Genomic DNA, 195,836 nt, shown 5'->3' with positions numbered 1-195,836 from the left:
GCTGACGCCGAGGAGCTGCTCTCTGCCATTGTTGAGGAAAATCCGAAGTTCCATAAATTCTACGTACTATACAATATTAATGCAGCTTGAGCGTATGCTCATTCACTTGCGAAACTTGAGGTACAGGACTTTCGCTTAGAAATCTCAAGTATGCCAGACAGTGGTATTCTTTTTATTATCAGCAATTTACAATTAGGCAACCATATGTTGCCCAATTACCCACAATGGTAGCAACTGCAATTGGGCAACAGGCTGTTGCCCAATTTGAAATGCCCGACATTTTCGCTGAGATTGGTTGGAGTCATCACATTATTATAATGTCTAAAGCCAAAGACTTGGATGAAGCTTTATTCTATATACATAAGACGATAGACGAAGGGTTGGGGCGTGAGGATCTGAGACGTTTCATAGAGAATGATGAGTATGGCAAGCATGGCCATGCATTGACAAACTTCTCGGAGACGCTGCCTACAGTGCAGGGAAACTTGGCGAAGGAAATATTGAAAAGTCCGTATAACTTCGATTTCCTGCAAATGAGCGAGAAATATAGTGAACGGGATTTCGAGGATAATCTTTCACGGCATATCACGGATTTTCTTTTGGAGTTAGGCAGTGGATTCGCCTTTGTCGGCAGACAGAAAGAACTTGTAATGCCGAATGGTAAGTCGTATCGTCCAGATATGATATTCTACCACACAAGGCTGCATTGCTATGTGGTTTGCGAGCTCAAAGTTGTGGATTTCGAGCCGGAGTTTGCAGGGAAACTCAATTTCTATGTATCGGCAGTGGACGAGTTGATAAAAGGCGAAGGCGATAATCCGACCATAGGCTTGCTTATCTGCAAGCACAAGGATGACATGACGGTGGAATGGTCGTTCCGTGGCATAGAGAGGCCTCTTGGTGTATCTGAATATGAGAATGAGCTGCGAAAGATAAAAGAAATGCTTCCTTCTGCTGATGACATAAAGGCTAATTTGGAAGCAGAAGAGACTAAGGATTGAGTATACGCGAACACCTGACGAACATCTAAGATGTATATGATGTCTATTTCGCCAGCGTGAATAATCGTCAGCAATAGTTAATGAGATATTTGGGATTTGGAGAAAAAGGCGTGATATAAAGTGGCATATCACGCCGTTACTGAGGGTATGCGTGTTCGTGATGTGTTCGTTTTTGAACATGAAAAAAGGAGTTACCTTGCCGTAACTCCTTGATTTTCAGTGTAGCGGGGGTGGGCCACGATCCCACGACCTCCGGATTATGAATCCGACGCTCTAACCAGCTGAGCTATCCCGCCATCATTTTCAGCAAAGGAGAAAAACACACGGTGATGGGTGATTTCTGAATTGCGAGTGCAAAGGTACACATTTGTTTTTGAACCTCCAAATATTTTGGCTACTTTTTGTTGCAACATTCGCTTTTCTGACTTTTTTGCATTAACTTTGCAGTCGATAGCTGGGGTACCTATATAATAATAGGAGTATCTCCCTGAGAACTTTCAATGTAGGACATAGGTTTAGCAGGACTGCCTAAGAAGTAGCTCCTTGCCAACATTCAGAGTGGAACGTGAGTTTGGTAGGGACGTTAATATAATGATAGGAGTATCTCCCTGAGGACCTTCAAAGTTGGATGTGAGTTTAGTGGGAGTGCTTATATATAATAATAGGAGTATATCCCTGGTGAGAAAAAGACAAAATGAATTTTCGGATAAAGAAACTCGACATATTCATAGCCCGTCAGTTTGGGCTGCTCTTCGCCGGAACGTTTTTCATCTGCCAGTTTGTGCTGATGATGCAGTTTCTGTGGCGCTATATCGATGACCTGATTGGCAAGGGCATCTCGTTGGACATCATGGCCCAGTTCTTCTGGTACATGGCACTGATGATGGTGCCCCAAGCTCTGCCTTTGGCTATTTTGCTGAGTTCTCTGATTACGTTTGGTAATTTGGGTGAAAGTTCTGAGCTGACGGCTATCAAGGCGGCGGGCATCTCTTTGATGCAGAGTTTCCGGTCGTTGATAGTCATCACTTCTTTGATCTGTGTCACCTCTTTCGTGTTCCAGAACAATATAGGTCCTACAGCGAATATGAAGTTGGCCCAACTTTTCCTGTCGATGAAGCAGAAAAGCCCTGAACTTGAAATACCCGAAGGGGTCTTCTATGATGGAATACCCAATTGCAACATCTATGTACAGAAGAAGAATCTGAAGACGGGAAAGCTCTATGGCATCATGGTCTATCGTATGACGGCGAGCTATGAGGACGCAGCCATTATCCTTGCCGACTCCGGTATGATTCAGTCTACGGCAGAGAAGAAGCACTTGCTGCTCAGTTTGTGGAGTGGTGAGTGGTTTGAGAATATGCAGTCACAGGAGTTGGCGGGAAGTGCCTCGGTGCCTTATCGCCGTGAGAGTTTTATCTCCAAACGTATCTATTTGGATTTTGATGCAGATTTCAGTCTGACCGATGCCTCGTCGCTATCCGGCAATGCCCGTGGGAAGAGTCTGAAAGAGATCGTCAACTCCATCGACTCTCTTAATGAGAGCTATGACAGCATAGGACGCGTGTCTTATAATCAAGCACGTACCTTCTATTTTGCCAACGTTCGTCTTTCCAAGAAAGACTCTTTGATGGCCGTAAAACGTGGTATGTCAAAGTCATTTGATATTGACAAAGTCTTCGAGAAGTCACCTGCTGAGCAAAAGCGGATGGCGGTGTCGGCAGCGTTGAGCAAGGCCCAAACGGCTGTCAATGACTTGGATTTCAGAAGCATGATGACTAAGGACAATGAGCGAATGGTACGTGAGCACCAGATCGAGGCTCAGAATAAGTTCATGTTGGCCTTACAGTGTCTGCTGTTCTTCTTCATCGGCGCTCCTTTGGGCGCTATCATCCGCAAGGGAGGTTTGGGTGTGCCGGTCATCGTGTCCGTATTAGTCTTTATCGTGTTCTATATCATCGACAACTCCAGTTACCAAATGGCGCGCAAAGGCATGTGGGCCGTATGGATGGGTCGTACGTTGGCACCGGTTGTGATGACGCCACTTGCTGTCTTCATTACATACAAGGCCTGCAACGATTCTATGGTGTTCAATGCCGATGCTTGGCGAGACATGTTCCGCCGCTTGTTAGGCTTGAGAACGAAACGCAGCATTCAGGGTAAGGAAGTGATCATCAATGAGCCGAACTATGCAGAGGACCATGACAAACTCCTTATTATTAATAAGGATGTGGTTGCTTACTCCAAGGCCCATAAACTCGTGGCTCCACCAAATGTCATCAAGGTGTTCTTCAAGTATCATCCCGATCATGAGATAGAGCGAGTGAATGATGAACTCGAAGCTGTCATCAAGGACCTCGCCAATACCCGCGATCCTTATGTCCTGCAGCAGATCAACCAATATCCCATATTGACGTTGAAAGCGCATACACGTCCGTTTGAGCGTAAGTGGCTGAACATCCTTTCTGCGCTTATCGTGCCGTTGGGCATGTTCTTCTATTTCCGCATGTGGCGTTTCCGTCTCCGCCTCTTACGGGATTTGAAGCAGATACGTTTTACAGACACAAACATTATCAATCATATAGAGAGAAAGCAGAGACTGGCTGCCGAGCTGGCTCATCGGTCAGAGGCCGAGCCCCAAGTTTCTGTGGATGAATAAGTAACAAATAAAGGAATCATAACATGGCAGACTTCAAACTTAGCAGCATCGAAGATGCAGTGAAAGACTTTAAGGAAGGTAAATTCGTCATTGTCGTAGATGATGAAGACCGTGAGAATGAGGGCGACCTGATTATAGCAGCAGAAAAGATCACTCCTGAGAAGGTGAATTTTATGCTCAAGAATGCGCGAGGCGTGCTTTGTGCGCCGATCACCTTGTCGCGTGCCGATGAGTTGGACTTGCCCCATCAGGTGGAAGAGAACACTTCAATGTTGGGCACACCTTTCACGATCACGGTGGATAAGTTGGAGGGTTGCACTACGGGCGTGTCTGCTCATGATCGAGCTGCCACAATACTTGCTTTAGCAGATCCCGCCTCCACCCCTCAGACTTTCGGTCGTCCGGGTCATATCAATCCTCTGTATGCTCAGGACAACGGCGTGCTGCGTCGTTCCGGTCATACCGAAGCCGCAGTGGATCTTTGTAAGTTGGCCGGTTTGTATCCAGCCGGTGCGCTGATGGAGATCATGAACGACGACGGCTCCATGGCCCGTATGCCTCAGTTGCAGGAGAAGGCCAAGGAGTGGGGACTTCGCATCATTACGATCAAGGACCTCATTGCCTACCGTCTCCGCAAAGAGTCCAGCATAGAAGTCGGCGAGGAGGTTGATCTCCCAACCGTCTATGGCCATTTCCGTCTGATCCCGTTCCGCCAGACCAGCAACGGTTTGGAGCATATGGCGCTCATCAAGGGAGAATGGAAGGACGACGAGCCCATCCTCGTGCGTGTCCACTCTTCCTGTGCAACCGGTGATATCTTGGGCAGCATGCGTTGTGATTGTGGCGAACAGCTCCACAAGTCCATGCAGATGATCGAGAAGGAAGGCAAGGGCGTAGTCATCTATATGCAGCAAGAGGGTAGGGGTATCGGCCTGATGAACAAGATCGCTGCCTATAAGCTTCAAGAGCAGGGTATGGACACCGTAGATGCCAATGTCCACCTTGGCTTCAAGCCCGACGAGCGCGATTATGGTTGTGGCGCGCAGATGCTTCGTCATCTCCATGTCCATAAGATGCGGCTGATGACCAACAATCCTACTAAGCGTGTCGGTCTGGAAGCATACGGCTTGGAGATCGTAGAGAATGTACCCATCGAAGTGACACCCAACCGTTACGACATTAAGTATCTGAGAACCAAGCGGGATCGTATGGGACATCAGCTGCATATTAAATGATGTGTAGGTAATACGATTGTAACATTATTATTTCAATTTGAAAATAAAAAGCATGTTTCTTTCGTTATAACGAATAAAATGCTTACTTTTGCAAATGAAATCATATTAAAGGAATCACTATGGCACAATTATCAGACCGTCTGAATCGATTGGCACCTTCTGCCACGTTGGCTATGTCTCAGAAAAGCAACGAGATGAAAGCCCAGGGTATCGACGTTATCAATATGAGCGTGGGTGAGCCGGACTTCAACACTCCGGAGCATATCAAGGCAGCCGGAAAGAAGGCTATCGATGACAATTACTCCAAATATTCTCCCGTGCCGGGTTATCTGGCACTGAGAAACGCCATTTCGGAGAAACTCGACAAAGAGAATCATCTCCAATACAGCAATAAGGAGATCATTGTCGGTACGGGAGGCAAGCAAGGTGTCTGCAATACGATCTTAGCCTTGGTCAATCCCGGCGACGAGGTTATCATCCCCGCACCTTACTGGGTCAGCTATCCTCAGATGGTGAAGTTGGCCGGAGGCACTCCGGTCGTCATCCGTGCCAGCTTCGAGCAGAATTTCCGCATCACAGCCAAGCAGTTGGAGGAGGCCATTACTCCTAAGACCAAGATGCTGATCCTCTGCTCGCCCAGTAACCCGACCGGTAGCGTCTACTCTCAAGAAGAGCTCAACGAACTGGCAAAGGTTGTTCTTGCTCATGAAGATCTGTTCGTCCTCTCTGACGAGATCTACGAACACATTAATTATATAGGCAAGAGCGCCAGCATCGCCTCTTATCCGGGCATGAAAGAGCGTACCATCATCTGCAATGGCGTCAGCAAAGCATACGCTATGACCGGCTGGCGTTTGGGATGGGTAGCAGCTCCCGAATGGATCGTCAAAGGCATCAACAAGTTGCAGGGTCAGTACACCAGCGGTACTTGCGATGTCAGCCAGATGGCAGCCCTCGCCGCTTACCAGAGCAGCCAGGATTGTGTCGAGGAGATGCGCAAGGCCTTTGAGAAGCGTCGTGATCTCATCGTGAGCCTTGCCCGTGAGATACCCGGACTGGAAGTCAACGTTCCTGAGGGTGCCTTCTATCTCTTCCCCAAGTGCTCCAGTTTCTTTGGCAAGAGCGACGGCAAGACCGTTATCAACAACTCTACTGATTTCGCAATGTATCTCCTTCAGGAAGGTCATGTTGCGACGGTTGGAGGAGATGCGTTCGGTGATCCCGACTGCTTCCGCATGAGCTACGCCACAAGCGACGACAATATCAAGGAGGCTATGCGCAGAATTAAAGAGGTAACGGCTCGTTTGAAATAAAAATTTGTTAAACAAGAAGAATTACTCTCTTAGTCAAGCATAAATTGCTATCTTTGCGTGTGGATTCCGCCGATAAAGTGGTTTTGGACGCGTAAGCGTGGTCTTTTGTAAGACGAAGAATAGAAAGATAACAACTTAAATTTACTATAAACCAAAAAATTATTCAAAATTATGGCAACATCACAAAAGGTGGCAGCTCCAGCAGCTGCAAAGAAGTCTCAGGGCTTCACTGGTATCAGAGGTGCGTTCTGGATCATTGTATTGTGCTTCATCGCAGCTCTTTGCATCTTCAATCTCGTTCTTGGTAACGGCGACAACTTCCAGGGTGGCGACAACGCCAATGCTCCTGTCAACATCCTCGGTACTATCTTCAAGGGTGGTTATGTGGTGCCTGTGATCCACACACTGTTGCTCACCGTGCTCTGCCTCACTGTTGAGCGCTGGTTGGCTTTGAAGACCGCATTCGGTAAGAAGAACCTCACCAAGTTCGTGGCAAACATCAAGGCAGCTCTGAAGGCTAACGACTTCGACAAGGCTGAGAAGCTCTGCAACGAGATGCGCGGTTCTGTTGCAAACGTTGTCCTCGCTTCTCTTCACGCTTACAAGGATATGGAGAGCGGTGCTAACGCATCTCTGAAGAAGAGCCAGAAGGTCGCTAAGATCCAGCAGGCTCACGAGGAGGCTACTCAGCTTGAGATGCCTACTCTGCAGATGAACCTCCCGATCATCGCAACCATCGTTACACTGGGTACACTTACCGGACTGCTTGGTACTGTGACCGGTATGATCCGTTCATTCCAGGCTCTGGCTGCCGGTGGTGGTGGTGACTCTCTCGCCCTGTCAACTGGTATTTCTGAGGCCCTTGTGAACACGGCCTTCGGTATCGCAACTTCTTGGTGCGCCGTTATTTCTTATAACTTCTTCACCAACAAGATCGATAAGCTGACATACGCACTCGACGAAGTAGGTTACACAATCGCTCAGACATACGAAGCTAACCACACAGACGAGGCTTAATTTTACTAACCCTTTAAAATTTTATCATTATGGGTAAAGTAAAAATAGCTAAGAAAGACGTCTGGATAGACATGACACCAATGTCTGACGTGATGGTCCTTCTGCTTACCTTCTTCATGTTGACGTCTACGTTCGTGAAGCAGGAGCCCGTGAAGGTCAACACGCCTGGCTCAGTGTCTGAAATCAAAGTTCCAGAGAAGAACGTCCTGAGTATCTTGGTCAGCAATGACGGTAAGATATTCATGAGCATGGACAAGACGACCGATGTCCAGACCACTCTTGAGGATGTGGCCGGTCAGTTTGGCTTGTCGCTCTCACCCGCTGAGGAGAAGAAGTTCCTCAACGATCCTATGTGGGGCGTTCCAATGAATGACCTGAAGGGCTACTTGGCCCTGCCGAAGACAGAAATGCCTGTTGCCATCAAGAAGTATGGTATTCCTACAGACTCTGTTCCCGGCAAGACAGGTGATGCCGCTATGAGCGAATTCCAGATTTGGGTAAAGGCAGCCAAGAACACCAACCCTGATGCCAAGATCGCTATCAAGGCTGACGAGAAGACTCCTTACCGCATCGTGAAGAAGATCATGAGCGAGCTTCAGGACATGAACGAGAACCGTTACTACCTGATTACTCAATATAAGAAACAGGAGGACTAATAGATGGCAAAGCAAGGAAAAAGCAAGCAAAAGAAGATGAATGTCCGTGTGGACTTCACTCCTATGGTTGACATGATGATGCTTCTTATTACGTTCTTCATGCTTTGTACCTCTCTGGCTAAACCCCAGACGATGGAATTGAGTATGCCGAGTAACGATAAGAACATTCAAGATCAGGACAAGAGTGTCACAAAGGCATCGTATACCATTACGATCTATTGTGCCGCTGACAATCAGATCTATTATGTGGCTGGTCAGGTAAAGCCTGAGGATCCCACTTGTCTGAAGAAGACAACATGGGGCACCAAGGGTATCCGCTCAGTGTTGTACAATCACGTTACGGAGGATGGAACCTATCCTGTTCAGGACGTGATGAAGGCAAAGGTGGCTCTTGACAAGCAGCGCCAAGATATGGAAAGCAAAGGAAAGAAGATGCCTGACAGCATCTACGACCAGAAGCTTGCCCAAATCAAAGCCGGTATCCTTCCTGATAAGCGGATCGGTACCATGACCGTGATTATCAAGGCTACCGACGACGCTAATTACAAGAATCTGGTAGACGCTCTCGATGAGATGCAGATCTGCAGCATTGGTAAGTATGTGATCGATAAGCTTAATCCTCAGGACATTGAACTTCTGAAGAAGAACAATGTGAAGTTTTAAGCACATTCAGTAACGATTAAAAAGTGAAAAAATGGCAAATATTGATTTAACAACCAATGGTTGGGTCGATCTTATCTTTGAGGGAAGAAACCATGAATACGGAGCCTACAAGCTTCGTAAGGGTACTCCCAAGAGAAACGTCTACTCAATCATTGTGATTGCGGTGTTGGCCGCCCTTTTGGTTGGCATTTATGTGGCCAAGTCTGCTTACGACAAGTATCAGGCTGCCCATGCCAAGAATGAGGCCGTCACCGAGCTTTCCGCTCTCAATCAGCCCAAGCAGAAAAAGGCTGAGGTGAAGCGTAAGGAAATAGTAGAGCCTGAGAAGAAAGAGGTTGTCAAGGAGGTTAAGTCTTCTATCAAGTTCACGGCACCTGTCATCAAGAAAGATAACGAGGTGAAGCCCGAGGAGGAGATGAAGACCCAGGCTGAGTTGATGCAGACCAACACTGCTATCGGTGCTCTTGACGTGAAAGGCAACAGCGACAATGGTGAGATTCTGAAGGTCACACAGCGTGTGGCCGATGAGCCTGTCAAGCCTGCTGAGGAAAAGCCTGAAGTAGAGAACAAGGTCTTCGAGGTTGTGGAGCAGATGCCTTCCTTCCCGGGTGGTCCTTCTGCTTTGATGAGGTACCTCAGCGAAAACATCAAGTATCCTGTCGTAGCTCAGGAGAATGGTGTTCAGGGTCGTGTCGTCGTTTCTTTCGTTGTTGAGCGCGACGGTTCTATCACTGACGTGAAGGTAGCGCGTTCTGTAGACCCCTCTCTTGACCGTGAGGCCATGCGCGTGGTTCGTTCCATGCCGCACTGGATTCCTGGTAAGCAGAACGGCTCTGCTGTTCGTGTGAAGTATAACGTACCTGTATCTTTCAGATTGCAGTAAAAGTTTATATGAAGAAAATAACATCTTACTTTTTTGTAGGATTAGCACTTTCTGTCTGTCTTCTCTCTGCTTGCGGCAACAGCAAGAAGGGAAAAGACGGGCGGACAGATACTTACTCATCAGGGACGATCAGTTTCGTCTCTGATGAGAGTTTTAGTCCCATTATCGAAGACGAGCGCTTCGTCTTTGAGCATGATTATCCTCAAGCCAAGGTAAAGCCCATCTATACCAACGAGAGCGATGCCATCAATCGCGTACTCAGTGGCAAGTCTTGGCTGGCATTCACGGCGCGCAATTTCACTCCCTCCGAGTTAAAGAGCTTGCAGGCTCAGAACTATCGTCCTGTAGCTATCAAGTTGGCATATGATGCTTTGGCCTTTATCTGCCACAAGGATTGCCGTGATACCTTGCTGTCTGTTCAGAACATCCGTGATATCATGAACGGCAAGGCAACGAAGTGGAGTGACATTTTCAAGGATGGCTCCCACGAGCCTATCACCGTCGTATTTGACAACCCGAAGTCAAGTACCGTTCATTATGTAGAAGATTCCATACTTGGCGGTCATGCCATTCTCAACAAGAACGTGGCAGCAGTGAAGAAAACCGCCGATGTGATCAAATATGTCGAGCAACATCGTGACGCTATTGGCATTATTGGCAACAACTGGCTCAACGACAAAGGCGACAGCACCAACCTCACGTTCAACCGCAACATCCGCGTGATGAGTGTGAGTCTGATTCATCCCGCAACTCCCACGAGTGGGCGCAAACCCTATCAATACTATATCTATAGTGGTGAGTATCCATTGGTACGTACTATTTATGCATTGCTTAATGATCCTCGTCAGGGCTTGCCATGGGGATTTGCCCATTTCATAGAGGGGCCGAAGGGTCAGCGCATTGTCATGCGTGCCGGTTTGCTTCCGGTTCTTGGCAATATCAATGTAAGAGATGTTAATGTAGGTCAATAGCAGAAACTTTCTGCTTGTAGGTTCGTCTTTGCATTAAAGTATTCATAAACATAACAGAACTCTATAAAACAGTAGAATTATGAAGGCTTATAAATATTTATTGATTGGTGCGCTGATGCTTGGTTCGTCAGTGCCTACTTTCGCTCAGAACGACAACAAAGCAGTCATTGAGCAGGGCACCAAGGTCATCTTGGCTAAAGGTGCTGATTACAAGGATCAGGTAAAGCAGCTCTACAAGGAGAACAAGAAGAATCCGGAGGTGCTTGTCGCTTTTGGTAAAGTGTTCCTGGCACAGAAGGATACTGCTAATGCAAAGGCTTTCGCCAACTATGCATTGGCCCGCAATCCTAAGTATGCCAAGGCATTCTTGTTGAAAGGTGACATTGCCGTCTCTATGGATGACGCTGGTGGTGCCGCCGAGAACTATCAGCAAGCTAAGTATTTCGACCCGAAGGATCCTGAGGGCTATTACAAGTATGCCATGATTCTGCGTGGCCGTAGCCCTGAGGATGCCGTGAGCAACCTTGAGGATCTTCGCAAGCAGCGTCCTGATTATCCTGTTGACGCTTTGGCTGGCCGTATCTATTATTTCTCTTCCGTGCCTAATCACTTCCAGAAGGCTGAGTCTTACTTCAACAAGGTTCAGAACATTGCTTCCATGGAGGATGAAGACATCACTCGTTATGCAATGACAGAGTTCTTGCTGGGTAACTCTCAGAAGAGTATTGATGTCGCCAAGGCTGGTCTGACTAAGGATCCCCGTCGTGCTGGTTGGAACCGTTTGGTGTTCTGGAACTACACTAACCTGAGCGATTCCCAAAATGCATTGGACTATGCCGACCGTTTGTTCAACAAGAGTGACAGTGCTCATATCACAGCTGACGACTACGGCTACTACGGCAAGGCCCTTTCTCTCGCAAAGCGCTATGACGAGGCTATTACCGCTTACAACAAGGCTATTGAGGATTTGGCTGTTGACAGCAATGCCATCGCTTCCAAGTCTGTGCTTTTGAAGAACCTCTCTGATGTCTATAAAGAGAAGGGTGATTTCAACAATTCTGTAGCTTACCTCGAGAAGTCTATCGACGCCAAGGACAAGCCGACGATGGACGACTATGATACCATGGCTGGTCTCTATACTGATTACGCTTCCAAGAAGTCTGCTGCCGGTGACAAGGCTGCCGCCGCTGCTGCTTTCAAGAAGGCTGATGAGGTTTATGCCAAGATCATGGAATTGTTCCCCAACTACAAGAACTACTGCAACTACATGCGTGGTCAGATCAATGCCAACCTCGATCCTGACAGCAAGGCAGGCCTTGCCAAGCCTTACTATGAGGCACTTTCCTCCAGTCTTGAGGAGAAGGCAGAGCTGAGCAGCAGCGAGAAAGCAATGCTTAAGCAAGCTTATCTCTATATGTTGGTCTATGACTACAATGTCAAGAAGAACACGGCAGGTGCTAAAGTGTGGGCTAAGAAGCTCCTCGTTGTTGATCCTGAGAACGAGACTGCTAAGCAGGTCGCAGCTCTCAAGTAATTAGAAATTCCATTCCATTCATTCAATATGGGCTCCACGGTTTCGTGGAGCCTTTTTTTGCCCCTCCCTACACCAAGCCTCTCCCTCCTCCAAGCCTCTCCCTAACCCTCAGCCCTTCCCTAACCCTTCCCAAGGGGAGGGAATTGCGATACCATTGGGAGCGCTTGCTTCTTATGGGATAACCATGTCAAATGAAACCAATACTTTAATCATTCGTTCTTAATACCGTTCTTTGTACATTGGCAGCTCGCTAAGCCTTTTTCAGAACTCTAACCATTCTCCTTTTAGATGGACAAATCAATCGGCGCTTGAAGTGGACATTTACCGTATTTTGATCTCTAAAGCCTATTATTTACACCAAAAATACAGTTTGTCCAACTTGTTTTGCGTTTTGTCCACCGTGTTTTAATACACTTTTTCTAATTTTGGGCACAGAAACGTAAACATCAATAATAAACCTAATTATTACTACAATGAAGAAACAACTCTTCTCAGTGATGCTATGCTTGGGTGCGATGGGTGGCTTGTCCACCTTCCCGATGCCGTTACAGGCTGCCGTGTCACAATCACAGACGATTAAGGTGAAAGGCCAGATTGTAGACGATCAGGGTGAACCGCTTACTGGAGCCACCATTAAGATTAAAGGTGGACAGGGTGGTACCGTGACCGATCTCGACGGTAATTTCAATCTTGACGCTCCTGCCAATGCTACGCTCATCGTTAGTTATGTAGGTTATAAGGACCGCGAGATTGCCGTGCGCGGACGCGCGATCATTGATAAGATTCAGATGACAACAGATGACCATGTTTTGGACCAGGTCGTTGTCGTCGGTTATGGTACACAGAAGAAAGCCGACTTGACCGGTTCTGTTGCCGTGGTCAATGCCGATCAATTAAAGAAGGTGTCTAACTCCAACATCTCCACGATGCTTGAGGGTAAGGTTCCGGGCGTACAGATTACAACCGATGGTCAGCCAGGTGCAGATCCTTCTGTACGTATCCGTGGTATCAGTACTTTTGGTAGTTCTGCACCTCTTTATGTTGTCGATGGTGTGCCAATGGGAACTACTATCCGCGACTTCTCAGCCAACGATATAGAGTCTATCCAGATCTTGAAGGATGCTGCCGCCGGTGCCATCTACGGTTCTCGTGCTGGTAATGGTGTGGTCATCATCACCACCAAGCATGGTCGTAAGGATCAGCCTTTGAAAGTCGACTATAGTGGCTACTTTGGCGTAGACAAGATTTCCAAGGGTGTTTATGATCTGATGGACGCAGATCAGTACAGCAACTATATTGGTCAGGCATGTGCCAACAGTGGTACCACACTTCCCAGCGGCTATAAGCTCGGTGAGGATGGCAAGTACCATTTCCAGGATGCTACCAATACCGACTGGTTCGATGAAGTCTTCAAGACTGGTATCCGTCAGAACCATAATGTCAACCTCAGTGGTGGCGGTGCCAACAATACCTATAATATAGCACTCGATTACTTCAATCAGAAGGGAACCATCGAGGGTGCCGGTCCTGATTATCAGCGCTACACGGCACGTGTGAACAACTCTATGGACACCAAGTTCATCAAGTTCCAGACCAGCGTCGTTTATTCTCATTCCAAGCAGAACAATATGGCCATTTCCAATGCCTCTGAGTATGTGCAGGGACTTTATGGTGATGTAACCAATGTGCTTCGTGGTACACTGCTTATGCAACCGACCATCAAGGCTTACGATCCTTCTACTTGGGTTCTCGACGACAAAGTCGGTTCTGCCAGTGGCTACAACTATGATGCCTATGGCTATGGTGTGTACAACGATTTGGTTCATGGTGATATCTCCGCTTCCAATCCGTTGCTCGTCAACAACCTGCTCAAGCGCAACACACTTGTTGACCGCTTCGTAGGTACAGGCTCTGCAGACGTTGACCTGTTGAAGATGTTGGGTGTAGATACCAAGACCCAACACCTTAATTATAAGATCAATCTCTCCTATAGCAAGACTCACGCTCAGGACTTCACTTGGATTCCTTCCTGGATTCAGAGCAACCGTGTCTACTTGGCCAAGACCAATGAGAAACTCACCAAGGGTACTCGTACCTATGCTGACGCATTGATGGAGAACACCCTTACTTATGACGGACATATCGGTAAGCACAATATCAATTTCGTTGCCGGTACCGCTTATCAGGAGGAGAACACCAACACGCTGACGGCTTGGGGCAATGAGTTCAGCGAGCCTTACTTCCTTCAGATCCAGAATGCCAAGACCCGCGATGCCAACTCTTTTGAGTACAAGCACGCTATCATGTCATACTTCGGCCGTCTGAACTACAACTACGACGAGAAATATCTTCTCTCAGCTATTGTCCGTCGTGATGGCAGTAGCCGTCTGTCCAAGGATAAGCGCTGGTCCACTTTCCCCTCTGTGTCTTTGGGTTGGCGTATCGACAAGGAGAAGTTCTTCCCTGTCAGCAAGGATATCATCAACCTGTTGAAGCTTCGCGCAAGCTATGGTGAGATTGGTATTGACAATGTTGGTGACTACGCTATCCAGACCACGATGGACCGCAACAATATGAGCTACAGCTTCGGCAACAACATCGTTTACGGTTCTGCTATCTCCACTTTCGTCAATCAGAATCTTGAGTGGGAGCGTCGTATCACCAAGAACATTGGTCTTGACATCGCCATGTTTGGCAACCGTCTTGAGTTCACTGCTGAATGGTTCAAGAACCGTTCTAAGAATTTGCTCTACGGAGTACCTGTTCCGGAGAATGCCGGTGTGAGCAATACCAGTGTGACGATGAACGCCGCTACTTTGGACAACAGTGGTTGGGAGTTCAGCGGTACTTATCGCAACAACGATCATCCTCTGAAATATCAGATCAGTGCCAACCTCAGCACGCTTAAGAATAAGGTAGTGCAGCTTGGTTTCAGCAAGGATGCCTATATCACTGGCAACTATATCACAGAGCTTGGAAAAGAGATTGGTAAGTTCTACGGTTATGTCTATGAGGGTATCGCCCGCACGCAGGCCGACCTCGACAACCATGCCACCCAGCAGGGAGCCAATGTCGGTGACTGCCTCTACAAGGATGTCAGTGGTCCTGACGGTAAGCCCGATGGCAAAATCGACGAGAACGACCGTGTCGTCCTTGGCAGCGGTATGCCTAAAGTCAACTTTGGTATCAGTGCCCATCTGGAGTACAAGGGCTTCGATCTGACTGTTTCTACCTTCGGTGCTTTGGGCTATCACGTTTCCGACGACATCTACAACAGTCTGAATTCGTGCTACGGCTGGGCTAACAAGGACGTTGCCATGGCCGATGCCAACCGCTTGAGCGAGGATGGAAAGACCTATCTGAGCAATGTGCCTCGTACTTACGCTACCAACAACGCCCAGCAGGCTTGGAACGATCTCTTTAGCAGTCGTAAGATTCAGAATGCCGCTTATTGGAAGATCGCCAACGTAGAACTTGGTTACAACATGCCAGACAAGTGGTTTGGCGGATATGTAAACAGCGTGCGCGTTTATGTCTCTGCACAGAACCTCTATACCTTCACAGGTTATCATGGTTACAATGTCGACTATGCCGGAGGTGTGTGGACACCGGGTTACAACTTCTGTTCATTCCCGACACCGCGTACATTCATGTGCGGTCTTCACTTCTCATTCTAATGTTGACAACAAAACACAACTGATAAACATTACGTCAATATGAAACTCTATCATATCTCCCTCGCCCTCTTGTTGGGCCTCGGAACCCTTACATCCTGTAACGACAAGCTCGATTTGGACAATCCCAATCAGCAGACCTCAGCCACCTTCGGCTTCAATGCCGATGATTTGGAGGAAAGTGTGGTGGCTGCCTATAACCACATCCGCATGGAGGGCTCTTATGCCCGTGTGGGCTACACCATCGACATGTGCCGTGGCGATGAGGTGTGGAACTCCTCACAAGTGTGGTATCTTCCGTTCGACAACCTCAACCTTCCTGTCTCCGGTGACATCGGCTGGTGGGTATGGCGTGAGTGGTACTATACCATCAACGTCTGCAACTTCGGTCTCTCCCGCACCGGCGATGATGACAGCAAGTTGAGCGAGCGCATGAAGGACATCAAGGGACAGTTGCTGTTCCTGCGTGCCCTGGCCTATTACAACTTGGCCGGATATTATCAGGACGTGCCATTGATCACTGACTACAACACTTATTCTTCTCTTGACGGTCTCTATGCCACCAACAACACCTTCGACGAGGTCATGGACCAGGTGGAGAAAGACTTCAAAGAGGCTGTAGACCTGTTGCCTTCACGCGACAAGGGCGGAGAGTGGGCCAAGGGACGTGCCACCTGTGGTGCCGCTGCCGGTTACTATGCCCGTGCATTGATGCAGCGCCATAAGTACAGCGAGGCTCTGACTGTCTTGAAGGACATTATCAACAAGAAGTACGGCTCTTATAAACTCATGGCCAACTATGGCGACAACTTCCGTGAGGGTGCACAGTACGAGAACAATGATGAGAGCCTCTTTGAGGTACAGTTCCTCGACTATGGCACACAGGGCACCGACGATGAGTGGACTCCTGTCAACACCAGCAAGAACGCTACGCAAGGCTCAGCTATCGAAAGCAACTGCGGTCCAGGTGCCTATGGTGGCTGGGCTGACCTGAGTGCTTCGCCTTGGCTCTATCAGCTTTTCAAGCAGGAGCGTACCAAGAGTGGCAAACTTGATCCGCGTCTTTATTGGACCATCGGCACCTACGAGGCAGACTGGGACAATGATGATCAGACGCTTGGCAACGTATGCTACAAGTCTAAGATGACACCGATCGATACCGTCGTCACCAACAACAACAATGGCGGTCTGCCTATCTGCAAGTATACCAATATGCGTACCGGTCTCTATGACAAGGTGGTCACTGGTCTTCACGACGGTATCAACCTGCGTCTGATGCGCTACTCCGATGTGCTGCTGCGTGCTGCAGAGTGCGAGAACGAGGTCAACGGCCCGACACAGCAGGCTATCGACTGGATCAATGAGGTGCGTCGTCGCGCCGGATTGGCTGATCTGAAATTAGCTGACTTCCCGACGAAGGACAAGCTCTTTGAGCAGATTGCCAATGTAGAGCGTCCGAAGGAGTTCGGCTGTGAGTTTGGTCGTGGTTTCGATCTTCTGCGCTGGGGATTCTTCTACAGTGCCGACCGTCTGCAGCAGCTCAAGGAGCATGGAACCTACCGTTGCTCGATCCATCATGCCAAGGATCCGGTTAGCTATGATCTTGTCGGCAAGGATCCTGAGGTGAAGTGCTCTTACGACACCTATGTGCCCGGTCACGAGTTCCTGCCCATCGTGGAGACGCTGACCAACAAGAACCCGAACCTCAAGGGTAACTCAGCCAACAACAGCACCGACAACAGTGAGTATTTCAAGACCAACGGATGGACGGTACATCCTGTTGTCAGCTTGAGCAAATAAGCCAAACGATAACTATAAAAAGAAAAAACAATGAGATATTTCAAGCATATAGCCAAAGCACTGTGCATGACAGCACTGGGTGTGATGGCTTTGACCGGGTGCGAGGGTGCTGATCAGTACGGTATCGACTCTCCCGATTGGATCAAAGACAAGATCGACTCCATCAACAACTCTAAGCAGTCGCACGAGGAAGTCCTCGAGGGCATGCAGGAGGATGTGTACACGATCGGTAAAACCGACTTCTCTACCGGCTGGTGGGCTGAGTTCTCCAAGTATTATGTCATTGGTGAGAATCAGAAGTGGTACGCTCAGTTCAACCTGAACCTCAATCCGGATGACAATACCTACTTCAAGAACTTCGCGGTTGTCATCACCAATGATTGTGACCGTGGCGCTACTGACTATAAGGAGTATGGTGCCATCCGCTTCGATGCAACGGGTGACTCGGCTACCTACAACTCGCAGTGGGGTAGCGACTACTATAAGTTGCCGTTTAAGTTTACCACCAGTACGCAGCTGTTGAGTCCGGAAGACAACAAGGATGCCAACATGCAGAAGCTCGGTGGCAAAGTAACACTGACTGTTGACCGCTCACGCAAAGACTCCTTCGTTGTGAAGATGACTAACGGCGCGGTGACGAAGACTTATACACAGCCTTACGCACTGAAAAATATGAATCCCGACGCTTCCGATACCAACATCCGTTGCTTCCTCGTGCCCGAAGGCTCTTATATCGACTTCCTCTCGACCAACATTGTGCCTATCGGCGGTCTGACCTCTGCTGAGGACAAGCAGCCACTGTCGATGACGCTGAACAATGTGCCCGACGAGGTGGATCTCGGTACTTCGCTCGATGATGCCATGCAGAACGTCTCCGCTGAGGTGACCTATGAGGAGGGCGTGAAGAAGACCATCCCGGCTTCCGAACTCTACTTCTCTGCCATCAACGACATGAACGTGGCTGGCGAGAAGACACTCACCGTCATCTACAACAAGACCTTCAAAGGCGAGGCCTCTGCCAAACCTATCGTGGCTTATGCTACTTTCAAGGTTGTACAGCAGATAGCTTCCATCAAGATCACTAAGCAGCCTACACGCACCACCTACTATTTCTATAAGAGTGCTGCCACAGAGGCTATGGGCGACCGCACGATGGCCTTTGACCCGACAGGCATGGAGGTGACCGCCACCTACAAGAATGGAGAGACGGGTGTCCTCGACAACAGCAAGCTGAAGTTCTCTGCCGTCGCCGCTTCGGCTGGCAAAAAGGCTGTGACGATCTCTACTGCCAACGGCAAGGAGGCAAAGACCATGGTCACTGTGAAAGAGTCTGCAAGTAGTGCTGCCGCGTTCTCGCCAAGCCTTGTAGGTCTGAAAGACAACACCACAGCTTGGTGGACAGCCTTCTCCGACGACGTGAAGGTTCCGGCTGGTGAGACTCGTTCGTTCTCTTTCACCAACTATACCGACGGCTTGAGCAATTGGTACAACTTTCTCACCATCCTGCGGAATGCCGACAAGGGTGAGTATGGTGTGGTGCGTGCCGACAACTATGGTTGGGGCAACGGCTACGCCGCTTGCCAGCACGACGGTACGGCAGGTGCTGACTGGGCAAGCTGGCTCGCTGCCATGAACGGAGCCAAGGTCACGGTCTATGTTACCAACTGCAACAATGGTACGGCTGACGTTCAGGCCATCATGAAGGGTACTGACGGAAAGACCTACACCCAGTATTACTTAGGCCTCAACACCGTAGATCCCGCCGACCTCTATGTCGCCTTCACCGCTGACCACTGCCATTTGGTGGCTGGTACGTCCGGTGCCAAGCGACATGTTCACAGACGATAAGTGATAAGTAACGGTAAGGCTCGCTCCCCATTCCCTCAGTAGGAGGGATGGGGAAGGGCTTTACCACTTTTTTTTGATAATTATGAAGCATCTTCAACTCTTTACAGCCGTCGGCCTGCTCGCCCTCAGCACTGTCGCTACATACGCCAACGACAAGACCAGGGTCAGCTACAAGGAAGTGGCGGTTCATGATCCCTCTATTGTTGCCGACGGTAGCAACTACTATCTCTTCGGCTCGCATCTTGCCACGGCGAAGTCCAGCGATATGCTCAATTGGACTTACTTTGGTGGTGGCGAGACTGACGCTTGCACGCTCTTTGCCAATACTGCCGGCTATGCCAACGCCTACAACACACAGAAGATCACTTCTGTGAAGAACTATAAGGGCGAGACTGTCTCCTTTGGCAACTTCAATGCCCACAGCTGGCAGTGCAAAGGCAATAATGTTCAGGGCATGCAGTGGGCTCCTGATGTTGTTCGCAGCCGCAAGACGGGCAAGTGGCTCATGTATATGTCGGTCAACGGTGACTATTGGGCATCGTCCATCGTCTGTCTTGCTGCCGACAACATCGAGGGACCGTATGTCTATCAGGGACCTGTTGTCTTCTCCGGCTTTCAAGGACGCTATGACCACAACGTCTTTACAAAGACCAATGACTGGCAGCACACCGACTTGACCATTGCTACCGGTGCTACTTCGCTGCCCGCCCGCTATAATACGGATAAGTGGGGGAGCTACTGGCCCAACTGCATCGACCCTTGTGTGTTCTATGACAAGGACGGCAATCTGCTGATGTCCTACGGCTCTTGGTCGGGTGGCATCTGGGAGTTGAAGCTTGACGAAACAACAGGTCTGCGCGACTATACTCACACCTATCCTTACCAGATCAATGATAAGAACGCTGCTGAGGACGGTGCCGATGCCAACACCACCAGCGATCCTTACTTCGGCAAGAAGATCGCGGGCGGATACTATGTCTCGGGCGAGGGCTCGTTTATCCGTCATATCGGCAATTACTACTATCTCTTCCTCTCTTACGGAGGTCTGAACCCTAACGCGGGCTACGTGATGCGTGTCTTCCGCAGCGAGAATCCCGACGGTCCTTTCGTAGACGGGCAGGGTACCAGCGCGATCTACAGCCGATACGAACTCAACTACGGCAACAAATCCGTGACCAACCGTGGCATGAAGCTCATGGGGGCTTACGCCGGATGGGGCAGCATGACTCGCGGCGAGCGTGCCCAAGGTCATAACTCTGTTCTGGTCGACAACGATGGAGATGCCTTCCTGGTCTATCATACTAAATTCGACGATGGGACTGACTTCCATGAGGTGCGCGTGCATCCGCTCTTTGTCAACGAAGACGGCTGGCTCGTCACCGCTCCTTTCCGATTCACCGGAAAACAGACTACACAGAAACAAATCGAGAGCGAACGACTCTTCTCTGCTGAGCAGATCGCCGGCACCTATCATCTGCTCAAGCATCCTTACCAACAGACCTGCCGCTACGGAACAGATGGTGATAAACTGGATGCGCCTTTCAGCAAGGCCAACGCGCAAAAACCGGTGACGGTGACGCTCAGTGCCGACGGCACGGTATCGTGCCCGAGCAATGCCGATTACGATGGCACATGGAAGTTTACGCAGGACGGCAAGTCGTTTATCACGCTGAAACTCAACGGCTGGGACTACAGTGGCGTGGCGATCAAGCAGAACATTGACGGGTATAAGGACTGTCCCGCCACCTGCATTACTGCCACCAGCTTCGACGGCGTTCCCGTCTGGCTCTACAAAGAGGGCGTGCCTACGACGGGCATCCATGAGATCCAGGCTGATCAGAACAGCACTAAGGTTCAGCAGGCCTACAATCTCGCGGGTATGCCGGTCAGCGACAGCTACAAGGGCATCGTGATCGTGGGTGGAAAGAAAGTAGTGAGGAAATAGCTTAATCTACTCATCATTGAAAATCTTATTTTCCATGGCTGTGGCTGCGCTCAGCGTTGCCACGGTCTTGGCAGGAGAACCTGAGCGTCATGGCGTCACAGACCCTTGGGTTCATGACCCGGTCATGGCTTACGAGGACGGCACCTATCATCTCTATTGTACTGGTCCCGGCATCCTCAGCATGACCTCCTGCGACTTACATACGTGGGACATCGCTCAGCGTGGTGTCCTGCAAGACCATATTCCTGCTTGGGCGCATGACAGCGTACCCGGATTGCGGGGCGATCTCTGGGCACCGGACATCGTCCGTTACCGTGATCGCTGGTATATGGCTTATTCCTGCTCGACGTTTGGAAAGAACACGTCGGCCATCGGACTTCTCTCTGCCGACCGCCTCTCCGACAGCAGCGGCTGGCGTGACGAGGGCTGTATCATTGCCTCACGCGAGGGACGCGACAACTGGAATGCTATCGACCCCAACTTTGTCATCGACGACAACGGACAGCCGTGGCTGACCTACGGCTCGTTTTGGGATGGCATCCAGCTCCTTCGGCTCGACACTACGCTACATGCCGCTGCCGGAGCGCGTCCTTTCACCATCGCACGCCGCTATGCCAAGGGCACCAAGAGCCTTCCGGCCAATCCCACCTCGGACTTTGCAGGACCCAATGCCATCGAGGCTCCGTTCATCTTCAAGCACCAGGGCTGGTACTATCTCTTCGTCAGTCACGACTACTGTTGCCGGGGCATGAAGAGCAACTACCGTGTGGTCGTCGGACGAAGCCGGAAGATCACCGGCCCCTATCTCGACCGCGAGGGTAAGTCTATGCTCGATGGAGGCGGCACGCTCGTCATCGAAGGCGATAAGAAACGATATGAGGCAGCCGGCCATTGTGCCGTCTATCATCTCCCGTTGCCGAAGAAGCAAAAGAGAGGTGACCTCTTCATTTGCCATGGATATAGTATCAAAAGTGAAGGTATGCCAAAACTGGTCATCCGTACGGTTCGGTGGAACCATGGCTGGCCAGAACTAAAGTAGAAAGAGCATAGGATAGCAAGAGGCTCCAACCCGCTGTGGGTTGGAGCCTTTCTTGTTGTATGTTATATGGCGAGATGATTTTTTTTCAAAGCGTGAACTTTCTTTTCAAAAGCACTTCATTCTCAGCTTGCAATCAGGAGAAACTATTTAGGACTTTGAGACGGAAAGAGGAGTGGGGGAAGAGCTCTATAAAACATATCCTTTCTGTCTTTCTGTCTAAAGGAACTTGTCTTTCTGTCTTACTTCATCGTGAGGACCATGCGTCCTACATAGATCGCATTCTTACCATTCTGGTCCACAGGGATCTGTTTGCCATCGAGGTTGGGCACATAGCGCAGTGACTTGAAGAGCGTATGGCTGTGCCCTCCGAGCACGAGGTCGATGCCACGTGTATGGCTGATGACCATCTGGTCGCCCATGCCCTGCTCTTCCCAACCGAGATGAGAGATGAGGATCACCAAGTCACATTTCTGCTTGTGCAGCTCATCGGCCATCTGCTGAGCAGTAGCAATCGGGTCGAGATATTCCGTATCGAGATAGTTCTTCTTGTCGACAAGTCCTTCCATCTTCGGTGAAAGTCCGAAGACGCCGATCTTCAATCCTTTGCGCTTGATGATGACATAAGGCTTTACGATCTTGTCAAGGTCATACTGATGGAAGCGATAGTTGGCACAGACAATCGGGAAGTTTAGCTCACGAAACACTCTCGCCATGTTTTCCAGTCCGAAGTCGAACTCATGGTTGCCGATGGTGCCGGCATCATAGTGCATCAGATTCATCAGTCCCGCCTCAACATCTCCTTTGAACAACGTATAATAAGGAGAGCCCTGCGAGAAGTCACCACTGTCGAAGAGCAACAGCTGGGGATCCGCCTTACGCTGTTCTTCCAACATGGCAACGCGGCGCAGGAAACCACCACGATCCGCCAACGCCGTGTCAGCAAGGTTCTTGCTCAGCGGCAAGATGCAGCTGTGCGTGTCATTGGTATGCAGTATCGTCAGTTCCTTCTGTCGGCCTCCGGCATCGACGCCAAGGCTAACTGCTAAAAGGAGCAGCATGATATAGAGTCTACTAAAATATCTCATCGTTATCTATATTATCTATCTGTTTATCTTATTTGTTCCGTAATCCCTTAATACTTGAACAGGGTATTCTCCATTCAACACTCATCATTCAACATTCATCATTGAACCACAATTCTTCCCTCCACGTGACCGTCTACAGTCTTTCCTGCCTTGGTCATCTCCTGGAAGTAATGGCGGATGATATAGCGTGTGTCGTATTTCTCTTCTTGTGGCGACACCACATCCGTTGCTGCCTTATAGGCCGTCATCTTATCATTGCCGTGAGCCAAGTAGTCGATTGTAGCGATGCGGTAGCTGCCGTTCGGGTCGATCTCCTTGCCGTTGATGGTTGCGGACTTCAGCTGTCCGTCTTTTGTGATGACAAGCCGCACGCTATGGCTCACACCTTCACCGCCTACAGATGCTACCTGCTGGAAGAGTTCCTGCACCTTACTGCCGGAAAGGGTAAGATATGTGATATGGTTCTCAAAGGGGGCCACGTTGAGAATATCGCCGTAGGTCACCTTACCAGCAGGCAGAGATGCACGAATGCCACCAATGTTATACATACCGAAGTCGATATGCTCGCCCGTCTGCTTGCCATACCAGACGAGGATGTCAGACAGCAAGTTGCTCATATCGCTCTCCGGACGTTGCTTCGTCATATAGTGTGTCGTCGTACCCACAACGGGGTTCATCACCGAGTCCACGACATGTTTGTATGGAGCCAGCAGTGTTGTGGCTGCCTGATCCGGCTGGCGGTCATAGCGGCTGTCAACCATCACCTGTGTGCGCTGAATGTCAGTCAGATGGTATTGGCTGCCGCACGAAGGCAACAGCAGTACCCACGTCAGGCACAGTGCAGACAGCGTAGTATTTCTTTTCATCATGCTATATATAATAATGTGTATAATCAGTTAAGTGCCGCAAAGGTACGCATTTCCCAGTGAAAAGCCATCAAGAAAGCGGGAAAAGCGAAGCGAAAATGTTAAAAAGAACAGATTTTAATCCTCTGTTGCTCATATTTCATTGAAAAGCAGTAACTTTGCAAAGCTTTTCGGCCTAACCGCTGGTTGGAGGAAGAGTCTCCATGCTACGTTGGGTTGGAACGACAAACAACATTTAATTATACACACAATGGATTTGATTAAAGTTGCCGAGGAAGCATTTGCAACCGGCAAGAAGTTCCCTGAGTTCAAGTCAGGTGACACCATCACTGTCGCTTACAAAATTGTCGAGGGTAACAAGCAGCGTATTCAGCTGTATCGTGGCGTGGTCATCAAGATCAGCGGCCATGGCGACAAGAAGCGTTTCACCGTTCGTAAGATGTCTGGTACTGTAGGCGTAGAGCGTATCTTCCCTATCGAGTCTCCCAACATCGACAGCATCGAGGTGAACAAGCGTGGTAAGGTACGTCGCGCTAAACTTTACTATCTCCGTAACCTCACCGGTAAGGCTGCCCGCATTCAGGAAAAGCGTCAGGTGGTTGCTACTGAGAACAAGTAAAAAGAGATTTCTCGCTCTCTCCTCGTTAAGAGGAGAGGTGACTCTACCCACAGAGAACAAATGTTGGACTGCATTTGACGTAGCGAAAGCTATCATCAAAAGCAGTCCAACATTTTTTGTTTCCTACCGTCCATCGTTTCAGACAGCAGAAGCATAGCTCCTATTCTTCGTAGTTGATCGACGCGTCCGTGTCGCCGTGCACCGTGTCCATCAAGTCATCCCACGTCTGGAAACCGGCAAAGAGCGCCAGACGGTTACGCGCTTCCATCGACAGCCGGCGCTTTCCCGTCACCAGCTCCCACAGCTTTTTCAGCGAATGACTGCTCAAGTCCACATTGTGCTTAGCTAAGCGATGCGACGCTTTCTCAAAATCGGCCACCACCTCATGTGGCTCTTCTCTCAGCTTTTTGCCAGCTTCAGCAAAGAGCATTCTTAAATCCCTTTTCATAACAATCTTGTCCTTCCTCCAGACTTTCTATATACTTTCTCAATTTCTCGGTGCAAAGTTAAGAAGAATATCAATACGTTCAACGAAATATTTTAAAAAAATATGCTTTTGAAGTGATTTCCACATGAAGATACCTTCAAGTCCTCATGAAGATACCTTCAAGTCCACATGAAGATACCTTCAATGGCACATGAACATAGGTTCAGTCGTACGAGGACATAGGTAAGATTCCGACATTACATAAAACAACAGAAGATACCATCCCCTACCACTACTTTTTTTGCCGTGTTTATTTCCGTTTCTGCTAACTTTTCGCTACCTTTGCCGTAGGTTTCAATTTCACACCGACATGAAAGAATACGCATTAAAGTACGGATGCAATCCGAACCAAAAGCCGGCCCGTATCTATATGGAGCACGGCGAACTGCCCGTTGAGGTCATCAATGGCCGCGCAGGCTACATCAACTTCCTCGACGCTCTCAACAGCTGGCAGCTGGTCAAAGAGCTCAAGGCCGCTACCGGCCTGCCCGCCGCCGCCAGCTTCAAGCACGTCTCTCCGGCAGGAGCTGCCGTGGGTCTGCCACTGAGCGACACGCTGAAGAAGATCTATTTCGTGGATGACATTGACTTTGAGCTCACGCCTCTGGCCAGTGCCTATGCCCGCGCCCGTGGTGCTGACCGTATGTGCTCCTATGGCGACTTCTGCGCGCTGAGCGACACCTGCGACGAAGCTACCGCCAAACTCATCAAGCGAGAGGTCAGCGACGGCGTCATCGCACCCGACTACACACCCGAAGCCCTGGAAATCCTCAAGGCCAAGCGCAAGGGTACTTACTGCGTCATCAAGATCGACCCGAACTATGTACCCGAGCCCATCGAGCACAAGCAGGTCTTCGGCATCACCTTTGAGCAGGGCCGTAACAACTGCGATCTCAACGACCCGAAACTCTTCGAGGAGATTCCTACCAAGAACAAGAACTTCACTCCTGAGGCGATCCGCGACTTGAAGATTGCCCTCATCACACTGAAATATACACAGAGCAACAGCGTCTGCTATGTCAAGGACGGACAGGCTATCGGCATCGGAGCCGGTCAGCAGAGCCGCATCCACTGCACACGTCTTGCCGGTAACAAAGCCGACGAGTGGTGGTTGCGTCAGAGCCCGCAGGTTCTCAACCTTCCGTTCAAACCGGGCATCCGCCGTGCTGACCGCGACAACGCCATCAACGTCTACCTCAGCGAAGAGCATGACGATGTACTGTGCGAAGGCACATGGCAGCAGTTCTTCACCGAGAAGCCGGCTGTCTTCACTCGTGCTGAGGAGAAAGAATGGATTGCCAAGAACACCAACGTATGTCTGGGCTCCGACGCTTTCTTCCCCTTCGGCGACAACATCGAGCGCGCCCACAAGAGTGGCGTGAAGTACATCGCACAGCCCGGCGGCAGCATCCGTGACGACAATGTCATCGAGACCTGCGACAAGTACGATATGGCCATGGCCTTCACTCACGTGAGACTGTTCCACCACTAATCCGCAGTTTAGCCGAATCATATTTATTTTTCAAGAATTAGAGAATTAGAGGATGATGTCCATAACAGAATGATAGAGCATCAGAAGACCGGCTGCCAAAGGTAGCTCGCAGATTCTTATTCATTCTTATATACTTATATATATAAAGGGCAGGAAATTCTACAATTCTCAAATTCTTGAAAAAGAATAAGGCAACAGTCCCCTCATCTCTCATCTCTCAACTCTTAACTTTCAACTCTCAACTTTCAACTTCCCCATGTCAGACATCGACGAAATCATTGAGCACGGCATCGTCTTCAAGGGTGCTTCCAAAGGCGGACCCAAAGACGACGACAAGGTGAAAACCAAAGCCAAGAAAAAGAAGTATATCACCGGTGCACACGGCTCCGGATCGGCTAAGCAGAAGGCTAAATACCGGCAACAGCGGGCCAACAGAGCTTCGCAAAGAAAAAAGAAATAAGCAATGGCAGCAGAAAACAACGACAAGAAGCAAACACGACGTGAGAAGTTAGCCGGTTATTTCTACGACATATCCAAACTTACGTATGCTGCTTTAGTATTGGGAGGCATTGTTCCTGCCCTAACCAAGATGAATGTGAGGATCAATATCTTAGCGATCGTCTTCGGCATTCTTATGTCCTATGTCTTTGCATATTTCGCCAACAAAATATTAAAATCATAATTATATGGAAACGCTCACTATTATCTTTGCCATCGGCTCCGTCATCGGTGTCGGCCTCATCCTTTGGACCAACACCAAGAAAGGCAAGAAGTGGTTGCAGGATCTATAATTCCCTTTGCAACCACTATCACTCTTTACATCTCATATTACTCCCATGAAAACTACTCCTTATCTATTATTGCTGATCGGCTTGCTGAACCTCTTGACATTCTCCTCCTGCAGCGACGACGACAAGGGCATCAGCGCTGACACCAACATCCCCATCACCGGCTACTGGCAGATTGCTGGTACGAGCATTGAAAACGGTGCTGACATCAACGGCGACGGTGCTGTTGAGGGCATCGTCGTGCACGATGACGGCACCGTCTCGGAATGGCAGTATACCCAGACCTCGGAAGCCCCCTTTAACTTAGGCTACAAGACCGGCACGTGGACGATAGACAACAACCACTACGTGATGCTGCTCAGCAAGGGCAACGGCAAACACTACACCGTCACGGTGGCGGGCAACAACAACGAGAAGATGTACCTTGCCTTCAATGGCAAGACTTCGGTTGTTCCCCTTTACCGTATCCAGCATCTCCCCGGCGACGGCGACAGCATGATGGAGATGATGGCGCAGATGAAGTTCTCAGGCATACAGATGAGCGACCTCGCCGGTTACTGGGAACTCACAAGCAACGACTACCCCAATGGTGTCGGCAATGGCATCTACATCGACGAGCAAGGCAATGTGTCAAACGTCACGCAGATATATGGTGCATTCAATTACAACAAAATCGACTATCACTCCGGCAAGGTAAGCACCCCCGACGGGCACCTCGTCTTCCCCTATAGTGGCACAGACTATTATCTCTATGCCATCAGCAAAGACATTCTCTTAGCCACTGCCAACGGGCAGAAAGTGGAGAAGTTCGTACGCAAGGACGTCCCTAACGAGATAACGCGCATAGAAGAGGTTATCAGCAGCAAGGTTCCCGAACAACTCATCGGCACCTGGGAGACGACTCATTACAAAATACTCGCCGACGGGCAAACCATCATTGACGAAGACATTATTCCTTCCTCCTACTATTCAACATATAATAAGCTCTCCTTCAGCCGCAATCATACCGTCAACCAATATTCAACATATGATACAGACTACCACAACTCATATTACTTTACGGTCGAAGGAAATAATCTGCTAACAAGCTCTTCCCTCAATGGCTTGGTGTCGCCAGGCTCCGACTACTCCAAGAAGGAACAGATCGAGTTCATCTCCGACACAGAGATGACGCTCACCCATGACCAAGGAGGTTCACAGACAGCGATTTACACTTACCATAAGATTCAATAGACCCATGAAAAAGATATTCTTCTTACTGTTGGCACTTCTTCCCGTCGTGGCATCAGCACAAAACGACAATATGCGCGTCTCCATTACGCCACATGCTGGTATGACCTTTTCAAAGATGGACGGCGATGCCATCAATAGAGAAAAGACATGGAAAACAGGGTGGACGGCTGGTGCCGAAGTGGAGATTCCCCTGTCACGTTACTATTCTCTCACCACTGGCGTAGACTATAGTGCCATCGGCACGGGACTCAAAGACGAGCATGAGCAATACGCTACCGTAAAAAGCCACATCAACGCAGACTACGTATCAGTGCCTTTGCAGTTCAAGGCTTACTTCAGGGGTGTCAAAGGACTCGCCGCACACATCGGTGCCGAGATGGGCATCCAGACTTCGGTCAAGGTGCATGCCAAGATGACAAGCATACGCACCATGGACATTGGCGACGGTATGTCGTCGATCTTTCTTTGGGAGAATTACCAGACCAAGGAATCAGAGGATGTCAGCGGTCAGTTCCGCAGAATCATCTATGACATTCCCGTCGGCTTGAGCTATGAATGGCAGAACATTGTTCTTAACGCCACCTACCGTTTCGAAGTGCGCAAAGCTATCCATCACTATGCCTACGACACCAGCTGGGTACCCATGCAGGATGCCTTGACAGCCCGCAACCACGCCATCCTCATCACGCTCGGCTACCGCTTCAAGCTATAAATCACCATTTTACATAACACCAATAACAAATTTTTCTATGCTTAAAAAACTAATTCTATCGACACTTCTCGTGTCAGCTTCCAGTGGTCTGATGGCTCAGACTCAGGTGACGATCCATGCCAACCAAGGCCAGCAGAAGATCTACAAGGAGCTCTACGGACAGTTTGCCGAGCACCTCGGCACATGTATCTACGGTGGTCTGTGGGTAGGTCCCGACTCCCACATCCCCAACACCGACGGCTACCGCACCGACGTATTCAACGCGCTCAAGGAGCTCCGCGTGCCCGTCTTGCGCTGGCCCGGCGGCTGCTTTGCCGACGAATATCACTGGATGGACGGCATCGGACCTCGCAGCAAACGCCCTAAGATGCAAAACAACAACTGGGGCGGTACCATTGAGGACAACTCTTTCGGTACCAACGAGTTCATGAATCTCTGCGAGAAACTCGGCGCTGAACCGTATATCAGCGGCAATGTGGGATCCGGAACCGTTGAGGAACTCTCCAAATGGGTGGAGTATATGACCGGCGACGGCGACACGCCGATGGCGAACCTGCGCCGTAAGAACGGACGCGAGAAACCCTGGCATCTGAAATATCTCGGTGTGGGCAACGAGAGCTGGGGATGCGGCGGCAACATGCGGCCGGAGTACTATGCCGACCTCTACCGCCGCTACAACACCTACTGCCGTGACCAGCACAACAACCATCTCTTCCGCATCGCCTCAGGTGCCAGTGACTATGACTACGACTGGACAAAGACGCTCATGGACCGCGTGGGCAACCGTATGAACGGACTCTCGCTCCACTACTACACTGTCAAGGACTGGAGCAACAATAAAGGCTCAGCAACAGCGTTCACCAACGACGAGTACTACACCACACTCGCCAAGTGCCTGCAAATCGAGGACGTCATCAAACGCCATAGCGACATCATGGACAAGAAAGACCCACAGAAGAAGATCGGGCTGATGGTCGACGAGTGGGGTACTTGGTGGGACGAGGAGCCGGGTACGATCCGCGGACATCTCTATCAGCAAAACACGATGCGCGACGCCATGGTAGCCGCTCTGACGCTCAACATCTTCCAGCGCCACACCGACCGCATACGCATGGCCAACATCGCGCAGGTGGTCAACGTGCTGCAAAGCATGATCCTCACCGACACCATCGGACAAGGCCACATGGTGCTCACGCCGACTTACTATGTCTTCAAGATGTACCGCGACTTCCAGGAGGCCACCTACCTGCCTGCATCTTTCACCTGCGACACGCTCACCGCCAAGCCGCTGATGTACAAGATGACGCCGGGCCGCGTCCCAAGTCTTTCTGTTTCCGCAGCCAAGAAGCAGGATGGCAGCCTCGTCGTCTCACTCGTCAACCCGCGTCTCGACAAGACTGAGCCGGTGGAACTCGCTCTCGACGGCTTCTCGGGCAAGCAGGTCTCGGGTACGATCCTCACCGCCAAGAAGGTCACCGACTACAACGGCTTCAAACATCCCGACGTGGTGAAGACGACAGCCTTCTCCGGTGCTAAAGTCAAAGGCGACAAGCTCAAGGCCACGCTCCCCCCGATGTCGATCGTAGTGCTGAACGTCAAATAGTCTATTCCCAACTACAAAGTAACGTACATCTTTGTTAGTGAACGCTCCGCCACGGCGGAATCAAGAATATAACCGAATATCGAGAATATCACGTTCTTCCTATTCGGTTATATTCTTTTTGATGGTGACTTACTTGGTCTAAGGAACTTTGTCATGGGGTTAGAAAGGCTTTCTAATATCCTCAAAGTACCTTTCTGATAGTGTCAGAGAGCCTTTCTGTCTTTAATAATAATATGTCTTTTCTGTCTTTTTGTCTTGGATATTCTGTCTCTCTGTCTTCATTCAAAGTAGAAAGTGAGGGCGATGACCTTGCTTCTTGCTTTGTTCACGCTGAGTGCATAGGGGCGCATCGCCTCGTCCTGCAAGCGGTCAGCATGGTCTTTGTCGAGGCTGTTGGTGAGGCTGTACATGAACTTTAGTTCCGGTCGCACCTTGAAGAAAGGCATGTAGAAATCACAGCCGAAGCCAGCTTCCAGATACATGTCGTAGCGTTTGAGTTTGATGTAGCTGTTGTCCGTGCCCGTGAGGTTGATGGCCGGTGTCAGTCCCAGCATGGCGTAAGGCCGGTGGTTGCCCATACGCGGTGCGGCTGCGATGAGGTCAAACGAACAGGTGAAGTAGATCGTCTTTAAGTCTTGCGAGCGGTGGAGCATCGAGTCGGGAGCCTGAGTATCCATGTTGTGAAACTCGATATGGCGCGATCCAAAAAGGATGGCGGGAGCCACACGGAACTGGAAGTTCTCGGTCAGACGTGCTTCGCCGAGCACGCCTACCTGAAATCCGTTGTCCCATCGGCTTTGGTCACACGTGATGGTATAGGTCTGTTGCGATCCGTTGTTGGCGATGATGGTCTGCGGTCCTATGTTGTTGAACTCGATATCCTGCAAGTGAGTGCCAACGAGCAGGCCGAAGTGGAAGGGACGCAAATCGATATACGGGCGGTTCTGCACCGTCTGTTCCTGTCCCCAAGCGGCACCGGCGACGGTGAGCATCAGGAAGATAACAAAGACAATCTTCTTCATACTCATCATAACGCAGGAGAAGGTGAAATATTGTTGATGAGAGCTTGATGATCGGTTGCTGACAGTCTGAACTTATGCTGATGTAGGCTTGCCATGATACTTATTAATGAGTAGTGAAGACAAGGGAGGAAAATCCTTTGTTTAAAATAATAAAAAACCGGTCGTCATTTATAGGTATTCCAAAGAAAATAATTATCTTTGCAACAACGAAACAATAACATTTAATCATTTAAAATACAAGAACATTATGGCTTACGTTATTAACGATGACTGCGTTGCATGTGGAACATGTATCGATGAGTGCCCGGTAGGCGCTATCTCTGCTGGTGACAAGTATTCTATCAACCCCGATGAGTGCACAGAGTGCGGTACTTGCGCTTCTGTATGCCCCAACGAGGCTATTCACCTCGGTGAGTAATTAGTTCCGGCTCGCAGCCGTTGCATACAAATGGCAAGGCCTCTTCCGAAGACTCGGAAGAGGCCTTGCTGCGTATGTGGGGGGGGGGAGGGCCGTGGCACAGCCACGGCAAATCGAACGGCTTACGCACACTTGAAAGAGGAGCGGGCTCCGCTTGCCAGTCGGGGGCGGAGCACTATGCGATCTTCCACCCGAAGAGGTAGCGGTCACGCTCGTCGTTGGGCTTGCTGATGACCTTCGGACCGCGCAGAAACACGGTGGCGCGGCGCAAGGTGTGCTTCTTATGATCGAAGAACAGGGCCGGATCGATGCGGTGGCCACGATAGAGCATCTCGAAATGAAGGTGGTCGCCGGTGGCGTGCCCGGTGGCGCCGGTGAGTCCGATCACTTGTCCAGCCTTGACATGCTGGCCGGCGTGTACGAAGTTGACCGTCTGATGGCCATAGAGCGTCTCAATGCCGTAGGCGTGTTTCACCATGATGCAGTTGCCATAACCGGGAACTGGGCACGACTCCTCGACGATACCGTCAAAGGCTACATGGATACTGTCGTGTGGCGTGTGGTTTTTGATGTCTACGCCGGTATGATGATAGGTGGCTGTGGTGTCAGGTTTCTGGCGCAACTTATCGTATGGACTGGTGACGTAGCTGCCGACAAGAGGGTAGCACCAGTGTTTGGCGTTGAGAAATTCCAGATTGATCTTTGCTGGCCCTGCCGCTCCGAAGTACTTTGGCTTCACGGGATCGAGTGAGGCGATGAGTGAGGCCTGAAAGCGTTTGCGAGCCAAGGTGAAGGCCACTCGCTTAGAAGTTGTGGTGATCAGATACTTGTCTGTGAGCTTACAGCGCAGCACATCGTTGAGCGGGCGTTGGGCGTAGGTGTCAAAGACAAAAAAAGGATGGATGGGCGTACCGTTGAGCAGGAACATCACACCGACGGTATATCCAAACTTGCATTTGTCGGCATCGGCGATGACCTGTCCGGCTTTGACGCGGTCACCAACATGAATGGCGAGATGATGGATGTTGCGGTAGAAAGTCTCCAAACCGTTGTCGTGAGTGATGACAACAAACGAACCTGAGAGCGGGCTTGAGGCGGCGACCCTCACCCGTCCTGCAAAGATTGCCTTGACGTGCTTATCCTTTTGTGAGACGATCTGCAGCAGGTCCTCAGCGTTGACGCCCGACTGCGATCCTTTCAGCGGGTAGGCATATTCGCCGGGCTTGATGCAGTCGAGATGGATAGACAGCTCGTGCTTCTCTATGAGCTCTTTGTTGCGTCCGGCAAAGATGTTCTGGTAGTTGGCCAAAGGGTCGAACTTCATATTCGGTGCAAAGGCCATCAGGGTCGTGCACATAATAATAAGGAGTAAGGCTCCCTTTGAGATGTTTCTTTTCTTATCACTCACTTTGATGAGTCTCCTTTTCTCATGATGCCATTATATATTCTTCCCGACTGAGTGCCCAAGCGGCGTGCAGAGAAGAAGCGGTCGGTCTGGTCATAGGTGCAGATGTTCGACATGACAATGTTCTCCAGTCTTGCACCGGCATGGAGCAGTTGCAGACGGTTGCAGACTTGCAGGTCGAGATGCCATTTGTCGTATCTCTTCGACATGAAGCGGATGAAGGGAAAGGCATTGGCAAACTGTTCGTACACCTCGTCACCGACTTCAAAATTCTTTAGCGAGATGCCCGGACCAATCATTATCTTCACTTTGCCCGGTTGTGTACCATATTGTTTCGCCATTGCCTCCAGGGCTTTTGTGGCAATGCCGGCCAGCGTGCCGCGCCATCCTGCATGTACGGCAGCAATGGCCTTGTGCTCCGTGTCGTAGTAGAGTAGGGGGATACAGTCGGCAGTCGACACGCCGACACACACCTTCGGCATTTCTGTCATCACAGCATCGACGCCTTCCAGGTATTCTTTCCTCTTTTCATTTGACAGATTGAAATGTTCCGGCGTGATGGCCCGGCATACCGTCTGATGGGTCTGGTGAGGGAGGATGAGATGATCAGTGGTGATCTCCAGTGCGTCGCATAATGTTTTCAGATTGGCACTTACATCCTTAGGATCATCACCGCAGTAGGGATTGATGTTCAGCTCGGCATAGTTGCCTTTACTCACGCCACCGTGTCGTGTGGTAGAGAAGGCAACGATGTCGTCACCGAAATTATATTGTTCTAATTCTGGTTCCATGTTTTCTTTCGCCTTTACTCCTTGTCCTCGTCAGGATCAAACGTCTCGTAGTCATCGAGTTCGTCTTCGTCGGCATCTTCCACTTCGTCCTCATCGACGAAGAGCACCTCGTCCTCACCTTCGTCGTGAAGTTCCGTGCTGAGTTTCTGCATGTCTTTGTCGCGGTGCACGAGGGTGTCCTCTGCCGTGATCTCCTGCAGTTTGTTGCTTTCGCTGTTGAGTTCCTCCCATAGCACGTCTTTCAGTTCGTCCAAGCCATAGCCTGTGACAGACGAGATGAAGACGACGGGCAGATCTGTAGGCAGCGTTTCCCGCAACATCTCAATGAGTTCCTCATCGAGCAGGTCGCTTTTGGTGACGGCGAGCACGCGGTGCTTGTCGAGCATCTCGGGATTGAACTTCTTCAGTTCGTTGAGCAGCACCTCATAGTCGTGTTTGATGTCGTCGGTGTCACCGGGCACCATGAACAGCAGCAGCGAGTTGCGCTCGATATGCCGGAGGAAGCGCAGTCCGAGTCCTTTGCCCTCGCTGGCTCCTTCGATGATACCCGGGATGTCGGCCATCACAAACGATTTGTTGTCGCGGTAGGAGACGATGCCGAGTGAAGGCTCCAACGTTGTGAAAGGATAGTTGGCGATCTTCGGACGGGCACTGGACAAGGAGGAGAGCAATGTAGACTTACCCGCGTTGGGAAATCCCACGAGGCCCACATCGGCCAAGAGCTTCAGCTCAAGGATGACCGTCATCTCCTGCATAGGTTCACCGGGCTGTGCGAAGCGTGGCGTTTGTCGTGTGGCTGTACGGAACTGCCAGTTGCCGAGTCCGCCTCGTCCTCCTTTGAGGAGCATGACTTCCTGACCATCGTAGGTGACGTCACAGACATATTTACCCGTCTCGGCGTTGTACACCACCGTACCGCAGGGCACATCGATGTAGATGTCCTTGCCGTCCGTGCCGTGGCATTTGTCGCGGCCGCCGTTGCCACCGTTCTCAGCGAAGACGTGGCGCTGGTATTTCAAGTGCAGCAAAGTCCAGTAGTTGTGGTTGCCGCGCAAGATGACGCTGCCGCCCTTGCCGCCGTCGCCACCGTCGGGACCGCCGTTGGGTTGGTATTTGACATGTCGCAGGTGCATGGAGCCACGTCCACCCTTGCCTGAACGACAGTATATCTTTACGTAGTCTACGAAGTTGGAATCCATACTTAATTGTTGAATGTTAAGCGTTGGGCGTTAAACGCCCAACACAGAACATATTGTTTGCTTTGTTTACAGGCTGTCGATCACCTTGCAGATGTCGGCGAAGATACGGTCGAGCTCACCGAGGCCATTGATATGGTGGTGGATGCCCTCTTTCTCATACCAGTCGATCAGCGGAGCTGTCTGGTTGTGGTAAACGTTGAGGCGCTTCTTGATGGTCTCCTCGTTGTCGTCGCTGCGTCCGCTCTGCTGGCCGCGGAGGATGAGTCGCTTCATGAGCTCGTCCTCAGGAACGTCGAGCTCGATCATGGCAGCCACCTTGTGACCACGCTCAGCGAGCATCTTCTTCAGTGCCTCGGCCTGCGGGATGGTGCGGGGGAAACCGTCGAAGATCACACCTTCGTGCTCTTTGCCGAAGCTGTCGTAGACGCTGGCCAGAATGTTGACCATCAGATCGTCGGGGATCAGCTGACCGTTGTCGATATATCCTTTCGCTGTCTTGCCCAGCTCAGTGCCGTTCTTGATCTCGTTGCGCAGCACGTCGCCGGTAGAGATATGTTTGAAACCATACTTAGCGATCATCTTGTCGCTCTGTGTGCCCTTGCCTGAACCAGGAGCACCGAAAATCACAATATTCTTCATCGGATTAATGTATAATGTATAATGTAAAAATTATAATGTATAAATAAATGTCCGGTTTCTTCCTTTGCAAAAGGCATCTTCCCTTTGCAAAAGGCGTCTTTATTCCACGACGGTGTAGATGTCACGGAGGTTGCGGCCCTGCTGGTCATAGTCCAGTCCATAGCCCACGATGAAGTCGTTGGGGATTTCCATGGCGGGGTACTCGATGTTGAGAGGCACCTGCAGCTTGCCGGGCTTGACGAGCAGCGTGCAGATATGCAGCGACTCCGGCTCGTAGCCTTCGAGCGTGGCGAGCATCTGCTTCATGGTGTTGCCCGTGTCGACGATGTCCTCGACGATGACGACGGTGCGGCCCTTGAGCTCCTGGTTGATGCCGATGAGCTCTTTCACCTTACCCACAGAAGTGGTGCCCTGGTAAGAAGCCAGCTTCACGAAAGAGATCTCGCAGGGGATGGTGAGGTAGCGCATCAGGTCTGCTGCAAAGATAAACGACCCATTGAGCACAGCGAGAAACAGCGGGTTCTTGCCCGCCATGTCTTTATTGAGCTTTTCGGCAACGGCTTTTACTTTGCATTGAATCTCTGACTCCGGTATAAATGTACGGAATGTTTTGTCCTTTATCTTCACAATGTCCATGGTGAAATGCGTTTTTGTTGACCTATTTAATAATGCAAAATTACGAAAAATGCACGAATAATGAGAACGCAGCGCCTTTTATTTAATCTATTTTGCAAAAATAAGCGATTGTCACGTTGTCGTTCTGCAATCTTTTTTTTATCTTTGCACCACATTGTTTTTTACGTATGAAGATATTTACAGCTGCTCAGATTCATGAGCTTGACAATTATACCATTGAGCACGAGCCTGTGAAGTCTATCGACTTAATGGAGCGAGCTGCCAAAGCTCTGACCCGTGCTATCATGGACGAATGGACCGACCGCACACCCGTGGTGGTCTTTGCCGGCCCCGGAAACAACGGCGGTGACGCTTTGGCCGTGGCGCGTATGCTGGCCGAAAGCCATTATCAGGTGAGCGTGTACCTGTTCAATATCCACAACAAACTGTCGGAGGACTGCGCTGCCAACAAGGAGCGTCTCGTCTACGCCAAGAAAGTCAGTCATTTCACGGAGATCACTTTAAACTTCGATCCGCCAGAGCTCACGCCCGAGACGCTTGTCGTCGACGGTCTTTTCGGCTCGGGTATCAACAAGCCACTCAGCGGAGGCTTTGCCTCGTTGGTGAAATATATCAACCAGAGTCCCGCCAAGGTGGTAAGCATTGACATGCCGTCGGGGCTGATGTGCGAGGACAACACCTACAATGTCCGGCAAAACATCGTTCGTGCCGACCTGACGCTGACCCTGCAACAGAAGAAGCTGAGCATGATGCTTACCGACTGCCAGCAGTATCTCGGCCGTCTGCGTGTGCTGGACATCCGGCTGAGTCCTGACTATATCCGCGACACGGAGGTCAGCTGCCGCATCCAGGAAGAGACGGATCTGATACCTTGTCTGCGCCATCGTGGTGACTTCGTGCACAAGGGTACGATGGGCCACGCCCTGATCATTGCCGGCAGCTATGGCATGTCGGGTGCCGCCATCCTCGCCACACGCGCTTGTCTGCGCTCGGGAGCCGGAAAGGTGACGGTGCACACGCCGAAGCGCAACTATGGCATCATGCAGGTGGCTGTGCCGGAAGCCGTATTGCAGATGGACCGTGAGGAGACCTATTTCTCCGACAGCGTGGAGAGCCAGGACTATGACGCCCTCGCCATCGGTCCGGGACTGGGACAGAGCGAGAACTCGGCCATCGCGCTGATCGGTCAGATACGCCGCACGCAATGTCCCATCGTGGTGGACGCTGACGGACTGAACATGCTGGCCAACCATCAGGCATGGATGCAGCAGTTGCCACCGGGCATCATCATGACGCCACATCCCAAGGAGTTTGACCGGTTGGTGGGCGTGACGAGTTCGAGTGATTACGAGCGTCTGACCAAGGCCCGGCAGTTGGCAGAGCATCTCCAAGGCTATATCCTGCTCAAGGACCACTACTCCGCACTCTGCAAACCCGACGGACATATCGTCTTTAACTCCACCGGCAACAGTGGCATGGCGACGGCAGGCAGCGGCGACGTGCTGACGGGTATCATCGCCGGACTTCTCGCGCGTGGCTATGACCAGGCGACGGCATGCCAGTTAGGAATGTATCTCCACGGTCTGGCCGGAGATCTGGCTGTGAGAGACCTCGGCAAGGAGAGTCTCATCGCAAGCGACATCATCAACTATCTGCCCAAAGCCTTTCTGCGGCTGGAAGACTGAATGAATGTGGGGAATTCAATGCTGGGCGTTGAATGGATTCAAAGAAGAAGGGATTCAATGCTGAAGGTTGAGAGAACAAAGAAGAATCATAAATGACGAAATATCAATGATGAACTATAAACGAATGCTTTTGGCAGGCAGTCTGCTGGTGGGTGCTTTTGCCATGCAGGCAAGTGCCCAGTCGGTGGAGGGTACTGACTATTACCTGCCGAAGACAATGCTGCGCTTCACGGTGAAAGTCGAGAAGACACAATACACGCCCGGACAGTTTGCAAAATATGCCATGCGCTATATCCGTCAGAATGTTTCGGAGGAAGCCTCTACTTCCTATCGTGTCATAGGCCTTGAGATGGATCCCGTTGCCGTACCCGATACCACAAAGCACTTTACGTTGCAGCTTGACAAAAAGCACAGCATCACCGACGTGACGCGGGCACCCAACGGACAACTCCTGGCTGTCAATACCGAGGCACAGCCTTTGCGCCCTGTCGTGCGCCGCTTCTCTCCGGCTGCCAGACCGAAGGCCGTCAACCCTGCTGATTTCATGACGGCGGACATCCTCAATGCCAGCAACACGGCTAAGATGGCGGAATTGACAGCGCAGGAGATCTACGACATCCGGGACAGTCGCAGCCAACTGGCCAAAGGCGAGGCAGACTATATGCCCAAGGATGGTGAGCAGCTAAAGACCATGCTGAGAAACCTTGATACGCAGGAGCAGAGTCTGACGACGCTGTTCACCGGTACGGTGGTGAAGGACACGGCGTGGACCACCATCGACTATCTTCCCGTCAAGGAGGGAGAAGAAGTGCTTTTCCGCTTCTCCAAGCGCTTGGGACTTGTCGATGCTGACGACTATGCGGGCGCACCTTATTATATAAGGGTAGCTGACGAGCACACTGTGGCACCTGCCGCATCTGTTGCTGAGGATGAGAAGAAAAAGAAGGAAGACAAGAACGATATTGGACTGCGCGTTAACCAGCCCAGTAAGATGAAGATCACCGTGGTCTGCGACCAGCAGCCTGTGGGAACCTTTGAGGCTGTGGCTCCGCAGTTTGGTACCGTGGAGTCGCTGAGCGGCGAGCTGTTTGGCAAGAAACAGTCCACGCGTCTGGTTCTCGATCCTTTAGGCGGTAGCGTCAAGAAGATCGAAGGACTGGAGAAATAGCCCATCAAGGCGACTTATGTGATTATCAGGTGGCGGTTAGGATCTGCTCTTGAAAACGCTTTATCTGTATAGACCTAAAATAACCGAATATCGAGAATATGATTCCGATATTCGGTTGTTTTGTTTATACGGCTCTGACCGTATTGGTTCTCAGATACCAGAGATAGCCCTTGACATTACTGTACCCTATCTCGCTGAGCAACGTCATGTAGTTCTGTACCTGCTCCACGTGTTTGGCCCTTGGTGATCCCGTCTTGAAGTCGATGACCGTCACTGCATTTCCGTCGTCGATGACACGGTCGGGACGTTTCGGTACCACTGTACCATCTTTCTTGCTGTAGCAGATGATTTCGCACTCGTTCATCACCTTCAGTCCCGGACGGAACCAAGTCTTGGGTACCGGGCTCTCGATGAGCTGGTGCACCATGGCACGCAGGCTCTCGCGTGTCATCGGCTTTTCATAGAGCACACCGCTGAACTCCATGTTGTTGATGGCGCGGTCGATGTCGTTGACATCGCGGATATGCGACAGCAACTCGTGGATGATGTTTCCCGTCTCGATATACGCGCGCCGCATCTGTGCGTCCTCGTCATCCTGCGGCATGATGAAAGCCTTGCAGTCGTTGCTCTCCTTGAACTCGTAAACCTCCGGATAGTTTTTGATTTTGACACGCAGCGGCTCGTCGTCGACCAGGAACACGTTTTCCGTGTCTTTGTCATCGCTTTTCTTGGGCGTAGGACAGAACTCACCGAAGGTGATTGTCATCGTCTTGTCGTCCTCCTCGATGGTGCATTCCTGCTTCAAGTCTTCTGCCACGTCCTGGATGATCTTGGAAGGGTAGGGAGCCTTCGGACTCTTTTTGCCGAAGACATAGAGGTTGCACTTCGCACGCGTGAAAGCCACATAGAGCAGGTTGAGGTTGTCGACGATATTTTTCAGATGCTCGCGGTCGTAGTCGTCGGAGTAGATCGAGTTCTTGAGTTTCTTGCTTTGCAGCGATACCGGCACGAGCGGCAACTCGTTGAACGGCTCCGGCTTGTCGTCGGTGGTAAACCACAGCGTGTCGTTGTTCCGCTCGATGTCCCAGTCGCAGTAAGGGATGATGACATTAGCAAACTCCAGTCCTTTGCTTTTGTGGATAGTCATCAGTCTGATGCCGTTGATGTCGTCGCTGTGGATCGCTTTGCCGCAGAGATCTGTGTCCCAGGCGTTGAGCACATCCTCGATGCCGACCGCCTTGCTGTGTATCAGCGTCGCCACCTTGTCAAGAAAGGCACAGACATAAGCACTCTCGTCGTCGAGGCGCTCCAGGCCGAGGATGGCATAGAGACGCGTAAATAGCATCATCAGCGGCTGCCCCCGCAGTTCGTCACGCTCCGTGCGCAAGGCTTCGGGCAACTGCGTGGTGATGTCGTCTTTACCGACAAAGAGCCGTGTGTCGAGATTCGCGTCGCCTTTGTCATTATTTACCGCCCTTGAGGGATCATCCTCCTTGCCGTCCTTGTTCTCCTCCTCTTTCCCATCTCCTCCGATGCGGTGATAGGCCTTGACGAGGAAGGCCGTTGTCAGCTTGTCGTCGGGATGGACGAGGAAGCGCAGTGCGCCGATGAGCATCCTCACGGCCAGGGAAGCGTCGAGACGGAAGGCTTCGTCGCTGACAAGACTCACGTCGGCTGGCTTGCCGTCGACCATGATCTGATGCTGCATGAAGTACTCTGCGATGGCCTGGATGTGTTTGTTCTTTCTCACGAGCACGGCGATGTCCTTTGTGGCAACGCCCGCCTTGAGCAGTTCCGCGATGGTGCTCTCGATCTGATCCAGGGTCTCTTGGTCATAGTCCTCGTCGTCGAGCAGTTTGATTTTGGCCATGCCGACGAGTTCCTTGCCTTTGGGATAAGCCTGCTCCACGTCCTGGTAAGCCGTTTCTATGTCCAAGGCCTGTTGGATGACATCTTTCGGCGCATGGTGATCGTTGAGTTCTGTGACTGCTGCCTCTGTCGTCTTCTTGGCAGCCAGCTTGAAGAACATATTGTTAAACGTGATAATCCTCGGCTGTGAACGGAAGTTGGTGTCGAGTTTCACCTCTTTGATCTCTGGGTGCTTGTCATGGGTGAGGTCTTGCAGCAACCGCCAGTCGCCGCCTCGCCACCGGTAGATGCTCTGTTTCACGTCACCGACGATCAGCGAACCGGCCTGATGAGCGATGCAGTCGTCGATGAGCACTTTGAAATTGTCCCATTGCACCGCACTGGTATCTTGGAACTCGTCGATCATGATATACTTCAGCGCGCCGCCGATTTTCTCGTAGATAAATGGTGTGTCGCTGCCGTCGATCATGTCTTTGATGAGCTGTTGTGTGTTGCTGAGCGGGAAGTTGTTGTTGTCAGCATTGATGGCGTCGACCTGCTGTGCGATGCGTCCGAGCAGTCTGAGCTCGTTGAGATTTCTGAGTGTGAGCTCCACCGAGTACCTCACTCTCTCAGCCTTTTGCCGCAGTTGCTCCGTTTTGGTGATGAGCGGTGCGATCTGCTCGTGGAAGGTCTGGCCTTTGTCAGTGTCTTTGATGGCTTTCTTGATGAGTTTGGTCCATTCCTCCGTCTCGGCCTTGTCGATGGTAGCGTGCGCGACATCACAGTAGTTGCCCTCGCGCAGCTTCTTGAAATAGTTGGGTACGGTGCCGCGTGTGAAGTCGCTGTCGTCGAAGCCGTATTGGTCGACGAGCGTCTGGAAGCGGTCTGCCAGCGCGCTCATGTCCTTGTCGACTTGCGCAGCCTTGGCCCGAAGCTTGCCGGTGTAGTTCTTGAAGAACTGCGGATTGGAGAGAATCGCCTCAAGCTGCTCGTGACGCTCCTTATAGAAGTCGCGGTAGATATTCGTACCAAAGTCCTTGATCTGTCCGATGACATTCCAGTTCTTGTCCTCGTCGAGTCGCTCGTTGACAAAGTCCATCATCCAGCCGAGCAGCGGATCTTTTTCGCTGTTGATGTTCCCGATGAGTTCGTCGACGGCCTGCTGCTCCACCTCACGGTCGTTGAGGCCCACGTTGATGTTGGCTTTCAGTCCGAGCTCGCGCGCGAGGTTTCTGAGGATACGCTGGAAGAAACTATCGATGGTCTCCACGCGGAAGTAGTGATAAGTGTTGAGGATACCGTCGAGGGCGAGTGTCGCCCGCTGCTGGATGTCGTTGTCTGTGAGCTGCGGCATGCTGTGGTGTAGCTCCTTGACATAGTCGTCGCCGCTGGGCAGGCGGTGAGCCAGGGCGAAGAGTTTGCTGAGGATACGCGTCTTCATCTCTTCGGTGGCCTTGTTGGTGAAGGTCACGGCGAGGGTATAGCGGAAGTTCTTCGGGTCCGCCATCAGCAGTTTGATGTATTCCAGTGCCAGTCGGTAGGTCTTGCCGCTGCCGGCGCTGGCCTTAAACACGGTCAGCCTCGTGGTATCTTTCATGGTCATGCTTTGTTCTTGTTTACGCTATTTCTTTGCAAAAATAGAGATTAATCACGAGAATACAAAGCGTGTGCTGCTTTTTTTCTTATTTTCGGGAATCAACAGTCATGATACCTATGGTTTGCCATCTGTTGATTATTCTGACAAAAAACAGGCTTTATTTTGCGATTCTTTTCAATCAACGACCCTTTTATCGTGATTTCTTGAAAAATGGTGCTTGTTTTGTAACTATCTGATTAGTAAATGTTTATGTTCTGGATATACGCTTGGCGGCTCCGGGATGTCTCTTCTGGCGCTGTCATCTCGGTTGTTTGACCTCATCATCTCGGTTGTTTGATCCCATCATCTCGGTTGTTTGATCCCATCATCTCGGTTGTTTGATAAGGTCAACAAGGCCTTTTGATGATTTCACGTGCGTATTTTCATGTTTTTATCTCGAAAAGATGCTCAGATGAGACTTTACTTTTCTCTAGATTGCCTGCTCTTGTTGGTGTGCTTTTGTCAATAATCTTTTCGTGAGTTTCCCCCTTCTATGACAAACAAAAAAGGCAAACGCCCGGGAAACCAAGCATTTGCCTTGTATAAGAGGAAACAGAATGTTTCAGAGTTATGCCTCTTCTACGGCAGCCTGCGCGGCAGCCAGACGGGCGATAGGCACGCGGAACGGTGAGCAGCTCACGTAGTCGAGACCCACACGATGGCAGAACTTCACCGATGAAGGCTCTCCACCATGCTCACCGCAGATGCCGCACTTCAGGTCAGGACGCGTTGAGCGGCCCTTCTCCACAGCCATGCGGATCAGCTGACCCACGCCACGCTGGTCGAGAACCTGGAACGGATCGACGTCGAGGATCTTCTTCTCAAGGTAAGAGGGCAGGAAGCTGGCGATGTCGTCGCGGCTATAGCCAAACGTCATCTGTGTCAGGTCGTTGGTACCGAAGCTGAAGTACTCAGCTTTCTGGGCGATGAGATCAGCGGTCAGGGCTGCACGCGGCACCTCGATCATCGTACCGATCTTGAACGGGATCTCGACGCCCTCTTCGGCGAAGAGCTTCTCGGCGGTCTCGCGGATGACCTTCTCCTGAGCGTCGAGCTCATTGACGATACCCACCAACGGCACCATGATCTCCGGACGGGGATCGAGGCCTTCCTTCTTCAACTGGATGGCAGCACCGAGGATGGCACGTGTCTGCATGGCCGTGATCTCGGGGAACGTGTTGCCCAGACGGCAGCCACGAAGGCCGAGCATCGGGTTGTGCTCACTCAGACTCTGCACGCGGTCCTGGATCACCTTCACGCTGACACCCATCTCCTGAGCCATAGCCTCCTGGCCTTTCAGGTCGTGGGGTACGAACTCGTGGAGAGGCGGGTCGAGTAGACGGATGTTCACCGGCATGCCGTCCATGCACTTTAAGATGCCATAGAAGTCCTGCTTCTGATAGGGCAGCAGTTTGGCGAGGGCTTTCTCGCGGCCTTCCTTGCTGTCGGCGAGGATCATCTCACGCATGGCTTTGATCTTCTCGTTCTCGAAGAACATGTGCTCGGTACGGCACAGGCCGATACCCACGGCACCGAAGTTGCGGGCCACCTCAGCGTCGTGAGGCGTGTCGGCATTGGTGCGGACGACGAGATGCGTGTATTTGTTGCAAAGCTTCATCAGCTCAGCGAAGTCGCCTGTGACCTCAGCAGGACGTGTCTTCACCTCACCGAAGTACACCTCACCGGTAGAACCGTTGAGAGAGATATAGTCACCCTCGTGAAGTACAGTGCCGTCGATCTCTACGGTGCGGGCCTTGTAGTCGACATTGATGGCACCGGCACCACTGACGCAGCACTTGCCCATACCACGGGCTACCACAGCAGCGTGCGATGTCATACCGCCGCGAGCCGTCAGAATACCTTCTGCGGCGCTCATGCCGGCGAGGTCCTCAGGCGATGTCTCGATACGTACCATCACCACCTGATGGCCGTCGGCGTGCCATTTCTCAGCATCATCGGCGAAGAACACGATCTGTCCACAGGCAGCACCCGGCGATGCGGGAAGTCCGCGTGTGAGCACACGGGCCTGAGCCTTGGCCTCCTTGTCGAAGACCGGGTGGAGCAGTTCGTCGAGCTTGTTGGGCTCGCAGCGCTGCAGGGCTGTCTTCTCGTCGATGAGCCCCTCACGCAGCAGATCCATGGCGATCTTCACCATTGCCGTACCCGTGCGCTTGCCGTTGCGGGTCTGGAGGAACCAGAGTTTGCCCTCCTGCACGGTGAACTCCATGTCCTGCATATCGTTGTAGTGCTTCTCGAGTTTGTCCTGCAGGTCGTTGAGCTGTGCATAGATATTTGGCATAGACTCCTCCATAGAAGGATATTTGCTGGCGCGTGTAGCCTCGTCGATGCCCTGCTGCTTAGCCCAGCGGAGCGAACCTTCCTTGGTGATCTGCTGCGGCGTGCGGATACCGGCGACAACGTCCTCACCCTGTGCGTTGACAAGGTACTCACCGTTGAAGCGGTTCTCGCCCGTGGCAGCGTCGCGGCTGAAGCAGACACCCGTGGCAGAGGTGTTGCCCATGTTGCCGAAGACCATAGCCATGACGGTAACTGCCGTACCCCACTCTTGTGGGATGCCCTCCATCTTGCGGTAGAGGATGGCGCGGTCGTTCATCCAAGAGTCGAAGACAGCGCAGATGGCGCCCCAAAGTTGCTCCATCGGGTCGGAGGGGAACTCACGACCGGTGCGCTCCTTGATATAGTCCTTGAAGAGGACGACGAGGCTCTTCAGCTCGTCGGTGTTCATCTCATTGTCGAGACGGATGCCGCGCTGAGCCTTTACTTTCTGAATGATAGCCTCGAAGGGATCGATATCTTCCTTGTTGACGGGCTTCATGCCGAGGACCACGTCGCCGTACATCTGCACGAAGCGGCGGTAGCTGTCGTAGGCGAAGCGCTCGTTGCCGGTCTTGGCAGCCAGTCCCTTGACGACCTCATCGTTGAGACCGAGGTTGAGGATGGTGTCCATCATACCCGGCATGGAGGCACGCGCACCGGAGCGTACACTGACAAGAAGTGGATTCTTGGCGTCACCGAACTTCAGTCCCATGAGCTTTTCGACGTGTTTCACGCCATTGACAACGTCGTCCTTGAGCAAAGCGACCACGTCGGCTTTGCCTTTCTCGAAATATTCGTTGCAAACGTCAGTGGTAATCGTGAAGCCCGGTGGGACAGGTACACCAATCAAATTCATCTCGGCCAGGTTGGCACCTTTGCCGCCCAGAAGGTTGCGCATGTCGGCACGGCCTTCAGCCTTGCCGTTTCCAAAGAGATAAACTCTCTTCTCGCTCGTTTTTTCACTCATAGTTAATAGGTGTTGTGTGTGTTATATGTTATTCTTATGAAATTGCGATGTTGGGATTTAGATATTGCAAAGATAGTGTTTTGTCATTAAACTACAAAGAGAATAACGAAAAAACTGACATCTTGACTTTACAAAATCGCTGTTTGCGCTAACAAGCGTATCAAAGAGTAAGACATGAGAATGTGGGGTGACGGTAGAATATGTGCAACGATAGCATTTGGCAGAGGGCAGAAAAGACGGATGTTCTTTGTCGTTTTATATTTTTTTCTGTATCTTTGCGTCCGTCAAATCATACACATTATTATATATAGAACATATTCATTATGGATCGTATTCAAACAGGAGGAAAACAAGAACAGCAGATAGAGGCAGGTACGACAAAGGGACGTGCGGCGCTGACCAACCGCAGCTATCTCTTGCCCTTTATCCTCGTCACCTCACTCTTCTTTCTTTGGGGTTTTGCACGTGCCATTCTCGACGTGCTCAACAAGCATTTCCAGAATGCGCTCGACATCTCCATCACGCAGTCGTCGCTCATCCAGGTGACGACCTATCTCGGCTACTTCATCATGGCCATACCCGCCGGTTGGTTCATCAACCGTCGTGGCTATCGCTTGGGTGTGGTCTTCGGTCTGCTGCTCTTTGGCATCGGCGCTCTGCTCTTCATTCCAGGTGCAGAGGCCGGTACGTTCTACGCCTATCTCGGTGCCCTGTTTATCATTGGCTGCGGTCTCGTCTTCCTGGAGACATCGGCCAACCCATACGTCACGGAGCTCGGTGACCCGCGCACGGCAACAAGCCGACTCAACCTCAGCCAGTCGTTCAACGGACTGGGATCGCTGAGCGCCACCTTCCTCATCGGGCAGTTCCTCTTCGACGGCACTGACCGTGGCGGTAACATCGTCATCCCTTATACCGTGCTGGGCATTGTGGTGCTGATCATTGCTGTGGTGTTCTCACGTGTGCACCTTCCGGAAATCAAGCATCAGGAGACGGAGGAAGACCGCTCGCAGGGCACGCGCATCATGAAGCTGTTCTGCCATCACCCGATGTTTGTCTTCGGACTCTTCTCGCTTTTGGCCTACGAGGTGGCAGAGATCTCGATCAACAGCTACTTCATCAACTATGTGACCGCAAAGGGATGGATGAGCGACAACACTGCGTCTATCGTGCTCACGGTGGCCCTTGCCTTCTTCATGGTTGGCCGCTTTGTGGGCAGTTGGATCATGCGGAAAGTTCCTGCCGAGCGTATGCTCTTCTACTGTGCCATTGGCAGTGTGGTGTGCATCGGACTGGTGATGCTCAACCTCGGCATGATCTCTATGGTGGCGTTGGTATGCAACTATGTCTTTGAGGCCATCATGTTCCCCACGATCTTCTCTCTGGCACTACGCGGCTTGGGTAATCTGACGAAGAGTGCCTCGTCGCTGCTGATGATGACGCCGATCGGTGGTTGTGGCTTCCTGCTGATGGGTATCATTGCTGACTCCACTCAGATGATGAGCATGCCGTTTATCATTCCGTTCATCGGCTATTTCGTCGTGTTGCTGTTTGCCTCGGAGCTGACGAGGAAGAAAGAATAGCCTCACCCTCGTGCCCCTCTCCCAAGGAGAGGGGAGTGAAATACTTCAAGGGTTCATCACTCATCATTCAACATTCATCATTGCTCCATGCGTCGCCTGCTCTTTCTTTTTTTCTTCTCCCTCTCCTTCCTTTCCGCTGCTGCCCGCCACATCGTCGGCAGGGTAGTGGACAGCAAGAATCATGAGGACTTGGCGGGCGCAGTCGTGGAGTTGCTCAATCCCCGTGACTCCTCTGTCATCAAGTCCACCACCACGACAGAACGGCAGATCTTCGGCTGGAAAGTCTTTGTCTACCAGTTTGATGTCGACAACGACTCCACCTATCTGCTGCGCTGCTCCAGTCTTGGCTACAAAACCGCTTACCGGCGCGTCACCGTGCGCATGGCCAACCGTGTCAATGAACAGCAGATCGACGACATCGCTTTGCAGCCCGACGTGCACACGCTCAGCGAAGTCGTCGTGAAGGCTACGAAAATCAAGATGGTAATGCGTGGCGATACGCTCGTCTACGACGCTTCCGCACTCAACCTCAGCGAGGGCTCTATGCTCGACGCCCTCATCCGTCAGATGCCTGGCACCACACTGGACAATGGCGTCATCAAAGTCAACGGACGTACTGTGAGTTCACTGCTCATCGACGGACGCGACTTCTTCAAAGGCGACATGAAGAAAGCATTGGAGAACCTGCCCGCCTTCACCGTCGACAAGGTCAAGGCCTACGATAAGCAAGGACAGGAAAGCAGACTCATGGGGCGCGACATGGGCGACAAGAGCTATGTGCTCGACGTGACGCTGAAACGTGAATACAAGCATGGACTGATGGCCAATGCCGATGTCGCGGGCGGTACGAACAACCGCTATGCCGCACGGCTGTTCTCGATGTACTACACGCCAAAAGAGCGGCTCACACTGACAGGATCTGCAAACAATGTCGGTGACACCTCGGTGCCGGGAGAGAGCGGAAGCATCAGCTCAGCACCTGACGCGGGCGGCGGATTGACCTCGGTCAGAAACTTAGGCGTGGAATACCGGCGCGACGGAAAGACAGAGGACAACTTCTTCACTACTTCGCTCAGCTATGCCTCGGACGACAACGACACACGCACGCGCACCACGGCGCAGACCTTTCTCTCCGGCGGCGATACCTATCGGCTCGACCGTAATGCCACGCACAATGTCAGTAGGCAGTGGTCGGCGGATGCTTCCTTCGGGCTGACACCTACGCATCAGATGCTTGGTGGCACGCTCTCAGGGGCTTATAGCCGCAACCACGGAAATGAAAACGGACGTTCGGGACTGTTTGGCAGCAAGCCGGACGGCGACGCCATCCTCGACAGTCTGTTTATGCCTGATGCCGGCGCACGACTCTTGAAGCACGCCATCAACAGGGTGAAAAACGACAACCAATTTCACGGCAACTCCTACAATGCTTCGCTCAGCCTTTACGACCGCGTGCGCCTTGGCAACAACGGTACTGACGAACTCTCATTTAATGGTAGCTTTGATTATGGCAAGACGACCAACGACCGCTTTGCCATGAACCGCATCGACTACCTCGGTACGGAGGACCGGCAAGATCATCGCTATCAGTATTCCCAAACGCCGGACCGCCATCTCAACATGGAGGCCTCGGCACTCTATGCCTGTTTGCTCGTCGACGATACCGTGGGACTGAACAGCCTCTACCTGCGTCCATCATATAGTATTCGTCAGAGCTACGACAACACACGCTACAATCTCTACCGCATCGACCAGGTGGAAGGCTATCGCGAGCAGGACTATACCTTGGGCATGTTGCCCTCGGAGCGTCAGGCCCTGCTTGCCGCCCTTGACAACAGCAATAGCTATCGCAGCACTATGCATACGACACAGCAGACGGCGGAGACTTCGCTCTACTTCTCCCATGGTGATGGTACGGCAAAGCCACAGCTCTCGTTCTCGGCACGCCTGCCGTTGGAGTGGAAGCGCGAGCACTTGGGTTACTTCCGCAATAAGGACTATGAGAAGGAGCGCCACACCATGTTCTTTAATCCTACGGTCGACTTGAGATACCAGTTCAACGACTCCACGGGTACACGCTATGTCGAATGCTCTTACTCCACATCGCAGAGAGTGCCGGAACTCTCCACGCTTCTCGACATCCGCGACGATGCCAATCCGCTCAACGTGACGCTCGGTAACCCTAATCTGAAAAAGGCGCGCAGCCACAACGTCAACCTCAGCGCTGCACTCTTCCGACTGGCAACGCAGCGGATGATGAACTTCTCGTTGGGATTCCACACTACTCATAATGCCCTCGCCTCTGCTGTCGTCTATGACAAGCAGACCGGAGTGACCACTACGCAGCAAACCAATGTCAACGGCAACTGGAGTGTCTCGGCGGGTACGGGTTTCTCTACGCCGCTCGACAAGGCTACGAGATGGAGACTACAGAATGACCTCTTCGCCAACTTCAACAATAGCGTTGACCTCACCACGGTGGAAGGCGTGGACAACCAGCGGAGCAAGGTGCGCAGCTGGGAAGTGAACGATCAACTGCAACTCAACTATCAACTCGACACCCGGCTGAATGCCTTCGCCGAGTGCCGTGTCGCCTATCACAACGCCAACAGCCGGCGACGCGACTTTCAGGCGGTCGATGCGTGGGACTGCAACCTGCGTTTGGGTACCAACGTCACGATGCCGTGGGGACTTAAACTGTCGACAGACATCACCGACTACAGGCGTATGGGATACAATGATGAGCAGATGAACCGTAGTGAACTCGTGTGGAATGCACGCCTCTCGAAGAAGTTGATGCACGATCGCCTCACGTTTATGCTTGACGCCTATGACATCCTTGGCAACCTCAACAGCACTACGCTCGTGCTCAACGAGCAAGGACGTACCGAGACTTGGACCAACTCCATTCCCCGCTACCTCATGCTGCATGTGGCCTATAAGCTCACGCTGGGCATGGCTGCATCGAAAAAAGATCATGTGTGGGAGGGTGGAGATTTGTAAACTTAGAATGACAAACATGACAATAAGGAGAAGGAAGAATGGCCTAAATAAACTTTTTTAACCTTCTTCTTTACTTATTATCAAGAGACATTTTGCGGTAAGAAAATAAATTGTTAAATTTGCATGTGGTAAGAGCAGAGTGCCTAAGGGCATATGCAAGACTATCATTATATATAGAAGATTTCATTCTAAACATAATTATTAAGTATTATGGCAGTTAATTACAAAGATCTTGGTCTCGTCAACACACGCGAGATGTTCAAGAGAGCCGTCAATGGCGGTTATGCTATTCCAGCATTCAACTTCAATAACCTCGAGCAGCTCCAGGCTATCATCACAGCTTCTTCCGAGCTTCGCTCTCCGGTGATCCTTCAGGTATCTAAGGGTGCCCGCAACTATGCTAATCCTATCCTCCTCCGCTACATGGCTGAGGGTGCTGTGGAGTATGCTAAGTCTTTGGGCTGCAACCATCCTGAGATCGTGCTGCACCTCGACCACGGTGACAGCTTCGAGCTGGTAAAGAGCTGCGTTGACATGGGCTTCTCTTCTGTCATGATCGACGCTTCTTCTAAGCCGTTCGATGAGAACATCGAGCTCACCAAGAAGTGCGTAGACTATGCTCATCAGTTCGACGTAACTGTTGAGGCAGAGCTGGGTGTCCTCGCTGGTGTTGAGGATGAGGTTTCTGCTGAGGAGTCTCACTATACACGTCCTGAGGAGGTGATCGAGTTCAGCGAGCGTTCTGGCTGCGACTCTCTGGCTATCTCCATCGGTACTTCTCACGGTGCTTACAAGTTCAAGCCCGAGCAGTGCACACGTGACCCGAAGACAGGCCGTCTGATTCCTCCTCCATTGGCATTCGACGTGCTGGAAGAGATCGAGAAGAAGCTCCCTGGCTTCCCAATCGTTCTCCACGGCTCTTCTTCTGTTCCTCAGAAGTATGTCGACATCATCAACCAGTACGGTGGCAAGCTCCCCGACGCTGTTGGTATCCCAGAGGAGCAGCTGCGTAAGGCTGCCAAGAGCGCTGTCTGCAAGATCAACATCGACTCTGACTCTCGTCTGGCTTACACTGCTGGTGTCCGTGAGACTCTCGCTCTGCATCCTGAGTACTTCGATCCTCGTCAGTATGGCAAGGTCGCTCGTGCTTACATGACAGACATGTACAAGGAGAAGATCACTGACGTGCTCGGCTCTGATCACAAGCTCGCTAACTGCGACTAATCCATTCCGACATTTTCTTCCTCCATGCTCCCTCTGTGAGCATGGAAGATTAAAGCATAAAAAAAGGACTGCCATCTCTGGCAGTCCTTTTTTTATGCTACTTGGAAGTTCTGATGAAGTTCATCGGTGTCCACGGCTCTCGCTCTGGATACTGTGGATCGCCGCCCTGGTGGATGCGCTTCAAGAGCCACGCCATGTTGTTGGCCATCGTGCGCATCGTCTGCATTCCTTCCTCGTCGAGCTCCGCCTCACCGGGCTTTTGCCCGTAGACCATGTTCCAATACTGCGAAGTGACGATAGGCATGTTCATCATCTCAAACGCCATGTTCATCGTTTGGTAGACGGCAGACGCTCCACCGCGGCGGCACACGGCGACGTTGGCTACGGGCTTGTTTTTCATCAGTGCGCCACCGGCATAGAGCATTCGCTGTACCACGGCGAGCAGTGCGCCGTTGGGTTGGCCGTAGTATGTCGGTGAGCCAAAGATAAAGCCGTCGGCATCTTTTGCTTTCTCCAAGAAACGATTGCACACATCATCGTCAAATGTACAGCGGTTGTTGCCTTTCTGCTTACAGACTCCGCAGGCGATGCAACCGCGCACTGGCTTGTTGCCAATCTGCATGATTTCCGTCTCAATACCCTGTGATTCCAACTTCTTTGCGGCCATGCTCAGCGCGTGGAAGGTGTTGCCCTCCTTATGAGAGCTGCCATTGATCAGTAATACTTTCATCTTGTGCTATATATATAATAATGTGTATGTTCTGAAGTCTGTTTCACAAACATTGTGCCATGACAGTGACGTGATGCCGCTATTGAAACCTCAGCCGGAACGTCGTCTGTCCGTCGTGGCGGTCGGGTAGGAGGGCGATGGAGCCGTTGCTTACCCGCATGATCTGTCGTGAGATGGAAAGTCCTATGCCACTGCCTTCGTCCTTAGTGGTGAAGAAAGGGATGAAGATATGCGTGGCGATGTCCGGTGGTATCGGCTCACCGTCGTCACTGATGTCGATGACGACCGACTCATCGGTGTCGGAGAAGGCGTGGAGGCTGATGTGCTGTCCCTCTCGGGTGGCCTCGGCTGCGTTTTTCAGTAAGTTGCTCACTACACGGGCGATGAGTCCCTCGTCGGCGTAGACCATGAGATCGTCGGGCTCTACGCAGAGCGTAATCGTCACATCATGATGAAGAAGCGGCCTGACTTGCGTGACCATTCGTTGCAAGAAGGGCTTCACGTCAAAGGGCGACGGCTGTGGCGTGGGCACATGGGTGAACTGCCGGTAGTTCTCGACGAAACGAATCAGGTCCTTGCTGGTCTGGTGGATCACCTCCAGTCCCTCATGTTGTTCGCCTTCAGCCTGTGGCAACAGGGCTTCGCTGAGCGAGATGACGGGCGTGAGCGTGTTCATGATCTCATGGGTGAGCACACGGATGAGGCGTACCCACGAGTCGATCTCCTGGTTGGCCAGCTCACCGCCAATGTCGCTGAAGGCGATGATGCGCACACGACGCTGTTGCAGGATGGTATGCGTCTCGCGCACGGAGAACTTCTTCAAGGCGTCACTCACTTGACTGATGTGTGTGATGGCTTCGCGGTCCAACAATTTGCGTGCGGCATTGTTGCTTCTCAGCACCAGTCCCCTCTCCTCGTCGACAACCAGCACGCCCGTGTCCACCGAGTCGAGGATGAGCTCAAAGTACTTTTCCTTTTCTATCTGTTCATTGCGTGCGTGTTGCAGGATCTCCTTGATGCGATTGAGCGACCTGTTGACCATCGCGTCGCCTTTCCTGTCTTCGGAGTAGCGGAAGGCATAGTCCCCGTTGTCGATGGCGTTGAACAGGAAGGCCACCTTGCCCACTGTGCGGCGGTTGCGTCGCCACAGCACGATGATCATTGCCAACAACACTACGATAAGAATGGCGGCAATGGCAAGCAGAATATAATATTCAGGCTGTGTCATATATATATAAGGTGTGTCATATATAACCGATGTTTTGTCTCCCTCTATACTCGGTGGCTTGTTCAACCCTAATTGGTTTCTTGTTTCCCTCCCTTTTAGGGAGGGTTAGGGAGAGTCTTTATATCCCGTACTTTTTCATCTTATTGTACAGCGTCTGTCTGGAGATGCCTAACTGTGAGGCGACATGTGAGAGGTTTCCCTCGCATTCCGCAATGGCTTTGGCAATCATCTCGCGCTCCATGTCGTCGAGTCGTTGGATGTCGTTGGTAGGTTGAGGGCGTGTCGTAGCCGAACCTTCAATGTCGTCGGGACGTATCGTCGTGCCGTCAGAGAGAATGACGGCCTTCTCCACTGCATGTTGCAGCTCACGGATGTTGCCGTACCATGGCAAGTGCTCTATCTTCTCTTGGGTATCAGGCGCGAATGTCATTCCCTCCTTATTATATAGGTGGGCATAGCGGTGGAGAAAAGAACCGGCATAGGTCATGATGTCGCCCGTGCGCTCACGTAGAGGTGGCAAGTGGAGTTGGATGGTGTTGATGCGGTAGAGCAGATCTTCACGGAAAGCTCCTTGTCGCACCATCTCCTCCAAGTTGCGGTTCGTGGCACAGACGACACGCACGTCAATGGGTATTGGCTTGCTGCCGCCTACTCTGACGATAGTGCGCCGTTGCAGGGCGGTGAGTAGTTTGGCTTGTAGCGCATAGCTGAGGTTGCCGATCTCGTCGAGAAAGAGCGTGCCGCCCTCAGCGAGCTCAAACTTACCGGGCTTGTCGGTCTTGGCGTCGGTAAAGGCCCCTTTGACATAACCAAAGAGCTCACTCTCGAAGAGCGTCTCCGTGACGGCACCCAGGTCGATGGGCATCAGCGCCTTGTCGGCGCGTTTCGAGAGTCGGTGAATCTCTTTGGCGAGAACCTCCTTGCCGGTGCCGTTCTCGCCGGTGATGAGAATGTTAGCGTCTGTGCCCGCCACCTTCTCCACCATGTCGCGTAAGTGTCTCATGGCGGGCGAGGTGCCCCATATCATCTCCGACACTGCCGTAATGGTTGGTTTCTTCTTCCTCGTCTTTTGGTAAGCGTCGGTGAGTTTCTCTATGAGTTGGTGGTTGTCGAAGGGCTTGACGATGAAGTCGGCGGCTCCATCCTTCAAGCCTGTCACGGCCAACTCTATATCGGCGTAGGCGGTGAAGAGCACGACGGCGGTCTGCGGCCGTGCTTTCTTAATTTCCCTGAGCCAGTAGAGTCCCTCGTTGCCGTTGTTGATACCGCTGTGGAAATTCATGTCGAGCAGCACCACGTCGGGCTGGTCCTCACGCAGTCGGGTGAGGAGGCTTGAGGGACTGGCCAGGCAGATGATGCGCTCAAAGGTCTGCTCGGTCACCATCTTCACCGTGGTGAGGATGTTACGGTTGTCGTCGACGACAAGAAGGGTGCCGTGTTTCATTGTGCTATATTTGTTGTTTTTGAGTTCTTGGTGTCCTTATCTCCTTTTCCATTTTGCAATTTGCGATGTAGTCATTCACTGCTCCCTCGAAGTCTTTTCGGAGTTCATCCATGGTTTCTCCTTCGTAAGTAATAGCGTCATGTGTCAAGCCAAGTACTTCGCCATAGAAGCAGTTGTCTTCTACACTGTAATTAACGTTTCCCGTATAGCCTTTGTATTTCATGGTCTTCAATCACTTACATTTACAAAAGTAACTAATATTAGTTGCACAAACAAATTCTTTTGAGACTTTTTATCAATTATCGTATGCTTTTCCTTTGTCTTGTAGCGAATCTGTGTCTAATTCTTATACACTCACTGTCCAATTATTGTACACTGGTATTTGTGGTAATATCTCTTAGAAGCTTAATAAACAGCGACTTGCGTTTTTAGCACGCCTTTGGCAATGTAAATAGTGTATGAAAACAAAGCATTATATCCTCATCATGGGCTTCTTCGTGAGCCTGAGCGTCCAAGGGCAGGAACCATGGAGCCTGGACCGCTGCATCGCCTACGCCCGCGAGCACGCCACCGAGGTGAGACGGCAGACGCTCGAGCAGGAGCAGAAGCACGCTGACTACCGCACGGCATTGCTCGACTTTCTGCCCTCTGTGTCGGCGGAGGTCAACGGACAATACAGCTGGGGCCGCAACATCGACCCGGAGACCAACACCTATAATAATGTCACCACGTTCAACAACTACTATGCACTCGGAGCCTCGGTGACGCTCTTCGACGGCGGTGCCACCTGGAACGCCTTCCAGCAGGCCCGCCTCGACAGGGCTTCGGCACAGAGTGCCATTGCCAAAGCCAGCGACGACAAGGCCATGAGCGTGATGGAGAAATACGTTGATGCTGTCTACACCCGTCGCACCATCGCCCTCGCCGAGGAGAAACTGAGCGACTCGAAGGCACTGTTGATGAAGACCCGCCGCATGTTCGACCTTGGCGAGAAGAGTCGGCCCGACGTGGTGCAGGTGGAGAGTCAGGTGGCCGAGGACGAGTACAATCTCTTGCACCAGCGCAACCTTGCCGACAAAGCCCTGGCCGACTTGAAGACGGCCATGAACTATCCCACCGACGACACGCTCTTGGTAGCCGGTCTGCCCGTCGATGTCGCCGCTGCCGCCATGTTGCCCGCCAACCGCCATGCCTGCGACAGCCTGATGCAGAGTGGCTACTTCCTTGCCGACCGTCCTGCCGTGGCCGTGGCTGAGGCAGCTGCCGAACGAGCCCGGTTGGCGTGGAAGATACAGCGTGCTGCGCTTCTGCCCAAACTCACGCTGAGCGGCGGCGTGGCTACCAACTACTACAAGAACCTCACGGCGGGCGGACAGGCTGAGGGCTTCGGCTCACAGTTCCGTAACAACATGGGCGAGTACATCTACATGACGCTCTCTATCCCTATCTTCAATGCCTCGTCGTGGAACAAGGTTCGCCGGGCCAAGACCGACTGGCAGGAGGCACAGCTCGACGTGGCCAACGCACGCCGCAAGCAGCACGACGATGCCTTGCAGGCCGTCCTCGACTACCGTGGATACGCCCGTGAGGTGGAGCAGCTGCAGCGCAAGGCGGCTTCTGACTCGCTGGCCCATCATCTCTCCAGCCGCAAATACGAGGAAGGCATGCTCAGCGTCTTCGACCTGCACACCGCCTCGCAGACCTTGCTGCAAAGCCGCCTGCTCCTGCTGCAAAGCGAGATGATGCTGGCACTGAAGGCAAGGCTCGTCAACTATTATGTCAACGGAAAATTATAAAGGAGAAAGTTCGTATGAGGAGAGAATTAATACTTATAGCTTTTACTACGCTGACGTCGCTATCCGTGTATGCTCAGATTTCTGGTGTTGTGGTAGACTCCCATTCGCAGCCTTTGAGTTATGCAAATGTCTCACTGTACTCCTTGCCTGACTCCACTTTAATTTCTGGCACCATTACAAATGCAGATGGACAGTTTTCCTTTGACCATGCAAACAGTACGGGGCACGAGTGTTTGAAAGTCAGTGCAATCGGCTATATTACAGCATTCGTCAGCCCAGTCAAAAGCAAGCAAACTGTGCAAATGCAATCGAATGAGTATGCATTGAAAGAGGTGGTTGTGTCTGGAAAGAGAGATATATTCAAGAGCAGGGGTACCGATATCATCGCCGACATCCAGCACTCACGTCTGCGTGATTTTGGCTTTGCTGATGATATACTCGACAAGTTGCCCATGGTCTCAGGAGAGAAAGGAAATTATCAAGTCTTTGGGAAAGGCACTGCCGTTATCTATGTGGGCAATAGAAAGCTTATCGACCCTTCGGAGCTGTCAAGAATCGCAACGAAGGACATTGCAACGATAGAGGTCATCAGCAATCCTGGAGCCAAATACGATGCCGACACTCACGCTGTCATCAAAATAAATCTGAAGCACCAGCATGCAAAAGGACTGGGTGGAATGGTGGCTGCAAGAGACGGGCAGGGACGGAGAAACTATGACTATGAGCAAACGCAATTCACCTATAACACCGACAAGGTAAACGCGTTTGCCGTTTTCAGCAATTCCACATCACGCTATTCTACTGATCAGGAAAACACAGAGACGACATTTACCCCCAAACATGTATGGAGCTTATATAGCAATATGCCCAAATGGTTGTCTACGTATTACGACCAGACTGTCTCTGGTGGAATGAGTGTGAATATAGATAAGAATAATACCTTAGGTGGGCAAGTGACTTATCAAAAGGAAACTGAACATTATGGAGGAGAGTCTGACAATCTTATCTCGAGGGACGCGGTGTTGTATGAGCGCATGAAGTCCGCCATTAATGCCCGATCTCATTACGACCAGTGGCAATCAAACTTGTACTATGAGGGTCGCATTGCCAGCAATTGGACGCTTGACTTTAATGGGGATTACCTCAGAAGAACGAGTCATGAAGGCAGAAACAATGCCGAGTCGGGCAATCTGACGATCTCGCATGATGTGCAGTCCACAAACAAAACGACATACGACATTGCCGCGGCACTTGTTGAACTCGAATACCAATGGTGCAAGAACGCCAAGTTGAGGGTCGGTTCTAATGTCAGCTATGTGAAGGATGTGAAGACATACAACAGCCAGGACGATACATCTACAAGCACAAACACAGCCTTGACCTCTGAGGAGACAAAGACTGCTTTCTTCGCCGAGGGGAATATGACTCTTGGAAAGCTGAGTGCGGATGCAGGCGTGCGGTATGAGCGTTTGAAAATGTCATATCATGATGACTTGAACCATCAGTATTTAGTTGATAGAAGCTACACGAGACTCTACCCGTACCTATCGATGTCCATGCCCGTGTGCAATTCCAAGATGGGCTTAAGCCTGACCACAAAGGTGCAGCGCCCCTCTTATTATCAGTTGCGCAATAGCCATGAATACTTCAACAAGTACGAAACAGAGGCTGGAAATCCTATGCTTCTGTCTCAGTACACCACTGATTTGTCCTATTCTATCCAATACCGACACCTTCGTTTCTCATTGGCGTACCAATGGATAAAGGACTACATAATGACCAATAATGTTGTTGATCAAGAGGATCCATTGCATCTCTTGTCCATTCCTCAAAACAAGCCGCATTACTCAGCACTCAATGGATACCTTTCTTACAACAACACGGTAGGTATTTGGGAGTTTTATGCCAATCTGAATGTTATGCGCACTTTCTTTGATATCTATAACACGGATGGGACGTTGGCAAATGGAAAACGGCCTTATGGTGTGTTGTCGTTCAACAACTATTTCAATTTGAAGAATCAATGGATGCCCTATCTCTGGCTTACCTATAATACCGATGGCTACATGCGTGAATACAGAGTCAAACAGGGATTTGTTGTCAGCTTTGGCGTCACTAAGTACTTCTTTAAGAAGGCTGTCTTCGCCAGACTGAGCGTCAATAATATCCTCGGGACTAAGGAGCGTGAGACTCGTTACGCTTCCGACTACATCTTCGAGAAGGAACGATTCAAAGACAATAGAAATATCAGTCTGTTCATCAGATATACCTTTAATAATAAAAAGAAATATAATGGTAAAAGCGCAGCCAGTGAGGAAATCGATAGAATGTAGTCGGAGGAACTCACTTGAGTGGCGTGCTATTTGTACCTGGACACAAGATTAAAGCTATGGATATAGAAATCAAACAGAAGAAATACCGCGTGCCACGGAAGTACTGGCCGTGGATAGGTGGAGGCGTGCTGGTCATTGCCCTGCTGGTGTGGCTGGCCTTGGGCAACTTCACCTCAACGCTGCAAGTCGACACGCGAGGGCTGAGTATCGCTACAGTCACCGACGCGCAGTTCGACGACTACGTCAGCCTTGACGGCAATGTGGTGCCCATCCAGGTGGTGCAGATCTCGCCCGAAGAGGGCGGTGTGGTCGTTGAGAAGGTCGTCGATGAAGGTTCGAAGGTGCACAAGGGCGATGTCATCGTCAGGCTGAGCAACTCCAACCTCGACCTTGAAATCCTCAATGCCGAGAGCGAGCTCGCCGAGAAGCAGGACATGCTGCGCAACACGCAACTGTCGATGGAGCAGGACCAGCTCAACAACCGCACCGAGGCCGCACAGTATGCCATGGACGTACAGACCAAGAAACGGGCATTGAGCCATCAGACCGCCTTGCAGCGCGAGCAACTCAACTCGCGTGAGGACTACCTCAAGGCCAAGGAAGACTACCAACTGGCTCAGGAGAAGAACCGACTCATTCGTCAGCGACTCAGCAAGAGCGCACAGATGCGGAGGGCACAGATGAACCAGATGAGCGACAACCTCGCCTCGATGCAGCGCAATGTGGAACTTGTCAGGCAGCGTAAGGCTAAGCTCGACGTACGTTCTTCCATTGATGGTGAGGTGGGACTGCTCGACGTGGAGTTGGGACAGAGCATTACGCCGGGACAGAAGATTGGCGTCATCAACGACCTTAGCGACTATAAGGTGGAGGCACAAGTGGATGAGCACTACATCGACCGCGTGCACAGCGGACTCGCCGCCACGTTCACGCAGAACGGCAGAACCTATCGCCTTGAGGTGCGCAAGGTCTATCCCGAGGTGCACGACGGCCGCTTCAAGATTGATTTCGTCTTCCGTGGCGCCCGCCCACAGAATATCCGCACGGGACAGACCTACTATATCGACCTGCAGCTCGGCGAGTCGAAGAAGGCCATCATCATCCCCAAGGGTACGTTCTACAGTACCACCGGCGGCTCGTGGATCTTCGTGCTCGACGCTTCCGGCCACAAAGCCTACCGCCGCAACATACGCATCGGACGGCAGAACCCGCAGTACTATGAGGTGTTGGAAGGGCTGGAGCCCGGCGAGCGCGTCATCGTGAGTGGATATGAGAGTTACAAGGATTACAAAGAACTGAAGATAAAATGATGAAGAGCTATTTCGTTTTCCTTTCCCGTAACAAGGGCTACACCCTTATCAACTTCTTTGGCCTCAGCGTGTCGCTGATGTTCGTGATGCTCATCGGCCTCTACACCTGGCAGGAGAAGAGCATCGACAAGCAGGTGGCCAATGCCGACCGGATAGAAGCGCTGGGCATGTCGTTTGATGGCACTGATGCTTGTGAGGGTATCCACCACTATGTGGGAACGCAGTTGCGCAAGCACTATCCAGAGATAGAGAGTGCTTGTGGCGTATGTCATAACGGTACTTGGGTCAGTTGTGGCGGTGATTACTTGTCAGCATCCTTACTGAGTGCTGACACCACTTTCTTTCATGTCTTTGACTACAAGTTGCTCAAGGGCGACCGCAATAGTTGTCTGACCGCCGACAACAGTGCCGTGCTCACCGAGAGCTTCGCCCGCAAGTTGTTTGGCTCGGCCGATCCCATGGGGCAGACCGTGACAATCGACGACACCATACGTTTCCGTGTGACCGGCATCATGCAGGACTTGGACAATACCGTGTTCTGTCATACCGATATGCTGACGAACTTCTCTCAGGCCAAGTTGTACAATATGGCCAACTCCGACGAGTTCTTCGTCAAAGGCAGCATCAATTACACGGGGAGCAGTGTCTTCCTGCTCATGCGTCCCGGTCATTCCTTCATAGGCAGGTCGCATGAACTGACTAAGTTCATCAGCACTTTCTGGCCACACTTCCAAGAGAGTTGGAAATGCGAAGTCTTTACCACTCCTTTCTCTCATCTCTACCTCTCCAAGTTAGACACTAACAACGACGTCACGCGTCGTGGCAATCCCACGCTCATTAACATCCTGATGGTGGCCACGCTCCTCATCCTGCTCTTTGCCGTGACCAACTACATCAACCTCACCGTTGCCATCTCCGGACGTCGTGCCCGCGAGATGGCTACCCGCCAGCTCTTTGGGGCCACACGGCGCCGTGTCTTTGCCAAGCTCGTGGCCGAGAGCACGCTGCTCTGCCTTGTGGCTTGGATGGTGGCTTTGTTGTTGGCCGTGGCTTTCGCACCGGTCATGGGCCATCAGCTTGACACCACGCTGCAGGTCTCCCGGTTGTTTAGTCTGGCTTGTATTGGTCTTTCGCTGTTGCTTATCGTCGTCATCGGTACGTTGTCGGGCATCATCCCCGGCCTCATCACCTCGCGCGTGAAACCCATTGAGATTATCAAAGGTACCTTTGTACATCAGACCAAGATGGTGCTCAGCCGTGTGTTCATCGTCTTTCAGAACATCATCACCATCACGATGTTAGGCTGCGCCCTCATTATGCTGGCACAGTTGCGACATCTCGTCAACGCACCGTTGGGCTTCAACAAGGACAATATCCTTGTGATATCGACTTTCAATAGCGGTCATCCCGACGCCATTCACACGTTCATGGATCTGCTCCGGCGGGAGTCGTGCGTAGCTGCCGCGTCGGCCTCGATGGGCACGCCCTTGGACGGCGGCAACAACAACACATTTGCTTTTAATGGCAAGGCCGTCTCGATGCAATTTTTCATTACAGACCCCTACTTTATGAATGTCTATGGTCTGACACTGAAAGGCGGCTGTAAACCACAGGCGCACCACTTCTACATCAACCACGAAGCTGAGGCAGAGATAAAAAATATTATGGGTATACGGCCCCAAGAACTGTTGCGTAAGAATCCATTCTATTACGCGGACAGCCTTGATGTTTACGGCGGACGCATGAACGAGTTTCTTATCGACAACATCCAGCGCGAGCAGCATCCGATGTTTATTGATATCCAGCCGCATGTGGATTATCCCTGGGCCATCTCCATCAAGGTGAAGGGAGACCCACAGACGGCCTTCAATACAGTGGCCGACGTCTACCATACAGCTTTCCATAAGGTGATGACCGACGACGACGCTAAGTTTGCTGACCGCATCATCCAGGACAAGTTCCACCAGGAGCAACAAACCTCACACCTCGTCACTCTCTTCGCTTTCATGGCCATCCTCATCTCTTTGCTCGGCCTCGTGGCCATGGCCACCTACTACATCGGACAGCGAGCCAAGGAGATAGCCATCCGCAAGGTGTTCGGCTCCACGAGAGCTCAGGTCCGCCGACGTCTCATCCGCACGTTCATGCAGTATGTCGCCATCGCTTTCGTCATCGGCAGCCTGCTGACGGTGTGGCTCATGCTGCATTGGATGTCACAGTTCAGCTACCGTGTCGTCTGGTGGCCATGGATTCTCGTGGCTGGTGCCGTGGTGTTCGCCGTCAGTCTTCTCGCCGTGTTCGTGCAGAGCTGGAAGGCCGGCAACGAGAACCCGGTGAACAATATCAAACAGGAATAACACAAAACATAGCAATATGAATCAAATTTTAAGCGCCATCAAGAATTTGCCACGGCGCGGCCAACACAATCTGGCAAAGATTGTTTGCTTGGGCTTTGGTCTTGCCGTGTCGGCGGTGCTGATCGGCGAAGTCTATTTCGAGCAGACCTTCGACACGTGGTTTCCCGGGCACGAGCGCACCTACACGATTAATGAGGATGTCGTGCAGAACGGGCAGTACAACGAGTGGTCACAAACCTCGGGAGCCATTGCACCGGGCCTCAAGGCCATATCCCCGCAGGTGGAGGCAGCCACACGCTACTCGTTCATGCTCAGCGATGTGAAGACGACCGTCGACGGACGGCCGTTCACGATCGACGAGGTAGACGCTGCTGACAGCTGTCTCTTCGACGTTTTTCCACGGGCAACCGTGCAGGGCAACCTCAAGGAGAGCCTCAGTCGCCCTTATAACTGTGTGATAAGCCGATCCATGGCTGATCGCATCGGTGGCAATGTAGTGGGCAAAGCGTTCGAGCTGCGCGACTACGATTTTAAGCTCATCATTGGCGGTGTCTATGAGGACTTCCCGTACAACTCTAAACTGCACGGCATCGATGTCATTACATCACTGCCTACTATCAACAAGTATTTAGATTTCGAAATCACAGACCGTTGGGTGGGTGGCGACCGCTTCTCTTCTTATATTAGACTGAAGAAGGGTGCTACGATAGACTACCTGAAACCTAACGTCAGTAAGATGATGGCACAGCACAGCGACTATGCCGAGGCTGAGAAAGCTGGCGTGAAGTTCAACTATACCTTCACGCAGGTTACCGAAGACTACACCTCCAATCCACAAATCAAGACGATGTGCTGGATCATGACGCTGCTTGCCATCATTCTCCTGGTCTCCACGGTGGTCAACTATTTGCTCATCGTCATGGGCAACGTGGTCAGCCGCTTCCGTGAGATGGCCGTACGCAAGTGTTTCGGCGGCGGGCGGCGCACCATCTATGGCATCATGATCAGTGAGTCGCTGGTGCATGTGGCCATCGGCATCCTCTTGGCCGCAGTCCTTATCTTTGCCTGCAAGGGAACGATAGAGGGCTATATCTCCGCACCCGTCAGCACGATGCTGTTCAGCCGAGGCTCATGGATACTCGGTCTCATCTGCCTGCTCATCATCTTTATCGGTGGTTTCGTGCCGGGCTATATATATAATAAGGTGCCGGTGACAGCTGCCTTCCGTGGCGTGCATGAGGCACGCCGCCGCTGGAAACTCATCATGCTGTCGGTGGAGTTTCTCGTCGTCACCGTCATGCTCAGCCTGCTTGCCGTCGTGCAACAGCAGTACCGCGAGGTGACGCACGAGGATATGGGCTACGACTACAGCCGTCTTGCCGTCGTCACCTTGGACAAAGCACCTGTCAACCAGATGCAGCAGGCCGTGACGTCGCTGCGCTCGCTGCCCTTCATCGAGCAGGTGACAACAGCCTACACGTTGCCGATTGGGTGGCATAGCGGAAACAATATCTATCTGCCGGGCGACGACACGGAATACTTCAACATTGCCGACCAGTACAGTGTGGGTGACGGCTATCTGAAGCTCATGGGCATCAAGGTCGTCGAGGGCCGCAACTTCACCGAGCCTGCCGACAGCGACCTGAGCGAGGTGATGGTGAGCGAGTCGTTTGTGAAGCGCTTCCATACGACCACGCACAAGCAGGGCAGCGTCGTCGGACAGCATATCTGCGTCTCGGAACATACCGACAGCCTGCATCCTTTCTCTACCATCTGCGGCGTGTATAAGGATGTCAGCCTCGGCTCATCGCTTGAGCGTGAGCTCCGTCCGAGCGTACTCTTCCACGACAACAACGACGCTCAATACATCCTTGCGAAGTTCACCGACCTCACGCCCGACAACCTCGACCGTGCCCGCCGGCAGTTGAAACGACTGCTGCCCGACCGCGACGTGAAGGTAATGCCTTACTCTGACCTTGTCGTCAATCAGTATCAGAGCACCGACGGCTTCCGCATGGGAACGCTCGTTACGGGTATCACTGCGCTGGTCATCGCCCTGATGGGACTTATCGGCTACACCACCGACGAGGTGAACCGCCGCCGCAAGGAGATTGCTATCCGCAAGGTCAACGGTGCCACGGCCCGCGACATCTTCCACATGCTCGTGACCGACGTGCTGAGGCTCTCGGTGCCTGCCGTCATCGTGGGCCTCATCCTCTCTTGGGTCATCGCCGAGAAATGGTTGCAACTCTTTGCCGACCGCATTGCGCTCTCGCCCCTGCTCTTCTTAGCTGTCGGCTTAGTGGTACTCGCCATCGTGGTCACCATCATGCTGCTCTCCGCCCGCAAGGTAGTCAACAGCAATCCAGTGCTATTCCTTAAAGACGAATAATAAAAAGAAAGAAGTTATGATAAAAGTACAAGATTTAAGCAAGACCTTCCGCACGGAAGAAGTAGAGACGATAGCCCTTGACAAGGTATCGTTTGAAGTGAAAGACGGCGAGTTTGTCGCCATCATGGGTCCTTCAGGCTGTGGCAAGTCCACACTGCTCAACATCCTCGGACTCCTCGACAACCCCACGTCGGGACAGTACTGGCTCGACGGCAAGGAAGTGTCGGGGCTCCACGAGAACGAGCGCACGGCTATCCGCAAAGGACAGATAGGCTTCGTGTTTCAGAGTTTCAACCTCATTGACGAACTCAACGTGGAGGAGAACATAGAACTGCCGCTTACCTATCTCGGCATCTCCAAGGCCGAGCGCAAGCAGAAGGTGCAGGAGGTGATGAAGCGCATGAACATCAGCCACCGCGCCAAGCACTTCCCTCACCAGCTCTCAGGCGGTCAGCAGCAGCGCGTGGCCATCGCCCGTGCTGTGGTCTTCGGTCCTAAGCTCATCCTCGCCGATGAGCCTACCGGTAACCTCGACTCGAAGAACGGTGCCGAGGTGATGCAGTTGCTCACGGAACTCAACCAGGACGGAGCCACCATCGTCATGGTCACCCACAATGCCCACGATGCCGAGCTGGCCCATCGCATCATACATCTCTTTGACGGACAAATCGTCGCAAATCCATAATCTCTCTCTTGGAGGCCGTCCCCCATCAACTGCGGGGACGGCCTCCGCTTTTTTGCCATGGGCAGAAGTGCATGTGCTATATATGTAATAAGGTGTATATAATAATGAGTCGATGATTTGCACGAACGGAATATTTGACGTAACTTTGCACTAAGAGAGATTTTATACTAAGAAAGTATTCGTCAAGTGAAAGCATTAAAGAATATCGGTTTGTTGCCGAGAGTGATCATCGCCATCGTCTTGGGCGTGGTCTTCGGCCTGTTCCTTCCGTCATCGGTCGTGAGAGTCTTTGTCACGTTCAACAGTCTGTTCAGCCAGTTTCTTGGTTTTATGATACCCCTGATCATCATCGGTCTGGTCACTCCTGCCATTGCTGATATCGGGCGAGGGGCGGGTAAGCTGTTGGTTGTCACCGTCGTCATTGCCTATGCCGACACGGTGTTGGCTGCCCTGCTGGCTTATGGCACCGGTTCGTGGCTCTTTCCATCGATGATTGCTACCACGGGCGGACTGCCGCATATCGCCAAGAGCATGGAGCTGACGCCTTACTTCACGATCACCATTCCACCGATGGTCGACGTGATGAGCGGCCTCGTCTTCTCGTTTCTCTTCGGTCTTGGTATTGCCTATGGCGATTTGAAAACCTCTAAGCGGCTCTTCGACGATCTCCGCTATGTCGTTGACAAGGCCATCGCAAAGGGCATCATTCCTTTCCTGCCGCTGTATATCTTTGGTGTGTTTCTCAATATGACGTATAATGGACAGGCTGGTAAGATCATGCTTGTCTTTGCCCAGATCATCTTGGTCATCCTTGTGCTTCATGTCTTCATCCTCGTCTATCAGTACTGTATTGCCGGTGCCATCGTTCGCCGCAATCCTTTCCGTCTGTTGCTCACCATGCTGCCAGCCTATCTCACGGCTTTAGGCACGAGTTCGTCGGCAGCCACCATTCCCGTGACGCTGGCGCGTACGCTGAGGAATGGAGTGAGCAATGCCATTGCCGGTTTTGTCGTTCCGCTCTGTGCCACCATCCATCTCAGTGGCAGTGCGATGAAGATCACGGCCTGTGCCCTGACCATCTGCCTGCTCACAGGGCGCGCCCATGACTTCGGTCTTTTCCTCTATTTCATCCTTATGCTTTCCATCGTCATGGTGGCAGCCCCCGGTGTGCCCGGTGGTGCCATCATGGCTGCGTTGGCTCCTTTAGCGAGCATTCTTGGCTTCAACGCCAATGCTCAGGCGCTGATGATCGCACTCTACATCGCCATGGACAGTTTCGGCACAGCCTGCAATGTCACAGGCGACGGTGCTATCGCCCTTGCTGTGGACAAGATGTTCTCACGGAAATAAAGCTACCAGTTCCTTGCTTGTTTAAAGGGAAATGCGTATATTTGCAGCACATAACATAAGAAAGGACAATAACTATGATTAAGATTTATGGTATGCCTACCTGCCCCTACTGTGCTTATGTAGACGAGCAGGTCAAGGGCGACAAGCGTTTCAAAGTGATTGATATTGGCGAAAATGTCAGATATATGAGTGCTTTTATGCACTTGCGCGATAAGAGTGCGGCTTTTGACCATTCCAAGGAGATTGGTGACATCGGCATTCCGGCCTTTGTCCTGGAGGACGGCACCGTAACACTCAAGCCCGAGGATGTAGGACTCAAGGAGTATGACCCCAATGTGGGCGGCCCTGCTTGTAGCCTCGACGGTAAAGGGTGCTAAGCTTTCATTAGGATAAGCAAGATCGAATGCTGCAAGATAGATAAATGCCACAGACCGACTACCATCAACCGATGATCTACGTTGCCGTTGCCCTCATGGTGGGTATCATGGTGGGCAATGGCGTCGGGGCATCTGTGGGCTTGATACCGTGGGTGGTCGTTTTCGGTGTGCTGTTTGTTCTTGCCTGTGTGGGCTATCGTTGTAACAAATGGCTGTGTGACATTTGTTTGATTCTGTCGACAATGGCGTTTGGTGCATTTCTTGAATGCCGTCAAGCTCACGAGCAGGCGAATCCTTTGCCTGAAGGCAGAGGCTCGTGTGAGGCAATTGTCGTCGGAATGCCACAGCAGCATGGCAAAGTGATCCAAGCCGACGCGCAGATTGTAACTGTGGGTGGACAGCGATTGCGTCATCCTATGAAGGCGCGCCTCTCTTTTCTTCGTGATACATTGTCCGGTGAGGCGGTCTCTGCCCCGGCTCTTGGTGACGGCATTACATTCTTCTCGCGTTTGCAACGCCCCGGAGAGGGTTATCGCACGAATGCTAACACACATTTCGATTCCCGCCGATGGTTGCTTTCCCAAGGTTACCGTGCTCAGACGCTGATCAGTCCTTATGACTGGCATCGTGTGGCATTGTCACTCCATAGTTTGGGAAGAGCAGACCGTGTGAGGCTAAGAGTAGGGAAGTGGCGTGAGCAGATGTTGGGCCAATACCGCCGTATGGGTATTCTGGGAGAAGAGTATGCGGTGTTGGCCGCTATGACCTTGGGCGACAAGAGTTGCCTTACCAAGACATTGCGGCGAGTCTATTCCCAAACGGGCACCAGCCATGTTCTGGCGTTGTCCGGTCTTCATCTGTCCATTGTCTTCAGCATCTTGTTGCTCACGTTTGGCTTGTTCCGCATCAACCGCTGGGTCAGTTATTGGCTGACGCTATTGGTGCTGTGGTGCTTTGTCGTGTTGGTGGGCATGCCGGTGAGTGTCGTTCGTGCCGCTATCATGCTGTCGATGGGCAGCATTGCTTTGTTGCTCCATCGCAGGGCCGCGTCGTTGAGTGCGTTGTCCTTGGCGGCGGTCGTCGTGTTGGTGCTGAACCCGGAGAGTCTGTGGGACGTCTCCTTTCAGTTGTCTTTCATGGCCGTGCTGTCCTTAGTTGTCATGGAGCCACTGGTAGAGGGACTTTGGTATCCCCGTTTGCGTGTCGTTGCCTGGTTGTGGTCCACAACGCGCACGTCGGTGATCGCACAGTTGGGTACAGCTCCTTTGGTGGTTTATTACTTCGGCAATCTGTCGGTCTATTTTCTTCCTGCCAATCTGCTCGTGTCGCTGTTGTCGATGCCTCTGTTGCTTCTGTCGTTTTTCTTCTTTCTTTCCTTGCCTTTGCAGTGGGCTCATCTTGTCTGCGTCTCCCAACTGCTTTCCTGGCTGTTGTCGTCAGCCACGCTTTTGCTCAATCATGGTTTGCGCTGGATGTCGTATCTACCCGGTGCTGCTGTCGATGACGTGTCATTCAATCAGAAGCAGGTATGGCTTTATTATTTCGTGCTTATTTGTCTTCTCTCCGCATGGATGTATGAAAAGCGTATAAAGCGTAGCAAAAACTGTTAAAACATCTCTTTTTGTGTTGTAAATGTCAGAAATTGAATTGAAATAGAATATTATTGTTGCTATTATTATTAATTCTTTGTATATTTGCAACATTCTTTTCTTTCCTTTGCCTTGTTTAATTGCAGCGTCTTGGTCAAAGGAGAGAGACAGAAACAGGTTCAATGCTTGCTTGTGACCTGATTTTGAAATGTTGAAACAATCCGCTGCAAAGCTAATAACCTTTTTAAGAAAGAAATGGAAAAAGAAATCGTGAAGCCTGCTGAGGGCAGACTGGGTATTCTTGTTGTAGGCTGCGGTGCCGTGGCCACTACGTTTATGACGGGTGTGCTGATGGCACGCAAAGGACTGGCAAAGCCGATCGGCTCAATGACACAATACGACAAGATTCGTGTGGGGCGTGGCAAGGAGAAGAAATACCTCCATTATGGTGACATCGTCTCTTTGGCCAAACTCGATGACATCGTCTTCGGCTGTTGGGATGTCTATCCACAGAATGCCTATCAGGCTGCCGTCTACGCAGAGGTGCTCAAGCAGAAAGACATCGACCCGGTGCGTGATGAGTTGGAGCTGATCAAGCCGATGAAGGCTGCTTTTGACAAGAACTACGCCAAGCGCCTCGACGGCGACAATGTCAAGGACTGCGCTACCCGTTGGGATATGGTGGAGCAGATTCGTCAGGACATCCGCGATTTCAAAGCTAAGAACGACTGCGCCCGCATCGTGGTCATCTGGGCTGCTTCCACAGAGATCTATGTTCCTTACTACGAGCCCATCCATGGTAAGCTCGACACGTTGGTGGCTGCCATGAAGGCCGACGACCGCGAGCATATCGCCCCTTCGATGTGCTATGCCTATGCTGCCCTGCAGGAGGATGCGCCGTTTATCATGGGGGCTCCTAACACCACTGTCGACATCCCGGCTATGTGGCAATTGGCCGAGGAAAAGAGACTACCCATCGCCGGTAAGGACTTCAAGACGGGACAGACGCTCGTCAAGAGTGGTTTCGCTCCAATCCTGAAAGTGCGTAACCTCGGACTCAGCGGCTGGTTCTCTACCAACATCCTCGGCAACCGCGACGGTCTCGTGCTCGACGAGCCTGCCAACTTCCACACCAAGGAGGTCAGCAAGCTCTCTACCCTTGAGACCATCTTGCGCAAGGATGACCAGCCCGACCTCTATGGCAACATCTATCATAAGGTGCGCATCAACTATTATCCTCCACGCAACGACAATAAGGAAGGCTGGGACAACCTCGATATCTTCGGGTGGATGGGCTATCCCATGCAGATCAAGATCAACTTCCTCTGCCGCGACTCTATCCTTGCCGCTCCGTTGCTGCTCGACCTGACGCTGCTCTCCGACCTGGCTCACCGTGCCGGTCGTTACGGCATCCAGCGTTTCCTGAGTTTCTTCCTCAAGAGTCCTATGCACGACTACACCAAGGGCGAGGAAGCTGTCAACAATCTCTTTGAGCAGTACACGATGCTCAAGAACGCAATCCGCTCCATGGGCGGATATGAGGCTGACGAGGAAGTGGACTAAGAAGACTCTCCCTGGCCCTCTCTTTTAGGGAGAGCCTGGGAGGACCTTTCCTGTTATTTTTGTCTTATGACGATTCCGCCCATGGGCTGGAACGACACTTTGAGCTTGCCGTCCTTGCTGACTTTCACGGTCTTCTCCACGGCCTCGCGGTTCTTGCCGTCGGTGAGAAGTGTTACCTGCTGACCGGCGAGCATGGGCAGGGAGAGCGTGAGCTGAAGAGGCTTGCTCAGACCGTTGAGGCCACCGACAAACCATTTGCCGCTGACAGCGTCCTGACGGGCGATGACAGCATAGCGGGTAGGATATCCGTCGATGAACTTCGTCTCGCGCCAGGTCGTCGGGATGTTCTTGAGGAAAGCGCGCTCCACGGCGTTGACGGTAGAGTCGGACTGCGGTGTGACCTCCACGCAGTTGACGCTCGTCTGATTGGTGATTGCTGTGGCAAGCTCAAAGACATTGCTGGTGTGGCGTGGGTGACGGCTGTGGTTGTCGCGGCTGAGATAGCGGTTCATGATCACGCCGCCCCAGTCGAAGCTGCCTATGGCATTGCGGCTGAAAGGATGCATGGTCATCTCGAAACCTTCCTTCTTGGCGTGGTACTCTGTGAAGAAGACGTTCTCGCTGGCCAGTGCTGCCTCAGAGGCGATATAGTTGGGATACATCCGTTCCCAACCTCTCGGTATCGTGCAGCCATGGAAGATGACGGCGAGGTGATGGTCTTTCGCATCGCTGAGAATGTCTTCGTAGAGTTGCATCGTCTGTTGCTTGTCACCGCCGAAGAAGTCGACCTTGATGCCGGCGATGCCGATGCGCTCCATCCATGCCATCTCGTGCTTGCGGGCGATGGCATCGTTCATGATACCACGTGGCGTCTGTGGGGCGTCGTTCCAGTATCCGTTGCTGTTGTACCACAGCATGAGACGGACGCCTTTCTCTTTGGCGTAGGCGGCAAGTTTCTTGATGCCCTTGCGTCCGATGTTCTTGTCCCACCAGTTGTCCACCAGCACATACTCATAACCATACTTTGCGGCAAGGTCGATAAACTGTACCTGGTCGGCATAGTTGATCGAGTTGTCCTGCCATACGAGCCAGCTCCAGGTATAGCGTCCCGGCTTGTAGTCGTATTTGGTCTTGTATTTCGGTTCTACCACATCGAAGGGAATCGTTGTCTCTACGATGGGTGCGAGCGTCTGTCCAATGGTGATTGTGCGCCACGGCGTCGTGCCCGGTAAGGCAATGCCGGGCGCAGCGCTGCCGTTGCCATTGTTCTCTCCGGGCTGCGGATAAGCCACGGTGTAGCCCGTCTGCGGGTCGTAGTCGCTCAGACGGCTGCCACAGTAGCTGCCGTCGACGCCTGTCTCGGAGACCAGCACCCAGTAGTCGGCCTTGCTCTGACCGGTTTTCTTTGCTTTGCCGTTGCCGGGCAGTTGTTCATGGAAGAGGCAGGGAAAGGTATAGCCCACGCCGAACTGCGACTTGGCGGCCATGGGGGCATCGGCAGTGTACTCCTCTTCATAGGAGGGCTTGGTGCGTTCCCATCCCGTCATAGGCGTGATCTGAGGGCAGAGAAATGTCGTCGTGCCGTCGGGGAAGCGGAAGCTCGTAGCCTCACTGCTGATGACGGCGCACTTCGGGTTGTCGTCTTTCTGACGGGGAATGGCGTATCGCAGTGCGATGTTGTTATTGTCGACGACGAAGGTGACGACAAAGCGCTGTCCCTCGGCGTTGGCGAAGGTCACATCAGTGGCGTTGGCCTTGAAGTCGACATGGGCGCGTTTAGTGCGGGTCATGTCGTAGTGCTTCTCCATCGGATAGTCGCGGCTATCGCTGAGCGTCATGCCGTGGGTGAGGTCACCGAAGTCAGCGACGAAGCCAAGCCGGGACGGGCACAGCACTTCCCTGCCGTTGAGAGTGACGGTATAAGTCGGTTTGCCGTCAGCGTCGGAAAGCTTTACGATGAGCTGTCCGTTTGGCGAAGCGATGGTCTTGTCCTTGGCTGTCGCAGGCAAAGCCACGGCGAGAGCCATAGCGAAAAGAGTTGTTCTGAAGATTGTTTTTTTGTTTGTCATGTATGGGTATTTTAGATTTGGTTGAGCAAAGATACAACTTTTCCAGCAGATGATCCTTTTTGCACTCTATTATTTATGCTTCTTCGTATTTCCATTCATCCACGGTGCGCTTCTCCGTAGAGAAGTTGATGCCGACCTTGAAGATGCGGCGGCCGTCGTGCTTGTAGGGCAGGATATAGTCTTTGGCGTCGATCTGCTCCAGGGCTTTCTCCGCACTCTGGTCAATCTTCAGTTCCATGACGAAGATCGTGGTCTTGGTAGAGACCAGCAGGTCGACGCGTCCGCGTGCTGTCCGAGCCTCGGCACGAATGGTGAAGTTGAGCATGTTGAAGATGGTGTAGAGGATAGCCTGGAAGAACGCCTCACTGTTGTGATGGATGTCGTACGGAAATCCGGCGAGATAAACCTTTAAGGCTTCCATGGCGGCATCGATATTGTCTGCGCGCATGGCTTGACCGAACTCCCACGCGAAGTTGTCGCGTGGGCCTGCATAGTAAGGCGCGATGTAGTTGAGCATGCTCTCGCTGAAGCCTTGACGCACCTCTTCGTTGGGGAAGCCTAACAGATACATGCCGTTCTGCGACTTTTTGATGGTGATATAGCCACTCTGATAAAGCACCGGTACTGGGTCCGTGATTTTCTCCGTTGGCGCATCAAAGCGTTGCGGAGTAGCCATGATGCCTTCCAGCTGCGGGATGAGAATGTTGTTCTTCTGCAACAGTTCCAAGAGGAAGGTCGGTGTGCCCGTGGCGAACCAGTAATTGTCGAAACGACTGTCGAACAGGGCGTTGAGGATGCTATAGGGGTTGTACAGTCCCGGGCAGTGGGCTGTGAAGTGATAACCGTCGTATTGCTCCTTCAGTTTTTCTACAGCCTCGTCGAAGGTCATACCGTTGGCAGCGGCTAAGTCGGTGATCCCCTCGTGGAAGTTGTCGAGCAGCTCCTGTTCCGTGAATCCACAGATGGTAGCATATCTGTCGTCAAGGCTGTAGTTCTTGATGTTGTTCAGTTCGCTGAAGATGCTAAGCTGCGAGAACTTCGTGATGCCGGTGAGGAAGACAAAGCGCAGCAGTCCCTCGTTGGCCTTTAAGGGACTGAAGAAGTCGCGCATGATACTGCGTATCTGTTCCTGCAGCTCCGGCTTGGCGTTGCTGTCGAGCATGGGCGCGTCGTATTCGTCGATGAGGACAACGACTTTCTGTCCGGTCTGGGCAGCTGTCGTTTGGATAATCTCATCCAGGCGGGTGCCGTAAGTCCTACCTTCGGCTACCGTTATGCCGAGTTTTGCCTCATAGAAACCAAGCACGGCGTTTAAGGTAGAATGAACCATCTGGATTTCATAGTACTTTCCGCGACTTAAATCGAGATGTATGACCGGATATTTCACCCATTCCTTCTCCAGCTTCTCGATGGCGAGTCCTTTGAACAACTCTTTCTTTCCCTCGAAATAAGCCTGCATCGTTGTGACAAGCAGTGACTTGCCAAAACGGCGGGGGCGATTCAGAAAATTGCTCTGAGAGCCTTTGGCTATGTTATAGATAAGGTCGGTCTTATCTACGTAATACTGATTGTTCTTACGTATTTCCTCGAAAGTCTGTATGCCTAAAGGGTATCTGTTCATAGCCTCTGATTTTATAGCGTTATTTTTATGCTTCCTCGTATTTCCATTCATCCACGGTGCGCTTCTCCGTAGAGAAGTTGACGCCGACCTTGAAGATGCGGCGGCCGTCGTACTTGTAGGGCAGGATATAGTCTTTGGCGTCGATCTGCTCCAGGGCTTTCTCCGCACTTTGGTCAATCTTCAGTTCCATGACGAAGATCGTGGTCTTAGTTGAAATGAGGAGATCAATTCTGCCCCTTGCCGTTTTCACTTCAGCATGAATGGTGAAGCCTAAGGTAATGAATATTGTGAAGAGGATGGCCTGGAAATAATCTTCTCGATTGTGGTGAATGTCATAAGGAAAGGCAGCAAGGAACGACTGTAGTACTTTCATGGCCGTGTCGATGTCGTCCTTGCGCATGGCTGCTCTGAACTGGGCAGCAAAAGCCGTCGTCTTCAACCCATATTGCGGAGCGATATAGTTTAGCATACTTCTGTTCAGCCCCATCCGTACCTCCTCGTTGGGATAGCCTAACGTATAGATGCCTTCATCGTAATCTTTAATGGTCAGATAGCCGCTTTGATACAATACGGGAATGGGGTTGCCAATATTATCTGTCGGGGAATCGAACTGGTCTTCTGTGGCAACGATCCCTTCCAACTGTGGCATTTCGATATCGTTCTTGATCAGAAGTTCCAACAGGAAAGTAGGCGTGCCCGTGGCAAACCAGTAGTTGCTGAACTTCTTGTCATGTAGCGCATTAAGCACACTATAGGGATTGTAGATATTGGGGCAGTGTGGCGTGAAGCGATAGCCGTCATACTGTTCTTTCATCTTGGCGACCGTTTGCTCGGTGGTGAGGTCGTTGGCTTTGGCCATTTCATGGATGCCTTCGTGGAAGGTGCTGAGGATCTCCTCCTGTGTAAAGCCACAGATGGCTCCGAACTCATCGTCAAGACTGTAGTTCTTGATGTTGTTCAGTTCGCTGAAGATGCTGAGCTGCGAGAACTTCGTGATGCCGGTGAGGAAGACAAAGCGCAGCAGTCCCTCGTTGGCCTTTAAGGGACTGAAGAAGTCGCGCATGATACTGCGAATCTGTTCCTGCAGTTCCGGCTTGGCGTTGCTGTCGAGCATGGGCGCGTCGTATCCGTCGATGAGGACGACGACTTTCTGTCCGGTCTGGGCAGCTGTCGTTTGGATAATCTCATCCAGGCGGGTGCCGTAAGTCCTACCTTCGGCTACCGTTATGCCGAGTTTTGCTTCATAGAAACCAAGCACGGCGTTTAAGGTAGAATGAACACTTGAATTTCATAGTACTTTCCGCGACTTAAATCGAGATGTATGACCGGATATTTCACCCATTCCTTCTCCAACTTCTCGATGGCGAGTCCTTTGAACAAATCTTTCTTTCCCTCGAAATAAGCCTGCATCGTCGTGACAAGCAGCGACTTGCCAAAACGACGGGGACGGCTCAGGATGTTGTTCTGCGAGCCTTTGACAAAGTTATAGATAAGATCGGTCTTATCTACGTAATACTGATTGTTCTTGCGTATTTCCTCGAAGGTCTGTATGCCTAAAGGGTATCTGTTCATAGACTCTGATTTTATAGCATTCTATCTGTTGCAAAGATACAAAAAAAATAATGAGAAATTCCCTCTTTATGACATTTTTTCCTTCCTTCTTAGAACTCATGCTGCCACCCTATGCTGATGTCGGCCATCGTGGAGTGCTTGGCGTTGGAAGGGTTCATCCACGCTGCTTCTGCTTTCAGGGTGAATCCGAGAGGCAGGGATGTGTTGAGGCCTGCCGTCCATTTGTTGCAGAAGACGTTGTCGACATGGAAGTAGCCGTCGTAGCGCGCAAAAGGGATGATCGAGAAGGAGGGGAGGCCCAGGGTGGTGGCAAGATCGTAGCCGGCTTCCAGTCCCGCCGCCTTGTTGTTGTGGGCGTTGCTGGCGATGAGCTGTCCGTCGATGGTCCATCCGTTGGCGAGATAGGCGAAGTCGAAGGCCGCGTGGAAGGCATGGTCATATTCTATGAGGTTTGGATTGTCGCGCTGGTCCATGCCCTCCTTAGCACTGCCATAGAAGGCGGAGAGGCTCAGGTCGAGGCCATTGAGAGGTTCGATACCCACGCGCGTGGCGGCACCGAGCAGACGGGAATGCTTCAAAGGGGCGGAAGGGTAGACATACGCACCCACCTCATAGTGAACATTGCCGTGTCTACCCCAGACGGCGGCACCACCCTCGTGCCACGTCATCGGCATGAGCGTGCTCTCGCTGAGCGGGTCGTAGATGGTCAGGGCTGGACCGCCGGCGTTGGTAGTACCCACGGGGATGTCGATGATACCGGCTTTGACGTTCAGTGCCTCACTCCATTGCTTGTTGATATAGAGTTTGTTGGTTGTGTAGTTATCGCAGAAGTTGTTTGCCCACGCTCCTTCGGAGTGAAAGCGCTCATATTCCACTTCAGCTACAGCCGACCAGCCTTTGCCCAAGGTCAACGTGGCGTTGGCGAGTATGTGGGGGAAGTCGGTGAGTGTGGGATGCTCCTGACCATGTCGGTGACCATAGTTCATCTCGGTCATCACATAGCCCGTGAGCCGCTGCTGTGCGGTGCTGTCCTGTGCCAACATGTTTGCGCTGCAAGCCAAGAGACACAGCGCGCTGAAGAGAAATCTGAGTTTATGCATTTCGACATCATGTTTTACGAGTGCAAAGTTACAACATTGTTGTGGATAGTAGCACAAATGAGGCATACCCAAATATGGTGATTTTAATCGGGAGTGTTTGTCGCTCATTAAATAAAATCGTCATTTTTTACGACAAAATTACGTCACGGCGGAGTTGCAATCTAGAGAGACCATTTTATATGAAAACGGAGATGACTTTGTCATCTTTGCTGTTTTTGATGATAAAAAGGTAGTTTGAGTGAGTGAAAACGCCGAGCTGACCAAAAATTCTCTAGAGAATTTTTCCTCATCTCAGTGTTTTTATCGGCACATCTCGGTTGAATGACATGTAAAAAATGGATTTTTACCCTTATTAAGGTGCAAAAATGGAGGAAAGAGAAAGAAAATATGATGAAAAAGAATAGGTAATTGTCTGATAGATAAAAAGTTATACAGATTTTTGTAAAGCAATGCGAAAATCACGCAAAAAGGCGAAATTTGGAGCCAAGGACACCCTTGATTTCAAATTTCGCCTTCTCGTTGGCGGAAAAATGTCGTTTTACTTGACAGTTTCCTATTATCTAATTGTTATGCCACCTCAATGTTTTTGGTGATCTCCTCTTTCTCTGTCTTACGTGGCAGACCGATGCGGAGCACACCGTCCTCTACTCTTGCGATGATCTTGTCGCGGTCGACGTCGTCGGGCAGTTGCAGACGCTGCTCAAAGTTGGCGTATGAGAACTCACGGCGCAGATAGCGCACAGTGCCGTTCTCCTGCTGTTTTTCATCCTTATGCTCCATCTTGATGTTGAGCACTCCATCCTTGTCGACGCTGACGTGGAAGTCGTCCTTGGTCATGCCCGGAGCGGCCAGCTCAATCTCGTAACCAGCTTGGTTCTCCTTGACGTTGATGGCCGGAGTGGTGGTTTGCACGTGGGCTGCGCGGTTGTTGTTTAAGAACTCGTTAAGTGCGTTGTCGAGCATTGTGTAGTGGAATACTGGATATAACATATGAAAACCTCCTAATGATATTGTTTCTAAATTGTGATTAAACTCTAATGTTTTTTTTCTTTGCCCTTGTAAATACAATATCCATACCTACACAAAGAAAGCGACAATCCGTCAGTTCTGTATGACATATTGTCGCCATTTCCTATGTTTCTCTGCAAAAAGATGGTTTAGTAGATGACTTTCTTTCCTTTTTGGATGACGATCTGATGTTTTGCGGGGTGCTGAATGCGTGCGCCGTTGAGACCGAAGATGAGACTGTTGGAGGCTCGGCTGCCGACACTGGGAGCAGAAATACCTGTCATGGGCGAATAATCGTTGTTGTTGGTCACGTAGATGTCGTCGATGGTGATTGGCGTGCCGCCCAAGGACCACAGTGCAACGATGTAGATTTTCGAGGGGTCGATGGCGCTTCCTGTTTGCTGGCTCTTCATCGTGTGCAGCGGAACGACGATCTGCGTGCGGTTGTCGAAGGCTTGCTCATAGTTGTTTTTCGCCCAGATGTTGTTCTGTGGATAAATGAAGATTTTGGCGCTGTTGTTGTCGGGCTCTTTGAGTTTCACCACGAGGTATTTGTAAGCACTGAGGTCTACGCCGTCGCTGTAAGTCCATCCTGTCTGTCCGTACTGTCCGTTGACGAACGTATGGGTCGTTTCGTCGTATGAGCTACCGTTTTGTTCCCAGACCACCTTCACGTAGTTCTTGCTGAGCGGGAAGAAACTTGAGCGGACGTTGAAACTCGTGGTGTAGCTGTTGCCAAAGGCGTCTTTGACCTTGGCGGTGACTTGGGCCTTGCCCTGTCCTTTGGCCAGGATCTGTCCGTTGACGACTTTGACGTTTTCCGGATCGCTGACCTCGTAGGTTGCCAACGAGGAGACATCCTCTGTGTGGCCGTCCTGAAAGGTGGCTTTCAATTCGGCGAGCTGTGCTTGTCCGGCCATCATGTCGAGGTCGCCGACGGGTTGCAGACCGGTGATCGTGGTCTTTTGGGGATCGGGCACGTGCGTGTTGTCGTCGTCGGGCCATGCGCGGTTCACCTCCGCCCAGTCCTTGTACCACTGCCAGCAGGCACCGGCGCAGGTCTCGGGATTGCCGTCGAAGTCCGGTGCCACGGTACCGCTGTTGATATATTTGTCGATGTCGAGATAGCAGGCAGTGCTGGAGAGCGTCATGGAGATGTTGTCGTAGTGGTCCATGAGAGCTTTAAAGGCAGAGCCCCACTTCGATGTGGATCCCGTGGCCCAGGTGCCCCAATTCGACTTGACGTATTCTCCGTGCTCATTATAGTGTCCGGTGCCTTCCTTCTCAGGGCTCCAGTCCACCTCCGTGATAATAACAGGATTGGTCATCACCACGGGCACAGCCTCAGTGAAGGACTGTATGTATTTCTGCGCATCGTAGTTATTGTCATCAGCACCATACCATGCGACGTAGTCGTGCACGGCATATCCGATGTTCTCGCCCTCGATGGGATGGGAAGCATAGCCGCGGTAGTTGGCCTGCCAACTGGTTCCCGGCACCCAGATGATGCCCGTGAATCCGTTGGCGCGTATCTTGTCGACGATGGGCTGGAAGAAGTCGTGCATCGCCTCGGCCGTTTCCTTGCCTTGGGCGTCGTAGAGTTTGACGGGCTCGTTGGCGAGTTCTATCGAGATGGCGCCGGCGTTGGCCTTGACGATGGGATTCTTGCTGACCACGTCCCAGACGTAGAGCAGATATTTCTGATAGTCATCTCCAACCTTGATCTCCTTGGGGCAGACGCCCGGCGGCCGCACGACGACATACATGCCGTGGTTCATGGCCTTTTGCATCAGGGGGATGTAGAGCTTGTCGAGGAAGTGGTTGAAGCGGTCTTTGCTGAAGGCTGAGATGTCGTTCTCACCGGAGGACTTCTTCGACGGGTCGTTGGTCCAGCAAGGATCGAGGTGCAGACGGAAGACGTCGCAGTAAGCGCCTTGGTCGTTGTCGGTCATGGCGGTGTAGATCTTCTCGAAGTAGTCAAGGCAAGGCTGTACGTGAGCATCGGTCAACTCGGGTACCCACTTAGTCCATCTCCAGCCGTTGAAGTAGGGACTCGGCGTGTCCATCACACCGTGGAGCGTGACGCGGTTGCCATGGGCATCGCACAGATAGCGGCCCTCGACATGCAAGGTTGGCAAGGGTACAGCGTAGATGGAGGAAGCGTGAGCGCAGAGCGTGGTCAGGCAAGCCAGCAAGGAAAGGAAAGTTTTTCGTAATTTCATTATTGATTTGTTTAGGATTATCGGTTGCAAAGGTAGAGAATAGTTGGCAAACAGGGTTTGCGGGAGGTTACGAAAAGTTTAGCGGAGGTTACATAGGGGGGAGACAAGGGGGCGCGTTTGCTTGTAAGCAAACGAACAGAACTGAGGGACGAACATGGGAAGACAAGAAAGGCAGAGGCCGCAAGGCGACCTCTGCCAGAAGGAAAGGAGGAGACAGCTTACCATTTGATGCTCACGCCACCCATGACCCACGTGCCGGGTTGCGGCACATTGCCGACATCGACATAGTCGCGGTCGAGGAGGTTGTTGCCTTTGAGGTAGACGGTGTAGTGCGGAGCCGTCCAGGCAAGGTTCGCGTCGAGGATGCCGTAGCTGCCATAGCTGTGGAGTTCGCCCTGCAGATCGTTGTAGTGACCCTTGCGGTGCTGGAAGCGGTAACTGACGTCGAGCGTCAGCTGTCGCCAGAGGTTCAGTCCCAGCGTGGTGACCACCTTGCTTTTAAGATATTCCAATGCATAGAGGCTGTGGATGCCCTCACCCGCGTGCTGGTCTTGGTTGATAAAGCAGTAGCTCACGTTGAGTCGACGCAGCACATGCTGCTCAGGCAGCAACTTGCGGAAATCGAATTCTGTCATGGCCTCCACGCCGAGGGCGTTGATCTTGCCGTAGTTGACCGATTTCCACACCACATAGCCGTCGTCGTCTTTCGTGCCGTCGTCGATCCAGTCGATGAGGTGAGTATAATGGTTGTGGAAGACGCTGGCCTTAGCCGAGATGCCGTCAGCGGCATAGCGCAGTCCGCCTTCTACAGCCCGCAGCTCCTCGGGTTTGAGATTCGGGTCAGCCTTGTGGCCACCGACCGAATAGAAGAGTTCGGTAAACGACGGCATGCGCAACGAGCTGTTGTACGAGGCAAAGAGACTCCAACCCTTGCCGAGCCGTACGCTGGCGTCGATGCCGGGATAGACCCGCATGTTCATATCGGCCCCACTGTTCTTAGCCGCTACGAGTCCCGCCGACACCGTCAGCGGGCCAGTCACCACGTTGTGCTCCAGAACAAACTGCACGTTGGTGCGGTTGAGTCCTTTGACATAGTCGCGGGAGGAGCCATGGATGTGTCGGCTGTGGCTGAGCGCGTTGCCGAGGTTGGTGCTTACCAGATCTTCGTTGCGCAGTTCGGCGCCGAGCGCCGTACGGCCGAGTGTCCAGTCAAACCATGCATTGATGTTCGCGCCATAGATGTCGGTGCGGTGATAGTTGAACGGCACCTTCGACTCGTCGCCACGCAGGAGCTCAAAGCGGTCGTACTGATGGTTCCAGTAGATAGAAGGCTTGAGATGCACAGCACCCTGCCGTGTCTCAGCCTGCAGAGCCGTGAAAGTCTTGAAAGTATGTTCAAACTGATTGTCGAACTTTGGTGAATAGAATGTCGAGGAGCCAAAGTTCTTGGCCGAAGCGCCGGCGTGCCAGTTGACGCGCACGTTGTCGTCGAGATACTGTCCTTGGTAGAAGCCCTTGGCCGTGCTGTAGTCCGTGTTGAGCTGTCCGGCTTTGTTGCGGGTGTATCCGTCGCTTCGTGTGAACGTGCCCGAAAGCGACTGTCCCCATCGGCTGCCGCCCCATGCGCCCCTTGCGCCAAGGCTGAGGTAGCCATAGCTGCCGCCCTCTACATGCGCGTCGATGGATGTTGCGTTGGGTTTGCGCGTGACGATGTTGATAGCACCTAACAGGGAAGAAGTGCCGTAGACGCGCCCTGCGGGACCTTCGAGCACCTCGATGCGCTCGATGTCGCTGATGTCTACGGGGAAGTCAAAGGCGTTGTGCCCAGTCTGCGGGTCACAGATGTTGATGCCATTGAGTAACAAGGTGATCTGCTCGTCGTTGCCGCCCCGGATACTCACGTCGGTCTGAGCACCGATGGCTCCCCGCTGTCTGACATCCACGCCAACGGCGTATTTCAGCAAATCGTTTACACTCTGTACCGGCGCCGCCTGGATCTCCTCGCGGTTCAGTACAGTCACCATTCTGGCTTGTCGGCTTTGTGCCAGCGGAGCGCGTGTTGCCGTGATGTCGACCTCGCCGAGCGTCTCACCCTGCCGGATGAGGGAGTCGGGATTGGCCTTGTCCACGTCGGTGCTGATGCCTTCTGCCTTGGCATAGGTCAGCGTGGCCACGGAAAGCGTGCCCACTAACACCTCGCGTCCCAGACAAGCAAAGAGCGCGTAAGGCTTACGCGAGAAATGCGTAAACTTCATGGGGCGCTGCTTGTTGAAAACTGTTTTGAACATAAAAAAATAATTGTCATTAAGTCTCGCCAACTTGGCAAAACGAGTGCAAAAGTAATAAAAAAATGTGAAAGCTAAAAGAAATCATCTTCTCAATTTGCTCGGATTGACAGGCTATCGTTTGGCAGATAACAGATTTATCGTTACCTTTGCCATTCTTAAACATATGATGTTGAAGGATGAAAAATCATATTCTGAACAGAAGCGAAGGCAAGAACTCTACGACAGGTTGGGCGCAGCCGGTCGGTCTGATCGCCTTCGACGCCGATGATACGTTGTGGGACAACCAGGGGCATTTTGAAGCCGTAGAGAAGGCCTACTGCCGTTTGCTCTCACCCTACGGCACGGCAGAGCAGGTGTCGGCGGCGCTGTTTGAGACAGAGACCGCCAACATGCCCCTGCTCGGCTATGGCTGCAAAGCCTTCACGCTGTCACTGATCGAGAATGCCGTCAGCTTCAGCAAAGGACAGATCACGGCACAAAGACTGCTCGAAGTGGAGCAGCTCGGTAAGTCGTTGCTCACTTTGCCCGCAACGCCGCTGCCCGGAGTTGTGGACACGCTGAGAGCACTGCGACAGAGCGGCCGCTTCCGGTTGGTCGTCTTCACCAAAGGCGAGCTGCTTGACCAGCAAAACAAGGTGATCCACTCAGGCTTGCGCGAGTTTTTTGATGACGTGATCGTCGTATCGGACAAGACGCGCCACGAGTATCAGCGACTTTGCGACATGTTTGACACCGACGTGAGCCGACTGTTGATGGTGGGCAACTCTTTTAAGAGCGACATTGCGCCCGTCTTGCAGTTGGGCGGCTATGCCGTGCATATACCTTTCGACAAAGTGTGGCAACACGAAGTGGTGGAGGAATACGAGCATCCGAGGCTGAAACGGTTGCAAAGTATCAGCGAGTTGCCCTCGTTGCTTGCTATTTAAGAATAATGAGGGGCTAATTCTATATATTATTTGCTGATGCGCTTTTTTTTTGTTATCTTTGTAGCCAAAAAATTAGAATCGCCAGCTATTTCTGACAAGATATGAACGTCATAGATATTCTTAACGACAGCAGCCGCCCCAACGGCTTCTCCATAGAGGTGCTGCCTCCTCTGAAGGGAAACGGCACGGGAGCATTGTTCCGCAATCTCGACAAGATGTGCGAGATGAAACCGCTGTATGTCAATATCACCACCCACCACAGCGAATATGTCTATCGTGAACTCGAAGGCGGACACTATGAGCGACAGCGCATCCGCCGCCGTCCGGGTACCATCGCCATCGCGGCCGCTATACAGAAACGCTACGGCGTGATGGTCATCCCGCATGTCATCTGCAGCGGAGCCACGGCGGAAGACATCGAGTATGAACTGATCGACCTGCAATTCCTGGATATCAACAATGTGCTACTGTTGCGCGGTGACAAGGCCAAGGACGACAAGACCTTCAAACCAGTGCCCGGCGGCTATGCCCACACGACACAGCTTATAGAACAGGTCAACCGCTTCAATGAGGGATTTTTCGTTGACGGCACGCCGATCAAGCATCCCGGCGATCCTTTCCACTATGGTGTGGCCGCCTATCCCGAGAAGCACGAGGAAGCACCCAACATCGACATGGACATGGCCTACTTGAAACAGAAGCAGGACATGGGCGCGGACTATGCCGTCACACAGCTCTTTTATGACAACCGCAAGTATTTCGACTTTGTGAAGCGGGCGCGTGCCATGGGCATCACCATCCCCATCGTGCCGGGCATCAAGCCTTTTGCCAAGTGCTCGCAGATCACGATGGTGCCCAAGACGTTTCATTGCGACATGCCGCAAGAGCTTGCCGCTGAGGCCGTGAAGTGCAAGACCGACGACGATGCACGGGCTTTGGGCATCGAGTGGACGGTCAACCAGTGCCGCGAGCTCTTTGCCGCCGGTGTCAAGGATATCCATTTCTACACCGTGTCTGCCGTGGACAGCGTCGTGGAGGTGGCTCAACAGTTGATGTGATGCAGAGCACTGAGGTGATAGGACAGCAGGAGGCATGGCAAAGACTCATGCAGCTCGTGGATGAAAACCGCATCCCGCATGCCTTGATGTTTGTCGGGCCACAAGGATCCGGCAAGTTCGCTTTGGCGCTTGCCTTTGCCTCTTTTCTCTTGGGCGAGCCGTGGAATGGCAAGTCGATGGTGGACAACGAGGCCATGCGGCGCAATGCCGTGGCAATGCTGGCCAAATGGCAGCATCCCGATCTCCACTTCTCTTTCCCGATCATCAAGCCAAAGGGCACCGGCAGCGACCATAAGATGATATGCGACGACTTTGCGAAGCAGTGGCACGAAATGCTGGCAAAAGGACCTTACTTCACCATGGAACAATGGATGACGATGATGGGTGCCGAGAACCAGCAGGCCGTAATCTTCGAGGCTGAGAGCGACGCTCTGAGCCATCGGTTGTATCTCAAACCTACACAGGGCGGCTATAAGGTCAGCGTGATATGGTTGCCGGAACGTATGAATCTGACGTGCGCCAACAAGATGCTGAAGCTTTTGGAGGAGCCACCACAGAAGACGGTCTTCCTACTGGTGAGCGAAGAGCCGGAACGACTGCTGGAGACGATACGCAGTCGCGTGCAGCGTTTCGACGTGCATCGCATAGCGGACGAGGATATCGAGCAGGCTTTGGTGGCGCGGCGTGGACTCGACGAGGACACTGCACACCGTGTGGCACGCTCGGCAATGGGCAGTTGGCTGCAGGCTCTGCAGGAACTGGATGCCGGAAACGAAAACCGACAGTTCTTCGATCTCTTCGTTATGCTGATGAGAAAAGCCTATACGCGTGACTTGAGAGAACTGAAAAGTTGGAGTGAGGCCGTCGCCACCTTCGGACGTGAAAAACAGCGGCGCATGCTCGTCTACTTCCTCTATCTCGTCCGTGAAAACTTTATGTTTAATTTCCGGCAGCCCGATCTCAACTATATGACGTCGGAGGAGGAACATTTCGCACAAAACTTTGCACGCTTCATCAACGAGCGCAATGTCGTGGAGATGGGCGAGCTTTTGCAACTTGCACACAGAAATATTGGACAAAACGCCAACGCCAAGATCGTATTCTTCGATTTGGCGATGAAAATGATAATATTATTAAGAAGATAGTTCATGACAAACTGTAATGATCATATATGTACCGGATGCGACCGTGGTCTGTGTTGCCGTGGCGTCAGCCGGCAGGACAAACAACTCAACACCTATGATTGGCTGGCCGACGTGCCGGGCAATGCTGAGTCGACAGACTTGGTAGAGGTGCAGTTCAAGAATACCCGCAAAGGTTACTACCACAATGTGAATAATTTGGATTTGCAGAAAGGCGACATCGTGGCCGTGGAGGCGAATCCCGGTCACGACATCGGCGTGGTGACACTGACGGGACGGTTGGTGAAGCTGCAACTGAAGAAAGCCAACCTGAAATCTGCTGACGAGATCCGACGCATATACCGCATCGCCAAACCAGTGGATATGGATAAATATAAGGAGGCCAAGAGCCGTGAGCACGGCACGATGATTCAGAGCCGGCAGATCGCCAAGGATTTGGGACTGCAAATGAAAATCGGCGACGTGGAATACCAGGGCGACGGCAACAAGGCCATCTTCTACTATATCGCCGATGAGCGCGTGGACTTCCGAAAACTCATCAAGGTGCTGGCAGAAACGTTTCATGTGCGCATAGAGATGAAGCAGATCGGCGCACGCCAGGAGGCGGGACGTATCGGTGGAACGGGTCCCTGCGGCCGCGAGCTCTGCTGTGCCACGTGGATGAAGAACTTCTCCAGCGTGTCGACAAACGCCGCCCGCTTCCAAGACATCTCGCTCAATCCGCAGAAATTGGCAGGTATGTGCGCTAAGCTCAAATGCTGTCTCAACTACGAGGTGGACGAATATATCGAGGCCGGAAAGAAGTTGCCACCGAAAGATGCCGTGCTGGAAACTGCCGACGGCGAGTATCATCTCTTCAAAACGGATATCCTTGCCGGGATGTGCCAGTATTCTACTGACAAAAACTTGGCTGCCAACCTCGAGACGATCACGGCAGAACGCGCCCGCGAGATCATTGCGATGAACAAGAAGGGCGAAAAGCCGTTGTCGCTGCAGGAGGATAACAAGGCAAAAGCCGTGAAGAAACCGATAGACCTCCTCGCCGACACGGACATCAGCCGCTTTGACAAGGCAAAGAAAAAGAAACGGAAAAACAATAAAAATAAGGCCGACAAGCAGGCTGCCGCCGGTGAGCAAGGCAATGGAAAGCAACCGAAAGCCCCACGCACTAACCGGCCGGACAACAGAAATCGGAAACCGAAAGCCGAAAAGACTCCGGCTGCCGGAAATGATAAGCCGAAGGCCGGTTCCGCCAATGCTCAGCCACAACGTGAGCAGGCAAAAGAACCGAAGAAGGATAATGGGAATAAGACAAATGCTCAGCCCACGGCTCCTTCTACAAACGAATGATAGTCATGAGACGTTTTTTGTTTTGGGGTGTATGGGCCTTGGTGATGCTCTGCTGCTGTTGTACGGGCAACCAAGTCTATGACCACTATCAAAATGTGCCCATCTCGGGTTGGGACAAGGCCGATGTGCTCAGCTACGACGTAGCGGCACTGCGTGATTCCGGTTGGTATGCTACCGATTTGGGACTACGCATGAACAATATGTATCCTTTCCTGAGCGTCACCATGGTGGTTAGTCAGGCTGTATACCATCCCGATGATGCCGGCAAGAAAGAACAAGATATCCAACCTTTGATGGTGAAAAACGACACGATCAACTGCTCGCTCCGCGATGACAACGGAAAGGTAAAAGGTCGGGGCATCATCTTCTACCAATATCACTACCATGTCTCTGCCATGAAACTGCAGCAGGGCGACTCGTTGCATATCACCGTGCGCCATATTATGAAGCGTGAGATCCTGCCGGGACTCTCTGATATCGGTATCAGCATGAGGCGGATGATGAAGTAACGAAAAAATTGAAGGTTGGATTTGAGTGATGAGGAGCTATTTCTTGCGTAGCACTTGCCTTGCTGCCGGTCTGTTGTTGCCGTTTGCTTCCCATGCGATCAACGTGGACTCTTTGGCACAAGTGGAAGCGAAGGAGATGGGGCGGTTGCCCAAGCAGGCAGCCAGCCTGCAAGTGGGACTGAACACGAGTGAGGAAACCAGTGTAGCATACGAATTAGATTATCAATGGTATCCGCTGAACTACGTCGGTATTGGCATAGGTCTGGAACTCGACGACGACTACGGCAACCGGCCGCTGATCGAAGCCGGAGACGATGACGACTATGATCCCGACCGCATCGTCAAGTTCAATATCCATCCCATGCTCTCGTTCCGTACACCAACCTTATGGATGAATAAACGGCACAGCTGGGGCTTGTTGCTGCGCTGCGACCCTGGTTTGGTGCTGTCCTTCCCACGCAATGACAAGGTGTATTACTCAAAAATTAAGTTCGTGGATGGTAACGATATCGTCTATGACAGTTTTACATTGAAAAACCGTGGCGGAAGATGGAAGTTCTGGCGGGTAAAGTCGGCAATCTCTGTCCGCGCTGATCAGTCGCTCATCTCTTTGGGATGGAGCATTTCCAACTATAACATCGCCTATTGTCGCAACAATATGTATTATCAGGGCAAACGCTACTATGGACACGAGAGCTACGACAAGACATTTTCGTTATTTGCCTCTTTCACGTATTGCTTCTGATCATTGCTGGTCTTGCATCGGGCTATCGCTATGATAGCTTCTGTCTTGAAAACATAAAAAAGAAAACGCTCAAAACGAATTCTCTTGTAGAGTGAATCGTTTTGAGCGTTTTCTGTTGTTGCATTCTGTTGATACCGGATCTACTACACCTTATTATATATATAGGAGACTCGGCATTCGTAATATAGACTACACCTTATTATATATATGAGGGTCAGCCATCTGATGGCTTTATGTCCTCACAAGGTTTCTGCCGGCATCAATGCGTAGGAAGATGAACAGCAGGATGGTGAAGCCCCACAATGACGAGCCACCATAGCTGAAGAAAGGTAGCGGGATGCCGATCACAGGTGTCAGTCCCAACACCATGCCCACATTGATGAACACATGGAAGAGAAAGACGCTGAGCACACAGTAACCGTAGACGCGCCCAAATTTAAATGGTTGTCGCTCGGCAAGGTGTATGAGTCGAAGAATCAATGCCAGAAAGAGCAGTAAAACGCCGGCTGAGCCGAGGAAGCCTTCCTCTTCTCCCACGGTGCAAAAGATGAAGTCGGTGTCCTGTTCCGGTACAAATTTCAGTTTGGTCTGTGTGCCGTTGAGGAAACCCTTACCTTGCAGTCCGCCTGATCCGATGGCAATCTCACTCTGATGGACATTGTATCCGGCACCCGCAAGGTCCTCGTCAAGACCTAAGAGCACGTTGATACGTACGCGTTGATGAGGCTCCATGACATCGTTGAGCACGTAGTCGGCACTATAGAAAAAGATGATGGAACCCACCGCAAACAAGGCTGTGAGCATGTAGTTGATGAGTCGTGTCGACAAACCTTGGAAGGTGAGGTAGCCTATCAGCGCGGCACAGATGCAGAGCTGGATCCAGACAATGTCGAAGCGAATGACAAACTCGGAGAAAAGCAGCGAAAGAAGGGTCACGCCAAGGCTGATGCCGATGATACGCAGTGCTTTGTCGCGGTCATGACAATAGACGTAGATCATGCCCGCGGAGAAAATCTGCACCAACAACAACACGACAAATTTACCGACAGAAGTCGGCGTGTCCCATAAGAACACTTGCTCGTATTTGATACCTACGACAAAGTATACGACCATAGCAACGCCTGTGAAGAGAATGCTGCCAGGCATGCCTTCGCGATAAAACATCAGAAAGAAAGACAGATAGACCAATGCTGAACCCGTCTCACGCTGTCCGATGATGAGCAGCACAGGCAGGAAAACCAATGCACAGGCTGCCATGAAGTGCTTGAGCTGATGCATGGTGAAGCCGTACGTGCTCATCAGTTTGGCTAACGCCAACGCTGTGGCAAACTTCGCGAACTCTGCCGGCTGTAGTCGCAACGGCCCCAATACCAGCCACGATCGTGAGCCCTTGATCTCATGGGGATTGAAGATGGTCAAGAAGAGCAGTACCATGAACAGTCCGTAGATGACGTAGGCAAACGTGTCGTAGAAACGATCATCGAGCATGAGAATGATAAAGCCCAGCATCAATGACGTTCCTATCCATACTACCTGCATACCCGAGCGGGTACTCAGACTGAAGATGTCGGTCTCGCCATAGGTGTAGCTCGCACCACAGACGCTGATCCAACCGAAGACCAACAGTGCCAGGTAGATGCCAATCGTCCACCAGTCGAGACTCCGGAGTATTCCGGGTTGTTTATCTGTTTCTTGAGCCATAAGCGATTCTACGTTTCTGCAACTCGTCGGCTTCGCGGGCGCGGGCCGGAGAGAGTTTGCCATTGATATATTGATCCATCAACACAGTGGCCATAGGTACGGCAAAGTCAGCACCGAAACCACCATTCTCCACATACACGGCCAAAGCGATCTTCGGCTTGTCCATAGGGGCGAAGGCCATACACACCGAGTGGTCTTGTCCACGGTTTTGGGCTGTTCCTGTCTTACCACAAGCAGGGAAGTTGAGTGTGGAGAAGTGTTTACACGTTCCACCCATGGCTGACGAACGCATACCGGCGACGATAACGTTGTAAGCCCAAGGGGCGGCTTTGGTGTAATGACGCTGATAATATTTCTTGTCGATGCTTCCACCTTTGACATCTTTCACGACGTGGGGGATATAATAATAGCCGCGGTTGGCAATCGTCGAGGCGAGATTGGCAATCTGCAACGGTGTGAGGTTGACCTCACCCTGACCGATAGCGATACTGATGACGGTCAAGCCATTCCAAGAACCATGGTAGGCTTTGTCGTAGAAGGCGGCATTAGGAATGAGCCCTCGCTTCTCACCCGGCAGGTCTATGCCCAACTTATAGCCGAAGCCCATGCTGACCATGTAGTCACGCCATGTGTTCATGGCTATCTGCACCTTGGGGTATTTCATTCTGTTGGCAAACATGTGATAGAGTCCCCAACAGAAGAAGCCGTTACAAGACGTGCTGATGGCAGGAATGATCGCCAAGGGCGAGGGGTGTCCATGACAACCTACATGCAAGCCCTTGTACGAGAAACCATGGTGACAGGGGTATTGTGTATGAGTGTTGATAATGCCTTCAGTAAGAAATGTCAGGCCTTGAGCGGTCTTAAACGTAGAGCCTGGAGGGTATTGTCCCATGATGGCACGGTTGAGCAAAGGCTTCCATACGTTTTTCGAAAGAGCTCGATGGTATTTGTTGCGGAGCTTTCCCTCCAGCAGACGTGGGTCGTAGGAAGGAGAGGAAACCATGCATAGCACCTGCCCGGTGCTCGGTTCGATGGCGACAATAGCACCGATCTTGCCTTCCAGCATACGTTCGCCAAGTGCCTGAAGACGGATGTCCAAACCCAGCGTAAGGTCTTTTCCGGCTACAGGACGACGGTCGTATTTGCCATGTTGGTATTTTCCCTGGATACGTCCATGGGCATCACGGAGAAGAATCTTCACGCCTTTCTCACCACGGAGATCCTTTTCGTAGCTATGCTCAACGCCCAATTTTCCGATGTAGTCGCCGGGCTGATAATAAGAATCCTCGTCTATGTCGGCTTGAGAAACCTCACCGACATCGCCTAAGACGTGGGCACCATAGGGATATTCGTATTGACGGATGGTACGACGCTGGATGGAGAAGCCTGGAAAGCGGAACATCTTCTCCTGAAAGACGCTGAAGTCTTTGTCGTCGATCTGGCTCATGAACAACTGCTGAGTGAACCGCGAATAGCCTGGATTCTTATTGCGGTCCTTGATATCGTTCATGCGTTTGATGAAATAGTCCTTTGTGATACCCAAGGTCTCACAAAAGTCCAAAGTGTCGAGATGACCCTTCTCTTCGTTCATCACGACCATGATGTCGTACGCCGGCTGGTTATAGACCAACAGCTTACCATTGCGGTCGCGGATGACACCACGAGAGGGAAACTCCACCTGCTTGAGGAATGCATTGGAGTCGGCACTCTTGCGATAGTCATCGCTCAGAAGCTGAATTGTGAACAATCGCAAGATATAAATGGCCACTATGACGATAGCAATACCGCCAATGACCAGTTTCCGATTTTCCAGGTTATAATCTTTCATACCTACAGTCCTTCCGGGCTTCACTCGCCATCGCGTAGTTTAAGCCTTCTTGCGCAAATTATCCACTACAAGGATGAGCACAGCAGAGAGAGCTGTGCTGGTGATGATACACAAAATCCACTGACCCCAGTTGAAGAATGAGAACATCTCCACCGTGAAGAACACTATACAGTAGATAAACGTCAGGATCAATGAGAAGTAGACGTACTTAGGCATTCCCATGGTAAAGATAGCTGGCTGCAGTGCCTCGTCGCTGTCACGTTGCATGAAAAGCTCCAGCACATACGGCTGAAGCAGTCCAAGCAGAGTCATCGACGCCGCCGCCACTCCAGGAGTGTTGGCAAAGATGTCGATGCTTAAACCTAAGAGAAAACTCCACACCAGTATGGCCCATTTGGGATAGTTGCGGTTGAAGCTGATGACAAAATAGATATATAACAATGGCGTAGCATAGTCGAACAGATGGATGTGGTTGAGCACAAGCACCTGTACGAGCAATAGCACAACAAAAAGCAACAGCCTTTTCAGAAAGTCTATGTTCATTTCTATTTGTCTTCTTTCGGTTTCAACGAGTCTTGTGCGGCACGCAGTGCGTCAAGTCTTTCCAATACAGGCTTGTTGTCAATGACGCAGACATCACGCAACTTGCCAAAGTCTGTCGACAATTCCACTTGCAGACGGTAGGAAATACCGTCTGGAGAGTTGTAGACATGGAGTATCTTTCCTACGGCAATGCCTGGGGGGAAGACAGAGGAATAGCCACTTGTCTCTACCCATTCATACAGTCGGAAGCGTGCATGGCGCGGCACGTCCTCAACGTAGGCCAACTTGCTGTTGCCTCCAAACCAACGCAGATAGCCAAAATAGCCACGCCCTCTGATCTGGCAACTGATGTTTGACTCGGTATTCAACGCCGGGATGACGACGGAATAGTGGGGCGACACTAAATAGACAATACCCACCACACCTGTTCCACAGGCTACGCCCATGTCCTTCTTTACACCGTCGAGACTACCTTTGTCAATGGTGATAAGGTTATCGTGGCGGTCGATGGAGTTGCTCACGACTTGAGCAGGGATGAGGTGATAGCCTTTTAATATGTCAAGCTGATTGCGACGTACCCAATTGGAGTCTTTGGTAGCATCGGTAAGCTGCTTTGACAAGGTCTTCACCTGCTGCTCGAGATAGAGGTTGCGCTGGGTGAGCTCTTGGTTGGCTTTGGACATGGAGAGGAAAGACTCTACGTCAGCTTCCCAACTGAGCAGCTTTCCCGCTGCTGCGTTTGCCGTAGAAAACCATACGCTGCCTTGATAGCTGTTGTATTGAAACAACAGTATCAGGCTGAACACTTCCAGAATTAAAAAGACAAACCAGTGATTATGTTTGGCAAGAAATTCTACTAAGTTGCGCATGGATAACTTTTATCTCATCAAGAATGAGAATCTGTTGACGTTCTTCAGGGCAATACCTGCACCTTTGGCCACACTGTGCAGTGGGTCGTCGGCAATATGGAATGGAATGTTGATCTTGTCTTGCAGGCGCTTGTCAAGACCGCGCAGCAAAGCACCGCCGCCTGTGAGATAGATGCCATTCTTGACGATGTCGGCATAGAGCTCCGGTGGAGTGGACTCCAAAGCAGAGAGCACTGCATTCTCGATCTTGGCAACTGTCTTGTCCAGGCAGTGTGCGATTTCCTGGTAGCAGACGGGGACTTCCATCGGCAGGGCGGTGATACGATTTGGTCCGTGCACGATATAGTCCTCGGGAGCCTCGTCGCCTAAGTCGGTCAGAGCAGAGCCTACATGGATCTTGATACGTTCTGCCATGCGCTCGGAAACCTTTACGTTGTGCTGGCGACTCATGTACTCCTGGATATCGGCCGTAAGGTCATCACCAGCAATACGGATGGAGTTGTTGCTCACAATGCCGCCAAGGGAGATCACGGCGATCTCGGTAGAGCCACCGCCTATGTCGACAATCATGTTGCCTTCCGGTGCTTCCACGTCAATACCAATGCCGATAGCGGCTGCCATTGGCTCGAAGATCAGGTAGACATCACGTCCGTCGGCATGCTCAGCAGAGTCGCGGACAGCACGAAGCTCCACTTCTGTGGAACCGGAAGGTACGCCGATGACCATGCGCAAAGACGGCGAGAACAGACGGGAGCCTGTGTGTACCATCTTGATCAAGCCACGCATCATCTGCTCGCAAGCTGTGAAGTCAGCGATCACACCGTCACGGAGTGGGCGGATCGTGCGTATGTTGTCGTGTGTTTTTTCGTACATCATCTTAGCCTTCTCACCGACGGCGATCATCTTGTCAGTGCGACGGTCAAGAGCCACTACCGATGGCTCGTCAACAACAATCTTATCATCACTGATGATAATGGTGTTGGCGGTGCCAAGATCCATGGCGATTTCCTGAATGAATGAAAAGAATCCCATTTCTTATTTATTGATTCTTGAATGATTATTTCTTTGCAAACCAGTTATGAATAGCCGTGTCGTAATGGCTGCTCACACCGAAAGCATGCTCTGCAAACATCTTGCGGTCTTCGATATCTGTCTTTGCGCCTTTCTTGTTGAGGATGTCAAGGAGCAACGGATATTCTGCTTTACTGGGCACAATGACCACATCTTTGAAGTTCTTTGCACCGGCACGGATGAGAGAGATGCCGCCGATGTCGATCTTCTCGATGATGTCCTGCTCGGAAGCTCCGCTGGCGACAGTCTGCTCAAAAGGATAGAGATCCACAATGACCAAGTCGATGGCAGGTATATCGTATTCCTTCATCTGCTCCTGATCTCCGGTATTATCGCGACGTGCAAGGATGCCACCAAAGATCTTCGGATGCAATGTCTTGACGCGACCGCCCAAGATAGACGGATATGTAGTCACGTCTTCCACCTTCTGGCATGGGTAGCCCAAGCCTTCAATGAACTTTTGAGTACCACCTGTGCTAAGGAATTTCACCCCTTGCTCATGAAGCTTAGCAAGGATATCCTCCAGTCCATCCTTATGGAAAACGGAGATAAGCGCAGTCTTAATTTCTTTTGTTTCAGCCATATTATTCCGTACGTTAAAATATTGGATGTGCAAAGTTACTAATTTTTGAGTAAATCATATGGCTTTTAACGAGAAATTACAATTAGAAAACGTTAAAAGGCTGATGATAGCAAAAGCAAAGTTGGGAGATTTGCCTTGCTCAAGGGGCTGCGACAAATCTCCCGACCGATATGATAATGATAGTCAGATGTATGTCATCTTCATGGCAGAGGATAGCTTTACGCCATCTTTACCTATGCTTTAAAACATGATCCGCTCTATGTCTTGACAGGAAGGTCTATGCGTTCTTAGCGCGTCCGAGCACATCCTTCCATCTTGCGTAAGCGTCGAGATACTCAGATTCATGCTTTTCATCCGGCTCGATAACAGCCAGTTTCTTGAGCGACGCGAATGCCTCCTCCGCGCTCTTATATAAACCGCAGCCGATACCGGCACCTTTCGCCGCACCCATACTGCCGTCGGTTTCATAGAGTTCGATGGTTGCGCCACTGGTGGAGGCGAGTGTGTCGCGGAACATTGGGTTGAGGAACATATTGGCACGCCCAGCATGGATCTTGTTGATTTTCATGCCCATCTGCCGCATGATCTCCATACCATAGCAGAATGAGAAGACAATACCTTCCTGTGCGGCACGCATGAGATGGGCACGAGTGTGGGTATTGAAGTTCAATCCATGGACAGAGCAACCGATCTCCTTGTTCTCCAAGACACGCTCGGCACCATTGCCGAAAGGAATGATAGAGAGCCCGTCGCTGCCGATGGGCACAGTGTCAGCCATGGCGTTCATGTCCTGATAGCTCATTCCCTCTGGTGCAATATTGCGTCGTACCCATGCATTGAGAATGCCGGTGCCATTGATGCAAAGCAAGACGCCGAGGCGAGTCTGCTCTGGTGTATAGTTGACGTGGGCAAAAGTGTTCACTCTTGATTTCTTGTCGTAGCCGATTTCTCCCAATACGCCATAGACGACGCCGGAGGTTCCTGCGGTAGAGGCAATCTCTCCCGGTTGGAGAACGTTGAGACTCAGCGCGTTGTTGGGCTGATCGCCACCACGATAGCTGATTGGCGTGCCGGCCATCAGACCAAGTTCTTTCGCTGCCGATTCACAGACTTGACTCTGTACGGCAAAGGTCGGGACAATGTCAGGCAGGATGTCGTGAGGGAAGCCAAAGTAATCCATCAGTTTCTCGGAAGGTTTCTTCTCCACGAAGTCCCAAAGGATACCCTCACTCAGTCCGCCGATAGTGGTGTTTGGCTCGCCGCTGAGACGCATGGCGATATAGTCTCCGGGCAACATGATCTTATAGATATGGTCAAAGACATCCGGTTCGTTGTCCTTCACCCACGCCAGTTTGGCTGCCGTGAAGTTGCCGGGAGAGTTGAGCAGATGCTGGAGGCAGTAATCATTTCCGAGGTCGTTGAAGGCACGTTCTCCATAGGGAACGGCACGGGAGTCGCACCAGATGATAGCATCGCGCAGCGGCTTGAGTTCTTTGTCCACGACCACGAGACCATGCATCTGATAAGAGATACCGATAGCTTTGATGTCTTCTCCTTTTGCACCTGTCTCAGCCATGATCTTCTGTAAAGCCAGTTTGGCATTGTCCCACCACATCTGTGGGTTTTGTTCTGCCCATCCCGGCTTGACAGCCTTGATGGGAGCTTCGTGTTCAGGGAAGAAGGCTGTGGCAGCCATTGCTCCTGTCTCAGCGTCGACAAGTGATGCTTTCACGCTGCTGGAGCCTACGTCGAATCCTAAAAGATATTGTTTGCTCATGATTCAGGTTGGTTATTATAGACCGGAGATGCTTCGGCCTTGTGTATTTGACTCGTTTTATGTGTGCAAAGATAACGATTTCAATTCAGTTACAAACGATTTTTTGTCCTTTTAACCTTGCTGCAGTGATAAAAGAAACAAATGATGAAGAATTTGATACAATAGCCTTTTCTCAATTCTATTTTTACTTATAAAATTTGCAGATGTGGTGGAAATAGCGTACATTTGCACTAACGTATACACATTATATTATAATATGAAGGAATTTGTAATTTCTGAGGTAAAGGCTGAGACTGCTGTCTTGGTGGGACTTATCACCCCCCAGCAGGATGAGGCAAAGACCAAGGAATATCTCGACGAACTGGAATTTCTCGCCGACACAGCCGGTGCTGTCACCGTGAAGCGCTTTACGCAGCGTGTGGGTGGACCGAGTGCTGTCAGCTATGTGGGGAAGGGCAAGCTCGAAGAAATCAAGCAATATATCCACGAAGAGGAAGAGAACGACCGTGAGATCGGTATGGTCATCTTTGATGATGAGCTCAGTGCGAAGCAGATCCGCAATATAGAAAACGAACTGCACGTGAAGATTCTCGACCGTACGTCGTTGATTCTTGACATTTTCGCCATGCGCGCGCAGACCGCCAACGCAAAGACGCAGGTGGAGCTGGCGCAATACCGTTATATGCTGCCACGTCTGCAGCGACTGTGGACTCACTTGGAACGTCAGGGCGGTGGCTCCGGTTCCGGTGGTGGAAAAGGCTCAGTGGGACTGCGTGGACCGGGTGAGACCCAGCTCGAGATGGACCGCCGAATTATCCTCAACCGTATGAGCTTGCTGAAAAAGCGGTTGGAAGAGATCGACAAGCAAAAGACTACACAGCGCAAAAACCGTGGACGGCTCATCCGTGTGGCTCTTGTGGGCTACACCAACGTCGGTAAGTCTACGATCATGAATTTGTTGGCCAAGAGTGAGGTCTTTGCTGAGAACAAGCTCTTCGCCACTCTCGACACCACTGTGCGAAAGGTTGTCATCGGCAACCTGCCGTTTCTGCTGGCCGACACCGTAGGGCTTATCCGCAAGCTGCCTACCGATTTGGTAGATTCCTTTAAGTCTACGCTCGACGAGGTGCGTGAAGCAGACCTGCTGGTTCACGTCGTTGACATCTCTCATCCCGACTTTGAGGAGCAGATAGAAGTGGTCAACCAGACGCTCAAGGAACTGGGATGTTCTGACAAGCCCACGATCATCGTGTTTAACAAGATCGACAATTACCACTGGGTAGAGAAAGAACCTGATGACCTTACCCCACCGACAAAGGAAAACCGCACACTCGACGATCTGAAGAAGACGTGGATGGCGCGCTTAGGTGACGATTGTCTGTTTATCTCAGCGCGTGAGAAGCAAAACATCGACGAGATGCGCAACGTGCTCTATAAGCGTGTGCGTGAGCTGCATGTGCAGAAATATCCTTATAACGACTTTCTCTATCCTGAGATGAGTGACGATTGATGGCATGTGTATCAGTCGTAGAATGGAAGGAAGATGGATGGAAGATGAATCAACATTAAACGATCAACGAGCATGAGAACACTGTCAGATACAGAGATCACGATCCTTGAAGACCAAGGCTGTTGGGCTGAGGACTGGAGCAACATACAGGTCGACGAAGACTTCCAGCCTACGTTTCTGCGCCGTGTGATGTTCTATGGCAAGATTACGTTAGGCGTCTTCGAGACCAGCATCGAAGTGTCGAAGGATTTCTATAAGCATACGGGCATCTTCAATGCCACATTGCGCAATGTCACTATCGGCGACAACTGTCTGATAGAGAATGTAGGAAACTACATCAACAACTACACCATTGGCGATGGCTGCTACATCTCTAATATCAGTACTCTCGAAACAACCGAGGGTGCCACTTATGGCGAAGGCAATCTCATCTCCGTGCTCAACGAGGTCGGCGAGGGTAATGTGCTGCTCTTTGACCGCCTCAATAGTCAGGCTGCTGCCTTCATGGTGAAGCATGCCCACGACAAAGAGCTGAAGGACAGCCTGCGGCGGATGATACGCGAATACATCAGAGTGACATTGCCCGACCATGGTATTTTAGGCAATCGTGTGAAGATCATCAACACCAAGGAGATTACCAATACCATTATCGGTGACGACTGTGAGGTTAACGGTGCCTCCCGGCTGAGCGACTGTACGATTATCTCCACGCCACAGGCCAACGTATATATTGGTACAGGCGTCATCTGTGAGAACTCCATCATCAACTACGGATCCAGCATTATCAACTCTGTGAAGATGCAGGACTGCTTTGTTGGTGAGGCTTGTCAGCTGAGCAATGGCTTCACGGCTTCGGCAAGCGTATTTTTTGCCAACTGCTATATGAGCAACGGCGAGGCCTGCGCAGCCTTCTGTGGTCCTTTTACCGCCAGCCACCATAAGAGCAGTCTGCTCATCGGCGCACAGTTTAGTTTCTATAATGCCGGTTCGGCTACCAATTTCTCCAACCATGCTTACAAGATGGGACCGATGCACTGGGGCGTTTTGGAACGTGGTACGAAGACGGCGAGTGGCGCTTATCTGCTCATGCCCGCAACCATTGGCGCCTTCAGCGTCTGCTTTGGCAAGCTCATGCATCATCCCGATACACGCAACCTTCCCTTCTCCTACCTCATTGCTTACGGCGACACGATGTATCTCTCGCCCGGCCGCAACATCACCACAGTAGGACTCTATCGCGACATCCGCAAGTGGCCCAAGCGCGACATGCGCCCTGCCGGCGCTCAGCTGAGCATTGTCAACTTCGACTGGCTCTCGCCGTTTACCGTGCAGGAGATCGTCAAAGGCAAGAAGATCCTTGAGGACTTGCGCCAGGCTTCCGGCGAGGATGTGTCGAGCTACAACTTCCATGAATATGTCATTAAGAGCAGCTCACTGCAAAAGGGCATCAAATACTACGACGTCGCGCTGCGCATCTATATGGGTGCCGTCATCAAGCGGAGACTCAAAGAAGACTCGGAACTCGCTGCGCCGACGGCCGACACAGGTCTTGGCGACTGGGCGGATCTCTCTGGTTTGCTCTTGCCGGAATCAGAGGAACAGCGGCTTGTCGACGACATCAAGCAAGGCGTGCTGGACACCGTGGACAAGGTCAACGAGCGTTTCCACGATATTCACAACCACTATCGCGACTATCAGTGGGCTTGGACCTACCGGCTGATACTCGACTATTACGGACTTTCGACTTTGACCTTAGAGGATGCGGCTCGCATCCACGACGACTATGTCCAGGCCCGGCGCGCTTGGATCGGTGAGATCAGGAAAGACGCGGAGAAAGAGTTCCGTATGGGCGACGTTGAGCAATCTGTTCTTGACAACTTCCTGAGCAGTCTCGACAAGGAAACTGACTATGAGGAGTAGGGGAGAGTCTGCCAAGACTCTGATGACCGGCAAGTAAGACACCGGTAAGAAATACTGAATACTGAGATTAATTAATAATATGATGAATTGTAAGACTATCATGCTCTCAGCCCTCTCGCTGTTTGCCACAGCCACCTGGGCGCAGAGCTATCACTACGAGACCGTAAAGGGCGATCCGATGCAGACACGCATCTATACGCTCCCCAACGGTCTAAAAGTGTACACCAGCGTGAACAAGGAAAAGCCACGGCTGCAGACCTACATCGCCGTGCGCACCGGTTCACGCAACGATCCGAAGGAGACTACCGGCCTGGCTCACTATCTCGAGCATCTGATGTTTAAGGGCACGACCCACTTCGGCACATCAAATCTCGCTGCCGAGCAGCCGCTTCTCGACTCCATCGAGAATCGTTTTGAGCAGTATCGCCACATCACCGACCCCTTGGCACGCAAGCGTTGGTACGAGAAAATCGATTCGCTCTCGCAACTCGCTGCCAAGTACAACATCCCCAACGAGTACGACAAGATGATGGCATCCATCGGTTCTGAGGGCAGCAACGCTTACACGAGCAACGATGTCACCTGTTATCAGGAGGACATCCCCAACAACGAGATCGACACATGGGCAAAGATTCAGGCCGACCGCTTCCAGAACATGGTCATCCGCGGCTTCCACACTGAGTTGGAAGCAGTGTATGAGGAGTATAATATCGGTCTTGCCAATGACGGCAATAAGGAGTGGGTTGCACTCGGGAAGAAACTTTATCCCACGCATCCCTATGGTACACAGACAACTATCGGTACGCAGGAACACCTGAAGAATCCGAGTATTGTCAACATCAAGAACTATTTCCACCGCTACTACGTGCCCAACAACGTAGCTATCTGCCTGGCAGGTGACTTCGATCCCGACAAGGCCGTGGCCACCATCGACAAGTATTTCGGCTCTTGGAAACCAAGCACGACGCTTTCACGACCCGAGTATGCGCCTGTCGCAGACCTGAAGCAGCACGTCGACACCACTGTTGTCGGACAGGAAGCCGAGAACGTGATACTCGGCTGGAAGTTTGACAAAGCCGCTTCTGACCAGTCCGACACGCTGAGCTTCATCTCTGATCTCCTTTCCAACGGCAAGGCCGGACTCATGGATGTCGACCTCAACCAACCGATGAAGGTGATGAGTGCCGGTACCGGCGTGGAAGGCTTGGCCGACTACACCACGTTCATCGCTGAGGGAGAGCCCAAGCAGGGACAGAAGCTCGAAGAGGTGCGTGACCTCATGCTTGCCGAGATAGAGAAACTCAAACGTGGAGAGTTTGACGAGAACCTGATGAAGGCTGTCCTTGCCAACAAGAAACTTAACATGCTGCGCGGCCTGAGCAGTAACCGCAACCGCACCGAGATGATGAAGGATGCCTTCATCAATGGCGAGAGCTGGCAGCATGTCGTGGGGCAACTCGACCGTATGTCGAAGATCACCAAAGAGCAGATCGTGGACTTCGCCCGCCGTCACTTCCTTGACAACTATGTCTGTGTCTACAAGCGTCTCGGCAACGACACGACGATCCACAAGATTGAGAAGCCGCACATCACGCCGATACCCACGAACAACGACAAGCACAGCGACTTCCTCACCGCCGTTGTCAATAGCAAGCCGGAGCCTATCCAGCCACAGTTCATCGACTTCAACAAGGATCTCGCTAAGGGCAAGATGAAGAACGGCGCCGAGGTGCTCTACAAGCAGAACACTACTGACGACCTCTTCGACCTCTCGCTCGTCTTCCCTGTGGGCCGTGAGAACAGCAAGCAGTTGCAGGTTGCGGCTGACTATCTCGACTATGTCGGCACTGCCACCCGTTCGGCCAACGACATCAAGAAAGCCTTCTATCAGTTGGCCTGCGACTACAGCGTGAGTGTCAGCGATGACGAGACACGTGTGTCGCTGAGCGGTCTCAACGAGAACATGCCCGCGGCGCTGAAGCTCATGGGTGACTATATCAATCATGCCAAAGCTGATGCGGAGAGCTACAACAAGTTTGTCGGTCTGACGCTGAAGTCCCGCAACGATGCCAAGGGCAACCAGCGTGTCTGCTTCTCAGCCCTGCGACAGTATGGGGAATATGGTCCTTACAACGGCTTCCGCAACAAGATGAGTGCAGAAGAACTCCATAAGGCCGATCCTCAGCAACTGCTCGCTCAACTGAAAAATCTGGGTAAGTACACCTTATTATATTATGGTGCCACACCGATGAAGCAGTTGGAGGCTACCGTGGCAAAGAGCTATCCTTGCACGATGAAGACCACTTTGCCTGCAGCCCGCCGCTATACGCGCACGACTACAACACAGAACGAGGTGTGGATAGCACCTTATGACGCGAAGAACATCTACATGACGCAGTATCTCAACGAGAACAAGCAGTGGACACCCGAGCAGGCTCCTGTCAATGCGCTCTTCGGCGAGTACTTCGGCGGAGGCATGAATGCCATCGTCTTCCAGGAGCTGCGTGAAGCCCGCGGACTGGCTTACAGTGCCGGTGCATGGCTGACCACACCAGATCGTAAGGGCGACCCGGAGTGCTTCAACACCTATATCATCACACAGAACGACAAGATGACGGACTGCATCAAGGAGTTCAACCAGTTGCTCAACAACATGCCGGAGCGTCAGGCTGGCCTTGACCTTGCCAAGCAAAGCCTGATGAAGAGCATCGCCACGGCCCGAACCACCAAGTTCTCTGTGCTCAATGCTTATCTTACCGCACGCAAACGTGGCCTCAACTACGACATCAACCGTGTCATCTACGACAAGTTGCCGTCGCTGACCATGGCAGATCTGGTGAAGTTCGCCAAGGAGAACATCTCCGGCAAACCCTATCGCTACATCATCCTCGGCGATGAGAAAGAGCTCGACATGAATGCGCTGCAGAAGATAGGACCCGTCAAGAAACTCACGAAAGAAGACATCTTTGGATTCTAAATAATGTATAGTGTAGAGTGTATAAATAATAAATAATAAATAAATGCTTGGGGGTAGATAAGCCTTTCGCTGTTTGCATAAGGCTTTTCCCCCCATTGAAATGTGGCGTAAGTTCTATAGGCTTATCAATATAAAAGTAGAGATCTTATGACAGAATATAATGCCATATTGGAGAAAAGTAAACGATTTGCAGTGCGAATAGTGAAACTTTACCGATATTTGGATAAGACGAAAGTTCCAAGAGCGCTCTCTGATCAGATCTTAAGAAGTGGTACGAGTATAGGCGCGAATGCGGCAGAAGCTCATTTGGCACCGTCATCTACAGATTTCTACTGTAAGTTGGGAATATCTTTGAAGGAAGCAAAGGAAACAGAATATTGGTTGTACGTCTTGCATGGAGTCGATTTTATTGACGGCCGATCATACGAGAGTATCAATGAGGACTGTGTGGAGATTCTCAAAATTCTTACGGCTATTCTTAAGAACCGACCACATCGCACAGGCAAGGGATCGTAGCTTGTTCCCCGCAAATCATTTATTTATTATTTATACACTATACATTATCCATTATCCATTATCCATTATACATTGTACTTTATACATTATACATTATACATTAACATCTATAGATTATGGCAAAACCAGTAGATTTCAAGTACGCTCCCATGTTTCAGATGGGTGAGGACGATACCGAGTATCGTCTGCTCACCAAAGAGGGAGTGAGTACATCAACTTTTGAGGGCAAAGAGATCCTGAAGGTCACACCCGAGGCTCTGACCCTGTTGGCCCAGCAGGCCTTCCACGACGTGGAGTTCTGTCTGCGCCGCAAACACAACGAGCAAGTAGCTGCCATCCTTAGCGATCCTGAGGCTTCTGATAACGATCGCTATGTGGCTCTGACGCTTCTGCGCAATGCCGAGACAGCAGCCAAGGGCGTTCTGCCTTTCTGCCAGGATACCGGTACAGCGATCATCCACGGCGAGAAGGGTCAGCAGGTTTGGGCCGACTTCGACGAGGAAGAGGCACTGTCACGCGGTGTGTACAACACGTATACTCAGGACAATCTGCGCTACTCTCAGAATGCGCCCCTGACCATGTACGACGAGGTGAACACCAAGTGCAACCTGCCCGCACAGATCGACATCGAGGCTACCAAGGGTGCTGAGTACCGCTTTGTGATGGTTGCCAAAGGCGGTGGCTCTGCCAACAAGACCTATTTCTACCCGATGACCAAGGCTACGATTCAGAACGAGGGCACACTGCTGCCGTTCCTCGTGGAGAAGATGAAGAGCCTCGGCACAGCCGCTTGTCCTCCTTACCACATCTGCTTCGTCATTGGCGGCACATCGGCTGAGAAGAACCTGCTGACCGTGAAGCTCGGCTCTATCCACTATCTCGACAACCTGCCAACGACGGGCGACGAGACCGGCCGCGCCTTCCGTGACCTCGACCTCGAGGCCAAGTTGCTCGAAGAAGCTCATAAGATTGGCTTCGGCGCACAGTTCGGTGGTAAGTACTTCGCCCACGACGTGCGTGTGATCCGCCTGCCCCGTCACGGTGCCAGCTGCCCGATCGGTCTCGGCGTGAGCTGCTCTGCCGACCGCAACATCAAGGCAAAGATCAACAAGGACGGTATCTGGTTGGAGAAGATGGACACCAATCCTGGCAACCTCATTCCTGCTGAATTGCAGCAGCCGGGCGACAATGGCGGCATTGCCATCAACCTCGACGAGGGCATGGACAAGGCGCGTGCCATCCTGACAAAGTATCCTGTCTCTACCCGTGTAAGCCTCACCGGCACCATCATCGTGGCTCGCGACATCGCCCACGCCAAGCTGAAAGCCCGTCTCGACAAGGGCGAGGAGCTGCCCGAGTACTTCAAGAACCATCCTGTGCTCTACGCTGGTCCGGCAAAGACTCCGGAAGGCTATCCTTGCGGTTCCATGGGTCCGACAACGTCCAACCGTATGGATCCGTATGTCGACGAGTTCCAGGCTCACGGTGGTTCCATGATCATGATTGGCAAGGGCAACCGTACGCAGGTCGTCACCGACGCCTGCAAGAAACACGGTGGCTTCTATCTGGGCACCATCGGCGGCGTGGCAGCTGTGCTGTCTCAGGATGCCATCAAGAGCATCGAGTGCGTAGAGTATCCCGAACTCGGCATGGAGGCTATCTGGAAGATCACTGTCAAGGACTTCCCCGCCTTCATTCTCGTGGATGACAAGGGCCATGACTTCTTCAAGGAGTTGAAACCCTGGACTTGCGGTGCCTGCAAATAACAGAATCTAAGCTGTTAAAATAGTAAGTCCGGAAGTGGCAATTGCTGCTTCCGGACTTTTTCGTTGTTAATGATCACAAACTTAGTGTTCCAGCTTTTTTAATGATGTCTTGTCTATTTCACCTTTGCGCTGAGCGGCAGTCGGCTGGTGAGCGCTGATGTTGAGGCAGTGGGACGCAGGCGCAGGTCAAAGGTCGTCGACTTCTCGCCGGAGTATGACATCCAGCGGAGCGTCAGTTTCACCTTGTCGCCGTGGACTCTCTTCAGCTCATTGAGGTTGAAAGCGATGAGCGCGTCACCCCAAGTGCCGTAGGTGTCGCCTTTGGCATCCTGACGAAGTACCAGGTCGAAGGGATCGTCGGGGTTGGTACCTGTGACCAGATTGATGTAGTGCACCCGGCCACTGTTGCCCCAGCGCGTGCGGAAGCGGAGTGTCAGATAGCCATCCTCAGCTACGGTCACCCAGTCTCTGACGATTTCTATCGGGTCGTTGCCATAGGTCTTATCGTCGTCGTTGCCTGTCGTGACTACCGGCAGTTTTGTGCGGATGCTGTCGATCCAAACGATGTTCACGCGGTTGTCGGCGTTCGTTGTGGAGTTGGCTTTATAGCAGTTGACGAGCGCGCGCACCTCTTTGTTGCCAAAGGGCGATTGCTGCATGTTGGCCGGCGTGAGCGTCGTGGAGTCGTCCAGCTGCATGGTGAACGAGCCGTCGGCGGCCGGACGCACGGTCACGAGGGCATTGGGGAGGTAACTGGGATAATAATAGTTTTCATCGTCGTCGTTGCATGATTGGAGAGTGACGAGCCCGGCCAACAGTCCAAGGGCCAGGATTGCTTTCTTGAAATAGTGTTTCATGATCGTTTTCCTTTCTTGATATTCACTCGTAAAATAAAGGGAGAAAGGAAAACTTGCTTGCGTTTTACATTTTTTTGCTACCTTTGCAATTCATCAACAACAGCTATTCAACAAAAACGAACCGCATTATGGGAAAAGTCATAGACAGGGAGAAGCGTACGATTGCGTTTATGATCCGGCTCTATTGCCGTCATCGTCTTCATCAGCAGGAGCCTTCCGAGGAATACCGTGCGCTGACCGACTATTGTCAGCACCGCTTGGATCATTGCCGATGGCAGGACGAGAAGCCGGCGTGCAAGCGTTGTCCTTGTCACTGCTATGCGCCCGAGCAGCGTGAGCGCGTACGGCAGATCATGCGGTGGACGGGTCCTCGTATGATTCTCTATGCGCCGTTGGAGGTGCTCCGCCATCTGCTCAACAAGGGATGAGCGTGTCGTGGTGGTCTACTTAGTGTCGTAGGTGCGGTAGACCATATAGTTGCCGTCGGCCCGAAAGCTGACCTCACTGCCAGTGCATTCGTTGAGCGTGCCCTGCCACCATTCTTTGTAGGCATAGCTCTGCCAGCGCAGTCCGGTGCTTTCCAGCTTTGTGCAGGAGAAGTTGAAGATGCTCATCTGCTGACGCGCAAAAGTGCTGAACACCATATTGCCGTTGGCGGGCGTGAACCAACCGTAGTCGGTGTACATCTCCGGCAGGATGGCGAAGTCGCGCAGATAGCGCATCATCAGTGCGATGTTGCCGAGGGTGTGGTCCTCGCGTTTGCCGGTGGCCCCCAGATAAGCCAGCCGTGGCTGTTGGTTCTCACCGTTTTCCTTTGTTGATGCTTTTATCAGACCGATGGCAAAGCGTGTTGCCTTGGTCAGGTCGTTATCCTCCTGTTCGCTGACCGCATGAAAGATGTCGGCATACTGCGCCTTGAGTCCGGCGGGGAGGCTGTCGCCGTCGCCCACACCAAAGAGTTTTCCTTCCGCTCTCAGTCTTTCTATTTCTTGTGGCTGATGCTTGAAGAGTGTGAGCAGCGCGCCGTCGCAGCAGATCAGCCGCTGTGCCTGATGCAGAATACCCAATGGTATTTGATGAGTAGGAAAATCGCCGTCGGCAAGGATGACGGCAGAGAAATCATTCATGTTAGATCCTTTTCGTTGACATGCTTAATTGCAGCTTATAGCAGCTTTCTTCCATTTGAAGTATCCGGCCACGGCGATGGCGACATAGAGAGCGTAGAGGCCGGCGGTGAAGGGCAGTCCTTTGTAGACATAGAGGGCGGAGAGCTCAGCGTCGATGACAATCCACAACAACCACTGCTCCACGTATTTGCGGGCGAGCCACCACAGTCCGATGAAGCTCAGCGCGTTGCCGAAAGAGTCGAGCACGGGCACGGTGGAGTTGGTGAAGCGGATGAGAATCCAGTAGACCAGTGCCCAGGCAGCGAGAAAGAGCAGCAGAGAGGGAATAAGCAGACTGCGCTTGACGTGCGTGATGGGCATGTCGCCCTCATGCGCTTGTCCCCGTTTCTTACCCAACTTCCATACGAGCAGACCGTAGACGGCAGCCAGCGCGTAGTAGACCTGCATACCAAAGTCGGCATAGAGTCCGGCGTCGAAATACACAAACATATAGACCACCGGCATGATGATGCCGGTGATCCATAGCCATATCGAGGCCTTGTACTCCTGATAGATATATACAAGGCCGATGATCGTTCCAAATAAATCCAGCATTAGAAGTTGATGCTCAGATGTGCCATCCAGTTAAACGGAGCGGAGGGCGCGAAGCCTGCCTCATAGAGGTCGTCGGTGCAGTAAGCCTCGACGTTACCTTTGCTGTCCTTGCGGAACGAGGGAGCAGCCCAGCCGTTGTTGTCATACTTGGCGTTGAAGATGTTGTACAGCGTCACGCCGAGGGTGATATCCTTCAGTCCGAAGCAGGGCAGGGCAAAGTGGTAGCTCAGGTTCACGTTGGTATTGAAATGTGCTTTGAGGAACATGTCCACGTCCTGGTCAAAGCTGCCGTCCTTATTATAGTTCTTATAACTGTCGAAGTCGGTGTTGGTCAGATACTGTTTGCCGATGTACTGGCTTTGGATGCCGGCGTTGAAGCCTTTATAATTGAACGTAAAGATGTTGTTGAAGATGAAGTCGGGCGAGAAAGCGGTGTGGGTGTCGCCGAGACTGACTGCCGATCCGTCTTTGAGTGTCACCGTCCAGTCCTTGCAGATGTTGCGTGAGAGTGTGGCGTTGGCATCCCAGCGGAACCAGTCGACAGGTTTCCAGGCAGCCTCCAGCTCCACACCCTCGCGGTAAGAGCGTCCGCTGTTCTCGTTGCTGGCCTTCATCTCACCGATGTCGTTGAGCTCACCGGTGAGCACATACTGGTGGTTGTAATACATATAATAGAAGTTGGCGCCGGCGGTGAACTTCTGACTCTCATAACGGTAGCCGAACTCCACGTCCTGCAGCTTCTCAGCTTTCAGATGCTGCACTTCATTGTCCTGGTAGTCGTTGCGTGTGGGCTCCTTATGGCTGATGGCGTAGCTGGCATAGAGGCGGTTGTGGCTGTCGAGCTGATAGTTGATACCAAACTTCGGGTTGAAGAAGTCGAAGTCGTCGTGTGCCCAGTAGCCCTTCGTGCGGTCCTCATTGATGTAATAGTCGCGGGGATCTTGCATGCGGTAGCCCACGTGGCGATACTGCAAGTCTATGTAAGCGTTGAGACCGGGGAGGAAGGTCCACGACTCTTTCGTATAGAGGTTGAAGTCGGACTTCCATGCGCGATTACGGTAATATTCGTATCCGGGATAGAACGTGTTGACCTTGTCCTTTGTCCACAGCACCTCACCCCAGTGGTCGCCGACATATTTGTTCCATCCGCCGCCGAGGGTAGCTTTGTAGTTCGACTTGTTGTCGTAGTTGATACTTGCCACCACACCATAGAGATCATTCTCCATGAGCTTCTTACGTGTCAGGTCGCTCTTGAACTTTGTGTCGGACAGTCCGTAGTCCTGGTAGTCCTTGTTAGACTTGTACTCGTTGTAGTAGCCATAGCCGTAGGTGTAGTGCAGTGTGACGTTTGACGACCAGTTCTGTCCATACAGCTGGTTCCAGATGGCCTGATAGTTCATCTGATGATAGTTGTCGGTCTGATCCTTATAATAATGTACATTCCCCTTGTCGTCGTAGTACTCGCCGCAGGAGTTGTAGCGTCTGCCGTAGAGGCTCTGCTCATATTTCGAGGCATAGTTCCACGCGTGGTAGGTCTGTTCGGTGCCGTTGAAGGTCAGCAACTTCACCATGGTGTTGTCGGAGAAATAGCCGCCTTGGAGGAAATAGGAGTTGAGTTTCGTTGAGGCGCGGTCGAGATAACCTTTCGACCCGATGTTCGACAGTCGTCCCTGCAATCCCCAGTGGTCATGGAGCAGACCGGTGCCGAAGCGCAGCGTCTCCTTGTGGCTATAATACGAACCGGCACTGGCATCGAGGCCGATATAAGGCTGCGTGCCGATATTTTCCGTCTGCATGTTCAGCGTAGCACCGAAGGCACCTGCACCATTTGTCGAAGTACCGGCACCGCGCTGCAGCTGCATGCTCTGTACCGATGAGACGAAGTCGGCCATGTTGACGAAATAGACCTGCGAGCTCTCTGCGTCGTTGACGGGAACTCCGTTGGCCGTGATGTTGATACGGCTCGGGTCAATGCCACGCACGCGGATGGAGGTGTAGCCGATTCCGTTGCCGGCATCGGATGTCGTGGTGACGGAGGGCGTCAGTGAGAGGATATACGGGATATCCTGTCCGAAGTTCACTTGTTTGATTTGTTTCTGAGTGAGCGTAGAGAAGGCCATAGGTGTCTTCTTGCCGGCGCGGGTGGAAGTCACCTGTACGCCTTGAAGCTCATACGTGCGGATGGAGTCTACCGGCTCGTTGTCGGCAGCCCAAGAAGCAGTGGCGGCACAAGACAGTGCGGCCATCATCAATAAGTGTTTATCCATGAATGTTTAAAAAATAAATTAGATGTTTTCTTTTTACCATGAGCACAATATCTATTAAAGAGGTGAAAAGAAAATCTCGTCCCTGCGTCGGCATTGTCCGTATCAGGTTCAACGGGTATGATCTCAGCGAGGGCAAACGCCCAGGCACCCCAAGAATATGCGTTGTTTTTGCACTGCAAAGTTACAAAGAAATCTGAAAACCAAGAAGTGTTTGCAAAAAAATATTGTGAGAATATTAAGAATCCTACTTTTGAAAGGCCGCATCGGTTGTTGAATAAACTGACATTTTAGGGGCCTTATTTTGCCGTTCTTTGCCAGCGAACGGCCGCTCGCCCGTTTTTTTTGCGATTTTGAGCGTTTTTCTTAAATCGTTGATTAACAACGATATAACATTTATGTCTCGTTCGTGCGCTTATAAAAGCATTGAGATGATGAAAAATTCTCTAGAGAATTTTTCATCATCTCGGTTGTTTCATCTCATAAAACCACCTTTTTGTGTCACTAAAATCAGTATTTTTACTTAGTCATCTCACTGTTTTGTTGATTTCATGCTACTATTTCCCTGTTTCCAACTCACTTTTTTCTCAAAAAGCCCTCGCTGTGCTCTCTAGATTGAAACTTTTCGCGGGCATGTTTTTGTCAGTGTTTTTCACGATACCAAGACTTAGACTATACGTTTAATAGGAATTGTTTTTTACATGAATGTCCATGAATGAACCACGAATTTTCATAAATTTGATCTTTTGCGAACGGTTCTTCCATTCCGAATGGAAGAAATCTCCCATTCAGAATGGAAGAAGTTGAGGCCTGTTTTTGAGCAATCCTTGCTGTCAAGGCCGGAAGTTGGTATTTCCTTACAGCCTTCCTCATAACGGTTATTCAGCAGGAGTGACCGGTGCTATTCTTCATGGCTGCACGACAACGGCTTTAAGCAACTGATCCCTTTTATGGAATTGAAACTCTTGCTTGCGTCCTAAATTTCCTCATAAGTAGGGATTGTGAATATCCGTGAAAAGCCGTAACTTTGCAGTCGTAAATCAGAATCACACAATTAAATCATAAAAAGACACTAAGGACAATGAAGAAACTGTTTACCCTCATGCTGCTCTTCATGGCAGCCGTGATGACAACGACAACATTTACCGCTTGCGGAGATGATGACGATGACAACAATAAGACAGAGACACCAGCAGAAAAAGCTGCAGGCATCTACACTGGTACTGATCAAGTGACAATTGGTGGCCAATGGACCTATACCAGCAGTGCCGACTACACTATCACCGCCAACGCTGACGGTTCCATCAACCTGACAATAGGTACGGAGACCTACGAGAACACCATCATGGGCAACGTCACGCAGGGAACATTTACAATTAAGAACATTCCCTACGATGCCAAGACGCTCTCCTTCACGAAAGACTATGCGGCTGATAATCTTTCCGCCCATGTAACAATGGTCAAAGGCGAAATCACCACAATGGATAAGGACTTTTCCATTCCATCCGGCACAATCAAAGTAACACCACAAGCAGACGGGAGCATCAAAATCACCAACAAGCAATATACCTATGGCAAAATGCCATTTAATATGGATGCTGAGTTCACCGGCACACGTAAGAAGTAATCCTTATCCGAATATATAGTGAACCACATCAACCGACTTTTAATATATTTCCTCGCAGGGTGCTGCCTCACATTGGCGGCATCCTGCGAAGGTGTCTTTGGCGGTATCTACGACGAAGACCGGGGAGACGAGCCCGGCGTGAAGCCCGGGCAGCTCTATATCGACGCCACCAGCTGGAACGACTGGTACTACATTGACCTCGACTCGCTCGTAGATCTGATTGACAAAGGCGATGCCGCAGCCTTGCAGCAGGCGCAGACCAAGTTCACCCCATGGCCTATCCCGCAGACCGAGAACGCCGACGCCGCCCGCGACAGCAGCGGCATGTACATCTACTGGTTCGACATCTTCGGCAAGGGTATGTCCAACTATGAGCGTCGCGGCTACAAGCCTACGGCTCCGCAGCCCGAGCCCGAGCACTGGACCTTTGCCGTGCACCGCGACAACGTGCGCACCAATGGCGGCAGTGCCTACGAGACAGCTTACAACTCGATGGATGAGGTGCCCGACTCTGCACAGGCCTTTGCCGATAAGACGTTTACGCCCGACACGTGGTCGGAGCGCGACGTGTGGGTAGACCGCAAGGAGATGCTCAACTGCATTATGGGCAACCAGGGTATCAAGATCAATCAGGTGTTGTCCTCCTGGCTCGTCTTCAACATACCTCCCATCCCGCCCACTTATACGTTCAACAACCACGTGTTCATTTTACGCACGAAAGACGGGGAGTACTTCGCACTGCAATTAGCGAACTACACGGGCAGTAAGGGCACCACGTGCTACCTGACCATCAATTATAGAAAAATAGCATTATGAGCCATACCTCCCTTTTCACGACGCTCGCCCTCGCTGCGCTCCCATTAGGCACCTTCGCTGTGGAGCCTGCCGACTCGTTGCTCACCGGCAACGACCTGGAGCAGGTCGTTGTCACCGGCACACGCTCTCCCAAACTGCTCATGGAGACGCCTGTGCTCACGCAGGTCATCAGCCATGCCGACATAGAGAAGGCCGATGCCACCAACCTCAAGGACTTGCTCCAACAGGTGATGCCGGGAGTGGAATTCTCCTTTGCTCAAAACCAGATGGTTCACCTCAATTTCTCGGGCTTCGGCGGACAGAGCGTGCTTATCCTTGTCGACGGTGAGCGTCTCGCGGGAGAGACAATGGACGACGTGGACTTCACGCGCTTGTCGATGGACAACGTCGACCACATCGAGATCGTCAAGGGAGCTGCATCTGCACTCTACGGCAGTAATGCCAATGGCGGTGTTATCAATATCATCACCAAACAGGCGGCTAAGAAACTTAGTGCCAGCCTCGACGCTCGCCTGGCCAAACATAACGAGCAACGCTATGGACTGGCCCTGCAAGGCGGTGGCAGCCGGTGGAGCAATGCGTTCAACATGAACAGAACGACGCAAGATAACTATGACGTGCACAATGCTGACGGGGCTGTCGCACGCACCATCACTACCATCTTCGGCGACCGTACCTGGAACTTTGCCGACAAAGCTCTCTGGCAACCGTCGGACAAGCTGAAACTTACGGGGCGCGCAGGCTATTTCTTCCGTCAGGTGAAGCGTAGCGTGGAGTCGCCCGAGCGCTATCGTGACTTTAATGCGGGTGGTAAAGCTCAGTGGATAGTCTCTGACAATGATGTCTTGGAAGGGTCGTACAGCTTTGACCAGTACGATAAGTCGACATGGCTGCGCCGGCAAAAGCTCGACGTGCGCACCTACTCCAATGTGCAGAACAGCGTGCGCCTGCTCTATAACCATACCTTCGGCGACAATGTGCTTACCGCAGGGGCAGACTATCTTTATGACTATCTGAATAATACCAAGCTCGACGCCGCACACCGTCAGCAGAGTGTCGACGCCTTTGCGCAGTTCGATTGGAAACTCAACAGCCGCTGGGAGTTTGTCGGAGCACTGCGATATGACTATTTCTCGGACCATCACATCCAACGCGTCACGCCGAAGTTCAGCGTGCGCCATACGCCCATCGACCATCTCAACGTGCGCTTTGGCTATGGCATGGGCTTCCGGGCTCCGACATTGAAAGAGAAATACTACGATTTCGACATGGTTGGCATCTGGACCATCACGGGCAACCCGCTGTTGAAGCCAGAGGTGAGCCATAACTTCAACCTCAGCGTGGAGTATGTCAAGGGCAACTATGGCTTTCTGTTGGCTGGATACTGTAATCGTGTGACCAATAAGATCACGTCGGGAAATCCTTATTACGCCAGTGCTACGGAGACTATGCCCCGGCTGCCCTATGTCAACATCGACCGGCTGTATGTGGCCGGTTTTGAGGCCACGGCGCGTGCGCGGTGGAGTTGTGGCGTTGATGCCCGGCTGTCCTATGCCTTTGTCGATGAGCAGGCAGGGCACAAGGATGGGCAGAAGCTTGCCAGTCCGTATCTCCCAGCTCGCAAGCATACTTTGACGGCACATACCGACTGGACTCATCGCTTCTCTACGCTGTTGGATGGAATGGTGGCTCTTGACGGTCGCTTCCTGTCAGGTATCGACAACCAAGAGTTTAAAAACTACTATAAAGTGGAGGAGGGTACCATCACGGTGCATTATCCGGCTTACACGCTGTGGAAGTTGGCGGCACAAATGGGCATTGGCAAACATCTGAAGCTGACCTTTGCCGTCGACAACCTGCTGAACTATCGTCCAAAATACTACTATCTCAACAGTCCGGTTGTTGATGGCACGAATGTGATGGTGGGGTGCAAGATCAGACTATAAGCCTCACCCCCATACCCCTCTCCAAGGGAGAGGGGAGTAAAATGTATGGCGGGTGACACGTTTGTAGGCTTTAGCGGAAGGTATGGGGTTGAGGCAGTCCTAACTACTCTTGTCGGTAATCACTCCCCCCTCTTTTGGAGAGGGGTACGGGGGTGAGGCCGTTTTGTTTAGTCATCCAATGACTTCAGCCATTTCTGCCCGCTCTTTGTGTGGAGCCAAATGGCAAAGAGAATACCAATTGCCGCAGAGCCACCCAAAACAAATATAAGTCCGTCAAGTCCTTGCATCATCATAACGTTACTTCTTTAAAATATAATTACCCAAATAAGCAAAAACGGCTGTTGCTATCACTCCCATTAAAAAGAGAGAAATAAACACAGATGTCTTGACATTAGCCATGAAGTACGTCACTACTGCTCCCACAACCATCGCTGTGAAGCAGGTCTGAGCCAGATTGTAGAGGAACTTGCCAAGTGCCTCCCGTCTGCTCTTCTCCCGTTCTCTGTCTTCTTGCAATGTCATACCGCAAAGATAAGACTTTCTATCCAAACGCGCAACTATTGAAGAGTTTATTTGCCGTTTGGATATTTTTCGCTATCTTTGTGGGAAAATAAGCTAAAGCAATGATAGAGAACATCGTTTTTGACTATGGTGGCGTGCTGGTGCAGTACGACTTTGTGGCTTTCTTCGGCAAGTTGTTGGGAAGTCGGGAACGAGGACAGTGGTTCATGGACCACGTGCTGCCGGAAGAGGTAGGCGCTGCCATGGACCGGGAACTGCATCCTTTCGACTATTATATCCGTCAACAGCAGGAGCGATGGCCCGAATATGCCGATACGCTCAGCTATTTTGCCGGTCACTACACCGATGTCTTCACCGTGGAGACACCCGGTATCCGCGACCTCATCCAACTCTTGAAAGATCGTGGCTTCCACGTTTATGGACTGAGCAACTGGTCGAGCAAGCTGAGTGAGGTGAAAGAAAAATACAGTGTCTTTGGCCTTATCTCCGACGAGTTGGTGTCCAAGGATGTGCATCTGCTCAAACCTGATCCAGCCATCTATCAGGCTTTCCTTGATAAGTTCCACCTCAAGGCAGATACATGTCTGTTTCTCGATGATAAGAAAGAGAACATAGAAGGTTGCCGGCAGGTAGGGATGCAGGGCATCCGCTTTGATCGAGAGCATCCTGAGAAGACCATTTGCGAGATAAAGAAGTTGTTGGGATTGGACGAGTAGTCACTTAGGTCTTAATAGTATCTCTTTGCTATGCTCTTGATGATGTTGAGATTGGGCACTGTGGCGCCTTTGGCGTTACAGGTGAGCAGCATCTCGGGAGCGTAGAAGTCACAGCCGCGGCAGTTGTCGGGACTGTCGAAAACGTTGCAGGCCAGTTCGCGCTGCACGGCGAGTAAAGCATTGGCGGGATAGGAGGCACGATGGCGGATATAAGCCCAAACGAGCTCGGTAAGGTCATGGATGTAGCTCTTGATGTCCTTGTTGATTCTGATGTTCATTTTCATGTTCATTCCTTTCTGTTAGAGGTTGTCTTTGCATCACTAATGAGGGTTGACCAGAGGTTTTCCTTGTAGAATGCAATGCAAAGATAGGACTTTCGTGGCTATATGTAGTCGTCAGTAGCGATAGTTTAACGATGTTTGCCGTTCTGTAGGCAATTTATGTTATAACGGCGGGGAATAGGTTAATTTTGACATTCCCCACGGTTATAGCTTTGCAGACTACCTCGTCTTCTTGATAGGCAGCTGATAGAGGATCTTGCCGTCTTTGTTGATGGCTGAGAGTGTCAGCTGCTGTTTGTCGGCACTGATGATCGTGAAGCCTGTAGAGGGATCGCACCACTGTGTGCCGTCGGTGGCACTCACCTTACGGGAGAGCGCGGCGGCGGAGTTTACCCAATAGACAATGGGATCGCCCGGTTTCTTGATGTATTGGAAGTTGTGGATATGTCCGCAGCCGTAGACAGCCACGTTGCTGTGACGGCGGAGCACGGGAAGCAAATATTTCATCATAATGTATAATGTATAATGTATAATGTATAGTGTATAATGTATAGTGTATAATGTATAGTGTATAATGTATAGTGTATAATGTATAGTGGATAACTTAACTCCTAACTCCTAATTTCTAACTATAAGCTGACCCTTACGCCCACAAGAAACGTGCGGCCATAGCGGTAGTTGCCCACAAGGGTGCGGTCAGAAGGCTGGCCGGGAATGCCACTATTGAACTCATTGGTTGTCTTCAAGTAGCGCTCTCGTTTGGCGTTGAGCAGGTTGTTGGCTTTAAGGAAGATGGCCAGACCGTTCTTGAAACGCTTCTCACCGCTGAGGTCGAGGGTGAAGAAGTGACGTTCCCATTCGTCAGAGTCGAGGTAGGGCGAGACAAGTACAAGGCGCGTGCCTGTGTAGGAAGCAGCGAGCTGACCATTCCAACCGTGGTTGGTATCCTTATATAATAAGGAGACGTTGGCGCTTAGGTTTGTAACCGATGTAGTTGACAATAATGGTGACGGCACCCTGGTCGGGCAGGTCCTTCAATGTGAAGAAACCGTCCAGGCCAGTGGTCGTCATGTTATCCTGTCTACCTTTTACCTGGACTACGGAGCCGATGAGTGTCTCGCCCGTCTTCTTGTCTTTGACCACGCCATCAATGGGACCGGCTAGACAAGCGGGGAGGAAGGAAGCACTCAACGCTGCCGTCAGAATAAGTTTTTTCATACTTGAATGGAGATGAGATTTTTATTCGACTGCAAAAGTAGATATTACATATTGCAATACCGTTACATACATGATAACATGGAATGACAAGTAAGGAAAAGGGAATAAATGGTATTAGAAAATAGACGTAGAGAAAAAGGCAGAAGAAAGGACGATAGGTTAAAAGCATCAATTCGTTTGCTGATGTGCGGAAAAGGTACTAACTTTGTCTGATGATGAGCAATGAACTTAATCTACGAAAGATCATCCATGTCGACATGGATGCCTTCTTTGCCAGCGTGGAGCAAAGAGACCATCCGGAGTGGCGTGGCAAGCCGCTGGCTGTCGGGCATGACAGTACAAGAGGTGTGGTGGCCACGGCGAGCTATGAGGCACGCAAATATGGCGTACACTCCGCAATGTCTATTCAGGTGGCCAAGCGTCAGTGTCCCGATCTTATCATTGCTCCGGGACGCTATGAGGTCTACCGCGAGGTCTCGGCATCTATTCATCGCATCTTTCACGATTACACCGACTTGGTTGAGCCTATCTCGCTTGATGAGGCTTTCCTTGATGTCACACATAATAAAAAGGACATGGACTTGGCAGTGAACATCGCCAAGGAAATCAAGCAGCGTATCCATGAGGAAACGGGACTGACGGCCTCGGCTGGTGTGTCATACAATAAGTTCCTGGCTAAGATAGCGTCGGACTATCGTAAGCCCGACGGACTCTTTGTCATCCATCCCGACCGGGCACTGGACTTCATAGCCACGCTTCCCGTTGAGGATTTTTGGGGCGTGGGCAGCAAAACGGCCGAGCGCATGCACAGTCTGGGTATCTATAATGGTGCGCAGCTACGTAGCATTTCATTGGGTTATCTTCTTCATACTTTTGGTAAGGCGGGACGGGCTTTCTATGATTTCGCCCGTGGCATTGACGAACGGCCAGTAGTCTCAGAGCGCATCCGTAAGTCTGTGGGCTGTGAGCACACGTTCTCACAAGACATTTGTCTGAAGTCTGCGGTGATCATCGAATTGTACCATGTGACGTTGGAGCTTGTCGAGCGGCTGCAATCGTCTCAATTCAGAGGACACACGCTTACGCTGAAAGTCAAGTACGGTGACTTTACCACCATTTCGCGCAGCATCACACAGGCAAAGGTCTTGCGTACCAAAGACGATATCCTGCCGCTGGCAAAGAAACTGATGAGCCGTGTGGACTACGATGCTAACCATCCTATCCGCCTGATCGGTCTTGCCGTCGTCAATCCCCATGCGGGCGAATATCGTGAGAAAGACCGGTGGATAGAGCTCGATATAGACTTTTAATAAGAGACAGAGCAACAAAGGAAGATAAATAAATCCGTGTTCCTTTGTTGCCCTGTCTTCTTTCAGAAATAAGTTTGTGTTCCTATGTTACTCTGTCTTCATTCAGAAATAAGTTTGTTTTTCTTTGTTACTCTGTCTTCTTTATGGGCTCATCAATCTCACGAATGTACGCCCGATGCCTTCTGTGTTGTTCGGCTTCGAGATATTGCCACTGGTCGAGAACACCATGGTTAGTCTCCATCTGTGGCATGGCCTCGGCCCATTTGAATCCATAGCGTCGGTACCAGCTGATGAGGTCGTTGAAGATAAGAGCGTTGGCACCTTTCATTCGGTATTCGGGCAGCACGGCAATGAGCAGCAGGTCTACCGTGTCGGTCTTGTGCCATTTCATCACACGCAGCAACTGCCACCAGCCCATTGGCAAGAGACGTCCGTCGCGTGTGTGCTGTAGAGCACGGGAGAAAGAAGGAAACGACACGCCGAAGCCTACCATGCGGTCGTTGTCATTGGCATCAACCACGCAGGTGACCAAGTTGAGGTCAGCACGGCGGATGTAGTCATTGACCAAACGCGAGATCTGGTCGTCGGAAAGATGAGAAAAACCGTAGAGACCATCGTAGGTGCGGTTGACGATGTCGAAGAGTTCTTTTCCTTTGCCTCGCTTCACGAAGTCGAGTACACCGTATTTGCGTACTTGCAGGTTGTAGCGCTTCTGTACCAACTCCGCTGTAAGCGCAAACTTACGGGGCGTCACCTCCGGCACCTTCACCCGGCATTCCAACCAGTCGTTGTCTTTGCGGAACCCGAGCTGATCCATGAAACGGGGGTAGTACTCATTATTATAATTAATATATAAGGTAGAGAGGCGGTCAAAGCCTTCGACCATCATACCCTCGCGGTCCATGTCCTCAAAGCCAAAGGGACCTCCGATGCAGTCCATACCTTTGTCTTTTCCCCAATGGGCTACGGTGTCGAGCAAAGCACGGCATACGTCGATGTCGTCGATGAAGTCGAACCAGCCGAAGCGCACCATCCGTTTGTTCCACCGCTCATTGGCCCGATGGTTGATCATGGCTGCCACGCGCCCCACGACCTTTCCGTCGCGATAAGCCAGGAAATAGTCGGCTTCACAAAATTCAAAGGCCGGGTTTTTGTCCTTGCGCAACGTTTTCATCTCCTCACCATATAGATAAGGTACGGCACACGGATTGTCGCGGTAGAGATCGTAGAAGAATTGAATAAAAGTTTTCAGTTCACTAAGCGTCTCTACCTTTCTTATTTCTATTTTACTCATTACTTACTGGTTTACATGAAGCCCTGATGACGCAGAGCTTTCTTCAGCCCCTCGCTCATGGCCTCGCAGTCTTTTGCGGTATAGCGGATGTCGGTGAACACTTGTGCGAGTGTCTCGGTGTGGTTGATCTCCACATACTGCTTGTTCTCCGGAAGATTTTCTTTCGGACCATAGATGTCGTCAATCTGCTGCGACGTGTAGTCGTGATAAACCTCTTCGTGGACGATGCCGTTAAGAGGCAAGCGGTCGCTCTGTGCCGGATCCTCATCGGGCCAGCCCAACGTAATAGTTGCAATGGGGAATACCAAAGGCGGCAACTCTAACAGATCGATGATCGCTTGTGGTTGGTAGATGGTCGTACCCAAGAAGCAAGTGCCCAGTCCGGCTTCTTCGGCCAGATTGCAGAATGTCTGGCAATAGAGCAGAGCGTCGGTAGCAGCGTTGACAAAGCTCAGCAGGTTGTCGTAGCCGGGATGACCTTTGCGCTGTTCGCCCCAAAGCGTCGTGCGGCGATAGTCGGCGCAGAACGTCAGCACTACGGGAGCTCCCGTCACCATCGGTTGACCAAAGTGTGCGGGTGCCAAGCGCTCCTTCATCTTCGGGTCGCGTGTGACGATGACGCTGTAGAGTTGCAGGTTGCCCATCGTGGGCGTGCGCTCAGCCTGTTCAAACAGACGACGCAACAGTTGCTCGTCCACCTCTTTATCTTGGTACTTTCTAATACTTCTACGATGTATTAAGCTTTCCATTTCTTGTTCAATTTAGTAATTGCAAAGATAGGGAAAAATTCCAAAAGGGAAAAGTTTTCTCCTAAATATCTTTAGAAAGTTGATAGAATATGAGAAAACTTTTGTAGTTTTGCAGTCTACATTTAAAAGCAAATAATTCATCAACACAATCATGCAGCCCCCAGTCCGAAAGGATTGACATAAGGGATTATCAACCAATGGAAAACAAACAGACATACACTTACGAAGAGGCTTACGAGGCCTCTTTGCAGTACTTCGGCGGCGACGAGTTGGCGGCACGTGTGTGGGTCAACAAGTACGCTATGAAGGACAGCTTCGGCAATATCTTTGAGAAAAGCCCGGAGCAGATGCACTGGCGTATTGCCAACGAGATTGCGCGCATCGAGAAGAAGTATCCTAATCCGCTCTCTGCCCAACAGGTCTTCGACGTGCTCGATCACTTCCGCTACATCGTACCGGCAGGTAGCCCGATGACGGGTATCGGCAATGATCACCAGGTAGCATCACTGAGCAACTGCTTTGTCATCGGCCTTGATGGCAATGCTGACAGCTATGGTGCTATTATGAAAATCGACGAGGAGCAAGTGCAACTGATGAAGCGTCGTGGCGGTGTAGGCCATGACATGAGTCAGATTCGCCCGAAAGGCAGCCCTGTGAATAACTCCGCACTGACCTCTACCGGCTTGGTGCCATTCATGGAGCGCTACAGCAACTCCACACGTGAGGTGGCTCAGGACGGCCGGCGTGGTGCGCTCATGCTCAGTGTGAGCATCAAGCATCCCGACTCTGAGGCTTTCATCGATGCTAAGATGACAGAGGGAAAAGTCACCGGTGCCAATGTCAGCGTGCGCATTGACGACGCATTCATGCAGGCTGCCGTAGACGACAAGCCCTACACTCAGCAGTTCCCAATCGACAGCGATCAACCGATGGTAAGCAAGGAGATCTCTGCCCGCAAGCTGTGGGAGAAGATCGTGCACAACGCATGGAAGAGTGCTGAGCCCGGCGTGCTGTTTTGGGACACAATCATCCGCGAAAGCATTCCTGACTGCTATGCCGACCTCGGCTTCAAGACGGTGAGCACCAACCCTTGCGGAGAGATTCCACTCTGCCCTTATGACAGTTGCCGTCTGCTGAGCATCAATCTTTATAGCTACGTCGAGCATCCTTTCACCAAGGAGGCTAAGTTCGACTTTGATAAGTTCAGCCGCCACGTACAACTCGCGCAGCGCATCATGGACGACATCGTGGACTTGGAGATGGAGAAGATCGACAAGATCATGGACAAGATACGTCGTGATCCTCAGAGCGAGGACGTGAAACATACAGAGTATCATCTTTGGGAGAAGATCAAGGAAAAGAGCGGCAAGGGCCGCCGTACAGGTGTCGGCATCACCGCCGAGGGCGATATGCTGGCAGCCATGGGTTTGCGCTATGGCACACAGGAGGCTACAGACTTTGCCGTGAGCGTACATCGTGATCTGGCCATCAATGCTTATCGTTCTTCTGTGAAGATGGCTGAGGAGCGTGGCGCGTTCAGCATCTATGACGCAGACCGAGAGAAGAACAATCCGTTTATCCTTCGCTTGAAGGATGCCGATCCTAAACTCTATGAGGACATGGTGAAGCATGGCCGCCGCAACATCGCCTGCCTGACAATCGCTCCAACAGGTACTACTTCGCTGATGACGCAGACCACGAGTGGTATCGAGCCCGTGTTCATGCCTGTCTACAAGCGTCGCCGCAAGGTCAATCCCAATGATGCTGACGTGCATGTGGACTTTGTCGATGAGGTCGGTGACTCTTTTGAGGAGTACATCGTTTACCACCGCAAGTTCCTCGAATGGATGAAGGTCAACGGTATCGACACCGAGAAGAAATATACCCAGGAAGAGATCGACGAGCTCGTCGCCCGCTCTCCTTATTATAAAGCTACCGCCAACGACGTGGACTGGCTGATGAAGGTGCGCATGCAGGGTGCTATTCAGAAGTGGGTGGACCACAGCATCTCTGTGACGGTCAACCTGCCTAACAATGTCGACGAGGCGCTTGTCAACAAGCTCTACGTCGAGGCTTGGCGCTCAGGCTGCAAGGGCTGTACCATCTACCGCGACGGCAGCCGCTCAGGCGTGATGATCGCTGTGTCGAAGAAAGACAAGAAAGAAAAGAAAGACGCAGACCATAAGGAGTCACCGGAGCCTGTTACCGCACCCTCGATTCCGCGTCCTTCTGTGCAGGAGGTTCGCCCGAAGGAGCTCGACTGCGATGTAGTGCGCTTCCAGAACAACCGTGAGAAGTGGGTGGCCTTCGTCGGGTTGCTCGACGGTTATCCTTACGAGATCTTCACCGGTTTGCAGGACGACGACGAGGGCATTGTGTTGCCGAAGAGCGTCACCAAGGGCAAGATCATCAAGCAGACCAACCCCGACGGTACGCATCGCTATGACTTCCAGTTTGAGAACAAGCGTGGCTACAAGACCACGGTGGAAGGACTGAGCGAGAAGTTCAATCCGGAATACTGGAACTATGCCAAGTTGATCTCCGGCGTGCTGCGCTATCGTATGCCTATCGACCATGTCATCAAGCTCGTTGGCTCTTTGCAGCTCAAAGACGAGAGCATCAACACATGGAAGAATGGTGTGGAGCGCGCACTGAAGAAGTATATCACTGACGGTACCAAGGCTGTAGGCCAGAAGTGCCCCGTCTGCGGTCAGGAGACACTCGTCTACCAGGAGGGTTGTCTCATCTGCACCAACTGCGGTGCCAGCCGTTGTGGATAATCGTGCTTTAGGTTTGACGTATGAAATGCGAATCAAGCTATATCCTCTTACGTTCCCTGCGTTTTCATGCCTTTCACGGTGTGGAGGCGCAGGAGCGTCTTGTTGGCAACGACTATGAAGTCAGCCTCAGACTGAAGGCTGATGTGTGCCGTGCCGTAGAGAGCGACCAGGTGGCGGACACCATCAACTATGCTGAAGTGTATCAGCTGGTGGCCAAGACAATGTCCGAACCTGTGGATCTTGTGGAGCATCTTGCCGGAGTGATCGGTGAGCGACTGTTTCAGCGTTGGCCTCAGATCGAGGCGATAGATGTGACAGTCATCAAGCTCAATCCTCCCATGGGTGCTGATTGTCAGGGTGCCGGCATCGAGCTGCATCTGACCAATCGCTAAGCACTTGCATCATTAATAAATAATAAAACTCATTGCTTCTTTTCAGTTTCCTAATGTAAAATCCGTAACTTTGCATAAAATTGATACAAGTTCACGCTTGTTGGTACTGCAAAGGTAAGAATCATCGATATGTTGAAAAGGATACTTCTCATAATTCCTGTTTTCTTCTTTTTCGCACTTGTGACTGCAAGTGCAGCCTCCCGCTTTACGCTTGTCGTTGATGCCGGTCATGGTGGCAACGACTTCGGCGCTCCCGGTGCAGTGTCCAATGAGAAAAACCTGACGCTGAAATATGCCTTGGCGTTTGGTCGCTTTGTGGAGAGCCATTGCCCCGATGTGCGCGTCATCTACACGCGCAAGACCGATGTCTTCATTCCTCTTCATGAGCGTGCCGACATTGCCAACCGCAACAAAGCCGACCTCTTCATCTCCATTCATATCAATGCAGTGGACGGCTCACACACAGCTCACGGCTTCCAAAGCTATACTCTCGGGCGTGGAGAGCGTTCCGGCGACCGCGGAATCCGTGAGAACCTCGACGTGGCGAAGCGTGAGAACTCTGTGATCTTCCTTGAGAAAGACTACCAAAAGAAATACAGCGGACTGGACATGAACTCAGCAGAAGGCGACATCATGTTTGAGTTTATCGCTGACAACAACCGGCAGCGCAGTGTGGAGCTTTCCCGTCTGATGCAGCACTGCGTCTGTCAGGCTACGGGAAGACAGGACGGTGGCTCGCATCAAAACAATCTTGCTGTGCTCCGGCTCACTTCCATGCCTGCCATCCTTTTGGAGTTGGGCTTCATCTCTACGCCCGATGAGGAGCAGTTTATGAATTCCGACTCAGCAGTGGACCTCTATACCAAAGGCATCTACAATGCTTTTATCACCTATAAGAATAAGTACGACACCCAGTCGACATTGCCTTATCAGAACCGTGTGATTGAGGTCAGTGCACCTTCCAATAACAATACGGATGATGACCAGCCTGTTATCGACGATCGTCGAAGCAACAGGACGACAAGGACAAGCGTTCAAAGAAAGTCTGTTGCAGGGAAGGGAAGCAACGATACTCCGCAACAAAACAGCAATACTCCGCAAAAACGTGAAGTTGCTTCACCCAAGGCTGCGAGCAAGAATAAAGCAAAGTCCGACAAAGCTGTCAAGGCTGAGAAGCAAGTAAAGAAAGACAACGACAAGAAAATTGTCAGTCAGCAGGCTGCTCATGCTCCGGTATTCAAGATTCAGATACTCCAAGGATCCTATAAGTTGCGCGACAACGACCGTCAGTTCAAAGAGCTCACAGGCATCGAGCGGATGGCGGACGGCGATAAATGGAAATACTTCTACGGTAGCAGTACCGACTACAATGCAGTCAACCGCTCCCGCAAGGAGATCCTCGACAAGTTCCCCGGCGCGTTCATCGTAGCCTATAAAGACGGCAAGCAGATGGATGTCAACGAGGCGATCAAGGAGTTCCTCTCAAATAAACGAAAGAAATAAAAATCATACGCACATGAAGTTTTTCACCAATGAAGTCAAGATTGCCCTTGTGGCCATCGTAGGTATAGCGCTGCTGTTCTTCGGCATGAATTTCCTGAAAGGCATGTCGGTGTTCTCCAGCGACAAGTCCTACTATATCAAGTTTAAGGACATCAGCGGCCTGTCACGCTCCAATCCTATCTATGCCGACGGCTATCAGGTGGGTGTGGTGAAGGATATCAACTACGACTACGACGGCAATGGCGACATCGTCGTGAAGTTCGATGTGGACAACGATCTCCGCATTCCCAAAGGTTCTTCCGCTGAGATTGTCAGTGATCTGATGGGCAATGTGAAGATGAATCTGCTCTTGGCCAACAACCCGCGCGAGCGTGTGGAGCCGGGCGATACGATACAGGGGCAGATCAACGAAGGTATGTTGGGTTCCGTGCGTACGATGTTGCCGGCAGTGAGGCAGCTTATCCCGAAGATCGACAGCATCCTCACGAGTGTCAATGCGTTGCTCGCTGATCCTGCTTTGGCTCATTCTCTGCACAATGTGGAGGCGATCACCAATAACCTCAACACCACCTCACGCAATCTCAATACGCTGATGGCTCAAGTCAACGGACGTGTGCCGGGTATGATGAGCAAAGCCGACTATGCCCTGGGCAAAGCCGGTACCACACTCGACAACACCTCTCGCCTGACGGCAAATCTCGCCTCCATCGATGTAGCCAATACGATGGCGAAAGTCGACCAGACGCTTGCCAATGTCCAGGAGGTGACGGCTAAGCTGAATGGCAAGGACGGCACGCTCGGACTGCTGATGAACGATGACAAGCTGTATCACCGATTGAACAATACGGTGGGCAGTGCAGATTCTCTGCTGACAGACTTGAAGGCTCACCCCAAGCGCTATGTCCACTTCTCACTCTTCGGGAAGAAGGATAAATAAAGAAAGGCATAAAAAATGCGTCACCAAATCTTTTGGTGACGCATTTTTTTATTTGTTATTCGGCTGCATCTTTCAGCTTGAATGAATTCTCTATACTTACGATTTCTGCCTGGAAAGCGCGGTCTACCTGTAAGCGCTTCTCTACTTGCGCGCAGCTATGGATCACGGTAGAGTGGTCACGGTTGCCGACAAGTTTGCCAATGCGGCTGGCGGGCATCTTGGTGTATTTCTGTGCGAGATACATCGACACTTGGCGTGCCATCACAAAGTCGCGTTTGCGGCTCTTGGAGCTCACCTGTGCCTGCGTGACATTGTAGTGGTTGCATACCTTCTCCATGATGTCGTCGATGGTGAGCGGGCGGTCGTCGATCTTGATGGCACGCTTGATGACACGCTCAGCCAACTGCATGTTGATGTCACTGTTATAAACAATGGAGTAGGCCATCAGCGAGTTGACCACACCTTGCAGGTCGCGCACGCTGCCGCTGGCTGTCTGTGCAATGAAGGCGATGACGTCGTCGGGAATCTTCAGTCCGTCACGGCAAATCTTGCTGCGCAGGATGTCGATACACAACTGACGGTTGGGCTTCTCTAATGGAGCGATGACACCGCATGAGAAACGGGTGAGCAGTCGGTCGGGCATACCCTTGAGGTCTACCGGCGGACGGTCGGAGGCCAGGATGATGCGCTTGCCGTTTTTGAAAAGATGGTTGAAGATATGGAAGAAAGTATCCTGTGTCTTCGGCGAGTTGATCCATTCCTGGATGTCGTCGACGATGAGCATGTCGATCGTCTGATAGAAGGCAATGAAGTCGTTGAGGTGGTTCTGAATGACCGCATTGGAGAACTGCACCTGAAAGAGACGCGCACTGATATACAGCACACGCTTCTGAGGATAGAGGTGCTTGGCGTGTACGCCGATGGCATTGATGAGATGCGTTTTTCCGCAGCCCGAAGGACCATAGATAAACATCGGGTTGAACTGCAGCGTGTTGGGATGCTCGGCAATAGAGAGTCCCACGGCACGCGGCAACTTATTGCTCTCTCCCTCGATGTAGTTGCTGAAAGTGAGATGCGGATTGAGTTGCGGATCGAGCTGCGGCACGGCAGCGTCGAGCATGGTCGGCGGTTGGTTGGCACGTGTCTTAGGCTGTGGCTTGGGCAGCGCGTCAGTGGGGTCGGCCTCAATGTTCTGCGTGAGGTTATGCTCCTTGTCCGTGACAACCTGATAAAACAGTTTGGTGCCTGTACCGAAACAGTGGTACATCACCTTGCAGAGCAGGTCGATGAAGTTCTCCTCCAAGTATTCATATACGAAGGGACTCGGTACAGCCACCTGCACCGTCTTGGTCTGCTCATCGTAGCGTACAAAGTCGATGGGCTTAAACCATGTGTTATATATCTGCTCGGTGACATTCTCGCGTATCAGCGCAAGACTCCTGTCCCAACGAGCATCAGGACCTGCTTTCTTCATGAATAATGTTGTTTCAGCGGTTGTATCTGAAAAGGATCATGCCTTGTTTTTGTTCAATAGTATCGGCAGGCGTGTTGGGAGTCCAATCCCAGTGCTTTGCCGCCTATCTTTTGCAAAGTTAGAAAACTTTTCTCAAACGTGCAAATTCCTGCCTTCTGCTATACTCTACTGGGTGAAATCCGCAAGTGGTTGAATCATACACAGTTAATGTAAAGCAGGTTTTATTGTGAAACATCATTGTAGCATCACGCATGTAGGTAAGAATGAACACTTTTCATTCACTTACATCATTTGTGAAACATCATTCGGTACGATTTAAACTTAATTAAGGTTTCTGCCACGCTGCATCCGTCTTCCTTACTTTGTTAATCTTTGTATAAGCTCTTGTATTCTCAAAAGAAAAGTGTAATTTTGCCAACATATAACTATAGTATCACTAACATCCTAAACAAAACATGCATTACAAGCAACTACTTTTCACTACTGCTTTGCTTTCTGCCATGCAGGCATCAGCGCAAATCACAGTCAATGTCAACACGACACAGAAGGGACACGAAGTGTCTCCGAACCTCTACGGCATCTTCTATGAGGACATCAACCATGCTGCCGACGGTGGCCTTTATGCCGAGCTTGTGCGCAACCGCTCCTTTGAGGACAACACCAAAGCGGCTGAGCATTGGAGCATAGTCGGGCAGGCTGCCATGCAGCTCACCGCCAAGGGACTGCTCAATGCCAAGCAGCATCAGGCTTTGCAGGTGACCTTCCTGCAGCCGGGCGACGGTGTCGCCAATGAAGGCTTCTGGGGCATCCCCGTCGTACAGGGTCGCCGTTATCGTCTCTCCTTTTGGGCGAAAGGCAAACTCAAGGGTCAGCTGCGTGCTGTGCTGACAGATGCTACGGGTAAGCACGCATTTGCATCTGCCTCTTTTGCCGGCAAGAGCTTCGGTAATAAGTGGACACGCTATGAGGCTGAACTGGTAGCCAACGGCAACGACGACAAGGGACAACTGCAACTCATGGCTGACGGCAAGGGACAGCTGGCCTTTGATGTGGTGTCACTCTTCCCGCCCACTTTCCGCAACCGGCAGAATGGCTTGCGTCCAGAGCTGGCCGGTATGCTCAACGACCTTCATCCTAAGTTCCTGCGCTTCCCCGGCGGCTGTTTTGTCGAGGGGCAGGAGAACCCTGATAATGCTTTCCGTTGGGAACGTACCATCGGTCCCGTGGAGCAGCGCGAAGGCCACTGGAATGTCAACTGGGGCTATCGCACCACCGACGGACTGGGCTTTGACGAATATCTCCAGCTCGCTGAGGACCTGCGCGCTCAACCGCTCTATGTCGTCAACGTGGGTATCTGGCATGGCGGCTTCACTCCCCTTGATTCCATACAGCCTTGGATCGACGAGACGATGAATGCGTTGGAGTATGCCAACGGCCCCGTGACAAGTAAGTATGGCGCCCTGCGTGCCAAGAACGGACATCCCGAGCCCTATAACATCCAATATTTGGAAATCGGAAACGAGAACAACCAGCCTGACCAGCGCCAGCAGAGCGACCACTACTACGAGCGTTTCAAGCTCTTCCGCGATGCTGTGCTGAAGAAATATCCCGATATGCACATCATCGGCAACGTGGCTGCATGGGGCACTGACGAGCCGAAGTGGGAGTCAAAGGAGCAGACCGAGCTTGTTGACGAGCACTACTATCGTTCTCCGGCGTGGTTTGCCGAGCACTTCCATCACTATGATAACTACGACCGTCGTGGCCCGAAAGTCTATGTCGGCGAGTATGCCGTGACGCAAGGCTTCGGTCAGGTGGGTGACTTGAATGCCGCTTTGGGCGAGGCCGTGTTCATGATGGGTATGGAAAACAATTCCGACATCGTGCGTATGGCCAGCTACGCGCCCATCTTTGCCAATGTCAACGAGACGCGTTGGCGCCCTGATATGATCCAGTACGACGCCACCCGTGTGCTCGGCACTCCTTCTTATTATGTGCAGAAGATGATGGCCGACAACGTAGGCACGCGCACCGTGTCGACAACGCTGACGAATCCCTATCAGATCGCTGAGGCCCAGCAGCAGGTCAAACCCCAGGTCTGCCGTGTCGGTGTGGGCACGTGGGCTACGCAAGCCAGTTTTGCCCAGCCATCGCTTTCAGCCGGTGACGGCAAGGTGGAGCAGGTTGGTGGTAAGGTAGACATCCGTGGCACGTGGCAGCAGGCCAATGGCATTGTCAGTCAGCAGTCTGCTTCCGAGGGCGCACTGCGTCTGAATCCTCAGCGTACCGATGGAAACGAATACACCTATCACGTGCGTGCCCGTAAGGACGGCGGCGCCGAGGGCTTCCTCATCGTGTTCAACTATGTAGACCCTGATAACTATTGCTGGTTGAACATTGGCGGTTGGGGCAATACGCAGAATGCCATCGAGCAGGTTGTCAACGGCAGCAAGTCGCAGCTCGTCACAGCGGCCGGAAAGGTGGAGACCGGACGTTGGTACGATGTGGATCTGCATGTCAAGGGCGACAGTATCTATGCTTCTCTCGACGGCAAGCAGCTCTTTGCCACACAACTCAAGCCGAGTACCTTTGCGGGACTCTTCCAAAATGCGACCTATGACGAGGCTACGAGCGAGTATATCGTGAAGCTTGTCAACACGCATTCTCAGGCTACCACAGCCCGCATCGCTCTGCCTGGTCTGCATCCGACCGTGGCACGTCTCATCCGGCTGTCCGCTCCGAAGGGCACCGACGAGAACACGCTCGACACGCCGACACGCATTGTTCCGATGACTTCTACGTTGAGTCCTGACGGTGACGGCGTGAGCCTGGAGTTGCCGGCTAATTCGCTGAATATCGTAAGGATCAAATAGAAGTAGGAGCCCCCTCTAACTCCCCCTAATCGGGGGAGAAAAGAGCCTCACCCTCGCGCCCCTCTCCAATTGGAGAGGGGTGTAGTTACTTGGTTAAACAGAAACTTGCCCTGTTTCTGATTATTGTGTTCTTTGGGTATTGATGAATGATAGGGGCAGATAAAGTGATTCTAAGTAAAGCCACTATATGGCAATCTCAATGCCTGCCTTTGTATGAATTTACTCTCTTTCTGAACGATTTTTGTGTTCATACTATTAGATATTTTGTACTTTTGCAATAGTAATATTTAATAGTTAAAGCAAATGAACAATCACAAACCTAAGCAGTGGCTCCGGCCACAGACAGCCGCAAAAGCTGTACCCTTCTTTTTGTTATTACTGACATTGATACTCGGATCCTTCGACTCAGCCACACCGGTGATCTACATTATCGGCGACTCTACGGCAGCGAACAAAGACACCACTGAGGGACGCATAGAGCGTGGGTGGGGCATGTTCCTGCACGAATATCTCGACAACGGCGTGCGGGTAGAGGACCATGCTGTCAACGGACGCTCCTCGCGCAGCTTCTATACTGAGGGCCGTTGGAAGAAAGTTATCGACAAAGTGAAGCCCGGTGATTACGTGATCATTCAGTTCGGACACAACGACGAGAAGCCGGCACCGGACCGCCATACCGATGTGGGTACCACTTTCGACGCTCATCTCGCGCAGTATGTCATCGAGACAAAGGCCAAGGGAGCCACTCCCGTGCTGATGAGTCCTGTAGTGCGCCGCAACTTCCAGGGCGACACTCTCGTCGACACGCACGGAGCCTATCGCCTGGTGGCCGAGAAGGTGGCCCGGCAGTACGGTGCCGTCTATGTCGATGCCAACGCCATTACCCACGACATCGAGCAGCGGCTTGGGCCTGATGGCACGATCCGTCTGCACATGTGGGTGGAGCCCGGCAAATACAGTTGGGCAAAGAATGGCCGCAAAGATGACACTCATTATAATATATATGGTGCGCATGTCGTGGCGGCAGCTCTTGCCAAAGCCCTTGGTGATGCCGTACCCGCATTGAAAAGCCATGTACGTGCGAATAAGAAGTAATCAGACATCATCGTAAAGCATAAGCATGAACAATCGATTCCCCTTCAAGTCTCTTGCCTTTGCCTTCTTTTTACTAATGACATCGAAGGGAGCTTCGGCGAAGCCCGTCACATGGTTCGACGGCATCCATGCCGTCAGCCTTTCGGTGCCTCGCGGCGTTGATCCCGTTGTGGATATTGCGTCCGACATGTTCAGTGACGACATGAAGCAGGTCACGGGTATCGCAGCGCAGCGGACCGGCCTGGTTCGGCAGGCTACAATACGCCTTTGTCAGTTGGACCGCCTTTCCCGTCAGCAGCAACGTGAATTGCGGGATATGGGCGTGCCGGTAGAGAAGTTGCAGACACTGACCGACGGCTTCCACATCTGTGTCCTCCACGGGCAGATTGTCGTCGTTGGAGCTAACGGGCGTGGCACTGCTTACGGACTGTTGGAGTTGTCGCGTCTGGCGGGCGTGAGCCCTTGGATATGGTGGGGAGATATCGTGCCCGAGCATCGTTCGCGGCTGACAATCGGCGATCAGTTTACGACGACGCAAGGTGCTTCTGTCGAGTTCCGTGGCATCTTCCTCAACGACGAGGACTGGTCGCTGCGCCCTTGGAGCTATGCCCGTTCCGAAAAAACGCCGTTTGGCGTTATCGGGAAGAATACTTATAAAAAGGTGTTCCAGCTGCTGCTTCGTCTGCGCGCCAATGCGATCTGGCCCGCCATGCATCCCGGTACGGAGGCTTTCTTCCTGACACCAGGAGCCAAGGCTATGGCCGACAGCTGCGGCATCGCCATCGGCTCATCGCACTGCGAGCCTCTGCTGCGCAACAATGTGGGTGAGTGGAATGAGAAAGTGCGAGGGGCGTTTAACTATATCACCAACCGACAGGCCGTGCAAGACTATTGGGCAGAACGGTTGAAAGAAGTCAAAGACTCGAAGGGCGGAAATCTGCTCACCATCGGCATGCGGGGCATCCACGACGGTTCGATGCTGGGTGTGAAGACCATGAAGGAGAAGTTCGACGCCCTGCAGCTCGTGATCGACGACCAGCAAAAGCTCATCGCCAAATATCTCGGTGACCCGAAAAAGCAGGCGCAGGTGTTCATCCCTTATAAGGAGGTGCTCGACATCTACAATATGGGATTGCGCGTGCCCGACAATGTCACGCTGATGTGGTGCGACGACAACTATGGCTATATGACGCGGTTGTCCGACGGCACGGAGCAGCGGCGCGTAGGCGGAGGTGGCGTTTACTATCATCTCAGCTACTGGGGACGCCCCCACGACTATCTGTGGCTGGCCACCACACAGCCGGGATTCGTCTACAACGAGATGCGCACAGCCTACGACCACAACGTGCGGAAGATGTGGATCGTCAACGTTCACGACCCGAAGGTGGCGGGCTACGACTTGGAGCTCTTCCTCGACATGGCGTGGAATATCGACTGCGTCAATGGCTCCACACTCAACAACCACTATCGCGAGTGGCTTTGCCGTCAGTTCGGTAAGCAGGCTGGTGATGCACTCTTCCCGGCTATGTATGAATACTTTAGGCTTTGTGGCGAGCGTCGTCCAGAGTTCATGGGGTGGAATCAGACCGAGCTGTCGAAGGATTTCTACGACCGTGGGCTGAGTCCGGTGCGCAACAGCGAGTTCTCGCAAACCGAGTTTGGGGATGAACTCGACGGCTACCTCGCCCGTTTCGCCGCTGTGGCTGAGCGGATCAGGAAAGCCAAGGCTGCTGTTCGTCCCGAGTTGCAGGATGCTTATTTCGCGGCCATCGAGTATCCCGTGTGCGCTGCTGAGGCTCATGCCCGTAAGATGCTGTGGGCACAGAAAGCCCGGCTGCTGACCAATGGCACGACGACGAAGGATATGTTCGCCCATCAGTCCGAGCTCTACCATGCTTGTGCCGAGAGCCAGCAAGCCTATCAGGAGGTGAGGGCACTGACGGAATACTATAATGAGAAGATGGCTGGCGGCAAGTGGCGCTGGTCGATGAACATGCGTCCGCGTGACCTTCCTGTCTTTGGCGCGCCCGTGCTTCCCATGCTGCTCACCGATGCGCAAATTCTGGAATGGTTGAAGAAGGGAAGAAAGTCCACTGACAGAAAACTCTCAGATTGGAGCGATACTTTAGGCGTGGTGGCCCGCAATGCCGCTGACTGGCAGCATGCTTCCCCGTGCACGAAGGTGATTGAGATGTTGGGTCACAGCATGCGGGCGGTAGCTCTGCCTCAGGGGGGCGACGTAACGTATGTTTTCTCCACTGACCGTGACGGCGACTGCGTGCTGCGTGTGGCGCTGATCCCCACACAGCCCAACGATAAGGGAGACCTTCGCTTCTCGGTGAGCATAGACGGCGGACAGCCTACGATGTTCTCGCTCAAAGAGCCGTTCCGCTCCGAGCGTTGGAAACGCAATGTGCTGCGTGGTCAGGCTGTCCGTGAACTGCCGTTGAAAGGTTTGAAGGCGGGCCGTCATACGCTGACCATCCACGCCCTTGATCCGCATATCGTGCTCGACCAGTGGATGGTGGACAGCAAGGCAAACCGCCGGTTCTATCTCTTCCCCGTCAGACAGACTTTCTAAATATATACAACGATATGGAATATCGCACATCAGAGGCAGTGTGCGACTATCTCATTACACCTTTTTAATCTGCCGTTAATCTTTTTTGCACCATGTCTTTCCTCTGTCATCATTGAATGGTGTATCTTTGCAGCCGATTTAGAGACTTCTATAAAGTCATAGAGAAAGATTGTATTTAAGGGATTAACGCCATGGAAAGACAAGTGTTTCAAACCGACTCACGCCGTCGTTGGAGTCGGTTTAAGTGGACGATGCGATTCTTCGTCACCATCATCGTGCTGCTGTTCATCGTTTTTATCACCATGTTTGCCTTGGAGGGCAGTCCGAATATGCCTTTCCGTCACGACTATCGAGGGGTGATGACTGCCTCGAAGCCGCTCATGCGCGACACCAAACTCACCAAGGCTTACCGCTCGTTGCGCGATAACTTTCTGGAACAGCGCATGCACAACACCTACCAGGAGAACTATGACCGCGCCCACCGCTTCGTTGGACACGGTACGGGACTTACGCAGAAATACATCAACGAGTGGAACGATCCGCGCCTTGGCGTGCGCGCCGCGTGGTATGTCAACTGGGACGCTCACTCCCTACGCTCGCTCAAGCAAAACATGAAGCACCTCAACATGGTCATCCCCGAGTGGTTCTTCATCAATCCCAAGACCTGCCGGTTGGAAGTGCGAATCGATAAGAAGGCGCTGGCTGCCATGCGCAGATCAGGGATGCCCATCGTGCCGATGCTCACCAATAACTATGGCGATGCCTTCCGTCCCGAGGGCATCGGCCGCATCATGAGTGATAAACACCTTCGCAAACAGTTCCTCAATACCCTTGTCACCATCTGCCACCGCAACCGGTTCCAAGGCATTAACATCGACTTGGAGGAACTCGCCATCAACGACAATGCGCTGCTGACCAATTTCGTAAAGGAACTCTCGATGCTCTTCCACGACAACGATATGTACGTCACGCAGGACATCGCACCATTCAACGAGGACTACGACGTGGAGCACCTCGCCCGTTACAACGACTACCTCTTCCTCATGGCTTACGACGAGCACAACAGTGAGAGCCAGCCCGGCGCCATCGCCTCGCAACACTGGGTGGAGCGCGCCACCGACTGGGCGGCGAAGAATATTCCCAACGACAAGCTCGTGCTCGGTCTCGCCGCCTACGGCTACGACTGGGCACAGGGCGACAAAGGGCAGACGGTGTCTTACGACCAAACGATCGCCTCTGCCCTTGATGCCGGTGCGCAGATACTGTTTGACGACGACTCCTACAACCTCTCTTTCTCCTACGACGACGATGATGGGCAGTTCCATCAGGTTCATTTCACCGATGCCGCCACCTTATATAATATCATGCGCTTCGGCGTCACCTATCATCTGGCAGGCTTTGGCCTCTGGCGCCTCGGCACTGAGGACCACCGCCTGTGGAACTTCTATGGCAAAGACCTGGCTTGGGAGCAGGTGAAGCGCTGGAACATGAACCGGGTGCTGAGGCTTAGCGGTTACGACGATGTCAACTTCGTCGGTACGGGCGAGGTCCTCGACGTGGAGTCGGAGCCTAAGCCCGGAAAGGTCACCGTACAGATAGACCCCGATGATCAGATCATCACGGAGGAGCGCTACCAGCATCTGCCCTCCACCTACACGATCTCGAAACTCGGCCATTGTGGTGCCAAAGATCTGTTGCTGACCTTTGATGACGGCCCTGATGCCCGCTGGACGCCCACGGTCCTGCGCACCCTCAAGCGTTATCATGCGCCAGCCGCTTTCTTCATGGTCGGCTTGCAGATGGAGAAGAACCTGCCACTGGTGAAGAAAGTCTATGAGGACGGCTTCACCATCGGCAACCACACCTTCACCCACCACAATATGATCGAAAACTCCGACAACCGCACCTATGCCGAGCTCAAGCTCACCCGTATGCTCCTCGAGAGTGTCACCGGACAGAGCACCATCCTCTTCCGTGCGCCTTACAATGCCGATGCCGATCCCACGCAGCACGAGGAGATAGAGCCGATGATCCTCGCCAGCCGTCGCAACTATCTCTTCGTGGGTGAGGAGATAGACCCCGACGACTGGCAGCCGGGGATCACCGCCGACGAGATCTATCGGCGTGTCATCAACGGTGTGCACCGGGGCGACGGACATATCATCCTGATGCACGATGCCGGTGGACTCACCCGTAAGCCAACAATTACCGCTCTGCCCCGTATCATCGAGACGCTGCAGAAGGAGGGGTATCACTTCATCTCCCTGGAACAATATCTCGGTATGTCGCGCGCCCAGCTCATGCCCCAGATCCCTAAGGGAAAGACGTATTATGCCATGCAGGCCAACCTGACACTGGCGGAGATGATCTATCATGCCAGTGACTTCCTCACCGCCCTCTTCATGGTCTTCCTCGTCCTCGGCTTCCTGCGCCTGGGCTTCATGTACTATCTCATGATTCGGGAGAAGCGTGTGGAGCGCCACCGCCACTATCCCGCGCTGACCAAGGACAACGCGCCGCACGTGTCGATCATCGTCCCGGCTTATAACGAGGAGGTCAACTGTGTGCGTACCGTGGAGACGCTGCTGCGGGAGGATTATCCGTCGTTCGACATCATCTTTGTCGACGACGGCAGTAAGGACCATACCTTGGAGCGCATCCACCACGCCTTCGACGGCAATGACAAGGTGCTCATCCTCGGCAAGCCCAATGGCGGCAAGGCTTCGGCACTGAACTATGGTATCGCCCATACCGACTCCGAGTTTGTCGTGTGCATCGATGCCGATACCCAGCTGCGTCCCGATGCCGTGCGTAAGCTCATGCAGCATTTCTTGACCGACAAGGACCACCGTATCGGGGCTGTGGCCGGAAACGTCAAGGTCGGCAACCAACGCAACATGCTCACCCGGTGGCAGGCCATCGAGTACACCACCAGCCAGAACTTTGACCGGATGGCTTACTCTTATATCAATGCCATCACGGTGGTGCCCGGTGCCATTGGTGCTTTCCGCAAGGAGGCCATCGAGCGAGCTGGCGGCCTGACCACCGACACGCTGGCTGAGGACTGTGACCTGACGATGCGTATCAACGAGGCAGGCTATATCATTGAGAACGAGAACTATGCCGTGGCAATGACGGAGGCGCCGGAGAACGTGCGGCAGTTTGTCAAACAACGGGTGCGCTGGTGCTTTGGGGTCATGCAGACGTTCTGGAAGCATCGCGCCTCGCTCTTCAATCCGAGGAAGAAAGGCTTCGGACTGTGGGCGATGCCCAACATGCTCATCTTCCAGTATATCATCCCCACGTTCTCACCGCTGGCCGACGTGCTGATGTTCATCGGACTCTTCTCGGGCAACGCGCTCCAGATCCTCGGCTATTACCTGCTCTTCCTCGCCGTCGACGCGAGCGTGAGCATCATGGCTTATCTCTTCGAGCACGAGCGGTTGTGGGTACTGCTGTGGATCATCCCGCAGCGTTTCTTCTACCGCTGGATCATGTACTACGTGCTTTTCAAGAGCTACCTCAAGGCCATTAAGGGTGAGTTGCAGTCGTGGGGTGTGCTCAAACGCACGGGAAATGTGAAGATGTAGCTTGGCAGTATCAGTTTTTTTTCGTAAGTTTGCATGTAATAACTAAAAGCACTTACGATGGAAAGCAAGGAGAAGACATGGACACCTGATCGAGACCAGCAGGAAATTATCGGCCTTAGCCATGGCCGTCACCTCGTATTGGCACCACCGGGATGTGGCAAGACACAGATACTTGCCGAGCGCGTCCGTAAGGCTCATGCCGAGGGAGTGGCCTACAGCGATATGCTTTGTCTGACGTTTACCAACAGGGCTGCCCGTGGTATGCGCGAGCGTATCAGCTCCAATCTCGGTGATCCCGACACGGCACAGGTGTTTGTGGGTAATGTCCATCGCTTCTGTGCCCGTTTCCTCTTTGAGAATGCCGTGGTGCCCGGTGAGACTTCGGTTATCGACGACGACACGACAGTGAGCATCCTTGCTACTTATCTCAATGAGGATGAAGACAAGGTCATGGGCAATTACCAGCGTCGCAGTGACTACAACCGTGTCGTTTTCATCTCCCATCTGATGTATGAGATTGAGCACGGATTGCCCAAAGCCCTTCGACAGCATCCCGACAGTCTGTCTTCTGAGGATATTGCAGCATTGCGCGCCATCTGCAAAATGCAGCGCAGAGAGTTCACACGCGAGGCACTGCTCGACATCTACCACCACAACGACTTCTATCGCGATGCTGTGCTCCAGCCCGATTTCGACGCCGTGCTGCGTCCTTCTGCCCAGCGGACATTGCAGTTCCTGCGCTATGCCCATGCTTATCAGGCTTATAAGCGGCAGAACCTGCTTCTCGACTTCGAGGATCTCCTTCTCCTTACTTATTTTGCACTTCACGACAATGCAGACTATAAGCGCTATCCGTGGATACAAGTCGACGAGGTGCAGGACCTCAACCCTTTGCAGCTCGCCATCATCGACGAACTTGCCACGGCTTCCCTTGCAGTGGCAAGTTCCGAGCACGAGTCCCAGACACCGTCCGCTGCGGGCTGCGTCATCTATCTTGGCGATGAGCAGCAGGCGATCTTCTCGTTCATGGGTGCCAAGCTCTCTACGCTGGGACTGCTCAAGGAGCGTTGCAAGGGCAACATCCATTATCTCGGACAGAACCATCGTTCTCCGAAATACCTTCTCGACTTTCTCAATCGCTATGCCGTGAACGAACTGCATACCGATCCGGAGCTCTTGCCGCAGACAGCTGACTGCGACGACAAGGCAAATGGGCGTCTCGCCATTGTGGCCAGCGATGATGTGGACAGTGAGTTCAACGACATAGCCCATCTTGTCGAACAGTTACGGCATGCCCATCCCGAGGAGACGGTGGCTGTGATCGTCAATGCCAACCGCGACGCCGATGCCATGAGCCGTGCATTGACCGCACAGGACATTCGTCATTTCAAGGTCTCGGGCAGTGATCTTTTTGCTTCCGATGAGGTGAAACTGTTGTTGGCTCATCTCACCGTACTGGACAATGACCAGCAGTTTCTGGCTTGGGCACGGCTGTTCAAGGGCTTGCAGGTCTGTGCCACTCATGCCTCAGCCCGAAGGCTGATGCACCAGCTCAAGGAGCGGGCTGTCTCGCCGGCAGAGTTGCTCACCGGCGACAAGACGATGTTGCAACGTTTTGTTGAGACTTATCAGCAAGAGGACATCGTCGTCTTCGACACGGAGACTACGGGACTGAATGTCTTTGAGGATGATGTGGTGCAGATTGCGGCGGAGCGTATCCGGCAGGGTAGGGTGGTGGACACCTTCTCTGTCTATGTCGAGACGGATCGCGAGATACCGTCGATGCTTGGCGACATCGTCAATCCGATCATCGAAGAGCGCAAGCATCAGCAGCTTCATAGTCATGCTGAGGCTTTGAGGATGTTTCTCAACTTTGCCCACGGCAGTGCGCTGTTAGGGCATAATGCCGATTACGACTATCATATCATGCAGTGCAATGTGGCGCGCTATCTGCCAGGAGTCAGCTGGGTGGAGCGGCAGCCCGTCTGCTTCGACTCTCTGCGGCTCATCCGTTTGTTGCGTCCCGATCTGAAAGCATTCAAGTTGAAACTGCTTTTGCAGGAGCTTCATCTTGAGGGACAGAACTCCCATCTTGCCGACGACGATGTCTTTGCTACCGTGTCGTTGGTCAATTACTGTTATGAGAAAGCTCAGGAGGTGGTGCCACAGCAGCAGGAATTCCTGGCGCGTAAGGGCGTTGCTGCACAGATTAAGCTCTTGCGCGACCACTATGCGTCGTTCTATACAGAAGCTCTGCAACGACTCTACCAGCGTCGGCAGCCCACTGAAGACCCTGCTTTGGTGGCTGAGCTTCAGCTTTTCAGTGATTATACAGTGAAGAAAGGATGGATGAAACAAGTGAAAAAACTGCCCGTCATCCTTCGTTTCCTTGCCTATGACATCATTGATGTGGAGAAGGAACACTCGCTCAAGGAGCAGTTGGATAGCCATGTCATGGAACTCAACACCTTCAAGGAAGCCGATCTCTGCGGTTCTACGACGATAGAGGATCGTGTCTTTGTCTCTACCATCCACAAGGCCAAAGGTTTGGAGTTTGATAATGTTATTGTCTTTGATGTCGTTGATGGCCGCATCCCCAACTATTACAATGGTGACAACCAACAGCTCAATGACGAGGATGCCCGCAAGCTCTATGTTGCCATGTCGCGTGCCAAGCGCCGTCTGTTCATCGCTTACAGCAAGGCAAAACTGACGGCTTATGGCATCAAACAACAACGTCTCTCCCGCTTCCTCGACAGTGTGAAGGAGATGATGGGGTGATAAATCTTCCACAGACTGTGGAAGGTTTTCCACTCTTATTTTACACGTCTTTTCTCCTTAGGTTTTGTTTTGCATCCTTCTTGTAGGCCTGACCTCTAGGGATCAAATAGAGAAAACGTACTACTCCGTCTTTGATCTCCACATGGAAGTTGAAGAATGCACGGTAATTGCCGACGTGGATACGATAGATGTAATCATAGTCTTGCATCTTGATACAATCCGTGATGTCTGTTAAATTCCGTGCGTTCTTTACTTCTAAGATGACATTACGAACACTTTCGAGACGTTTACCCGAAAGTTTGCGGACTGTGCGCTCAAAGTCTTTAGAATAACTCTACGATCATACTCCAAGCCAGTTTTCAAAGTCTGCTTTTTCTTTGTCGTTTAGAAAGACATGTCCGTCAGGCCGATTTTTCGATAGCCATGCATAAGCCTTGCTGTCATCATACTCTTCTGCCACATGGTCGAGAAGATCTTCTATAAGCCGCTTGAGGTTGGTCCCTTTATTCGCTGCCATTACGGAGAGAGAACGGAAAGTGTTCCCTTTCAAGTCTATGACTTTTCTTTTTGAGGGTATTGTTGCTGTTTCCATGACTTTTATGTTTTGTTTCTGCAAATATATATAATATATACGATATATACAAGCAAAAGACGTTTTTTCTTTCCTTACATCATCTTTCTTCTGATCCACTGCTCAAAGACGGGGTCGGTGATGGTGATGCCAGTCTGTGGCGAAGAGTCGATGAGGTCGGCATTGATGAGGGCTGTCTTCAGTCGAGGGATGTTGGAATAGCTGCCGAGATGATATTGTTGACGAATGTCCTCCAACGTAAAGTCCTTGTTGACGCCTGAGGCAACGGCGCGCAGAAAGTTCATCTGATACTCCGTCAGTGGTTCCACGGCTTGGATAAACAGCACGTCGTTGATAGCCAATAGGTCGTTGAAGCCGCTGGCAATCTGCTCGTCGGTGATGACACTGCCCTCCTTGGCTTGAGAGTAGATGATCCAAGCCAACTGCTGCACATAGGCCGAATAGCAGTCCACCAGCGTGGCAATGCGTGCCGCTTGGTTTTTACTGATCGTGCGGTGGCCGTCGGCAAAGTGCTGGCAAATATAGTCCGCCCAGTCATCTACACTGATTTTCTTCAAGGCGATGAGGTCGCCGAACTGATAGAAAGGCATGCTCTTGTTGAGGAAGATGCTACCCATGAGATGGTGCTTGCTGCCGAAGAGGCAGTACGACACCTGTTGCTGGTGCTGCCATACGCCACGCATTCGTGCCTGGATCTGTGTAGAGTCAGACAACTCACCGACCTGCTGAAATTCGTCGATGCACACCAGCAAGCGCTTACCCTTTCTCTCCGCTATCTTCTCAGGCAGACTTAGGATCTCTTCCGGGGTATGCGTCTTCGGCGTGATGCCCAATGAAACGCTGTATTCAGAGTAAGGGTCGGGAGAGATGGATATTTTCGGTGACAGCCGATAGATAAAGTCTTTGGCCTCTTCCAGCCATAGCTGACGTTGGTTGGCCGTCTGCTGAAGAATGGCGGAGGCCAGCTTGTTATAGATTTCATATTCACTCTTGCAGCCAAAGATATCTACGTAGACCACTAAAATCTGTTCTCTGTCCACCTGTTGTAGGGTATGTTTTACCAACGACGTCTTGCCCAAGCGACGGGGCGACATCAGTATGACGTTGATACCGCCTTGGAAGTCAGCCAACAGTCTGTGCGTCTCTTCTTCGCGTCCCGTGAAATTATATCCGCTGACGGGTACACCGTAAACAAAGCTCTTCTTTTCCATCTCTTTCCATTTTAGTGGGTTGCTGATGCAAAGATACGAATAAAAAACGAGTCACACAAGTTTGTGTCACACAATGTTGTGTGACACAAGTCTGTGTGACTGCGATGATCAGTTAATGGCGTAAGTATGGAGAATAAGCATTATTGCGGTGAACCGTCATCCGGCAACTCTTTTGCTTCAGCATCCTCAACGGGCGGCAGGTAGTCGCTCGCCTTTGCACTGGAGATGATAGAGTGACCGAGTTGCGACTCCAGTTTCTCCCTCGCCACCTTCGCCACGCTTCCACCATCCTTCGCCACGCCTTTCTGTTGGCTGTAGCCTTGGGGATCGCGTTGCTTGGAGAGCTCGGTAGCTGAAGCCTCTGCAAGAATATTGAAGGCCATCTCAAGATTCGTCATGTTGTCGCGGAGGTTTTCTTTCTTCAAGCCTTTGTGCTGCTTGTACTGTTTCGTGGTCATGCCACTCCACTCCTTGGTGATGATATCTGTGAGGGATGCGTATTCCAGTCCTTCCTTTACGCCCGTACGTTTCCATTCGTCAGTAAGTTCCTTGCGCACCTCTATCGACTTGATGCGTTGGTTGATCCAGTTGTCGGAGTAGCCAAGACGCTTGTAGTCAGCAATGGCCTGCTGGATGTCAAGTTCCGGATCCTGCATCTGGTCGACGCGCGTACTTGCCACCTGCGCCATCCACTGCTTGAAAGGCTCAGCCTTAGGAGAAGGGATAGACTGGATGAGGCGGAACGTTCCCTTCGTGTCAGCCGCCATCTGCTTACGCTTTTTTCCATCCGCACCTTTCATTTGAACTAGGGTACAAATTGTACCCCAGTTGGAATCAAGTTGTGGATCACGCTTTCGCATCTTCTTGATATACTGTTTCGGGTCTGCACTGTCAGTGAGAACCTCTACTACGTCCACGATAGAGAAGTACCACTTCTCTTCCTTGTCGTCCCATACGGTGCGAATGTTCTTCTCACCAAACAGTTTGATCATTTGTTTCCTTGTCATAGCTTAGCCATTTAATTGTTCTTTCGCGTTCTGTGTGACTTCTCCCGTTATAAAGTCTTCTTACTTCGTAGCCTTGATGAAATAGGTGATCAGACAGATGTAAGCCACCAGTGAGCAGACCTCAGAGAGCGGGTTGGTCCACCAAGTGTCGGCAATGGAGCACTCGATGCCGCCGAACTTCATCAGTGCGCTCACCACGCCCATGAGCGCGCCGCCGGCGATGAAACCGCTGGCGATGAGCGTACCTTTCTCGCCACGTGCCTTGTTCACGGCTGCATCCTTCGAGCGAGTGGTGACAAACCAGTTGATGGCTCCTCCCACGACGAGCGGAACGTTGAGCTCCAAAGGGATGAACATGCCCAGAGCCACGGCGAGAGCTGGAATATGAAGACGGTCGAGGACGATGGCGATGACCGCTCCGATGCCGTAGAGTATCCAAGGAGCACCGACACCATTCATCAGCGGGTCGATGACGGCAGCCATGGCGTTGGCCTGCGGTGCGGCGAGCTTGCCACTGGCAAAACCGTAGGTCTTGTTGAGCACGATCATCACGCCCACCACCGTAGCGGCGCTGACAAGGGTGCCGAGAAATTTCCAAGTCTCCTGCTTGCTGGGCGTTGTGCCCAACCAGTAACCGATCTTCAGGTCAGTGATGAAGCTGCCGGCCATGCTCAGTGCCGTGCAGACCACACCACCCATGACGAGTGCAGCGAGCATGCCACCGGGACCACGCAGTCCCACGGCCACCATCACCACGCTGGCCAGGATCAGCGTCATCAGTGTCATGCCGCTCACCGGGTTACTGCCCACAATGGCGATAGCGTTGGCAGCCACCGTGGTGAAGAGGAAAGCGATGATGGCGACGAGCAGGATGCCCACGACGGCAAAGAGCAGATTGCCGTGCATCACGCCCAACCAGAAGAAGAGGAACGTGATGGCGATGACGGCGATGCTGCCAATAGCGATGATCTTGAACGAGATGTCGCGCTGCGTGCGCTTCACGGCCGCCGTGGTGTCGCCCTTGCCCTTCATCTCTTTGGCAGCGAGGCCAATGGCGCCTTTGATGATGCCCCAGCTCTTGACGATGCCGATGATGCCGGCCATGGCGATGCCGCCGATGCCGATGCTGCGGGCGTAAGCCTTGAAGATCTCCTCAGGACTCATGTTGCCTACTGTAGTCGTGATGGTCGGATCCCACATGTTCAGCACTTGGTCGTGGAAGGCGAGCGACATGCCCGGCACGATCAGCCACCACACGGCGAGAGAACCCAGGCAGATGTAGAGTGCATATTTCAGTCCGACGATATATCCCAAACCGAGCACGGCGGCCCCCGTGTTCACTTTGAAGACGAGCTTCGCCTTGTCAGCGAGTACCTGTCCCCAGCCGATGAAGCGGCTCGTGAAGTTCTCGTTCCACCAGCCAAAGCTGGCCACGATGAAGTCGTAGAGGCCGCCCACGATGCCGGCGATGAGCAATGGCTTGGCCTGACTGCCGCCCTTGGCACCACTGACCAGCACTTGTGTCGTAGCCGTAGCCTCCGGGAAGGGATACTTGCCGTGCATATCGCTGACAAAATATTTGCGGAAGGGAATGAGGAAAAGGATGCCCAGCACACCGCCCAACGCTGAGGCCAGGAACATGTGAAGGAACGATACCGTCATCTCCGGGTATTTGGCCTGGAGGATATAGATGGCGGGTAGGGTGAAGATAGCACCGGCCACCACAGCACCTGAGCAGGCACCGATGCTCTGGATGATCACGTTCTCACCGAGAGCCTTGCTGCGGTGCGTTGCCGTCGACACGCCCACGGCGATGATGGCGATAGGAATGGCAGCCTCGAAGACCTGGCCTACCTTCAAGCCTAAGTAAGCGGCTGCGGCTGAGAACACCACGGCCATGATCAGACCCCACGTCACAGACCACGCGTTGACCTCGGGATAGGCGCGGTCGGGGCGCATGATGGGCGTGTATTCCTCGCCCTCTTTCAATTCTCGAAATGCATTGTCGGGCAGTTGCACTGCCTCTTTTTCTTTTTCGTCCATGTGTATTGTTGATTGTTAGTTTTTATTTTGTCTTTGCTCTTGTGTATTTGATGTCCTTATAGAGTTCCTGCATGCCCTGCTTGCTCTCGGGCAGCAGATGGAGCTTCACGCCATGGATGTGCTGCGTGGAGCGGAATGCCTGCGGACTGGCGACTTTTTCGCTGTCGATCTCCAGCTTGGCCAGTCCCAGTCCCGGGATACGCACGCGGTCGCCGTCCTTGAGGTGTCGCACCAACGTGTCGGTGAACTCAGCCATCACCAAGTCTACGTCGGACTTCTTTGCCGAGCAGTTTCGCTCGATCTCGTCAGCGATCTCCTCGGGCGTGACAGTCTTGTAGTGCATAGCCACGGCCTTGTATTTGCCGTAGTTCTTGAGCGTAGGATGTGTCTCTTTGACAATCTTGTATTCCATAGATTCAATATTCGGTAAATTTGTTTTACGTTTATTTCTTTCTTCCGGGCTTCGTCATGTTGGCGAGCGCCTCTGTGTCTCAGCGAGTGAAAGCTTTTCTGATAGGCGATGTGCAACTTGTTGATTATCAATGCGCTATTAGTGTCTAAAAAATTCTCTAGAAAATTTTTCGTCAAAACGGTGCTTTTATCAGGTCATCTCACCTTTTTGAGCCAAAATTCTCTAGAGAATTTTTCGTCATCTCGGCGAGCTCATCTTTTCAAAGCGTTTTTCCACTCGTTTCGCAAAAGTAATCATAACGTTTGAGATATGCAAATTTTCAGACAGATAATTGGCTGACGACAGTTCGGATTGCGTAGAAAAACAAAAAAAGCCGGCTCTTTCCTTTGCGGGAAAGAGCCGGCTTAATGGTATAGGATTGGAAAGCTGGGTGTTGCCTCAGCCTTCTGCCTTAGTTTCTAAACTGCATGCCAGCGCCGTTGGCATCGACGATGATGGGCTTGTCGCGCTTTACTTCCTCTGCGAGAATCTTCTTCGAGAGGTCGTTGAGCACGTAGTCCTGGATGGCACGCTTCACAGGACGGGCACCAAACTCCGGATCGTAGCCGACCTTGGCAAGGTAGTCGATGGCAGCAGGCGTCCACTTCAACTCGAAGCCTTGCGGTTCGAGCATCTTCTTGACGCGGTTCATCTGCAACGTCACCACCTGTGCTATCTGAGTCTGCGTAAGCGGCAGGAACATGATGATGTCGTCGATACGGTTCAGGAACTCGGGGCGGATGGTCTTCTTGAGCATCTCCATCACGTTTTTCTTCGTGTCGTCAATGACCTCCTTACGGTTGCTGTCATTGAGATTCTCGAAGCGTTGCTGGATGTACTGGCTGCCGAGGTTCGACGTCATGATGATGATCGTGTTCTTGAAGTTGACCGTGCGGCCTTTGTTATCGGTCAGACGGCCATCATCGAGCACCTGCAACAGGATGTTGAAAACATCGGGATGAGCCTTTTCGATCTCATCGAAGAGCACCACGCTGTAGGGTTTCCGACGCACAGCCTCAGTCAGTTGACCACCCTCATCGTAACCGACGTACCCCGGAGGTGCACCGATGAGACGGGTGACGCTGAACTTTTCCTGATACTCACTCATATCGATTCGCGTCATCATATTCTCGTCGTTGAAGAGATACTCAGCCAAAGCCTTGGCGAGCTCAGTCTTACCCGTACCGGTCGTACCGAGGAAGATGAACGATGCGATCGGGCGTTTCGGATCTTGCAGTCCGGCACGGCTGCGGCGCACAGCGTCGGCGACAGCCTGGATGGCTTCGTCCTGACCGACGACACGCTTGTGGAGTTCCTCCTCGAGATGGAGCAGTTTCTCACGCTCGCTCTGCATCATTCGTGTCACGGGTATGCCTGTCCAGCGGCTCACCACCTCGGCGATGTCGTCGGCAGTAACCTCCTCGCGCACCATGGCCTCACCGCCCTGGGTCGACTTGAGTTGCTCTTGGATCTTCTTGATATCGTCCTGCAACTCCTTCAGCTTGCCGTAGCGGATCTCAGCCACTTTGCCGTAGTCGCCCTCGCGCTCGGCTTTGTCGGCCTCGAACTTCAGGTTCTCGATCTCCTGCTTGTCTTGCTGGATCTTATTGACGAGCCCTTTTTCGGCTTCCCATTTAGCCCGGAACTGGTGCTCTTTCTCCTTCAGCTCGGCAATCTCCTTGTCGAGTTGCTGGATCTTGTCGGTATCGTTTTCGCGCTTGATGGCCTCGCGCTCAATTTCGAGTTGCTTCAAGTGACGGGTGATCTCGTCGAGCTCTTCCGGCACCGAGTCGCGTTCCATACGCAGTTTGGCGGCGGCCTCATCCATCAGGTCGATGGCCTTGTCGGGGAGGAAACGGTCGGAGATATAGCGCTCCGAGAGTTTCACGGCTGCGATGCAGGCATCGTCGGTGATACGAACCTTGTGGTGGTTCTCATAGCGCTCCTTCAATCCACGCAGGATAGAGATGGCGTCGACCTCGTCAGGCTCGTTGACCATGACGGTCTGGAAGCGGCGCTCCAGTGCCTTGTCCTTCTCGAAGTACTTCTGATACTCGTTGAGGGTGGTGGCACCAATGGCACGCAGCTCACCACGGGCCAGTGCTGGCTTGAGGATGTTGGCGGCATCCATGGCACCCTCGCCACCGCCGGCACCCACCAAAGTGTGGATCTCGTCGATGAAGAGAATGATGTTGCCCTGAGCGTTGGTCACCTCTTTGATGACGCTCTTGAGTCGTTCCTCAAACTCACCTTTGTACTTGGCACCGGCGACGAGGGCACCCATGTCGAGCGAGTAGAGCTGTTTGTTCTTCAGATTTTCGGGAACATCGCCGCGCACGATACGTTCGGCAAGTCCCTCGACGATAGCCGTCTTACCGGTACCAGGTTCACCGATCAGAATAGGATTGTTCTTGGTACGGCGAGAAAGAATCTGCAGCACACGGCGAATCTCCTCGTCACGTCCGATGACCGGGTCGAGTTTGCCCTGACGGGCGGCGTCGATAAGGTTGCGGGCGTATTTCGAGAGCGCCTGATAGTTCTCGTCACCACTGGCGCTTTGCACTTTCTGACCCTGGCGCAATTCGTCGATGGCCTTCTTCATCTCCTGCTCTGTACAGCCCGCATCCTTGAGAATGCGGCTCACTGTGGTGTTTACCTCCAGTAAAGCCAAGAGGATGGGCTCCACGCTGACGAACTCGTCGCCCATCTTCTGCGAGTCTGCGATGGCACGCTCCAGCACTTTGTTAGTGTCGTTGGAGAAATAGGGTTGTCCACCTTCCACGCGTGGGAGATGCTTCAACTCCTGTTGTACGAGTTTCTCAATCTGCATGGCGTTGACACCTAACTTCTGAAAGATGAAGTTGGTGACATCGCGGCTTTTCACCAGGATGCCTTGCAGCAAGTGCACCGGTTCGATGGCCTGCTGTCCAGCCTGCTGAGCTGTGTTGACAGCTTCCTGCACGGCCTCCTGCGCCTTGATAGTAAATTTGTCAAATGTCATGTTGTTACTCCTTTCTTATTTGTTATTTTATTTTCTAACACGACATTCTCAAATGATGTGCCCCGTAAGTCTAATGCGCCAGAATGGCATCTCTGCATTGTTCCATCAGCCATTTTGGCGTGCTGGTAGCTCCACAGATGCCTACGGTTTCAGCGTTGTCAAACCATTTGAAGTCGATCTCCTCGGGACTCTCGACCTGATGGCTGTTGGCGTTGACGGTGAGGCACTCGTTGAAGAGTACCTTGCCGTTGCTGCTCTTGCGGCCGCTGACGAAGAGGATGACATCGTGGTGCTTGGCAAACTCGGCGATGTTGGGCATGCGGTTGGCCACCTGACGGCAGATGGTGTCAAAGCTGCGGAAGGTCGCCGTGGGTGCGATGTGGCTCTGGATGTAGTCGATGATGCGGTGGAACTCGTCGAGACTTTTCGTCGTCTGCGAGTAGAGATAGATATTGCGGTTGAAGTCGAGATGCTTCACGTCGTCGAATTTCTCGATGACGATGGCGTGCTGGGCCGTCTGGCCTACGAGTCCGAGCACCTCAGCGTGTCCGTTCTTGCCGAAGATCACGATTTGGGCCGACGGGTCGTTGTCGTATTGCTTCTTGATGCGACGCTGGAGGGCGAGGACCACGGGGCATGTGGCATCGATGATCTCAATGTCGTTTTGCCGGGCGATCTCGTAGGTGGAGGGTGGCTCACCGTGGGCACGGAGCAGCACTTTGGCGTGGTGGAGTTGTTTGAGCTGTTCGTGATCAATGGTGACGAGGCCGTGGTTGTGGAGCCGCTCCACCTCCATGCCATTGTGAACAATGTCGCCGAGACAGTAGAGCGTCTTGCCTGCTGCCAGTTCTTCTTCCGCTTTGCGGATGGCAGTGGTCACGCCGAAGCAAAAGCCGCTGCCGGCATCTATTTCTATTTTGAGGTTCATAAGAGTTGCTTGTTTGCTGTTTTGATTATTCTACGTTGACGTTGAGAATGACTTTGGTCTGATTGGGATCGTTGGTGATCATCAGAATACGGGGCTTGGAACGGGCTTTGCGTAACTGCTTGGCATAGGCCGTGACCTTGAGTTTAGCTGTCTTGCCAGGCTCAATCTGAGTTTTGTTTAGCGACACCTCGAGACCTGTGGTGAACATCTGGAGGGAGCGCACCTTGAGGGTACTTTTTCCGGTATTGGTGATTTCAAGTACTCCTTTCTTCTTGTCTTTGCCGTCAAAGCGTCCAAGATCGATCTTCTCAGCACTGAGAATCATCTTTGGCGCATTGGCGCGCTGGGCATCGGTGAGGTGATCGAAGTCGGGGAGGATGACGGCCGAGACAGAGATTTCTTTCTCCGGCGCCACCTTGTCACCGGGGAACATGCCGAGATAGATGGACGACTGGGTGAGGCCAAAGTCGCGGATGGCCCGTGAGTCGAGCATCAGCGTCACCACACCGCTGTGCCCAGGTGCCAGTTGTGTCGGTGAGACGGAGGCTTTGAGGTAGCTGGGCAGGTGCATGACCACTGGCTGCAACGTCTGTTCTCCTTTATTAATAATGTGTATCTGCTGTACGGGCTTGTCCCCACGGTTCACGTCGTCGAACTCTACGTCGTTGTGGTCGAGGCGCAGGTCACCGATCTTGTAATCGTATTTTCCCACAAAGGTAGCCAACGATGGAACGACAACGCCGTGCAATGAGAGCACCATCATCGTGTCGGCGGCATTGCTCTCTATGCCTATCTGCTTGTCGAAATGTCCCATGGTCTGGGCGTCGTAGCGTACGGTGATCTGGAAGTTCTTGCCTGCGGCGATGGCTGTCGACGGCCAGTCGACGGTCGTGCAGCCGCAACTGGTGCGCACGTCTTTGATGGTCAGCGGCTGGTTGCCGCTGTTGCGCATCTCGTAGACGGCGGTCACGGGATGGCCGAAGAGCACCTGACCACAGTCGATGTCGGCGCTCTCTGTGGAAAGGCGTTGGGCAGAGAGAGGAAGAGGGAGGAAAAGGGTGGGGAGGAGGAGAGCTTTACCCAAGAGCCTCACCCCCAGCCCCTCTCTATAGAAGGGAGAGAGCCTCTCCCCCAACCCCTCTCTATAGAAGGGAGAGAGCCTCACCCCCAACCCCTCTCCAAAGGAGAGGGGAGTGATATGCTGGATAAACAATTTCTTAGCGTTCATGCTTTGTTTCTTCTTTATATAGTTTTTTATAGAGTCTATAGCTTTCTTTAGAGTCTATAGTTTCTATAGAGTCTATAGCTTTCTATAGTTTCTATAGAGTCTATAGCTTCCTATAGCTTCTATAGTTTCTATAGTTTTTATCGCCTCTATGGCTTCTAAAGCCTCTATTGTGTCTTGTTTATTGCTCACAGACGATCTTCTGTGCTTTGTCGCGGGCGCTGAAGGCCGGACTGTAGGCGCACTGCACGGTGCAGGTGCCTGTCGTGTAAGAGCCGGCGCGGTCGACATAGTACTCGGTCTCGATGACGTGCTTGCCCTTGGAGAGTGTGTTGAAATAATAGTTCGTCACATTGTCTTGCGGGGCCAGATAGTAGCCACCATAGTAGCCGCTGAGCTGACGGACCGGTTGGAAGCAGGCTGCACGCTTGTCTTGGACAGCCACGAAGTCGTAGTCACGGTCAGCAACAATCGTGATGCGCACGCGCACCTTGTCGCCCACCTTCAGCGTCTTGCCGTCGTGGAGGATCTCACGCTTGACGGTCATGCCGCTGCCCGAGGCTTCCGTCTCAGTGGCAGTCTGCCAGTATTGGGCATAGAGTGCGCCCCAGGAAGTGCCGGCGACTGGCTTGTCGATGGTCAGCGTCTTGTTGTTGGCTGCTTTGTCAATGGTGGTTTTGACATATCCGAGTCCGGCTGTAGCCTTAGGCATCGTCATCGCCTGACCGTCGACAGAGAAAGTTGTTTTTTGCGTCTGCGGAGCAAGGAGCGACAATTGTGCTTTGCCCTTGTCGTTGGTAAGGAAGGCATAGACGGCATCGACGGTGTTGAGAGGTGTCGACCACCCCGTGGTGCGTTTCTCCTGCAAGAGCCAGCGCTGCATCTCTTCGATGGTTGTAGCGTCAGAGGGCTGCAGGCGTTTCAGGGCTTCGATGGCTGCTACCTGTGTGGGGATGCGGTAGTCGCACCAACTGTAGAGAGCCTGCGGCGTGTCGAAGTAGCGCCCCATCTCCTCTTTATAGACAGTGTATTCCTTCAGACTTTGGAGATAGTCCTTAGCCCGCTGGCTCTGACCATACTGACTGAGGATGACTGCTGCACCGGCCTTACCGTAGATGGTCAGTGCTGTCGGCATTTTCTGCAACAGACCTACGAGATAGCTCATGTCGGCTGTGCGGGGACGGTTGGCCAGGGCACAGGTATAGAGATAGTGACAAGCCGTCTCGCTCGGAGCAAGATGCTTTGCTCCTTTCTTCTCGGCTTTTTTCAGTTCGGCAACTTCTTCGGCGATGTACTTGTCGAGGAAGGGGAAGGATCGCTTGACCATGTCGTTCACCTCCTTTGAGGCACCGGTCATGGTGTTGAGACGGGTAAGCGTTTCGGCAATGCTCATAGTCATGTAGGCGCTGCCCGGCATGCCCGGCCACCAGGCAAACGAGCCGTCGGAGAGCTGCAGCTTGCGGAGCTGGTCGGTGAAGTTGCTGAGACGGTAATCAATCTGCGTGCTGTCGAGATAGTTGACGAGCTGTAGCTTCTGTGCGGTCTCGCTTTCAGCGTCAGCGACCCAAGGCGTCTCGGAGAGTGCAAGACTCTTGAGCTCCTCGTTGGTTTGCAGGCTGCTGGTGAGCGAAGTCTCCTTGCCGGCTTCCTGTTGCCAGAGCTTCAGTGTCTTGCCGATGGCTGGATCGGCGTTGACAATGCTGCGTGCGATGGTGTTGGCGTAGAGGGCAGCGGCCAGAGAGAGTGCGTCGCGGCTGTTGGGATTAGCTACGGTGGGCAGTGTCTGAACCATCAGCCAGGCGGGATTATTGGTGTATTCGATCGTCAGCTTGCTGTCTTTGGCCTTCTTGGGGAAGAGCTGGCTGAGGTCGAAGATTGTGTTGCCGGATCCGCTGAGTGTGAATGGGCGGGTGTTGCTGACGTATTCCTGGCTTGGCATGACGGCCATGTAGTGCTGTTCGCCGTCGCTGAAGCCCTTGCCGTCTGCCAAGATGCGGGCGATGACCAGACCTTCGTGGCGGGCATCGGCGGGCAGTTGGTTGCCGGCAATGTCAAAGGTTACGGGTACCGTCTTTCCGGCTTCTACCGTAAACGGCTTCTCCCACTCGGCGAGCACACGCTCGGTTTCAGCGTCGAGCAGTTGCAGATGGGCACGTCCACTGACATTGCGGTTGCTGGTGTTGACGATGAGTGCTGTGGCTTGCGCCTTGTCATCGGTGCGGATGAAACGCGGCAGGTTGGGCTGTACCATCACTGTCTTCTGGGCTACAACATCGTCGTTGCGCAGGCCATAGTTCATCTCCTTGTCGTGTGCCAAAGCCAGGAAGTGCCAGGTGGTGACGCTTTCAGGCAGGGTGAACGTCAAACTCACGTTGCCATTGGCATCGGTCATGAGGTTGGGGAAGAAGAAGGCGGTCTCGTTGAGGTTGTCGCGCAGCGTGGCAGGCGTGCCGACTTTTGAAGTCTCGGCATTCTCTACGTTTGCAGCTTTTGGTGCGTAGCCAACGACAACATCATGGCCTGCCGCATCCTTATATGCGATGTCACTGCCTGCAAAGTTGGCGGCACGGGACTGTTGCATCGTCATCATCTTGGTTCCGCGAACACGGACTGGACCGGAGGCCATCAGCACTTCACTCACAGCAATGAAGGGATTGAAGACGCCTTCCATAGCGGGATCGAAGTGACTGAAGCTGAGGTCGCGCACATTATAGGCACGATAGTTCTGATAGCCATAGAGTCCGATGGCTGGCCAGCGTGTAGTGTTCCACTGAGCCGACAACATACTGGATGCAAAGTCGAGGGAGAAGTTCCAGTTGTGGGGATAGATGGCATCGAGGCTCTTGTCGTACATGGCGGCCAGCAGTTGTGCCTTTGCGGGCTTAGCCTTGGCGTTGGTCACCTGCAGCGTCCACGTCTCCTTCTGTCCGGGTACGAGCTTGTCGCGGAAAGTCTTCCACGTCAGATGGAGCTGTTTGTCGGGTTGGGGGCGGGAGAGGACATCGTAGTGGGTGTAGCATTTGCCGTCCTTGACCCAAGCCAGAGCCAGTGTGAGTGCGTCGCCGTACTCGGGTTTATACTGGATCTTTTCGGTTTTCACTTCATTGTTGAGTGTTCCTTGTCCTTGCTTGATGATCTTGTCGGAGGCAAAGACCGTGTAGAAGACGTGCACATCTTTGTCGGAAGAACCTACTTGAAGGTAGATGGGTTTGCCTTCGGTGAATTGGTGGGAGGAGAGATAGTACCAGTCGTGTGTGGTTGTGGCCGGATGACGGTCGGAATAGGTAAACACCACAATGTCGCTCCGCAGCGTGTCGCCTTGGCAGATAGCCTCAAGATGATGTTCACCGGGAGCGAGTTTCCTATATATATAAATAGGTGTGTCTGTCGGCACTGTTGCCCATGCTCCATTGTTAAAGCGGTAGCTGACGCTGGCCTTGATGCTCTCACCGCTCATGTTTTTGCAGGAGAACAGGAAAGTCTTCAGGCTGTCGCGCAGACTTTGTTTGGGCAGTGTGGAGGAGAGAATGGCAGTGCGGTTGGTCAGCGGCATCGTCGTTGTGGCCTCCTGTGTCTCGCCGGAGAGGCTGGTGACTTTCGTTTCGGCAGTGATGCGATAGCCGAACCGCTGGTTGAGGTCGATGTTGTCGGGGTAGGTCATTGGCAGTTTCACGGTAAAGGAACCGTCGTCGGCAGTAACGGTGGAGTCGGTCAGCAGTGCCGTCTCACCGCCTACGGTGCGATACCACCACAGCATGGGACTGCGACGAACCGTGTAGATCACCTTGCCACCCTGTACGGGTACGCCGGAATAGGTCTTCGCCACACCACGCACGCGCAGCGTGTCACCGGCTTGGTAGGTCTGAGTGTATTTGTCGAAGTCGATTTGGAAGGTAGGTCGCTTGTACTGTTCTACATGTACGGAAGCGTAGCCCGTCGACGAGTTGTCGCTGCTGGCCATTAAGGAGAACGTTCCGGTGAGGCTATGCTGCGGCAGGGTGAAGTCAGCCGATGCCGTACCGAAGTCGTCGGTAGTGACGGTTTGTCGGCTCACCTCCTTGCCGTTGGCATCGCGCAGCGTCAGCGTGATGGTCTTGCTACCGGCAACAGCAGATTGCATCGTGCTGTCGTTGACATTGTAGGCAATGGCTGTGGCGTGCAGCGTCTGGCCGGGACGATAGAGCGAGCGATCGGTGAAGAGGCTGATGTTGTGATGCTCACGCTTGTTGTTCCAGTAGTAGAAGTTGTCGTAAACGTTTTGGATGGGCAGTGCCTTGTCGTCGTTGGTGTAGGCCACGAAGTAGTTGGGGCGCTTGTCACCATAGTGCAGGACGGTTTCTCCATTGCGGTCAGTGGTGAGCGTTTGCAGTGTCTTCTGTGTGTTGCCGTCGTAGTTGAAGAAGCGCAGGTGCGCTCCGGCTATAGGTTTGCCGGTGGTGGCGTTGACAGTGACAAAACGGATGGCCTTGCCGGGCTGAGGCTGATGGAGTACGCTAAGGTCGCTTACGCGCAGCAGGGTGCGCTGAGGATCAATGCTGGCGTTGCTAGTGGTCGTCTCAATCAGATAGACACCAACGGGCAGGGCCTTGAGACGAATGGAGTCGGTGCTCTCTTTCCATGCAGGCTGGCCGTAATATTGGCGCGTGACGGACTGGATCTCGCCGGGGAAGATCAGTTTGGCAATGCGCTCATAATCGCGTTTGCTGTTAGGGTTCAGTTTGGTGTCACCGTTGAGATTCAACCGATAGACCTTCAGCGTGAGCGTGTTGATGTTTCTGATGGAGTTGATGCGCACGAGCCGCTCTTGGTTGGGCAGCAACACGCCGTCGCCGGCGTTGATGCTGAACGAGGGAGCCTGCAGTTCTTCAAGGGCGTTGCGCAAAACGTTCATGCGCTGCCAGTCGCCCCAGCGGCTGAGGGCGTAGTTGATGAAGTTGACGCGGTGCTCGGCTGTGACGTCGCTGGTTTGGCTCATCGCATTGTATCGGGCGATGGCGATCTCACCGCATTCGCGCAGATCCTGATATGCGTTCATCAGCGAGTCGAGGCATTGTACGCACTTCGACTTACGCAGGGCACAGTCGGTCTGCTGGCCTTTGGCCTGTTGCATCCACAACGCAGTCAGACAGGCAGCCGGTCGGTTGCCCTGCTTAGAATAGTAGTTGTGAAGCGTCTTATAGTCTTTTGCTTCGAGCCCGATGACGTGGAGCAGGTCATCGTAGAAGATTTTGCTGTCAATGCCTTCTACGATGGCGGGTTCATAATCCTCGTATTTGTGTTTAGCCAACAGGTCGGGATTGGCCATAGCCCGGTCAAACCACAACTTTTCCTTAGCCTGGTTGTCCTTGTCGTAACTGTCCTGGTAGGCTTTGCCGAGTGCGGCGGCGTAGACAGCGCGGAGCGTTGGGTCGGTCAGACGGGTGTAGTCCGTCTCCAACCGTTGCCGCATCACGTCGATCGAATCGGGCGCGACACGGCCTTGCGTCTCCACTTCCTGCCATTTGGCTTTCAGTAGTTGTCCGTAAGCTTTCTCTTGTCGGGCTTTTCTGACGATCTGATCCAAACATTGCAGTTCAGTCTTTGGCAAGTCCTTCTGTCGGGCAGTGGTGACCTGCTTCCACAGACTTGTGAAACTGTCGGCATACATGCTCGCCGACAAAGCCAAGGCGGCTAAAACACATACTATCTTTTTCATATTGAAGAATTTACGCTTGATATAAATGCAAAGATAGATATATTTTTTGGATTAGCCCTCATCTGCTAACTTTAATTAGTAGCTTTTACAATAGAGTATAGTGGGGAAGGGGGGCTAATGAGTAATTACCCATGTAGACAAAACTGTAAAAGGACCGAATAACTGTGTGGATTGCCTTTTTGAAGACTATTTTTTCCAATGCAACAAGAAGGGATAGAGTATAGAAACAAAAAAGAACCTGCCCTCACGGGTGGGTTCTTAAAAAAACAGTAATTAACTCAAAATTTATAATCTATTGACTTGCTTCTGTCCCTAATCTAATTTTATATTTTCATCAGACGGACGAACTATACCTTTTTACTAAGGTGTCTGTTCGGCTATTTCTGATTTCGGTTGCAAAGATAAGAAAAAGTTTCGTTTCTGCAAATAAACTTCAGTAAAAAGTGATATTTCCTCAGTAAAAAGGCTACGATTAGTCTTTCTTTGTATCATTGCAGTCTCTTCCTTATGTTATACCGGTGCCTTTTTTGTTGTCCAGGGAAGTGCTAAAACCTAAACATGGAGTTGACGCAGTATCAAGCTGGTAAATGAGCGAGGTATTGTTCGTAGAGCCACTGATTCTGCTCTGCTATCGTCATGTTGCCGTTGTCCAGTTCCACGGCATCATCGGCTTTTTTCAGTGGAGATACTTCGCGGTGCGTGTCGATATAGTCTCTCTCCTGCACATTCTTCAGAATGTCGTCAAAGTCAGCGGGCATCCCTTTGGCTTTCAACTCATCGTAGCGGCGCTGCGCGCGAACCTGTGCTGAAGCGGTCACGAAGATCTTCAGTTCGGCATCGGGAAAGACTGTCGTACCGATGTCGCGGCCGTCCATGACGATGCCTTTCTCTTTGCCCATAGTCTGTTGCTGTGCTACCAGTGCTTCTCGGACGAAAGGAATGGCGGCGATGGGGCTTACATGCTGGCTGACCTCCATGCCTCTGATCTCTTTCTCCACGCATTCGTCGTTCAAGATAGTGCGGGGATTACCTGTTGCCGGATCCAGTTGGAAACGAATATGGATGTCGGGCATCAGCGCTTTGAGCTCTTTTTCTTTCACAGAGCCATCGACGTTGAACAACTGATGGCGCAGGGCGAAGAGTGTGACGGCACGGTACATGGCACCCGTGTCAATATAGACATAACCGAGTTTCTTGGCCAATGCTTTGGCCATCGTGCTTTTTCCGCAAGAGGAAAATCCATCTATTGCGATTGTAATCTTTTTCATGATATGAATGATTGAGCTGTTGTTCGTTTTTAAAGTTTGCTATATATAATAAGGAGTAGGGAACTCGATTACAGTGAAAAGGCAGCACTGCAGATCAGACTGGAACTGGAGACATGGTATTTGCCATAGCTGACTCCAATCTTCAGTCTGTTGAGGTCGATACCGCCGCCGAGCGAGAGTCCTGCACCATGGCTGCTGTCCTTGTCGCCGTCGGTGATCTTCATCTCATCAGCACGACGGAAGTTATATCCCATGCCGAGCCAAAAGTTGTCGCCAAGCAGAATGTCGCCGCCAACGACGACATGGTTGAGGAATTTGTAATGCGGATGATTGAGATCCACCAGCGTCAATGAGAGCCGGAGAGGGATGCTTGAGAGTCCTTTGGTGACGCCCGCCTGTAGGTCAAAAGGCATCTTCTCATAGTTCTCGTCGTAGGCTTTGAGTTGCCCGCCAAGATTTTTGGCAGTAAGAGACACTGACAACTGATGGGTATCGTCGTAGTAGTTCAGTCCCAAGTCCACGCCGAAGCCGATGGAATTATAGTCGCCGATATAGGAAGTAATCAGTCTTGTAGTGATACCGCCGGCTATTTTGTCGGTCAGCATATAGGCCAGGGTACCGTTCACCGCTATGTCTCGTGCCGAGAAATCACCGGTCTGTATGTTGTTCTCATCGGTTTGCTTCATCTTGCCATAGTCGAGATATTGCGCACCGACGGCCCAAGTAGCTCTTTCCCCGCTTGCCCAGTTAAACGCGGCACTGGCGGCTTTGACCCCTTGCATGTAACTCATGTAGTTGAGCGCGATGGTTTTCGGTGTGGAAGAAGAAAGTAGAGCAGGATTGTTGAATGCCAGATTCTCGTCGTCTTCCACCAAACTCACATTGTCGCCTCCGATAGCTGCAGCGTGAGCCCCGACAGGCAGACGTAGAAAATTATACGCGGTCTCGCTTTCAGACTGTGCCCACGAAGAGGAGACGCAAAGAGCGAGAAGAATGGAGAAAGCGGCTTTTTTCATTTATTTACTCTAATTCTTTGGCAAAGATACGCTTTTTTTCGAGATTTGCAGTAAATTTGCAGTGTGAATCTTTGATGATAACGAAAAGACAGGTAGATTTATTATAAATCATGGAAACGAAGAAGAGCGACAAAGCTAATTTGGAGCAGCACCGGAGAGAGTACTTTCTCATGGGGCTGATCTTTGCGCTTGCCCTTTTGTTTACAGCTTTAGAATATACGACACGGCCGCAGAATGCTGCCGACGACAGCGATCTCTCTGACGATATGACCGAGGAGATGGACATGAAACCGGCCATGGATATGAAAGATATGATATCCGCTGCACCGGCACCGGCTTCAAAGTCTATCACTGACAACGTGAAGACGGTGGAGCATACGAGCAACAGTACGGATCAGATAGCACCCGTTACCAGCAAGCTGCTTATCGGTGACGGACAGGGTGTGGCCAAGGATGCCAATGTCACGGAGGCTTTGCCGCAGATCACCACCAACAAGGATTCGCTGGAGGAAAAGACACTTGAGCAGCTGCCGGAGTTCCCCGGTGGCATCGTGGAGTTTATGAAGTGGCTCACACGCAACCTGCATTATCCACCTTTAGCACGGCAGCAGAAGATAGAAGGCAAGGTGGTGGTGAGCTTCATCATCAATGCGGATGGATCGATCGCTTCACCGAAAGTGCAGAAGTCAGCGCATCCTATGCTTGACGCTGAGGCTTTGCGGGTCATCAAGATGATGCCGAAATGGAAGCCCGGCATTATGAATGGAAAGCCTTGTCGGACGATGTTTGCTATACCCGTGAACTTTGTTATTTGACAAGAACGTACAATGTAGCAGAAACAAAACCATTGTTTACGCAATTACGAATGATCAATTTATAGATGATGAATGAGGAAATATCAATGAAGTCAGCCTCTGAACTGTTGGGAGAGGTCAATGATTTTCTGGCCCGGTTGCCCTACGACCGTCAGCCATCCAGCCTTTATGAGCCTGTGAAGTATGTGTTGTCAATGGGCGGCAAACGTATGCGCCCCGTGCTGATGCTGTTGGCTTATAATCTGTACAAGGATGATCCCGAAAACATTCTCATGCAGGCTGTGGCTTTGGAGACTTATCACAACTATACACTTCTTCACGATGATCTGATGGACAATGCCGACTTACGCCGCGGACATGAGACTGTGCATAAGCGGTGGAATGCCAATCAGGCTATCCTTTCGGGTGACTCAATGCTTGTGCTCGCTTATCAGCGGATGGCAGAGTGCCCTGCAGACAAACTGCCGCAGGTGCTTGAACTCTTCACCACCACTGCTTTGGAGATTGGGGAAGGACAGCAATACGATATCGACTTTGAGACCCGTACAGATGTCAGCGAGGAGGAGTATCTCGAGATGATACGTCTGAAGACAAGTGTCTTGCTGGCCTGTGCCTTAAAGATGGGCGCACTGCTGGCAGGAGCTCCGCACGACGATGCTGAGCGACTCTATCAGTTTGGTGAGCTTATTGGTTTGGCTTTCCAGTTACAGGACGACTATCTTGATGTCTACGGTAATGAGAAAGTGTTTGGAAAAGCCATCGGCGGTGACATTGCCTGCAACAAGAAGACTTTCATGCTCATTAATGCTTACAATCATGCCAATGCTACGCAACGTGCAGAGTTGGACCGTTGGATCTCGTCAACAGACTTTGACAGGGATGAAAAGGTGAAGGCTGTGACGAGGCTCTATAATGAGATCGGAGTAGACAAACTCGCTCAGGAGAAGATTGCCTGTTGTTTTGAGCAGAGCAAAGGCTATCTCGATGCTGTAAAGGTAGACGAGGGCCGTAAGCAAGAGTTGCGTCAGTATGTCGAGCGACTGATGAACCGTAAGTTCTAAAATATCTTTTGATGATACCTTTTATAGATACCCATGCCCATCTCGACGGTGAGGAATTCGATGAAGATCTGCCGCAGGCGATACAGCGGGCAAAGGATGCCGGGGTAGGAGCCATTTTCCTCCCTGGCATCGACGAGTCGTCTATTGCCTCTGTAATGGCTGTCTGTCGTCAATATCCCGGCTATTGCTATCCGATGATAGGCTTGCAGCCAGAGGAGGTGCGCGATGACTGGGAGCGCGTGCTCGGTGTCATGCAGCAGGAATTGGAGTCAAGTCGTAACTCTCTGGCGGCTGACGCTCCGCTTCGCTACATTGCTGTGGGCGAGTGCGGACTGGACTTCTACTGGAGCCGTGAGTTCGAACAACAGCAACTCAAGGCTTTTGAGCGTCAGGTAGAGTGGTCGGTTCAATATCAGTTGCCGCTGATGATCCATTGCCGTAAGGCGCAGAATGAACTCCTCCACATCATGAAGCCTTACGAGAAAGAGCTTCCCGGTGGCGTCTTCCATTGTTTTACAGGCAATCAGAAAGAGGCAGAAGCCTATCTGCGCTTTGACCGCTTCTGCTTAGGCGTGGGTGGTGTGTCCACGTTCAAGAGTTCCCATCTGCGTGAGGATCTGCCCGCAGCAGTGCCGTTGAACCGTATTGTTCTGGAGACCGACAGCCCCTATATGGCTCCGGTACCGCATCGGGGCAAGAGAAACGAGAGTGCTTATGTGGCTGATGTCAGGCTGACGTTGGCACAAGCCTATGGTGTGTCGGCAGACGAAGTGGCTCAGGTGACCAATCAAAACGTTGAAAAGCTCTTTGGCGTACGTCCGTTGGCTGTATGCTGACGGCAAAATGACAGCATGGTGGCGGTTTGGAAGCGGACAAGCGTGTTTAAAATCTTAAAGAGTCTTAAAAGCTCTTGCGTTTCGTTTGCGGTTTGCGATAAAAGTAATACTTTTGCAGTCGCTATTGCAAAATGGCATTCAAACACGAAAGGGAAAGATGCTCGAGTGGTTGAAGAGGCACGCCTGGAAAGCGTGTAAACGTCTAAAGCGTTTCGGGGGTTCGAATCCCCCTCTTTCCGCAAAGCAAGAATGGATCACGGCTCTCGTTTGAGAGACGTGATTTATTTTTTAATTTTCTTTTTGCCCTTTTTCTTTGCCTTCTTTCGTTATCTTCCTCACGATTGCTTGATTTGTCTTTTTTGCAGTCAGAGTACCCTTTTTCGCAGTAAGTATTAAAAAAGTTTTTTCTTTCGTCTCTATATGCTTCAAAAGTAGTATCTTTGCACTTACATAGTAAATAGTTAGCATAGATAGACCAATACATTTAAAAAAGAGATGAATAGATTGATACAGCGTCTCATTATTCTCGTGTCATTTATTTCGTGCTGCAGCCTGGCGCAGGCTCAAAAGAAAGCAGCAGCTCAGGCTACACCGACAACGCAGCAGGAGAAGGTATCCACAGACAGTGCGTCATCCAACGCTGATGACGCGGATCTCGACAGTGCTACTGCCGAGAGCATGTTTGATCAGGCAGCGTCTTCCGACGGTGGCGACGATGCTTCCTCTGACAACGGCGGCTTCTACAAAGCCTTGAAAACAAAGTTCATAGAGGGCAATGCCGGCTTCATGTCATTGGTCGCTTTGGCCTTGGTACTTGGTTTGGCATTTTGTGTAGAGCGTGTCATCTATCTGAGCCTTTCTGAGATCAATGCCAAGAAACTCATGAAGGATGTCGATGACAAGCTGATGGACGGTGATGTAGAGGGCGCAAAGACGCTTTGCCGCAACACGCGTGGTCCTGTGGCTTCCATTTGCTACCAAGGGCTGGAACGCATCGATGAGCCGATCGAAGACATTGAGCGTTCGGTAGCCAGCTATGGTTCCGTGCAGAGTTCCAACTTGGAGAAAGGCTGCTCATGGATTACTTTGTTCATAGCCATGGCTCCTTCGCTCGGCTTCTTAGGTACTGTGATTGGTATGGTGATGGCTTTCGACCAGATACAGACAGCAGGCGACATCAGTCCGACGATCGTCGCTTCCGGTATGAAGGTGGCTCTGATCACTACAATCTTCGGTATTATCGTGGCCCTGATCCTCCAGATCTTCTACAACTATATCCTCTCAAAGATAGAGCATCTCACCGCGCAGATGGAGGAGAGTGCCATCTCTTTGTTGGACTCAGTAGTAAAATATAAGTTGAAGAAATGAAACGGTTGAATATTCATCAGCTTCGAAACTGGCCGGCGGAAAAGATTTCCTCGCGTGCACTCTACCTGCTTGTAGGCATTGCGATGGTTATCTTTGTGCTGTTCTGGCTTGTCGGCTACGATCGTCCGTTTGAGGATGATCCCAACTTCAACGCGCCTCTGTTCACCAATGCTTTGTTGTTGCTCATGGTTCTTTACCTGATGTTGGGTATCGGTTTCTCTGTATGGTCGGTGGTCAGTTTGCTGAAGAAGCGGGGCAAGACCGAGGCTGTGGAGAATGGAATCCCCGTGAAGAAGATCGGTTACTTGGTTGCTGGTAGTGTCGTAGTATTGCTGCTGCTGACCTTTGCTTTGGGCAGTACCGCACCGATGAAGATCAATGGTGCCACCTATGCAAGTGGATTTTGGCTCAGGACATCCGATATGTTCATTGTCACGTCATTGGTGATGATGCTCATTGCGGTAGCCGCAGTCATCTATGGTGCCACAAAATATAATCGAAAGTTATGATGAATTTCCATCATCGCAGGCGTAGTGTACCTCAGCTGAATACAACGTCGACGGCCGATATTTCGTTTATGCTGCTCATTTTCTTCCTCGTTACCACCAATATGGACGTGGACAAGGGCATCACGCGCCAGTTGCCGCCACAAGGACAACAGCAGAGAGAGCAGTCCTTTGTGGAGAAAAGCACGGTACTGGATTTGCAGATCACGGGCGGCAACCAGTTGCTTGTTGATGGTAAGCCCTTTGCGGTGGACCGTCTGCAGCAGCGCGTAGAGGCCTTCGTCACACGGCTTGGAAAGCGTCATCTCATCAAGGTAAGTGTGGATCCGCAGGCCAGCTACGACATTTATTTCCATATGCAGAACCAGCTCGTCGACGCTTATCGCAATTTGCGCGACCGCCGCGCTATGGCCCAGTTCGGTCGCCGCTACGCCGCATTGTCGCAAGATCAGCGCGACAAGGTGAAAGATGAAATCCCCCAGCGCATCGCTGAGCAGTATAATGGCAGCCAGGATGCGACGCAGCCAACACAGGAAGGAGGGCAGCCATGAGCATGTTTCGTCGTAGAGAACATACGGTTCCGGGACTCAACACGGCGTCGCTGCCAGACCTGATCTTCAGTGTGCTGTTCTTTTTTATGATAGTCACGCATATGCAGAAGGTGGCCGTGAAGGTGCAGTATCGCACACCGCAAGGTACTGAGTTGACGCGACTGACGAAGAAGACCGCTGTCACCTATATATATATAGGCAAGGCTGCGGGTACGATGGGACAGGCCACTCACGGTCGTACCATGATACAGTTGAACGACAAATTTGGTTCTCCTGCCGACGTGACGGACTATGTCTCACAAGAAAAGGACAGGATGTCACCGGAAGACCAGCAGCAGATGACCGTGTCGATCAAAGCCGACCGCCACACGCCCATGGGGATCATCACAGACGTAAAGCAAGCACTGCGTCAGGCGAAGGCTCTCAAGATCAGTTATTCGGCTACACCAGTAGAAAAAGGTGCGTCTAAGCATTAAAAGACTTCTGTTGTTGATGAACTTTTAAAGTAAAAGTGTCATTTGATAATATATTTGCTTGTAAAAGTTGTGTATATGAAGAAAAATATGTATCTTTGTACGCAAATTAATAGAAACAATGGCTAGACACAAATTAGATGCTTTAGACAGAAAGATTTTGCAGCTTATTTCGTCAGACGCGCGCATCGCCTTTTTGGAGGTTGCCCGCGCCTGCAATGTCAGTGGAGCTGCTATTCATCAACGTATTCAAAAACTGACTCAACTCGGAATCCTCAAGGGCTCTCAGTTTATCGTAGATCCTGAGAAGATCGGCTATGAGACTTGTGCTTATATTGGTCTTTATCTGAAAGATCCAACCACATTTGACGATGTGGTGGAGAAACTGAAAAGAATTCCTGAGGTCACCGAATGCAACATCACCACGGGTGGTTACGACATGTTCATCAAGCTGTATGCCCGCAACAACCATCATCTGATGAACATCATCCATGACAAGCTCCAACCATTGGGTTTGTCGCGCAGTGAGACCATCGTCAACTTCAACGCTGTCATCGACCGGCAATTGCCGATCCCCAATGATGATGAAGATGACGACGAGGACGATAATCCTGAGTCTGAGATCAACGACAATGTAGATTAATCCTGGGAGTTAGCAAGTCTCTCAAGGAGTAGGAAGGAGAAGCCAGAGTGCTTCTCCTTTTTTGTTATCTGCCATTTGTCCATGTCTATTTTCGGAAACCAGGCATCAGCCTCTTGGGGCTCCTGTTCGACGAGGGTAGCGTAGATTCTGTCGGCAAAAGGCAGTGCTTGACGATAGATGCTTTCCCCGCCGATGATAAAGATCTCCTGCTCCTTGGCTTCCCGCTTGAGTGCTTCTTCCAGAGAATCATAGAGCACGATGTCGTGACGATGTTGCTTCATGTTTTCAGTCTGTCGTGTGATGACCACGTTGCGACGGTGGGGCAGGGCACCGTTTGGCAGAGACTCGAAGGTCTTACGTCCCATGATGACCGTATGCCCAGTGGTGAGAGCCTTGAAGTGAGCCATATCCTCGGGCAGATGCCACGGCAGTCGGTTACGGAAGCCAATGGCCCGTTGGCGTGACATAGCCACAATGATACTGATTATAGCGCGATTTTGATTTTCCATTCTTTGGGATAGAGGTTGTTGGCACGTGAGCCTAAGTTTTTCACGAAGCCGAGTGGATGCCCCTGATAGGTGACGAGCACGTAGCCTTTAGGCATTTCTGCGGGCAGGGCAACAGCCTCTCGGTGAAGATATTGCAGTGCCTCGTGATAGCCTGCCTCCCATCTTGGGAAGGCCTCAGTGCTGAGAGCCGTAGAGAGAGCCAGGCTTTCGTCGGGCACCAGATCCTTGCCTTTTGCCGTGCCGATGGTGATGCCTGCGTGAAGAATATGCAGATACTTGGTGGCTTGGAGGTAGTATGCGTCCCACTGTTGCGGCATAGCTACCAACCGGTCTGCTACCCAGTGGAAGTTCACCGGCTCTTTCAGCCATTGCTGATAGGCGGTGGTGGGCTGCTGGTGGTCTTGTTTCCCTTTTTCCTTCTTCCTTTGTCTTGCTTCCCGCACTTTGTTTTCTTTCATCTCTTTTTTCTCTCCCCGTTTTCTGAGTGCGGCCATGAACAGGCCTTCGCCCATCGTATAGCCAGGGAGGAAACGGCAGACGGGATAGTCGCCGACCAGTGGTCCGGTGATGTTCCAGCCATCCTCGACGGGTACTTTCAATACGTCAGCCCCTAAGTTTTCCGCGATCCATGCGATGTTTTCCTCATCTTCCTTCGCGTTGTAGGTGCATGTGCTGTAGATGAGAATGCCGCCCGCGTTGAGGCAGGGCCATATCGTCTCGATGATCTCCCGTTGCAGGTCACGGCATTTCTCCACGTTTTGTGGACTCCAAAGTCTGACGGCGTCCTCATCTTTGCGGAACATGCCTTCACCCGAACAAGGCACATCTGCCAGAATCACGTCAAAGCGGAGTCCCGACCGGGCATAGTCTTTGGGGTAGTTATTGGTCACGATCACCTCGGGATGGCCGAACTTCTGCATGTTCTCTGACAGAATGTTTGCCCTGAGTTTGACGGGTTCGTTGCAGAAGAGCAGGCTTCCTTCGGGTAGTGCCGCTCTCACGGCTGTGGTCTTGCCTCCGGGAGCAGCACAGAGGTCAAGCATTTTCACGGGTTCCGTGACATACTCTCTGATGACGTGGTCGATGAACATCGACGAAGCCTCCTGCACATAGTAAGCACCGGCATGGAGAAGTGGGTCGAGAGTAAACACCGGACGACTCTCAAGATAGTGCCCTTCGTTGCACCAGGAGACCTTATCCGTCTGCTTGATTCTTTCTCCTTCGTGCCCTGGAAATGTCATGCTCTGCCGTTCTTCGTTGGTTGTCTTGAACGGGTTGAAGCGGATGCTGACCGGCGAAGGCGTGTCGAGTGCCTGGCACAGACGGGTGAAGCGTTCAGCTCCCATGAGCTGAAGGGTATAATCTTCAAAAGACTTAGGAAGTGTCATGTGATTGGAATGTTGAAGGTGGAAGAATGCTCAGCCAGTTAGATGGCAGGTTTGACGGGGAACAAATAGAACTGTCGGTCGCGGTCATAGTCCAGCATCCACTGGTCGACGATGATGCCGTCGTCGAGAGCCTGAATGGTCAGCGTATGCGTGCCGGAGGAGAGTCTCACGTAGTCGGTGCGGATGGCTTGCCCCCGGAGTACGTTTACCTTCCAGCGTTCCGACATGCCTTGTTCGCTCAGCGAATAAGTGAAAGTCGTGTCGCTGTCGAGCGTCACGCGATAGCGCAACTGTTCTTTCTTGCAGGGAAGCGTGGGTATTAAAGCCGTGCGCAGGGCAGCATTTCCCTCAGGGGCATAGAACTGAAACGAGATAGAAGCGCCCTTGGGCAGCAACACGGCCTTCATGGAATGCCCCAGCATTTCGATGGTACTGACATTCTTTGAGGCCGAAGTATAATCACAAGCGTTTCTGACGACACAGCCATCGTCGTCCATCGGAGCGTCGATGCCGTCATAGCCGTCGTATTTCTTCAGTTCGCTGGTCGTCAGATTGTCGATGAACGTGGGAGCAAGGAAGACCTGAAGACCACGGGGTGCCATGTTCATCAGTCCGTTCCACTTGCCGTTGGTCATCTTCTCATTGTAGTAGTTGGTCAGCCGAATGATGTCTTGGTAAGCCTTCCAACTTCTCACCGCCGACTCGAGTGCTTCGTCATCGTGATGAAAGCTCTCCTTTCGTCCGATGGTCCTTGCTTCCTGTGCCTGCAATTGCTTGGTGGCCATGTCGGCTGCGGCACAGACCGGATACTTCACGGCGGCGAAGAAGGCATCCTGCAACCGTGAAGGTATCGAAGCCTCGACCCGGTTGATGTCGGTCTCTATTTCCTGATAGTCGTTGAGAAACCGCTCCAACTCATTGCCAAACTGCTCGGCATTGAACTCAGAGACCTGCACCGGTAGCTCGTCCACGCCGTGCTCTTTATCGCTCAGTCCCGTTTGGTTCCATCCCATAAATTCCGGTCGGCGGAGTCCGCAGAGCCAATAGAACTTTGTCATCGGCTTGGCCAGTTGCTCACCGGCTTCTTGTCCGAACTGCTGGACGAGCCATTCTGTGAGGTGCTTTTTGAGCGCGTCAGGCCCCGTGGCGTTGATGTTCCATGCCATATCCATGAAGAGAGAGAGCGGATAGGCCGCCACTTTGGGGTCGTGGATGACGGCGATCCATTGCTGCCGGATGTCTTTGTCCCAGCAGTTGCGCAGCGATTGGTAGATCAGTCCCGGTTGTGTTGTGGCCAGCCAAAGGTAATCGTGAGGTGTACCTTGGTAGCTGAGATGATACAAGAGCTTGCCGTTGTTATGCCCATCCTGTAGTTCACTGGCGGGCATATTTTGCAGATAGCCATAGCCGTCGTCGGTGTAGACCTTTCCTTTTTGGTGGTTGATGATGTTGATATCAAAGGAGTCGGCCACTTCGTTGTCGCTCTTGACATGGCGATGCGCCCTTGATGACGTGGCTGTACCAGTGTATAAGGTGTTGGCACGCAACCGGAGCATGAGCTCAAAGAGCTGATGGTAATACCTCGGTCCCAATGCGTCCTGACGGAAATGCTTGTCGAGTTGTTGATGATCCCAGGCAAGTGTTGACCATTGCGTCCCCTGCAGGCTGATGCCGCGCTCGGCTACAGACGGACTCTGCATGGTCTCGTATCGGTCGCTGAGTGTCAGCCGGCTCTTATGTTCCGGTGTGACATCGCCCCACCAAATCCATGGTGAGACACCGGCGAGTCGTGACAGTTCGAGAATGCCGTAGGCTGTTCCACGCCCGTTGCTGCCCACGATGACGATTCGTTTTTGGCGCACGCCGAGCCAGAAGGCGTCTTCACGGGTGATGAAACTCATGAAGGGCACGCCAAGTTCTTTTAGCCGTTGCATATCCTTGTTGCTGGTACGGTCGAGCTGATAGATGTCGATGCCCCCGCTGCCGTCGCGTTCTGCTTTCTTGCCCGTGACCGCTTTCATGTCGGCGGAAAACATATCCAATGCCTTGTCCACCACGTAGTCGTGTTTCTTCTGTATGGAGTAGGTGACGTGACCCTTGCCGCTGTACCAAACGATGTTGCCGGCGAGGAGCCTGCCGGGCACAGAGGAGAGGGTGATCAACAGACATAATATAATAAGGTGTATGCGCTTCATGAGAATTGTCTTTTCGTTTTGTGTATCAAACAAAGATAACTATTTTCTGCAAGGTAGCGCCTCTGCTTTTGGCTAATTTTTCTTTTTTTGAGATGAGCTAACATAAATAATAAAAAAAATTTGCCCTTTCCACAAAATATAACTACATTTGTAGGAAACAACAAAACAAAAGACATACAAATGACATTATATCCCAAACTCATCGAGCAAGCCCTGGCAACAGTCATCTATCCAGGCACGAAGAAGAATCTCATCGAGAGCGGTATGCTCGCCGACACGCCGAGTATCAACGGCATGAAGGTGAGAATCATTCTGGTCTTTCCACGCAATACCGACCCGTTCCTGCAGTCGACAGTGAAGGCTGCCGAGGCTGCTATCCATTATCATATCAGTCCTGAGGCGGAGGTGACGATTCAGACCGAGTTCAAGTCTGCTCCCCGTCCGACAGTTGATAAGCTTCTGCCGCAGGTGAAGAACATCATCGCCGTCAGCTCCGGCAAGGGCGGCGTGGGCAAGAGCACCGTAGCTGCCAACCTCGCCATTGCCCTGGCCAAGCTTGGCTATAAGGTGGGTCTGCTCGACACCGACATCTTCGGCCCTTCGGTGCCTAAGATGTTTGGCGTGGAAGATGCCCGGCCCAATGCTGTAGAGAAAGAAGGCCGTGACCTGATCGAGCCGATCGTGAAGTATGGCGTGAAGATTCTGAGCATAGGATTTTTTGTGGATCCCGACACGGCAACGCTGTGGCGTGGCGGCATGGCTACCTCGGCACTGAAGCAACTCATCGCAGACGCTGACTGGGGTGACCTCGATTATTTCGTGCTCGACACGCCGCCGGGGACTTCCGACATCCATCTGACACTGTTGCAGACGCTCGCCATCACCGGTGCCGTCATCGTCTCCACACCGCAGAAGGTGGCACTGGCCGATGCACGCAAGGGCATTGACATGTATCGCAATGATAAAGTCAACGTGCCCATCCTCGGTCTCGTGGAAAACATGGCATGGTTCACACCGGCAGAACTGCCAGAGAACAAATACTATATCTTTGGCAAAGACGGTTGCAAGAATCTTGCTAAGGAGATGGGGTGCCCATTGCTGGCGCAGATACCTATTGTGCAGAGCATCTGCGAGAGCGGCGATGCCGGTGAGCCGGCTGCCGTGAATGTAGACTCCATCGTGGGACAGGCTTTTCTGAATCTGGCACAAGCAGTGGTCACTACCGTCAATGTGCGCAATAAGAAACTGCCGAAGACCAAGATCGTACAGGTTAACAACACCAAAGAATAACAGAGTAACGGTTTTAAAAAGACAGAGTAACATATTGAACAGACAGAGTTTTCTGTTTTGATGTCTGTTCAATCTGTTACTCTGTCTTTTTGGTTTGTTATTTTGCCCATAAAAGAAAGGCATGGGGCTGAAATAGCTGTGTAACTATTCTTAGAAAAGTTTCTGTGACTATTTTATCTCAAGAATTAGAGAATGAGAGAATTCTTTTTTCTTAGGTTAGAATAAAAAGAATTATAAGAGAGAAAGCAGTGAGCTGCTTGTATTCTCCAATTCTTATCAATTCACAATGATGCGCAGAATATTCTCTGATTCTCAAATTCTTGAAAAAATATAGCGAGTAGTAAGGCTTCAACTTCAGTCGCTGAATAGATACATCGCGGTCACGTAGCGTTAATTTTAAAGGAAACATACTTTTTAGAAAGAAAAACTTATGTTTTATTACTCTGTTATCAAAATTAGTTGTAACTTTGCACCATCTTTCGAGAAAAGATAATAGATTGTTATAAAACAAAAACGTCTTATGGTTAAATCGTTAGTATCGTTTTCAGGATGGCTGGCAAAGAATGCTACAGCCTTTGTGATTGGTATCGCTGTGTTTACTTTCTTTTTCCCCCACATCTTTGATTGGGTGCGTGGCAACACGCAGACGGTCATTCTGGGTATTATTATGCTGACCATGGGACTGACCCTGACCACCGATGACTTTCGCATTTTGGCCCGTCGGCCTCTCGATATCTTCATAGGTGCCTGTGCCCAGTTCATCATCATGCCGGGTGTGGCTTGGACGCTGGTACACGTGTTTCATCTTGAGCCAGCCCTGGCTTTGGGCATTCTGTTGGTGGGTTGCTGCCCCGGTGGCGTGTCGAGCAATGTGATGTCATATCTGTGTCATGGCGATGTGGCTTTCTCGGTGGGTATGTCGTGTGCCTCCACTTTAGTAGCGCCAGTGATGACTCCTCTGCTCATGCAGTTTCTTGGCGGACAGATTATCGCCATCGACACCATTGGCATGTTTGAGAATATTATCATTGTGACGATCATACCTGTAGCCGTAGGATGCGCGTTGAACTACTTCTTCAGTCGCCGCAGCTTCTTCCCCACACTGCAAGGGCTGATGCCCGGACTGAGTGTCACGTGTCTGGCTATCATTGTCGGTGGTGTGATCTCCGCCGTTCATGACGATCTTGTGGCGCGTGGCTTTGTGCTGTTCATCTGGACCTTTGCTGTGGTGTTCTGTCATAATTCGCTGGGCTATCTTTTGGGATGGTTCGCCGGACGCTTGGCAGGCTTCAACGTGGCCAAGAAGCGCACGATTTCCATCGAGGTGGGTATGCAGAATGCCGGACTGGCTACCGTGCTGGCTTCCAACTTCTTTGCCGCTCAGCCGCTTACGCTCCTGCCTTGTGCCATCAGTTGTGCCTGGCACAGTATCTCCGGTACGATTCTGGCAGGACTCTATCTGCGTTGGGATTTGCGCCATCCGGCTGCAGTCCAGGCTGCCGAGGCCGAGCGCGCTGCTCAGATTTCCGGGTCTGTGAGCACTGAGGCCGTTGAGCCTGAGGCTGTCACGACGAAGTAGGCGTAGACATGTCGTTTGACACTCTTTGGAACAATATATGAGTGTCTTCTCCGTTACTAAGGTAATGAAGAAGACACTCTTGTTTTTTATGATATTATGGTTGGTCACCTCCTGTGGTGCTGACCTCAATCTCCGTCGGGGCGAGAAATATCTGGCTCTTGGCGAATACTACGATGCAGCCAACGAGTTTCGGCAAGCCTATCAAAAGACTCCTGCCAAGGAGCGGGCCAAGCGCGGACAGATAGCGCGCAAGATGGCGATGTGCTACGACAAGAGCCTGCAGTCGGCACGGGCACTGGCGGCATGGCGCAATGCCATACGCTATCAGCAGGCTGATACGGTGGACCGCCTGGCCTTTGCACAGACGCTGATGAAAAATGGCAATTACCGGGAAGCCGAAGAGCAGTTTCAGCTCGTGCTGGACTCACTGCCCCACGACAAGCTGGCGCGTGACGGACTCTTTGCAGCCCGCAAGGCTCCCGACATCAAACAGCTGGGTAGCCGCTATACGGTCAAGCGCATGGAGGTGTTCAACTCCCGCCGGGCCGACTACTGTCCCATGCTCTTTGGCGACAAGTATGACCAGCTCTACTTCACCTCCACCCGCAACGAGGCCCAGGGCGATGAGCTCAGCGGCATCACAGGCACCAAGCCTGGTGATCTCTTCTTTTCTCAGAAGGACGACAAAGGCAAGTGGTCGAAGCCTGAGGATGTCAGCGGCGGCGTAAACACAGCCTATGATGAGGGTGCCTGTTGCTTTTCTGCTGATGGCCGTGAGATGTTTCTCACGCAGTGCGTCACAGATCCTTCTTATCCCCGCTATGCTCAGATCGTGAAGTCAAGTCGTTCCGACGCGGCTTGGGGCAAGGCCGCAGAGGTGAAGCTCACTGGCGACACGCTGTCGAGTTATGCCCATCCGGCTATCTCGCCCGACGGCGAATGGCTCTATTTTGCGAGTGACATGCCGGGAGGAAAAGGCGGTCTCGACATTTGGCGCGTACGCATCACACCGGCAGGATACGGTGGCGTGGAGAACCTCGGCGAGCCTGTCAACACCCCTGGCGACGAGGCTTTCCCGACATTCCGTCCCAATGGCGACCTTTATTTCTCCAGCAATGGTCATCCCGGTCTTGGCGGTCTTGACATCTTCATCGCCAAGGTGGGCAAGGACGGACGTTATCATCTATCCCATCCCGGCTATCCGCTCAATTCCCAAGGCGATGACTTCGGCATGACCTTCGAGGGTCCTTACAACCGTGGATTCTTCTCCAGCAACCGTGGCGACGCACGTGGCTGGGATCATATCTACTCGTTTGTCAACCCGGAGATCATGCAGACGGTCAAGGGGTGGGTCTACGAGATGGACGGCTATGAGCTTCCTGCCGCCCAAGTCTATATCATTGGCGATGATGGGACCAATGAGAAGATGAGTGTGCACAGCGACGGATCGTTCACCAAGGTGTTGGATCCCGGTGTCAGCTATCTCTTTCTTGCCACTTGCAAAGGCTATCTCAACCATCAGGAACAAGTCAAGGCACTGGTCAATCCAAAGGAAAGCCGAGACACAACCTTGCAGTTCGCCTTGGCAAACATCTCTGCGCCGACACTCATCGACAACATCTTTTACGATTTCGACAAGGCTACGCTGCGCGACTCGTCCAAGACGGCTCTTGATAAACTGGTGGCTCTGCTCAACGAAAATCCCCATGTGACCATCGAGCTCAGTGCCCACTGTGACTACAAGGGTTCTGCGGAGTACAATAAACGTCTGTCGCAGCGACGTGCGGAAGCCGTGGTGGCCTATCTCATCGCCCATGGCATCGCTGCAGACCGACTCACGCCGGTGGGCTATGGCAAGGAGCGCCCAAAGAAGATCAAGAAGAAATTGACTGAGAAATATCAGTGGTTGAAAGAGGGCGACGTGCTCACGGAAGATTTCATCAAAGCACTAAAGGACAAGAAAAAAGAGGAGATATGCAACCAGCTCAACCGTCGTACCGAGTTCTCCGTACTCCGTACGACTTATGATCTCTTCGACAAGAACGGGAAACTCAAGGAGACGCCTAAGCCCAAAAAGACTGAGGACAAGCAGGACGACGGTGGCGTGTACTTCGACCTGCAGTAGTATATGAGTGAAAAATCATTCTGCTGTTATGTCGGAATCGTGAAGGAGGGACAAAGTTTCAATTGAAATGTAGGTTGAAGGTTTTGTCTTGTAAACTGACAATTATCGGGCTCTGAGAATCGATTCTTTGAAATCAAGGTGCCCTTCGGCTCAATTTTGAGCAAAATGAGCGCTTTTTATAACTTGTTGATGTATAGTAAGTTATAGAGAATCAACTTTTCGTATTTTATAAAACATATGGTTTTACCCAAAATTCTCTAGAGAATTTCGTGTAAAACCACCGTTCTGACTTGATGAAATCAGTGATTTGAAAGGCAGAAACAATAAGTTTGATGCGGTCATCTCACTGGTTTGTGCGTGAAAGAGTAGTTTTTTAGTGGGTTAACTCCTTTTTTCAGTGTTTTTACCTTTCTAGAATGCAAGTTCAAGTCGACAGCTTTTTGTTTAGAAAAGTGATAGTGCCCTCATCGCGTTTTATCGTGCAGTCTCCTTGCTGCTGCGTTTACTTCTGTGGTAGCTGCGGTATTCGTCGAGTGGAATCTCCACTTCGGGCTCCACGAGTGCGCCTTGTTGGGGCAGATGGAAGCGCAGGTAACGGATGTTCAGTCCTCGTTCCATCCACATCTTCTCATAGTAAGTCTGTATGGTGAGCAGTGGCGTGCCCACGAGCGCAGCGGGTGTAGCGTGGTAGAGATCCTCTGTGCACATTTCCACGGGCAGTTGGTTTTTCTCCACCATCAGCCGCGTGTAGGTGAAGAGAAAGTTGGAGTCGGTCTTCAGATGCACCAGTCCACCGTCGACGAGAAAGCGGCGGTAGCGTTCCATGAAATAGGTGGAGGTGAGTCGCTTGCGTGGATTTTTCATCTGAGGGTCAGAGAATGTCAGCCAAATCTCCTGCACCTCATCCTCTGCAAAGAAGCGGTCGATGATCTCAATGCTCGTGCGCAGGAAAGCCACATTGGTCATCCCGTCCTCCAAAGCCAGTTTGGCACCCGTCCACATGCGTGCGCCCTTGATGTCCACACCGATGAAGTTGACGTCGGGGAAGAGTTTTCCCAATCCCACGGTATACTCTCCCTTGCCGCAGCCCAGCTCCAGCACGATGGGATTGTCGTTGTGGAAATACTGCTCCCGCCAATGACCTTTCATGTCGAAGGGCACATTGTCGATGACGGAGAATGGATACTCGAAGACGTTGCTCATCGTCTTCATCTCTGCAAACTTGGCTAACTTACCTTTTCCCATATATTTCTTTTTGTAGTGCAAAGGTAGTGTAAACGAGTGGAATATCAAAGAAAAACACTTTTTTCTTTGTGTTCCCGATTGCAGCCAACCTTATTTTGAAGTAGGGTGAATCAAATGAATGGCATAGCAACAGAGTAGACGAAATCTTACTCTATTCTATTTAATTTCTTTTATTATGATGTAATAAAAATAGCCGGACCCCCGAAGGCTCCGGCTATTATATATAAAGAAAAGAGGTGTAGACTTCCTTACTTACTCGATGACAACGGTAGTCCAGCCGTGCTTGTCCTCTACGGTGCCGTACTGAATACCGCGCAGCGTGTTGTAGAGCTTGGTAGACCAGGGGCCCGGCTTGTCGCCGAAGACATATTTCTTGCCTGTGTCGAGGTCGTCGAGCTCAGAGATCGGTGAGATCACGGCTGCTGTACCGCAGGCTCCGGCTTCCTCAAAGGTAGGCAACTCTTCCTCGGGAACCGGGCGACGCTCAACCTTTAAGCCCAGATCCTCAGCAATCTGCATCAGACTCTTGTTGGTGATAGATGGCAGGATGGACGTGCTCTTCGGTGTGATGTAGGTGCCGTTCTTGATACCAAAGAAGTTGGCGGCGCCGCACTCGTCGACGTATTTCTTCTCCTTGGCGTCGAGATAAAACTCACTGCCATAGCCTTTGCCGGCAGCGTACATGTGGGCACGCAGGGAAGCGGCGTAGTTGCCACCGACTTTGTAACGGCCTGTGCCTAAAGGAGCGGCACGGTCGTAGTCGCGGACGATTGCGTATTTGTTGCAGACGAAGCCGCCCTTGAAGTAAGGACCCACCGGTGTGACGAAGATCATGAACAGATACTCCTTGGAGGGATGCACGCCCACCTGTGCGCTCGTACCGATGAGCAGCGGACGGATATAGAGCGTGGCACCGCTCTCATAGGTGGGGATATATTCTTGATTGAGGCGTACGACCTTCTTGACCATCTCTTCAAACAGTTCTGTCGGCACCTTTGGCATGACGATACCCTCGCAGGTGCTCTGCAAGCGCTCAGCGTTATCCTTGACGCGGAAGATGCGTACCTTGCCGTCGGGGCAGCGATAAGCTTTCAGGCCCTCGAAAGCCTCCTGACCATAGTGGAGGCAGGTGGCGGCCATGTGAAGCTTCAGGAATTCGTCGGAGCAGACCTCTATCTCGCCCCACTTACCATCACGATAGTAACAACGAACATTGTAGTCTGTCTTCATGTAACCAAATGACAGATTACCCCAATCTAAATCTTTCATACACAATACGTTTTAAATTGCTTTCTTATAATCTGCTGCAAAATTACACATAATAGTTGTAATCTGCAACTTTCTAATCTTGTTTTTTGAACAGATCGCGAAAAATTATGCATTAGGTGCATCTTTCGCTTCCTCTTGTATCTTTTGTATCTCAGCGTCGGTCTTGGTGAGCCGGTCGCGGCAGAGCTTGAGCAACTGTTGCGCGCGCTTCAAGGCCTCAGGCATCTCGTCGATGTCCAACTCGTTGTTTTCCAGTTTTTCTACGATGTCTTCCAGTTGTCGGATGGCATCCTCATATTTAATTGCTTTCATGATCGATGTGTGATGGTTTTACGGATGTGTTTTGATGTGATTTCACGATAGAGGTAACAGAGCCTTTGGCGAAGCGTGTCTCGACGGTGTCGCCCTCTTTGAGGGTGGAGGCATCGCGGATGGCTTTGCCATGAAGAGTTGTCAGGCTATAACCGCGTTGCAGGATGATCTGCGGATCCACGGCTTTCAGCCTCAGATTGTATTGTTCGAGCCGGTGCTTTTCTGTGTTGAGTTTCTGCGTAATGGCAGGCTGTGTGCGCCCTTGTAGCAACTCCAGACGGTAGCGGGCCTGAGAGATCTGTTGCCGCATGAGCGAAAGCATCTGCTGTTCCAACCGGTCGATGACCGCCCCCTGACGGGTTTTGACAAGGGAAAACAGCATTGGGATGCGATGGGTGAGGTGGTCGAGACGGTGGTGCTCTTGCTGCATACGCGTGTTGACATACGTCACGGTGCGTTGCCCGAGCATTTGCAAGTGGCTGTCGGCCGCCGCTAAGTGGTCGATGAGAAAGGCTGCTGCTGCTGTCGGTGTCTTCACTCGTTGGAACGAGATCATGTCGAGGATGCTCTCGTCGCGCTCGTGTCCGATGCCCGTGATGATGGGCAGGGGGAAGTTGGCCACGTTTTCGGCGAGTGCCAGCGTGTCGAAGCCGCTCATGTCGGCAGTGGCGCCACCACCACGGATGAGCACTACGGCATCGAAATCGTCGGCCCGGTCAAAGATGTCATTCAGTGCATGGATGACACTGCTCTCGACTTGCTCACCCTGCATGATGGCTGGGAAGAGCGTGTAGGAAAAGTAGAAACCATAGTCGTTGTTGTCGAGTTGATTGCAGAAATCACCGTATCCGGCAGCCTGTTCACTCGAGATGACAGCGATGTGTTGGGCGAAAAGAGGGAGCTGCAACTGCCGTTGCAGGTCGAAGACTCCTTCCTCCTTGAGCTGTCGGATGATTTCTTGTCGCTTACGGGCCATGTCGCCCATCGTGTAAGTGGGGTCGATGTCCTGAACAATCCATGAGAAACCGTAAGCCTCGTGGAAATTGGCTGTGACCAGCAACAGCACTTTCATGCCAGCATGGAGCGTTTGCCCTGTGACCTGCTCAAAGCGCGGTTTGAGTCTCATCCATACACTGTGCCAGCATTTCGCCGAGGCGCGTGCCACCGGTGTGGCAGATAACTCGTCTTTCTGCACCAGTTCCATGTAACAGTGGCCACGCACTTCACGTGCCTCAGACACTTCGGCTTCGACCCAATAAGGTCTGTCGAGCGTAGCCGCGATGACACCTCTGACGAGATTGTTGAGTTCGTATAGGGTTAAGGCTTTCATTGTCGGGGCATGGGTATGGTTGTGCGTTGGCTTTCCAAGATCTGGTTAAAGTCCGGAATGCCGTAGCCGAAGATGTTGTCGGGATGGCTGTAGCGGTTGCCGGCTTTCTTGACCATATCGATAATCTCGTAGGCGGTCTTGTCGGGCATGGCTTGCCACAGACACGCCACCATGCCGCAGAGGATGGGCGAGGCAAACGATGTGCCGTTGGCATGGATGATCTTTCCGGCTCCGCTGACTACTGTAGCTCCCACGCCAAGAGCCGCCACGTCGGGTTTCACGCGTCCGTCGATAGAAGGTCCGAGTGAGGAGAAGAGCGCGTTGACACTGTCGTCGGAGAGTGCTGCCACGGAGAGAATGTCAAAAGCGTCGGCGGGACAGCCGATGCGCTTCCAGAACTTCATGCCCTCGTTGCCCGCGCTGCACACGAGCACCATGCCCCGGCCGGCCAGTGTGGAAGCAGTGCGGGAGATGAGTTGCGTCTTTCCGTCCTGGTCGCGATAGCGGATGCTTGTGTTTTCGTCGTCAAAGATGGTGTAGCCCAGCGATGAGTTGATGATGTCGGCACCCACGGAATCAGCGTATTCCGCTGCCTGCGCCCAGTAGTCTTCCTCCACGAGCTGCTCGCTGCGTCCGTCCTCACTGCGCAGCAGCAAGTAAGATGCGTCGGGAGCCGTGCCGATGAATACACTGTCGACATTGGAAGCCATGGTGGAGAGCACCATTGTGCCGTGGCTCAGCAGATGGTATACGTTGTCGTCGTAAGGCCACACACAGTCGTGCTGCCCGACGATGTTGAAGTGATAATGGCGTGCGAGTTTGTCGGCATTCATATATCCGCCGTCGATGACTGCGATGAGCATGCCCTTGCCCCGAAAGCCAGCCTGATGGATCTTGCGGCCGTTGAGCATGTCGAGCTGGATAGCTCCGCGGCCATAGAAGTCGCCGGAAGGCTTTTTCCCGAGCGCATCTTTGTCGATGTCGTCGGGAAGCATCACGGTCGTGGAGTCGGGAGCCTTGAATACACGAATGGAACTCTTGACATAGGGTAGGGCGCGCAGACGGGCCATGATAGTGGTGTCCTTGGTGCGGACGAGTACAGTGTTGTTCCATTTGCTGCCGCCGATGACTTGTGCGCCTTCGTTTCTGAGCCCGTTGAGATAGACAGCCGACAGGGGCAGGTCGAGCGAGTCGACGGATATGTGTTGGCGCTCACGGCGGAGAAGAGCCTTTTGGGAAAGATACTTCTCGGGATGGTCAAGCGTGCCGGGCGAACCTTTCTTGTCAGTTAAAGAGAGACGGTAGATATAGAATTTGCCACCAGGATATGCAATGCGCCCCTTTGCCGCAAAAGCACCGAGGTTTTGCAGTAAAAAGAAGACAATGATGGCTACGACGTTGCGCATAAACTAAAAAACTATTGTTTAGAATTGCAAAAGTACGTGGAAAAAGGCAAAACTCCAAATATTTTTCGTACTTTTGCAAATATATGGAAGCAGATAATAAGAAAGAGACCTTGGCCTTGGGCACTAAGCCCGTAGGGCATTTGTTGTTGCAGTATGCTTTGCCGGCAATGGTGGCAATGACGGCAGCTTCGCTCTACAACATCATCGACCGTGTGTTTATCGGTCAGGTGGTGGGTCCGATGGCTATCTCCGGTCTTGCCATCACCTTTCCCTTTATGAACCTTGGCGCCGCTTTCGGTGCAGCAGTAGGTGTCGGTTCGTCTACTTCTATATCGGTGAAGCTTGGACAACGTGATTATCAGACGGCAGAACAGCTTCTTGGCAACACGGTGACACTCAACCTTATTATAGGTGTAGCCTTCTCCGTGGTCAGCCTTATCTTCCTCGATCCCATTCTTCGCTTCTTTGGCGCAAGCGACCATACACTCCCGTATGCGCGTGCTTTCATGCAGATCATCTTGTTGGGCAACGTTGTCTCACACATGTATTTCGGTATGAATTCCGTGTTGCGTGCGGCGAGCAAGCCACGCAAAGCCATGATGGCGACCATCATGTCAGTAGGCTTGAATATTGTTTTTGACTTCATCTTCATCTATTGGTGGCGTTGGGGCATACGGGGAGCAGCCTTGGGAACTGTTGTCGCCCAAAGCATCGCGCTGACGTGGCAGATGAAGTTCTTTGCCGACAAACGTCAGTTGCTCCATCTCAAGCGGGGCATCTATCGTTTGAAGGGAAGTCTGGTGAAGCTGATTCTCAGTATTGGCGTTTCGCCTTTCTTGATGAATGCCACTGCCTGCGTCATTGTCATCTTCATGAATAATCAGCTTGTGCGCTATGGCGGAGACCTGTCCGTCGGCTCCTATGGCATCGCCAATGCGTTGAGCATGGTGTTCATGATGTTTGTCATGGGACTGAATCAGGGCATGCAGCCAATAGCAGGCTATAACTATGGCAGTCAGCAGTTCGACCGTCTGCGTCGTGTAGTAGACATCTCCATTATGGCTGGCGTGTGTATCATGACGGTGGGCTGGCTGGTAGCAATGTTTCTGCCGCATGCTGTGGCACGTTTGTTCACGAGCGATCCGCAGTTGATCAAGATGTCAGTGAAGGCCATCCGGCTGAACATGCTGGTATTCCCTGTCGTGGGAGCGCAAATGGTGATCACGACATTCTTCCAATGTATAGGAAAAGTACAACTAAGCATATTCCTTTCTCTTTCCCGACAACTGATCTTTCTCTTGCCTTTGCTGCTGGTATTACCGCTGTTCTTCGGAATTGACGGTGTTTGGTATGCCTTACCGGCTTCGGACTTTATTGCGGCAGTGATGGCGGGTGTGACCATGATTTGGTTTGTCAGAAAATCTAATATGTAAAACAACTGACTCGACATGGAGGACAAGAAGATAATCATTAACATTGGCCGGCAGATAGGTTCCGGTGGCCGGATCATCGCCCGGCAGTTGGCAGAACAGTTCGGCTGTAAGTTTTACGACAAGGAACTTCTCAACTTGGCTGCCAAGGAAAGTGGATTCTGTGAGAAGTTCTTCGAGCAGAACGATGAGCACAAAGGTTTCCTTCGTTCTCTCTTTCATATCCACGGTTCACTCTTTGGCGAGAGTCCTTATTACAAAAATGAGTTCTCGCAGGAAAGCCTCTATCAGTTTCAAAGCGATGCCATCCGCAAGGCTGCCCAAGAAAGCAGTTGTGTTTTCGTAGGACGCACTGCCGACTATGTGCTTCGGGATATGAAAAACACGGTGAGCATTTTCATCTCCGCCAATATCGACCAGCGGCTGCAGCGGGTCTGCAAACGGCATGGTCTCGACAGGGCAAACGGACGGAAATATATCCACAAGCATGAGGAGGAGCGCGCATCCTATTACAATTACTATACTGGCAAGACGTGGGGAGCAGCGGAAAGCTACGACTTGTGTATCAACTCCAGCGTGCTGGGACTGGAAGGAACATTGGACTTCATCACTCAGTTCATCCGTAAGCGCTTTGACTTGCAGCAACATGAGATTCACTCTGAAATAAAACCTTGACACAGACAATCTATGAAGAGAATAGCGATCATCAGTGATACACATGGCTTTTGGGACGAGAAGTATGTCACCTATATGGCAGATTGTGATGAGATCTGGCATGCAGGTGACATCGGCAGCCTGTCGCTGGCCAACGCTTTCGAGGATTTGCGCCCGCGCTTTCGGGCAGTCTATGGAAACATTGATGATGTGGATGTTCGTGCCCGCTATCCCGAGATCCTGCGATTTAAATGTGAGGAGGTCGATGTGCTGATGAAGCATATTGGCGGTTATCCCGGTCATTACGATCCCTCGGTGAGAGACATGATTAGACGCAATCCACCAAAGCTCTTCGTTGACGGTCACTCTCATATACTGAGAATCATGCCTGATAAGAAACTTGACCTCCTTCACATCAATCCTGGTGCCGCAGGAATGTCGGGATGGCAACTGGAACGGACCATCGTCAGACTGACGATTGACGGGAACGATTTCCGTGATTGCGAAGTCGTGAAGTTGGGCACACGATAGACCCTCTTATATAATAAGGTGTAACATATATATAATAAGGTGTAGCATTCAAAGAATAGACAATATTTTAATAAGCATCATATGAAAACTTATCTTGTGACAGGAGCCGCTGGATTCATCGGCTCAAACTTCATCAAGTATCTGCTCCACAAAAAGTATGTGAACGATGACATCAAGGTGATTATCCTCGACGCATTGACCTATGCCGGAAACCTTGGTACCATCAAGGACGACATAGACAATGAACGTTGCTTCTTTGTCAAGGGTGACATCCGCGACCGTGAGTTGGCGGATAAACTGTTTGCTGAGAACGATATTGATTATGTTGTTAACTTTGCAGCTGAGAGCCATGTCGACCGTTCGATAGAGGATCCCCAGCTTTTCCTGAGCGTGAACATTCTCGGTACACAGAATTTGATGGATGCTGCACGGCGTGCATGGGTGACGGGTAAGGATGCACAAGGCTATCCCACTTGGAAGCCCGGCAAGCGTTATCACCAGGTTTCCACCGACGAGGTCTATGGAGCATTGGGCCAGACTGGCTATTTCACGGAGACCACGCCACTGTGCCCGCATAGCCCTTACTCTGCCAGTAAGGCGAGTGCCGACTTCTTTGTACAGGCTTATCGCGATACCTACCACATGCCGGTGAGCATCACACGTTGCTCCAACAACTATGGTCCGTACCATTTCCCCGAGAAGCTCATTCCGTTGATCATCAACAATATTCTGCATGGCAAGAAACTGCCTGTCTATGGCGAGGGACTCAATGTGCGTGACTGGCTTTACGTCGAAGACCACTGCAAGGCTATTGATCTGGTTGTGCGTGAGGGCAGAGCCGGTGAGGTTTATAATGTCGGAGGGCACAACGAGATGAAGAACATCGACATCGTGAAGCTTACCATCAAGACGATTCACGACATGATGGCTGCCGACAAGAACCTGCGCCAAGTGTTGAAGAAGCAGGTCAAGGATGCCAATGGTGACATTGATATCAGCTGGATCAACGACTCGCTCATCGAGCATGTCGCTGACCGTCTCGGTCATGACGCGCGTTACGCCATCGATCCGACAAAGATTAAGACCGAACTGGGATGGTATCCTGAGACGAAGTTTGCCGACGGTATTGTCAAGACGATCAAATGGAATCTCGAAAATCAGAAATGGATCGAGGAGGTCACTTCGGGTGACTACCAGAAATACTACGATATCATGTACGGAAAGGAGCGTCATGGACGCACTCTCTAATCGCTTAGCTGCTTTTCTGCGACTGATGCGCTCTTCGGCTCTGCTCATCGCGGATGGTGACAGAGCCAACATGGATGTACTGCTCACAATGCTTGGTGCTCTTGACAAAGATATCGTCGAGAGCTATTTCGGATTGAGAAATCAAGCCCCGCAAAGTGTGGAGCAGTTGGCCGCTAAGCATCATATCAGCGTTGAGCAGATGCAGCATATCATTGACACAGACCTGCGTCGCATCGCCATCTCTCCAGAGTGGCAGATGATGTGGCGCAAGTTGCCCGAGTTGGTGAAAAAGCGTGCTGAGGCTATGCGTCTATGATCAGCCTTAGCATTCGACACAGATCTCTCTTCTTAGACCATTAAATATTGGTTATTTAGTATTGGTCATTTAATATTGGCCATTTAGTTTTGGTCATTCAACATTCGTAATCGATCGTTCAACATTCGTAATTATGAAAAAGATATTGTTGTTGGGTTCCGGTGAGCTGGGCAAGGAGTTCACCATTGCTGCCAAGCGTGCAGGGCAGTATGTTATCGCTTGCGACAAGTACGACAATGCGCCGGCCATGCAGGTAGCCGATGAGCGTGAGGTGTTCTCCATGCTCGACGGTGATGCGCTCACGGCTGTGGTGGAGAAACATCATCCCGATCTCATCGTACCGGAGATTGAGGCTATCCGTACGGAGCGTCTTTTCGATTTCGAGAAGGAGGGCATACAGGTGGTGCCGTCGGCTCGCGCGGTCAACTATACGATGAACCGTCGGGCTATCCGCGACTTAGCCGCGAAGGAGCTGGGACTGCGCACGGCCAAGTATTTCTATGCCAAGACCTTCGATGAGTTCAAGCGTGCCGCAGACGAGATTGGCTTCCCTTGTGTTGTCAAGCCGCTGATGTCCTCGTCAGGTCACGGACAGAGCTATGTCCACAACGACGATGAGCTGAAAGAGGCTTTCCGTGATGCCATGGAGGAAGGACGTGGAGATGTGAAGGAAGTGATCATTGAGGAGTTCATTGACTTCCAGTCGGAGTTTACTTTGCTCACTGTTACACAGAAACACGGGCCTACTATCTTCTGCCCGCCTATTGGTCACGTACAGAAAGGCGGTGACTATCGCGAGAGCTGGATGCCCTACGCTATCAGTGATGAGGCCTTGAAGCAGGCACAACATATCGCTGCCGAGGTGACAAAGGCACTCACGGGTTACGGCATCTGGGGTGTGGAGTTTTTCCTCACCAAACAGGGCGAGGTGATCTTCTCGGAGCTGAGTCCCCGTCCGCATGATACGGGCATGGTGACACTGAGTCACTGCACCAACCTCAGCGAGTTTGAACTTCATTTCCGTGCTGTGATGGGACTGGATATCCCGGCTATCCATCTTGAGCACAGTGGTGCCTCGGCTGTGGTGCTTTCTCCCGTAGACAGCGACAAGCCGTTGGACTACAACCTGGAAGATGTGTGCCGTGAGGATCATGCCCGTGTGCGCATCTTCGGCAAGCCTGTGGCACATGTTGGCCGTCGCATGGGCGTCGTTGTCTGCTACGACAAGGTTGGCTGTGACATGGATGCCCTCCGTGACAAGACCAAGCGCCTGGCAAAGACCGTTCTTGGCACCGATCCGTATATGAAGAAGTAGCTTTTTGGCATGCCATCTACGCCTTCGCCTTGAAAAGGCGAAGCACAGGACGCCCCCTCGTTCAGGTTTTCCCCTCGTAAAGGGGTGCGCCTCGTTCTGTGCTTCGCCTTTTTAAGGCGAAGAGTTGTGGCTCATAGCCTTTCTCCGTTGCAGAGGGCAGCAGCCATGTTGTTGAGCATGGTGCATTGTAGGCGGGTGATGACCCTTTTGTCAGTATGATGTTCCCAGGGTGCTAACAGCAGCAGCTGGCCTCGGGCGCAGGCATCGAAGCGAGCTCCGCTAGGCTTGGCAAGAGCCGTGAAGCCGTTTTCCAGCAGGACGATCTCCGGATAGCCTTTCTCAAAGACTGTGCGCATCACGGCTTTCTCCCCGGGGGAGATGCAGGGAGACACCATCACCGCCCCTGCGGCACATTCCGTCAAGGCGCGCACTGTCACAGCCTGAATCTCCGTCTCGGAGAGACGGCGTGAACACTGTACCTGCAGCAACGGTTTGCGAAGGAGGAAAAGGTTCCCGATAGCTGAAAAGGTGACCCCTTTCTCCTGAATATTCCGCTGAACGCGGAAGTAGTCAGGGTAGGAGCGTTTTACCATCAGACGCCGGGGGTTGTCGGCAAGATAGTGTATCCATGTCTTCAGCTGTCCCTGGTGAAGGAGTACTTTGTCGTTGTAGCCATGTTCAAAGAGAATACCGTCACCACGCCGGTCACGCTTTTCCGTTGCCGGGGCTGTCACTGCCTTCTGTGGAACGATGCGGCGGTAGGCTTTGTTGCAACCTTGCACAAATCCCCGTATTACCATTCCAAGGTGGCAGGGAAGCGTCTCATGCACGAAGAGAATGAGATGAAGATGGTCGGGCATGATCTGATACCCACTAACCGTTAATTGTGGGTAGTACCTGGGTAATCCCGTTATCTGCTCCTTCACCGCCTCCCCTAACGTCGAGAGGACGATATGCGGATAGCTGGCCTCGCCGTAACACGAACGAATATCCCCCTCTATCTCTCCAAACAACTTCCGCCTGCCGGCGACGACGAGTGTAATCATATAGATAGTCCGTTCATGGTAATCCTTGCCTTTCATCCTTCGCTTCATCGAAGGTATTGTGGCATGGCGAAGTGTTGGCTTGTCAGAATTCAGGTCTGATGAATGTCTCTGTTCCATTTCTCTGTAACGCCATGGCTTAGTGTTTATTGTTTAATAATTCCCCTTAGGCCAAAATAAAACCGTGGGGCTGTCGTTATCAATACATGGATCAGTTAGGAAAAATCATTTCTCTGAAAAAGATAGTAGACCCACGCGGCAACCTCACTGTGGTGGAACAATGCAAGGACATTCCCTTCCAGGTTAGTCGTGTGTATTGGACTTACGACATTCCCACGGATGCAGGACGGGGTGGACATGCCCATATCCATTGTCGTGAACTCCTTGTCTCGGTCAGTGGTGCCTTCACCGTCACGTTGGACAACGGGCATGAGAAGAGGCAATATCTGCTGACCAAGCCTTATGAAGGTTTGCTCGTCGACAAGGGTATCTGGCGCACTCTGGAGAATTTCTCTTCTGGTGCTGTCTGCCTTGTTCTGGCCGAGGATTCTTTCGACGAGAGCGACTACATTCGTGATTATTCTTCCTTTCTAAAATTCATCTCATGTTCGAAATAAGAAGATATTCTGATCTTGACAAGAAGCAATGGGATCAATATGTCTCAAAAGCCAGGAATGCCACTTTCCTCTTTTATCGGGATTACATGGACTACCACCGCGACCGTTTTGCTGATTATTCCCTTATGTTCTATAAAGGACCACGTCTCTATGCGTTGTTGCCGGCACATATCAAAGACAATATCCTTTATTCCCATTTTGGACTGACTTACGGGGGACTCATCATGGATTATAATGTTACCATCACCGAGACGTGCCAACTGTTTGATGAGTTAAACAGATACCTCAAAGCTGCGGGGATCCGGGAGGTGTATTACAAGCCGATACCCTGGATTTACCATCTTCATCCTTCTGAAGAAGACCTTTACGCTATCTTTTGGAAATGTCATGCCCAGCTATATTCAAGAAATATTGGTACTACTATCTTTATGCAGCGGCATCAAAGATGGCGTAAAGACCATCGTAGGTTGCTCCGCAAAGCGCTTGACAATGGGGTTACGGTGGTCAAAGATGGTAGTTTGGAAGCGTTTTGGAAAATATTGGATGATAATCTGGCGGAGAGGTTCCATGCCAAGCCTGTGCACACGTTGTCAGAGATAGAACTTTTGAAGTCACGTTTTCCGGACCGTATCATACAGTACAATGCCTACAAAGATCATGAGATAATAGGTGGGTTGACCGTCTATCTGACTCAACAAGTGGTGCATGGGCAGTACAGCAGTACCAATCATGTGGGTAAGGAGTATGGAGCTATGGAAGCCATTTATAATCAGTTGATGTACCACGATTATCCAGACTATCCTTATTTGGACTTTGGCAGTTCCACGGAAGAGAACGGCAGTGTCATCAATGAAGGACTCATAGCCCACAAGGAAGGCTTTGGAGGTCGGGGCGTCTGTTACGATACCTATCATTGGTTGTTATAATGGAAATTCCTTACCTTTCCCTTCAGCGGGTCACAGAGCAGCATCGAGAAGATATAGAGACGGCTGTAAAAAAGGTCATCGAGAGCGGCTGGTATCTCCAAGGTGAGGCAACGCGACGATTCGAGAATGATTATGCCCGGTTTATTGGTACACAGTGTTGTGTGGGCTGCGGCAATGGACTCGATGCGCTGACGCTTATCTTTCGTGCTTATAAAGAATTAGGTAAGTTACGGGATGGCGATGAAGTCATCGTGCCGGCCAATACCTATATTGCTTCTATCCTCTCCGTCACGGAGAATGGCTTGAAGCCTGTGCTCGTGGAGCCACGGCTCGACACGCTTGAACTTGATGACAGTCAGCTTGAGACTCATCTTAGTGACCGCACGCGTGCCGTATTGCTGGTGCATCTCTATGGCCGTTGTGCCATGACGCAGCAAGTTGCCGACTTCTGTCATCGTCGTCATCTGCTACTCATCGAGGACAATGCGCAGGCTCATGGCTGTATGTATGGCGGTCGCCGTACGGGCTCTTTGGGGGATGCTGCTGCTCATAGCTTCTATCCTGGCAAGAATCTTGGAGCCTTGGGCGACGCAGGGGCTATTACCACAGACGATGCTTCTCTGGCTGATCTCTGCCGTGCTTTGGGCAATTACGGTTCTTCGCGCAAGTATGTCTTCCCCTATAAAGGCCGCAACAGTCGCATGGACGAGATACAGGCTGCTGTGCTCTCCGTGAAGTTGTGCTACTTGGATGCTGACAATCAGCGACGTAAGCAGATTGCCACTTATTATGCCCAGCATATTTCAAATCCAATGGTCACGCTTCCCGGCGCTGAGGCTTGGCTACGTGGAGATGTGAATCATGTCTTCCATATCTTCCCCGTGCTCAGTGTGTGTCGTAATGAGTTGCAAGAATATCTGAAACAAAAAGGTATCGGTACGATGATACATTATCCCATTCCGCCACATCGGCAGGGCTGCTATCCGGAATGGCATACACTCTCATTGCCCATTACGGAACGTATTCATCGTGAAGAACTAAGCATTCCGTGCAATCAGATGATGACGGATGAGGAAATCCGCTATGTGGTGGAGACCATCAATAGATTTAAGGAATAACAAACTTTGGTTTTTCTAAACGGTGACAGACAAAGATTATTTGCTTGAATTGCTTGTGTCGACCCAATCAACGCAATGGAAGCCAGGCATTTTTTCAAAATGCTTGGTATTGTGCGTGACGACAGTAAGATCGTATTGTCGAGCTGTAACTCCTATTAGTATGTCAAAATCACCAACAACAAATCCTTGCTTAGTTAGCGCAAGGCGTATATCAGCATAGTCACGAACCCATTCTTTTAGGGCAAGTACAGAAAATGTATTTTCGATCTCTGTGACTTCTTGGAGATGGCGTTGTACATCTTTGCTGTGTAATGCTCCGTAAGTTAATTCTGCAATCGAAATTTCTGAGGCAAAGATTTTGTTTGCAGGAGTGTCAGCTATGTGATCGGCTACACCGCCTCTGTGATGGAAGAATTCTATCCATGTATCTGTGTCTAGAATATAGCCATTCATATAGAGTTCTTATTAAAGATTACAAGATCTATTGTTGGGACGTTCTTCATTACGTCTTTTCATCATTTGGTAGTATTCCTCGCCTTCCTCTGTGTCAGACCAAGAACCAGCCAACTTCAGAAACTGAGCTTTGCGCTTCTCGGCATCGGTAGTATCGGTTGTCTTGTTTGGCATGACCAACTTGTTGGCCAACCATTCTTTATCGCTCTGAGAGAGTGACAACCCCTGAAGATAGTTCCACAGATTGTTCAATGCAAATGTTGTCATAAGCCGCATGTTTATTAGTTCATTGCAAAATTAAGAAATAAGATTGGAATTACAAATATAATTTGGCATAAAAAGATCTGTGCCCTGCAATTTCGCATTTACTGTATTTTTTTTCTGATGACTGCGTAGCTATGGTCTACTGTGGCATAAACTGATTTGCTGATGTACCAAGTCATCTGCTTTGCTATGCGGTTGACGAGTGGAGCAACTCGGTTTAGATCCTTTGAAGCGTGCTGGTCGTCTTTTATCAAATCAATGCCTTTCAATAGTTGCTGACCACAGCCTTTCGGTACCACTTGCTCAGCCGTCAGTCCCAACGCTGTCCAATCTATTTCGCGCTGCAAGGCTTGCATCTTTTGCAAGTCGGCGAGTGGGCAGTCCACTTTCTGACGCACGATAGGATAAGTAAACCCACCTGCACGGCGGTTTAATCCCGTTTTTGTGGCTTGTTGTGGATGCGCTACGGCGAAAGATTTACGGTGAGCATTGAGCTCCCTAAGCATGGCGTTGACGTCTTTGGAGATAATTGCTTTCATGGCAGTGGCAGAGAGCTGAGCACCGCACACCTTATTATATAGTGCTACAATCTTCGTCTTCTCGTCTGGCAACCATTGTGCCATCATGCCTCGTAGCGATCCTTCGACAGCCGTAGCAATAAAATTTGTGAGATGAAGCTTACTTTGTCGTTGCCATTTGCTGACAATCATCTCCTCTTGCGACCGGAATGCGCTCACAGCAGAGTCGGCATTGAGGCTGTCTGCCTTTGTGGTCTGCTCGACCATTTGGCAGTTCTCGGTTGCAGCGTGGAGGGACAGAACTGGAGAACTAAGCAGAATCCCTAAAGTAGAGAGTAAGGGGGCAACGTTCATTTCTATTGTATTTGGTTAAAAGAGAGCAGGAAGAAAGCTCTTCCTGCTCTGTATTCACTTAGCTCAGTACCAGCACGGTGACGCCACGGGCAGCCTGTGCGCCCATGACGAGAGCCTGCTCAATGTCGGCAGTCTTGGACGGTCCGCTGATAAACGTACCGAAGTTGTATCGCGGATCCATCTCGATGCGACGGTAAGCCTCGTGCATGTTGTTGACGATGTTTTGCTTGTCGAGGATGATGACGAGATATTCCGAGATGAAGCAGACTGCTTTCTCCTTCATCGTCTGTGGCACCCAGATGCAAGCGTTCTCGGCCACACCGAGTTGTCCTTCAACGACACCCACGTCGGTGCCGTTGAGATCCTGAGCCTCTGCCACGGTGTCGGGATTGCGCTGGGCGATGGAGATGTAAGGCAGGTTGCTTGCGAAGACCTTAGCATCAGGGTAGAGGTTGCGGATGATCTGATTGAGATCATCGGTCTTTCGAGCCTCCACAATGCGGCCACCTACTGTTTTTGTCATCTCGGCGAACTGCTGATAAGGGTCAGCATAGGTGATGCCGTGGAGATCGTCCATGGCAGGCATATCGTATTGCACCTTGGTGTTGGCGCGTAGTTTCTGGAGCAATTCTTCTTTTCTCATTGCTTGTCGTTACTTTGATAACTGTTATTCCGAGTCGTTTGACATCGTTGTCGATTATTACTAATCGCTTGACGTCGTTGGCTATTTCTTCTTTTTCTGTTGCTCTTTCCACCAGCTGTGGAACGACTGGTTGGCAAACTTAGGCTTAGCGTGTCCCAGTCCCCATGGATTGAGGTGGCTGTAGTGGGTGAGCATCTCCGGCACGAGGTTAGCCAGTGGCGACAACTTAAGCGCGTCAGTGTAGAGCGTTGGATGATCGAAGAGCAGTTCCATGCCTTCCGACATGAACTTCTTCAAGTGATCAGCCTTGTCAATGCCGTCAAGACTCTGGCGCCAGAGATAGATTTGTGAGCCGGGCTTCACTTCTGCCGGGCACACATTGTCGCAGCTCAGGCAGAGCGAGCAGGCCGATACATTATCGCTATATTGACGTGCATTAGCCAGCATACCCAAGTCAACACCGATTGGACCCGGAATGAAATAGGTGTAGCTTGCACCGGTAGAGCGGCGGTAGACAGGACACGTGTTCATGCAGGCACCGCAACGGATGCATTTCAGCGTCTCCCAATGCTCGGGATTGGCCAGTGCGTCGCTGCGCCAGTTGTCAAGAAGCACCACGTGCATCTCAGCACCGGGACGTGCCTGACGGAAGTGCGACGTGAAGCCGGTGGTCGGCTGTCCTGTGGCGCTGCGGCAGAGCAAACGTTGGAATACAGCCAGGCTCTCATAGTCGGGTACGAGTTTTTCAATACCCATCGTCACGATATGCAGCTTTGGCATAGACGTCGTCATGTCGGCATTGCCCTCATTGGTGCAGACGACGATGTCTCCCGTCTTTGCCACGCCAAAGTTGCAGCCGGTCAGGCCGGCACCAGCTTCCATAAACTCATGGCGCAGACTCTTGCGGGCGCAGTAGGTCAGATAGGTCGGATCGGTATTTCCTTTGTCTTTGGAAATGCCTTTAGCCTCAAAAGTCTCGGCCACCTCCTCTTTGGTGATGTGCATGGCCGGTACCACGATATGTGCCGGAGCACGGTGCATCAGTTGCAGGATACGTTCGCCGAGGTCGGTTTCCACCACGTCGATGCCGCGCTGTTCGAGATAAGCGTTGAGTCCGCACTCTTCGGTGAGCATCGACTTCGACTTCACCATTTTCGTCACCTTATGTGATTCGAGAATGCCATAGACCATCTCGTTGAGTTCGTTGGCGTCTTTGGCCCAATGGACGATGACGCCACGACTTTCGAGCTGACTGCTGAACTGCTCCAGATAGTCGGCCAGATGGGTGAGCGTGTGGCGTTTGATGGCTGAGGCGTGGTCGCGCAGGCTTTCCCATTCCGGCAGCCCCTTTGCCATCTTGTCGCGGCCTTGTCGCAACTGCCAGAAAGTAGCGTCGTGGTGATCGACCTTGTCGCGTTGCTTCAATATTTCGTGTGCTCGTTCTGAATGTATAGTACTCATAATGCTTAGATACCGTTAGCTAATATTTGTGCGACATGGATAAACTTGATTGGCTTCTTCTCCCGCCGTGCGATGCCTTCCATGTGCATCAGGCAGGAAGAGTCGGGACCGGTGATATACTCGGCACCTGTGGCCATGTGGCGCTCGATCTTGTTCTCACCCATGCGCACCGACACGTCGGGTTCCTCCACTGAGAACATACCGCCGAAGCCGCAGCACTCGTCTACGCGCTCCGGCTCTTTGATGGTGATGCCGTCTTTGAGTTGCAGCAGATCGATGATCTTGTTATATTTCGGGATGTTACGTTCTGACGGTGACGACAGTCCCAACTCGCGTACACCGTGGCAACTGTTGTGCACGCTGACCACATGAGGGAAGCTGCCGGGCAAGCTCTTCACCTTCACGATGTCGTGCAGAAACTCCACGATGTCCACGGTGTTCTTCGGCGTGACGCATTGATGGTCTTGCGGCAACAAGCGTGGATAGTTGACGCGCACAAAAGCAGCGCAGGAAGCTGACGGAGCAACCACATAGTCGAAGCCTGAAAACATCTCCTCGAAACTGTTGGCAAGGTGCTTGGCCATCGGCTCAAAACCGGCGTTAGCCATCGGCTGACCGCAACAGGTCTGACGCTCGGGATAAGTCACGTCCAGTCCGAGATGGCACAATAGCTTATATGTAGCCTTTCCTACCTCAGGGTACAGAGCGTCTACATAGCAGGGTATAAACAATCCTATTTTCATTTCTCACTTAATTCTAACCCTACAAAATTAATATAATTTTCCTAACTTACCATTGCTTTGCACAACTTTAACCATATTATTTTCGCAGGTTACTCTTCCGCGAATGTCGGCTTCCGTCAAAATAGTTTTTAATGGCGCAGTGGATATTCCCGCAGGAAGGCGTACTGGAGGCTCGTGGCATGTCGACATCCGTACTGATGAATCTTCTCTGACTTGTGAAAAGAACAGACAAAAGCTTGTCAGTCCGCAGCTCCATTCTAGAGACGTCACAAAGATGTGAATGAGAGAAAAACGGGATAAGAAAGGCAAAACAGAGGCATCTTTCCATCATCTCAGTTGTTTCTGTCGGTCATTTCGGTGATTTTTGCCGGTCATTTCGGTGAAGTTTGTCGATCTTTCAGTGAAGTTTGTCGATCATTTCAGTGGCTTTAGTCGTTCTTCTCATGTGTTTTGTAGACATCAGAAATCTCATGTCTCTGTATCTATCTGTTATCCAACAACTTAACAAAAGCCTTTGAAAACGCGAAAATTCAGCGAGCCCCACACCTTGTTGGCAAAGAACGCCAAAATAAGGCCTCTAAAATGTCAGTTTGTTCAACATATCCGTCTTTTGTCTATAACATCGCTATCCCTACCCAATAAAGCGCTTATCTCTCTCCTTATTATTATGTTTCTCTGTTACTCTGTCTGTTTAGTTCTTCTGTTACTTTGTCTTATCTACCTATAACAAGAAAAACGTCCTTATTATGTCTCCTCTGTTACTCTGTCTGTTTAGTTCTTCTGTTACTCTGTCTTATCTACCTATAACAAGAAAAACGTCCTTATTATGTCGCCTCTGTTACTCTGTCTGTTTAGTTCTTCTGTTACTCTGTCTTATCTACCTATAACAAGAAAAACGTCCTTATTATGGCCCAAGGGGGATTGTCCGTGGCGGACGGATGCCGCTGCCTAACCAAAGAACTTGATATGATAGCGTGCTAAAACTATTTTTTTTGCTTACCTTTGCGGTCATGGAACAAGAAAAG

The 195,836-nt window shown here is 51.8% G+C and carries 154 protein-coding genes, 2 tRNA genes, 1 pseudogene and 1 riboswitch; of the genes and pseudogenes, 86 read left to right on the top strand and 71 right to left on the bottom strand.

The window, feature by feature from the left end; genetic code table 11:
• Positions 1 to 134: 134 nt before the first annotated feature.
• A pseudogene (locus NG346_RS02795) lies at positions 135 to 413 on the top strand (DUF1016 N-terminal domain-containing protein); the annotation flags it as partial.
• A 60-nt stretch (positions 414 to 473) separates the two neighbouring features.
• Positions 474 to 1,001 carry a DUF1016 domain-containing protein gene (locus NG346_RS02790; protein ID WP_262288267.1) on the top strand — a complete coding sequence of 176 codons (528 nt, stop codon included), beginning with the start codon at positions 474 to 476 and terminating at the stop codon, positions 999 to 1,001.
• A gap of 222 nt (positions 1,002 to 1,223) precedes the next feature.
• Here NG346_RS02790 and NG346_RS02785 read toward each other — a convergent pair.
• Positions 1,224 to 1,297: transfer RNA gene (locus NG346_RS02785), tRNA-Met, on the bottom strand.
• Positions 1,298 to 1,695: 398 nt separating this feature from the next.
• On the opposite strand from NG346_RS02785, the gene NG346_RS02780 reads away from it, so the two are divergent.
• From NG346_RS02780 to NG346_RS02715, 14 genes are all read left to right on the top strand, one after another.
• Positions 1,696 to 3,657, top strand: a complete 1,962-nt coding sequence (locus tag NG346_RS02780) for an LptF/LptG family permease (protein ID WP_262288266.1) — start codon at positions 1,696 to 1,698, stop codon at positions 3,655 to 3,657.
• Between the two features lie 23 nt (positions 3,658 to 3,680).
• Positions 3,681 to 4,892, top strand: a complete 1,212-nt coding sequence (locus NG346_RS02775) for a bifunctional 3,4-dihydroxy-2-butanone-4-phosphate synthase/GTP cyclohydrolase II (protein WP_262288265.1) — start codon at positions 3,681 to 3,683, stop codon at positions 4,890 to 4,892.
• A 119-nt stretch (positions 4,893 to 5,011) separates the two neighbouring features.
• Positions 5,012 to 6,205: a pyridoxal phosphate-dependent aminotransferase gene (locus NG346_RS02770; protein WP_262288264.1), complete on the top strand. Its 1,194-nt coding sequence runs from the start codon at positions 5,012 to 5,014 to the stop codon at positions 6,203 to 6,205.
• A gap of 171 nt (positions 6,206 to 6,376) precedes the next feature.
• On the top strand, positions 6,377 to 7,222 hold the full coding sequence (locus NG346_RS02765; protein ID WP_262279343.1) for a MotA/TolQ/ExbB proton channel family protein: 846 nt from the start codon (positions 6,377 to 6,379) through the stop codon (positions 7,220 to 7,222).
• A 29-nt stretch (positions 7,223 to 7,251) separates the two neighbouring features.
• Positions 7,252 to 7,878: an ExbD/TolR family protein gene (locus NG346_RS02760; protein WP_262279344.1), complete on the top strand. Its 627-nt coding sequence runs from the start codon at positions 7,252 to 7,254 to the stop codon at positions 7,876 to 7,878.
• 3 nt (positions 7,879 to 7,881) lie between these two features.
• The gene (locus NG346_RS02755; RefSeq protein ID WP_262279345.1) at positions 7,882 to 8,541 is read left to right on the top strand and encodes an ExbD/TolR family protein; all 660 of its coding nucleotides are present in this window, start codon (positions 7,882 to 7,884) and stop codon (positions 8,539 to 8,541) included.
• A gap of 31 nt (positions 8,542 to 8,572) precedes the next feature.
• Entirely contained in the window at positions 8,573 to 9,424 is an 852-nt protein-coding gene (locus NG346_RS02750) for an energy transducer TonB (RefSeq protein WP_262279346.1), read from the top strand.
• Positions 9,425 to 9,432: 8 nt separating this feature from the next.
• Positions 9,433 to 10,395 carry a PstS family phosphate ABC transporter substrate-binding protein gene (locus tag NG346_RS02745; protein ID WP_262279347.1) on the top strand — a complete coding sequence of 321 codons (963 nt, stop codon included), beginning with the start codon at positions 9,433 to 9,435 and terminating at the stop codon, positions 10,393 to 10,395.
• Positions 10,396 to 10,474: 79 nt separating this feature from the next.
• The gene (locus NG346_RS02740) at positions 10,475 to 11,929 is read left to right on the top strand and encodes a tetratricopeptide repeat protein (RefSeq protein ID WP_262288263.1); all 1,455 of its coding nucleotides are present in this window, start codon (positions 10,475 to 10,477) and stop codon (positions 11,927 to 11,929) included.
• Positions 11,930 to 12,402: 473 nt separating this feature from the next.
• The gene (locus tag NG346_RS02735) at positions 12,403 to 15,606 is read left to right on the top strand and encodes a SusC/RagA family TonB-linked outer membrane protein (RefSeq protein WP_262288262.1); all 3,204 of its coding nucleotides are present in this window, start codon (positions 12,403 to 12,405) and stop codon (positions 15,604 to 15,606) included.
• Positions 15,607 to 15,645: 39 nt separating this feature from the next.
• Entirely contained in the window at positions 15,646 to 17,403 is a 1,758-nt protein-coding gene (locus NG346_RS02730; RefSeq protein ID WP_262288261.1) for a RagB/SusD family nutrient uptake outer membrane protein, read from the top strand.
• A gap of 30 nt (positions 17,404 to 17,433) precedes the next feature.
• Positions 17,434 to 19,251, top strand: a complete 1,818-nt coding sequence (locus tag NG346_RS02725) for a bacterial Ig-like domain-containing protein (RefSeq protein ID WP_262288260.1) — start codon at positions 17,434 to 17,436, stop codon at positions 19,249 to 19,251.
• 82 nt (positions 19,252 to 19,333) lie between these two features.
• Positions 19,334 to 21,196: a glycoside hydrolase family 43 protein gene (locus NG346_RS02720; protein ID WP_262279352.1), complete on the top strand. Its 1,863-nt coding sequence runs from the start codon at positions 19,334 to 19,336 to the stop codon at positions 21,194 to 21,196.
• A gap of 34 nt (positions 21,197 to 21,230) precedes the next feature.
• On the top strand, positions 21,231 to 22,235 hold the full coding sequence (locus NG346_RS02715; protein ID WP_396266689.1) for a family 43 glycosylhydrolase: 1,005 nt from the start codon (positions 21,231 to 21,233) through the stop codon (positions 22,233 to 22,235).
• 239 nt (positions 22,236 to 22,474) lie between these two features.
• Here NG346_RS02715 and NG346_RS02710 read toward each other — a convergent pair whose 3' ends face one another.
• Positions 22,475 to 23,293, bottom strand: coding sequence for a bifunctional metallophosphatase/5'-nucleotidase (locus NG346_RS02710; protein ID WP_262279444.1), 819 nt, complete (start codon positions 23,291 to 23,293; stop codon positions 22,475 to 22,477).
• A 125-nt stretch (positions 23,294 to 23,418) separates the two neighbouring features.
• A complete protein-coding gene (locus tag NG346_RS02705) occupies positions 23,419 to 24,189 on the bottom strand; it encodes a 5'-nucleotidase C-terminal domain-containing protein (protein ID WP_262279354.1) in 771 nt (256 codons plus the stop codon).
• A gap of 247 nt (positions 24,190 to 24,436) precedes the next feature.
• Between NG346_RS02705 and rplS the strand changes: the two genes are divergently transcribed.
• On the top strand, positions 24,437 to 24,805 hold the full coding sequence (gene rplS, locus NG346_RS02700) for a 50S ribosomal protein L19 (RefSeq protein WP_154532610.1): 369 nt from the start codon (positions 24,437 to 24,439) through the stop codon (positions 24,803 to 24,805).
• 160 nt (positions 24,806 to 24,965) lie between these two features.
• Here the strand turns inward: rplS and NG346_RS02695 are convergent, their stop codons facing one another.
• Positions 24,966 to 25,253 (bottom strand): hypothetical protein, encoded by a 288-nt coding sequence (locus NG346_RS02695; protein ID WP_262279355.1) that lies wholly within the window; start codon positions 25,251 to 25,253, stop codon positions 24,966 to 24,968.
• 349 nt (positions 25,254 to 25,602) lie between these two features.
• On the opposite strand from NG346_RS02695, the gene NG346_RS02690 reads away from it, so the two are divergent.
• The 6 genes from NG346_RS02690 to NG346_RS02665 all read left to right on the top strand — a co-directional run bounded on the left by NG346_RS02690 (position 25,603) and on the right by NG346_RS02665 (position 31,120).
• Positions 25,603 to 26,784, top strand: a complete 1,182-nt coding sequence (locus tag NG346_RS02690) for a phosphoribosylaminoimidazolecarboxamide formyltransferase (protein ID WP_262288259.1) — start codon at positions 25,603 to 25,605, stop codon at positions 26,782 to 26,784.
• A gap of 256 nt (positions 26,785 to 27,040) precedes the next feature.
• Positions 27,041 to 27,244 (top strand): hypothetical protein, encoded by a 204-nt coding sequence (locus tag NG346_RS02685; protein ID WP_154532604.1) that lies wholly within the window; start codon positions 27,041 to 27,043, stop codon positions 27,242 to 27,244.
• Between the two features lie 3 nt (positions 27,245 to 27,247).
• On the top strand, positions 27,248 to 27,466 hold the full coding sequence (locus NG346_RS02680; protein ID WP_262279357.1) for a hypothetical protein: 219 nt from the start codon (positions 27,248 to 27,250) through the stop codon (positions 27,464 to 27,466).
• A 154-nt stretch (positions 27,467 to 27,620) separates the two neighbouring features.
• Positions 27,621 to 28,805 (top strand): hypothetical protein, encoded by a 1,185-nt coding sequence (locus NG346_RS02675; RefSeq protein ID WP_262279358.1) that lies wholly within the window; start codon positions 27,621 to 27,623, stop codon positions 28,803 to 28,805.
• Between the two features lie 4 nt (positions 28,806 to 28,809).
• Positions 28,810 to 29,517 (top strand): porin family protein, encoded by a 708-nt coding sequence (locus NG346_RS02670; RefSeq protein WP_262279359.1) that lies wholly within the window; start codon positions 28,810 to 28,812, stop codon positions 29,515 to 29,517.
• A gap of 37 nt (positions 29,518 to 29,554) precedes the next feature.
• Complete coding sequence (locus NG346_RS02665) at positions 29,555 to 31,120, top strand: alpha-N-arabinofuranosidase (RefSeq protein WP_283255645.1); 1,566 nt, start codon at positions 29,555 to 29,557, stop codon at positions 31,118 to 31,120.
• Between the two features lie 278 nt (positions 31,121 to 31,398).
• Here the strand turns inward: NG346_RS02665 and porT are convergent, their stop codons facing one another.
• Complete coding sequence (gene porT / locus NG346_RS02660; RefSeq protein ID WP_262279360.1) at positions 31,399 to 32,142, bottom strand: type IX secretion/gliding motility protein PorT/SprT; 744 nt, start codon at positions 32,140 to 32,142, stop codon at positions 31,399 to 31,401.
• A 247-nt stretch (positions 32,143 to 32,389) separates the two neighbouring features.
• Here porT and NG346_RS02655 point away from each other — a divergent pair, with 247 nt between their 5' ends.
• Positions 32,390 to 32,560, top strand: a complete 171-nt coding sequence (locus NG346_RS02655; RefSeq protein ID WP_154532596.1) for a DUF362 domain-containing protein — start codon at positions 32,390 to 32,392, stop codon at positions 32,558 to 32,560.
• Positions 32,561 to 32,735: 175 nt separating this feature from the next.
• Here the strand turns inward: NG346_RS02655 and NG346_RS02650 are convergent, their stop codons facing one another.
• The 5 genes from NG346_RS02650 to hpt form a co-directional block, all read right to left on the bottom strand.
• The gene (locus tag NG346_RS02650) at positions 32,736 to 33,917 is read right to left on the bottom strand and encodes a M23 family metallopeptidase (protein WP_262279361.1); all 1,182 of its coding nucleotides are present in this window, start codon (positions 33,915 to 33,917) and stop codon (positions 32,736 to 32,738) included.
• 47 nt (positions 33,918 to 33,964) lie between these two features.
• On the bottom strand, positions 33,965 to 34,756 hold the full coding sequence (gene pgeF, locus NG346_RS02645; protein WP_262279362.1) for a peptidoglycan editing factor PgeF: 792 nt from the start codon (positions 34,754 to 34,756) through the stop codon (positions 33,965 to 33,967).
• 14 nt (positions 34,757 to 34,770) lie between these two features.
• Entirely contained in the window at positions 34,771 to 35,955 is a 1,185-nt protein-coding gene (gene obgE / locus NG346_RS02640; protein WP_262279363.1) for a GTPase ObgE, read from the bottom strand.
• Between the two features lie 66 nt (positions 35,956 to 36,021).
• On the bottom strand, positions 36,022 to 36,594 hold the full coding sequence (locus NG346_RS02635) for an adenylate kinase (protein ID WP_262279364.1): 573 nt from the start codon (positions 36,592 to 36,594) through the stop codon (positions 36,022 to 36,024).
• Between the two features lie 99 nt (positions 36,595 to 36,693).
• Positions 36,694 to 37,230 (bottom strand): hypoxanthine phosphoribosyltransferase, encoded by a 537-nt coding sequence (gene hpt / locus NG346_RS02630; RefSeq protein ID WP_262279365.1) that lies wholly within the window; start codon positions 37,228 to 37,230, stop codon positions 36,694 to 36,696.
• Positions 37,231 to 37,397: 167 nt separating this feature from the next.
• Here hpt and NG346_RS02625 point away from each other — a divergent pair, with 167 nt between their 5' ends.
• Together NG346_RS02625 and NG346_RS02620 are read left to right on the top strand one after the other, a co-directional pair.
• Positions 37,398 to 38,915: an NAD(P)H-hydrate dehydratase gene (locus NG346_RS02625; RefSeq protein ID WP_262279366.1), complete on the top strand. Its 1,518-nt coding sequence runs from the start codon at positions 37,398 to 37,400 to the stop codon at positions 38,913 to 38,915.
• A gap of 106 nt (positions 38,916 to 39,021) precedes the next feature.
• Complete coding sequence (locus NG346_RS02620; RefSeq protein WP_262279367.1) at positions 39,022 to 40,083, top strand: DUF4831 family protein; 1,062 nt, start codon at positions 39,022 to 39,024, stop codon at positions 40,081 to 40,083.
• Positions 40,084 to 40,207: 124 nt separating this feature from the next.
• On the opposite strand, the gene NG346_RS02615 is transcribed toward NG346_RS02620, so the two are convergent.
• Positions 40,208 to 43,537 (bottom strand): UvrD-helicase domain-containing protein, encoded by a 3,330-nt coding sequence (locus tag NG346_RS02615; protein ID WP_262279368.1) that lies wholly within the window; start codon positions 43,535 to 43,537, stop codon positions 40,208 to 40,210.
• 601 nt (positions 43,538 to 44,138) lie between these two features.
• Positions 44,139 to 46,874, bottom strand: coding sequence for a pyruvate, phosphate dikinase (gene ppdK / locus NG346_RS02610; RefSeq protein WP_262279369.1), 2,736 nt, complete (start codon positions 46,872 to 46,874; stop codon positions 44,139 to 44,141).
• Positions 46,875 to 47,197: 323 nt separating this feature from the next.
• Here ppdK and NG346_RS02605 point away from each other — a divergent pair, with 323 nt between their 5' ends.
• From NG346_RS02605 to NG346_RS02595, 3 genes are all read left to right on the top strand, one after another.
• Positions 47,198 to 48,457 carry a sugar MFS transporter gene (locus NG346_RS02605; RefSeq protein WP_262279370.1) on the top strand — a complete coding sequence of 420 codons (1,260 nt, stop codon included), beginning with the start codon at positions 47,198 to 47,200 and terminating at the stop codon, positions 48,455 to 48,457.
• A gap of 87 nt (positions 48,458 to 48,544) precedes the next feature.
• Positions 48,545 to 51,460, top strand: coding sequence for an outer membrane beta-barrel protein (locus tag NG346_RS02600; RefSeq protein ID WP_262279371.1), 2,916 nt, complete (start codon positions 48,545 to 48,547; stop codon positions 51,458 to 51,460).
• Positions 51,461 to 51,670: 210 nt separating this feature from the next.
• Positions 51,671 to 52,684 (top strand): class II fructose-bisphosphate aldolase, encoded by a 1,014-nt coding sequence (locus NG346_RS02595; RefSeq protein ID WP_262288258.1) that lies wholly within the window; start codon positions 51,671 to 51,673, stop codon positions 52,682 to 52,684.
• Between the two features lie 97 nt (positions 52,685 to 52,781).
• Here the strand turns inward: NG346_RS02595 and NG346_RS02590 are convergent, their stop codons facing one another.
• The 4 genes from NG346_RS02590 to NG346_RS02575 all read right to left on the bottom strand — a co-directional run bounded on the left by NG346_RS02590 (position 52,782) and on the right by NG346_RS02575 (position 56,309).
• The gene (locus NG346_RS02590) at positions 52,782 to 53,414 is read right to left on the bottom strand and encodes a flavodoxin family protein (RefSeq protein ID WP_262288257.1); all 633 of its coding nucleotides are present in this window, start codon (positions 53,412 to 53,414) and stop codon (positions 52,782 to 52,784) included.
• 79 nt (positions 53,415 to 53,493) lie between these two features.
• Positions 53,494 to 54,642 (bottom strand): sensor histidine kinase, encoded by a 1,149-nt coding sequence (locus NG346_RS02585; protein WP_262288256.1) that lies wholly within the window; start codon positions 54,640 to 54,642, stop codon positions 53,494 to 53,496.
• Between the two features lie 118 nt (positions 54,643 to 54,760).
• Positions 54,761 to 56,086, bottom strand: coding sequence for a sigma-54-dependent transcriptional regulator (locus NG346_RS02580; protein WP_262288255.1), 1,326 nt, complete (start codon positions 56,084 to 56,086; stop codon positions 54,761 to 54,763).
• 4 nt (positions 56,087 to 56,090) lie between these two features.
• On the bottom strand, positions 56,091 to 56,309 hold the full coding sequence (locus NG346_RS02575; RefSeq protein ID WP_262279376.1) for a hypothetical protein: 219 nt from the start codon (positions 56,307 to 56,309) through the stop codon (positions 56,091 to 56,093).
• Between the two features lie 235 nt (positions 56,310 to 56,544).
• Between NG346_RS02575 and NG346_RS02570 the strand changes: the two genes are divergently transcribed.
• The 10 genes from NG346_RS02570 to NG346_RS02525 all read left to right on the top strand — a co-directional run bounded on the left by NG346_RS02570 (position 56,545) and on the right by NG346_RS02525 (position 71,838).
• On the top strand, positions 56,545 to 57,882 hold the full coding sequence (locus NG346_RS02570; RefSeq protein ID WP_262279377.1) for a TolC family protein: 1,338 nt from the start codon (positions 56,545 to 56,547) through the stop codon (positions 57,880 to 57,882).
• Positions 57,883 to 57,896: 14 nt separating this feature from the next.
• Positions 57,897 to 60,215: an outer membrane beta-barrel protein gene (locus tag NG346_RS02565; RefSeq protein ID WP_262279378.1), complete on the top strand. Its 2,319-nt coding sequence runs from the start codon at positions 57,897 to 57,899 to the stop codon at positions 60,213 to 60,215.
• Positions 60,216 to 60,271: 56 nt separating this feature from the next.
• The gene (locus NG346_RS02560) at positions 60,272 to 61,525 is read left to right on the top strand and encodes an efflux RND transporter periplasmic adaptor subunit (protein ID WP_262279379.1); all 1,254 of its coding nucleotides are present in this window, start codon (positions 60,272 to 60,274) and stop codon (positions 61,523 to 61,525) included.
• Positions 61,522 to 63,882 (top strand): ABC transporter permease, encoded by a 2,361-nt coding sequence (locus tag NG346_RS02555; protein ID WP_262279380.1) that lies wholly within the window; start codon positions 61,522 to 61,524, stop codon positions 63,880 to 63,882. The genes NG346_RS02560 and NG346_RS02555 overlap by 4 nt, the downstream gene beginning before the upstream one ends.
• Positions 63,883 to 63,898: 16 nt before the next feature.
• A complete protein-coding gene (locus NG346_RS02550) occupies positions 63,899 to 66,274 on the top strand; it encodes an ABC transporter permease (protein ID WP_262279381.1) in 2,376 nt (791 codons plus the stop codon).
• 16 nt (positions 66,275 to 66,290) lie between these two features.
• Complete coding sequence (locus NG346_RS02545) at positions 66,291 to 66,959, top strand: ABC transporter ATP-binding protein (protein ID WP_262279382.1); 669 nt, start codon at positions 66,291 to 66,293, stop codon at positions 66,957 to 66,959.
• A gap of 186 nt (positions 66,960 to 67,145) precedes the next feature.
• Positions 67,146 to 68,309, top strand: coding sequence for a dicarboxylate/amino acid:cation symporter (locus NG346_RS02540; RefSeq protein ID WP_262279383.1), 1,164 nt, complete (start codon positions 67,146 to 67,148; stop codon positions 68,307 to 68,309).
• Between the two features lie 74 nt (positions 68,310 to 68,383).
• Positions 68,384 to 68,686, top strand: a complete 303-nt coding sequence (locus tag NG346_RS02535) for a thioredoxin fold domain-containing protein (protein ID WP_154532549.1) — start codon at positions 68,384 to 68,386, stop codon at positions 68,684 to 68,686.
• Positions 68,687 to 68,730: 44 nt separating this feature from the next.
• Positions 68,731 to 70,296, top strand: coding sequence for a ComEC/Rec2 family competence protein (locus tag NG346_RS02530; RefSeq protein ID WP_262279384.1), 1,566 nt, complete (start codon positions 68,731 to 68,733; stop codon positions 70,294 to 70,296).
• Between the two features lie 234 nt (positions 70,297 to 70,530).
• On the top strand, positions 70,531 to 71,838 hold the full coding sequence (locus tag NG346_RS02525) for an inositol-3-phosphate synthase (RefSeq protein ID WP_262279385.1): 1,308 nt from the start codon (positions 70,531 to 70,533) through the stop codon (positions 71,836 to 71,838).
• Between the two features lie 53 nt (positions 71,839 to 71,891).
• Here the strand turns inward: NG346_RS02525 and NG346_RS02520 are convergent, their stop codons facing one another.
• The 8 genes from NG346_RS02520 to NG346_RS02485 all read right to left on the bottom strand — a co-directional run bounded on the left by NG346_RS02520 (position 71,892) and on the right by NG346_RS02485 (position 83,718).
• A complete protein-coding gene (locus NG346_RS02520; RefSeq protein ID WP_262279386.1) occupies positions 71,892 to 73,907 on the bottom strand; it encodes a glycoside hydrolase family 97 protein in 2,016 nt (671 codons plus the stop codon).
• Positions 73,908 to 73,980: 73 nt separating this feature from the next.
• Positions 73,981 to 75,528, bottom strand: a complete 1,548-nt coding sequence (locus tag NG346_RS02515) for an ATP-binding protein (RefSeq protein WP_262279387.1) — start codon at positions 75,526 to 75,528, stop codon at positions 73,981 to 73,983.
• A 25-nt stretch (positions 75,529 to 75,553) separates the two neighbouring features.
• The gene (locus NG346_RS14495) at positions 75,554 to 76,786 is read right to left on the bottom strand and encodes an ATP-binding protein (protein WP_262279388.1); all 1,233 of its coding nucleotides are present in this window, start codon (positions 76,784 to 76,786) and stop codon (positions 75,554 to 75,556) included.
• Between the two features lie 5 nt (positions 76,787 to 76,791).
• Complete coding sequence (locus tag NG346_RS02505) at positions 76,792 to 77,100, bottom strand: AAA family ATPase (RefSeq protein WP_262279389.1); 309 nt, start codon at positions 77,098 to 77,100, stop codon at positions 76,792 to 76,794.
• 89 nt (positions 77,101 to 77,189) lie between these two features.
• Positions 77,190 to 78,200, bottom strand: coding sequence for a hypothetical protein (locus NG346_RS02500; protein WP_262288254.1), 1,011 nt, complete (start codon positions 78,198 to 78,200; stop codon positions 77,190 to 77,192).
• 567 nt (positions 78,201 to 78,767) lie between these two features.
• Positions 78,768 to 79,190, bottom strand: a complete 423-nt coding sequence (locus tag NG346_RS02495) for an Hsp20/alpha crystallin family protein (RefSeq protein ID WP_154532476.1) — start codon at positions 79,188 to 79,190, stop codon at positions 78,768 to 78,770.
• A gap of 167 nt (positions 79,191 to 79,357) precedes the next feature.
• Complete coding sequence (locus NG346_RS02490) at positions 79,358 to 81,430, bottom strand: glycoside hydrolase family 5 protein (RefSeq protein WP_262279391.1); 2,073 nt, start codon at positions 81,428 to 81,430, stop codon at positions 79,358 to 79,360.
• A gap of 218 nt (positions 81,431 to 81,648) precedes the next feature.
• Positions 81,649 to 83,718 (bottom strand): TonB-dependent receptor plug domain-containing protein, encoded by a 2,070-nt coding sequence (locus NG346_RS02485; protein WP_262279392.1) that lies wholly within the window; start codon positions 83,716 to 83,718, stop codon positions 81,649 to 81,651.
• A 176-nt stretch (positions 83,719 to 83,894) separates the two neighbouring features.
• Between NG346_RS02485 and NG346_RS02480 the strand changes: the two genes are divergently transcribed.
• The 6 genes from NG346_RS02480 (at position 83,895) to NG346_RS02455 (ending at position 89,448) form a co-directional block, all read left to right on the top strand.
• Positions 83,895 to 84,644 carry an HAD family hydrolase gene (locus NG346_RS02480; RefSeq protein ID WP_262279393.1) on the top strand — a complete coding sequence of 250 codons (750 nt, stop codon included), beginning with the start codon at positions 83,895 to 83,897 and terminating at the stop codon, positions 84,642 to 84,644.
• Between the two features lie 101 nt (positions 84,645 to 84,745).
• On the top strand, positions 84,746 to 85,702 hold the full coding sequence (locus tag NG346_RS02475; RefSeq protein WP_154532484.1) for a methylenetetrahydrofolate reductase: 957 nt from the start codon (positions 84,746 to 84,748) through the stop codon (positions 85,700 to 85,702).
• Positions 85,702 to 86,847: a DNA polymerase III subunit gene (locus NG346_RS02470; RefSeq protein ID WP_154532486.1), complete on the top strand. Its 1,146-nt coding sequence runs from the start codon at positions 85,702 to 85,704 to the stop codon at positions 86,845 to 86,847. The genes NG346_RS02475 and NG346_RS02470 overlap by 1 nt, the downstream gene beginning before the upstream one ends.
• Positions 86,848 to 86,850: 3 nt before the next feature.
• On the top strand, positions 86,851 to 88,194 hold the full coding sequence (locus NG346_RS02465; protein WP_262279394.1) for a PSP1 domain-containing protein: 1,344 nt from the start codon (positions 86,851 to 86,853) through the stop codon (positions 88,192 to 88,194).
• Positions 88,195 to 88,199: 5 nt separating this feature from the next.
• Positions 88,200 to 88,703, top strand: coding sequence for a gliding motility lipoprotein GldH (locus tag NG346_RS02460; RefSeq protein WP_262279395.1), 504 nt, complete (start codon positions 88,200 to 88,202; stop codon positions 88,701 to 88,703).
• A gap of 28 nt (positions 88,704 to 88,731) precedes the next feature.
• Complete coding sequence (locus NG346_RS02455) at positions 88,732 to 89,448, top strand: hypothetical protein (RefSeq protein ID WP_262279396.1); 717 nt, start codon at positions 88,732 to 88,734, stop codon at positions 89,446 to 89,448.
• Positions 89,449 to 89,679: 231 nt separating this feature from the next.
• Here NG346_RS02455 and rodA read toward each other — a convergent pair whose 3' ends face one another.
• The 7 genes from rodA to NG346_RS02420 all read right to left on the bottom strand — a co-directional run bounded on the left by rodA (position 89,680) and on the right by NG346_RS02420 (position 97,823).
• Positions 89,680 to 91,149, bottom strand: coding sequence for a rod shape-determining protein RodA (gene rodA, locus NG346_RS02450; protein ID WP_154532494.1), 1,470 nt, complete (start codon positions 91,147 to 91,149; stop codon positions 89,680 to 89,682).
• Positions 91,130 to 92,980 (bottom strand): penicillin-binding transpeptidase domain-containing protein, encoded by a 1,851-nt coding sequence (locus NG346_RS02445; RefSeq protein ID WP_262279397.1) that lies wholly within the window; start codon positions 92,978 to 92,980, stop codon positions 91,130 to 91,132. The genes rodA and NG346_RS02445 overlap by 20 nt, the downstream gene beginning before the upstream one ends.
• A 39-nt stretch (positions 92,981 to 93,019) precedes the next feature.
• Complete coding sequence (gene mreD / locus NG346_RS02440; protein WP_262288253.1) at positions 93,020 to 93,523, bottom strand: rod shape-determining protein MreD; 504 nt, start codon at positions 93,521 to 93,523, stop codon at positions 93,020 to 93,022.
• A gap of 2 nt (positions 93,524 to 93,525) precedes the next feature.
• Positions 93,526 to 94,392 (bottom strand): rod shape-determining protein MreC, encoded by an 867-nt coding sequence (gene mreC / locus NG346_RS02435; RefSeq protein WP_262279399.1) that lies wholly within the window; start codon positions 94,390 to 94,392, stop codon positions 93,526 to 93,528.
• A 9-nt stretch (positions 94,393 to 94,401) separates the two neighbouring features.
• A complete protein-coding gene (locus tag NG346_RS02430) occupies positions 94,402 to 95,424 on the bottom strand; it encodes a rod shape-determining protein (protein ID WP_154532502.1) in 1,023 nt (340 codons plus the stop codon).
• 25 nt (positions 95,425 to 95,449) lie between these two features.
• Complete coding sequence (locus NG346_RS02425; protein ID WP_154532504.1) at positions 95,450 to 96,046, bottom strand: IMP cyclohydrolase; 597 nt, start codon at positions 96,044 to 96,046, stop codon at positions 95,450 to 95,452.
• Positions 96,047 to 96,323: 277 nt separating this feature from the next.
• Positions 96,324 to 97,823, bottom strand: coding sequence for a xylulokinase (locus NG346_RS02420; protein ID WP_262288252.1), 1,500 nt, complete (start codon positions 97,821 to 97,823; stop codon positions 96,324 to 96,326).
• A 256-nt stretch (positions 97,824 to 98,079) separates the two neighbouring features.
• On the opposite strand from NG346_RS02420, the gene hflX reads away from it, so the two are divergent.
• From hflX to NG346_RS02395, 5 genes are all read left to right on the top strand, one after another.
• Entirely contained in the window at positions 98,080 to 99,333 is a 1,254-nt protein-coding gene (hflX, locus tag NG346_RS02415) for a GTPase HflX (protein WP_262288251.1), read from the top strand.
• Positions 99,334 to 99,405: 72 nt separating this feature from the next.
• A complete protein-coding gene (locus tag NG346_RS02410) occupies positions 99,406 to 101,253 on the top strand; it encodes a DUF4954 family protein (RefSeq protein WP_262288250.1) in 1,848 nt (615 codons plus the stop codon).
• Positions 101,254 to 101,335: 82 nt separating this feature from the next.
• Positions 101,336 to 104,230, top strand: coding sequence for a M16 family metallopeptidase (locus tag NG346_RS02405; protein ID WP_396266688.1), 2,895 nt, complete (start codon positions 101,336 to 101,338; stop codon positions 104,228 to 104,230).
• A 147-nt stretch (positions 104,231 to 104,377) separates the two neighbouring features.
• A complete protein-coding gene (locus tag NG346_RS02400; RefSeq protein ID WP_262288248.1) occupies positions 104,378 to 104,746 on the top strand; it encodes a four helix bundle protein in 369 nt (122 codons plus the stop codon).
• A gap of 116 nt (positions 104,747 to 104,862) precedes the next feature.
• On the top strand, positions 104,863 to 106,512 hold the full coding sequence (locus NG346_RS02395; RefSeq protein WP_154532517.1) for a fumarate hydratase: 1,650 nt from the start codon (positions 104,863 to 104,865) through the stop codon (positions 106,510 to 106,512).
• Between the two features lie 113 nt (positions 106,513 to 106,625).
• Here the strand turns inward: NG346_RS02395 and NG346_RS02390 are convergent, their stop codons facing one another.
• Complete coding sequence (locus tag NG346_RS02390) at positions 106,626 to 107,369, bottom strand: NigD1/NigD2 family lipoprotein (RefSeq protein ID WP_262288247.1); 744 nt, start codon at positions 107,367 to 107,369, stop codon at positions 106,626 to 106,628.
• Positions 107,370 to 107,497: 128 nt separating this feature from the next.
• Between NG346_RS02390 and NG346_RS02385 the strand changes: the two genes are divergently transcribed.
• Positions 107,498 to 107,797, top strand: a complete 300-nt coding sequence (locus NG346_RS02385; RefSeq protein ID WP_154532521.1) for a nitrous oxide-stimulated promoter family protein — start codon at positions 107,498 to 107,500, stop codon at positions 107,795 to 107,797.
• 15 nt (positions 107,798 to 107,812) lie between these two features.
• Here the strand turns inward: NG346_RS02385 and NG346_RS02380 are convergent, their stop codons facing one another.
• From NG346_RS02380 to NG346_RS02370, 3 genes are read right to left on the bottom strand one after another with little or no spacing between them, the layout of a single operon-like run.
• Positions 107,813 to 108,496 (bottom strand): thiamine diphosphokinase, encoded by a 684-nt coding sequence (locus NG346_RS02380; RefSeq protein WP_262288246.1) that lies wholly within the window; start codon positions 108,494 to 108,496, stop codon positions 107,813 to 107,815.
• A gap of 24 nt (positions 108,497 to 108,520) precedes the next feature.
• Entirely contained in the window at positions 108,521 to 109,090 is a 570-nt protein-coding gene (gene pnuC / locus NG346_RS02375; RefSeq protein WP_262288245.1) for a nicotinamide riboside transporter PnuC, read from the bottom strand.
• Positions 109,090 to 111,357, bottom strand: a complete 2,268-nt coding sequence (locus tag NG346_RS02370) for a TonB-dependent receptor (protein WP_262288244.1) — start codon at positions 111,355 to 111,357, stop codon at positions 109,090 to 109,092. Before NG346_RS02370 ends, pnuC begins: the two co-directional genes overlap by 1 nt.
• Before the next feature lie 62 nt (positions 111,358 to 111,419).
• A riboswitch (TPP riboswitch) is annotated at positions 111,420 to 111,519 on the bottom strand.
• 916 nt (positions 111,520 to 112,435) lie between these two features.
• Here NG346_RS02370 and NG346_RS02365 point away from each other — a divergent pair.
• The 3 genes from NG346_RS02365 to NG346_RS02355 all read left to right on the top strand — a co-directional run bounded on the left by NG346_RS02365 (position 112,436) and on the right by NG346_RS02355 (position 115,743).
• Positions 112,436 to 112,981: a calycin-like domain-containing protein gene (locus NG346_RS02365; RefSeq protein WP_262288243.1), complete on the top strand. Its 546-nt coding sequence runs from the start codon at positions 112,436 to 112,438 to the stop codon at positions 112,979 to 112,981.
• Between the two features lie 72 nt (positions 112,982 to 113,053).
• Positions 113,054 to 113,797 carry an HmuY family protein gene (locus NG346_RS02360; RefSeq protein WP_262288242.1) on the top strand — a complete coding sequence of 248 codons (744 nt, stop codon included), beginning with the start codon at positions 113,054 to 113,056 and terminating at the stop codon, positions 113,795 to 113,797.
• Positions 113,794 to 115,743 carry a TonB-dependent receptor plug domain-containing protein gene (locus tag NG346_RS02355; RefSeq protein WP_262288241.1) on the top strand — a complete coding sequence of 650 codons (1,950 nt, stop codon included), beginning with the start codon at positions 113,794 to 113,796 and terminating at the stop codon, positions 115,741 to 115,743. The genes NG346_RS02360 and NG346_RS02355 overlap by 4 nt, the downstream gene beginning before the upstream one ends.
• A 167-nt stretch (positions 115,744 to 115,910) precedes the next feature.
• Here NG346_RS02355 and NG346_RS02350 read toward each other — a convergent pair whose 3' ends face one another.
• A complete protein-coding gene (locus NG346_RS02350) occupies positions 115,911 to 116,036 on the bottom strand; it encodes a hypothetical protein (RefSeq protein WP_262279412.1) in 126 nt (41 codons plus the stop codon).
• 4 nt (positions 116,037 to 116,040) lie between these two features.
• A complete protein-coding gene (locus tag NG346_RS02345; protein WP_262288240.1) occupies positions 116,041 to 116,265 on the bottom strand; it encodes a hypothetical protein in 225 nt (74 codons plus the stop codon).
• Positions 116,266 to 116,366: 101 nt separating this feature from the next.
• Between NG346_RS02345 and NG346_RS02340 the strand changes: the two genes are divergently transcribed.
• Positions 116,367 to 116,981 carry an HAD-IA family hydrolase gene (locus tag NG346_RS02340; protein ID WP_262288239.1) on the top strand — a complete coding sequence of 205 codons (615 nt, stop codon included), beginning with the start codon at positions 116,367 to 116,369 and terminating at the stop codon, positions 116,979 to 116,981.
• A gap of 11 nt (positions 116,982 to 116,992) precedes the next feature.
• Here the strand turns inward: NG346_RS02340 and NG346_RS02335 are convergent, their stop codons facing one another.
• The 4 genes from NG346_RS02335 to NG346_RS02320 form a co-directional block, all read right to left on the bottom strand.
• Positions 116,993 to 117,259: a hypothetical protein gene (locus NG346_RS02335; protein ID WP_262288238.1), complete on the bottom strand. Its 267-nt coding sequence runs from the start codon at positions 117,257 to 117,259 to the stop codon at positions 116,993 to 116,995.
• Between the two features lie 222 nt (positions 117,260 to 117,481).
• Positions 117,482 to 117,772 carry a hypothetical protein gene (locus tag NG346_RS02330; protein ID WP_262279415.1) on the bottom strand — a complete coding sequence of 97 codons (291 nt, stop codon included), beginning with the start codon at positions 117,770 to 117,772 and terminating at the stop codon, positions 117,482 to 117,484.
• Between the two features lie 119 nt (positions 117,773 to 117,891).
• Positions 117,892 to 118,263, bottom strand: coding sequence for a TonB-dependent receptor (locus tag NG346_RS02325; protein ID WP_262288237.1), 372 nt, complete (start codon positions 118,261 to 118,263; stop codon positions 117,892 to 117,894).
• Positions 118,211 to 118,480, bottom strand: coding sequence for a carboxypeptidase-like regulatory domain-containing protein (locus tag NG346_RS02320; RefSeq protein WP_262288236.1), 270 nt, complete (start codon positions 118,478 to 118,480; stop codon positions 118,211 to 118,213). The genes NG346_RS02325 and NG346_RS02320 overlap by 53 nt, the downstream gene beginning before the upstream one ends.
• Before the next feature lie 212 nt (positions 118,481 to 118,692).
• On the opposite strand from NG346_RS02320, the gene dinB reads away from it, so the two are divergent.
• A complete protein-coding gene (gene dinB / locus NG346_RS02315) occupies positions 118,693 to 119,790 on the top strand; it encodes a DNA polymerase IV (RefSeq protein WP_262288235.1) in 1,098 nt (365 codons plus the stop codon).
• Positions 119,791 to 119,917: 127 nt separating this feature from the next.
• Here the strand turns inward: dinB and NG346_RS02310 are convergent, their stop codons facing one another.
• Positions 119,918 to 121,084, bottom strand: coding sequence for an N-acetyltransferase (locus NG346_RS02310; protein ID WP_262288234.1), 1,167 nt, complete (start codon positions 121,082 to 121,084; stop codon positions 119,918 to 119,920).
• A gap of 11 nt (positions 121,085 to 121,095) precedes the next feature.
• Positions 121,096 to 121,833, bottom strand: coding sequence for a nitroreductase family protein (locus tag NG346_RS02305; protein ID WP_262279420.1), 738 nt, complete (start codon positions 121,831 to 121,833; stop codon positions 121,096 to 121,098).
• A gap of 197 nt (positions 121,834 to 122,030) precedes the next feature.
• Between NG346_RS02305 and NG346_RS02300 the strand changes: the two genes are divergently transcribed.
• The 4 genes from NG346_RS02300 (at position 122,031) to NG346_RS02285 (ending at position 127,445) form a co-directional block, all read left to right on the top strand.
• A complete protein-coding gene (locus tag NG346_RS02300; protein ID WP_262279421.1) occupies positions 122,031 to 124,613 on the top strand; it encodes an adenosylcobalamin-dependent ribonucleoside-diphosphate reductase in 2,583 nt (860 codons plus the stop codon).
• 20 nt (positions 124,614 to 124,633) lie between these two features.
• Positions 124,634 to 125,005 carry a dihydroneopterin aldolase gene (gene folB, locus NG346_RS02295; protein ID WP_262279422.1) on the top strand — a complete coding sequence of 124 codons (372 nt, stop codon included), beginning with the start codon at positions 124,634 to 124,636 and terminating at the stop codon, positions 125,003 to 125,005.
• Positions 125,006 to 125,134: 129 nt separating this feature from the next.
• A complete protein-coding gene (locus NG346_RS02290) occupies positions 125,135 to 126,508 on the top strand; it encodes an N-acetylmuramoyl-L-alanine amidase family protein (RefSeq protein WP_262279423.1) in 1,374 nt (457 codons plus the stop codon).
• A 13-nt stretch (positions 126,509 to 126,521) separates the two neighbouring features.
• On the top strand, positions 126,522 to 127,445 hold the full coding sequence (locus NG346_RS02285; protein WP_262279424.1) for an MlaD family protein: 924 nt from the start codon (positions 126,522 to 126,524) through the stop codon (positions 127,443 to 127,445).
• A 55-nt stretch (positions 127,446 to 127,500) separates the two neighbouring features.
• Here the strand turns inward: NG346_RS02285 and dnaA are convergent, their stop codons facing one another.
• Positions 127,501 to 128,919: a chromosomal replication initiator protein DnaA gene (gene dnaA / locus NG346_RS02280; protein WP_262279425.1), complete on the bottom strand. Its 1,419-nt coding sequence runs from the start codon at positions 128,917 to 128,919 to the stop codon at positions 127,501 to 127,503.
• Between the two features lie 455 nt (positions 128,920 to 129,374).
• On the opposite strand from dnaA, the gene NG346_RS02275 reads away from it, so the two are divergent.
• The 5 genes from NG346_RS02275 to NG346_RS02255 all read left to right on the top strand — a co-directional run bounded on the left by NG346_RS02275 (position 129,375) and on the right by NG346_RS02255 (position 141,839).
• Positions 129,375 to 131,792, top strand: a complete 2,418-nt coding sequence (locus tag NG346_RS02275; RefSeq protein ID WP_262279426.1) for an alpha-L-arabinofuranosidase C-terminal domain-containing protein — start codon at positions 129,375 to 129,377, stop codon at positions 131,790 to 131,792.
• Positions 131,793 to 132,095: 303 nt separating this feature from the next.
• Positions 132,096 to 132,887 (top strand): rhamnogalacturonan acetylesterase, encoded by a 792-nt coding sequence (locus NG346_RS02270; RefSeq protein ID WP_262279427.1) that lies wholly within the window; start codon positions 132,096 to 132,098, stop codon positions 132,885 to 132,887.
• Between the two features lie 25 nt (positions 132,888 to 132,912).
• Positions 132,913 to 135,468, top strand: a complete 2,556-nt coding sequence (locus NG346_RS02265; RefSeq protein WP_262279428.1) for a glycosyl hydrolase 115 family protein — start codon at positions 132,913 to 132,915, stop codon at positions 135,466 to 135,468.
• 191 nt (positions 135,469 to 135,659) lie between these two features.
• Positions 135,660 to 139,058, top strand: coding sequence for a glycosyltransferase (locus NG346_RS02260; protein ID WP_262288233.1), 3,399 nt, complete (start codon positions 135,660 to 135,662; stop codon positions 139,056 to 139,058).
• Positions 139,059 to 139,115: 57 nt separating this feature from the next.
• Positions 139,116 to 141,839: a 3'-5' exonuclease gene (locus tag NG346_RS02255; protein ID WP_262288232.1), complete on the top strand. Its 2,724-nt coding sequence runs from the start codon at positions 139,116 to 139,118 to the stop codon at positions 141,837 to 141,839.
• A gap of 40 nt (positions 141,840 to 141,879) precedes the next feature.
• Here the strand turns inward: NG346_RS02255 and NG346_RS14490 are convergent, their stop codons facing one another.
• From NG346_RS14490 to porQ, 12 genes are all read right to left on the bottom strand, one after another.
• On the bottom strand, positions 141,880 to 142,047 hold the full coding sequence (locus NG346_RS14490) for a hypothetical protein (RefSeq protein ID WP_317620777.1): 168 nt from the start codon (positions 142,045 to 142,047) through the stop codon (positions 141,880 to 141,882).
• Between the two features lie 132 nt (positions 142,048 to 142,179).
• Positions 142,180 to 142,431, bottom strand: coding sequence for a hypothetical protein (locus NG346_RS02245; RefSeq protein WP_262288231.1), 252 nt, complete (start codon positions 142,429 to 142,431; stop codon positions 142,180 to 142,182).
• Positions 142,432 to 142,505: 74 nt separating this feature from the next.
• Positions 142,506 to 143,642 carry an AAA family ATPase gene (locus NG346_RS02240; protein WP_262288230.1) on the bottom strand — a complete coding sequence of 379 codons (1,137 nt, stop codon included), beginning with the start codon at positions 143,640 to 143,642 and terminating at the stop codon, positions 142,506 to 142,508.
• Positions 143,643 to 143,782: 140 nt separating this feature from the next.
• Positions 143,783 to 144,649 carry a BRO-N domain-containing protein gene (locus NG346_RS02235; RefSeq protein ID WP_262288229.1) on the bottom strand — a complete coding sequence of 289 codons (867 nt, stop codon included), beginning with the start codon at positions 144,647 to 144,649 and terminating at the stop codon, positions 143,783 to 143,785.
• A gap of 60 nt (positions 144,650 to 144,709) precedes the next feature.
• Positions 144,710 to 146,692 (bottom strand): OPT family oligopeptide transporter, encoded by a 1,983-nt coding sequence (locus tag NG346_RS02230; protein ID WP_262279433.1) that lies wholly within the window; start codon positions 146,690 to 146,692, stop codon positions 144,710 to 144,712.
• 22 nt (positions 146,693 to 146,714) lie between these two features.
• Complete coding sequence (locus tag NG346_RS02225; protein WP_154532423.1) at positions 146,715 to 147,104, bottom strand: HU family DNA-binding protein; 390 nt, start codon at positions 147,102 to 147,104, stop codon at positions 146,715 to 146,717.
• A gap of 451 nt (positions 147,105 to 147,555) precedes the next feature.
• Entirely contained in the window at positions 147,556 to 150,144 is a 2,589-nt protein-coding gene (gene clpB / locus NG346_RS02220; protein WP_262279434.1) for an ATP-dependent chaperone ClpB, read from the bottom strand.
• Between the two features lie 70 nt (positions 150,145 to 150,214).
• Positions 150,215 to 151,072, bottom strand: coding sequence for a 4-hydroxy-3-methylbut-2-enyl diphosphate reductase (locus NG346_RS02215; RefSeq protein WP_262279435.1), 858 nt, complete (start codon positions 151,070 to 151,072; stop codon positions 150,215 to 150,217).
• 25 nt (positions 151,073 to 151,097) lie between these two features.
• The gene (locus NG346_RS02210; RefSeq protein WP_262279436.1) at positions 151,098 to 152,300 is read right to left on the bottom strand and encodes a DUF1573 domain-containing protein; all 1,203 of its coding nucleotides are present in this window, start codon (positions 152,298 to 152,300) and stop codon (positions 151,098 to 151,100) included.
• A 178-nt stretch (positions 152,301 to 152,478) separates the two neighbouring features.
• Entirely contained in the window at positions 152,479 to 157,992 is a 5,514-nt protein-coding gene (locus NG346_RS02205) for an alpha-2-macroglobulin family protein (protein ID WP_262288228.1), read from the bottom strand.
• Positions 157,993 to 158,567: 575 nt separating this feature from the next.
• Positions 158,568 to 159,260 (bottom strand): (d)CMP kinase, encoded by a 693-nt coding sequence (cmk, locus tag NG346_RS02200; RefSeq protein ID WP_262279438.1) that lies wholly within the window; start codon positions 159,258 to 159,260, stop codon positions 158,568 to 158,570.
• A gap of 68 nt (positions 159,261 to 159,328) precedes the next feature.
• On the bottom strand, positions 159,329 to 160,276 hold the full coding sequence (porQ, locus tag NG346_RS02195) for a type IX secretion system protein PorQ (RefSeq protein ID WP_262279439.1): 948 nt from the start codon (positions 160,274 to 160,276) through the stop codon (positions 159,329 to 159,331).
• A 110-nt stretch (positions 160,277 to 160,386) separates the two neighbouring features.
• Here porQ and NG346_RS02190 point away from each other — a divergent pair, with 110 nt between their 5' ends.
• The 9 genes from NG346_RS02190 (at position 160,387) to NG346_RS02150 (ending at position 166,529) form a co-directional block, all read left to right on the top strand.
• Positions 160,387 to 161,091, top strand: coding sequence for an energy transducer TonB (locus NG346_RS02190; protein ID WP_262279440.1), 705 nt, complete (start codon positions 160,387 to 160,389; stop codon positions 161,089 to 161,091).
• Positions 161,092 to 161,177: 86 nt separating this feature from the next.
• Positions 161,178 to 162,152: a polyprenyl synthetase family protein gene (locus NG346_RS02185; RefSeq protein ID WP_262279441.1), complete on the top strand. Its 975-nt coding sequence runs from the start codon at positions 161,178 to 161,180 to the stop codon at positions 162,150 to 162,152.
• 11 nt (positions 162,153 to 162,163) lie between these two features.
• On the top strand, positions 162,164 to 162,988 hold the full coding sequence (locus NG346_RS02180) for a TatD family hydrolase (protein ID WP_262279442.1): 825 nt from the start codon (positions 162,164 to 162,166) through the stop codon (positions 162,986 to 162,988).
• A gap of 151 nt (positions 162,989 to 163,139) precedes the next feature.
• Positions 163,140 to 163,227: transfer RNA gene (locus tag NG346_RS02175), tRNA-Ser, on the top strand.
• Between the two features lie 256 nt (positions 163,228 to 163,483).
• Positions 163,484 to 164,356 (top strand): MotA/TolQ/ExbB proton channel family protein, encoded by an 873-nt coding sequence (locus NG346_RS02170; protein WP_262281258.1) that lies wholly within the window; start codon positions 163,484 to 163,486, stop codon positions 164,354 to 164,356.
• Positions 164,353 to 164,865, top strand: a complete 513-nt coding sequence (locus NG346_RS02165; RefSeq protein WP_262281259.1) for a hypothetical protein — start codon at positions 164,353 to 164,355, stop codon at positions 164,863 to 164,865. The genes NG346_RS02170 and NG346_RS02165 overlap by 4 nt, the downstream gene beginning before the upstream one ends.
• Entirely contained in the window at positions 164,862 to 165,413 is a 552-nt protein-coding gene (locus tag NG346_RS02160) for an ExbD/TolR family protein (RefSeq protein ID WP_317620776.1), read from the top strand. Before NG346_RS02165 ends, NG346_RS02160 begins: the two co-directional genes overlap by 4 nt.
• Entirely contained in the window at positions 165,410 to 165,889 is a 480-nt protein-coding gene (locus NG346_RS02155) for an ExbD/TolR family protein (protein ID WP_154532401.1), read from the top strand. Before NG346_RS02160 ends, NG346_RS02155 begins: the two co-directional genes overlap by 4 nt.
• Positions 165,890 to 166,007: 118 nt before the next feature.
• Positions 166,008 to 166,529 carry an Lrp/AsnC family transcriptional regulator gene (locus NG346_RS02150; protein ID WP_262281260.1) on the top strand — a complete coding sequence of 174 codons (522 nt, stop codon included), beginning with the start codon at positions 166,008 to 166,010 and terminating at the stop codon, positions 166,527 to 166,529.
• Here the strand turns inward: NG346_RS02150 and NG346_RS02145 are convergent.
• Genes NG346_RS02145 through NG346_RS02135 form a run of 3 tightly spaced genes read right to left on the bottom strand, consistent with a single transcriptional unit; the run spans position 166,526 to position 170,621 of the window.
• Entirely contained in the window at positions 166,526 to 167,038 is a 513-nt protein-coding gene (locus NG346_RS02145) for a dihydrofolate reductase (protein WP_262281261.1), read from the bottom strand. The two genes, NG346_RS02150 and NG346_RS02145, sit on opposite strands and share 4 nt — an antisense overlap.
• Positions 167,014 to 168,426 carry a methyltransferase RsmF C-terminal domain-like protein gene (locus tag NG346_RS02140; protein ID WP_262281262.1) on the bottom strand — a complete coding sequence of 471 codons (1,413 nt, stop codon included), beginning with the start codon at positions 168,424 to 168,426 and terminating at the stop codon, positions 167,014 to 167,016. The genes NG346_RS02145 and NG346_RS02140 overlap by 25 nt, the downstream gene beginning before the upstream one ends.
• Positions 168,427 to 168,464: 38 nt before the next feature.
• Entirely contained in the window at positions 168,465 to 170,621 is a 2,157-nt protein-coding gene (locus NG346_RS02135) for a glycosyl hydrolase 115 family protein (RefSeq protein WP_262288227.1), read from the bottom strand.
• A 180-nt stretch (positions 170,622 to 170,801) separates the two neighbouring features.
• On the opposite strand from NG346_RS02135, the gene NG346_RS02130 reads away from it, so the two are divergent.
• From NG346_RS02130 to porE, 3 genes are all read left to right on the top strand, one after another.
• The gene (locus tag NG346_RS02130; RefSeq protein ID WP_262288226.1) at positions 170,802 to 171,911 is read left to right on the top strand and encodes an Mrp/NBP35 family ATP-binding protein; all 1,110 of its coding nucleotides are present in this window, start codon (positions 170,802 to 170,804) and stop codon (positions 171,909 to 171,911) included.
• A 520-nt stretch (positions 171,912 to 172,431) separates the two neighbouring features.
• Positions 172,432 to 173,490, top strand: coding sequence for a bile acid:sodium symporter family protein (locus tag NG346_RS02125; protein WP_262288225.1), 1,059 nt, complete (start codon positions 172,432 to 172,434; stop codon positions 173,488 to 173,490).
• Positions 173,491 to 173,554: 64 nt separating this feature from the next.
• Positions 173,555 to 175,615, top strand: a complete 2,061-nt coding sequence (gene porE / locus NG346_RS02120) for a PorE family type IX secretion system protein (protein WP_262288224.1) — start codon at positions 173,555 to 173,557, stop codon at positions 175,613 to 175,615.
• A 474-nt stretch (positions 175,616 to 176,089) separates the two neighbouring features.
• On the opposite strand, the gene trmB is transcribed toward porE, so the two are convergent.
• The 5 genes from trmB to NG346_RS02095 all read right to left on the bottom strand — a co-directional run bounded on the left by trmB (position 176,090) and on the right by NG346_RS02095 (position 181,177).
• The gene (trmB, locus tag NG346_RS02115) at positions 176,090 to 176,860 is read right to left on the bottom strand and encodes a tRNA (guanosine(46)-N7)-methyltransferase TrmB (protein ID WP_262288223.1); all 771 of its coding nucleotides are present in this window, start codon (positions 176,858 to 176,860) and stop codon (positions 176,090 to 176,092) included.
• Between the two features lie 252 nt (positions 176,861 to 177,112).
• Positions 177,113 to 178,129, bottom strand: a complete 1,017-nt coding sequence (locus NG346_RS02110) for a branched-chain amino acid aminotransferase (RefSeq protein ID WP_154532385.1) — start codon at positions 178,127 to 178,129, stop codon at positions 177,113 to 177,115.
• 105 nt (positions 178,130 to 178,234) lie between these two features.
• Positions 178,235 to 178,441 carry an exodeoxyribonuclease VII small subunit gene (gene xseB / locus NG346_RS02105; RefSeq protein WP_154532383.1) on the bottom strand — a complete coding sequence of 69 codons (207 nt, stop codon included), beginning with the start codon at positions 178,439 to 178,441 and terminating at the stop codon, positions 178,235 to 178,237.
• Complete coding sequence (gene xseA, locus NG346_RS02100; protein WP_262288222.1) at positions 178,428 to 179,771, bottom strand: exodeoxyribonuclease VII large subunit; 1,344 nt, start codon at positions 179,769 to 179,771, stop codon at positions 178,428 to 178,430. The genes xseB and xseA overlap by 14 nt, the downstream gene beginning before the upstream one ends.
• Entirely contained in the window at positions 179,768 to 181,177 is a 1,410-nt protein-coding gene (locus NG346_RS02095) for a S8 family serine peptidase (protein WP_262288221.1), read from the bottom strand. The genes xseA and NG346_RS02095 overlap by 4 nt, the downstream gene beginning before the upstream one ends.
• 83 nt (positions 181,178 to 181,260) lie before the next feature.
• Here NG346_RS02095 and NG346_RS02090 point away from each other — a divergent pair, with 83 nt between their 5' ends.
• From NG346_RS02090 to purT, 6 genes are all read left to right on the top strand, one after another.
• A complete protein-coding gene (locus NG346_RS02090) occupies positions 181,261 to 182,610 on the top strand; it encodes an MATE family efflux transporter (protein WP_262280694.1) in 1,350 nt (449 codons plus the stop codon).
• 15 nt (positions 182,611 to 182,625) lie between these two features.
• The gene (locus NG346_RS02085) at positions 182,626 to 183,282 is read left to right on the top strand and encodes a cytidylate kinase-like family protein (RefSeq protein WP_262288220.1); all 657 of its coding nucleotides are present in this window, start codon (positions 182,626 to 182,628) and stop codon (positions 183,280 to 183,282) included.
• A gap of 12 nt (positions 183,283 to 183,294) precedes the next feature.
• On the top strand, positions 183,295 to 183,792 hold the full coding sequence (locus NG346_RS02080; protein ID WP_262288219.1) for a metallophosphoesterase family protein: 498 nt from the start codon (positions 183,295 to 183,297) through the stop codon (positions 183,790 to 183,792).
• An 81-nt stretch (positions 183,793 to 183,873) separates the two neighbouring features.
• A complete protein-coding gene (gene rfbB, locus NG346_RS02075) occupies positions 183,874 to 185,040 on the top strand; it encodes a dTDP-glucose 4,6-dehydratase (RefSeq protein WP_262280697.1) in 1,167 nt (388 codons plus the stop codon).
• Positions 185,024 to 185,356: an RNA polymerase subunit sigma gene (locus NG346_RS02070; protein ID WP_262288218.1), complete on the top strand. Its 333-nt coding sequence runs from the start codon at positions 185,024 to 185,026 to the stop codon at positions 185,354 to 185,356. Before rfbB ends, NG346_RS02070 begins: the two co-directional genes overlap by 17 nt.
• A gap of 133 nt (positions 185,357 to 185,489) precedes the next feature.
• Complete coding sequence (gene purT / locus NG346_RS02065) at positions 185,490 to 186,671, top strand: formate-dependent phosphoribosylglycinamide formyltransferase (RefSeq protein WP_262280698.1); 1,182 nt, start codon at positions 185,490 to 185,492, stop codon at positions 186,669 to 186,671.
• 131 nt (positions 186,672 to 186,802) lie between these two features.
• Here the strand turns inward: purT and NG346_RS02060 are convergent, their stop codons facing one another.
• Positions 186,803 to 187,834 (bottom strand): hypothetical protein, encoded by a 1,032-nt coding sequence (locus NG346_RS02060; protein ID WP_262288217.1) that lies wholly within the window; start codon positions 187,832 to 187,834, stop codon positions 186,803 to 186,805.
• An 86-nt stretch (positions 187,835 to 187,920) separates the two neighbouring features.
• Here NG346_RS02060 and NG346_RS02055 point away from each other — a divergent pair, with 86 nt between their 5' ends.
• From NG346_RS02055 to NG346_RS02045, 3 genes are read left to right on the top strand one after another with little or no spacing between them, the layout of a single operon-like run.
• Entirely contained in the window at positions 187,921 to 188,331 is a 411-nt protein-coding gene (locus tag NG346_RS02055; protein WP_262288216.1) for a sugar 3,4-ketoisomerase, read from the top strand.
• A complete protein-coding gene (locus NG346_RS02050; RefSeq protein ID WP_262288215.1) occupies positions 188,319 to 189,257 on the top strand; it encodes a GNAT family N-acetyltransferase in 939 nt (312 codons plus the stop codon). Before NG346_RS02055 ends, NG346_RS02050 begins: the two co-directional genes overlap by 13 nt.
• The gene (locus NG346_RS02045) at positions 189,257 to 190,375 is read left to right on the top strand and encodes a DegT/DnrJ/EryC1/StrS family aminotransferase (RefSeq protein WP_262288214.1); all 1,119 of its coding nucleotides are present in this window, start codon (positions 189,257 to 189,259) and stop codon (positions 190,373 to 190,375) included. The genes NG346_RS02050 and NG346_RS02045 overlap by 1 nt, the downstream gene beginning before the upstream one ends.
• Positions 190,376 to 190,411: 36 nt before the next feature.
• Here the strand turns inward: NG346_RS02045 and NG346_RS02040 are convergent, their stop codons facing one another.
• The 6 genes from NG346_RS02040 to NG346_RS02015 all read right to left on the bottom strand — a co-directional run bounded on the left by NG346_RS02040 (position 190,412) and on the right by NG346_RS02015 (position 194,811).
• Entirely contained in the window at positions 190,412 to 190,828 is a 417-nt protein-coding gene (locus NG346_RS02040; RefSeq protein WP_262288213.1) for a PIN domain-containing protein, read from the bottom strand.
• 12 nt (positions 190,829 to 190,840) lie between these two features.
• Positions 190,841 to 191,095, bottom strand: a complete 255-nt coding sequence (locus tag NG346_RS02035) for a hypothetical protein (protein ID WP_262280705.1) — start codon at positions 191,093 to 191,095, stop codon at positions 190,841 to 190,843.
• 98 nt (positions 191,096 to 191,193) lie between these two features.
• Positions 191,194 to 191,877: a hypothetical protein gene (locus tag NG346_RS02030; protein WP_262288212.1), complete on the bottom strand. Its 684-nt coding sequence runs from the start codon at positions 191,875 to 191,877 to the stop codon at positions 191,194 to 191,196.
• Between the two features lie 145 nt (positions 191,878 to 192,022).
• Positions 192,023 to 192,607: a LutC/YkgG family protein gene (locus NG346_RS02025; protein ID WP_262288211.1), complete on the bottom strand. Its 585-nt coding sequence runs from the start codon at positions 192,605 to 192,607 to the stop codon at positions 192,023 to 192,025.
• Between the two features lie 81 nt (positions 192,608 to 192,688).
• On the bottom strand, positions 192,689 to 194,068 hold the full coding sequence (locus NG346_RS02020; protein WP_262288210.1) for a lactate utilization protein B: 1,380 nt from the start codon (positions 194,066 to 194,068) through the stop codon (positions 192,689 to 192,691).
• Between the two features lie 5 nt (positions 194,069 to 194,073).
• Positions 194,074 to 194,811 carry a (Fe-S)-binding protein gene (locus NG346_RS02015; RefSeq protein WP_262288209.1) on the bottom strand — a complete coding sequence of 246 codons (738 nt, stop codon included), beginning with the start codon at positions 194,809 to 194,811 and terminating at the stop codon, positions 194,074 to 194,076.
• Positions 194,812 to 195,836 lie beyond the last annotated feature (1,025 nt).

The sequence above is a fragment of the Hallella absiana genome (assembly GCF_025457485.1).
Lineage (GTDB): Bacteria > Bacteroidota > Bacteroidia > Bacteroidales > Bacteroidaceae > Prevotella > Prevotella absiana.
Note: the sequence above shows the minus strand (reverse complement) of the source record. Positions and strands in the feature narration are given on the sequence as shown.

Bases quoted from the DNA above. Each gene is read 5' to 3' on its own strand.
- folB (WP_262279422.1), top strand. From the start codon at position 124,634: ATGAAATGCGAATCAAGCTATATCCTCTTACGTTCCCTGCGTTTTCAT.
- NG346_RS02305 (WP_262279420.1), bottom strand. From the start codon at position 121,833: ATGGAAAGCTTAATACATCGTAGAAGTATTAGAAAGTACCAAGATAAA.
- NG346_RS02625 (WP_262279366.1), top strand. From the start codon at position 37,398: ATGAAGATATTTACAGCTGCTCAGATTCATGAGCTTGACAATTATACC.
- NG346_RS02425 (WP_154532504.1), bottom strand. From the start codon at position 96,046: ATGGCTGAAACAAAAGAAATTAAGACTGCGCTTATCTCCGTTTTCCAT.
- pnuC (WP_262288245.1), bottom strand. From the start codon at position 109,090: ATGCTGGATTTATTTGGAACGATCATCGGCCTTGTATATATCTATCAG.
- NG346_RS02230 (WP_262279433.1), bottom strand. From the start codon at position 146,692: ATGGACGAAAAAGAAAAAGAGGCAGTGCAACTGCCCGACAATGCATTT.
- NG346_RS02505 (WP_262279389.1), bottom strand. From the start codon at position 77,100: ATGAACAGATACCCTTTAGGCATACAGACCTTCGAGGAAATACGCAAG.
- porT (WP_262279360.1), bottom strand. From the start codon at position 32,142: ATGAAGAAGATTGTCTTTGTTATCTTCCTGATGCTCACCGTCGCCGGT.
- NG346_RS02430 (WP_154532502.1), bottom strand. From the start codon at position 95,424: ATGGGATTCTTTTCATTCATTCAGGAAATCGCCATGGATCTTGGCACC.
- NG346_RS02160 (WP_317620776.1), top strand. From the start codon at position 164,862: ATGATGAATTTCCATCATCGCAGGCGTAGTGTACCTCAGCTGAATACA.
- NG346_RS02320 (WP_262288236.1), bottom strand. From the start codon at position 118,480: ATGAAAAAACTTATTCTGACGGCAGCGTTGAGTGCTTCCTTCCTCCCC.
- ppdK (WP_262279369.1), bottom strand. From the start codon at position 46,874: ATGAGTGAAAAAACGAGCGAGAAGAGAGTTTATCTCTTTGGAAACGGC.
- NG346_RS02515 (WP_262279387.1), bottom strand. From the start codon at position 75,528: ATGAACAGATACCCTTTAGGCATACAGACTTTCGAGGAAATACGTAAG.
- NG346_RS02080 (WP_262288219.1), top strand. From the start codon at position 183,295: ATGAAGAGAATAGCGATCATCAGTGATACACATGGCTTTTGGGACGAG.
- NG346_RS02420 (WP_262288252.1), bottom strand. From the start codon at position 97,823: ATGAGCAAACAATATCTTTTAGGATTCGACGTAGGCTCCAGCAGCGTG.
- hpt (WP_262279365.1), bottom strand. From the start codon at position 37,230: ATGGACATTGTGAAGATAAAGGACAAAACATTCCGTACATTTATACCG.
- NG346_RS02240 (WP_262288230.1), bottom strand. From the start codon at position 143,642: ATGGAAAAGAAGAGCTTTGTTTACGGTGTACCCGTCAGCGGATATAAT.
- NG346_RS02675 (WP_262279358.1), top strand. From the start codon at position 27,621: ATGAAAACTACTCCTTATCTATTATTGCTGATCGGCTTGCTGAACCTC.
- NG346_RS02140 (WP_262281262.1), bottom strand. From the start codon at position 168,426: ATGACACTTCCTAAGTCTTTTGAAGATTATACCCTTCAGCTCATGGGA.
- NG346_RS02680 (WP_262279357.1), top strand. From the start codon at position 27,248: ATGGCAGCAGAAAACAACGACAAGAAGCAAACACGACGTGAGAAGTTA.
- NG346_RS02025 (WP_262288211.1), bottom strand. From the start codon at position 192,607: ATGAGAAAAGAAGAATTGCTCCAGAAACTACGCGCCAACACCAAGGTG.
- NG346_RS02560 (WP_262279379.1), top strand. From the start codon at position 60,272: ATGGATATAGAAATCAAACAGAAGAAATACCGCGTGCCACGGAAGTAC.
- NG346_RS02585 (WP_262288256.1), bottom strand. From the start codon at position 54,642: ATGACACAGCCTGAATATTATATTCTGCTTGCCATTGCCGCCATTCTT.
- mreC (WP_262279399.1), bottom strand. From the start codon at position 94,392: ATGCGCAACTTAGTAGAATTTCTTGCCAAACATAATCACTGGTTTGTC.
- NG346_RS02165 (WP_262281259.1), top strand. From the start codon at position 164,353: ATGAAACGGTTGAATATTCATCAGCTTCGAAACTGGCCGGCGGAAAAG.
- NG346_RS02575 (WP_262279376.1), bottom strand. From the start codon at position 56,309: ATGAAATACAAAGGCTATACGGGAAACGTTAATTACAGTGTAGAAGAC.
- NG346_RS02070 (WP_262288218.1), top strand. From the start codon at position 185,024: ATGGACGCACTCTCTAATCGCTTAGCTGCTTTTCTGCGACTGATGCGC.
- NG346_RS02465 (WP_262279394.1), top strand. From the start codon at position 86,851: ATGACAAACTGTAATGATCATATATGTACCGGATGCGACCGTGGTCTG.
- NG346_RS02410 (WP_262288250.1), top strand. From the start codon at position 99,406: ATGAGAACACTGTCAGATACAGAGATCACGATCCTTGAAGACCAAGGC.
- NG346_RS02520 (WP_262279386.1), bottom strand. From the start codon at position 73,907: ATGACAAACAAAAAAACAATCTTCAGAACAACTCTTTTCGCTATGGCT.
- rodA (WP_154532494.1), bottom strand. From the start codon at position 91,149: ATGGCTCAAGAAACAGATAAACAACCCGGAATACTCCGGAGTCTCGAC.
- NG346_RS02455 (WP_262279396.1), top strand. From the start codon at position 88,732: ATGAGGAGCTATTTCTTGCGTAGCACTTGCCTTGCTGCCGGTCTGTTG.
- NG346_RS02735 (WP_262288262.1), top strand. From the start codon at position 12,403: ATGAAGAAACAACTCTTCTCAGTGATGCTATGCTTGGGTGCGATGGGT.
- NG346_RS02185 (WP_262279441.1), top strand. From the start codon at position 161,178: ATGAAGTCAGCCTCTGAACTGTTGGGAGAGGTCAATGATTTTCTGGCC.
- NG346_RS02150 (WP_262281260.1), top strand. From the start codon at position 166,008: ATGGCTAGACACAAATTAGATGCTTTAGACAGAAAGATTTTGCAGCTT.
- NG346_RS02780 (WP_262288266.1), top strand. From the start codon at position 1,696: ATGAATTTTCGGATAAAGAAACTCGACATATTCATAGCCCGTCAGTTT.
- NG346_RS02620 (WP_262279367.1), top strand. From the start codon at position 39,022: ATGATGAACTATAAACGAATGCTTTTGGCAGGCAGTCTGCTGGTGGGT.
- NG346_RS02270 (WP_262279427.1), top strand. From the start codon at position 132,096: ATGAACAATCACAAACCTAAGCAGTGGCTCCGGCCACAGACAGCCGCA.
- NG346_RS02055 (WP_262288216.1), top strand. From the start codon at position 187,921: ATGGATCAGTTAGGAAAAATCATTTCTCTGAAAAAGATAGTAGACCCA.
- NG346_RS02345 (WP_262288240.1), bottom strand. From the start codon at position 116,265: ATGACATTGCAAGAAGACAGAGAACGGGAGAAGAGCAGACGGGAGGCA.
- NG346_RS02190 (WP_262279440.1), top strand. From the start codon at position 160,387: ATGGAAACGAAGAAGAGCGACAAAGCTAATTTGGAGCAGCACCGGAGA.
- NG346_RS02385 (WP_154532521.1), top strand. From the start codon at position 107,498: ATGGGAAAAGTCATAGACAGGGAGAAGCGTACGATTGCGTTTATGATC.
- NG346_RS02275 (WP_262279426.1), top strand. From the start codon at position 129,375: ATGCATTACAAGCAACTACTTTTCACTACTGCTTTGCTTTCTGCCATG.
- NG346_RS02390 (WP_262288247.1), bottom strand. From the start codon at position 107,369: ATGAAACACTATTTCAAGAAAGCAATCCTGGCCCTTGGACTGTTGGCC.
- NG346_RS02525 (WP_262279385.1), top strand. From the start codon at position 70,531: ATGGAAAAAGAAATCGTGAAGCCTGCTGAGGGCAGACTGGGTATTCTT.
- NG346_RS02145 (WP_262281261.1), bottom strand. From the start codon at position 167,038: ATGGAAAATCAAAATCGCGCTATAATCAGTATCATTGTGGCTATGTCA.
- NG346_RS02235 (WP_262288229.1), bottom strand. From the start codon at position 144,649: ATGACAAGGAAACAAATGATCAAACTGTTTGGTGAGAAGAACATTCGC.
- NG346_RS02130 (WP_262288226.1), top strand. From the start codon at position 170,802: ATGACATTATATCCCAAACTCATCGAGCAAGCCCTGGCAACAGTCATC.
- NG346_RS02635 (WP_262279364.1), bottom strand. From the start codon at position 36,594: ATGAAGAATATTGTGATTTTCGGTGCTCCTGGTTCAGGCAAGGGCACA.
- NG346_RS02690 (WP_262288259.1), top strand. From the start codon at position 25,603: ATGAAAGAATACGCATTAAAGTACGGATGCAATCCGAACCAAAAGCCG.
- NG346_RS02310 (WP_262288234.1), bottom strand. From the start codon at position 121,084: ATGAGTAAAATAGAAATAAGAAAGGTAGAGACGCTTAGTGAACTGAAA.
- NG346_RS02285 (WP_262279424.1), top strand. From the start codon at position 126,522: ATGAAGTTTTTCACCAATGAAGTCAAGATTGCCCTTGTGGCCATCGTA.
- NG346_RS02400 (WP_262288248.1), top strand. From the start codon at position 104,378: ATGACAGAATATAATGCCATATTGGAGAAAAGTAAACGATTTGCAGTG.
- NG346_RS02565 (WP_262279378.1), top strand. From the start codon at position 57,897: ATGAGGAGAGAATTAATACTTATAGCTTTTACTACGCTGACGTCGCTA.
- NG346_RS02715 (WP_396266689.1), top strand. From the start codon at position 21,231: ATGGCTGTGGCTGCGCTCAGCGTTGCCACGGTCTTGGCAGGAGAACCT.
- porQ (WP_262279439.1), bottom strand. From the start codon at position 160,276: ATGAAAAAAGCCGCTTTCTCCATTCTTCTCGCTCTTTGCGTCTCCTCT.
- NG346_RS02370 (WP_262288244.1), bottom strand. From the start codon at position 111,357: ATGGATAAACACTTATTGATGATGGCCGCACTGTCTTGTGCCGCCACT.
- NG346_RS02475 (WP_154532484.1), top strand. From the start codon at position 84,746: ATGAACGTCATAGATATTCTTAACGACAGCAGCCGCCCCAACGGCTTC.
- NG346_RS02740 (WP_262288263.1), top strand. From the start codon at position 10,475: ATGAAGGCTTATAAATATTTATTGATTGGTGCGCTGATGCTTGGTTCG.
- xseA (WP_262288222.1), bottom strand. From the start codon at position 179,771: ATGAAAGCCTTAACCCTATACGAACTCAACAATCTCGTCAGAGGTGTC.
- NG346_RS02395 (WP_154532517.1), top strand. From the start codon at position 104,863: ATGGCAAAACCAGTAGATTTCAAGTACGCTCCCATGTTTCAGATGGGT.
- NG346_RS02605 (WP_262279370.1), top strand. From the start codon at position 47,198: ATGGATCGTATTCAAACAGGAGGAAAACAAGAACAGCAGATAGAGGCA.
- rfbB (WP_262280697.1), top strand. From the start codon at position 183,874: ATGAAAACTTATCTTGTGACAGGAGCCGCTGGATTCATCGGCTCAAAC.
- NG346_RS02045 (WP_262288214.1), top strand. From the start codon at position 189,257: ATGGAAATTCCTTACCTTTCCCTTCAGCGGGTCACAGAGCAGCATCGA.
- NG346_RS02550 (WP_262279381.1), top strand. From the start codon at position 63,899: ATGAATCAAATTTTAAGCGCCATCAAGAATTTGCCACGGCGCGGCCAA.
- NG346_RS02695 (WP_262279355.1), bottom strand. From the start codon at position 25,253: ATGAAAAGGGATTTAAGAATGCTCTTTGCTGAAGCTGGCAAAAAGCTG.
- NG346_RS02765 (WP_262279343.1), top strand. From the start codon at position 6,377: ATGGCAACATCACAAAAGGTGGCAGCTCCAGCAGCTGCAAAGAAGTCT.
- NG346_RS02020 (WP_262288210.1), bottom strand. From the start codon at position 194,068: ATGAGTACTATACATTCAGAACGAGCACACGAAATATTGAAGCAACGC.
- rplS (WP_154532610.1), top strand. From the start codon at position 24,437: ATGGATTTGATTAAAGTTGCCGAGGAAGCATTTGCAACCGGCAAGAAG.
- NG346_RS02590 (WP_262288257.1), bottom strand. From the start codon at position 53,414: ATGAAAGTATTACTGATCAATGGCAGCTCTCATAAGGAGGGCAACACC.
- NG346_RS02215 (WP_262279435.1), bottom strand. From the start codon at position 151,072: ATGAACCTCAAAATAGAAATAGATGCCGGCAGCGGCTTTTGCTTCGGC.
- NG346_RS02335 (WP_262288238.1), bottom strand. From the start codon at position 117,259: ATGAACATCAGAATCAACAAGGACATCAAGAGCTACATCCATGACCTT.
- clpB (WP_262279434.1), bottom strand. From the start codon at position 150,144: ATGACATTTGACAAATTTACTATCAAGGCGCAGGAGGCCGTGCAGGAA.
- NG346_RS02480 (WP_262279393.1), top strand. From the start codon at position 83,895: ATGAAAAATCATATTCTGAACAGAAGCGAAGGCAAGAACTCTACGACA.
- NG346_RS02355 (WP_262288241.1), top strand. From the start codon at position 113,794: ATGAGCCATACCTCCCTTTTCACGACGCTCGCCCTCGCTGCGCTCCCA.
- NG346_RS02245 (WP_262288231.1), bottom strand. From the start codon at position 142,431: ATGGAAACAGCAACAATACCCTCAAAAAGAAAAGTCATAGACTTGAAA.
- NG346_RS02090 (WP_262280694.1), top strand. From the start codon at position 181,261: ATGGAAGCAGATAATAAGAAAGAGACCTTGGCCTTGGGCACTAAGCCC.
- NG346_RS02685 (WP_154532604.1), top strand. From the start codon at position 27,041: ATGTCAGACATCGACGAAATCATTGAGCACGGCATCGTCTTCAAGGGT.
- NG346_RS02750 (WP_262279346.1), top strand. From the start codon at position 8,573: ATGGCAAATATTGATTTAACAACCAATGGTTGGGTCGATCTTATCTTT.
- NG346_RS02490 (WP_262279391.1), bottom strand. From the start codon at position 81,430: ATGAAATTACGAAAAACTTTCCTTTCCTTGCTGGCTTGCCTGACCACG.
- NG346_RS02095 (WP_262288221.1), bottom strand. From the start codon at position 181,177: ATGCGCAACGTCGTAGCCATCATTGTCTTCTTTTTACTGCAAAACCTC.
- NG346_RS02720 (WP_262279352.1), top strand. From the start codon at position 19,334: ATGAAGCATCTTCAACTCTTTACAGCCGTCGGCCTGCTCGCCCTCAGC.
- NG346_RS02225 (WP_154532423.1), bottom strand. From the start codon at position 147,104: ATGGAATACAAGATTGTCAAAGAGACACATCCTACGCTCAAGAACTAC.
- NG346_RS02745 (WP_262279347.1), top strand. From the start codon at position 9,433: ATGAAGAAAATAACATCTTACTTTTTTGTAGGATTAGCACTTTCTGTC.
- NG346_RS02555 (WP_262279380.1), top strand. From the start codon at position 61,522: ATGATGAAGAGCTATTTCGTTTTCCTTTCCCGTAACAAGGGCTACACC.
- dnaA (WP_262279425.1), bottom strand. From the start codon at position 128,919: ATGAAGAAAGCAGGTCCTGATGCTCGTTGGGACAGGAGTCTTGCGCTG.
- NG346_RS02260 (WP_262288233.1), top strand. From the start codon at position 135,660: ATGGAAAGACAAGTGTTTCAAACCGACTCACGCCGTCGTTGGAGTCGG.
- NG346_RS02595 (WP_262288258.1), top strand. From the start codon at position 51,671: ATGGCAGTTAATTACAAAGATCTTGGTCTCGTCAACACACGCGAGATG.
- NG346_RS02340 (WP_262288239.1), top strand. From the start codon at position 116,367: ATGATAGAGAACATCGTTTTTGACTATGGTGGCGTGCTGGTGCAGTAC.
- NG346_RS02665 (WP_283255645.1), top strand. From the start codon at position 29,555: ATGCTTAAAAAACTAATTCTATCGACACTTCTCGTGTCAGCTTCCAGT.
- NG346_RS02485 (WP_262279392.1), bottom strand. From the start codon at position 83,718: ATGTTCAAAACAGTTTTCAACAAGCAGCGCCCCATGAAGTTTACGCAT.
- NG346_RS02110 (WP_154532385.1), bottom strand. From the start codon at position 178,129: ATGAAAGATTTAGATTGGGGTAATCTGTCATTTGGTTACATGAAGACA.
- NG346_RS02615 (WP_262279368.1), bottom strand. From the start codon at position 43,537: ATGACCATGAAAGATACCACGAGGCTGACCGTGTTTAAGGCCAGCGCC.
- NG346_RS02290 (WP_262279423.1), top strand. From the start codon at position 125,135: ATGTTGAAAAGGATACTTCTCATAATTCCTGTTTTCTTCTTTTTCGCA.
- NG346_RS02650 (WP_262279361.1), bottom strand. From the start codon at position 33,917: ATGTGCACGACCCTGATGGCCTTTGCACCGAATATGAAGTTCGACCCT.
- mreD (WP_262288253.1), bottom strand. From the start codon at position 93,523: ATGAACATAGACTTTCTGAAAAGGCTGTTGCTTTTTGTTGTGCTATTG.
- NG346_RS02460 (WP_262279395.1), top strand. From the start codon at position 88,200: ATGAGACGTTTTTTGTTTTGGGGTGTATGGGCCTTGGTGATGCTCTGC.
- hflX (WP_262288251.1), top strand. From the start codon at position 98,080: ATGAAGGAATTTGTAATTTCTGAGGTAAAGGCTGAGACTGCTGTCTTG.
- NG346_RS14490 (WP_317620777.1), bottom strand. From the start codon at position 142,047: ATGCAAGACTATGATTACATCTATCGTATCCACGTCGGCAATTACCGT.
- NG346_RS02350 (WP_262279412.1), bottom strand. From the start codon at position 116,036: ATGATGATGCAAGGACTTGACGGACTTATATTTGTTTTGGGTGGCTCT.
- NG346_RS02170 (WP_262281258.1), top strand. From the start codon at position 163,484: ATGAATAGATTGATACAGCGTCTCATTATTCTCGTGTCATTTATTTCG.
- NG346_RS02730 (WP_262288261.1), top strand. From the start codon at position 15,646: ATGAAACTCTATCATATCTCCCTCGCCCTCTTGTTGGGCCTCGGAACC.
- NG346_RS02470 (WP_154532486.1), top strand. From the start codon at position 85,702: ATGCAGAGCACTGAGGTGATAGGACAGCAGGAGGCATGGCAAAGACTC.
- pgeF (WP_262279362.1), bottom strand. From the start codon at position 34,756: ATGGAACCAGAATTAGAACAATATAATTTCGGTGACGACATCGTTGCC.
- NG346_RS02015 (WP_262288209.1), bottom strand. From the start codon at position 194,811: ATGAAAATAGGATTGTTTATACCCTGCTATGTAGACGCTCTGTACCCT.
- dinB (WP_262288235.1), top strand. From the start codon at position 118,693: ATGATGAGCAATGAACTTAATCTACGAAAGATCATCCATGTCGACATG.
- NG346_RS02570 (WP_262279377.1), top strand. From the start codon at position 56,545: ATGAAAACAAAGCATTATATCCTCATCATGGGCTTCTTCGTGAGCCTG.
- NG346_RS02300 (WP_262279421.1), top strand. From the start codon at position 122,031: ATGGAAAACAAACAGACATACACTTACGAAGAGGCTTACGAGGCCTCT.
- NG346_RS02060 (WP_262288217.1), bottom strand. From the start codon at position 187,834: ATGGAACAGAGACATTCATCAGACCTGAATTCTGACAAGCCAACACTT.
- NG346_RS02255 (WP_262288232.1), top strand. From the start codon at position 139,116: ATGGAAAGCAAGGAGAAGACATGGACACCTGATCGAGACCAGCAGGAA.
- NG346_RS02710 (WP_262279444.1), bottom strand. From the start codon at position 23,293: ATGCTGCTCCTTTTAGCAGTTAGCCTTGGCGTCGATGCCGGAGGCCGA.
- trmB (WP_262288223.1), bottom strand. From the start codon at position 176,860: ATGGGAAAAGGTAAGTTAGCCAAGTTTGCAGAGATGAAGACGATGAGC.
- NG346_RS02580 (WP_262288255.1), bottom strand. From the start codon at position 56,086: ATGAAACACGGCACCCTTCTTGTCGTCGACGACAACCGTAACATCCTC.
- NG346_RS02445 (WP_262279397.1), bottom strand. From the start codon at position 92,980: ATGAAAGATTATAACCTGGAAAATCGGAAACTGGTCATTGGCGGTATT.
- NG346_RS02155 (WP_154532401.1), top strand. From the start codon at position 165,410: ATGAGCATGTTTCGTCGTAGAGAACATACGGTTCCGGGACTCAACACG.
- NG346_RS02655 (WP_154532596.1), top strand. From the start codon at position 32,390: ATGGCTTACGTTATTAACGATGACTGCGTTGCATGTGGAACATGTATC.
- xseB (WP_154532383.1), bottom strand. From the start codon at position 178,441: ATGAAAGCAATTAAATATGAGGATGCCATCCGACAACTGGAAGACATC.
- NG346_RS02725 (WP_262288260.1), top strand. From the start codon at position 17,434: ATGAGATATTTCAAGCATATAGCCAAAGCACTGTGCATGACAGCACTG.
- NG346_RS02125 (WP_262288225.1), top strand. From the start codon at position 172,432: ATGGTTAAATCGTTAGTATCGTTTTCAGGATGGCTGGCAAAGAATGCT.
- NG346_RS02035 (WP_262280705.1), bottom strand. From the start codon at position 191,095: ATGACAACATTTGCATTGAACAATCTGTGGAACTATCTTCAGGGGTTG.
- porE (WP_262288224.1), top strand. From the start codon at position 173,555: ATGAAGAAGACACTCTTGTTTTTTATGATATTATGGTTGGTCACCTCC.
- NG346_RS02135 (WP_262288227.1), bottom strand. From the start codon at position 170,621: ATGAAGCGCATACACCTTATTATATTATGTCTGTTGATCACCCTCTCC.
- NG346_RS02050 (WP_262288215.1), top strand. From the start codon at position 188,319: ATGTTCGAAATAAGAAGATATTCTGATCTTGACAAGAAGCAATGGGAT.
- NG346_RS02495 (WP_154532476.1), bottom strand. From the start codon at position 79,190: ATGTTATATCCAGTATTCCACTACACAATGCTCGACAACGCACTTAAC.
- NG346_RS02755 (WP_262279345.1), top strand. From the start codon at position 7,882: ATGGCAAAGCAAGGAAAAAGCAAGCAAAAGAAGATGAATGTCCGTGTG.
- NG346_RS02085 (WP_262288220.1), top strand. From the start codon at position 182,626: ATGGAGGACAAGAAGATAATCATTAACATTGGCCGGCAGATAGGTTCC.
- NG346_RS02770 (WP_262288264.1), top strand. From the start codon at position 5,012: ATGGCACAATTATCAGACCGTCTGAATCGATTGGCACCTTCTGCCACG.
- NG346_RS02030 (WP_262288212.1), bottom strand. From the start codon at position 191,877: ATGGTCGAGCAGACCACAAAGGCAGACAGCCTCAATGCCGACTCTGCT.
- NG346_RS02380 (WP_262288246.1), bottom strand. From the start codon at position 108,496: ATGAATGATTTCTCTGCCGTCATCCTTGCCGACGGCGATTTTCCTACT.
- NG346_RS02670 (WP_262279359.1), top strand. From the start codon at position 28,810: ATGAAAAAGATATTCTTCTTACTGTTGGCACTTCTTCCCGTCGTGGCA.
- purT (WP_262280698.1), top strand. From the start codon at position 185,490: ATGAAAAAGATATTGTTGTTGGGTTCCGGTGAGCTGGGCAAGGAGTTC.
- NG346_RS02180 (WP_262279442.1), top strand. From the start codon at position 162,164: ATGATACCTTTTATAGATACCCATGCCCATCTCGACGGTGAGGAATTC.
- cmk (WP_262279438.1), bottom strand. From the start codon at position 159,260: ATGAAAAAGATTACAATCGCAATAGATGGATTTTCCTCTTGCGGAAAA.
- obgE (WP_262279363.1), bottom strand. From the start codon at position 35,955: ATGGATTCCAACTTCGTAGACTACGTAAAGATATACTGTCGTTCAGGC.
- NG346_RS02265 (WP_262279428.1), top strand. From the start codon at position 132,913: ATGAACAATCGATTCCCCTTCAAGTCTCTTGCCTTTGCCTTCTTTTTA.
- NG346_RS02775 (WP_262288265.1), top strand. From the start codon at position 3,681: ATGGCAGACTTCAAACTTAGCAGCATCGAAGATGCAGTGAAAGACTTT.
- NG346_RS02365 (WP_262288243.1), top strand. From the start codon at position 112,436: ATGAAGAAACTGTTTACCCTCATGCTGCTCTTCATGGCAGCCGTGATG.
- NG346_RS02500 (WP_262288254.1), bottom strand. From the start codon at position 78,200: ATGCATAAACTCAGATTTCTCTTCAGCGCGCTGTGTCTCTTGGCTTGC.
- NG346_RS02535 (WP_154532549.1), top strand. From the start codon at position 68,384: ATGATTAAGATTTATGGTATGCCTACCTGCCCCTACTGTGCTTATGTA.
- NG346_RS02210 (WP_262279436.1), bottom strand. From the start codon at position 152,300: ATGAACGCTAAGAAATTGTTTATCCAGCATATCACTCCCCTCTCCTTT.
- NG346_RS02705 (WP_262279354.1), bottom strand. From the start codon at position 24,189: ATGATGAAAAGAAATACTACGCTGTCTGCACTGTGCCTGACGTGGGTA.
- NG346_RS02600 (WP_262279371.1), top strand. From the start codon at position 48,545: ATGCGTCGCCTGCTCTTTCTTTTTTTCTTCTCCCTCTCCTTCCTTTCC.
- NG346_RS02405 (WP_396266688.1), top strand. From the start codon at position 101,336: ATGAATTGTAAGACTATCATGCTCTCAGCCCTCTCGCTGTTTGCCACA.
- NG346_RS02330 (WP_262279415.1), bottom strand. From the start codon at position 117,772: ATGATGAAATATTTGCTTCCCGTGCTCCGCCGTCACAGCAACGTGGCT.
- NG346_RS02040 (WP_262288213.1), bottom strand. From the start codon at position 190,828: ATGAATGGCTATATTCTAGACACAGATACATGGATAGAATTCTTCCAT.
- NG346_RS02205 (WP_262288228.1), bottom strand. From the start codon at position 157,992: ATGAAAAAGATAGTATGTGTTTTAGCCGCCTTGGCTTTGTCGGCGAGC.
- NG346_RS02530 (WP_262279384.1), top strand. From the start codon at position 68,731: ATGCCACAGACCGACTACCATCAACCGATGATCTACGTTGCCGTTGCC.
- NG346_RS02545 (WP_262279382.1), top strand. From the start codon at position 66,291: ATGATAAAAGTACAAGATTTAAGCAAGACCTTCCGCACGGAAGAAGTA.
- NG346_RS02760 (WP_262279344.1), top strand. From the start codon at position 7,252: ATGGGTAAAGTAAAAATAGCTAAGAAAGACGTCTGGATAGACATGACA.